The sequence below is a fragment of the Dechloromonas sp. A34 genome (genome assembly GCF_026261605.1).
In the GTDB taxonomy this organism is placed as follows: Bacteria; Pseudomonadota; Gammaproteobacteria; order Burkholderiales; family Rhodocyclaceae; genus Azonexus.
Window position 1 is genome coordinate 3,721,195 of the sequence record NZ_CP102486.1, and the last position, 229,842, is coordinate 3,951,036.

The 229,842-nt window shown below is 61.6% G+C and carries 213 protein-coding genes, 1 tRNA gene and 8 pseudogenes (2 of these 222 cut by a window edge); 87 read left to right on the forward strand and 135 right to left on the reverse strand.

Features of this window, described 5'->3' with window-relative positions; genetic code table 11:
* From NQE15_RS18610 to NQE15_RS18660, 11 genes are all read right to left on the reverse strand, one after another.
* On the reverse strand, positions 1–519 hold the 5' portion of the coding sequence (locus tag NQE15_RS18610; protein WP_265943528.1) for a c(7)-type cytochrome triheme domain-containing protein. 111 nt of this gene lie to the left of the window's left edge; only the first 519 of its 630 coding nucleotides appear in the window; it begins with the start codon at positions 517–519; its stop codon lies off the left edge, out of view.
* Positions 500–832, reverse strand: a complete 333-nt coding sequence (locus NQE15_RS18615) for a hypothetical protein (RefSeq protein ID WP_265943530.1) — start codon at positions 830–832, stop codon at positions 500–502. Before NQE15_RS18615 ends, NQE15_RS18610 begins: the two co-directional genes overlap by 20 nt.
* Positions 775–1,425: a hypothetical protein gene (locus tag NQE15_RS18620; RefSeq protein WP_265943532.1), complete on the reverse strand. Its 651-nt coding sequence runs from the start codon at positions 1,423–1,425 to the stop codon at positions 775–777. Before NQE15_RS18620 ends, NQE15_RS18615 begins: the two co-directional genes overlap by 58 nt.
* 52 nt (positions 1,426–1,477) lie before the next feature.
* Positions 1,478–2,479, reverse strand: a complete 1,002-nt coding sequence (locus NQE15_RS18625) for a c(7)-type cytochrome triheme domain-containing protein (protein WP_265943534.1) — start codon at positions 2,477–2,479, stop codon at positions 1,478–1,480.
* Between the two features lie 11 nt (positions 2,480–2,490).
* Positions 2,491–2,910 carry a c(7)-type cytochrome triheme domain-containing protein gene (locus NQE15_RS18630; protein ID WP_265943536.1) on the reverse strand — a complete coding sequence of 140 codons (420 nt, stop codon included), beginning with the start codon at positions 2,908–2,910 and terminating at the stop codon, positions 2,491–2,493.
* Positions 2,911–2,960: 50 nt separating this feature from the next.
* Positions 2,961–5,333, reverse strand: coding sequence for a hypothetical protein (locus NQE15_RS18635; protein ID WP_265943538.1), 2,373 nt, complete (start codon positions 5,331–5,333; stop codon positions 2,961–2,963).
* A 72-nt stretch (positions 5,334–5,405) separates the two neighbouring features.
* Positions 5,406–6,467 carry a peptidylprolyl isomerase gene (locus NQE15_RS18640; protein ID WP_265943540.1) on the reverse strand — a complete coding sequence of 354 codons (1,062 nt, stop codon included), beginning with the start codon at positions 6,465–6,467 and terminating at the stop codon, positions 5,406–5,408.
* 83 nt (positions 6,468–6,550) lie between these two features.
* Positions 6,551–7,432 carry a cytochrome c3 family protein gene (locus tag NQE15_RS18645; protein ID WP_265943542.1) on the reverse strand — a complete coding sequence of 294 codons (882 nt, stop codon included), beginning with the start codon at positions 7,430–7,432 and terminating at the stop codon, positions 6,551–6,553.
* 234 nt (positions 7,433–7,666) lie between these two features.
* A complete protein-coding gene (locus NQE15_RS18650; protein WP_265943544.1) occupies positions 7,667–8,776 on the reverse strand; it encodes a 6-bladed beta-propeller in 1,110 nt (369 codons plus the stop codon).
* A 43-nt stretch (positions 8,777–8,819) separates the two neighbouring features.
* Positions 8,820–9,545 (reverse strand): cytochrome c3 family protein, encoded by a 726-nt coding sequence (locus NQE15_RS18655; protein WP_265943547.1) that lies wholly within the window; start codon positions 9,543–9,545, stop codon positions 8,820–8,822.
* A gap of 112 nt (positions 9,546–9,657) precedes the next feature.
* The gene (locus tag NQE15_RS18660) at positions 9,658–10,170 is read right to left on the reverse strand and encodes a c-type cytochrome (RefSeq protein ID WP_265943549.1); all 513 of its coding nucleotides are present in this window, start codon (positions 10,168–10,170) and stop codon (positions 9,658–9,660) included.
* On the opposite strand from NQE15_RS18660, the gene NQE15_RS18665 reads away from it, so the two are divergent.
* The 4 genes from NQE15_RS18665 (at position 10,159) to NQE15_RS18680 (ending at position 16,204) form a co-directional block, all read left to right on the forward strand.
* Complete coding sequence (locus tag NQE15_RS18665) at positions 10,159–10,665, forward strand: c-type cytochrome (protein WP_265943551.1); 507 nt, start codon at positions 10,159–10,161, stop codon at positions 10,663–10,665. The two genes, NQE15_RS18660 and NQE15_RS18665, sit on opposite strands and share 12 nt — an antisense overlap.
* An 11-nt stretch (positions 10,666–10,676) precedes the next feature.
* Entirely contained in the window at positions 10,677–11,183 is a 507-nt protein-coding gene (locus NQE15_RS18670; RefSeq protein WP_265943553.1) for a c-type cytochrome, read from the forward strand.
* A gap of 20 nt (positions 11,184–11,203) precedes the next feature.
* Positions 11,204–12,178 (forward strand): c-type cytochrome, encoded by a 975-nt coding sequence (locus NQE15_RS18675; protein WP_265943581.1) that lies wholly within the window; start codon positions 11,204–11,206, stop codon positions 12,176–12,178.
* Between the two features lie 81 nt (positions 12,179–12,259).
* Complete coding sequence (locus NQE15_RS18680) at positions 12,260–16,204, forward strand: EAL domain-containing protein (protein WP_265943583.1); 3,945 nt, start codon at positions 12,260–12,262, stop codon at positions 16,202–16,204.
* A gap of 56 nt (positions 16,205–16,260) precedes the next feature.
* Here the strand turns inward: NQE15_RS18680 and NQE15_RS18685 are convergent, their stop codons facing one another.
* A complete protein-coding gene (locus NQE15_RS18685; protein WP_265943585.1) occupies positions 16,261–17,121 on the reverse strand; it encodes a CHASE domain-containing protein in 861 nt (286 codons plus the stop codon).
* Between the two features lie 124 nt (positions 17,122–17,245).
* Here NQE15_RS18685 and NQE15_RS18690 point away from each other — a divergent pair, with 124 nt between their 5' ends.
* From NQE15_RS18690 to NQE15_RS18700, 3 genes are all read left to right on the forward strand, one after another.
* Positions 17,246–18,784 carry a sensor histidine kinase gene (locus tag NQE15_RS18690; RefSeq protein WP_265943587.1) on the forward strand — a complete coding sequence of 513 codons (1,539 nt, stop codon included), beginning with the start codon at positions 17,246–17,248 and terminating at the stop codon, positions 18,782–18,784.
* A 29-nt stretch (positions 18,785–18,813) separates the two neighbouring features.
* A complete protein-coding gene (locus NQE15_RS18695; protein WP_265943589.1) occupies positions 18,814–19,845 on the forward strand; it encodes a response regulator in 1,032 nt (343 codons plus the stop codon).
* Positions 19,846–19,917: 72 nt separating this feature from the next.
* The gene (locus NQE15_RS18700) at positions 19,918–20,523 is read left to right on the forward strand and encodes a c(7)-type cytochrome triheme domain-containing protein (RefSeq protein WP_265943591.1); all 606 of its coding nucleotides are present in this window, start codon (positions 19,918–19,920) and stop codon (positions 20,521–20,523) included.
* 63 nt (positions 20,524–20,586) lie between these two features.
* On the opposite strand, the gene NQE15_RS18705 is transcribed toward NQE15_RS18700, so the two are convergent.
* Both NQE15_RS18705 and NQE15_RS18710 read right to left on the reverse strand, forming a co-directional pair.
* The gene (locus NQE15_RS18705) at positions 20,587–22,020 is read right to left on the reverse strand and encodes a putative bifunctional diguanylate cyclase/phosphodiesterase (protein WP_265943593.1); all 1,434 of its coding nucleotides are present in this window, start codon (positions 22,018–22,020) and stop codon (positions 20,587–20,589) included.
* Positions 21,963–23,018: a PAS domain S-box protein gene (locus NQE15_RS18710; RefSeq protein WP_265943595.1), complete on the reverse strand. Its 1,056-nt coding sequence runs from the start codon at positions 23,016–23,018 to the stop codon at positions 21,963–21,965. Before NQE15_RS18710 ends, NQE15_RS18705 begins: the two co-directional genes overlap by 58 nt.
* A gap of 256 nt (positions 23,019–23,274) precedes the next feature.
* On the opposite strand from NQE15_RS18710, the gene NQE15_RS18715 reads away from it, so the two are divergent.
* The 3 genes from NQE15_RS18715 (at position 23,275) to bioB (ending at position 26,440) form a co-directional block, all read left to right on the forward strand.
* The gene (locus NQE15_RS18715; protein ID WP_265943597.1) at positions 23,275–23,520 is read left to right on the forward strand and encodes a high-potential iron-sulfur protein; all 246 of its coding nucleotides are present in this window, start codon (positions 23,275–23,277) and stop codon (positions 23,518–23,520) included.
* Positions 23,521–23,814: 294 nt separating this feature from the next.
* The gene (locus NQE15_RS18720; RefSeq protein WP_265943599.1) at positions 23,815–25,320 is read left to right on the forward strand and encodes an SPASM domain-containing protein; all 1,506 of its coding nucleotides are present in this window, start codon (positions 23,815–23,817) and stop codon (positions 25,318–25,320) included.
* 214 nt (positions 25,321–25,534) lie between these two features.
* Positions 25,535–26,440 carry a biotin synthase BioB gene (gene bioB / locus NQE15_RS18725; protein WP_265943601.1) on the forward strand — a complete coding sequence of 302 codons (906 nt, stop codon included), beginning with the start codon at positions 25,535–25,537 and terminating at the stop codon, positions 26,438–26,440.
* On the opposite strand, the gene NQE15_RS23930 is transcribed toward bioB, so the two are convergent.
* The gene (locus NQE15_RS23930) at positions 26,437–28,362 is read right to left on the reverse strand and encodes an ATP-binding protein (RefSeq protein ID WP_323054911.1); all 1,926 of its coding nucleotides are present in this window, start codon (positions 28,360–28,362) and stop codon (positions 26,437–26,439) included. The two genes, bioB and NQE15_RS23930, sit on opposite strands and share 4 nt — an antisense overlap.
* A gap of 278 nt (positions 28,363–28,640) precedes the next feature.
* On the opposite strand from NQE15_RS23930, the gene NQE15_RS18740 reads away from it, so the two are divergent.
* The 5 genes from NQE15_RS18740 (at position 28,641) to NQE15_RS18760 (ending at position 32,752) form a co-directional block, all read left to right on the forward strand.
* A complete protein-coding gene (locus NQE15_RS18740; RefSeq protein ID WP_265943603.1) occupies positions 28,641–29,264 on the forward strand; it encodes a cytochrome b/b6 domain-containing protein in 624 nt (207 codons plus the stop codon).
* 480 nt (positions 29,265–29,744) lie between these two features.
* Positions 29,745–30,158: a bacteriohemerythrin gene (locus tag NQE15_RS18745; RefSeq protein ID WP_265943605.1), complete on the forward strand. Its 414-nt coding sequence runs from the start codon at positions 29,745–29,747 to the stop codon at positions 30,156–30,158.
* Between the two features lie 93 nt (positions 30,159–30,251).
* Positions 30,252–30,545 carry a hypothetical protein gene (locus NQE15_RS18750; protein WP_265943607.1) on the forward strand — a complete coding sequence of 98 codons (294 nt, stop codon included), beginning with the start codon at positions 30,252–30,254 and terminating at the stop codon, positions 30,543–30,545.
* Between the two features lie 154 nt (positions 30,546–30,699).
* Entirely contained in the window at positions 30,700–31,716 is a 1,017-nt protein-coding gene (locus NQE15_RS18755; RefSeq protein ID WP_265943609.1) for an ABC transporter substrate-binding protein, read from the forward strand.
* Between the two features lie 7 nt (positions 31,717–31,723).
* Positions 31,724–32,752, forward strand: a complete 1,029-nt coding sequence (locus tag NQE15_RS18760) for a hypothetical protein (protein WP_265943611.1) — start codon at positions 31,724–31,726, stop codon at positions 32,750–32,752.
* A gap of 27 nt (positions 32,753–32,779) precedes the next feature.
* On the opposite strand, the gene NQE15_RS18765 is transcribed toward NQE15_RS18760, so the two are convergent.
* From NQE15_RS18765 to NQE15_RS18830, 14 genes and pseudogenes are all read right to left on the reverse strand, one after another.
* Entirely contained in the window at positions 32,780–33,475 is a 696-nt protein-coding gene (locus NQE15_RS18765) for a response regulator transcription factor (protein WP_265943613.1), read from the reverse strand.
* Between the two features lie 198 nt (positions 33,476–33,673).
* The gene (locus tag NQE15_RS18770; RefSeq protein WP_265943615.1) at positions 33,674–36,544 is read right to left on the reverse strand and encodes a PAS domain-containing hybrid sensor histidine kinase/response regulator; all 2,871 of its coding nucleotides are present in this window, start codon (positions 36,542–36,544) and stop codon (positions 33,674–33,676) included.
* Positions 36,545–36,630: 86 nt separating this feature from the next.
* Positions 36,631–37,467 carry an HDOD domain-containing protein gene (locus tag NQE15_RS18775; RefSeq protein ID WP_265943617.1) on the reverse strand — a complete coding sequence of 279 codons (837 nt, stop codon included), beginning with the start codon at positions 37,465–37,467 and terminating at the stop codon, positions 36,631–36,633.
* Positions 37,468–37,478: 11 nt separating this feature from the next.
* On the reverse strand, positions 37,479–38,558 hold the full coding sequence (locus NQE15_RS18780) for a protein-glutamate methylesterase/protein-glutamine glutaminase (RefSeq protein WP_265943619.1): 1,080 nt from the start codon (positions 38,556–38,558) through the stop codon (positions 37,479–37,481).
* Positions 38,551–39,063: a chemotaxis protein CheD gene (locus NQE15_RS18785; protein WP_265943621.1), complete on the reverse strand. Its 513-nt coding sequence runs from the start codon at positions 39,061–39,063 to the stop codon at positions 38,551–38,553. The genes NQE15_RS18780 and NQE15_RS18785 overlap by 8 nt, the downstream gene beginning before the upstream one ends.
* Positions 39,060–39,872, reverse strand: coding sequence for a CheR family methyltransferase (locus tag NQE15_RS18790; RefSeq protein WP_265943623.1), 813 nt, complete (start codon positions 39,870–39,872; stop codon positions 39,060–39,062). The genes NQE15_RS18785 and NQE15_RS18790 overlap by 4 nt, the downstream gene beginning before the upstream one ends.
* Positions 39,865–40,464, reverse strand: coding sequence for a chemotaxis protein CheD (locus NQE15_RS18795; protein ID WP_265943625.1), 600 nt, complete (start codon positions 40,462–40,464; stop codon positions 39,865–39,867). The genes NQE15_RS18790 and NQE15_RS18795 overlap by 8 nt, the downstream gene beginning before the upstream one ends.
* A 113-nt stretch (positions 40,465–40,577) precedes the next feature.
* A pseudogene (locus NQE15_RS18800) lies at positions 40,578–41,111 on the reverse strand (chemotaxis protein CheW); the annotation flags it as partial.
* A gap of 9 nt (positions 41,112–41,120) precedes the next feature.
* Positions 41,121–42,746, reverse strand: a complete 1,626-nt coding sequence (locus NQE15_RS18805; RefSeq protein WP_265943627.1) for a methyl-accepting chemotaxis protein — start codon at positions 42,744–42,746, stop codon at positions 41,121–41,123.
* Between the two features lie 28 nt (positions 42,747–42,774).
* Positions 42,775–45,000 (reverse strand): chemotaxis protein CheA, encoded by a 2,226-nt coding sequence (locus NQE15_RS18810; RefSeq protein ID WP_265943629.1) that lies wholly within the window; start codon positions 44,998–45,000, stop codon positions 42,775–42,777.
* Between the two features lie 19 nt (positions 45,001–45,019).
* Positions 45,020–45,325 carry an STAS domain-containing protein gene (locus tag NQE15_RS18815; protein WP_265943631.1) on the reverse strand — a complete coding sequence of 102 codons (306 nt, stop codon included), beginning with the start codon at positions 45,323–45,325 and terminating at the stop codon, positions 45,020–45,022.
* Positions 45,326–45,340: 15 nt separating this feature from the next.
* Positions 45,341–46,597: a methyl-accepting chemotaxis protein gene (locus NQE15_RS18820; RefSeq protein WP_265943633.1), complete on the reverse strand. Its 1,257-nt coding sequence runs from the start codon at positions 46,595–46,597 to the stop codon at positions 45,341–45,343.
* Positions 46,598–46,601: 4 nt separating this feature from the next.
* Positions 46,602–46,967, reverse strand: a complete 366-nt coding sequence (locus tag NQE15_RS18825; protein ID WP_265943635.1) for a response regulator — start codon at positions 46,965–46,967, stop codon at positions 46,602–46,604.
* A gap of 268 nt (positions 46,968–47,235) precedes the next feature.
* Positions 47,236–48,015, reverse strand: a complete 780-nt coding sequence (locus NQE15_RS18830; protein ID WP_265943637.1) for a ferredoxin--NADP reductase — start codon at positions 48,013–48,015, stop codon at positions 47,236–47,238.
* A gap of 102 nt (positions 48,016–48,117) precedes the next feature.
* Between NQE15_RS18830 and NQE15_RS18835 the strand changes: the two genes are divergently transcribed.
* The 7 genes from NQE15_RS18835 to NQE15_RS18865 all read left to right on the forward strand — a co-directional run bounded on the left by NQE15_RS18835 (position 48,118) and on the right by NQE15_RS18865 (position 55,590).
* Complete coding sequence (locus tag NQE15_RS18835; RefSeq protein ID WP_265943639.1) at positions 48,118–49,041, forward strand: LysR family transcriptional regulator; 924 nt, start codon at positions 48,118–48,120, stop codon at positions 49,039–49,041.
* Positions 49,042–49,370: 329 nt separating this feature from the next.
* Positions 49,371–50,711, forward strand: coding sequence for a carbohydrate porin (locus NQE15_RS18840; protein ID WP_265943641.1), 1,341 nt, complete (start codon positions 49,371–49,373; stop codon positions 50,709–50,711).
* Between the two features lie 3 nt (positions 50,712–50,714).
* Positions 50,715–51,185 (forward strand): c-type cytochrome, encoded by a 471-nt coding sequence (locus NQE15_RS18845; RefSeq protein WP_265943643.1) that lies wholly within the window; start codon positions 50,715–50,717, stop codon positions 51,183–51,185.
* A gap of 40 nt (positions 51,186–51,225) precedes the next feature.
* On the forward strand, positions 51,226–51,642 hold the full coding sequence (locus NQE15_RS18850) for a hypothetical protein (RefSeq protein WP_265943645.1): 417 nt from the start codon (positions 51,226–51,228) through the stop codon (positions 51,640–51,642).
* 53 nt (positions 51,643–51,695) lie between these two features.
* Positions 51,696–53,303, forward strand: coding sequence for a methyl-accepting chemotaxis protein (locus NQE15_RS18855; protein WP_265943646.1), 1,608 nt, complete (start codon positions 51,696–51,698; stop codon positions 53,301–53,303).
* Between the two features lie 92 nt (positions 53,304–53,395).
* Entirely contained in the window at positions 53,396–54,424 is a 1,029-nt protein-coding gene (locus NQE15_RS18860; protein ID WP_265943648.1) for an IS110 family transposase, read from the forward strand.
* A gap of 376 nt (positions 54,425–54,800) precedes the next feature.
* A protein-coding gene (locus NQE15_RS18865) for an IS5 family transposase (protein ID WP_416336476.1) occupies positions 54,801–55,590 on the forward strand; the annotation gives its coding sequence in 2 pieces (ribosomal slippage) (positions 54,801–55,061 and positions 55,063–55,590; 789 coding nt in all).
* Here the strand turns inward: NQE15_RS18865 and NQE15_RS18870 are convergent.
* Positions 55,540–56,784: an MFS transporter gene (locus NQE15_RS18870; RefSeq protein ID WP_265943652.1), complete on the reverse strand. Its 1,245-nt coding sequence runs from the start codon at positions 56,782–56,784 to the stop codon at positions 55,540–55,542. The two genes, NQE15_RS18865 and NQE15_RS18870, sit on opposite strands and share 51 nt — an antisense overlap.
* A gap of 211 nt (positions 56,785–56,995) precedes the next feature.
* Between NQE15_RS18870 and NQE15_RS18875 the strand changes: the two genes are divergently transcribed.
* Positions 56,996–58,498: a transglycosylase SLT domain-containing protein gene (locus NQE15_RS18875; RefSeq protein WP_265943654.1), complete on the forward strand. Its 1,503-nt coding sequence runs from the start codon at positions 56,996–56,998 to the stop codon at positions 58,496–58,498.
* Here the strand turns inward: NQE15_RS18875 and NQE15_RS18880 are convergent, their stop codons facing one another.
* From NQE15_RS18880 to NQE15_RS18900, 5 genes and pseudogenes are all read right to left on the reverse strand, one after another.
* Positions 58,499–60,475 carry an ABC transporter ATP-binding protein gene (locus tag NQE15_RS18880; protein WP_265943656.1) on the reverse strand — a complete coding sequence of 659 codons (1,977 nt, stop codon included), beginning with the start codon at positions 60,473–60,475 and terminating at the stop codon, positions 58,499–58,501.
* Positions 60,476–61,882 carry an ABC transporter permease gene (locus tag NQE15_RS18885; protein ID WP_265943658.1) on the reverse strand — a complete coding sequence of 469 codons (1,407 nt, stop codon included), beginning with the start codon at positions 61,880–61,882 and terminating at the stop codon, positions 60,476–60,478.
* Positions 61,879–62,855, reverse strand: a pseudogene (locus NQE15_RS18890) (ABC transporter permease). Before NQE15_RS18890 ends, NQE15_RS18885 begins: the two are co-directional and overlap by 4 nt.
* Before the next feature lie 7 nt (positions 62,856–62,862).
* Positions 62,863–64,389, reverse strand: coding sequence for a hypothetical protein (locus NQE15_RS18895; RefSeq protein ID WP_265943660.1), 1,527 nt, complete (start codon positions 64,387–64,389; stop codon positions 62,863–62,865).
* 100 nt (positions 64,390–64,489) lie between these two features.
* Positions 64,490–64,577: transfer RNA gene (locus tag NQE15_RS18900), tRNA-Ser, on the reverse strand.
* A gap of 36 nt (positions 64,578–64,613) precedes the next feature.
* Here NQE15_RS18900 and mltF point away from each other — a divergent pair.
* Positions 64,614–66,011: a membrane-bound lytic murein transglycosylase MltF gene (gene mltF / locus NQE15_RS18905; RefSeq protein WP_265943662.1), complete on the forward strand. Its 1,398-nt coding sequence runs from the start codon at positions 64,614–64,616 to the stop codon at positions 66,009–66,011.
* On the opposite strand, the gene serS is transcribed toward mltF, so the two are convergent.
* Positions 66,001–67,281: a serine--tRNA ligase gene (serS, locus tag NQE15_RS18910; protein ID WP_265943664.1), complete on the reverse strand. Its 1,281-nt coding sequence runs from the start codon at positions 67,279–67,281 to the stop codon at positions 66,001–66,003. The two genes, mltF and serS, sit on opposite strands and share 11 nt — an antisense overlap.
* A 162-nt stretch (positions 67,282–67,443) precedes the next feature.
* On the opposite strand from serS, the gene NQE15_RS18915 reads away from it, so the two are divergent.
* A complete protein-coding gene (locus NQE15_RS18915) occupies positions 67,444–69,615 on the forward strand; it encodes a 4Fe-4S binding protein (protein WP_265943666.1) in 2,172 nt (723 codons plus the stop codon).
* Here NQE15_RS18915 and NQE15_RS18920 read toward each other — a convergent pair.
* Together NQE15_RS18920 and NQE15_RS18925 are read right to left on the reverse strand one after the other, a co-directional pair.
* A complete protein-coding gene (locus NQE15_RS18920; protein ID WP_265943668.1) occupies positions 69,590–70,165 on the reverse strand; it encodes a DUF4126 domain-containing protein in 576 nt (191 codons plus the stop codon). The genes NQE15_RS18915 and NQE15_RS18920 overlap by 26 nt on opposite strands.
* The gene (locus NQE15_RS18925) at positions 70,165–71,481 is read right to left on the reverse strand and encodes a replication-associated recombination protein A (RefSeq protein ID WP_265943671.1); all 1,317 of its coding nucleotides are present in this window, start codon (positions 71,479–71,481) and stop codon (positions 70,165–70,167) included. The genes NQE15_RS18920 and NQE15_RS18925 overlap by 1 nt, the downstream gene beginning before the upstream one ends.
* 253 nt (positions 71,482–71,734) lie before the next feature.
* Between NQE15_RS18925 and NQE15_RS18930 the strand changes: the two genes are divergently transcribed.
* Complete coding sequence (locus NQE15_RS18930) at positions 71,735–72,082, forward strand: GFA family protein (RefSeq protein WP_265943673.1); 348 nt, start codon at positions 71,735–71,737, stop codon at positions 72,080–72,082.
* The gene (locus tag NQE15_RS18935) at positions 72,079–72,480 is read left to right on the forward strand and encodes a hypothetical protein (RefSeq protein WP_265943675.1); all 402 of its coding nucleotides are present in this window, start codon (positions 72,079–72,081) and stop codon (positions 72,478–72,480) included. The genes NQE15_RS18930 and NQE15_RS18935 overlap by 4 nt, the downstream gene beginning before the upstream one ends.
* Before the next feature lie 9 nt (positions 72,481–72,489).
* Here NQE15_RS18935 and lolA read toward each other — a convergent pair whose 3' ends face one another.
* Genes lolA through NQE15_RS18955 form a run of 3 tightly spaced genes read right to left on the reverse strand, consistent with a single transcriptional unit; the run spans position 72,490 to position 76,072 of the window.
* Positions 72,490–73,110, reverse strand: a complete 621-nt coding sequence (gene lolA / locus NQE15_RS18940; RefSeq protein ID WP_265943677.1) for an outer membrane lipoprotein chaperone LolA — start codon at positions 73,108–73,110, stop codon at positions 72,490–72,492.
* The gene (locus NQE15_RS18945; protein WP_323054912.1) at positions 73,107–75,407 is read right to left on the reverse strand and encodes a DNA translocase FtsK; all 2,301 of its coding nucleotides are present in this window, start codon (positions 75,405–75,407) and stop codon (positions 73,107–73,109) included. Before NQE15_RS18945 ends, lolA begins: the two co-directional genes overlap by 4 nt.
* A 2-nt stretch (positions 75,408–75,409) precedes the next feature.
* On the reverse strand, positions 75,410–76,072 hold the full coding sequence (locus NQE15_RS18955) for a Crp/Fnr family transcriptional regulator (protein ID WP_265943679.1): 663 nt from the start codon (positions 76,070–76,072) through the stop codon (positions 75,410–75,412).
* Between the two features lie 129 nt (positions 76,073–76,201).
* On the opposite strand from NQE15_RS18955, the gene trxB reads away from it, so the two are divergent.
* Together trxB and NQE15_RS18965 are read left to right on the forward strand one after the other, a co-directional pair.
* On the forward strand, positions 76,202–77,158 hold the full coding sequence (trxB, locus tag NQE15_RS18960; protein ID WP_265943681.1) for a thioredoxin-disulfide reductase: 957 nt from the start codon (positions 76,202–76,204) through the stop codon (positions 77,156–77,158).
* A gap of 11 nt (positions 77,159–77,169) precedes the next feature.
* The gene (locus NQE15_RS18965) at positions 77,170–77,736 is read left to right on the forward strand and encodes a Smr/MutS family protein (protein WP_265943683.1); all 567 of its coding nucleotides are present in this window, start codon (positions 77,170–77,172) and stop codon (positions 77,734–77,736) included.
* Here the strand turns inward: NQE15_RS18965 and NQE15_RS18970 are convergent.
* The 40 genes from NQE15_RS18970 to gyrA all read right to left on the reverse strand — a co-directional run bounded on the left by NQE15_RS18970 (position 77,733) and on the right by gyrA (position 117,775).
* Positions 77,733–78,080, reverse strand: a complete 348-nt coding sequence (locus tag NQE15_RS18970) for a hypothetical protein (RefSeq protein ID WP_265943685.1) — start codon at positions 78,078–78,080, stop codon at positions 77,733–77,735. The two genes, NQE15_RS18965 and NQE15_RS18970, sit on opposite strands and share 4 nt — an antisense overlap.
* A gap of 17 nt (positions 78,081–78,097) precedes the next feature.
* Positions 78,098–78,436: a P-II family nitrogen regulator gene (locus tag NQE15_RS18975; protein WP_265943687.1), complete on the reverse strand. Its 339-nt coding sequence runs from the start codon at positions 78,434–78,436 to the stop codon at positions 78,098–78,100.
* Between the two features lie 25 nt (positions 78,437–78,461).
* The gene (locus NQE15_RS18980) at positions 78,462–80,069 is read right to left on the reverse strand and encodes an NAD+ synthase (protein WP_265943689.1); all 1,608 of its coding nucleotides are present in this window, start codon (positions 80,067–80,069) and stop codon (positions 78,462–78,464) included.
* Between the two features lie 5 nt (positions 80,070–80,074).
* Positions 80,075–80,623, reverse strand: coding sequence for an inorganic diphosphatase (gene ppa / locus NQE15_RS18985; RefSeq protein WP_265943691.1), 549 nt, complete (start codon positions 80,621–80,623; stop codon positions 80,075–80,077).
* A 59-nt stretch (positions 80,624–80,682) separates the two neighbouring features.
* Positions 80,683–81,468: a 3'-5' exonuclease gene (locus NQE15_RS18990; RefSeq protein ID WP_265943693.1), complete on the reverse strand. Its 786-nt coding sequence runs from the start codon at positions 81,466–81,468 to the stop codon at positions 80,683–80,685.
* Positions 81,465–82,364, reverse strand: coding sequence for a cysteine synthase CysM (gene cysM / locus NQE15_RS18995; protein WP_265943695.1), 900 nt, complete (start codon positions 82,362–82,364; stop codon positions 81,465–81,467). Before cysM ends, NQE15_RS18990 begins: the two co-directional genes overlap by 4 nt.
* Positions 82,357–83,355, reverse strand: coding sequence for an ADP-glyceromanno-heptose 6-epimerase (gene rfaD / locus NQE15_RS19000; protein ID WP_265943697.1), 999 nt, complete (start codon positions 83,353–83,355; stop codon positions 82,357–82,359). Before rfaD ends, cysM begins: the two co-directional genes overlap by 8 nt.
* A 9-nt stretch (positions 83,356–83,364) precedes the next feature.
* Entirely contained in the window at positions 83,365–84,291 is a 927-nt protein-coding gene (gene rfaE1, locus NQE15_RS19005; RefSeq protein WP_265943699.1) for a D-glycero-beta-D-manno-heptose-7-phosphate kinase, read from the reverse strand.
* Between the two features lie 12 nt (positions 84,292–84,303).
* Positions 84,304–85,623 carry a UDP-glucose dehydrogenase family protein gene (locus tag NQE15_RS19010; protein ID WP_265943701.1) on the reverse strand — a complete coding sequence of 440 codons (1,320 nt, stop codon included), beginning with the start codon at positions 85,621–85,623 and terminating at the stop codon, positions 84,304–84,306.
* 9 nt (positions 85,624–85,632) lie between these two features.
* Entirely contained in the window at positions 85,633–86,805 is a 1,173-nt protein-coding gene (lapB, locus tag NQE15_RS19015; RefSeq protein ID WP_265943702.1) for a lipopolysaccharide assembly protein LapB, read from the reverse strand.
* A complete protein-coding gene (locus NQE15_RS19020; RefSeq protein WP_265943704.1) occupies positions 86,802–87,083 on the reverse strand; it encodes a LapA family protein in 282 nt (93 codons plus the stop codon). Before NQE15_RS19020 ends, lapB begins: the two co-directional genes overlap by 4 nt.
* Positions 87,084–87,152: 69 nt before the next feature.
* Positions 87,153–87,437 carry an integration host factor subunit beta gene (locus tag NQE15_RS19025; protein WP_265943707.1) on the reverse strand — a complete coding sequence of 95 codons (285 nt, stop codon included), beginning with the start codon at positions 87,435–87,437 and terminating at the stop codon, positions 87,153–87,155.
* Positions 87,438–87,449: 12 nt separating this feature from the next.
* A complete protein-coding gene (gene rpsA / locus NQE15_RS19030; protein ID WP_265943709.1) occupies positions 87,450–89,129 on the reverse strand; it encodes a 30S ribosomal protein S1 in 1,680 nt (559 codons plus the stop codon).
* A gap of 89 nt (positions 89,130–89,218) precedes the next feature.
* A complete protein-coding gene (locus tag NQE15_RS19035) occupies positions 89,219–91,150 on the reverse strand; it encodes a bifunctional 3-phosphoshikimate 1-carboxyvinyltransferase/cytidylate kinase (protein WP_265943711.1) in 1,932 nt (643 codons plus the stop codon).
* A 74-nt stretch (positions 91,151–91,224) separates the two neighbouring features.
* Positions 91,225–93,063 carry a polysaccharide biosynthesis protein gene (locus NQE15_RS19040; RefSeq protein WP_265943713.1) on the reverse strand — a complete coding sequence of 613 codons (1,839 nt, stop codon included), beginning with the start codon at positions 93,061–93,063 and terminating at the stop codon, positions 91,225–91,227.
* A gap of 42 nt (positions 93,064–93,105) precedes the next feature.
* On the reverse strand, positions 93,106–94,281 hold the full coding sequence (locus tag NQE15_RS19045) for a DegT/DnrJ/EryC1/StrS family aminotransferase (protein ID WP_265943715.1): 1,176 nt from the start codon (positions 94,279–94,281) through the stop codon (positions 93,106–93,108).
* Between the two features lie 11 nt (positions 94,282–94,292).
* Entirely contained in the window at positions 94,293–94,949 is a 657-nt protein-coding gene (locus tag NQE15_RS19050; RefSeq protein ID WP_265943717.1) for an acetyltransferase, read from the reverse strand.
* Entirely contained in the window at positions 94,946–95,542 is a 597-nt protein-coding gene (locus NQE15_RS19055) for a sugar transferase (protein ID WP_265943719.1), read from the reverse strand. Before NQE15_RS19055 ends, NQE15_RS19050 begins: the two co-directional genes overlap by 4 nt.
* Positions 95,539–96,690, reverse strand: coding sequence for a glycosyltransferase family 4 protein (locus NQE15_RS19060; RefSeq protein ID WP_265943721.1), 1,152 nt, complete (start codon positions 96,688–96,690; stop codon positions 95,539–95,541). Before NQE15_RS19060 ends, NQE15_RS19055 begins: the two co-directional genes overlap by 4 nt.
* A gap of 388 nt (positions 96,691–97,078) precedes the next feature.
* Positions 97,079–97,837: a glycosyltransferase family 2 protein gene (locus NQE15_RS19065; RefSeq protein WP_265943723.1), complete on the reverse strand. Its 759-nt coding sequence runs from the start codon at positions 97,835–97,837 to the stop codon at positions 97,079–97,081.
* Between the two features lie 12 nt (positions 97,838–97,849).
* Positions 97,850–98,896 (reverse strand): glycosyltransferase family 2 protein, encoded by a 1,047-nt coding sequence (locus NQE15_RS19070; RefSeq protein WP_265943725.1) that lies wholly within the window; start codon positions 98,894–98,896, stop codon positions 97,850–97,852.
* Positions 98,889–99,818: an NAD-dependent epimerase/dehydratase family protein gene (locus NQE15_RS19075; RefSeq protein ID WP_265943726.1), complete on the reverse strand. Its 930-nt coding sequence runs from the start codon at positions 99,816–99,818 to the stop codon at positions 98,889–98,891. The genes NQE15_RS19070 and NQE15_RS19075 overlap by 8 nt, the downstream gene beginning before the upstream one ends.
* A 20-nt stretch (positions 99,819–99,838) precedes the next feature.
* Positions 99,839–100,678, reverse strand: coding sequence for an alpha-1,2-fucosyltransferase (locus NQE15_RS19080; protein ID WP_265943729.1), 840 nt, complete (start codon positions 100,676–100,678; stop codon positions 99,839–99,841).
* A gap of 42 nt (positions 100,679–100,720) precedes the next feature.
* On the reverse strand, positions 100,721–101,752 hold the full coding sequence (locus tag NQE15_RS19085; protein WP_265943731.1) for a glycosyltransferase family 10 domain-containing protein: 1,032 nt from the start codon (positions 101,750–101,752) through the stop codon (positions 100,721–100,723).
* Positions 101,753–101,961: 209 nt separating this feature from the next.
* Positions 101,962–102,579, reverse strand: a complete 618-nt coding sequence (locus NQE15_RS19090) for a DapH/DapD/GlmU-related protein (protein ID WP_265943733.1) — start codon at positions 102,577–102,579, stop codon at positions 101,962–101,964.
* Positions 102,580–102,641: 62 nt separating this feature from the next.
* On the reverse strand, positions 102,642–103,184 hold the full coding sequence (locus tag NQE15_RS19095; RefSeq protein ID WP_265943735.1) for a class I SAM-dependent methyltransferase: 543 nt from the start codon (positions 103,182–103,184) through the stop codon (positions 102,642–102,644).
* Entirely contained in the window at positions 103,181–103,711 is a 531-nt protein-coding gene (locus tag NQE15_RS19100; RefSeq protein ID WP_265943737.1) for an acyltransferase, read from the reverse strand. Before NQE15_RS19100 ends, NQE15_RS19095 begins: the two co-directional genes overlap by 4 nt.
* Positions 103,704–105,005 carry an oligosaccharide flippase family protein gene (locus tag NQE15_RS19105; RefSeq protein WP_265943739.1) on the reverse strand — a complete coding sequence of 434 codons (1,302 nt, stop codon included), beginning with the start codon at positions 105,003–105,005 and terminating at the stop codon, positions 103,704–103,706. The genes NQE15_RS19100 and NQE15_RS19105 overlap by 8 nt, the downstream gene beginning before the upstream one ends.
* On the reverse strand, positions 105,002–105,229 hold the full coding sequence (locus NQE15_RS19110) for a hypothetical protein (RefSeq protein WP_265943741.1): 228 nt from the start codon (positions 105,227–105,229) through the stop codon (positions 105,002–105,004). Before NQE15_RS19110 ends, NQE15_RS19105 begins: the two co-directional genes overlap by 4 nt.
* A gap of 139 nt (positions 105,230–105,368) precedes the next feature.
* On the reverse strand, positions 105,369–106,472 hold the full coding sequence (gene gmd, locus NQE15_RS19115) for a GDP-mannose 4,6-dehydratase (protein ID WP_265943743.1): 1,104 nt from the start codon (positions 106,470–106,472) through the stop codon (positions 105,369–105,371).
* A gap of 11 nt (positions 106,473–106,483) precedes the next feature.
* A complete protein-coding gene (gene fcl / locus NQE15_RS19120; protein ID WP_265943745.1) occupies positions 106,484–107,455 on the reverse strand; it encodes a GDP-L-fucose synthase in 972 nt (323 codons plus the stop codon).
* Positions 107,456–107,542: 87 nt separating this feature from the next.
* Positions 107,543–108,094, reverse strand: a complete 552-nt coding sequence (gene rfbC, locus NQE15_RS19125) for a dTDP-4-dehydrorhamnose 3,5-epimerase (RefSeq protein WP_265943747.1) — start codon at positions 108,092–108,094, stop codon at positions 107,543–107,545.
* Entirely contained in the window at positions 108,094–108,978 is an 885-nt protein-coding gene (gene rfbA, locus NQE15_RS19130) for a glucose-1-phosphate thymidylyltransferase RfbA (RefSeq protein ID WP_265943749.1), read from the reverse strand. The genes rfbC and rfbA overlap by 1 nt, the downstream gene beginning before the upstream one ends.
* On the reverse strand, positions 108,975–110,039 hold the full coding sequence (gene rfbB, locus NQE15_RS19135; protein ID WP_265943751.1) for a dTDP-glucose 4,6-dehydratase: 1,065 nt from the start codon (positions 110,037–110,039) through the stop codon (positions 108,975–108,977). Before rfbB ends, rfbA begins: the two co-directional genes overlap by 4 nt.
* Before the next feature lie 101 nt (positions 110,040–110,140).
* On the reverse strand, positions 110,141–110,980 hold the full coding sequence (locus NQE15_RS19140) for a DNA ligase (protein WP_265943754.1): 840 nt from the start codon (positions 110,978–110,980) through the stop codon (positions 110,141–110,143).
* Entirely contained in the window at positions 110,981–111,850 is an 870-nt protein-coding gene (locus NQE15_RS19145; RefSeq protein ID WP_265943756.1) for a prephenate dehydrogenase, read from the reverse strand. It lies immediately after the preceding gene.
* Complete coding sequence (hisC, locus tag NQE15_RS19150; RefSeq protein ID WP_265943757.1) at positions 111,851–112,939, reverse strand: histidinol-phosphate transaminase; 1,089 nt, start codon at positions 112,937–112,939, stop codon at positions 111,851–111,853. It lies immediately after the preceding gene.
* Positions 112,940–112,949: 10 nt separating this feature from the next.
* A complete protein-coding gene (pheA, locus tag NQE15_RS19155) occupies positions 112,950–114,041 on the reverse strand; it encodes a prephenate dehydratase (RefSeq protein WP_265943760.1) in 1,092 nt (363 codons plus the stop codon).
* Between the two features lie 6 nt (positions 114,042–114,047).
* Positions 114,048–115,133, reverse strand: a complete 1,086-nt coding sequence (serC, locus tag NQE15_RS19160) for a 3-phosphoserine/phosphohydroxythreonine transaminase (RefSeq protein WP_265943762.1) — start codon at positions 115,131–115,133, stop codon at positions 114,048–114,050.
* A complete protein-coding gene (gene gyrA, locus NQE15_RS19165; RefSeq protein ID WP_265943764.1) occupies positions 115,133–117,775 on the reverse strand; it encodes a DNA gyrase subunit A in 2,643 nt (880 codons plus the stop codon). Before gyrA ends, serC begins: the two co-directional genes overlap by 1 nt.
* 97 nt (positions 117,776–117,872) lie before the next feature.
* Here gyrA and NQE15_RS19170 point away from each other — a divergent pair, with 97 nt between their 5' ends.
* The 4 genes from NQE15_RS19170 to NQE15_RS19185 all read left to right on the forward strand — a co-directional run bounded on the left by NQE15_RS19170 (position 117,873) and on the right by NQE15_RS19185 (position 121,360).
* Positions 117,873–119,207: a TRZ/ATZ family hydrolase gene (locus tag NQE15_RS19170; RefSeq protein ID WP_265943766.1), complete on the forward strand. Its 1,335-nt coding sequence runs from the start codon at positions 117,873–117,875 to the stop codon at positions 119,205–119,207.
* 56 nt (positions 119,208–119,263) lie between these two features.
* The gene (locus tag NQE15_RS19175) at positions 119,264–119,932 is read left to right on the forward strand and encodes an OmpA family protein (protein WP_265943768.1); all 669 of its coding nucleotides are present in this window, start codon (positions 119,264–119,266) and stop codon (positions 119,930–119,932) included.
* Between the two features lie 68 nt (positions 119,933–120,000).
* Complete coding sequence (gene ubiG / locus NQE15_RS19180; protein WP_265943770.1) at positions 120,001–120,699, forward strand: bifunctional 2-polyprenyl-6-hydroxyphenol methylase/3-demethylubiquinol 3-O-methyltransferase UbiG; 699 nt, start codon at positions 120,001–120,003, stop codon at positions 120,697–120,699.
* Complete coding sequence (locus NQE15_RS19185; protein WP_265943772.1) at positions 120,692–121,360, forward strand: HAD family hydrolase; 669 nt, start codon at positions 120,692–120,694, stop codon at positions 121,358–121,360. The genes ubiG and NQE15_RS19185 overlap by 8 nt, the downstream gene beginning before the upstream one ends.
* On the opposite strand, the gene NQE15_RS19190 is transcribed toward NQE15_RS19185, so the two are convergent.
* The gene (locus NQE15_RS19190) at positions 121,338–122,510 is read right to left on the reverse strand and encodes a methyltransferase (RefSeq protein WP_265943774.1); all 1,173 of its coding nucleotides are present in this window, start codon (positions 122,508–122,510) and stop codon (positions 121,338–121,340) included. The two genes, NQE15_RS19185 and NQE15_RS19190, sit on opposite strands and share 23 nt — an antisense overlap.
* The gene (locus NQE15_RS19195) at positions 122,507–124,651 is read right to left on the reverse strand and encodes an ABC transporter substrate-binding protein (RefSeq protein WP_265943775.1); all 2,145 of its coding nucleotides are present in this window, start codon (positions 124,649–124,651) and stop codon (positions 122,507–122,509) included. The genes NQE15_RS19190 and NQE15_RS19195 overlap by 4 nt, the downstream gene beginning before the upstream one ends.
* An 83-nt stretch (positions 124,652–124,734) precedes the next feature.
* On the opposite strand from NQE15_RS19195, the gene NQE15_RS19200 reads away from it, so the two are divergent.
* The 3 genes and pseudogenes from NQE15_RS19200 (at position 124,735) to NQE15_RS19210 (ending at position 127,983) form a co-directional block, all read left to right on the forward strand.
* A complete protein-coding gene (locus NQE15_RS19200; protein ID WP_265943777.1) occupies positions 124,735–125,190 on the forward strand; it encodes a peroxiredoxin in 456 nt (151 codons plus the stop codon).
* Between the two features lie 29 nt (positions 125,191–125,219).
* A pseudogene (locus tag NQE15_RS19205) lies at positions 125,220–126,643 on the forward strand (PhoH family protein).
* Positions 126,644–126,912: 269 nt separating this feature from the next.
* Positions 126,913–127,983, forward strand: coding sequence for a transglutaminase-like domain-containing protein (locus tag NQE15_RS19210; protein ID WP_265943779.1), 1,071 nt, complete (start codon positions 126,913–126,915; stop codon positions 127,981–127,983).
* A 38-nt stretch (positions 127,984–128,021) separates the two neighbouring features.
* Here the strand turns inward: NQE15_RS19210 and NQE15_RS19215 are convergent, their stop codons facing one another.
* From NQE15_RS19215 to NQE15_RS19265, 11 genes and pseudogenes are all read right to left on the reverse strand, one after another.
* A complete protein-coding gene (locus NQE15_RS19215; RefSeq protein ID WP_265943781.1) occupies positions 128,022–129,155 on the reverse strand; it encodes a tetratricopeptide repeat protein in 1,134 nt (377 codons plus the stop codon).
* 10 nt (positions 129,156–129,165) lie between these two features.
* Positions 129,166–130,575, reverse strand: coding sequence for a replicative DNA helicase (gene dnaB, locus NQE15_RS19220; RefSeq protein WP_265943783.1), 1,410 nt, complete (start codon positions 130,573–130,575; stop codon positions 129,166–129,168).
* 66 nt (positions 130,576–130,641) lie between these two features.
* Positions 130,642–131,088 carry a 50S ribosomal protein L9 gene (rplI, locus tag NQE15_RS19225; protein ID WP_265943785.1) on the reverse strand — a complete coding sequence of 149 codons (447 nt, stop codon included), beginning with the start codon at positions 131,086–131,088 and terminating at the stop codon, positions 130,642–130,644.
* A 15-nt stretch (positions 131,089–131,103) separates the two neighbouring features.
* Complete coding sequence (gene rpsR / locus NQE15_RS19230) at positions 131,104–131,379, reverse strand: 30S ribosomal protein S18 (RefSeq protein ID WP_153148050.1); 276 nt, start codon at positions 131,377–131,379, stop codon at positions 131,104–131,106.
* A complete protein-coding gene (priB, locus tag NQE15_RS19235; RefSeq protein ID WP_416336477.1) occupies positions 131,351–131,635 on the reverse strand; it encodes a primosomal replication protein N in 285 nt (94 codons plus the stop codon). Before priB ends, rpsR begins: the two co-directional genes overlap by 29 nt.
* A 74-nt stretch (positions 131,636–131,709) precedes the next feature.
* Positions 131,710–132,096 carry a 30S ribosomal protein S6 gene (gene rpsF, locus NQE15_RS19240; protein ID WP_265943791.1) on the reverse strand — a complete coding sequence of 129 codons (387 nt, stop codon included), beginning with the start codon at positions 132,094–132,096 and terminating at the stop codon, positions 131,710–131,712.
* 111 nt (positions 132,097–132,207) lie between these two features.
* Positions 132,208–133,988, reverse strand: a pseudogene (locus NQE15_RS19245) (acyl-CoA dehydrogenase).
* Between the two features lie 14 nt (positions 133,989–134,002).
* A complete protein-coding gene (locus NQE15_RS19250) occupies positions 134,003–135,862 on the reverse strand; it encodes a FimV family protein (protein WP_265943793.1) in 1,860 nt (619 codons plus the stop codon).
* Positions 135,834–136,499 carry an energy-coupling factor ABC transporter permease gene (locus NQE15_RS19255; RefSeq protein ID WP_265943795.1) on the reverse strand — a complete coding sequence of 222 codons (666 nt, stop codon included), beginning with the start codon at positions 136,497–136,499 and terminating at the stop codon, positions 135,834–135,836. Before NQE15_RS19255 ends, NQE15_RS19250 begins: the two co-directional genes overlap by 29 nt.
* Before the next feature lie 36 nt (positions 136,500–136,535).
* The gene (locus NQE15_RS19260) at positions 136,536–137,468 is read right to left on the reverse strand and encodes an electron transfer flavoprotein subunit alpha/FixB family protein (protein ID WP_265943797.1); all 933 of its coding nucleotides are present in this window, start codon (positions 137,466–137,468) and stop codon (positions 136,536–136,538) included.
* A 2-nt stretch (positions 137,469–137,470) separates the two neighbouring features.
* Positions 137,471–138,220 carry an electron transfer flavoprotein subunit beta/FixA family protein gene (locus tag NQE15_RS19265; RefSeq protein ID WP_265943799.1) on the reverse strand — a complete coding sequence of 250 codons (750 nt, stop codon included), beginning with the start codon at positions 138,218–138,220 and terminating at the stop codon, positions 137,471–137,473.
* A gap of 116 nt (positions 138,221–138,336) precedes the next feature.
* Here NQE15_RS19265 and NQE15_RS19270 point away from each other — a divergent pair, with 116 nt between their 5' ends.
* Entirely contained in the window at positions 138,337–138,960 is a 624-nt protein-coding gene (locus NQE15_RS19270; RefSeq protein WP_265943801.1) for a TetR/AcrR family transcriptional regulator, read from the forward strand.
* 23 nt (positions 138,961–138,983) lie between these two features.
* On the opposite strand, the gene NQE15_RS19275 is transcribed toward NQE15_RS19270, so the two are convergent.
* The 9 genes from NQE15_RS19275 to NQE15_RS19315 form a co-directional block, all read right to left on the reverse strand.
* Positions 138,984–139,433, reverse strand: coding sequence for a hypothetical protein (locus NQE15_RS19275; RefSeq protein ID WP_323054913.1), 450 nt, complete (start codon positions 139,431–139,433; stop codon positions 138,984–138,986).
* Between the two features lie 156 nt (positions 139,434–139,589).
* Positions 139,590–140,516 carry an MlaD family protein gene (locus NQE15_RS19280; RefSeq protein WP_265943805.1) on the reverse strand — a complete coding sequence of 309 codons (927 nt, stop codon included), beginning with the start codon at positions 140,514–140,516 and terminating at the stop codon, positions 139,590–139,592.
* A 9-nt stretch (positions 140,517–140,525) separates the two neighbouring features.
* Positions 140,526–141,281 (reverse strand): ABC transporter ATP-binding protein, encoded by a 756-nt coding sequence (locus NQE15_RS19285; RefSeq protein ID WP_265943807.1) that lies wholly within the window; start codon positions 141,279–141,281, stop codon positions 140,526–140,528.
* Positions 141,278–142,384, reverse strand: a complete 1,107-nt coding sequence (locus tag NQE15_RS19290) for an ABC transporter permease (protein WP_265943809.1) — start codon at positions 142,382–142,384, stop codon at positions 141,278–141,280. The genes NQE15_RS19285 and NQE15_RS19290 overlap by 4 nt, the downstream gene beginning before the upstream one ends.
* On the reverse strand, positions 142,381–143,883 hold the full coding sequence (ppx, locus tag NQE15_RS19295; protein ID WP_265943811.1) for an exopolyphosphatase: 1,503 nt from the start codon (positions 143,881–143,883) through the stop codon (positions 142,381–142,383). Before ppx ends, NQE15_RS19290 begins: the two co-directional genes overlap by 4 nt.
* Before the next feature lie 340 nt (positions 143,884–144,223).
* Positions 144,224–145,255, reverse strand: coding sequence for an IS110 family transposase (locus NQE15_RS19300; protein WP_265943813.1), 1,032 nt, complete (start codon positions 145,253–145,255; stop codon positions 144,224–144,226).
* Positions 145,256–145,374: 119 nt separating this feature from the next.
* Positions 145,375–147,267 (reverse strand): propionate--CoA ligase, encoded by a 1,893-nt coding sequence (locus NQE15_RS19305; protein ID WP_265943815.1) that lies wholly within the window; start codon positions 147,265–147,267, stop codon positions 145,375–145,377.
* 49 nt (positions 147,268–147,316) lie between these two features.
* Positions 147,317–148,432 carry a diguanylate cyclase gene (locus tag NQE15_RS19310; RefSeq protein ID WP_265943817.1) on the reverse strand — a complete coding sequence of 372 codons (1,116 nt, stop codon included), beginning with the start codon at positions 148,430–148,432 and terminating at the stop codon, positions 147,317–147,319.
* A gap of 1 nt (position 148,433) precedes the next feature.
* Positions 148,434–149,429: an oxidoreductase gene (locus NQE15_RS19315; RefSeq protein WP_265943819.1), complete on the reverse strand. Its 996-nt coding sequence runs from the start codon at positions 149,427–149,429 to the stop codon at positions 148,434–148,436.
* A 121-nt stretch (positions 149,430–149,550) separates the two neighbouring features.
* Between NQE15_RS19315 and NQE15_RS19320 the strand changes: the two genes are divergently transcribed.
* Together NQE15_RS19320 and NQE15_RS19325 are read left to right on the forward strand one after the other, a co-directional pair.
* Positions 149,551–150,060 (forward strand): C40 family peptidase, encoded by a 510-nt coding sequence (locus NQE15_RS19320; RefSeq protein ID WP_265943821.1) that lies wholly within the window; start codon positions 149,551–149,553, stop codon positions 150,058–150,060.
* Positions 150,061–150,178: 118 nt separating this feature from the next.
* A complete protein-coding gene (locus NQE15_RS19325; protein WP_265943823.1) occupies positions 150,179–151,195 on the forward strand; it encodes a Fe(3+) ABC transporter substrate-binding protein in 1,017 nt (338 codons plus the stop codon).
* Between the two features lie 264 nt (positions 151,196–151,459).
* Here NQE15_RS19325 and NQE15_RS19330 read toward each other — a convergent pair whose 3' ends face one another.
* Positions 151,460–153,097 (reverse strand): ABC transporter permease, encoded by a 1,638-nt coding sequence (locus NQE15_RS19330; RefSeq protein WP_265943825.1) that lies wholly within the window; start codon positions 153,095–153,097, stop codon positions 151,460–151,462.
* Positions 153,098–153,127: 30 nt separating this feature from the next.
* Here NQE15_RS19330 and NQE15_RS19335 point away from each other — a divergent pair, with 30 nt between their 5' ends.
* The 7 genes from NQE15_RS19335 to NQE15_RS19365 are packed head-to-tail and all read left to right on the forward strand — an operon-like array spanning position 153,128 to position 158,228.
* The gene (locus NQE15_RS19335; RefSeq protein WP_265943826.1) at positions 153,128–154,276 is read left to right on the forward strand and encodes an ABC transporter ATP-binding protein; all 1,149 of its coding nucleotides are present in this window, start codon (positions 153,128–153,130) and stop codon (positions 154,274–154,276) included.
* Positions 154,277–154,292: 16 nt separating this feature from the next.
* Positions 154,293–154,997, forward strand: coding sequence for a leucyl/phenylalanyl-tRNA--protein transferase (gene aat, locus NQE15_RS19340; RefSeq protein ID WP_265943828.1), 705 nt, complete (start codon positions 154,293–154,295; stop codon positions 154,995–154,997).
* 3 nt (positions 154,998–155,000) lie between these two features.
* Positions 155,001–155,738: an arginyltransferase gene (locus tag NQE15_RS19345; RefSeq protein ID WP_265943830.1), complete on the forward strand. Its 738-nt coding sequence runs from the start codon at positions 155,001–155,003 to the stop codon at positions 155,736–155,738.
* Positions 155,735–156,415 (forward strand): YbaY family lipoprotein, encoded by a 681-nt coding sequence (locus NQE15_RS19350; RefSeq protein ID WP_265943832.1) that lies wholly within the window; start codon positions 155,735–155,737, stop codon positions 156,413–156,415. Before NQE15_RS19345 ends, NQE15_RS19350 begins: the two co-directional genes overlap by 4 nt.
* Positions 156,399–156,800: a hypothetical protein gene (locus tag NQE15_RS19355; RefSeq protein ID WP_265943834.1), complete on the forward strand. Its 402-nt coding sequence runs from the start codon at positions 156,399–156,401 to the stop codon at positions 156,798–156,800. The genes NQE15_RS19350 and NQE15_RS19355 overlap by 17 nt, the downstream gene beginning before the upstream one ends.
* Complete coding sequence (locus NQE15_RS19360) at positions 156,797–157,765, forward strand: CapA family protein (protein ID WP_265943836.1); 969 nt, start codon at positions 156,797–156,799, stop codon at positions 157,763–157,765. Before NQE15_RS19355 ends, NQE15_RS19360 begins: the two co-directional genes overlap by 4 nt.
* A 13-nt stretch (positions 157,766–157,778) precedes the next feature.
* On the forward strand, positions 157,779–158,228 hold the full coding sequence (locus NQE15_RS19365; protein ID WP_265943838.1) for a MaoC family dehydratase: 450 nt from the start codon (positions 157,779–157,781) through the stop codon (positions 158,226–158,228).
* A 9-nt stretch (positions 158,229–158,237) separates the two neighbouring features.
* Here NQE15_RS19365 and NQE15_RS19370 read toward each other — a convergent pair whose 3' ends face one another.
* The 10 genes and pseudogenes from NQE15_RS19370 to NQE15_RS19415 form a co-directional block, all read right to left on the reverse strand.
* On the reverse strand, positions 158,238–158,516 hold the full coding sequence (locus NQE15_RS19370; protein WP_265943840.1) for an acylphosphatase: 279 nt from the start codon (positions 158,514–158,516) through the stop codon (positions 158,238–158,240).
* 70 nt (positions 158,517–158,586) lie between these two features.
* A complete protein-coding gene (locus NQE15_RS19375; protein ID WP_265943842.1) occupies positions 158,587–159,807 on the reverse strand; it encodes an ABC transporter permease in 1,221 nt (406 codons plus the stop codon).
* On the reverse strand, positions 159,801–160,502 hold the full coding sequence (locus tag NQE15_RS19380; RefSeq protein WP_265943844.1) for an ABC transporter ATP-binding protein: 702 nt from the start codon (positions 160,500–160,502) through the stop codon (positions 159,801–159,803). The genes NQE15_RS19375 and NQE15_RS19380 overlap by 7 nt, the downstream gene beginning before the upstream one ends.
* Positions 160,502–161,749 carry an efflux RND transporter periplasmic adaptor subunit gene (locus NQE15_RS19385; protein WP_265943846.1) on the reverse strand — a complete coding sequence of 416 codons (1,248 nt, stop codon included), beginning with the start codon at positions 161,747–161,749 and terminating at the stop codon, positions 160,502–160,504. Before NQE15_RS19385 ends, NQE15_RS19380 begins: the two co-directional genes overlap by 1 nt.
* A complete protein-coding gene (locus NQE15_RS19390; RefSeq protein WP_265943848.1) occupies positions 161,746–163,044 on the reverse strand; it encodes a TolC family protein in 1,299 nt (432 codons plus the stop codon). Before NQE15_RS19390 ends, NQE15_RS19385 begins: the two co-directional genes overlap by 4 nt.
* Before the next feature lie 213 nt (positions 163,045–163,257).
* A complete protein-coding gene (locus NQE15_RS19395) occupies positions 163,258–163,566 on the reverse strand; it encodes a hypothetical protein (protein ID WP_265943850.1) in 309 nt (102 codons plus the stop codon).
* Positions 163,567–163,719: 153 nt separating this feature from the next.
* Positions 163,720–164,829: a glycerol-3-phosphate dehydrogenase/oxidase gene (locus tag NQE15_RS19400; RefSeq protein WP_265943852.1), complete on the reverse strand. Its 1,110-nt coding sequence runs from the start codon at positions 164,827–164,829 to the stop codon at positions 163,720–163,722.
* Positions 164,742–165,266, reverse strand: coding sequence for an FAD-dependent oxidoreductase (locus tag NQE15_RS19405; RefSeq protein ID WP_265943854.1), 525 nt, complete (start codon positions 165,264–165,266; stop codon positions 164,742–164,744). The genes NQE15_RS19400 and NQE15_RS19405 overlap by 88 nt, the downstream gene beginning before the upstream one ends.
* A pseudogene (gene glpK, locus NQE15_RS19410) lies at positions 165,266–166,782 on the reverse strand (glycerol kinase GlpK). The gene NQE15_RS19405 and the pseudogene glpK overlap by 1 nt, the downstream one beginning before the upstream one ends.
* A 34-nt stretch (positions 166,783–166,816) precedes the next feature.
* Positions 166,817–167,335: a hypothetical protein gene (locus NQE15_RS19415; RefSeq protein ID WP_265943855.1), complete on the reverse strand. Its 519-nt coding sequence runs from the start codon at positions 167,333–167,335 to the stop codon at positions 166,817–166,819.
* Between the two features lie 270 nt (positions 167,336–167,605).
* Between NQE15_RS19415 and NQE15_RS23935 the strand changes: the two are divergent.
* The 3 genes and pseudogenes from NQE15_RS23935 to NQE15_RS19425 form a co-directional block, all read left to right on the forward strand.
* A pseudogene (locus NQE15_RS23935) lies at positions 167,606–167,926 on the forward strand (AzlC family ABC transporter permease); the annotation flags it as partial.
* A gap of 68 nt (positions 167,927–167,994) precedes the next feature.
* The gene (locus NQE15_RS23940; protein ID WP_323054914.1) at positions 167,995–168,204 is read left to right on the forward strand and encodes a hypothetical protein; all 210 of its coding nucleotides are present in this window, start codon (positions 167,995–167,997) and stop codon (positions 168,202–168,204) included.
* A 2-nt stretch (positions 168,205–168,206) separates the two neighbouring features.
* Complete coding sequence (locus NQE15_RS19425) at positions 168,207–168,533, forward strand: AzlD domain-containing protein (RefSeq protein ID WP_265943856.1); 327 nt, start codon at positions 168,207–168,209, stop codon at positions 168,531–168,533.
* Here the strand turns inward: NQE15_RS19425 and NQE15_RS19430 are convergent.
* Genes NQE15_RS19430 through NQE15_RS19445 form a run of 4 tightly spaced genes read right to left on the reverse strand, consistent with a single transcriptional unit; the run spans position 168,530 to position 173,357 of the window.
* Entirely contained in the window at positions 168,530–169,558 is a 1,029-nt protein-coding gene (locus NQE15_RS19430) for a bifunctional nicotinamide-nucleotide adenylyltransferase/Nudix hydroxylase (protein ID WP_265943857.1), read from the reverse strand. The genes NQE15_RS19425 and NQE15_RS19430 overlap by 4 nt on opposite strands.
* Before the next feature lie 10 nt (positions 169,559–169,568).
* Positions 169,569–171,275 (reverse strand): NAD+ synthase, encoded by a 1,707-nt coding sequence (locus NQE15_RS19435; RefSeq protein WP_265943858.1) that lies wholly within the window; start codon positions 171,273–171,275, stop codon positions 169,569–169,571.
* A complete protein-coding gene (pncB, locus tag NQE15_RS19440; RefSeq protein WP_265943859.1) occupies positions 171,272–172,489 on the reverse strand; it encodes a nicotinate phosphoribosyltransferase in 1,218 nt (405 codons plus the stop codon). The genes NQE15_RS19435 and pncB overlap by 4 nt, the downstream gene beginning before the upstream one ends.
* 16 nt (positions 172,490–172,505) lie before the next feature.
* On the reverse strand, positions 172,506–173,357 hold the full coding sequence (locus NQE15_RS19445) for a cysteine hydrolase (RefSeq protein ID WP_265943861.1): 852 nt from the start codon (positions 173,355–173,357) through the stop codon (positions 172,506–172,508).
* A gap of 185 nt (positions 173,358–173,542) precedes the next feature.
* Between NQE15_RS19445 and NQE15_RS19450 the strand changes: the two genes are divergently transcribed.
* The 9 genes from NQE15_RS19450 to NQE15_RS19490 all read left to right on the forward strand — a co-directional run bounded on the left by NQE15_RS19450 (position 173,543) and on the right by NQE15_RS19490 (position 181,831).
* Positions 173,543–174,220, forward strand: coding sequence for an NUDIX hydrolase (locus NQE15_RS19450; RefSeq protein ID WP_265943863.1), 678 nt, complete (start codon positions 173,543–173,545; stop codon positions 174,218–174,220).
* A gap of 99 nt (positions 174,221–174,319) precedes the next feature.
* Positions 174,320–175,363 (forward strand): quinone-dependent dihydroorotate dehydrogenase, encoded by a 1,044-nt coding sequence (locus tag NQE15_RS19455; protein ID WP_265943865.1) that lies wholly within the window; start codon positions 174,320–174,322, stop codon positions 175,361–175,363.
* Positions 175,364–175,435: 72 nt separating this feature from the next.
* Complete coding sequence (rsxA, locus tag NQE15_RS19460; protein WP_265943867.1) at positions 175,436–176,020, forward strand: electron transport complex subunit RsxA; 585 nt, start codon at positions 175,436–175,438, stop codon at positions 176,018–176,020.
* Positions 176,020–176,598 carry an electron transport complex subunit RsxB gene (gene rsxB, locus NQE15_RS19465; RefSeq protein WP_416336478.1) on the forward strand — a complete coding sequence of 193 codons (579 nt, stop codon included), beginning with the start codon at positions 176,020–176,022 and terminating at the stop codon, positions 176,596–176,598. The genes rsxA and rsxB overlap by 1 nt, the downstream gene beginning before the upstream one ends.
* Positions 176,598–178,334 (forward strand): electron transport complex subunit RsxC, encoded by a 1,737-nt coding sequence (gene rsxC, locus NQE15_RS19470; protein ID WP_265943869.1) that lies wholly within the window; start codon positions 176,598–176,600, stop codon positions 178,332–178,334. The genes rsxB and rsxC overlap by 1 nt, the downstream gene beginning before the upstream one ends.
* Positions 178,334–179,350, forward strand: a complete 1,017-nt coding sequence (locus NQE15_RS19475) for an RnfABCDGE type electron transport complex subunit D (protein WP_265943871.1) — start codon at positions 178,334–178,336, stop codon at positions 179,348–179,350. Before rsxC ends, NQE15_RS19475 begins: the two co-directional genes overlap by 1 nt.
* Complete coding sequence (gene rsxG / locus NQE15_RS19480) at positions 179,347–180,027, forward strand: electron transport complex subunit RsxG (RefSeq protein WP_265943873.1); 681 nt, start codon at positions 179,347–179,349, stop codon at positions 180,025–180,027. The genes NQE15_RS19475 and rsxG overlap by 4 nt, the downstream gene beginning before the upstream one ends.
* A complete protein-coding gene (locus NQE15_RS19485; RefSeq protein WP_265943875.1) occupies positions 180,024–180,713 on the forward strand; it encodes an electron transport complex subunit E in 690 nt (229 codons plus the stop codon). The genes rsxG and NQE15_RS19485 overlap by 4 nt, the downstream gene beginning before the upstream one ends.
* A 41-nt stretch (positions 180,714–180,754) precedes the next feature.
* Positions 180,755–181,831: an RNA methyltransferase gene (locus NQE15_RS19490; protein WP_265943877.1), complete on the forward strand. Its 1,077-nt coding sequence runs from the start codon at positions 180,755–180,757 to the stop codon at positions 181,829–181,831.
* Here NQE15_RS19490 and NQE15_RS19495 read toward each other — a convergent pair.
* The 3 genes from NQE15_RS19495 to NQE15_RS19505 form a co-directional block, all read right to left on the reverse strand.
* Entirely contained in the window at positions 181,793–184,390 is a 2,598-nt protein-coding gene (locus tag NQE15_RS19495) for an EAL domain-containing protein (protein WP_265943879.1), read from the reverse strand. The genes NQE15_RS19490 and NQE15_RS19495 overlap by 39 nt on opposite strands.
* Positions 184,387–185,415 (reverse strand): cytochrome-c peroxidase, encoded by a 1,029-nt coding sequence (locus NQE15_RS19500; protein WP_265943882.1) that lies wholly within the window; start codon positions 185,413–185,415, stop codon positions 184,387–184,389. The genes NQE15_RS19495 and NQE15_RS19500 overlap by 4 nt, the downstream gene beginning before the upstream one ends.
* An 85-nt stretch (positions 185,416–185,500) precedes the next feature.
* Positions 185,501–186,913 carry a diguanylate cyclase gene (locus tag NQE15_RS19505; RefSeq protein ID WP_265943884.1) on the reverse strand — a complete coding sequence of 471 codons (1,413 nt, stop codon included), beginning with the start codon at positions 186,911–186,913 and terminating at the stop codon, positions 185,501–185,503.
* Positions 186,914–187,004: 91 nt separating this feature from the next.
* On the opposite strand from NQE15_RS19505, the gene nth reads away from it, so the two are divergent.
* Genes nth through NQE15_RS19520 form a run of 3 tightly spaced genes read left to right on the forward strand, consistent with a single transcriptional unit; the run spans position 187,005 to position 189,077 of the window.
* Entirely contained in the window at positions 187,005–187,637 is a 633-nt protein-coding gene (nth, locus tag NQE15_RS19510) for an endonuclease III (RefSeq protein ID WP_265943886.1), read from the forward strand.
* Complete coding sequence (locus NQE15_RS19515) at positions 187,634–188,653, forward strand: FIST C-terminal domain-containing protein (RefSeq protein WP_265943889.1); 1,020 nt, start codon at positions 187,634–187,636, stop codon at positions 188,651–188,653. Before nth ends, NQE15_RS19515 begins: the two co-directional genes overlap by 4 nt.
* The gene (locus NQE15_RS19520) at positions 188,646–189,077 is read left to right on the forward strand and encodes a DUF1841 family protein (protein WP_265943891.1); all 432 of its coding nucleotides are present in this window, start codon (positions 188,646–188,648) and stop codon (positions 189,075–189,077) included. Before NQE15_RS19515 ends, NQE15_RS19520 begins: the two co-directional genes overlap by 8 nt.
* A gap of 103 nt (positions 189,078–189,180) precedes the next feature.
* Here NQE15_RS19520 and NQE15_RS19525 read toward each other — a convergent pair whose 3' ends face one another.
* A complete protein-coding gene (locus tag NQE15_RS19525) occupies positions 189,181–189,585 on the reverse strand; it encodes a hypothetical protein (protein WP_265943893.1) in 405 nt (134 codons plus the stop codon).
* 35 nt (positions 189,586–189,620) lie between these two features.
* Between NQE15_RS19525 and NQE15_RS19530 the strand changes: the two genes are divergently transcribed.
* From NQE15_RS19530 to NQE15_RS19540, 3 genes are all read left to right on the forward strand, one after another.
* Complete coding sequence (locus NQE15_RS19530; RefSeq protein ID WP_265943896.1) at positions 189,621–195,311, forward strand: alpha-2-macroglobulin family protein; 5,691 nt, start codon at positions 189,621–189,623, stop codon at positions 195,309–195,311.
* A 255-nt stretch (positions 195,312–195,566) separates the two neighbouring features.
* On the forward strand, positions 195,567–196,328 hold the full coding sequence (locus NQE15_RS19535; RefSeq protein ID WP_265943898.1) for a Crp/Fnr family transcriptional regulator: 762 nt from the start codon (positions 195,567–195,569) through the stop codon (positions 196,326–196,328).
* 121 nt (positions 196,329–196,449) lie between these two features.
* The gene (locus NQE15_RS19540) at positions 196,450–196,986 is read left to right on the forward strand and encodes a GNAT family N-acetyltransferase (RefSeq protein WP_265943901.1); all 537 of its coding nucleotides are present in this window, start codon (positions 196,450–196,452) and stop codon (positions 196,984–196,986) included.
* 60 nt (positions 196,987–197,046) lie between these two features.
* On the opposite strand, the gene NQE15_RS19545 is transcribed toward NQE15_RS19540, so the two are convergent.
* On the reverse strand, positions 197,047–197,802 hold the full coding sequence (locus NQE15_RS19545; protein ID WP_265943903.1) for a 3-oxoacyl-ACP reductase family protein: 756 nt from the start codon (positions 197,800–197,802) through the stop codon (positions 197,047–197,049).
* A gap of 124 nt (positions 197,803–197,926) precedes the next feature.
* Between NQE15_RS19545 and NQE15_RS19550 the strand changes: the two genes are divergently transcribed.
* The 3 genes from NQE15_RS19550 to NQE15_RS19560 all read left to right on the forward strand — a co-directional run bounded on the left by NQE15_RS19550 (position 197,927) and on the right by NQE15_RS19560 (position 200,044).
* Positions 197,927–198,850 carry a LysR family transcriptional regulator gene (locus NQE15_RS19550; RefSeq protein WP_265943905.1) on the forward strand — a complete coding sequence of 308 codons (924 nt, stop codon included), beginning with the start codon at positions 197,927–197,929 and terminating at the stop codon, positions 198,848–198,850.
* A 115-nt stretch (positions 198,851–198,965) separates the two neighbouring features.
* Positions 198,966–199,178 carry a dodecin gene (locus NQE15_RS19555; RefSeq protein ID WP_265943908.1) on the forward strand — a complete coding sequence of 71 codons (213 nt, stop codon included), beginning with the start codon at positions 198,966–198,968 and terminating at the stop codon, positions 199,176–199,178.
* Positions 199,179–199,297: 119 nt separating this feature from the next.
* On the forward strand, positions 199,298–200,044 hold the full coding sequence (locus NQE15_RS19560) for an SDR family oxidoreductase (RefSeq protein ID WP_265943910.1): 747 nt from the start codon (positions 199,298–199,300) through the stop codon (positions 200,042–200,044).
* Between the two features lie 266 nt (positions 200,045–200,310).
* Here NQE15_RS19560 and NQE15_RS19565 read toward each other — a convergent pair whose 3' ends face one another.
* A complete protein-coding gene (locus NQE15_RS19565; protein ID WP_265943912.1) occupies positions 200,311–201,117 on the reverse strand; it encodes a hypothetical protein in 807 nt (268 codons plus the stop codon).
* Between the two features lie 309 nt (positions 201,118–201,426).
* On the opposite strand from NQE15_RS19565, the gene NQE15_RS19570 reads away from it, so the two are divergent.
* Positions 201,427–203,646 (forward strand): spermidine synthase, encoded by a 2,220-nt coding sequence (locus NQE15_RS19570; RefSeq protein WP_265943915.1) that lies wholly within the window; start codon positions 201,427–201,429, stop codon positions 203,644–203,646.
* A 34-nt stretch (positions 203,647–203,680) separates the two neighbouring features.
* On the opposite strand, the gene NQE15_RS19575 is transcribed toward NQE15_RS19570, so the two are convergent.
* A complete protein-coding gene (locus tag NQE15_RS19575) occupies positions 203,681–205,669 on the reverse strand; it encodes an AsmA family protein (RefSeq protein WP_265943917.1) in 1,989 nt (662 codons plus the stop codon).
* Positions 205,670–205,814: 145 nt separating this feature from the next.
* Between NQE15_RS19575 and NQE15_RS19580 the strand changes: the two genes are divergently transcribed.
* The gene (locus NQE15_RS19580) at positions 205,815–205,967 is read left to right on the forward strand and encodes a DUF3096 domain-containing protein (RefSeq protein ID WP_265943920.1); all 153 of its coding nucleotides are present in this window, start codon (positions 205,815–205,817) and stop codon (positions 205,965–205,967) included.
* 12 nt (positions 205,968–205,979) lie between these two features.
* Here the strand turns inward: NQE15_RS19580 and NQE15_RS19585 are convergent, their stop codons facing one another.
* Positions 205,980–206,363, reverse strand: a complete 384-nt coding sequence (locus NQE15_RS19585) for a DUF302 domain-containing protein (protein ID WP_265943922.1) — start codon at positions 206,361–206,363, stop codon at positions 205,980–205,982.
* Positions 206,364–206,529: 166 nt separating this feature from the next.
* Here NQE15_RS19585 and NQE15_RS19590 point away from each other — a divergent pair, with 166 nt between their 5' ends.
* Together NQE15_RS19590 and NQE15_RS19595 are read left to right on the forward strand one after the other, a co-directional pair.
* On the forward strand, positions 206,530–207,126 hold the full coding sequence (locus NQE15_RS19590) for a YIP1 family protein (protein ID WP_265943924.1): 597 nt from the start codon (positions 206,530–206,532) through the stop codon (positions 207,124–207,126).
* On the forward strand, positions 207,113–207,925 hold the full coding sequence (locus NQE15_RS19595; protein ID WP_265943927.1) for a phosphodiesterase: 813 nt from the start codon (positions 207,113–207,115) through the stop codon (positions 207,923–207,925). The genes NQE15_RS19590 and NQE15_RS19595 overlap by 14 nt, the downstream gene beginning before the upstream one ends.
* A 142-nt stretch (positions 207,926–208,067) precedes the next feature.
* On the opposite strand, the gene NQE15_RS19600 is transcribed toward NQE15_RS19595, so the two are convergent.
* From NQE15_RS19600 to NQE15_RS19620, 5 genes are all read right to left on the reverse strand, one after another.
* Positions 208,068–208,499, reverse strand: a complete 432-nt coding sequence (locus NQE15_RS19600) for a hypothetical protein (RefSeq protein WP_265943929.1) — start codon at positions 208,497–208,499, stop codon at positions 208,068–208,070.
* A gap of 161 nt (positions 208,500–208,660) precedes the next feature.
* Positions 208,661–209,650 (reverse strand): hypothetical protein, encoded by a 990-nt coding sequence (locus NQE15_RS19605; RefSeq protein WP_265943932.1) that lies wholly within the window; start codon positions 209,648–209,650, stop codon positions 208,661–208,663.
* Positions 209,651–209,830: 180 nt separating this feature from the next.
* Positions 209,831–210,463 (reverse strand): glutathione S-transferase family protein, encoded by a 633-nt coding sequence (locus NQE15_RS19610; RefSeq protein WP_265943934.1) that lies wholly within the window; start codon positions 210,461–210,463, stop codon positions 209,831–209,833.
* On the reverse strand, positions 210,460–210,831 hold the full coding sequence (locus NQE15_RS19615; protein WP_265943936.1) for a hypothetical protein: 372 nt from the start codon (positions 210,829–210,831) through the stop codon (positions 210,460–210,462). Before NQE15_RS19615 ends, NQE15_RS19610 begins: the two co-directional genes overlap by 4 nt.
* Positions 210,828–211,358, reverse strand: a complete 531-nt coding sequence (locus tag NQE15_RS19620) for a thiosulfate sulfurtransferase GlpE (RefSeq protein ID WP_265943938.1) — start codon at positions 211,356–211,358, stop codon at positions 210,828–210,830. Before NQE15_RS19620 ends, NQE15_RS19615 begins: the two co-directional genes overlap by 4 nt.
* 97 nt (positions 211,359–211,455) lie before the next feature.
* Between NQE15_RS19620 and NQE15_RS19625 the strand changes: the two genes are divergently transcribed.
* Complete coding sequence (locus NQE15_RS19625) at positions 211,456–211,812, forward strand: DUF1304 domain-containing protein (protein WP_265943940.1); 357 nt, start codon at positions 211,456–211,458, stop codon at positions 211,810–211,812.
* Between the two features lie 108 nt (positions 211,813–211,920).
* Positions 211,921–212,340: a hypothetical protein gene (locus tag NQE15_RS19630; RefSeq protein ID WP_265943942.1), complete on the forward strand. Its 420-nt coding sequence runs from the start codon at positions 211,921–211,923 to the stop codon at positions 212,338–212,340.
* A 5-nt stretch (positions 212,341–212,345) separates the two neighbouring features.
* On the opposite strand, the gene NQE15_RS19635 is transcribed toward NQE15_RS19630, so the two are convergent.
* Positions 212,346–212,597, reverse strand: a complete 252-nt coding sequence (locus tag NQE15_RS19635; protein ID WP_265943944.1) for a hypothetical protein — start codon at positions 212,595–212,597, stop codon at positions 212,346–212,348.
* Positions 212,598–212,797: 200 nt separating this feature from the next.
* Here NQE15_RS19635 and NQE15_RS19640 point away from each other — a divergent pair, with 200 nt between their 5' ends.
* From NQE15_RS19640 to NQE15_RS19670, 7 genes are all read left to right on the forward strand, one after another.
* Positions 212,798–213,664, forward strand: a complete 867-nt coding sequence (locus tag NQE15_RS19640; protein WP_265943946.1) for an alpha/beta fold hydrolase — start codon at positions 212,798–212,800, stop codon at positions 213,662–213,664.
* A 109-nt stretch (positions 213,665–213,773) separates the two neighbouring features.
* Positions 213,774–214,289: a phasin family protein gene (locus NQE15_RS19645; RefSeq protein WP_265943948.1), complete on the forward strand. Its 516-nt coding sequence runs from the start codon at positions 213,774–213,776 to the stop codon at positions 214,287–214,289.
* 335 nt (positions 214,290–214,624) lie between these two features.
* Positions 214,625–214,873, forward strand: coding sequence for a FaeA/PapI family transcriptional regulator (locus NQE15_RS19650; RefSeq protein ID WP_265943950.1), 249 nt, complete (start codon positions 214,625–214,627; stop codon positions 214,871–214,873).
* A 178-nt stretch (positions 214,874–215,051) separates the two neighbouring features.
* Positions 215,052–215,246 carry a hypothetical protein gene (locus tag NQE15_RS19655; protein WP_265943952.1) on the forward strand — a complete coding sequence of 65 codons (195 nt, stop codon included), beginning with the start codon at positions 215,052–215,054 and terminating at the stop codon, positions 215,244–215,246.
* A gap of 278 nt (positions 215,247–215,524) precedes the next feature.
* Complete coding sequence (locus NQE15_RS19660) at positions 215,525–216,943, forward strand: sensor histidine kinase (RefSeq protein WP_265943953.1); 1,419 nt, start codon at positions 215,525–215,527, stop codon at positions 216,941–216,943.
* The gene (locus NQE15_RS19665) at positions 216,940–219,378 is read left to right on the forward strand and encodes an EAL domain-containing protein (protein WP_265943955.1); all 2,439 of its coding nucleotides are present in this window, start codon (positions 216,940–216,942) and stop codon (positions 219,376–219,378) included. The genes NQE15_RS19660 and NQE15_RS19665 overlap by 4 nt, the downstream gene beginning before the upstream one ends.
* Positions 219,379–219,496: 118 nt before the next feature.
* Positions 219,497–220,069: a DUF1415 domain-containing protein gene (locus tag NQE15_RS19670; RefSeq protein ID WP_265943957.1), complete on the forward strand. Its 573-nt coding sequence runs from the start codon at positions 219,497–219,499 to the stop codon at positions 220,067–220,069.
* Positions 220,070–220,090: 21 nt separating this feature from the next.
* Here NQE15_RS19670 and NQE15_RS19675 read toward each other — a convergent pair whose 3' ends face one another.
* Both NQE15_RS19675 and NQE15_RS19680 read right to left on the reverse strand, forming a co-directional pair.
* Positions 220,091–220,216 (reverse strand): hypothetical protein, encoded by a 126-nt coding sequence (locus NQE15_RS19675; protein ID WP_265943959.1) that lies wholly within the window; start codon positions 220,214–220,216, stop codon positions 220,091–220,093.
* A gap of 116 nt (positions 220,217–220,332) precedes the next feature.
* Positions 220,333–221,064: a S1 family peptidase gene (locus NQE15_RS19680; protein ID WP_265943961.1), complete on the reverse strand. Its 732-nt coding sequence runs from the start codon at positions 221,062–221,064 to the stop codon at positions 220,333–220,335.
* A gap of 158 nt (positions 221,065–221,222) precedes the next feature.
* On the opposite strand from NQE15_RS19680, the pseudogene pbpC reads away from it, so the two are divergent.
* From pbpC to NQE15_RS19715, 7 genes and pseudogenes are all read left to right on the forward strand, one after another.
* Positions 221,223–222,956, forward strand: a pseudogene (pbpC, locus tag NQE15_RS19685) (penicillin-binding protein 1C); the annotation flags it as partial.
* 164 nt (positions 222,957–223,120) lie between these two features.
* On the forward strand, positions 223,121–223,426 hold the full coding sequence (locus NQE15_RS19690) for a hypothetical protein (protein WP_265943963.1): 306 nt from the start codon (positions 223,121–223,123) through the stop codon (positions 223,424–223,426).
* Between the two features lie 76 nt (positions 223,427–223,502).
* Positions 223,503–225,158 (forward strand): methyl-accepting chemotaxis protein, encoded by a 1,656-nt coding sequence (locus NQE15_RS19695; protein WP_265943965.1) that lies wholly within the window; start codon positions 223,503–223,505, stop codon positions 225,156–225,158.
* Positions 225,159–225,214: 56 nt separating this feature from the next.
* A pseudogene (locus NQE15_RS19700) lies at positions 225,215–225,906 on the forward strand (DUF599 domain-containing protein).
* Between the two features lie 5 nt (positions 225,907–225,911).
* Positions 225,912–226,799 carry an EamA family transporter RarD gene (gene rarD, locus NQE15_RS19705; RefSeq protein WP_265943967.1) on the forward strand — a complete coding sequence of 296 codons (888 nt, stop codon included), beginning with the start codon at positions 225,912–225,914 and terminating at the stop codon, positions 226,797–226,799.
* A 99-nt stretch (positions 226,800–226,898) separates the two neighbouring features.
* Positions 226,899–228,032: an ABC transporter substrate-binding protein gene (locus tag NQE15_RS19710; protein WP_265943969.1), complete on the forward strand. Its 1,134-nt coding sequence runs from the start codon at positions 226,899–226,901 to the stop codon at positions 228,030–228,032.
* Positions 228,033–228,091: 59 nt separating this feature from the next.
* Positions 228,092–229,435: a fused MFS/spermidine synthase gene (locus NQE15_RS19715; RefSeq protein WP_265943971.1), complete on the forward strand. Its 1,344-nt coding sequence runs from the start codon at positions 228,092–228,094 to the stop codon at positions 229,433–229,435.
* Here NQE15_RS19715 and NQE15_RS19720 read toward each other — a convergent pair.
* On the reverse strand, positions 229,432–229,842 hold the 3' portion of the coding sequence (locus NQE15_RS19720) for a TetR family transcriptional regulator (protein WP_265943973.1). Its footprint extends 210 nt past the window's final position; 411 of the gene's 621 nt are visible here — the last part of the coding sequence; its start codon lies beyond the right edge, outside the window; its stop codon occupies positions 229,432–229,434. The genes NQE15_RS19715 and NQE15_RS19720 overlap by 4 nt on opposite strands.

The following is a 229,842-nucleotide window of genomic DNA, read 5'->3' on the forward strand; positions in this document are numbered from 1 at the left end:
CGGGAAAGCGACCGCTCCGTGGCAAACGCCACACTGCTCGCCTTGCAGAATCTTGAACATCGAAATCTGCGAAGTCCCGGTCTGGGTCTTGAAGATCCCCTCATGACAGTTCACGCAATCGAGCCACTCGGTATGTTGGCGATGCGGGAAACGCACCGCCGGCATCCCGCCTTTGGCGTCGAGAATGATGTCCTGATCCAGTTTTCGGATCACCGTCTGCGGGAAGAGCTTCTCGCGCGGACGGATTTCGCCGTTTTCCAGGGCCTGAACCCAGCGCACCTGATTGCCGGCATGGTCCGGGGCCAGTTTGGAGAGCGCCTCGGCGGGCTGCTGGAGGATCTTGGTTCCCCGCGAACGCGGGTCGTGAATGCCGTCCTTGGCCAGAGCCGGCCATTCCCCGGCTGCGGCAGCGGCCGCCAGCAGCGCCAAAAAAGCGCCGCAGAAAGCCAGCCGGAGGCCGCCAGGGCCTCCGGTCAGGATTTTCAACACATGGAAAGCATCAACCAGGGATGTAGACACCCGCATTCCGTATCGCTCGCACCAACTCGGCTGTGGAATCTTCGAGCAATTTGACTGCCTGCGCATGATCCTTCTTCGCCGCGGCGGACTCGGCGGCCTGACGCAGGTCCCTCGACTTGCCGACGAGGGTCTGGACTTGCTGATCGAGCATGGCATTGGTCGCGCGCTTTTCTTCGACCAGCACCTTGATCAGCATCAGGTGCGTGTCGTTGCGGTCGATTTCGTACTGGTATTCCTCTTCCTTGCTGGCAAAGTTCAGCGAGCGGACCAGCGTATCGCCACTGCGCAACGAACTGATGCCGGCCTTGGCCACCAGATAGGCGCGATCAAGTTCGGTACGGCCTTCCTTGTACTTGCCGGCCTGCGCCAGGCGATTGCCTTCAGCAACCGATTTTTCAATCTGGCCGACGGTTTCATTGACAGTCTTCGAGGCACTGCCCTTCTCGCCAGCAACCCGCTTGTAGGCGCTGAGCAGCGCATTGACGCTATCCAGCCGGGCGCGGTAATCGGCTTCCAGTTTCTTGGCGGTGACTTCTTCGGGGCGGCGAAGCGAACGGCGTCGAAGAAGGACGAGCGAACTTCGGTCAGCAGCGCCGACGCCTTGTTCAGATCGCCGGCATCGAGCGCCTGGCGAGCCGACTTGTAGAGTTCCCGGGCTTTCTCTCGGCGCGCCATCGCTTCCGGCGCTTTGCTCGACTCGATCTGGCGCGCAGCCGATGAGCTTTCGAGCAGTTTGCCGACCGACTCCATATTGAAATTAAGCTGGTCCTTGTCGATCTTGCCACCGGCCAGGCGCGTCGCCGCACTCTCCGGCGCCGCAGCAGGTGCTGATTGCGCCCAGACATTCTGAGCCAGCGCACCGACCAGTACCAAGGAACCCAATTCACACAACAATTTCTTATTCATTCAATTTCTCCAGGTCCCGCGCGGCGATTCTCCGGAATCGCCGCCCTCGGACTTATTTAGACTCTACGGCAGGTGCCGCTACCTTGGCCATATCCTTCTTCTTCGAGTGGCAACTGCGGCACTCGGAAACCGGGAAGGCAACCTTGCCATGGCAAACACCGCATTTCTCACCCAAGAGAATGGCCGCCATGCTGATCTGGTTGGCGCCCTTCTGCGGCACGAAAATCGCCGGGTGGCAATTCGAGCAATCGAGCCACTCGGTATGCTGCTTGTGGGGATAGACCACGTCCGGCATCGAACCTTTGACTTCGCGGACGATGTTCAGATCCATCACGATCGGCTCGGCTTTCGGATCATTGCGGTCATAGCGCGGATTGATCTTCTTCTGCGCGATGGCCTCCACCCAGTTGATCCGGTTGCCGGCCATGCTCTTCGGCAGCGTGCCAAAAGCGGTGAGCGGCGGTTGCAGAGCATGCGTACCGTCATTGGCCGGATCATGGATACCATCTTCCGGCGGCGGCAGATTGCGCTTGCTGGCCGGTTTCAGGAGTCGGTTGAACGAGTTCACATCTTCCGAACTGGCCGTGCTGACAGCTACCGGGGTCGGTGCCGGGGCGGGGGCGGCGACCGGGGCAGGCGCGGGGGCAGCCTTGGGCTCGACCTTCTTCGGTTCTTCCTTCTTGGCCTCGACCTTCTTCGGCTCTTCCTTCTTGGCTTCCGGTTCGGCCTTTGCGGTCTTCAGGGCATCCTTGACGGAACCCAGCATGTAATCGACCGCTGCCTTGACGTCAGCATCCGGCAGGGTCATATGCCCGCCCTTGGCCGGCATTCCCTTGGGCGTTCCCTTGAGGGCGCTTTGATAGAGTCCGGCTATGCCACCGCTGACGCGCGGCCCCCAGTCGGCGGCATTGCCGTAGCGGGGAGCGCCGGCCAGGCCGGTCGCATGACAGGTCACGCAAACCTTGGTGTAAACATCCTTGCCGACATCGGCCAGCGCCGGGTTGGAAAGCGCCAGCGCAGTCGCCAGCAGTGCGATTGTTTTGGAAATCTTCATGGTTGCACCTTTTATTTCTTGGGCGTGCCGGTCGGCTGCGCCAGCTTCTGGACCGTGCTTTCATGCACCTGCGTCGGGGTATTCGGCTTGCCCGAATGGCAGAGATTGCAGTTTTCGACCGACCAGGCGATTTCGCCGTTGTGGCAGGCCCCGCAGAACTGTCCATCAATAATCTTGACCATGTTGATTTCGTTGCCACCGGCCTTGAACTTGAACCCGAGGTCGGCGTGGCAAACCTTGCAGCGGAAACGCATGCGGTGGAACCAGTGCGGGAAAACCACCGGCCGCATGCCGGCACCGTCGGAGTAATTGTTGATCACGACGTCGCCGTACTCGGCCTGAGCATCCTTGATGTCCACAAAGAAAACGGCAGTGAGCGTGAAGATCAGCCCCGCCAGGAATCCTGCTCTCAATTTCGAGAGTTTTTTCATTACATTTCCTCTTGATTTAAAGCACCGCCCTACAACCCCAACCCCCAGAATCAATAAGATCCAAATTGCCGGGTTACCTGGAAGAAGAGCAGAGCATTTTTCTTGCCACCTGCGTCGTTGTTCACCAAGGACAGGCGGAAATTGAGCAGACCGATCGCGTAGTCGAGGCGATTGGTCAGCGACAGACGGCTCCTGTCCTGCTCGGCATTGACGTCGCCGAACAGTCGATCGTCCCGCAGACGCGTATCAGCAGCGAACAGCACGTTGTAGCGCAGACCGCGGACGCCAGCGAAGCGCAGGTGACTGTAGTTGACCGAACCGTTCAGGGTCATCCGTTCGCTGTTCATGGTTTGCGCCAAGCCAAAGGAATCCTGGGTCTGGTTGGTCTGATCCGACCAGTTGAACATCAGGTTCACGTTCAGCGAAGACTGCTGGGAAAGCTGGCCTTGGACAACCAGACCGAGATTCATATTCTTGTAGTGCTGGGCGTTGACGCCGGTGCTGTAGACATCGGAAAGCATCCCGGAAAGCGATCCCGAGAAGCGGTCGCCGGAATACACGCCATAGTTCAGCGACAGGTTGTTCGAGAGCGACTGCGAAGTCCCGATCGACTGGCTGCTCGTTGCAATCAGCGACTGTGAAAAACCAAGGGAGAGCGTCTGACCGGTAGCAATCTGATAGGCACGGTTTACTGAGTGGCTGGCAGTAGCGCCGAGCAGACTGCTGGCAGGGGTTTCGCCGGAGCCACTTTGCCAGTTGGCGTTGCCACCGACGTTCCAATTATAAGAAAAATTCCCAATAGTGAGAGGATTCCCGACGTAATTGATGTTGCTACCAACTAGGGTCAGCAGTCGACTCTCGCCATTGGAGACCGCAATATGATTGAGCGCCGTATTCAACGACGCGCTCAGATTATTCGAAAACCGGTAGAGCGCCGAAAGATTGGCACCGACCGTTTGAGCGGCGGACTTCGAGTCGCCGAATTGCGTTTCCTGGCTGCCGTAGCGCAGGCTGCCATTCAATGTCAGCGGCAGATCATCGAGGTCTTCGAACTCAGGCATCCAGGAGCCATAACCGTAGACCTGGAGAAATCGCCCGCGATTTGACAAGAGCCCACCATCCGAATTGGCCGTCTGCATATCGCTGTCGGAATAATTGACGGTGGCTCCGAGATTGGCATATTCGGAAAGATTGGCGTTGTGCGAAGTGTTGAAGCCGATTAGTCGGACACCTTCCCCAGTACCTTGGCGCTCGCTCTGCGAGTACCGGGCATTCATGTTGTGCTGCCAAAGTCCGGTATGAGTCGAGTAAGACCCCGACAACGAGGTCACCGAATCATTGCGCCGGTCACTGGTTTCAACGCTGCTCCGGTCCAACATGAAGTTCCCGCTGCTCTGCCCGTCTTCGGTGCGGTAATTCTGGCTCAATCCCATCCGTGTATTGACGTAATCCTGCCTGACGATAGTGCCGCTGGTCCGGCTGTCCGAACGGTCGAAGTAAGCCCGGAAGGGAAAGCGGCTGCTTGAAAACATCGATAATTCGCCACCGCCAATGATATTGGCTGACTGGTTGGTATCCCCCTCTCCTGCCGAGGAAGCCGAACTACTCGAATTGGAATTGGTGATACCTATGCGGCCGGAAACCGTTGCGAACCACGGGGCGTAGATATAGCTTGAAACATTCAGATTTGCCAGCAAGCCTTGGGAGGTGGACGACGTGGACGACGTACCGGAGTTCGAAGTACTTTTCTGTATCGAATAGCCGAGACTGCCCCCCCAACGGATTGGCGGAATCTCCCAACCCAGCCCGGCGATACCCGTGCTCGGGGTCACTGCCTCGCCCTGCCCGGCGGCTGCTTGCGCTACCGCTGGTTGAGTACCAACGAAGCCCCCGTCAATGGGTAGCTCACCCTCATCGCCGGCCAATGGAACAACTGTCGTTCCCGGCGGTGGCGTCCGCCCCGCACCGGCGGCACCCGGCATCGAAAGGGTTCGCGACGGACGCAACTGCGTCGGGCCATCCGGCTGCGTCATCCAGCGCGGCGTCATCCTTGGTGACTTGGTCAGTCCCATGGCCTGACTCAGGCGCAGGTCCTTCTCGCCCGTTACCACTGGTGGCAGTATCGCGCTGGGCGACGGCAGTTCAGCGCCAGGCAGCGCAAGCTCTGACGCCACCCGCAGCGACGTCGCCTCGTCCGCCCCCTCGCTCCAGCGCGGGGCAGCACCGGCCACCGCGGGCAAGACCAGTACCGGACTCAGGCGTAACGAGGACTCGCTCCCCGCAATCCCATCGCCCGGGTAGGCCGCCTGAATGGCCGTAACCAGTTGCCGCTCCGGGCTGGGAATTTGGTTGGATTCAACCGCGCTGGCGGCACAGACGGCGGAAGAACAGCAGACCAATACCCCACCGGCCAGACCCGCCATAAGGCGTCCGGGTGAGACCAGTCTGCTCGGAAGAACACGTTTTGCCACCGCCACCTGTACTGAAAACCAGCCCTAGTTCTTGCCGGTTTCCCGCTGCTCCGCTGTTGAGAAATACATGAACTTGACTTTGGCCTTGGCGACCAGTCGGTCGATCAAATCTTTCCAGGCCTTGTCCTGACGTTCACGTATGAGCAATTCGCGTGCTCGGTTTTCGACGTCGGCGAAATCGCGCTTCTTGGCAACCACCCGTTCGAGCAATTTGAAGATCGCGACCCCTTCCAGGGTATCCATCGGCTCGTTTATCTTGCCGACCTCGAACTTGTCGATCTTGTCCTGAATCGTCTCCGGCAACATGCCGCGATGCAGATAACCCATGTCGCCACCCTTGTCCGCATAGACGCTCGAATGCATGCGAGCCGCCTCGTCGTAGTCGGCACCGGCGCTCAGGCGGCCGTAGATGGCCTGGGCTTCTTCGCGAGTAGCCTGCCAGGCCGTGGCCGGCGACGACGGATCGACCGCGAGCAGGATTACAGCCAGGCGAATCTTTTCGGGCTCGACGAACAGTTGCGGATTCTTCTCATAGAAAGCCCGCACAGCCTTTTCGTCCGGTTCCGGAACTGCCCTGACCTGCTTGTCGAGCAGCGCGATCTGGCTTTGCTCGGCCAATTGTTTTTTCAGATCCGGCAACAGGCGCTCACGGTTCTCCTGCCACTGCGGGCTGGTCGCATAGCGCTTCTCGTAACTGGCAATGGTTTCTTGAATCTGGTTATCATCGGGCGCGATTTTCCGCCGCTCGGCTTCTTCCAGCAGTACCACACGCTGCACCAGCTTTGTCTTGATCTCTTCGCGCACGCCGACTAGTTCGGCCTCGGGAATCTGACCGTGGTAGAAGCGCTGGCGAACCAAGGTTGTAAAAGCAGCCTCGTAGTCTTCCGTCAGAATTTCCCGCCCGTTGATGATCGCGAAAATATTACCGTGACTGTTCTGGTGGGGCGCCGCTTGAACCGCTTTGGCTTCGGTCGGAACCGTCGCTACCGGAGCGACATCCTGCGCCCCTGAAATCAAAGGCAGACCGGCAATCAGGGCCACCATTACCACCCGGCGAGGGCGGCGGACACTGAAACATATTTTCACTTGGCTTCTCCTAAATAAAAAAACGGGCCGAACACAATGTGTCCCGGCCCGCTTGGCGGATTTGATCCTTGTTCGCTACAGGCTTACTTATTGTGGCAGGCTAGGCAAACCGCGCTTTGCGTATTTTCGATACGCAGGAAAGTCGTGTTGCTGGAGTGTGGATCGTGACAGCTGGCACACTCGACGAACGGCTGGTACTTGCCATTCTCGACGTCGGAACCAAGGGAACCGATACGAGCGTAGAGAATCATGTCGGTCTTTTCACGAGTACCGGTCGTTCCCGCAGTAGTATCAACCCACCAGGCACGAGCGCCGCCAATCAGGTCGTTCGCCGGGGCATTGAAATCCTTGTCGCGGCAAGCGGTTGCTGCAGTACTGGCAGCGACCGTCGAAGCACCGCCGGTGCTGATACCACCGCCGCAGTACTGAATACCGACCGGATGGTCATTGGTCAGATCCTGACTCAGATTGGCAATGAATTCGCCAGCGTTGGTCATCTTGCCGCCACTCTGACGAGCACCGGTCCAGACGCCGCCGGAGATCGCCGCGCCTGCGGCGAGATAACCGCCGGAACCCGGCTTGTTGATCATGGTATCCATGGCCTGGGTGCCGTCATGGCAGGACAGACAGGCCAGCGAAATACCCGACATATCAACCGAACCGTCGATCGTTGCCGACGTGGACGTGTTGTAAGTCGTGTAGCTGGTACCGGCTGCGACCGGCTTATTCCACAACGGCGCCTTGACAGCAGTATTCGAGGCGTGCGGCGTATGGCAGAAAACACAGATTTCAGTGGTACCTGTCGTCATGTAGTTTTCGTTTGCCGCATTGTCGGCCCCAAGGTTGTGCTTGGTGTCCTTGATGGCCGCATGCGATGCAGCGACCCCAAAGACAAGTGCAGCCCCAGCCAACAGCCTGAGCATTCGCCCGGCCAGTTGCCTGCTTCCCACAGTGTGCTTGAACATATCGTAACTCCCGACCTAAAAGTAATTGATCAAGTCCGAGCCATTCAGATTCAGCTCGCCTCGGTCCTATATGAGCAGGTTCCGTGCCACCCAAAAACACCACAAATTCCATTGTATTTTTGGAACATCTGCCAAATAACCGCCATATAACCTTGTTTTTTTTGAGGTTATTCCCAACCCTTGGAAATCCTCGTTCCCGGAGACGGGAATCAGAAATCAACGATTGGCAAGTCGCTACTGCCCCGGCACCTTGGGGCGCTTCCCAAGAAAACCAGCATCGGCCGCCAGGGCGTGAGGGCGGAAAACGTCGATCTTCTTGAACCATTGGTCGACCATATAAACCCGGCCGTCTTCATCAACATAGATACCCGACGGCAACATGTATTTTGCTGGCCCACTGCGCTCCGAACGCTCCCCGATGAACATCAGGAGATCGCCATCGGGATTGAAAATCTGGAAATTGCCAAAGGCCGCATCGACAACATAGACATTGCCCGCAGCGTCGGTGGCAATCTCTTTCGGACGGGCAAAGTTGCCCAGCTGTTTGCCCACCGAACCGAAGCTCTGCAGGTATTTGCCATCGCGGTCGAAGATCTGAACCCGGAAATTTCCACCATCCACGACATAGATCTGACCGTTCTTGCCGACTGCGGCATCGCGGGGCAGATTGAATTCACCCGGGCCGATACCCCGCTTACCGAGATCGAACAGGTGATTACCGGTGACCGTATCGAAAACGCGGACCTTGTGCTGGTCCGAGGAGACGCCACCAATATCGGTAACCAGAACCCGCTGACCGATGGAGTCGATCGTCACACTGGACAGGCGCTCGAAGATTTTCGGCCCACCGATCTTGCGAATGAACTTGCCGTCCCGCGTATAGACCATCACCGCCTTGGCGCTCGCATCGGCAACATATAGATTGCCGCTGGCATCAACGTCAATACCCAGCGGCTTGGCCAGCGGCCCCTTGTCATCGTCGCCAATCTTAAAGTACCGCCCCTCGACCACATCGAAGACCTTGACGAAACGCTCTGCCGAATCACTGACAAAAATCCTGCCCTTATGCACCGCCACCGCATAGGGTTTGGCCAAGCCCTCGGAAGTCCCTAACTCACCGGTCAAGGCTCGTTTCAGGGCAAGGTCCTGGCGTTGCGGCACGACATCGGCACTACCAAATATGGTGCGCTCGAATACAAAGCGCGGCTCGTCCGGCGGCCCCGGATAGATCAGCTGATCCGATCCCGACTCCGATTTCGGCCGCTCCTGAACCGGGGCACACCCGACCGCGAGTGCGACGCTCAACGCAAGCAGCAGCTTGCCGGAGGCTTTTTGCCATTTCATCTGGTCATTCATATCTATCAAACCTCAAGCGTTATCCATATAGCTATTTATCATGACAGGTCAGACAAAGGCGACTTCCTTCGTTATTGACGCGCAAGAATAGCTTGTTGGAGGAATGCGGATCATGGCAACTGCTGCACTCCACATAGGGAATCTCTCCCGTCTCCACCTTCCGGGCATACAAGGGAAGGTCGGCGCGCGTGCGCAGAGCGCTCACCCCGCCGGCCGACACCCACCACACGACCCGGTTATCGACCACCCCCCGACTGGGCAGACGGAACTCGTCCAAGGATTTGACTTCCTTGGCCTCCCGGGAAGGCAGATCCTCCGACTTCTTGCCCGCCAGCAACCTGGAACGCTCGTTCCCGCGCGAGAACCCCCGATAAGGAACGCCGAACGGGTGATCCGACTCTGCGGCCTGTACCGAGAATGCCTGATTGGCATCGTGACACGACAAACACGCAATCGATTGCGATCCGACCGCGAGTTTGTCGCCGAATTGCAGCCGGCCAATATCGTCGTAGAGCACAAACGAATGCGCATCGGGCAACGACGGTTGCCAGGCGGGTTGCACCCCTGCCCCACTCCGCCCGCCGAGATCGACCGCCAATTGGGGGGTATGGCAGAAAACGCAAACCTCATCGGCATCCACCGTCAGGCCTTGGCGCGCCAGGTTATGGGGCGTGGAACGGATGTCGGCCGCCCCCGTCGGAACGGCCTGAATCAGCAGTCCCGCCAGCAGCCCCCAGATCGCTCCAGTCTTGATCAAACCGAATTCCTTAAAAAAAACGCAGCCCGAAACCTCGGGCTGCGGAAAAATGGCTACCGGAGCAATTACGGGGAGGTGAGTTGCTTATCATGCCCGGCAGCCCGTCTGGAACCTATTTCGACCCATTCAACATAAAATCCAGTGCAACGTACGCTTCCGCCGCTGTCAAAGAAGCATTCCCGCCTTTAGGAGGCATCGCTCCCTTGCCCCGGAGGACAGAAACCATCAGTGCCGCAGGCCCATTCTTGGCTCGCTCGACCCAATCCTCGGGACGTCCGGGACGGGGCGCTCCGCCCACGCCATTGGCGTGGCACATGGCGCAGGACTGAACATACACCTCACGGCCATTCAGTTCGCGGATCAGCTTTCCCTTCCCGAAGGCGTCTGCGGCTGCGACATCGGCAATAACCGGCAGACCGAGCACGACCATCGAGAATAAGAGGCGACGCATGAAGGCGAAGATGAGATAGCACCGGAGAAATTTAAAATCTGGACATTCCAACACAGATGCAGAGAAGCAATACCTGTGCCACAATCCAGCATCGGCCTGGTTTTTGCTTATCAAAAACGACCAACCATCAACCCCAGCCCTCCAGTCGGAGATAGCGACGCCATGACTCGGCAAAAAATTCTTGCAAAAACACTATTCGCCCTTCTTTCCCTCGCCACCGCTTTCAGCGCGAGCGGCGGCGAGCGCCCGACCAAGGGCGGGCCGATCAAGCCCGAGGTTCTGTATCACAACTACTGCTCGGTCTGTCACGGCGACCGCGGAGATGGCAACAGCCGGGCCAAGAACAGCCTGGTGCCGCCACCCAAGGATTTCACCCGCGCCCCGGAACTGACGCGTGACACGATGCTCACCATCGTTACCCACGGCAAGCAAGGAACGGCGATGACCGGCTGGAAGTCCCAGCTTAACGACAAGGAAATCGTGGCCGTGGTGGACTACATCCGCGCCACCTTCATGCAGCTTTCCATTGACCCCAAGCTGCAACGCGGCCGCACGGTCTATGCGCAGAACTGCATGGTTTGCCATGGCGACCGTGGACAAGGATCGCCCAGCTCGGTTGGCCTGATCCCGCCCGGGATTTCTCGACGCCGCAAGCTCGTGCCGAACTGACCCGGGACCGCATGCTGAACTCGGTCACCAACGGCCGGCCGAACACTGCGATGGCGGCTTTTTCCGGGCGCCTGCCGAAATCCGACATCGAAGCCGTGGTGGACTATGTCCGGGTTGTACTGATGCTGCCCGCGACGAGCGGCATTTCCGGAACCAAGGCACACGGCGGACAAGGCTCGCAGGCATCCGAAGGCATGACCCTGCCATTCGCCAACGGCCTGACCGGCGATCCGGTCAGGGGTCAAAAGTTCTACATGGCCAACTGTGCCACCTGCCATGGCATCAAGGGTGATGGCAAAGGACCGCGCGCCTATTTCATCAATCCGAAGCCGCGCAATTTCATCGACAAGAACTTCCGTTTCGCCTTCAATCGCCCGGCTATTTACACGGCAGTCTACGATGGCCGCCTCGGCGCCGAAATGCCGGCCTGGAGCAAGGTGCTCACTGATCAGGAAATCGCCGACGTCAGTGAATTTGTCTTCCGCCGCTTCGTGCAAGGCAAGCCCGCAGCCAAATAGGTACTGAACCCCGTCAATTCATGAAGCCTTTTTTCTATTTGCTGGCAGCGCTCGCCTTTCTCCCCGCAACCGCTTCGGCAACGAACCGGGTCGAGGAAGGGCGGGCGGTTTACAACTTCCGTTGCTACTTCTGCCACGGCTACTCCGGCGATGGCAAGACACTGGCCGCCACCTATCTGACGCCGCGCCCCACCGACTTCAAGCGGGCCGATCCGGCCTACCTGAATAGCGAACGGGTGCGCGAGGTGCTCAGCCAGGGTAAGCCCGGCACCGCGATGAAACCGTTCACCGGCATTCTCAGCCAGCAGGAGATGCAAGCCGTGGCTGAATTCGTGGTCGACGAATTTGTCCGGCGCAAAGCCGACAATACGTCCTACCATACCGTAGAGAATGGCTGGCCCGAGCACGAACGCTATCGCGCAGCCTTCCCGTTTGCCAAAGGCGAGATACCGCTTTCCCGACCTTGGGAAAACCTGACGCCGGAGGAAGCCCAAGGCAAGCGTCTCTACTTGTCCAGTTGCGTCAGCTGCCACGACCGGGGCGCCCCGACTGACGACGAGATAACCTGGGACTCGCGCCCGCTCTCCTTCCCGCGCAACAACTTCTCCCTGGCCAATCCGCCCAAGGTCGATGCGACAACCAGCGCCAGTCCGTATGCCTTGCACGAAATTCCGCCCAAGGTGGCCGGCATGAATCCGCTGGAACGCCGTGGCGAACGACTCTTCCAACAGAACTGCGCGTTCTGCCATGGCGCCGACGGGACGGGCCAGAACTGGATTGGCAAGTTCATGGAACCGCACCCGCGCAACCTGCGCGACCCGGCCTTCATGACTGCCGCCACTCGCCAGAGCATCAGCCACGCCATCCGCGAAGGCTTGCCCAACACCTCGATGCCGGCCTGGAAATCAGTGCTCCGCGAGCGTGACGTGCAGTCCATCGTCGCCTATATCAATCGCGCCTTTCACCCGCTGAAAGACGAAAAAACAAAGCACTAAGCAGTTATTGGCACTCATCTTGCGTAATGAATACACCGGCGGCAAAGCCGGGGGATAAGCAGTTGCGCGAGGGGGATGAGGATGAGTGTTTGGCAAGTTGTGGCGCAGCGAGCCAGGGAGGCTGCCCACCTTACCGCGGCAGGAATCACGCTACTTTTCGTAGCGCCGGTCGGCATTTATCTCTTCCACCAGCAACACAGTACCAGCGCCGAACTCGATAATCGGGCGACCCACCACGCCGAAATCTACGGCCAGCGCATCACGAATACCCTGAGCCAGACGGTTGCCGCAGCGACTGTCCTGGCCGACAGCTTCCGCGAACAGGACATTCCCCAGCTCACGAGAACCATTGCCAGCGTTCTGAAAATTGTCGGGCCGGCGGCCATTCTCGAAATTTCGCCGGATGGCGTGGCGCCGATCGTCATCACCCGCAGCAATGGCATTCCCGGCAACCTGCCGACCCAATCGCTGCCCACCCCGGCCGTCTGGCAACATCCGGAACCGCTCGGTGAGCCGACGATCAATGTCCGCGGGAATCAGTTGGTCGTCACCCAAACCCTGGCCAACCGGTCGCCAGAGGGGCGCACCCGCTACTGGGGATCGGTCGGCATCGCCCTGCCCTTTACCGCCCTGGCCCAGATTACCCAGTTTTCCGAGCTGAACAGCGAAGGCCTGACCATCCGCGTGCAACACACGCTGAATCGGCAGATTCCCGGAACTTTGCTGTTCGATAACATCCAGGACAGCAGCACGATTGCGGCCAGCAGGGACGTCCGGCTGACTGCGGACAGCCAGCTTCACTTCGATATCGCACCCACCGCCAGCGTTCCCTACGGCACCGGCCTGGCCGCCTGGATCTACCTGATCCTCGGCAGCCTGGCCCTGTACGCGATCAACCTGCAATTGCTCAAGCGCCCGGCGTTGCTCGCCCAGGAAGTTAGGCGCCACACGCAGCTTCTCGATAACGAGAAAGGTGCACTGGAACAGGAAATCGCCGGCCGCCAGGAAGCCGAAAAAATGCTGGAACGCTCGCATCGCCTGCTCGACAGCATCTTCGAACACATTCCCGGAATGATTGTTCTGAAACGTGCCGGCGACCGGCGGATTGCCCGAATCAACCGCTCCGGCGAGCAGATTCTCGGACGCACCCGGCAGACCCTGATCGGGCGCAGCAACGATGAAATCTACGACCGCAATCTCGCCGACCGCCTCAACCAGAGCGATGACGAAGTCATCAGCAGCCTGGCGCCGCAGGAAATTCCGCTCGAGCACCTGACCATGCCGGGTCAGGCCAGCCGCTGGATCAAACTGCGCAAGACCGCCCTGCTCGGCGAAGCCGGCGACCCCGAGTACATCCTCGAATTCGGCCAGGACGTCACCGAGCAGGAACAACTCGACCTGCGCCTGCGGGAACACCTGCATTTCCTGGAACAACTGATCGATGCGATTCCCGGTCCCTTGTATTTCAAGGACACCAAAGGGCGCTTTATCGGCGTCAACAGTTCTTACGAGAAATACATCGGCGTCAAGCGCGCGGAAATCTCGGGCAAGTCGGTATTCGATATCGAGTCGCCGCCGCTGGCCTACATGCACCACCGCGCCGACATGGATCTGCTGGTCGCCGGCGGCCATCAAAGTTACGAAAGCTCGGTCAGTAACGCCAATGGCGACGAGCGTGACGTCCTCTTCCATAAAGCGGTATTCCATCAAACCGATGGCGGCGTCGGCGGAATCGTCGGCATTCTTCTCGACATCACCGAACGCAAGCAGGCCGAACAGCAGGTTGCCCAACTCAACCGCCTTCTCACGCTGCTCAGCGATGCCAACCAGGCGATCGTCCGCATCCGGGAACCCGCCCAACTGCTGACCTTTGTCGCCGAACTGCTCTGCCAGAGCGGCAAGTTCCCGATTGCCTGGGTCCATCTGACGAGCAACCAGCAGATCCTGATCGCCGACAACTGCCGGCCGCAGGAAAGCCTGATCCACGAAGTGATCGAGAGCCGACGCAGCAGCACCGGCGAGATCGCCGAAGCCCCCGTGTACTGCAACGTCGAGGACTGCTTCGAAAACCAGTTGGTGAAGCAACTCGACAATCACGGGCTGAAGGCCTATATCAACCTGCCGCTGCGCCAGCAGGGCCAGGCGATCGGCCATATCGGCATCCTCGATGTCAGTCTCGATGCCTTCAGCAGCAACGACCGGCAACTGATTGAGGACCTCGCCAACAACCTCTCCCATGCGCTCGAGAGCATGCAGGCGGAAGCTCTCCGCCAGGCCGCCGCCGAACAGCTTGAGCTGGCGGCACGGGTTTTCGAGAACAGCGCCGAAGGCATCATCATCACCGATGCAAGGAACCGCATCCTGATGGTCAACAAGACCTTCTCGGCAGTGACCGGCTATGCCCCGGACGAGGTGATCGGGAAAAATCCCAATCTGCTCAGTTCGGGTCGGCAGGAAGCGACTTTCTATCGCGAAATGTGGGAAACGCTGAGCAGCGATGGCGAATGGCGCGGCGAAATCGAGAATCGGCGCAAGAACGGCGAACTCTATCCGGAGTGGCTGAACATCAGCGTCGCCCGCCAGGCGGATGGAACGATCAGCAACTATGTGGCCGTATTCTCGGATCTGACGAAACGCAAGGAAATCGAGAACCGCCTGGTTTTCCTCTCGCACTTCGACGCCCTGACCGCACTCCCCAACCGCCTGCTCTTCCACGATCAGCTTCGCCACGCCACAGAACAAGCCCGGGCACGCCAGACCAAGGTCGCCCTGCTGACGCTCGATATTGACCGCTTCAAGATCTTCAACGACACGATGGGACATGCCGCCGGCGATCGCCTGCTGGTCGAGGCCACCGGCCGGCTGAAGGCGTGCATGGCACCCGGTGACAGTCTGTGTCGCCTGGGCGGCGACGAATTCGCCATCATCATCAACAACATCGCTGCGGCCAGCGACGCGGCCGCCATGGCCACCGCCTGCCAACGCCGATTGCGCAAACCGATCACCATCGACAATCACGAGATTCATCTCTCGGCCAGTATCGGCATCAGCCTCTTCCCGGACGACGCCGACACCTTCGAAGGGCTGATCAGCAGCGCCGACTCGGCCATGTATGTGGCGATCGAGCAGGGCGGCAACGCTTTCCGCTTCTTCCAGCAGGAAATGAATGCCCGGTCGGCGGAGCGCATGCGCATCGAAAGCCGGCTGCACCACGCACTCGATCGCGGCGAACTATCGGTCTTCTTCCAGCCGTTGATCTGCGCGAAAAGCGGCCGGATTGCCGGTGCCGAGGCGCTGCTGCGCTGGCATTCCGACGAGTTGGGAACGGTCAGCCCGGCGGTCTTCATTCCGCTGATGGAAGAAACCCAGTTGATCCGTCCGATCGGTCAGTGGGTACTCAGAAAGGCCTGCGAGGAAAACCAGCGTTGGCGCAAACAGACCGGCGAAGAGCTGTTCGTCGCGGTCAATCTCTCGGCCGTCCAGCTCGCCGACGACAAGCTGATCGACGATATCCGGAAAATCCTCAACGACACCAACTTCGAGCCGCGCTATCTGGAAATCGAACTGACCGAAAGCGCCGTCATGCACGACAGCGAACTGGGCATCCGCACCCTGAATCAGATCAAGGAACTCGGCATCAACCTCTCGATCGACGACTTCGGCACCGGTTACTCCAGCCTGAGCTATCTCAAGCAATTCCCGCTCGACACCCTGAAGATTGACCGCAGCTTCGTGATGGATGCCGTCGGCGACGACAATGCGAGCGCCATCATCAAGGCCATCGTCGCCATGGGCCACACCCTGGGCTTCCAAATCATTGCCGAAGGCGTCGAAGACCTCGAGCAAGTGAGCCTGCTGCGCGAGGTTTCCGTCGACATCCTGCAGGGTTACTACTTTTCCCGCCCGCTGCCGGCGAGTCAGTTCGAAGAACTGCTGCGCCGCACCCCCCGCTTCACCCTGCCCAAGCCCTGTGTCGAAATCACTCTGGCCAGCCCGCCGATCCCGCTGGCTGGCCGGCGAAACTGAGCCTGGTACCAGCAGTTGCCTCCATGGTACTAGCGCCAGCCTTTGCCTTCACGGTATCAGTCCGCCTCCGACGCCCGGACCAGCAGCAGGAACTGGGCGGCACCTGCAGCCAGCGCCGCGATCAGGACCAGTCCCAAAACGAGCATCCGCTCGAACGACGAAATCCAGCCCGCCGTCGGGACCAGTGACAGCAACCAGTTGTTGTTGGGGAGGCCGATCCGCACCACGATCGAGTCATCGGTCACCGCCTTGCCTTGCCGGGCGAAAGCCTTGCACTCGCTCCCGCCCAGGGGAACGCGGCACAGGCTGTAGTCGTAACCGGCCCGTTCAAGTTCCATCTCGCCGGCGATGGCCAACAGTTCCGGAACGTTGATCACGGCAATGGAAAAACCCCAGAAGCTGCTCTTGCCCTTCACGCCGCGCACGAAGATGGGATAACGGGCGACCGCCCCCACCCCCCCCTGCTTCAGTTCAAATGGACCGGCCAAGGTCATTTGGCGCTTGACCAGGGCGGCATGGGCTTCCTTGTTGCGCTCCCTGTCCTTGAGCAGGTCATGGCCGAGAATCGTTTCGTTGCCGTCCAGCGGATAGACCGTCGTTACCACCCCGCCGGGGGCCAGCTCCAGAGCGCGAATCAGGGGAAACTCGTAGATCAGTTCGGCTGCCGCCGCGTCGAAGTTCGGCACCCCGCCGGGACTCCGCTGAACCATGGTGGCGAGCATGAAAACCGGGCCCACCGTTTCATGGAATCGTTCGACCACCCGCAGGGCAAAGCTCTGGCCAAGGACGCTGGCCGCATGCTGCCTGACCTCCTTGAGATTGAGCAGGTAAGACCAGCCAAAACCTCCGAAAACGATGAGTCCAAGCAGCGTAACGACGACGGCGGTACGCCGGGCGAGCGATCGAACTTGCGTCATGGCCCCTCTCCCCTCTCCTTGGCATGCTAACCACCAACAGTAGCGGCTGGCACGAAGCGTGCGTTATTACTTAGGTAATAAATTATGCCTCATTTTTGTATCGAAATCCTTGGAAAGCCCTCAAATGCAGTTCCGTCTGGTGCGTCACTTTACCCTGACCAGCCTCGCATTCATCATTGCGGCCGGGGCGGCATTGGGCCTTTACTACCGGGAAATAGCCCTTTCCCGGATGTTGCAACAGCAGGAATCGAACAACGTAAACCTCACCCGCGTATTTGCCAATACGCTCTGGCAGCGTCATTTCTCGGAGCTTCTGAAAGATTCCGCGCTGCGCACCTCGACAGAATTGAAACTGCTTTCTCAAATTCCGGAAATTCACCGCGATGTCCAGGCCCTGATGCGGGGCAGCTCGACATACAAAATCAAGGTCTACGATCTGCGCGGGCGCACCATTTACTCGTCCGAGCTGGCACAAATCGGCGAAGACAAGCGCAACAACCCGGGGTTTCTCGGCGCGCTCGAAGGCCTTACCCGTACGGAGCTGGTGCACAAGGAAAAGTTCAGTGCCTTCGAACAGGTCGTTGAAAACCGCGACCTGATTCAAAGCTACATTCCGCAATATGAGGAGGGCAGCAGCGAACTGGCCGGCGTCTTCGAAATCTACTCGGATGCCACCCCTTTTCTGGCCGAAATTCGCGAAACAGAAATCCGCCTCGCCACCCTGATCGCCGGAGCCATGGGCGCCTTGTTTTCGGCGCTCTATTTCATCGTCCACCGTGCCGACCGCATCATCCGACAACAGGCCGACGAGAAGAAGCTGTCGCAACAACAGTTGGCGCAAGCCGAAAAAATGGCCTCACTGGGTCAACTGGTGGCTGGTGTTTCACACCAGTTGAATACCCCGATCGCCTTCTCGCACAACAATATCCTTCTGGCCATCGCAGCCCTGAAAGAACTCGCCCAACCACTGGCGCTTGCCAGCCATGTTGCCCAGCTGGCGACCAAACTACCGGCCGGTCACGATCGCCTCGAACTGGAACTCGGCGCCTTCCGGCACAGCATTCCGACGATGACCATCGCCACGGAAGAGGTGCTCCAGGAGATCGGCCACATGCTAGGCGATATTCAGGGCGGCCTCGAGCAAATGCGTGAACTGGTCGACAACCTCAGGAATTTCACCCATCTGGACCGCAGCAAGGTGGTCCGCACCGACATCAACGAAACCTTGAAAACGGTGATCTATATCGCCCGCAGTTCGATCCCCTCGGGCATACGAATCGTCGAGCAATGGGGTGACATCCCGGCGATTGCCTGCAACCCGTCGCAACTGAACCAGGTTTTCCTGAATCTGATCACCAATGCCGCCCAGGCCATTGCGGAGCAAGGCGAGATCCGCATTCGAACGGCGCTTTCCGGTAACCAGGTGGTCATTGAAGTATCCGACGACGGTACCGGCATCCCCGATCACGTCTTGCCCCATATTTTCGAAACTTATTTCACCACCAAGCCCAAGGGTGAGGGAACTGGGTTGGGCCTCGCCATCGCCCAGGATATCGTCCGCAACCATGGCGGCAACATTTCCGTCACCCCCGGAGCGGGTCAGGGAGCGCGCTTTACCGTCACACTGCCGGTCAATGCCCCCGACACCGTGAGGGGATGCTAATTAATTCGCCGCCAAGCAAGGCCATCCACATGTCTGCCACATCGCTATCCATCACCATGCCGACGAGCCGTCTAGCTCCGAAAGGACGGGTACTCTGTGTCGATGACGAACCCTGTATCCTGCGCGCCCTCTCCTGGCTGCTGAAAAAGGAATTTCACGTCGTCACCGCGCAGAGCGCTCACGAAGCTCTGGAACTGATCCGTACCGGCGAATTCGATGTCGTGATCAGCGACCAGCGGATGCCGGAAATGAGCGGCGTCGACTTTCTGAACGAGGTCAAGACGCTGACCCCGCGAGCCATCCGCATCCTGCTGACCGGGTATTCCGATTTGCAGTCGGCGATTCGTTCGGTCAACGAGTCGGAAATTTTCCGCTTTGTCACCAAGCCGTGGGATGTCGAAGAGCTGCCCTCGATCGTGGCGCAAGCGGTCGCCATCGCGAAGAGCCAGGCTCTCACCCCTCCGGTGCCGTCGACCAATGAAATGCCGGCCGACCGTTCGGCCAAAATCCTGGTTCTCGACGATGACGAGGCGATTCATTCGGCCGTCGAGATGAGCGCCGGCGACCTCGCTGAAGTGATCCACGTCACCAGTCCGGTCGATGCCTTCAAGGCGCTGCAGAATGACGATATCGGCGTCATCCTCGCCGCGCGCAAACTCGGCTCGATGGACCTTACCCACCTGCTCTGCCTGCTCAAGCGTCAACATCCGCAGATCGTCAGCATCGTCCTGACCGAAACCTCGGACACCGCGCTGGTTTCCCAACTGATCAACCAGGGCCAGATTTTCCGCCTGATCGCCAAACCGGTGAAAGCCGGGGCACTGCGTCTTGCCCTGAAGTCTGCCCTGAGCAAACGCAACGAATTGCTGGACGACCCACTACAGGCGGCGCGTTATCAGGTGGAACCCCTTGAAGAAGACGCCGAGCGGCTGTTGCAGGACCAACTGGCCGGCCGTGCGTCGCTTGCCACGCCCCCCGTTGCGCCAGGCACTGCTCCGACCAGGAACAAGCCGGTGACGGGGTTTGTCGGCCAGTTCATGCGCCGACTGTTCAGGGGCTAGATCATTCGACCGCTCACCTTCAACGCATTGCAAGCCGGAGGAATGCGGCTTGCCTGCAGGCTCGGCCTGAGTATGGCCGTACTCGCTGGTGCCGGGCAATCGGCCGCCGAGACGCTCCAGCTTGCTTTCCTGCGTCCGGCCGCCAGCGAGGCCCCAAGCTCAGCACCGACCGCGGACGGCGTAGCGGAGCGCGGCAACCAGCCCGTGGCGCGACGGGCGATCGACAATGTTCGCCTGCTCGACGAAAACAACCCCGACTATGGCCGACTGCAAACCATCGACGAGGCAACCCGCCAACTGCCCTATGACGCCAACGGTTTCCCGGACTGGATGCGCGCGCTCAAGGCCGGGCTCATCACTCCGCGTAGCGGCCTGACCGGGAACGAGAAGATGGAAGTCCTCGACCTCGACATCATCATGCGCAATACCAAGGAAATGCCGCACGTCCGCTTCCCGCACCGCTCGCACACCTTGTGGCTGGCGTGCTCGAATTGCCACCCGGATCCATTCAAGCCGCTGACGGGAAGTACCAATATACGGATGGCCGACATTTTCCGCGGCGAGTATTGCGGCAAGTGCCATGACCGCGTTGCCTTCATCACCTTTTTTTCCTGCGACCGTTGCCACAGCGTTCCCCAGACCGTCAGCCTGCCGGCCAAGGGCGGGAGCAAGAACTAGTAGTTTAGTACCGCAAAGGCACTACTGCCTTTGCGGTACTCGGCCGGGCGGCCGGCTCCCCGGTCAGCCCGTGGTTTTTTGGCCGCTATCGGGCAACGGCAGGGCGAACAAGTAGCCTTGGGCGCGGTTGCATTCGAAGCCATGGAGCAGCGTCAGTTGCTCCAGACTCTCCACCCCCTCGGCGACCGCCCGCAAACCAAGCGCGGCGGCCAAGCCAAAGACTGCGGTCAGCAAGGACTGGTCCTTGCCTTGGTTGAGATATTCCCGAATCAGACTGCGGTCTACCTTGATGGCATGGATCGGCATCTGGTGCAGCGCACTCAGACTGGAATAACCGGTTCCGAAATTGCCGATGCTCAGCATCACACCGAGATCGGCCAGAGCGCCGAACATGCGCTGCGAATACTCGGCATCCTGCATCACCAGCGTCTCCGCCACCTCGAGTTCGAGCAATGACGGCGACAGGCCGGCACGGCGCAGGATGTCGCGGACGACATCGGCCAGATCGGGGCGCTTGAATTCGCTGGCCGAAAGGTTAACCGCCACGGTCACTGCCTGGTTCTCCAACTGCCACAGTCGGGCCTGAATACAGGCGGTTTCGAGAACCCATTCGCCAATCTTCTTCATCAGGTCGACCTCTTCGGCCAGTCCAATGAACTCTTCCGGCAACAGCAGCTGACCATCCGGCATCTGCCAGCGGATCAGCGCCTCTTTGCCATGCACGGTGCCGCTCTGCAGATCCATGATCGGCTGGTAGTGGAGCACGAACTCGCGATTGATGAAGGCGTCCTTGAGCCGGGTCTCAAGTTCGACCCGCCGCGACGGCGCTCCGAGTAGTTCGGACGAGAAGAAACAGCGCCCGGCCCGCCCTGCCCCCTTGACATGGTACATGGCGGCGTCGGCGCACTTCATCAGCGTCTCGACATCCCGGCCATCCCGGGGATACATGCTGATGCCGATGCTCGTCGACACGACCCGGTCTTCCGCCCCCAGGCGAATCGGCTCGCGCATGGCGGCCAGTATCTTTTCCGCCACCAGTTCGGCATCCGATTCCTGGGTGATTCCCGGCAACAGCACCGTGAATTCGTCGCCCCCCAGGCGGGCCACGGTATCGGCCGAGCGGACGCAGCGCTTCAGACGATTGGCCACTTCCTTGAGTAAATAATCCCCGACGTCATGACCCAGCGTGTCGTTGACCTGCTTGAACTTGTCCAGATCCAGGAACATCACGGCCGGCGTCCGAACCTTGTAACGTTTGGCCTGAGCCAGCGCCTGTTCCAGACGGTCCTTGAAAAGCAGCCGGTTGGGCAGGCCGGTCAAGGCATCGTGGAAGGCCTGGAAGGTGATCATTTCCTCCCGTTCCTTGCGCTCGGTGATGTCCGAGAAAATCGCCACATAGTGCTCGACGTCGCCGCGCCGATTCCGAACCGCGCTCACATTCAGCCATTCGGCATAGACCGAACCGTTCTTGCGCTGATTCCAGATTTCCCCCGCCACTCGCCATCCCGCTGCAGCGCCGTCCAGAAGTTCGCATAAAAGTCCGCATCCTGCCGGCCCGACTTGAGGATGGCCGGGGTCTTCCCGATCACTTCCTCAGCCGTATAACCCGTCGTATCGGAAAAGGCCTTGTTGACCAGCTGGATCCGCGATTTCGCGTCGGTGACGGTAATCCCTTCCAGTGAGTTTTCGAACACGATTCGCGACAGACGCTGCTGCTGCAACAGTTCGCCGGTTTTTTCCATAACCTGGTTGAAGGCCACCGTTGCCGCGCCCACCTCATCGCGACGGAGTACCGGCAGCAGTTTGGCGTCCTCGATATCGCCATCGGCAATCCGGCTCAGGCCCGCCGTCATTTCGTCGAGCGGACGGGTCACCATGCGGGAGATGAAGAACCAGATGAACAACGCCAGCGGAATACACAGCGCCAGGCCGGCAAAGATGGCGCGAATCCCGAAGCTGCGCGTCGTTTCGCCGGCCCGGACCAGGGATACTTCCATGCTGACCGCGCCGAGCACGGTATTGGGCGGCACTTCGTGGCAGAACAGGCAGTTCTTCCCGAGATAGTTTTCGGTCGCCCGCACCGGAATGATGGCCTTCAGCCGGTCCCTGCCATCCTGGCTGGTGACCACGTCGAAATAGGATTCGCCGGTCACCAGGACCTTGGTCTCCAGGGCATCCGACGGGGTTTCGCCGTCGAAGCCCAAGCCGAACTGATTGACCACTGCATCGCTACGAAAAACCTTGAGCGATTCGATATGGTTGGTTTCCTTGATCTGGTCGAGAAAAATGGTCCGCAAACCAATCGTTCCGGTGATCATCATTCCGGTAAGGCCGGCAAGCGTCATCTGATGGACGCTCATCGCAAAATCCTTGGACTGTTCGATGGCCAGATTCTTCTGTTCCAGCGTCGCCCAGTGGATCAGGCCAGCGCCTGAGGCCATGACCGCCAGAAGAATCGAAATGACCAGCCGAACCCAAATCTTCGCGTTTTTCATATTTTTAAGTTGTCCCGCAACCGTGCAAACCCGGCACCTGCGTCGATGATGCATTGCGAAGCCACGAAATGGCAACCCGGAATTGAAATTCTCAAGCGCCCACAGAACTGGCCCATTGTTTGCTATTCTAAGCCCGGTGCGCGACTGGACTTTGCTGTCAGGTCTGCACATCCTGAAGATTAGGCCCAAGCTGACTCGGGCCTTCTAATCGTTTCCCGTCCCGAGTTCGGGGCCTAGCCAAGAGGAGTTAATTCACATGAACCTTTCCCGTCGGAAAATGCTGAAAATCGGTGGTCTTTCTCTAGCCATGATCCCGGTTGTTGCCATGGCTGCAAAAAATGATGGCATGCGCGCCTCCATGAAGTACAAAGACAGCCCGGAAGGCGACAAGAGCTGCTCGAACTGCGTCCAATTCGTTGCCCCCAACGGCTGCAAGATTTTCCCGGGAGATACCGAGATCTCCGCCAAGGGCTACTGCGTGGCCTGGGCCAAGAAGGCCTGAGCTTCACACAGCAAAATACAAAGGCACTTCGGTGCCTTTTTTATTGCCTGCTCGTCGGGCCGAAGCCGGCAATCCCCCCTCCCGGTTTCGCAATCAAGAGAAACCACATAAGAAAATTCTCAATAACGAGATGAGTGTTCCGACACCTTCGACCAAACCAAAACGATTGCAGCCAAATGTTTCCCCGGCGCCAAGACCTGCTGCTTGGCATTGTTAGTGCTTTTAATTCGGTACCGTTGAGTTTCCTGATAGCGACAAGACGCTTTCGAGAACGGCAATTTGAGGGTATCCATTGTGAAAAGTGCACTTCTGTATACGCGCGAGAGATCGATCCAGCCCGAACCCACCGGCGCCCTCGGCGCTGACGGCCCGCAGAGCCATGCCCACATCGACACGCCGCTGCCGTTGATCAACCTCGACCTCGATCAGGTCGAACCTGGGGCTGGCCGCCATAAGGGTCCGCCAGCCGCCGTCCTCTTCCCGGCTCACGAGACCAAGGCCGCCATCGAGTCGATGCCCCACTTGGAAAGCCGCGTCGTCGGCCTGTGGCGAACCCGGGATCTGAACACCTTCATTTTCGACCTCTTACTCGACTCCCGCGATGGCACCCGGAAAGGTTTTCCGGCGGCGGTGGCCAAGGAGTTGCTGCTACTGGCCAAGATCAATCTCCAGTTGCGTGCCGAGGATGCCGCGCCGTTGCTCGGCGTCAGCATCGAGGATGCCGCCGACCTGATCGCCAAGGGCGACCAGGTCGCACTGGGCCATGCCATGGCAACGCATGATGTATGGGGCGTCAACGTTAGCCCGGTCGACAAGTTCGGCCACCCGACGCGGACGGCCGCCAATCCGAATCCGCGAGTCCCCGAAGCTCACCTGAACCCGGTATCCGACATCCTGCGCAACCGGATGCGCCCGAAATCCTCCCCGGCACATGGCGGGCTGGCCTTGCTGCTCAACGAAAGCCCGCCGACCCCGCCCTCCGTCCGCCTCGACCTGACCGCCCCGAAAGCGCTGCGCAGCTCCCGGGGGACGCATCACCAGGGGGGTGTCATGGACCAGGGATTCTTCCGCTGCATCGTCAAGGAACTCAGCGGGCTGAAGATCGGCCAGCTGGTTCTTTCCGACCTGGGCGATTCGGAGAAATGCAACTGGCTGCCCAGCGCCATCCGCTTCGCCAAAGTCGGCTGCAGTTTCCGCCAAGTCGTCCTCCAGGTCGACCTGCTGACCGCCCCCGAGCAGCAACTCATCGATTGCATCAATTCCGGCCTCAACCATCTGGTCATCAACCTGAATCTGGCCAGCGGCAAGTGGCGGGCCAAGGCCGAGGCGGTCGCCGAATCCGATCCGAACTACTTCCGGCGGGAAATCCAGCGCCTGGTCAGAAACCGTGACGAACTCGCCGCCCGCACCGGACATCACTGCGCGATCTCGATCATCCAGCCGCATCGCAAGAGCAGCCACTATCTCAAGGAAGAATTCCGCAATCTGTCCGGCGAACCAGGCCTCACCGACTTCCAGGAAGTCACGCTGCCCGACGCCATCGCGGAAAACCAGGCCGAATTCCATGGTGCCTGCCATTGTTGGGCGCCCTTCATCGAGGCCCACATCCGGACCAATGGCCACATGGTGGCCTGCGCCCAGGATCACTCGGGATACTCGTTCACCGCCGACCTGAAGCACACGACATTCTCGGAAGCCTGGCACAGCGAGGCCTTCCGGATGACCCGGCAACGCGTTCTGCATGGGGAAAAGCCGGGAAGACTGTGCGACGTCTGCCCGCACAAGGCGAACAAGAACTAGGGCGCAGCCTGCCCGCCCGAGCACCTCCCGATCGGGGAACGCCCCTTCCCTGCCGGGGCTTTGGCGCCGCAGCATGCGCCAAAGCCGGGAAACCATTTTCATCAATTACCACGAACAAGGCTCCACCATGTTGCAAAACGACCTTCATGCAATTCACGCCGCTTCTTCGGATCCCGCGCTCCATGTCTCCACCAAACAGACACTGGAGCAGGCCATGGCCCTCTATGAAATGCCGTTCATGGATCTGATCTGGAAGGCGCAGCTGGTCCATCGGATACATTTCGATGCCAACCAGATTCAGCGCTCGGCCCTTTTCTCGATCAAGACCGGCGGCTGTTCCGAGGATTGCAAATACTGCTCCCAGTCGGCCCGCCATGACACGACTGTCGAGCGCGAACCACTCAAGCCACTGGCCGAAGTGCTGGCAGCTGCGCGGCAGGCGAAAACCCAAGGGGCCTCGCGCTTCTGCATGGGCGCTGCCTGGCGCAGCCCGAAGGACAAGGATCTCGAGGCAGTCGCCGAGATGGTTCGCGAGGTCAAGGCGCTGGGCCTGGAAACCTGCCTGACGCTTGGCATCCTCAAGGATGGTCAGGCCGAACGACTGAAGGAAGCCGGCCTCGACTTCTACAATCACAATCTCGACACCGATGCCGAGTTCTATCCGGCGATTGTCAGCACCCACACCCACGATGATCGCCTGGCGACGCTCGACCAGGTCCGCGCCGCCGGCATCAAGATCTGTTCGGGCGGGATCGTCGGCATGGGCGAAACCCGGCGCAACCGGGCCGGCCTGCTCGTTCAGTTCGCCAACATGCCCAAGCCGCCGGAATCCGTCCCGATCAACCACCTGGTCGCCATCCCCGGCAGCCCGCTGGGCGACTTGCCGAGCCTCGACCACTTCGAGTTTGTGCGCACCATCGCCGTTGCCCGGATCCTGCTGCCGAGCTCCCATATTCGGCTTTCCGCCGGGCGTCAGAGCATGAGCGACGAGATGCAGACCCTCTGCTTCCTGGCCGGCGCCAACTCCGTGTTCTACGGGGATAACCTGCTGACCACCGACAATGCCAAGCCCGATCAGGACGACGGGCTGTTCCAGAAACTGGATTTGAAAGCGGTCTAAACCGCAGCTTGCGGCTGGCGACCCGCCCCCTGGCCTGGGTCGCCAGCCACGCGCTGCACCGGTAGCCAGATACGAAAAAGGGTGCCCCGGGCCGGTTCGCTTTCAAGCTCGATCCGCCCGCCGTGGCGCTTGACGATGCTGTAGGCAAGCGACAGTCCAAGGCCGGTGCCCTGTCCAACCGGTTTGGTCGTAAAAAATGGTTCGAAGACGCGGATCTGGTGTTCCGGTTGGATCCCTTTCCCGGTATCCGCAACTTCGATCCGCACCCACCCCTCTTCGTGTCTGGTAGCGATCCTTACTGTCCCCTCCCCTTCGATCGCCTGTACCGCGTTCAGTACAAGGTTGAGGAAGACCTGATTGATCTGCAAGAGCACGCACTCGACCGGGGGTATTTCCCCGTATTCCTTGATCAGTCGGATGCCCGGCTTGATCTCGTGGGCAATTAGATGAAGCGTCGCCTCGATCCCTTGCTGCAGGTCGGCAAGTTGCCAATCCTCACGGTCGACCGACGAAAAATCCTTCAAGTCCTGAACGATCCGTTTGACTCGCCCGACCCCGACCAGGGTGTCACTCAGCAACTCGGGAAGTTCGCTGCGCATGAACTCGAGATCGAGCTTTTCAGTCAGCGCGAGAATGCTGGCGCGGACCTCCGGTTGCAACTCGAGCAGATTCCCGGACGCTTTTTCGTAGGCCGAAATGATCTCGAGCAAGCCATCAGCATAGTTACGCAGGATACTCAGATTGGAACTGATAAAACCTAGCGGATTGTTGATCTCGTGAGCCACCCCGGCAGCCAATTGACCGATCGAGGCCATCATCTCCGATTGCAACAAATGATTCTGGGTCGCGGCCAGCTTGTCGATCAATATCTTCTGTTGCCGATGCTCATCCTGCAATGCCGCATTGGCCGTACTTAGCTGGGCTGTTCGCTCCTGAACCTTGGCTTCCAGCCGGCTTTCGCTGTCGCGCAACGCCAGCTCGGTCTGCCAGTGCCCGACGATCTCGGCCTGGAGACTGGCGTTCGCTTCAGTCAGTTCCTGGGTTCGCTGCGCCACCTGCTGCTTGAGAAGATGGGGTTGTCGCAACAGATTAAAGGCCAGAAACGCTGCCATCAGACTGGTCAGCGCGGCAGCGACCGCGGCCAGGATGAGCAACATCCGCGAGGAATGCCAGCCCTTGATCCGGGATACGCTCAAAGTCCATTCGCCGTTGGGGACCGCGATCCGGTAGCTCAAGGGATCCTCCAGCGGCCGCTCCGAGGAGGACCAGAAAACCTCTTTCTGCCAGGTATCCGGGTGAATGCGCGACAACTCATAAGCATAGTCGGCCGAAAAATCGCCGCTCAGCTGACTCGCCGCCAACAGGTCGGGAATCCTGATCAGGGCCGTTGTAAACCCCCAGAATTTCTCGTTCCCCGATTCGTCCGGAAGAAAAACCGGAAGACGGCCAACCACCGCCACGCCGCCCTGGCGCAAGGTAAAGGGACCGGCCAGGGTCAGTTTCCTGGTCTGGACCGCGGCAAATGCCTCCCGGTTGCGCGTCTCGTCTTCCAGCAGGTTGTGACCGAGCGCCGCCTCATTGCCAGCGAGCGGAGCGATTTGAGTAATGATGCCTTTGGGCGCCAGTTGCAGGGCACTGATCCCGCCGTATAGCCGGAGCATTTCGGCCGCCATGGCATCGAAATCATCAATCTTGCCGCCCCCCTGACGCAATACAGCGGCCAGCGCATATGTTGCCGACAGCGAGCGGGCGGTCTGCTCCTGCAGCAGGTGGCCGTGAACCGACGCGACCTCCAGGGCGGCGCTCTGATGCTGCAACACCTCGTTCTGCTCGACGAGGTGGATGACGACCCCACACAGCGTCAGGGTCGAAACGAATACCAGAATTACCTTGAAATACAGGTCTTTTGCCTTGAAAAGCATCGCTCCGAATCTTTCGCATTACCGGGAAAACCGCGCTATTGCCTGGCCCTTGCGTTACTCGGCCAGACCCGATGAACAGTGTAACAAAAGAAAATCCTGCACCATTAGTTCCCCTTATCCAGCCGGAAAACTTCGCGGCTGCGAGCTTGACTGGCACACAAACTGCTCGGGAAAGCTATTACATCTTCCGAAACCCGGGATATCAGGGAAGCCGAATGCGAAGTCAGCCTTTTCGCTACCTGAACCTCCATTCCTTCCAGACAGAAAAGCCACCTCCCGTGCCCCCTGCCTTTGAAAACAGCGAACGCCGAAAACGCCGCGATCCGGAAATTCGCGTCTGGGACCCTCTGGTACGGGTCGTACACTGGGTACTCGCCTTGGCTTTCACCATCCTCTATCTGGCACCGCGCGAGTCATCGCTCCATGTCTACGCTGGATACCTTGTCCTGACGGCATTGTTCATTCGCATCGTATGGGGCTTCACGAGCCATGGTGCCGCCCGCTTTTCAAGTTTCCGCTTCACACCGCGACAAACCCTCACTTACCTGAAGAACGCCCTCACGGGACAAGCCGAGTACTACTTCAGCCACAACCCGATCAGCGCGCTCATGGTCCATGCGCTTCTCGCCACGCTGTTGGCCAGCACCATCCTCGGCATGTTCGCCTACGGCACCGATCCGCACGCCGGCGTCGTCACGGCTCATGCCTGGCTCAGCCACCTGGCCGCCGGGCTCGTCGTCGTCCACCTGTGCGGCGTAATCTGGGCATCTCGCCTGCACCGCGAAAACTATGTCCTGGCGATGCTCACCGGCATCCGTCGGATTCCCCGTGCCGTTGCCGTTCCTCCGGGGCGGTACATCCCGAAATTCGGCGAAAGATTGGCAGCACCGGCGAGCGCCTAATGAGTTGGCTGACCTATCGACATCCATTCGTTGGATCCGTGATTCTGATGACCCTGATCGTCGCTGGCTTAACCCTGCCGCTGATCTAGGCCCTGACCTTTTGCCGTCCAATGAGCCCGATACCCGGCTCGGCAAGCTTGGAATACGTCTTGCTAAGACAGTAGGAACATTCACGAAAGCGCAGCCATGAAGTCAGCCAAAACCACGGAACCCGACGCAACTAACGATCCGTTGCTGCAGTACGCAACCACGGTCCAAGGACTGCACACGAAGCTGCATCGCATTCGCGCCAGTCAACGGGATATCGCCGCAAGTCTGGGGCGCGCGGCACTGGCATTGCGCTCGATATCGGTAGCGCGGACGTCGCCAATGACTCCTGCTTTCAAGAATGATTCTTCCAATTTACGAGAATCCAATTCTCGTGCACCATCATGTACGTGGGAAAAATTGCTGATTTGCCCAGAGGGATAATTCCGACCAATGCCCCAAATTACCTGGCACCCCTCCTTTAGCGTCGGGGTTGAAGAGCTCGATGAGCATCACCAGCATCTGGCTCATCTGATCAATCAACTCGCCGACTGCTTCCCGAACGGGAATCACTCCGAGAAGCTGGTCGACATCCTCACCGCGCTAGTCAGCTACGCGAAGTACCACTTCGACCATGAAGAACGCTTCATGGAAGAACATGACTATCCGCTGCTCGCCCCGCATCGCGCGGAGCATGTCCAGTTTTGCGAAGTTATCGCCGAAACCTGCTACGGCGCCTCCCTTGGCGTTATCGGGGCGCAAGAGTTGTACGACTATCTGGCGCGCTGGTGGAAGAACCACATCCTCCACGAGGACATGAAGTACAAACCCTTTTTTGCCGCCCGCGAAGTCGGTCAATACGACTGATACATCCGGCCGCTCCCGGCCTCGTTACAGGCTCGACGACTCCCGTGCACTCAGCTCCATCGCCGAAACCATTACTCTGAAAATGATCAGCTCATGAAGAAGCTCCTGTCACTCTGTCTCTTGCTCTCCATCGCCAGCGTTCACGCCCAGACCATGGTTCCGAAACTGGATCAGGAGGGGCGGCGCGGCGACGTGGCACGCCAGGCGAAACAACGCGCCATGGAGAAATTTGACCTCGCCGACGAAGACAAGGATGGCAAATTGTCTCGTCAGGAAGCGGAAAAAAATCTCCCCTACCTGTTCGATACCTTTGACCAACATGACAAAGATCGCGACGGATTCCTGAGCTGGGAGGAATACCTCGGCCACAATCGCTGGCCGCGCTGAGACAACGACCAGGAAGCGAACAATTGCATAATTGTTCATATTATTTGGCCGATAGCGGCTAATACCGAGGCAACTTGCTCAATCAGGACCATTTACGACCTATGGCTCCCCTGCCACATGCGCGATAATGGCGGAAAATTTCCGGGACCGCGTCATGCCTGACACATTGAGACTGCTTGCAGCCCTCTTCAGCACGCTGCTGATTTCCACCCCGTTGATCGCCGACCCCATGCATATCTCGGTCAGCGTACCCGGCCCGGGAGCCGCCTCTTACATACCGGTCGAACTGATCCCGAAAATCGGGGCCGACCGAGCCGAAGGCGCCGAAGTCCGTGTCGAGTTTTCACCGGGCGGCGGCAACTCAATGTCCGAACTGCTGACCAACAATGCCGACTTCGCGGTCGTCGGCCTGCCCGCAGCCATGTCGGCCCGCCTCAAGGACCCGCGGGTGATTGCCCTGGCGGCGATCAACGATCTCCCCCTCTACGTGCTGCTGGTGCGCCAGGGACTCAAGGGCGAGGTGAAAAAGATCTCCGACCTCAAAGGCAAGACGATTGGGCTTCATACCAACTCGACGACCAGCAAGACCACCTCACAACAAGTTCTCGAGCTGATTTTCCGCCGTGGCGGCGTAGCACCGGGCAGCTATCGCATCGTCACCGTCGGTCGGCGCTGGGATTCGGAAGCGCTGATGCTGCGCACCGGGGCAGCGGACGCCGTGATCGGCGACGAACCCAACGCCACGCAGATGGTGGAAGACAAAGTTGCTTTCCAGTTGCTGCATCTGGGTGAGCCAGAAACCATGCGGACCTATGCCGGTGCCGGCTTTCTGCGCGGCGCACTGATCGGCCGCAAGGATCGGCTGGACAAGGATTCCAGCAAATCGGAAACCATGGTCAGGATCGTCCAGCGCACGCTGCAGTGGATGGCCAGCCACACGCCGGAAGAAATCGTCGGCAAACTCGACGGACGTTCCCCCGAAGAGCGTGATCGACTGATCGACCTGCTGAAGAAATATCCACGCCAGTACAGCAAGGACGGCAAGTTCTCGGCACGCCAGCTCCGGGAAACCGAAATTTTCTTCATCGATTCGCAGGCCGGCAACCCGGCGGCGGAATCCTTTCGCATCGAATCGATGATTGTCGACCGCTGGGCTGGCCGCAAGGACTGACCCGCCCATGCCCGCCCGCTCATCGCTCGTTCGCCAGGTCGCCGGCCGATTTCTGGTCGCCTTTCTGCTCTCTGCTACGCTGAGTACCCTGGTCGGCGCCTGGGTCTACTACGCCGCCAACAAGCAGGCAGCCGAGGCCCAACAAACCAGTGCCCGCGATCACTACACCAATGTGATTGCCGACCTTGAGCGACGCTGGGGACGCGAAGCCTTCAACATCAAGATTCGGATTGAGGCGCAGCGTTTTCTCGAAGACCCCAAACAGCGCAAGGAACAACTCCTCGCCTACCTGACCGCCCAGGGCGGCAGTATCGAATTCCCCTCGCTACGCATCGAAGACCCGAAAGGCGAGCTCATCGTCTCCTTCGAATATGCCGACGACAAGATCCCGAAGGTCAAATTTCTGCCGGGGCAGGAATCGACCTGGGCGCTCGACCCGATTCATGGACACCTGTTCCTGGTCTTCCGTCAGCTGATCTGGCTGGGCAATGAGAACGGCTACCTGCTGCTGTTCAAACCAATGGATCATGCCCTGCTCACCCAGTATGGCTATCCGCATACCCGCATCAGCCTGTGGTGGAAAGGCAAACCCATTGCTTCTTCCGAGGGCGAAGATGGACTGGTCCTTGCCGCCAAGGCATTCCAGCAATCGGGTAGTTCCGCGACCGCCTCGCTCTTGCCCTGGTTCGGCATCGATAACAACAACTCCCCGCAACTGCTGATCGAATCGACCGCCCCGCCGCTGCTCGGCATTGGCGAACTGGCCGGACCGCTGGCGATCAGCCTGCTCACCTTCGCCATTGCCGTCTGGTCGATACTCGGCGCTTGGGGATTCCGTACGCTGCGCCGCGTGCTGGCGCTGGAACGGGCACAAAACCGCTTCCGGACGCTGGGCACGGCTGACGCGACAGTGGACCGCGACCTGAGGACCGGCCACGGAATCGAGAACGATGAAATCACGGCCCTGGCCGTGGCCCTCGAAAATCAGATGCGCGAGTCGATCTCGGAAAGTCGCTGGCCGGACTCGGGGTTCTGACAAGCCTGCACTGCCAGCCGGCTGCAATCAGAAAGTCGAGGACCGCCCCGGAACAGGCTGCGGACGCAGCGGCGCGGCGGGCTGTCCCCCCGCAGCCGGGCGGGGCATGAACTCCATGCTCATGCGGACCAGTTCGGCCACCGATCCGGCCTGGAGCTTCTGCATGATCAGATGACGATAGGTTTCCGCCGTCCGCTGGCTGATTCCCAACTCGTCGGCGATCACCTTCGTCAGCTTGCCTTCGAAGATGCCGGCCAGCACTTCCTTTTCGCGCGGCGTCAACAGCGCCATCCGTTCGCCGACTTCCCGGCTTTTCGCCTGCATCTCGGCGCGCGCCTGGTCGATGCGCAAGCCATCCTGAATGCGATCGAGCAGTTGTTGCGTCGAAAAGGGTTTCTGAAAGAAATCCAGTGCCCCGCCGCGCATGGCACGGACCACCGATGGTACTTCGGGGTAGCTCGAGATGAAAATGATCGGCAGATCGATCTGCCTGGCGCGTAACTCATCCTGCAGATCGAGGCCGCTCATGCCTGGCATGCGAACGTCGGTCACGATGCAGCCGCTCATGGCCGGCACGGCCTGCTCGAGAAAGCTGAGTGAATTGTTGAAAACGGCGTAGGGCAAGCCGATCGACTCGACCAGATCGACCAGGACATACGTAATGACCGGTTCGTCATCGATCAGATAGACCTTGGCGGTCATTGCTTCACCTTGCTTGTGCATCCATGGTTCAAATCAATAGTGGCTGGCCGAGCCACTGGCAATGAGAGGCCATCGCCCCGGGATTCCGGCACTAGCGCAGTCATCGACGTCGATGTCTGAATAACCAGGATGGCGATGCCTGAACGGCCGGCGTAGGACGACCGAATTATAGCTAATTCACCCTCCTCTAATACAAAGAGCGAGGTGCGGTGCCGAGTATTAGCCGACGGTCTGCCGGATAGCCCTGATCAGCGCGCCCAATTCCTCGATCAAGGCGGCGCGGCAGGCGTCGATTTCGTTCGGCCCGGCGGCAGCCCGCAGCGCGGAATGGAGCGCCGAAGCGGCCGTCGCCACCCGGTTCGCCCCGATCATGCCGGCCGACCCCTTCAGAGAGTGAGCCAGTTCCATCAGCGCGGCCGGATCAGCTGCGGCATTGCCGTTTGCAAAGCGTTTGACGTCCGCGGCATGGCTGTCGGCAAACAGCCCCAGCATATGCGCATGCTTGGCCGCAATGCCCCTGACCTGCGCCAGCCCGTGCTCGATATCCAGTCCGGGAATGCCCGCCAGACGGAGCCGCCACGCGTCGATATCCAGGACCGACAGCGGCCTCTCGGTTAGCGGCACCCGGGCAGCCCCATCGCTGGGTTCCACCCGCTGCGCCTTGTTCGGCAACCATTCGAGCAATGTTGCGTAGAGCACTGCCGGAGCGACCGGCTTGGAGATGAAATCGTTCATTCCGGCAACCTGGCAGGCGATCCGGTTCTCCTCGAAGGCGTTGGCGGTCATCGCCAGAATCGGCAAGTCCTGCGCACCGGGCTGCGCGCGGATGGCGCGTGCCGCCTCCAGGCCGTCCATATTGGGCATCTGGATGTCCATTAGGATCACGTCGTAGCGCGTGCCCTCGGCCTTGCCGACCGCCTCGCGCCCGTCGACCGCGATATCGACGGAAAGCCCGACCCACTGCAACAGATCCCTGGCCACGTCGCGATTGACCGCGTTGTCCTCGGCCAACAGCACCCGTGCCCCAGAGTGATCGCGGCGCAGCCTGACCTCGGCATCCCCGAGGTCAGGGTTGGGCCGTTCGGCAGATGGCCGGTTTCCCGTCCCCGACTGCAGGCGTGCGCTAAACCAGAAGCGACTGCCCATCCCGGGTCGCGAGTCGACACCAACCTCGCCCCCCATCAGCCGCGCCAGGCGCCGGGTAATCGTCAGTCCGAGACCGGAACCGCCGAACTTGCGCGTGGTCGACGTGTCGAGTTGCTCGAAGGCCTTGAACAGCCGGGGGATTTTGTCGGGTGCGATGCCGATGCCGGTGTCCTCGACCGCGAACTGGATCAGCAACCCCTCGCCGCTGTCTTCGAGAAGACGGGCCCGCAAGGTAACCGAGCCGCGCTCGGTAAATTTGACCGCATTGCTGGCGTAGTTGAGCAAGGCCTGCCGGACCCGGGTCGGATCGCCACGCAGCCACGCCGGTACGCCCTGGATATCGACGGCGACATGCAGTTTCCTGTCGCGGGCCGGCTCGGCGATGATCGAAACGACACTCTCGAAAATATTGGCGAGCTGAAAACTCGTGCTCTCGAGCTGTAGCTGGCCGCCCTCGATTTTGGACAGGTCGAGGGTGTCGTTGATGATCGCCAGCAGGTGCTGCCCGGCCCCGGCAATTTTTTCGAGGTGGATGTCCTGCTCCGGAGTCGTCACGCCCCGTCGCAGGATATGGCTGAGGACGATGATCGCGTTGAGCGGTGTCCGGATCTCATGACTCATGTTGGCCAGGAAGCTGCTCTTGGCGCGGTTGGCCGCTTCAGCCGCATCCTTGGCCTGGGCCAGTTCGGCGGTGCGGGAAATCACCAGCTCCTCGAGATTTTCGCGGTACTGTTCGAGCTCCCTGGCAACCTGCTTGCGCTCGGTAATGTCTTCCTTGAGCGCGACATAATGGGTGATCCGCCCATCCGTCTGGCGGATCGGGCTGACGATGGCGAACTCGATGTATTCGCTGCCATCCTTGCGCCGGTTGCAGAACTCGCCCCGCCAGGTCCGGCCGTCGGTCAGCGCCTGCCACATTGCCGCATAGGTTACGGCCGGCGTTCCACCCGAGTTGAGAATATTGGGATTTCGCCCGATGACCTCGTCGCGGGAATAGCCGGTGTTGCGGACAAAAGCATCGTTGACGTATTCGATCCGGGCATCGATATCGGTGATGACAATGCTTTCCGGGCTTTGCTCGACCGCCCGCGAGAGTTTGCGCAGGGATTCCTCGGTCTGTCGGCGCTCGGTGATGTCGACAGTATAGCCATGCCAGAGCACCGCACCGTCGGCCTCGAGCTCCGGGTGGGCGTCACCGGAAAGCCAGCGCACGGTGCCGTCACCGAACCTCACCCGATATTCCTGGCGCCATGGTGTCAAGTCGCGAGCCGATTGCCGGATCGCTGAAACGACATCGTCGACGTCGTCGGGATGCAGCACGGAAAAAACCCGCGCTGCGTCGTAACGCACCTCGCCCGGACTGACCCGATAGATGTCGCGGATGACTTCGCTGGCGAACGGAAAACAGGAAGACCCGTCGGCCCGCAGACGATACTGGTAAACCACGCCGGGCACCCGTCCGGCGATTTTCTCGAGGCGGCCGAGTGCCTCCTGCTGCGCCGCTTCTGACTTCTTGGCAGCGGCAACATCGCGCGCCGAACAGTAGAGCGCCGAGTGGCCATCGCAAGTCACCGGCACCGCCTTGACCTCGACATCGAACCGGCTGCCGTCCGAATGCCGGTAACGGCTCTCGAAAACCACGGGTCCGGAGCTGCTCAGCAGCTCGTCCAATCGAGTGTAGGGATCGGCCTCCGGCCCGCAAGCTGTCCACTCCCCGGCCTGCAGTTTCATGACCTCGCCGCGCGCCAGGCCGAGCATGGCGCAAAACGAGTCGCTGACTTCAAGCAGGCTGCCGTCGGCAGCGATGATGTGCGAACCGTCGCCGACATTGCGCAGCATCAACTGGAGACGTTCGCTCTCCCGGGCCAGGGGGGCGACGACCAGTTCGCGACGGCGCTTGGCTCGGGCGAGCCGGCGCCGCGCGAATCCGGACTGGCCGATCACGACATTTCCCGCAAGAAACCGGTTTCGGGAGCGGAGGACAGCGGGTAGTTCATTCCCGGCAACAGTTTGCACACGATACTGGGGGCCTAACTTTTCAAGGCAGCGGTGAGCGATTCGACCTCTTCAGCCGATGCAGCCAGAATGCTGCTCAGCATTTCGTCATCGACCAGCAGATCGATATCCGCCGCCACCCCTTTGTGACTTATCCCGGCCAGTTCGCTCAATGGCGACGCGACCGGCGACAGTTGGTCGGCAAGCAGCAGGGTGTCGCCGAGCGAGACGGCGGGCATGGCCAGATAGCCATCCCAGAGCCTCTCGAGGGCTTCAAGAATGGTCGCGGGAACGCCCAGCGCGTGCAACACGGCACGACCGACCCGGGCTTCGCCGTCGCCATGCCAGGACTCGAGATTGCCATCGAGAATGCCCGGAAAGGCGGCGGCGCGGGCAATCAGATAGAAACCGCCGACCTCGTGAACAATCCCGGCAAAAAAAGCGGCCTCCGGGTCCTGGCGGGTCACCCGACGGGCAATCACCCGCGCCAGTGCCGCAACGTGGGCCGTGTGTTCCCAGAGGCGGGCGGCGAGCCGGCGATGCTCGGGAGACTGTACCCCTTCCTGCATCTGGCGCACGATGACGGCGGTCACCAGGGTGCGCAACGCCTTGAAACCTAGCCGCGATACGGCGCTCTGCACATCGCTGATGCCCCGACCAGACGGGTTGTAGGCCACCGAATTGGCGACGCCGACCACCCGCGCCGAGAGCATGGGTTCGGAGGAGATCAGCTTGCTCAGTTGATCGATCGGGCAATCCGGATCATCCAGGGCGCGCTGCACGCGCCGAATGATTTCGGCATCGATGGAAAACACCATCTCCCCGCGTTCCGCATCCGCGGCAATCGCCTCCAAGGCTGCCTGAACGTCCATGTCATTCCTTTTCAGTATTCTCTGCCATAGCCGACAATTGCCGCCGGAATCTGATCGAGTGCCAGCGTCTGATCGGCGGCACCGAGCTTGATCGCCTCTTTCGGCATACCGAAGACAACGCAACTCGCCTCGTCCTGGGCCACCGTCCTGCCTCCGGCGTCGTGCAATTCTTTCATGCCCCGGGCGCCGTCGTCACCCATGCCGGTCATGATAATCCCGAGCGCGTTGGCGCCGGCAAACTTGGACACCGAGCGGAAAAGAACATCGACCGATGGCTTGTGCCGGTTGACCAACGGCCCGTCGATCACCTCGACGACGTACTGGGCACCATTACGCTTGAGCATCATATGGCGCCCGCCGGGCGCGATCAGCGCCAGGCCGGGAATGACCCGGTCACCGTGCTTCGCCTCGCGTACCTCGATCTCGCACAGGCCGTTCAGGCGTTCGGCAAACATCGCGGTGAACTTTTCCGGCATGTGCTGGACGATGACGAGACCCGGCGCCGTCGCCGGCAATTTGGTGAGAACCGCTTCCAGCGCCTGCGTGCCACCGGTCGAAGTGCCGATCGCCACGACCTTGTCGGTCGTGCGCTCCAGGGCTCGGTCGGGGCCGATGCTGAGCACGGCATCTGCCGAGAGCTTGGGGCGACCGCAAGCGGGCGCTGAAGAACTGCGCAGCGCCCGCATGTTGGCGCGCGCCGCGCTGCGCACCGCCTGCACGATATCGTTGGAAGCGTCTTCGAGAAAACTCTTGAGGCCGATCTTGGGCTTCGTGATGATCGAAACGGCGCCCGCCGCCAGCGCCTCGAACGTGGCGCGCGCGCCCTGTTCGGCCAGGGACGAACAGATCACCACCGGCGTCGGGTGCTCCGCCATGATCTTCTTGAGGAAGGTGATGCCATCCATGCGCGGCATTTCGATATCGATCACCAGCACATCGGGCCACCGGGTCTGCATCTTCTGCAGGGCAAACAGCGGATCCGATGCCGTGGCGATGACCTCGATGCCCGGGTCGGTCGCCAGCGCCTGGGACACGACCTGGCGGACCAGCGCCGAGTCATCGACGATCATGACCTTGATTTTGTCAGCCATGCACACTCCTGTTTTCGGCCTCGGCGTTCCGCGCCGACGCCAGCCAGACATCCCCGCTCCACAGATCGAAACGAATTTTCCGCTGCCCGCTGCCGCCGACGTGTTCGGCGATCAGCGCAATCTGCGACGCGGCCAGCCATTGCCGGCCGAGCGCCACGTTCAGCGCACCGATATCCCCCCCGCCGCCCGCGAGGTCGCCCAACATGTTGGCGCCGCCGAACAATTTCGCCTGGTATTCCTCGGGGCGAGTTCCCGCTGCCGCCACCTGTTGCAAAAACAGCGCAAAGGCCTCACGCCCGAAACGTCCATCGAGCGCAGCGACCGGCGGCCGGGTCCGCTCGCTCAGCATGTAGTGACACATGCCGCCGATGCGGCGACGGGGATGCCAAAGCGTGATCGAAACGCAGGAACCAAGCAGGGTCGAGATGCGGGTCTGCCCATAGCCGAAGTGGAAGTCGCCGGGTTGCAGGAAAACCTCATCGATACCTTCACCGGGTGTGCTCATGGCTTGCGATAGATCGTCGGCAGAACCGCTTCCACCCGGTCTGAAACGCCGTTCAGCGTTTCCGAATGGCCGATCACCAGATAGCCCCCGGCTTTCAGACGCGGCAGCAGATTGCTCACCACCCTCTTCTTCGTCTGTGGATCGAAGTAAATCATCACGTTGCGCAGAAAGATGACGTCGAACTCGCCAATACCGGCATCGATTGGCTGCATCAGATTGATCTGGTAGAAGCGAACCCGCTTGCGTAGTTCCGGCACGATCAGGAAAGTACCGGCGTGGGAACGCACGCCCTTCAGGCAATACCTGGTCATGTAGCCCGGCGGTATGCCCTCGGTTCGGGCCAGCGAATAGTGCCCGGTCGCCGCCTTGGCCAGGACCTGGGTACAGATGTCCGACCCGATGATTTCCCAGGGGGTGTTGGGGAGGTGCTCGGCGAGCACCATGGCCAGCGAGTAGGCCTCCTCGCCACTTGAACTGGCCGCACTCCACACCCGGAAGCTCGGCGGATTCTTGCGCTTGCCGATGATTTCGTCGCGCAGGAAATCGAAATGCTTGGGCTCGCGAAAAAAGCAGGTTTCGTTAGTCGTCAACAGATCGACCATCGTCTGCAACTCTTCGGGATGCTCGCCGCTGGACAGCATCCGGTAGTACTGGGTGAAGCTTGTAAACTCATAGACCCGGAGGCGGCGCGTCAGGCGTCCGACGAGCAGGATTTTTTTGGCGTCACTCAGGCTGATCCCGGCAATCCGGTAGATCAGCCGCTGAAAAAGCGCAAATTCATGGTCGGTGATGTTGTCGGGTTCAAGCATCGGAACAACTCAATAACGGTGCCGAGAACTTTGCCGCCGAGATGAGCTTTGCCGCGTAGCTCGCTTCTTCCCGGGCAATCACCTCGGCCGTCGCCATACTGGTGACCAGTCGCCGACAAAAGACTTCGCCGGTAATCGGCAGAAACAGCACCTTGCGCGACCAGGGGCCGAGAAAATCGGCAGCCAGCAAGGGAATCCCCTGGCGAGCCAGCCATTCCTTGGCGAACTCGGCATTGCGCAGACCGATGCTGGGCGACTCGCCACCACTGTCGATGATTGTCCCGCCACCGAAAGCCTTGGCCTGCAGGCGCTCTTTCCTGGCTCCGCGCTGCAGCAAGGCATCGAGCAGCGCCTCCATGGCGTGCGACCCGAAAAGCAGCGCATCGAGGGGGGCGTTGCCGTTGCGCCGGAGGTTCGGCAACATGAAGTGGTTCAAGCCACCGATCCGCGTTTGGCTATCGACGAGGCAAACGGCGACGCAGGAACCGAGCAGCGTCGACAGCGGACGCTCGGACTCGACGGCCCAGGTGCCCGGGTTGATGCTCCGGGCGAGGCGTTCGATCCCCTGGAAACGGAGCTTGCTATAGTCCATGCCTTCCATTGCCTCCGTGCATTGCCGCCCATTTGCCGACAGGAAGCAGCCGGCAAAGCCTGACGGTCGATTCGCTCAGCTGACTCCCGCCGCGATTGCAGTCTCGACCGCCCCCCGTCCGCCGTGGTCAGCATGGCGATTTCCTCGACCGAGAGCACCTTGGCGATTTCGAGCAGGATGACGAACTTGCCGGCCACCTTGCCCATGCCGAAGATGAAGTCGGCACGGATGCGTGCGCCGAAGGATGGCGGCGGTTCGATCTCGCTACCCGGAATTTCCAGGACTTCCGAAACGGCGTCGACGATGATGCCGATATCGTGGCGGGTATCTTCATCCGACACCTCGACGATGACGATGCAGGTCCGCCGCCCGATCTCGGTCGATTTGCCACCGAAGCGGGCCGCCAGGTCGATGACTGGAACCACGCTGCCGCGCAGGTTGATCACACCGCGGATGAAGGCCGGCATCATCGGAATTTCAGTCAGGTTGCCGTATTCGATGATTTCCTTGACGTTGAGAATCCCGACGCCGAACATTTCGCCGCCGAGCGAGAAAGTCAGATATTGAGAAGGCACTTCGTCGCCCCTGGCGCCGATGGCGTGGCCCGGAGCCACAGCACTTCCCTTGGCTTGCACGAGTTGTCCCATGATGACTCCTCAATAACGCTCGAAGTCACCCTCGTTGACCTGGACCGCCGCAGTCCGCGAGGCAACCCGCGACTTGGCGCCACCCGACGATCGGGCAGTCGGCGGAACGAAGTTGCGGGCCGGGTTGCGCTGGCCCTGATCGAGATGGAAGAAGGTCATGGTCTGCTGCAGCTGTTCGGCTTGCGAACCCAGCTCTTCGGCGGTAGCCGCCAGTTCTTCCGAGGCCGACGCATTTTGCTGGGTCGCCTGGTTCAACTGACCCATTGCGCTGTTGATCTGGGCCACGCCGGTGGACTGTTCGGACGAGGCGGAAGCAATCTCCTGGACGAGATCGGAAGTCTTGCGGATGTTAGGCACCATCTCGGTGAGCAGCGACCCGGCACGTTCGGCCTGCTTGACCGAGGAACTGGCGAGATTGCCGATTTCCTGGGCGGCAACCTGCGAGCGCTCGGCCAGTTTGCGCACCTCGGCGGCGACGACTGCGAAGCCCTTGCCGTGGTCGCCGGCGCGGGCGGCTTCGATGGCGGCATTGAGCGCCAGCAGATTGGTCTGGTAGGCGATGTCGTCGATGATGCCGATCTTGCTGGCGATGCTCTTCATGTCATCGACCGTCCTGCTCACGGCCTCGCCGCCTTCGGCGGCTTCCATCGCCGCCTTGGAAGCCATGCCGTCGGTGACCTTGGCGTTCTCGGTGTTCTGCGAAATCGAGGCGGTCATTTGCTCCATCGACGACGAAGTTTCCTCGACCGACGCCGCCTGCTCGCTGGACGATTGAGACAGCGACTGGGCCGTGGACGAAACCTGGGCGGCAGCATTGGTCAGGTTGTCGGCGGCGGTGCGCACCTCGCCGATAATCTGGGTCAGCTTGCCGATCATGTTCTGCATGGCATTCATCAGATGGCCAATCTCGTCCTTGCTGCTGGATTCGAGTTTGACGGTGAGATCGCCTTCGGAGAGGCTGGTCGCCGCCTTGACCGCTTCGTTGATCGGCCGGGTGATACTCGTGGTGACCCAGAACGCAAAGCCAGCGGCAACCAGGATGGCGCCGAGCGACAGCACGAGTATCAGGGTCTTGGCGCGATCGGCATCAGCACTGGCATGCTCGCCGGAGCGCGCCATCAATTCGGTCTGGAACTCGATCAGCTTGGCGATCGAAGCCAGGTAGTCGGCCTGCGACTTGCGCATGCTGCCATACATGACGACCATCGCCTCGTCGCGCTTGCCGGCACTGATCGAGTCGCGCAGCTTGTTGAGATCGGCGACGTATTCCTTGCGCGTGACGACGACTTCGCCGAGCAGTTTCTTGCCTTCTGCCGTGGTGACGGTTTTTTCCAGCTTGTCGAGACGATCGGAAATGATCTTGCTGGCGGCCGGAATGTGGCTGAGTTCGGCCTGGACCACTTCCGCCTTGGTCGCCAGCAGGGCATTGCGCGTAATCATCGCCACCAGGCTGACTTGCTCGATGATGTCGTGGGCGGCGACCGTTTTCGGCACCTTGTCGTTGACGATATCCAGGATTTCGTCATTCAGAAGGCCGACGCGCGTGAAGGCAAGCACGGCGATGACCAACAGAAGTACGAGTACGAAACCGAACCCGATGCCGAGCCGGACGCCAATTTTCAGATCCTTGAACATGACCTACCCCTTCGTGAAGTGCAATGCGTTAATTGTTTTGAAGTGCGGTAAAAGGCTGATGATTTCTGCCAAGTAACATCTTTCTCTCCTCAGCCTGGCTGACGGCATGAACCAGCGCCGCGACATCGAGAATCAGGGCGACTTCGCCACTGCCCAGAATGGTCGAGCCGCCGATGCCCCGCAGATTCGGGAACATCACGCCGAGGGGCTTGATCACGGTCTGGAATTCGCCCATCAGCTGATCGACGACGATTCCGGCCCGCTGACCGCCAAACTGCACGACGACAATGCTCTCGCGCGGAGGACAATCTCCTGCCACTTCGAACAGTTCGCGCAGGCGGATGAACGGCAGGGCCTCGCCACGCAGGTTGAGAAAACTGCGGTCGGACGGCAGGTTCTTGAGTTCGATGCACTCAACGACGGTATCGAGCGGAATGACATAGGCTGCCCGCCCGACGCCGACCAGAAAGCCGTCGATGATGGCCAGGGTCAGCGGCAGGCGGATGGTGAAGGTGGTGCCTTCGCCATCGACCGAGGCGACATCGACCGCGCCGCGCAAGGCCTGGATGTTGCGGCGCACGACATCCATGCCGACGCCACGTCCCGACAGATTGGAGACTTTTTCCACGGTCGAGAAACCGGGCTCGAAAATGAGATTGACGATCTCGGCTTCGGAAAGCGCCTCGCCCGACTGGATAATGCCGCGTTCGACCGCCTTGGCGACGATCCTCGCCTTGTTCAGGCCACCGCCGTCATCGCTGACCTGGATCACGATGCTTCCCGAGTCGTGAAAAGCGTTCAGCGCGACCCGGCCGCAAGCCGGCTTGCCGCGCTCGAGCCGCAGGGCGGCGGATTCGATGCCGTGGTCCAGCGAATTCCTGACCAGGTGCATCAGCGGGTCGCCGATCTTTTCGACCACGGTCTTGTCGAGTTCGGTCTCGGCACCGCTGATCTGCAGCTCGATTTCCTTTCCGAGTTCCTTGGCGACATCGCGGACCACGCGGTTGAAGCGGGTGAAGGTGTCGCCGATCTGGACCATGCGCAGTTGCAGCGCCGAGTCGCGGATATTTTCGACAAGACGGGAAAGCACCGAGGTCGCCTCGACCAGATCGACCTGCTTGCTCTTCTGGGCCAGCAGATTGGCCGAGGCGCCGGCGATCACCAGTTCGCCGACGAGGTCGATCAACTGATCCAGCTTGTCGGCCTGGACCCGCACCAGCCGGGCCTCCTTGGCTTTCTTGTCGCTGACCTGGGTCTGCTTGACGACGGCTGCTTCGACCAATTCCTGATGTACCACCTTGTGATCGACGAGAATTTCGCCGATCGGCTGGTGCGGCGTATCGCTGTCGCCGGCGGCGTTGTCGGCGGAAGATTGTTGTTCGCTCAGCCCCCGCTCGACCTCGGCCGAAGTCAGCGCGCCGCAACGGACCAGGATTTCGCCCAGGCGCATGGTGTCTTCGGGCAGTTCCTGGATAAGCTGTATGTATTCCGAGAGCTTGCCGTGCGGCGCCAGGATGCGCAGATCGCAATCCTCCCTGACGAAATCGAAGACGCGCTCGATATCAGCCTTGGCGCAACGGGTCTGGAGCTGGACCTCGAAACCGATGTAGCAGGATTCCGGATCCATCTCGGCGGCCGCCGGCAGGCTATCGGTGATGGTTTCGATGGCGAGGATCTCGCCCAGCGTCGCCAGGTAATGGATGAAGGACAGCGGGTCCATGCCGCCGCGCAAGACGTTCTCGCCGAAGCGCACGGAAATGTGCCAGCTATCGGTCAAGACCAGGCCGCCGCCGGAACTCTCGACGGCATCGCCCGCAGCCTGAACTGCCAGGTCGACGCCGGCGGAGGCAGGTGTTGGCTGGCCGATGGCATCGAGGAACACTTGCAGGCGCCCGCTCAGTTTGTCGCCGGCGAGCTGGAGCCCGGCATCGGGGGCAGCGGCCTCGGCGGCCAGCAGATCGACCAGGCGGGCCATGTGGTCGCAACATTCGAGCAGCAAGGTGGCGAGCGCCGGGCTGACCGCCAGTTGCTTGTTGCGCAGGGCATCGAGAATGTTCTCGACGCGGTGCGTGAAGGACTCGATGAAGTGGCATTCGATGACGCCCGAGCCGCCCTTGATGGTATGGGCGGCGCGAAAGATGCCATTGATGTTGTCGTGATCCTGCGGACTCAGTTCGAGCCGCAGCAGGCCGGACTCCATTTCGGCAAGCTGTTCGCGGCACTCCTGGATGAAGACGCTGGTGATCTCGTCCATGCTGTTTTTCTCCGTTCGCTCAGGAGGCTTCATGGGCCGGGATGACCAGCGGGTCACCGAACTCGGCTGCCATGTTGCAAAAATCGATGACCGAACTGACCGCCTGGCTGTGGGCGACAATACGCACCTGCTTGCCGGCCCGTTGCGCCTCCCTCTTGAGCAGGACGAGCAGTTGCAGGCCGGCGGTGTCGATTTCCGACACCTGCGCCAGATTCAGTTCCAGTTCACCGGTCGCGGCCAGCGCATCGAGCAGGAGCTGCTTCTGTTCGAGCGCGTGGTAGATGGTGAGATCCTCGGTGATGGTGAGTGGCTGACTGGACGACATTTGGCTTGCCTCGATCTAGAACAGTTCGATACGGGATTCGGGCGGTGATGACGTTGCCGTATCCCGTCGCAGTGAGCTTTGGTGAGTGGCGCGCTGGCTCTCCATGACGTAGCGTCCGTAGAGGGCTTCCAGATGCTGGGCGATCGGCGTGTAGACGAAGGCGGGGTCGTCGTAACTGCCCAGGCGCTCGGCGAGCAGTCCGGCATGTTCATCGAGTTGGGACAGCGCCCCGACCACCTGTTCGATCTGTTGCCGGCTGACATCCTGAAACTGAACGCTGGCCTGGGCCGCCATGAACATGGCGGCGAGCTGGGTGCTGCTTTCCTGGACCTGAGCAAGAACATCCGCCTCGTGCCGCATCGAGTCCTCGTAGTGCTGGCCAAGATCCTTGAGCTGACTGGAGAAATACTCCAGTTTCTGCCGCTCCTTGGCGAGATGGTCATTCGACAGCTTGTCGCGAAATTGGGCCTCGATGTGTTCGGCCACCGAACCGATACCACGGCTGATCTGGACGACGGCAGTTTCGGTTTCGCTCGACAACTTGCGGACCTCGGCGGCGACCACGGCAAAGCCGCGCCCGGCCTCCCCCGCCCGGGCCGCCTCGATCGCGGCATTGAGGGCCAGCAGATTGGTCTGGCCGGCAACATGCTTGATCAGCTGGACCAGCGATTCCAGGGAATGGGCTTCCTGAACCACCTGGCTGACCCGCGCCTGATCCAGATCCGCCTCCTGCCGCCGCTGCTCGACGTACTCTTCCATCCTGGCGACGATGTTCTGGTTCTCGGCAATCCGGGCTTCGGAGTTGCGCATCAATTGGGCGGATTCGTCGGATGAGGCATTGACGAAACGATCCAGCTTGGTGACTTCTGTATCGATGGTTTGCAGGCGTTCGACGATATCGAACGCCGCCCTTTCAGTTTCGTCGATCACGCCCTTCAACTGGCCGCGGACCACGTCGTTGAAGTCATGAACCTGTTTCAGTTCCGCCGCTACCTCTTCGGCGATCCTCAGGAAGTTCTGCTGCTGATTTCTTCCCTGATCGGCGACCTGCTTCAACGAATGCATGTGCTCGCGGTCTCCCAGCTTGGCAAGCAGAACGTTGCCGAGGAAGGCGAGGAGGACGATGACCGCCGTGCCGACAGCATCGGTGAATGCCGTCGCGCCGAAGGCGTGATGAACCCGGTCGCGCAGGAAATACACGGCACACGCCGCTGCTAGCGCCACCAGCATGGCCACGAACAGTTCCCGTTGCAGGAGTTTGGTGAGATTCATGATCTCAGCGCACAACCAGCTTGATCGTATTCAGCAAATCGTCTGCGGTGGCGGGTTTGACGATCCAGCCGGAAGCGCCGGCGGCCTTGGCTTCGAGCTTGCGCGACTGCTGCGACTCGGTGGTCAGGAACAGGATGGGCACGAACTTGTAGGCCGCCAGCTTGCGCACTTCCTTGATCAGGTCGATGCCGTTCATGCCGGGCATGTTGAGATCGGTGATCAGCAGATCGAGCTTGAGGCCGGTGCCCAGTTTGCGCAGGGCTTCTTCGGCATTGGCAGCCTTTTCAGTGGCGTAGCCGGCCTTGGTGAGAATGTTCGAGATGGACAGCAGAATCGTCGCCGAATCGTCCACCAGCATGATTGTCTTCATAGCGCCTTCCTCTCGAGGAGGGGCGCAAACCCGTGGTCCAGACCTGCCTGAGCAAGTTGCAAGAACGTTCGAACCCCTTTGGAGGCGATAGTCTCAAAGGTGCCCTGTTTTGTTTATGCGTGAATGCCGCGGCCAATTGCGGTTTATACGTAGTTCCACACCAGCCCACCGGCCGAGGCGCCGAGTCTGCGCCGCGACAACGCCGGAGCAGCCATGAAAAAAACCGCTGAAATCATCGATTTCAACGGCTTTACCTGACTGAACCCGGCTATTTCTCGACGAAAGCCCGTTCGATCACGTAGTCGCCCAACACCCCGGTGTGGTGGTTGCCGACCACGAAGCCGCGCGCATCGAGCATGGCGGCCGTATCGGCCAGCATGGCCGGACTGCCGCAGATCATTGCCCGGTCGGTCGTCGGATCGAGCGGCGGCAGGTCGATATCGGCGAACAGCTTGCCGGACTCGATCAGGTCGGTCAGCCTGCCTTCGTTGCGGAACGGCTCGCGGGTCACCGTCGGGTAGTAGATCAGCTTCTCCCGCGCCCAGTCACCGAAGAACTCGTGCTCAACGATTTCGTGCTGGATGTAGTCGTGGTAGGCCAGTTCGTTGGTCCAGCGCACGCCGTGGATGAGAACGATCTTCTCGAATTTCTCATAGACCTCGGGATCGTGGATCAGGCTCATGAAGGGTGCCAGGCCGGTACCAGTGGCGAACATGAACAACCGCTTGCCCGGCTTCAGGTCATGGAGGACCAGCGTTCCGGTCGGCTTCTTGCTGACGATCAGCGGGTCGCCTGGCTGCAGGTGCTGCAGGCGGGAGGTCAGCGGCCCGTCCGGCACCTTGATGCTGAAGAACTCCAGGTGTTCCTCGTGGTTGGCGCTGGCGATGCTGTAGGCACGGGTCAGCGGCCGGCCATTGACTTCTAGGCCGATCATCACGAACTGGCCGTTGACGAAACGCAGCCCCGGATCGCGCGTGGTGCGGAAGGAAAACAGAGTGTCGTTCCAGTGATGGACGGAGATGATTTTCTCGGTGGCAAGGTTACTCATGGCGGCAATTTCCGTCGAAGTTCGGTGACGGACTGAATCATAGGCTGCGCACGATATAAATATAAGCGGATAATTTCGCTAACCATTACCTGTTTTATCAATATGAAAATCACTCTGCGCCAGCTCGAAATCTTCGCCGCCATCGCCCATGGCGAAAATGTCTCACGGGCGGCCGAGGCGCTCGCCATGTCGCAGTCGGCGGCGAGCAGCGCCCTGGTCGAACTGGAGCGGCAATTCGACTGCCCGCTGTTCGACCGCATCGGCAAGTCGCTGCGCCTGAACAGCACCGGCCGCGGCCTGCTACCCCAGGCCCACGACCTGTTGGCACGTGCCGCCAACATCGAAGGCTATCTCGCCGGCGGCATCCTCGGCCCGCTGGCGGTCGGCGCCACGTTGACCATCGGCAACTACCTGGCGACGCTGGTCGCCGCCGAATACCTGCGCCGCCACCCGGCCTCGAAGATCGGGCTCCACGTCGCGAATACGGAACGCATTGTCGAGCAGGTCGTCGGGTCCGAACTCGATATCGGCCTGATCGAGGGCGAGGCCAACCACCCCGACCTGCTGCTCGAACCGTGGCTGGACGACGCGCTGGTCGTTTTCTGCGCCCCGCATCATGCGCTGGCGACGGCTGGCATGGCCGACGATGCGACCTTGATCGAACAGCAGTGGATCGTCCGTGAACGCGGCTCGGGAACCCGCGCCCTGTTCGACCGGGTCATTGCCCGCTCCCTGCCGGCGCTGCGCATCCAGCTCGAACTGGAACACACCGAAGCGATCAAGCGCGCCGTCGAATCCGGCCTCGGTGTCGGCTGCCTGTCGCGCCTTTCGCTGCGCGAGGCCTTTCGCCGGGGCAGCCTGATCGAGATCAAGACACCGCAATTCGACCTCAATCGCCGCTTCTATTTCGCCCGCCATCGGCAACGTCAGATCAGTCCGGCAGCACAGACCTTCCTTGCCCTGTGCCGGGAAGCTACCGGAACGGCGCGGGGAACCGATACCCTGCAACTCCCGTTCATCAGCTAATACCTCGGGCCAATTGAGTTTTCTGCGCACAGCGGTTTAGCGGGTCTGAAGACCATGATGGCTTTCCCGATTTCGAGACTGCTCACGCTCTGACATCCTCGAAGCCTTTGCCCGATGGCCAGAAAAGTGGACCATGCGAACGTCAAAGAACCTCGCTCAATCTACGAATCCAGCATTTTTCGAAAAATTTGGTGACGGAAAAAGTTGACTGGCGTCAAATTTGCTTCCAATCAACTTTGAAAAAAGATGCCGGCTGAGTAGGCTTTTTCAAGTCATTCACAACTCACCCTGCTACAGACGAATAAGTTGCGCTCAATGCTGAGGGTGATATGCGTAAAGCAATATTTGCTGCCGGTGCACCGTGGGGTCGGGACTGGTCGGCGCTGATTGTTTTTGGACTGTGGATGGGCTCTGCGGCGGCAGAGCCCCCCGATTTCGATGCCAATACCCTGACCGGTGGCTGGTCCGGCTTGCGCGCCGAACAATCCGGGCAGGGTTGGGACTGGGATCTGGGTCTGCGCCTGGAGCAAATGTCGGTCGTGCGCGGTGGCCTGGCACAAGGCGGACGACCACTGACGCACCTTGATTTCAAGCTCAAGGCCGATCTGGACAAGATCATGGGCTGGCATGGCGCCACCGCCTTCTTCAACCTGATCGATGATCGTGGCGGCAAGCCCAATACCGACTACGCCGGGAGCCTGCTCGGCGTCTCGAATGTCGAAGTACCGGTGGCAACCACCCGCCTGTTTCATGCCTGGATTCAAAAAGAGTGGGCGGAAGGCCAGTTCTCGCTGCTTACCGGTCTGTATCCGATCGACTCCGAATTCATGGTGGTGGATTCCGCCGGGGTCTTTGTCCAGCCCGGTTACGGCGCGCTGGCCGATGTGGCACTGACTCGCGGCCCTTCCATCTTCAACAACTCGGCATTTGGCCTGCGCGGCAAGTGGACCTCGGCCGACCGCAGTCTCTATGCGCAGGGAGCGGTCCTCGACGGCATTCCCGGCGACCCGAAGCACGCGGTTGGCACACGGGTCCGTTTTGCAGCGGGCGATGGCGTCATGGCGATCATGGAGGTCGGCCACCGGCCGGTTGCGGAAATTCCCGATATTGATTTTGCGGCAGACGAAATGCGACCGGATACGGAAGCCAAAGCCCCCGAACCGGAGCCTGGATTCGCAAAGTATGCCCTGGGTCTCTGGGGTTATTCCGAACGCGTCGATGACCTGGTCGATGTCGATGACAACGGTGCCCCGGCCAAACGGCGCAGTCTGGGCTGGTACGCCCTGGCGGAAAGGACCGTTTGGCGGGAAACCGCGGTCGGCGATGTCACGGTTTTTGCCCGTTACAGCCAGAACGATGGCAATTCCATCGCCCTGGAGCGTTCCTTGAACCTGGGCGTCACCCTGAAGGGGCCGTTCAAGGGGCGCGATAACGATGTCGCCGGGCTGGGTTATAGCCGGGGCATGATTTCCGACAAATACCGCGTATTTCTGGAATCCGGCGGTGCGCTACCGACCCGGTTCGAGGATGCCTGGGAATTGACCTACCGCTTTCAAATGGAAAACTGGCTGGCCATCCAGCCAGTTCTCCAGTTCATCCGCCATCCCGGCGCCGACCAGAGCGTGCGCAATGCCACGGTAATCGGTCTGCGGCTGGATTTGGCACTTTGACCCATGAGCTTCGATACCAGGCGTTCCCCCGATATGAAAGGAAATACTGTGGCGACCAAAACTCACTCCTACTTTCGCGTCTTCGCGAGTGTTTTCGCCCTGTGCATCTGCTCGACGCTGAGCTTTGCCGAAAATGGCAATGTGCCCCACAACGATCCCTTCCCCAAGGGACTACAGGGCAACCTCGCGCACGGGCGGGCAGTATTTGAGGAGAACTGCATGCGTTGCCACGGTCAGCGTGGCGATGGCAAAGGGCCCGATGCCAAAACGCTTGACCTGAAGCCGCTGAGCTTCCAGACCGACAGTTTTCGTGCCGAATTCGGCCGGCGAGACATTTTTACAAGCACGGCACTGGGTAAACTGGGCACACACATGCCGACTTGGTTGAAGAATATGGACGATCAGGATGTCGCCGATGTCAGTGAATATGTTTATCAACGCTTTGTCCTCAGACAAATTGACCATACTAATTAAGCAATTCCATAAGCGCCCCAACATAACGCGGAATAAATCCATGATGCACATCCGACATAACCTATGGTGCCTGCCCTTTCTGCTGCTGGCGCTGGCCGGCTGCGACCAGGAGTTCAAGCTGGTCGCCGACGACGGAACGGAAACCCGGGGCACAATCATCATCAATGCCAGCCCGCCCAACGAGATTTCCATCACCCTCAAGGGCGAGGAGTTTGCGGGCTATTGGCGCTCCTACGTGGTCGATGAAAGCGAGGCAGTCCGCAAACACTACGGTGCCTGGAGTTCGACCTACAAGAACTATGCGAGCGGCCAGTCGTCGCTCAAGCTGCGCCATGCTCACGCCGTCATGCGTGGCAACAAGGGCTCGTTGATGGAATGCGAGTTCGATTACCGCGGTGAGAAAAACGGGCAAGGCGTTTGCGACCTGGCCGGAACGAAATACCGCTTGCTGTATTGAATTCATTGAGAAAGCCGTTTCCCTTACTTTTGCAGCCCCCAACAGGAGTCGATATGTCCGTCAAAACAAGATTGCTGCTCATGGCCGGCGTCGCAATAGCCTTCAGTATCCTGATCGTTGGATTCGCGATTATCCAGATGGGGCGCCTCGCCGATCTGCAAAACGAGGGTTACAGCAAGACGCAGACGCAGGCTGCGGCGGGCGAGGCTTCACAACTGGGAAGCCAGTTCTATCAGGTGATCGCCGACACGATCATCAACCGCAATGTGGAAGAGTCGAAAAAATTGTTTGCCGACTTGCTCGTCGAGGCCAAGGGCGATCTGGACAAACTGGCCAGGGAAGCCGATACCGCCGAGGAGCGTCAGGCGGTAGCCAACGCCCAGGAGTCGGTAGTCAAGCTGGTCGAGCTTTTCGAGAAGAAGCTGTTACCCATCCTCTCGGAAAAAAACAAGGTCGACGCCGAGCTCAGCAGTCTCGACGGCGAAATCGACAAAAACGTCCAGGGGATTCGCGTACAACTGCAAAAAGTCGCCAAATCCATGAATGCCGAGGCTGAAATTGCCGACCGCGAGTTCGACGCCATCGGCAAGACGGCTATCCGTACGGTGCTGCTGGTTGCCGTCCTCTCGGCGATTGCCCTGGGCATTTTTTCCTTCGTCACGATCCGCGCCATCATCCTGCCCCTCAACGAGGCCCAGCGCGTCACGGCGAGTATCGCGGCCGGCGACCTGTCGCAGGCCGTTCTGCTGAACAATCGGAATGACGAGTTCGGCCAGATGCTGACCTCCTGCGAGAAAATGCGCAACAGCCTGCGCGAAATCGCGCAGGCCTTGCAGGATGGTGCGAACGATATCGCCTCGACCAGCACCCAGCTGGCGGCAACTACGACGCAAATCGCCAAATCGACCGAAACGCAGTCCCAGGAAGCTTCGTCTATGGCCGCCTCGGTCGAGGAACTCTCAGTCAGCATCACCCACATGTCCGACCGGGCGGAGGATGTGCGCGGGGCGGCGACCGATTCCGGGAAGATTGCCGAGCAGGGCGTGCAGGCCGTCACCCGGATGATGGACGAAAATCAACGGACAGCTCACAACATCGAAGACGCGGCCACGCAGATCCGTAACCTTGGTGCGCTGTCCGACCGGATTTCAACGATCGTCAAGGTCATTCGCGAGGTTGCCGAGCAGACCAATCTGTTGGCGCTGAATGCCGCCATCGAAGCGGCGCGGGCCGGTGAGCAGGGGCGCGGCTTTGCCGTCGTTGCCGACGAAGTGCGCAAGCTGGCCGAGCGGACCGGCAAATCGACCAGCGATATCACCGTAGTCATTGAAGACGTGCAGCGGGCGACGCTGGCGGCAGTCGACACCATGGAAAAAGCGGTCACTGCCGAACGGAACAGCATGGATCTGTCGCACGACGTCAGTAACTCGATCACCAAGATTCGCGACGAATCTTCGCGGGTCGTCTTTGCCGTCGCCGACATTACCGGCGCCCTCCGCGAGCAGGGGACGGCCAGCACCGACATTGCAAGGCGCGTCGAAATGGTTTCTCAAATGGGAGAAGAAAATTGCGCCGCAGTCGAGGAGACCGCGGTCGCCGCCAGCAGTCTGGAAAATCTGGCGGCTCGCCTGAAGATTGCAGCAGGGCGATTCAGGCTTTAAGAGGCTAATGGGATGGTCGCCCCTCCCAGAAACGGCATCAAAGTGCCAAAGTGGCGATAGCAATATCCCACTGAGTGAGAGGAGCGACCGAAATGAAGATTACGACAGTTGGCATCGATCTGGCAAAACAGCTCTTTCAGGTTCATGGTGTTGATGAGCGAGGAAAGGCGGTGCTCAAGAAGCAACTGAAGCGCGATCAAGTATTGCCGTTTTTCGCCAATTTTCAGTGCTGCCTGATCGGCCTGGAAGCCTGTGGTGGCGCTCATTTTTGGGCGAACAAACTGCAGGCGATGGGCCATACGGTGAAACTGATGGCACCGCAGTTTGTAAAGCCGTATGTGAAGAGTAATAAGAACGATGTGGCCGATGCCGAGGCGATTTGTGAGGCGGTAAGTCGACCAAACATGCGCTTTGTGCCAATCAAGACAGGCGAACAGCAAGCAGTTCTGGCACTGCATCGAGCCCGCCAAGGCTTCGTCAAGGCGAGAACGGCTCAGGCCAACCAGATTCGTGGCCTGCTGGCTGAATACGGCATCATCATCCCGCAAGGCATTGGGTACATCGGTAAGCGACTGCCCGAGATTCTGGAGGATGCTGAGAACGGCTTGCCTGGCATTTTTCGCCACCTGATTGCACGCCTTGGTGACCACCTCAAAGAGTTGGATCGGCAGGTCCAAGACTTGGAAGTACAAATCCAAGCGTGGCACCGGGAGAGCGTGGCGAGTAGAAAGTTAGCGCAGATTCCCGGCATTGGCCCGATCACGGCAAGCGCCTTGGTAGCATCGATCGGGAATGCGCGGAACTTTGAGAATGGGCGCCAATTGGCAGCTTGGTTAGGGCTGGTACCACGCCAGAACTCCAGCGGCGGCAAGCAAACGCTGCTGGGTATCAGCAAACGAGGCGACACTTATCTGCGAACCCTGCTAATCCACGGAGCACGAGCCGTGGTTCGTATCGCCGAGCACAAAGCTGCCTATGCCGGCAGTTGGCTCGCGGAGGTTATGGGACGACGTCACAAGAACGTGGCCGCAGTGGCACAGGCCAACAAGAACGCTCGAATTGTTTGGGCACTCCTGGCTCACGAGCGAGACTACGAACCCTGCTACGGATCGGCGGCATGAATATGGGTTATCCACAGTGCCGCTGCCCTACGGTCTAAAAGGACCTTCGGCCATCGGCCCCATGGATAACCCTGCAAGGTAACAATACAACGGCAGCAAACATCAAGGAGAACCACCGATTGCACAGGCAATCATGACGTGATGGCGAAATAGGTTAGACCGGGATCGGTGAATGCTGCTGTGAACTTCGTACTTCGGGTACTGGGGGCTGTTGAGCGACCGATCTGCATATTCCATCAGGGACAGAGGCCTTGGCCTCGATCAAAGTCCGGATCTATGGCTGCAATCTCCACCTGTTGAACGTCACTGATTGAGGGCTTGGCAAACCGGGGCGACCATCTATGTTCACAATCATTTGCATGTCGTAAACTGGGGCATGAGAAAGAGATACCCCAGCGATATCAGCAAGGAAGCATTCGAAGAGATCAGGCCCTTGCTGGAAAGCGTGCGCAAACAGACCAAGCCGCGGACGGTTGATTTATATGAAGTGTTCTGCGGCGTGCTGTATTTGCTGAAAAGCGGTTGCCAGTGGCGGATGTTGCCGAGTGAATATCCGAAATGGCGAACGGTGCATGCCTACTTCGCCAAGTGGAGCGAGCCTGGTCCAGACGGTTTCAGCGTCCTGGAGCGGGCTTTAAAAAAATGTGGTTGGCGAGGCTCGTACAAGACAGGGGCGCAAATTCTCGACGAGCTTTTTGATCGTCGACGCGCAGAGCGTCAAGAATACCGATAGCGCGGGCGAGAAAGGCTACGACGCCGGCAAGAAGGTATCGGGGATCAAGCGCCACATTGCGGTCGATACCCAAGGCTTACCCCACGCGATCGCCGTCACGACGGCCGACGTCACAGACCGCAAGGGTGCATTGCTTGCTCTCGGTCGTTGGGCGGCTGATTTGCGAGCCGTGCAGCGCATCTTGGCCGATGGTGGATATGTCGGTCAGCCATTTGCCCAGGCCGTTGAAGAACTGCTCGGCGCTGAGGTTCAAATCGCCAAACGCAGTGAACTGCACACCTTTGCCGTTATGCCTCAGCGCTGGGTGGTTGAGCGATCATTCGCCTGGATCGAAAAATGCCGCCGTTTGTGGAAAAACTGCGAACGCAAGCTCAACACCAGCCTACAGTTCATTCACCTCGCCTTCCTCGCCCTTTTGCTCAAAAGATCGTGAACAGGTTCTAAGGCTCCGGCCTGCCCGAAGCGCCAGCCCGACCAGGGCTAGGCAGCAAAAGGCAGCGCCGGCCAGGAAGGTCACCGCCGCACCAAACTGGTCCCAGAGCAGGCCGGCGGTTGCACTGGCAAGAAGCATGGCCAGACCGCTCATCAGGTTGAAGAAGCCGAAAGCCGTGCCGCGCAGATCGGCCGGCGCCGTATCGGCAACCATGGTCGCCAGCAGGCCTTGGGTCATGCCCATATGCACGCCCCACAGGGCAACGCCACCAAGGACGACCGCCCAGTGGCTGCTGCTGGCCAATACCAGGTCGGCGGCCACCAGCACGGCCAGGCCGCCGCCCAGCAGGCGGGTGTGGCTCATGCGGTCGGCCAGTTTGCCGAAGGGATAAGCCGCGGCGGCATAGATCAGGTTCATCGCCACCATCACGAGCGGCACCAGCGCCAGCGAAATCCCGCCCTCAGCGGCACGCAGGACGAGAAAGGCTTCGCTGAAACGGGCCAGCGTAAACACCGCGCCGATGCCGACCACCCACCAGTAGCTTGTTCCCAGGCGGCGCAGGTTTTCCCGGGTGATCGGATTGGTGCGCAGGGCAGCAGGACGACCGGTCGGTTCGTGCACGCCGAACAGCAACAAGGCTACGGCCAACATGCCGGGAATGACCGCCACCCAGAACACCGCGCGAAAATCGTTGGCCCACAACAGCATCAGCCCGACCGCCAGCAGCGGCCCGAGAAAGGCGCCGACCGTATCGAGCGACTGACGCAGGCCGAATGCCGCGCCGCGCATGCCTTCCGGCGTCAGGTCGGCAACCAGCGCATCGCGCGGTGCCCCGCGGATACCCTTGCCAACCCGGTCGATGAGGCGGGCGCCAAGGACCACGCCAATGCCCGGCGCCCAGGCAAACAGCGGCTTGCTCAATGCCCCCAGGGCATAGCCGAAGACGGCCAGCCCTTTACGCCGGCCGAGGTAGTCGCTGAGGACACCGGAAAATACCTTGACGATCAGTGCCGTGGCTTCGGCCAGCCCTTCGATCAGGCCGACGATGAATGCGCTAGCCCCGAGGGCCGTCACCATGAACAGGGGCAGCAGGCTGTGGATCATCTCCGACGAGATATCCATCAGCATGCTGACAAAACCCAGCACCCAGACACCGGCCGGAATCCGGTTTGCCCCCACCTTCGTCTGCCCCATGACGACTCCAAGCTACCTGCCGCGCAGGCCAAGACCGCAGTTTAACGATGTCCGGGCGGCGTTTTGCCAGGCGCGCAGCAAGCCCCTGTTTTTTAAGCTCATCGGCGAGCCATGGCACAAATACTGCGTATATCCAGCAAGCGACTAAGCCCTTTTCGTGTCAGGTATAATCGCCGGTTTAGTCGACCCCGTTCGCGCCTGGAGTATCCCTATGCAACATCGCAACGTTCTGTCGCTGTTTCGCCGCATTGCCGGCGCCAGTCTGGGCGCCACCGCCCTGGCGCTATCCGCACCGACACTGGCCGAATCCGCCAACAACTTCCCGCTGATTTCCCTGCTCATGCCGACGCTGGCCGAGCCCGCCGTCGTCAGCCCGGAAAGCGCGCTGACCATTCACGAAGTACGCGCCGCACCGACGCCGCCCGGCACCATCGACCTGACCGCCAGCACCGACAATCTGTGGGATCGTCTGCGCAACGGCTTCGCGATGACCAACCTGAACGACGACCTGGTACTCCATTACCAACAGTGGTATCAGAATCGCCCGGACGCGCTGCGCCGCATGGTCGAACGCAGCCGTCCCTACCTGCACCACATCGTCGAGGAACTCGAAGCGCGCGGCATGCCGACCGAACTGGCGCTGCTGCCAATGGTCGAAAGCTCGTTCAACCCGATGGCCTACTCGCGCGCTCATGCCGCCGGCCTCTGGCAATTCATCCCGGCCACCGGCAAGCGTTTCAACCTGGAACAGAACTGGTGGCAGGACGAGCGCCGCGATATCGTCGCCTCGACCGGGGCCGCCCTCGACTACCTGCAGACCATCTACGACATGCACGGCGACTGGCACCTGGCGCTCGCCTCCTACAACTGGGGCGAAGGCGCGGTCAAACGGGCCGTCGAGAAAAACACGGCACGCGGCCTGCCGACCGACTACGCGAGTCTGAACATGCCGAACGAAACCCGGCATTACGTCCCCAAGCTGCAGGCGCTGAAGAACATCTTCGGCAACCCGGTGCTGATGGTGCAACTCGGCCTGCCGGAGGTCATGAACCGCCCCTATTTCGCGACCATCGATACCGAAAAGCCGATGGATGTGAAAACCGCAGCCCGTCTGGCCAACATGCCTCTGGCGGAGTTTCTGGTCCTCAACCCCTCGCATAACCGGCCGGTGATCAAGGCCGATTCGGCAGTCGTCCTGCCCGCCGACAAGCTGGAAACCTTCCGCAGCAACCTGGAAAAATATTCGGCGCCGCTGACCGAATGGCAAACCTACACCCTCAAGCACGGTGAAAAGCTCGACAAGGTGGCCCCGCGTTTCGGCATTGCCCTGCCTGAACTGCTGCGCGTCAATGGCCTGCCGGAAAGAGTGCGCCTGAGAGCCGGTTCGACCTTGCTGGTACCGGCCGGCAATGGCGCCGACGACCTGGCCAGCTTGTCGGATGCGCCGGCGCTGACCCAGATTATCGAACCGGAACCGGTCGTCAAATCGCGTGGCCGGGCGACCAAATCCGGCAAGGGCAGTAAAACGGAAGCGATGCTGAGCGCCAAGGGTCCGAAATCCGCTGGCAAAGCCCCCAAGGCGGTATCCGGCAAGGAACGCAAGCTGGCCTCAGCCGGCGCCGGCAAATCCGCCGCCAAGTCGGCCAAGGCCGGTAACGCCAAACCTGCTGCATCTTCCAAGGTCGCCAAGGCCGGCAACGGCCGGCGCAGCTGATCAAGCCTTCAAATGGCAGTTGACCGTATGGGTCGCTGAAAGCTCGCTGGTTTCCGGGTAGCGCTGACGGCAGACATCCATCGCCTGCGGGCAGCGCGGATGGAAATGGCAACCTTGCGGCGGATTGGCCGGCGACGGCGTTTCGCCGGGCAGGCGGATGACCGCGGTGTGGGCATCGAGCCGGGGCGCTGGCACCGCCGACAGCAGGGCCTGCGTGTACGGGTGCTGCGGCGCACGCAGCACATCCTCCGCCCGGCCCCGCTCGACGATGCGGCCGAGGTACATCACCGCCACGTCGTGCGCCAGGTACTCGACCACCGCGAAATTGTGGGTGATGAACAGGTAGGCGACGCCCAACTCCTCCTGCAATTTTTTCAGCAGATTGAGAATCTGCGCCTGCACCGAGACATCGAGCGCCGAGGTCGGCTCGTCGCAGATCAGCAGTTCGGGCTGCACGGCCAGGGCGCGGGCGATGGCGATGCGCTGGCGCTGGCCGCCCGAGAATTCGTGCGGATAACGCCCGGCCGCCTCGTCGGGCAGACCGACCTGCTTGAGCAGCGCGGCCACTGCATCGGTCGGCACGGTCGAAGCGGCCTCGACGGTCAGCGCCGTCATGCCCTCGGCGATGATTTCGCCGACCCGCATGCGCGGATTGAGCGAGGCGAACGGATCCTGGAAAACCATCTGCATGTGACGGCGTGCCGCGCGCAGGCGCTTCGGCTTCATGCCGACCAGTTCGCTGCCGCCGATGCGGACGCTGCCCGCCGTCGGTTTGATCAGTTGCAGCAGCGCCTTGCCGACCGTCGTCTTGCCGCAGCCGGATTCGCCGACCAGGGCCAGCGTGCGGCCGGCGGCAATCGCCAGTGACACGCCGTCGACTGCCCGGACATGGCCGACAGTACGCTGCAACAAGCCACGGCGGATCGGAAAATGGACTTTCAGATCGCCGACTTCGAGAAAAGCGCGGCCCGGTTCGAGATTCAGGTCGGTGACTTCATGGCGTACGCTGGCGCCCTCCCCGGCCTCACCCTGCCAATGGCAACGGACAACGTGCGCAGCACCGACCTCGCGCCAGGGTGGCGAAACCTCCCGGCACACCGGCATTACGTGCCGACACCGATCAGCGAACCGGCAACCGCCCGGCATCGCCGACAGCACCGGCACCTGGCCGGGGATCGTCGTCAGCTTGAGGCCGCGCCGCGAGACTTCCGGCAAGGCGGCAAACAGGGCCTGGGTATAGGGATGGCGCGGCTGCCCGAAGAAGTGCTCGCGGCTTGCCACCTCAACCAGCTCGCCGGCATACATGACGCCGATGCGATGCGCCATGCGGGCGACGACGCCGAGATCGTGGGTGATCAGCAGCATGCCCATGCCACGTTCGGCCTGCAGTTTGCTCAGCAGGTCGAGAATCTGCGCCTGGACGGTGACATCGAGGGCCGTGGTCGGCTCGTCGGCGATCAGCAGTTCCGGCTCCCCGGCCAGCGCGATGGCGATCATCACCCTCTGCTTCATGCCGCCGGACAGCTGGAAGGGATATTCGGTAAGGCGGCGTTCGGGATCGGCGATGCCGACCAGGCGCAGCAGCTCGACCATGCGGGTGGTCGCTGCCGGGCCGGACAGGCCGCGATGGCGTTCGAGTACTTCGCCGATCTGGCGGCCGACGGTCAGCACCGGGTTCAGGCTGGTCGCCGGTTCCTGGAAGATCATCGCCATCCGGCCGCCGCGGTAGGCCCGCATTTCGGCTTCGGAGAGCGTCAGCAGTTCGGTGCCACCGAGCCGGACGCTGCCGTCGAGGATGCGCCCGGCGGCTGGCAGCAAACGCATGATGCCCTGCGCCGTGGCCGACTTGCCGCAGCCCGATTCGCCGAGTAAGGCAAAAGTTTCGCCGGCGGCGATGGCGAACGAAATGCCATCGACCGCAGCCAGTATCTTTTTCCCGGCAGTGAAGCCGAGGCGGAAGTTGTCGACCTTCAACATTTATACAGCCCTCGGGTCGAATGCATCGCGCACCGCGTCGGCGAACAGGTTGGCGGCCAGCACCAGGATGAACATCGCCGAGAAGGCCGCCGCCAGCGACCACCAGACCACCGGTTCGCGGCCGAGTTCCATGCGGGCGTTGTTGATCATCGTGCCGAAGCTGGTCATGCTCGGATCGACACCAATGCCGACGTAGGAAAGCACGGCTTCGGCCAGCACCAGGCCAGAGAAATCCATGACCAGTGCGATGATCACGATGTGCATCAGGTTGGGCAGGATGTGGCGGACGATGATGCGCCCGTTCGAGACGCCGAAGGCCTGCGCCGCCTGGATGTATTCAAGTTCGCGCAGCTTCAGCGTCTCGCCGCGCAGCAGCCGGCACAACCCGGTCCAGCTGGTGATGCCGAGAATGAAGCAGAGGGCGAGCAGGCGGAGATCGGCGCGTTCGGCGGCAGTCGAGAACCACTGCGGATGGGTGTCGATGACCACCTGCATCATCAGTACCGCGGCGGCGATCAGCAGCACGCCGGGAATCGAGTTGAGCACGGTGTAGATGTACTGGATCACGTCATCGACCCAGCCGCGGAAATAGCCGGCGACGATGCCGAGCAGCACCGCCATCGGCAGCATGACCAGGGTCGTCACTAGGCCGATGATCAGGCCGGTACGCACGCTTTTGAGGATCTGATAGAGCACGTCCTGGCCGACCTTGTCGGTGCCGAAGACGTGGTACTGACCGGCCAGCCAGAACAGCGGCACGACGAGCAGCAGCATCAGGCCGAGCGTGATCAGCATGGCATTCCAGGCGAAAGCGGTTTCGCCGCGCCATATTTTCCGCCAGCCCGCTGCGTCGCCTGGCGCACGGCGGCGATTGACCGCAACGCTCGCCATGCCGGCCACGGACAACCAGGCCAGCAAGGCCACCACGCCGGCACGCAAGGCGGTGAAGCCGGCATCGCTCGCCACCGCGTCCTCGCGTTCGCCGAGATGTTTGCCGCCGTACCTCAGACGCGGATAGTCGCGCACCGTGCCGCCGCCCGGCAGATCGATGGTTTCCTTGGCGTAGAGTCGCGTCGCGAAGGGTTCGGAATAGGTTTTCTCATTGCGCAAGCGCAGCGGCGCGGCCAGCGCATCGAGCACCGACAGCACCTCGATGGCGTAAGTCACCTTCTGGTCCGCCTTGCCATCCATCTGCACACGGTAGTGCAGCGAATCGAGCAAGCCGATCAGCACAAAGGCCAGCAAAATGGTGGCCGAGGCCATGCCCACCCGGTTGGCACCGACCCGCCGCCAGGCGGCGAGCAGCGGCGGACTCTTGGCGATCAGCAGGCCGAAGCCGACCCCGGCGGCGACCAGCAGCCAGATCAGGATGTCCGACCAGAGAACCACGATCTGGAAGCCCGTCATTCGAAGCGGATCCGCGGATCGACCACGGTGTAGGAGATGTCGGTCAGGATCAGGCCGACGATGTAGAGCACCGAGCCGATGAAGACCATCGAGCGCACGACGGCGAAGTCCTGGGCGTTGATCGCATCGATGGTGTAGCTGCCGAGGCCGGGAATGCCGAAGAAGGATTCGGTCAGCAGCGAGCCCATGAAGAGCAGCGGAATGACCACCACGATGCCGGTCATGATCGGGATCAGCGCATTGCGCAGGATGTGGCGGAAGAAGACCACGGTTTCCGCCAGGCCTTTGGCGCGGGCGGTGCGAACGTAGTCCTTGCTGACTTCTTCGAGGAAGATGGTGCGGTACCAGCGGGCCGAGGAGCCAATGCCGGAAACCACGCCGATCAGCACCGGCAGGATCAGGAAACGCCAGGCTTCCAGCCCGCCCCGAAACCGGAAATCGGCACCAGCCGCCAGATCTTGCTGATCAGGTATTGGCCGCCGATGATGTAGAACAACCCAGAGATCGACATCATCGCGACGCAGAGCACGACGCCCCAGAAGTCGAAGGCAGTGGCGCGGAAGAAGGCCAGGGTCAGCGCAAAAGTCACCGTGACGAACAGGCCGAGGATGAAGGTCGGCAGCGCGATGGCCAGCGAGGGCCCCATGCGGCCGGCAATTTCGCGGGCGATGTCGCGGCCGTCCTCGGCACGGCCGAAGTCGCCGACGAACATGCGGGCCGATTTCTGGAAGAACACGGTATCGGTGAACACGGCCGTTCCCGCAGCCGCCTCGTTGATCAGCAGCGGCTTGTCGTAGCCGCGCTCGACCTTCCATTTCTGGATCGCCTCCGGGGTCACCCGTTTGACGCCCAACTGCATGCGCGCCATGTCGTCCGGCGTGTTGACCACGAAGAACAGCGCGAAGGTGATCAGGTTCACCCCGATCAGGATCGGGATGGCGTAGAGGAGGCGGCGGACGATGTAGGCGAGCACAGGCGGATTATGCCAAGACCCGGTTCAGGATCAACACCATCAGCGCAACTATCGCCAGCCCCCAGCCCGCTACCGCATAGTCCGAGCGCAGCGGCGGTTCGGCCGGCGCCAGCGGATCGCGGAATTCATCTGGAAAAGGTCGCGGCGGCACCGGGACGATCTGCTGATCGGCCGGGTCCTTCGGCAGCCGCGCCCGATACTCGACGCTGTTTTCCACCGGATAGTCGCCCCAGGCCCGGCTCGAGGGAAACTGCGGCACGCGGACAAGCAGGATTTCACCGATGTCATCGCCGAGCAGGCGCTCGAATTCGCTCAAGGGGCGGCCGCCCTGCCCGCTCGCCAGGCGCAGCAGATCGGCGCCCATTTCCTCGAAAGCCGCCGCCGGGTAGAGCCGGGTCTGGTCCTCGCTCAGGTAATCGAACATCTTCTTGCCCTGGCGCAGGCTCAACTCCCGGATGGCCGTCAGCGGCAGCGCAAGCATTGCCTTCAGCCAGCTTTCCGCACCGCGCGCCACCACCTGCCAGCCCAGCGCGCGGGCCGTCGACACACTGATTCCGGTGCAGTTGGTGTGGCCGTGGTGATAGGCGAAGCGGTGGCGGTAGAACTGGTCATAGACCCGCCCGAGTGCCGATTGCAGGTGGGTGGCCGTCCGCGCATCGTTGAGAATCGCCACCAGCATGTATGACGGCCGGTACCAGGCCTGGCCGCTGTTGAGGTTGCCGAGGTAATTGTCGAGCGGCACGGGCGCGGCGATGATGCCCTTCTCGCTTTCCGTATCCAGCGTATAGAAATTGTTGACCAGCCAGTCGTCGATCGCGCCCTGCTCGCCAAGGTAGCCGGTCATCAGCGCAAAATGGCCGCTGTGCGCCTCGTCGTCGTCGCCCTGCGCACCATTCAGCATCAGGCCAAGGACCGCTTGGCCGGCCTGCGGCCCGTTTGAGCCCGGCCGCCGCCAGACGGATTCGACTGAAAACGGCTCGCGGGCACCACCGCTGGGCTGCGCCCGCACCCAGACGCGCAGCGCCGCCGGCTCGGCCGCCATTTCGCTCCGGACCGGATTTTCCGGCAGCCGGAAGTTCTCCGGCCAGAAGCTGCGCGCAACAAAAGTCTGCTCTGCATGCTGCCCGCGCAGTTTCAGCGGCTGCCCGCAAAAATAAACTTCACTGCTCCGGTCGAAATAGGCGCGGTTCAGGGGCAGGCGCGGGACAAGTTCAAGGGCCATCTGACCTCCGTCGGGGCGCGCCACCCGGCCCTCGACGCCCAGTTCGACCCGCCGCAAGACGTCAGGCGCCCCCAGCCAGATCAGCGGCGGCGGCGCCAGCTCGCTCCCCACCGAGGTTGCGGCGTGCCAGGCACGCAGATCGTCCCACACCGACAAGCGGTGTTGCGCCCCAACCCCGGCCATACGGTCCTTGGCAACGGCGACGGTTTCGTGCCGAAAATACCAGAGCGCCGGTTGCGCCAGCTCCTCGGCCAGGGCATGGCCGGTGGTGACGACAAAGCGTTCGCAGGGGAAGAGACCGTAGGCAGGCATCGGTTGCATTCTGGCCGATCTGGGGCGAATGTGGGTTACAATGCGCGCCCTGAAAACAAAAAAGCCCGTGAAATCACGGGCTTATCTGCACAATTCGCTGTGGCGGAGAGGGTGGGATTCGAACCCACGGTACCTTGCAGTACGCCTGATTTCGAGTCAGGTACATTCGACCACTCTGCCACCTCTCCGCAGCGGGCCGCATAATAGCACAACAGATGCACTGGATGAAAAGACTGTTACCGCTGGGCATGACTATTTTCCTCGCCGCGTGTGGGGACTGGTCGTTCACGCCGCTGCCGTTCCCGACGCCAGCGCAGCACGACCTTGTCGTTCTGACCCGTGGCGGGCCACTGACCCACCAGACCGACGATGCCGGCAACGCGACCGGCCTCGAACACGACCTGGCCGAAGCCTTTGCCCAGGAACTCGGCGTCGGCGTGAAATACCTCGTCGTTGCCCCCGAGGATATGGCGAAGCGGCTACGCAGCAACGACTACCATATCGCCGCCGCCTGGCTTTCACCGCTGCCAGACAGCGAGATTCGAGCGACGCCACCGATTTTTCAGACCCAGGACACGCTGGCCCAGAACGACGCCTCGCTACCGCTTCGCGAACTTGCCCAACTCAGCGGCAAGACCGTGCATGCGATGGCCGGCTCGCGCCAGGCGGCCAACCTGCATCGCCTGAGCTTGGAAATTCCCGACCTCGCAGTCGTCGAAGTCGGGCACGGCGACATCCTCGATCTGCTCGAATTACTCGGTAACGGGCAAGTCGATTACGTGGCGATGGACAAGAATCTCGAAGACATCGCCAACCAGTTCGTCCCCAACTTGCGGACAACGCTGCTGATCGGCGAGGAGCAGCCCATCGTCTGGCTGCTCGGCGACGCCCCGAATGCGGAACTCGCGGCGCGGGCCAACGCCTTCATCGACCGCATCCAGCGCGACGGCACGCTGGCCAAGCTCGAAGACCGCTATTTCGGCCACGTCCGGCGCCTGAATCAGGCCGACGTAATCAAGTTCCTGGGACAGATCGAAACCAGCCTGCCCAAACTTCGCCAGTACTTCCAGACAGCGGAAGCGGCGACCGGCATCGACTGGCGGCTGCTCGCCGCGGTCGCCTATCACGAGTCGCACTGGGACAGTAACGCCACCAGCCCGACCGGGGTGCGCGGCATCATGATGCTGACCGAGGAAACCGCCGACCGCCTGAAGGTGAGCAACCGTCTTGACCCGCGCGAAAGCATTCTGGCTGGCGCCCGTTACATCAACCTGCTCAAGGACAACCTGCCCGACGACGTCAGGGAGCCGGACCGGACCTGGCTGGCACTGGCCGCCTACAACATCGGCCCCGGCCATTTCAACGCCGCCCGCACTATTGCCAAACAACTGAAGGCCGACCCCAACGCCTGGTTCGAAATGAAACGCATCCTGCCGCTACTGGCCAAACCGCAATACTACGAGCGTCTGAAATCGGGCCGGGCGCGCGGCGGCGAAGCGGTGATCCTGGTCGAGAATATCCGCAGCTACTACGACATCCTCGTCCGCCACGAGCCGCAAGCGCAAATCGCCACCCGTGTGGACGGCATGACCGGCGGCCCGGGACTGAAACTTAAACGCTAAGCTGCTCCAGCCCGCCCATGTAGGGGCGCAGCACGGCTGGCACCGTCACGCTGCCATCGGCATTCTGGAAGTTCTCAAGGATGGCGACCAGCGTCCGGCCAACCGCCAGGCCGGAACCATTCAGGGTATGGCACAACTCGGTCTTGTTCTTGTCGTTGCGAAAACGCGCCTGCATGCGACGGGCCTGGAAGGCGCCGAAATTGGAGCACGAGGAAATTTCGCGATAGGTGTTCTGGGCCGGCAGCCAGACTTCGAGGTCGTAGGTCTTGGCTGCGGAGAAGCCCATGTCGCCCGAACACAGGGCGACACGGCGGTACGGCAGTTCCAGCTTCTCGAGGATCACTTCGGCGTGGCGGGTCAGCGCCTCGTGCGCTGCGGCCGACTGCTCGGGATGCACGACCTGAACCAACTCGACCTTGTCGAACTGGTGCTGGCGGATCATGCCGCGCACGTCGCGGCCGCCGGAACCGGCTTCGGAACGGAAGCACGGCGTATGGCAGACGAACTTCAGCGGCAGCGCCTCGGCGGCGAGGATCTCGTCGCGGACGATATTGGTGACCGGTACTTCGGCGGTCGGAATCAGGTAGAGCGGATCCTGATCGCCGCGCAGCACCTTGAACAGGTCTTCCTCGAACTTGGGCAGCTGGCCGGTGCCGTACAGGCTGGCGGCATTGACCAGATAGGGGGTGTAAACCTCTGTATAGCCATGCTCGGCGCTGTGCGTATCGAGCATGAACTGGGCAAGCGCGCGGTGCAGGCGAGCCAGCCCCCCCTTGAGCAGCGAGAAACGGGAACCGGAAATCTTGGCGGCGGTGCCGAAATCGAGCTGGCCCAGGGCCTCGCCGACATCGGTGTGATCCTTGACCGGGAAATCGAAAGTGCGCGGCGTGCCCCAGCGCTTGATTTCGACATTATCCTTCTCGTCGCTGCCGACCGGCACCGAGTCGTCGGGAATGTTGGGCAGCGCGGCGAGAATGGCGTTGAACTTGTCCAGCAACTCGCCGAGGCGGGCTTCCGAAGCCTTCAACTCGTCGCCGATGGCAGCGACTTGCGCCATTACACCGGAAGCATCCCCGCCCTGCCCCTTGATCATGCCGATCTGCTTGGACAGGCTATTGCGCATGGCCTGCAGATCCTGGGTGCGGGCCTGCAGCGTCTTGCGCTCGGCTTCCAGCGCCTTGAATTCGGAAAAGTCGATCGGCTTGCCGCGCTTGGCGAGGCCATCGGCGACGGCATCGAGATTGGAACGGAGTTGTTGGATGTCGAGCATGGTGCACCTGCAAATTGGTCAGCCGGTCATTATACGTGAGGCCCATGTCATCCGCTTCCCGGGCCAAACCGGCATTTCCGCACCGTTGGCCAATGAATTTCGTTACCATGGCCGGCATAACAAAAGACATCCGAAAATGCCCGCGCAACCTCGGAGACAGCAATGGGAAGTCCATTTCCAGTTGCATCGCGTTCACGCGCCACGGCCATCGCGCTCATTCGCTTTTTGAGCGTTTTCTGCCTATTCCTGACCAGCGGAATCTTCCCGGCCGCCGACGCCGGCGAGCTGAGCAAGGCCGACATCGAACGGCGCTTCCAGCCGCCACTGCACGTTCAGGAAAAGCTCAGCCAGATTCCCGCCTGGCCGCTGACCAGCGAACTGGAGCCGGAAGGCGGGCCGGTCGGCTACGTGTTCGAATCGATCGATCTGGCACCGGTTCCCGGCTTCGAGGGCACGCCGATGAATTTCCTGGTCTCGATCGACCGCAAGGGGAACTTCCTCAACGTCGAACTGCTGCGCCAACACGAACCGGTCTTCCTCGGCGGCCTCGGTGAAGCGCCGCTTCGCGAATTCGTCACCCAATACGCCGGCCGCAATCTCAAGCAGCAATTCCTGATCGCCCTCAATGCCGCCCGCAACCGCAGCGGCCCGGCCGACAGCCGGAGCGACCAGACGACGCTGGACGGCGTTGCCAAGGCCACCGCCTCGGTGCGCATCGTCAACCAGACGGTGCTCGGCGCCGCGCTCGAAGTCGCCCGTGCCAAGTTGGGTTTCGCCGACCGCAGCCAGCGCGGCCCAGCCGCCCAGGTGCGCCCGGAGATCGACGCCCCACTGACTTTTGCCGAAATGCTGAACAACGGCATGGTCGGACACCTGCGCCTGAGCAACGCCGAGGTCGAAAAGCTGTTCGCCGGAACCGACGGCGCCGGGATCGATGAAGAGGGTCTCGCCCAGCCCGAGGCGGTCTTCGCCGACATCTATATCGCCTACCTGAACACGCCGAGCATCGGCCGCGCCATTCTCGGCGAGGCGCAGTACCAGGCGGCGATGGCGCGCAATTTCGAGAACCGGCACCTGTGGTGGATCGGCTCGGCCGGGCGCTACCCCATCGTCGATGACAATTTCGTACCCGGTGGCCAGTCATCCCGGCTGCGCATGGCGCAGGACGGCCTGTTTCTCGAACTGCGCGACCAGGGTTTCGACCCGACCGCCATCGCCGGCCCGCTGGAGCTCAATACCTCCCGCCTGTTCGGCGTCTATGCCGAGGCCGGACTCGACCCCGGCCGGCCACTTGAACTGAGCCTGACCATCACCCGGGCCAAAGGCATGATCCTGCCCACCCTGACCCACCAGACAGTCAGCCTGTCTTACGCCCCGCCGGCCCGGCTCTTCATCTACCCGCCGGCACCGCTGCCGGAATGGCTCCTGGCCTGGCAGCAGCGCGGACTTGATCTCGCCATCCTGAGCGCCGCGCTGATCCTGCTCAGCGTCGTCCTCACCCGCCCGCGCTGGATATCGATCGACGCCCGGCGCCTGAAGATTTTCCGCCTCGGCTTCCTGAGCTTCACCTTGCTCTATGTCGGCTGGTACGCTCAGGGGCAACTCTCCATCGTCCAGGTCACCGGCGCCCTCAAGGCGCTGAAGGCCGGCCAGGGTCTGGCGAGCTTTCTCTACGATCCGATCTCGCTGCTGCTCATCGCCTTCACGCTGTTCAGCTTCGTGATCTGGGGACGCGGTACGTTCTGCGGCTGGCTCTGCCCGTTCGGCGCCCTGCAGGAATTCGTCGGCTGGCTCGCCCGCCGGCTGCATGTGCCGCGCCTGCACATTCCGCTGGCGCTGGCCAAGCGTCTCGAAGGCGGTCGCTACCTCGTCCTTGCCGTGCTGGTCGGCGCCGCCCTCTTCCTGCCCCGCCAGGGCGAAAGCCTGAACGAAATCGAACCTTTCAAGACCGCCATCACCGTCGGTTTCGACCGCAACTGGCCGTTCGTCGCCTATGCCGCCGGCCTGCTGTTGGTCGGCGCCTTCTATTACAAGTTCTTCTGTCGCTTCATCTGCCCGCTGGGCGGCGTGATGTCGCTCGGCGGGCGTCTGCGCCGTTTCGACTGGCTGCCCCGCCGCGCCGAGTGCGGCAAGCCCTGCCAGAGCTGCAAGGCCAAATGCGCCTACGACGCCATTGAACCGAGCGGCGAAATCCGTTACGACGCCTGCTTCCAGTGCCTGGACTGCGTCGGCATCTACCATGACGCCCAACGCTGCACCCCGATCCTGCTCTACGAGAAGAAGGGGATGGTCCTCACCCCGAAAGGCGTCATGCGCGGCGCAGCAGGCGACTGAGCAACGACCAGAAACGGGCCAGCAGCCAGCCGGCGAGGATCAGGAAAAGGAGCAGCAGGCCGAGAAACAGCAGCGGCGAAGCAATCATCGCCCACAGCCCGCCGAGCACCATGCCCTCCTCGCCGAACGAGGCCAACCAGTTGGAAAACGGCTCGGGCGAGGTATTGATCGCCAGCCGGCTGCCGGCCTTGGCGAAATGGGTGCCGGCCGTGATCGTGCCGCCGATCAGGCCGGCCGCCACCATCCACGACGGATCGGCCTCGCCCAAGGCCAGCGCGGCGAGCAGCGCCCCGGCGGGAATCCGGATGAAGGTCTGAACGCTGTCCCACAGCGAATCGAAGGCCGGGATCTTGTCGGCGACCAGTTCGGCGAAGGCCATCAGGCCGGCCGCCCCGATCACCAGCGGGTTCCTGAGCACGGACAGGGTTTCCGGCAGCTGCAGATAACCGAAATATGACAATACCCCGGCCAGGAAAACCACCAGATACAGCCGCAAACCGCTGGCCCAGGCCAGACCGGCCGAGAGGGCGATGGTCTGGACCAGGTCCATTATTTTTTGGCCTTGCGGTCCAGTTCGCGCAGATGGGCCAATTTCTCGCCGATCTTGCCCTCCAGCCCGCGCGGCGTCGGCTGGTACCAGCCCGGCTCGGCCATGCCGTCCGGCATGTAGGTCTCGCCAGCGGCATAGGCTTCCGGCTCGTCATGGGCATAGCGGTAGGCGTGGCCGTAGCCGAGTTCCTTCATCAGCTTGGTCGGCGCGTTGCGCAGGTGGACCGGCACCGGCCGCGAGCCATCCTTGGCGACGAAGGCGCGTGCCGCGTTGTAGGCGTTGTAGCCGGCGTTCGACTTGGCGGCGACGGCGAGGTAGATCACGGCCTGGCCGAGGGCCAGTTCGCCTTCCGGCGAGCCGAGACGTTCGTAGGTCGCCGCCGCGTCGTTGGCCATCTGCATGGCACGCGGGTCGGCCAGGCCGATGTCTTCCCAGGCCATGCGGATGATGCGCCGGGCCAGGTAGCGCGGGTCGGCGCCGCCGTCGAGCATGCGGGTCAGCCAGTAGAGCGCGCCATCCGGGTTGGAACCGCGCACCGACTTGTGCAGGGCGGAAATCTGGTCGTAGAAGGCGTCGCCGCCCTTGTCGAAACGGCGCAGGCTCTGCGCCATGGTGGCGTCGATAAAGGCGCCATCGACCGTCGCGATGCCCGCCGTATGGGCCGCCGTGCGCACCTGTTCGAGCAGGTTGAGCAGTCGCCGCGCGTCGCCATCGGCCAGCCCGATCAGCCGCTCGCGGGCCGCGGCGTCGAAACTGAGGTCGGCCAGCGCCCGTTCGCCGGCCCGGTCGAACAGGGTGCCCATCTCGGCTTCGTCGAGCGACTTCAGCACATAGACCGAAGCGCGCGACAGCAAGGCGGAATTGACCTCGAACGACGGGTTCTCGGTGGTTGCCCCGATGAAGGTCAGCAAGCCGGATTCGACGAAAGGCAGGAAGCCGTCCTGCTGCGCCTTGTTGAAGCGGTGGATTTCATCGACGAAAAGGATCGTCCGCTTGCCCTGCCCCCGCCACATCTCGGCCTGCGCCACCGCCTCGCGCACCTCCTTGATGCCGGAGAAGACGGCGGAGAGCGCGATGAACTCGCACTGGAACTGGGTCGCCATCATCCGTGCCAGCGTTGTCTTGCCGACGCCGGGCGGCCCCCAGAGGATCATCGAATGCGGCTGCCCCGACTCGAAAGCCAGGCGCAGCGGCTTGCCTGGCCCGAGCAGGTGCTGCTGGCCGATCACCTCGTCCGGCGTTTGCGGCCGCAGTTGTTCGGCAAGAGGTGCATGCCGGTGCTCATCGGCATGCTGCGAAAAAAGGTCTTCAGACATCGTTACATTGCATCCAGCGAAGAAGTGATACCGCGGCATGGCCGGACGGCTATTGTGCGAGACAGATATCGTAACCGGAGAGCGGCCAATGCGTCGCGAAAGCGTGCCGCAAAGTAAGCGATCCCGGATGGCGTAAGCCATGAAACCGCCCCCCTTACCTGGCAACAAGGCATTTTTTCCGTCAAGAAGGCTATAAGCAAGAATGCCGGGCTGGACTATCCTGACGAATTCCATACGCAAGGAGGTATGACCGATGATCTACAAAGGGAGTTGTCACTGTGGTCGGGTGGCGTACGAGGTCGAAGGTGAGATCAAGGGCGCCGTCGCCTGTAATTGCTCGATCTGTTCGCGCAAGGGGTCGCTGCTGTGGTTCGTGCCGAGAGATAAGCTGAAACTGCTGACGCCGGAAGATGCCGCCGGCACCTACACCTTCAACAAGCACGTCATCCAGCACCGTTTCTGCCCGGTTTGCGGCATTCACCCTTACGCCGAGGGGGTCGATCCCAAGGGCAAGCAGATGGCCGCCATCAACCTTCGCTGCCTGGAAGATGTCGACCTGGCGGCCATCCCCGTGCAGAACTTCGACGGGCGTTCGTTGTGAAGGCCATCAAGGCCGGCATCGCCTACTTTGGGCTGGCGTTTGCCGCAGGTTTCGCCATGGGGACGGTGCGCGTCCTTTTCCTGGTGCCGCGCCTGGGCGAGCGTCTGGCCGAACTGCTCGAGATGCCGTTCATGCTGGTGGCGATCTGGTGGGCGGCGCGCTTTGTTGCCAGGCGCTTCGCTTTGGCGAGAGTTGTTTCGGTACGCCTTACCACCGGTCTCGTCGCGCTGATCCTGCTACTCGGCGCCGAAATCCTGCTCGCCGCAATGCTTCAGGACCGCTCGCTTGGCGACTACCTCGCCAGCCGCGATCCGGTTTCGGGTGGCGTCTATCTGCTCATGCTCGGGCTGTTCGCGGCCATGCCGCTGATCCTGGCACGCTGCACGAGCAAGGCTTAGGGCTGCTTCCTACTCGCCGACGACGTCCACGCCGGCCGGCGGCGTGAATTTGAAGGTATTGGCCGGCAATGCCGGATTGCGTTCCAGTCGGGTAAAGCGGATATGGGTGGTCTGCCCGAAACTATCCTGCAACTCCATGGCCTTCAGGTCGCTACCGGAAAAACCGAGGCGGACCTTCTCGAAACCGCTGTCGCTGGCCTTCGGGGTGGCTTCGACCCAGGCCATGCCTTCGGCTTCGCCGGCTTCGGCCAAGGTGAAATTCTTTTCCAGATCGTTGTTACCGGAAAGAATCGCTGCCGGAGAGCCGCTGATCGCCTGCCCGGCCTTGCGCACCGTGACCTGCTTCAACTCGGTGTCGTAGATCCAGATTTTCTCGCCGTCGCCGACCACTAGTTGCGGATAGGGTTTCTGGATGTCCCAGCGCAGCTTGCCGGGCCGGGAAATGGCGACCAGGCCGGAAGAGTTCTGCGGCTTGCGGCCGCTCTTGCCGATCACCACCTGGGTGAATTCGGCTTTCAGCGTGCGGGTATTGGTCAGGAACTGATGCAACTGATCGACCGCGCCGGCTTCGGCGAACAGCGGAAAAACGGCAATGGCAGCAACCGACAGCATTTTTACGGCAAATTTCATTCAGCTTCCTTGCGGGCAATCACTTCGCGGCCACCGCGGCCGTCCATCGCCGTCACCAAGCCGGCTTTTTCCATGGCCTCGATCAGCCGCGCCGAGCGGTTGTAGCCGATGCGCAGATGACGCTGGACCAGCGAGATCGAGGCCCGCTTGTTCTTGAGCACGATATCGACGGCCTGATCGTAGAGCGGATCGCTCTCGGCATCGCCACCGCCCTCGCCGCTTTCGCCGCCCTCTTCATCATCGCCGGCAGCACCGGTCAGGATATCTTCGACATATTCCGGCTTACCGGTCGCTTTCAGATGTTCGACAACGCGATGCACCTCGTCGTCGGAGACGAAGGCGCCATGGACCCGGGTCGGGTAGCCGGTGCCCGGCGCCAAGTAGAGCATGTCGCCCTGGCCGAGCAGCGCTTCGGCCCCCATCTGGTCGAGAATGGTACGTGAGTCGATCTTGCTGGAAACCTGGAAGGACAGGCGGGTCGGGATGTTGGCCTTGATCAGGCCGGTGATCACGTCGACGCTCGGGCGCTGCGTCGCCAGCACCAGGTGGATGCCGGAGGCGCGGGCCTTCTGGGCCAGGCGGGCGATCTGCTCCTCGACCTTCTTGCCGACCACCATCATCAGGTCGGCCAGCTCATCGATGATGACGACGATGAAGGGCATGACTTTGAGCGGCTCGGGCGTTTCCGGGGTCAGGGTCAGCGGGTTCGGGATGTGCTCGCCGCGTTTTTCGGCTTCGCGGATCTTGGTGTTGAGGCCGGCAATGTTGCGCACGCCCATCGCCGACATCAGCTTGTAGCGCTTTTCCATTTCGGTAACGCACCAGTGCAGCGCGTTGGCGGCCTGCTTCATGTCGGTGACGACCGGCGCCAGCAGGTGCGGGATGCCCTCGTAGATCGAGAGTTCCAGCATTTTCGGGTCGACCATGATCAGGCGCACATGCTCTGGTTCCGCCTTGTAGAGCATGGAGAGGATCATCGCATTGACGCCGACCGACTTGCCGGAACCGGTCGTCCCGGCGACCAGCAGGTGCGGCGTCTTGGCCAAGTCGGCGACCACCGGCTGACCGCCGATGTCCTTGCCGAGACAGACCGTCAGCGGGCTGGTCATGTCGTTGTAGGGCTTGCTGGAAATGATTTCCGAGAGCTTGACCGTCTGCCGCCGCGGATTGGGCAATTCTAGCGCCATGCAGGACTTGCCGGGGACCGTTTCGACGACGCGGATCGAGACCATGGCCAAGGCGCGGGCCAAGTCGCGCGCCAGATTGACGATCTGGGCGCCCTTGACGCCGACCGCCGGCTCGATTTCGTAACGGGTGATCACCGGCCCCGGCATGGCAGCCAGGACCTTGACCTGAACGCCGAAGTCGGCAAGCTTCCGTTCGATCAGGCGCGAGGTGTATTCCAGGGTCTCGGCGCTAACCGTCTCGGTGGCCGGCGGCGCCGGGTCAAGCAGATGCAGCGGCGGCAATTGTCCGCCGATGATCGCCTCGGGGAAGAGCGCCACCTGCTTTTCGCGCTCGATGCGGGCCTCGGCTTTTTTCGAGACCGGCACCTCGGGCTTCGGCGTTTCAATGATGATCGGGTCGTGCAGTTCGCCACGTCGCTTCTCTTCCTCGACGACGACTTCACGCTGTTGCGCGACTTCGCGGCCGATCTTGCGGTCGCGCCAGGCATCGACCCGACCGTAGAAGAAGCCAAGGGAGGTCTCGAGAAAGCCCCCGAGTTTCTCGAAGGCCCACAACCAGGACATACCGGAGAAAACGCTCCAGCCGGCCGCCATCGCCGCCAGCAGGAACAAGGTCGAGCCGGTATAGCCGAGCTGGCGGGCCAGAAAGCGGCTGGCCTCGATACCCAGCAGCCCGCCCGGCGCGAGCGGCAATTCGGCCTGCAGCGAATAGAAACGCATGGCCTCGAGCGAGCAACTGGCGATCAGCAGAAAAGTGAACCCGCCCAGCGCGACAAACAGCGGGCGCCGGTCTTCGCTGGCCGAATTGAGCTTGCGGAAGCCCCACCAGACGGACATGCCGAGCAGCACGATCCACCACCAGGCGGAGAGTCCGAAAACGTAGAGCATCAGGTCGGCGATCCATGCCCCGGCACGGCCGGCCGGATTGTGCAGGGTGTTCGAGGCGATCGCATGCGACCAGCCCGGATCCTGCTTGCTGAAGCCCCACAGCGCCATGATCAGGAACAGCGCGACGGCACCGACTCCCAGCCAGCGCGACTCCTGCAACAGGGTGCCGATCTTGTCCGGCAGCGGACTCGGCGAGCCGCGGTCGATTGTTCTTGCGCCCATCCTCATGATCCCAGAATGACCACCAGATCGTGTTCACAGGCGATGTAACCACTCAATTCCAGATCGCGCATAACCTTGCTGACCATCTCGCGCGACGCACCAATCATTCTTGCCATATCCTGCTTTGAAATTTTCTTTTTGACGATCCGCCGACCGTCTTCTTCCACGGAGAGTTCGAGTAGCAGGCGAGCGACCCGCCCATAGACATCAAGCAGCGCCAGGCTCTCGATCTTGCGATCGGCCTCACGCAGACGGCGGACGAGAATCTGCATCAGTTTCTGCGCCACCAGGAAATTGTCCTGCAGGCAGCGCTGGAAGGCGTCCCGGCTCAGAATCAACAGTTCGCAAGGCTCGCTGGCGACGACGTTAGCCGAACGCGGGCTGCCATCGATCAAGCCCATCTCGCCAAAAAACTCACCCGGCCCGAGCCAGGCCAGGATGATCTCCCGCCCTTCCTCGTCAGTGTTGGTGACCTTGGCGCGACCAGTCAGCATAATGTAGAGCGAATCGGTACTCTCGCCGGCCCGAACCACAAAAGAACCCCGTTCCGCCCGCTTGCGCCCCGAAACCTTGGACAACTTCTCCAGTTCGGATTCATTCAGGCCCGAAAACAGCGGCACATTACGCAATACAACCAGACTCAGGCCGCAATTGGTAGTAGACATAAATCAGTTTCCGTTCATGGGGTTACGTATTAATTATAAACCGCTTTCCCAAATAGCACAGGAACTCGGAAAAAAACGGACACTCAGAGAAGGCTATAATTTTCCGATCAATCACCCAAGAGGATCGTCATGTCCCAATCACCCCGCCACAGTCCGCTCATCATCCTCGGTTCCGGCCCCGCCGGCTATACCGCTGCCGTCTATGCCGCCCGCGCCAATCTGAAACCAGTGCTGATCACCGGCCTCGCCCAGGGTGGCCAACTGATGACGACCACCGACGTCGACAACTGGCCGGCCGACGCCGACGGCGTCCAGGGTCCGGAACTGATGGCCCGGTTCGAAGCCCATGCCCGTCGCTTCGAGACTGAGATCATTTTCGACCAGATCCATACCGCCAAAGTAACCGAACGGCCTTTCACGCTCACCGGCGACACCGGGACCTATACCTGTGATGCCCTGATCATCGCCACCGGCGCCTCGGCCCAGTATTTGGGCCTGCCCTCGGAAGAAAAGTTCGCCGGCAAGGGTGTTTCCGCCTGCGCCACCTGCGACGGATTCTTCTACCGCAACAAACCGGTCGCCGTCGTCGGCGGCGGCGACACGGCTGTCGAGGAAGCCCTCTACCTGGCCAATATTGCCAGCCATGTAACGCTGATTCACCGCCGCGACAAATTCCGCGCTGAAAAAATCATGCAGGACAAGCTGTTCGAAAAAGAAAAGGCCGGCAAGATCACCATTCTTTACAACCACGCCGTGGACGAAGTGCTCGGCGACGATTCCGGCGTCACCGGCCTGCGCGTCAAGAACACCCAAACCGGCGCTCCGCAGGACCTGGATGTGCACGGTGTTTTCATCGCCATCGGCCACAAGCCGAACACCGACATCTTCGCCGGCCAGCTGGCAATGGAAGGCGGCTATCTGATCACCGAAGCCGGTCGCATCGGCAATGCCACGCAAACCAGCATCCCCGGCGTTTTCGCGGCCGGCGACGTGGCCGACCAGATCTACAAGCAAGCCTGCATCTCGGCAGCTACCGGCTGCATGGCGGCGCTCGATGCCGAGCGTTATCTGGACCAGCTCAGTTAATTCCCACCAGCGTGATCGACCCGGACGACCTCGCGGCCTTTCAGGCGGCAGTGGCCGATGCCCGGCCGCTACCGGCGTCCGATCGCGTGCAGCTTGGCAGCCCGATGCCACCACCCCGCCCGCTGCAACACCTGGCCGACGAACGCGCCGCCCTGCATGAAAGCCTGCACGGAGCGATTGGCCTGCAGGACCGCCTGGAGGGCGGTGACGAGCCAAACTACCTGCGCACCGGCCTGACCAGCAGCGTATTGCGCGACTTGCGGCGCGGCCGCTGGGTGGTGCAGGACGAGATCGATCTGCACGGACTGAACCGGGAAGAGGCGCGCCTGCTACTGGCCGAGTTTCTGGCCGAGAATATCCGACGTGGCCGACGCTGCGTCAGAGTCGTGCACGGCAAGGGGCTGGGTTCACCGCAGAAAATTTCGATCCTGCGCCAACTGGTGCGCGGATGGCTGATGCAACGCGATGAAGTCCTTGCCTACAGCCAGGCACGACCGCAGGACGGTGGAGAAGGCGCGCTGCTTGTCCTGCTTCGGGCCCAGAAAAACCAGCCCGCCAAGGCCTCCGGGAAGAGCTAGTCCTCCCGCTTCAGCGCCTTCTTGAATTGCTCGGGATCATCCACCCCCGACCAGCCAGTACCCGAGCTGCGCACTGAGAGATTGAGTCCCGAATGCACATTGACCAGATGGAAAATCTCCATCGCGATAGCCGGTGGAAAGCCCTGACGCCCAGGCCGGTTCGGCAACATCAACTCGTTCAGATAGGCGTCCAGTTCGGGCTTACCCCACTGGGCAACGATTTGCACCAGAATGCGGGGAAAGCGCTCTTCAATCTGCGTCGGGTAGTATTTCCTGTCTTCACCAAGAAGCGCTGTCAGCTTGGCCCGCAGTTCCGAAACATCAATGTTTTCTGAATTATCCACGGGCCGGCTCCCAATGATCAAATTGCGGCTTCGTTGGTTTCACCGGTCCGAATACGAACGACCTGTTCGACCGCCGTGACGAAAATCTTGCCGTCGCCGATCTTGCCGGTACGAGCGGCCTTGATGATGGCCTCGATGGCGGGATCGACCTGCTCGCCGTTGACCACGATCTCGATCTTGATCTTGGGCAGGAAGTCGACCACATACTCAGCGCCACGATAGAGCTCGGTATGCCCCTTCTGGCGGCCAAAGCCCTTGACCTCGGTTACCGTCAGGCCAGAGATACCGACTTCCGACAGCGCCTCGCGAACTTCGTCCAGCTTGAATGGCTTGATGATGGCTTCGATTTTTTTCATGGTCTGTCCCTCTCGATTCGGTTTCTTAAAATTCGTCTTGATAACGGTTGGTAATAGGATAGCGCCAATCCTTGCCAAAACCACGCGGTGTAATGCGAATACCGACCGGCGCCTGGCGACGCTTGTATTCGGCAATGCGCAGCAAGCGAACGACGCGGCGTACGGCATCTTCCGGCAGACCGCTGGCGATAATCTCGCGTGGACTGCGATCCTCTTCCATATAGGCACGGACGATGGCGTCCAGCACTTCGTAGGGCGGCAACGAATCCTGGTCGGTCTGGTCCGGCTTCAGTTCGGCGGAAGGCGGCCGGACGATGATGTTTTCCGGGATCACCGGAGAAATCGTATTGCGGTAACGCGACAGGCGATAAACCAAGGTCTTGTAAACGTCCTTGATGACCGCGAAACCACCGGCCATGTCGCCATACAGGGTGCAGTAGCCGACCGCCATTTCAGACTTGTTGCCGGTGGTCAGCACCAGGGCGCCGGTCTTGTTGGACAGCGCCATCAGCAGGTTGCCGCGAATGCGCGCCTGGATGTTCTCTTCCGTGGTATCGGCCGCAAGACCAAGGAACAGCGGGTCGAGCATCGCCGCGTAAGTCTGCATCGCCGGCGCAATGGCAATCTCGTCATAACGCACGCCGAGCTTCCTGATCATCTCGCGCGAATCGACCAGACTCATTTGCGCCGTGTACGGTGAAGGCATCATCACCGCCCGCACCTTGTCAGCCCCCAGCGCATCGACAGCGACGCACAGGGTCAGCGCCGAATCGATGCCGCCCGACAGGCCGATGATCGCACCCGGGAAACCGCTCTTGCCGATATAGTCGCGAACGCCCAGCACCAGGGCCTGATAGGCCTCGGCCTCGAGCGACAGTTCGGCTGCCTGATCTTCGGAGCTCAGTTGGCCGGCCGAGAAATCGACGATGCCCAGCGCCTCCTCGAACTGCGGCAGGAGCATCCGGCAGTTGCCGTCGACATCCAGGGCAAACGAGGCACCATCGAAGACCAGCTCGTCCTGACCACCAACGAGATTGCAGTAAACTGCCGGAATTCCGGTGGCGGCAATCCGCTCGCCGAGGACCTGGGAACGTTGCTGGTGTTTCTCAAGATGACAGGGCGAGGCGTTGAGGACCAGAAGCAACTCAGCACCGGCGGCATGCGCCATTTCGGCTGCACCGGACTCCCAGATATCGGCACAGATATTGATGCCGCAGCGCACGCCACCAAGGGTAACGATACAGGCATCGGTGCCGGCATCGAAATAGCGCTTCTCGTCGAAAACTTCGTAATTGGGCAGGCGAATCTTGCGGTAAGTCGCCTTCTTCCGGCCATCCTCGATGACCGTGGCCGCGTTGTAGCAGTGGCCTTCGCTTTCTTCCGGGTGACCGACGATGAGGGTAATGCCCTCGGCGCGACTGGCCAGCTCATCGAGCGCCTGACTGCAGGCCCGGTAGAAATCCGGGCGCAGCAGCAGGTCTTCCGGCGGATAGCCACAGAGGGCCAGTTCCGGGGTCAACAGAACGTGCGCGCCGCGGGCTTTCGCCTCGGTCGCGCACTTCAGGATGCGTTCGACGTTGCCCGTCAGATCGCCGACGGTAGCGTTGAACTGGGCAACGGCGATACGCAGCATGGAGCTCAGTAGTTCGGCTTGTCTTTCGCGTCGTTGTAACGCTGGATGCCGGTCATGATTTCGTTGCGGGCGGCTTCGATGCCTTCCCAGCCGTTGACCTTGACCCACTTGCCCGGCTCGAGATCCTTGTAATGCTCGAAAAAGTGGGAGATCTGCTTGCGCAGCAGTTCCGGCATGTCTTCGTAAGTCTTGACGTCCTTGTAGAGCGGGGTCAGCTTGTCGACCGGCACGGCCAGCAGCTTGGCATCTTCACCGCCTTCGTCGGTCATCGACAACTGGCCGAGCGGACGGCAGCGGACTACGACGCCCGGTGGCAGCGAGAACGGAGCAACGACCAGCACATCGACCGGGTCACCGTCGCCGGCAATGGTGTGCGGAATGTAGCCGTAGTTGCAAGGATAGTGCATGGAGGTAGACATGAAGCGGTCGACGAAAATCGCACCGCTTTCCTTGTCAACCTCGTACTTGACCGGCTCGGAATGCGCGGAAATTTCGATGATGACATTGAAATCGTCGGGAAGGGACTTGCCGGAAGGAACGTTGTTAAGAGCCATTTTTATCTCTCTGCGGTTGGTTTTGCGAATCGGTGATTATAACGCCGGCCTAGATTTCTTCAGCCCCAGGCGGCAAGAAACTCCTGCCAGTGCGGCGCATTGATCTTGGCCAGTTGCGCCTTGACGAACTCGCCCTCGGCGACTTCCTCTTCCGCCGTCAGTTCGCCGCGCAGGCGACGGAAGCGGTTATAGACGAGGTAGGTATTGATGACGTCGGTTTCGCAGTAGTCGCGAATCTCGGCGCTTTTGCCGGCCTGCCAGGCTTCCCAGACCTTGCCGCCATCCATGCCGAGCTTGCCGGGAAAACCGTAGAGCTTGGCCAGATCGTCGAGCGGTGCATTGGCGCGTGCATTGTAGAGCGCGAGCAGGTCCATCAGGTCGAGATGGCGCATGTGGTAGCGGCTGATGTAGTTGTTCCACTTGAAATCGCGGGAATCGGAGTAATCGCCGTCGCCGAGATCCCAGTAGCGCGGCGCCGCAACGCCATGCAGCATGCCGCGATAATGCAGCACCGGCAGGTCGAAACCGCTGCCATTCCAGGAAACGATCTGCGGCGTGAATTTCTCGATACCGTCAAAGAAGCGCTGGATGATCGCCCCTTCACTCAAATCCGGCTCGGCGAGCGACCAGACTTTCAGGCCCTCGCTGGTACGCAAGACGCAGGATATGGTGACCACGCGCTGCAGGTGCAGTTGCAGAAAATCGTTGCCGGTCCGGGCACGGCGCTGCTGAAAGGCCAGCTCGGCGACCTCATCGTCGGAAAGCGCGGCCGGCAGATCGTTCAGCCGACGCAGGCCGGCGACATCGGGAATCGTCTCGATGTCGAAAACCAGAACTGGCTTCATGCCGGGAAAACGCCCGTCGACAGGTAACGGTCACCACGGTCGCAGATGATGCTGACAATCACCGCATTTTCCAGTTGCTGCGACAGGCGCAGGGCGACCGCAACGCCGCCGCCCGACGAAATACCGGCGAAGATACCCTCTTCCATGGCCAGGCGCCGTGTCATCGCCTCGGCATCGGCCTGGCTGACGTATTCGATGCGATCGACGTCGGTCTTGTCGTAAATTTTCGGCAGGTAGGCATCCGGCCATTTGCGGATGCCGGGAATCTGGCTACCGTCTTCCGGCTGGCAGCCGACAATCTGAATTTCTGGGTTGGCTTCCTTGAGGAAACGGCTGGTGCCCATGATGGTGCCGGTGGTGCCCATGCTGGAGACGAAATGGGTGATCTTGCCCTCGGTATCGCGCCAGATTTCCGGGCCAGTGCCCTCGAAATGGGCCAGCGGATTGTCCGGGTTGGCGAATTGATCGAGGATGATGCCCTTACCCTCGTCGCGCATGCGGTCGGCGACGTCGCGCGCCAACTCCATGCCGCCATCCTTCGGCGTCGGAACCAGCTCCGCACCGAAGGCGCGCATGGTCTGGCGGCGCTCGATGCTCTGGTTCTCCGGCATCACCAGAATCATCTTGTAGCCCTTCATCGCCGCCGCCATGGCCAGCGCGATGCCGGTATTGCCGGAAGTCGCCTCGATCAACGTATCGCCCGGCTTGATGTCGCCACGCGCCTCGGCATGGACGATCATCGACAGCGCCGGGCGGTCCTTGACCGAGCCGGCTGGGTTGTTGCCTTCCAGCTTGGCCAGAATGACATTGCCGCGCCGGTCGTTTTCGACGCCCGGGATGCGCACCAGGCGCACCAGCGGCGTGTTTCCGACAAAATCCTGCAGGGTTTTATACATTTTTATGGAGCCACTCGATGTATTGGGAGACGCCCTCCTCTACCGTGGCCATCGGTGCAGCGTAGCCGGCAGCGCGCAAACGGGTCAGATCGCCCTGCGTGAATGCCTGGTACTTGCCCTTCAACGCCTCGGGGAAGGCGACGTATTCCAGCAAGCCCTGTGCCCGCAACTCTTCGAGCGCCAGCGGCGCCTCGTTTCGAGTCTTGCGACAACCATTGACCGCAGCCACCGCGACGTCGTTGAAGCTCTGCGCCCGACCGGAACCGAGGTTGAAGATGCCGGACTGATCCGGATGCTCGAGAAAGAACAGATTGACCTTTGCGACATCACCAACGAAGACGAAATCGCGCATCTGCCCGCCGTTCTCGTAGCCATGCGAGCCCTCGAACAGCTTGACCTTGCCGTCGGCCTTGAACTGGTTGTAGTTATGGAAAGCCACCGAGGCCATGCGCCCCTTGTGGGTTTCGCGCGGGCCATAGACGTTGAAGTAGCGGAAGCCAACGATCTGCGACGATGGGCCTTGCGCCAGACGCTGGCGCACGACCTGATCGAACAGGAACTTGGAGTAGCCGTAGACGTTGAGCGGCCCCTCGTACTGGCGCTCTTCCTTGAAAACGTTGGTGCTGCCGTAGGTCGCGGCACTGGAGGCATAGAGGAACTGCACGTCCTGGTCCTGGCACCAGTCAAGCAAGATCATGGAGTAACGGTAGTTGTTCTCCATCATGTAGCGCCCATCGGTCTCCATGGTGTCGGAGCAGGCACCTTCATGGAAAATCGCCTCGATTTCGCCATCGAAGTGACCGGCCTGAATGCGCTCGATGAAATCGTGCTTGTCGAGGTAATCGGCAATCTCGCAATCGATCAGGTTCTTGAACTTGTCGGCCTTGGTCAGATTGTCGACGGCAATGATCTTGGTCACGCCACGCTCGTTGAGCGCCTTGACGATATTGGAGCCAATGAAGCCGGCAGCGCCGGTAACGACTGTGTACATGGGTTTTCCTTACAGTGCTGCTGCTAGTTCTTGGCGGGTGACGACGGCTGTTCCCAACTTGCCAACCACAATACCGGCCGCTACGTTGGCGATGCGAATGGCTTCTGCCCAATCGGCCCCGGCGGCAATCATCACGGCCAGCGTGGCGATCACCGTATCGCCGGCACCGGAGACATCGAACACTTCCCGGGCCTTGGCCGCCTGGTGGTGCGTTTCGCCATCGGCGAACAGGGTCATGCCCTCTTCGCTACGGGTCACCAGCAGGGCTTCGATGCCGAGTTCGGCGCGGAGTTTCTGCGACTTGGCGATCAGATCCTCTTCCGACGACCAGCGACCGACCACTTCGCGCAGTTCCGAACGGTTCGGCGTAATCACCGTGGCGCCGGCATACTTGCCCCACTCGTCACCCTTCGGGTCGACCAGCACCGGTTTGGCTGCGGCACGGGCGATACGGATCATCTCGGCGATGTGGGTCAGGCCGCCCTTGCCGTAATCCGAGAGGATCACGACATCGGCGTCGGCCACCCGACGTTCGAAATCGGCGAGCTTGGCCTGCAGGATTTCATGCGAGGGCGGCGTTTCGAAATCGATCCGCAGTAGCTGTTGCTGGCGGCCGATGACGCGCAGCTTGACGATGGTGTCGATATCGCGATCGATATGCAGGCCGGCGTCGATTTGCCCATCTTCGAGCAAGCGGCCAAGAGCGCGTCCTGCATCGTCGTCACCGACCACCGAGAGCAGCGCCGTCACAGCACCCAGCGAAGCCGCATTGCGGGCAACGTTGGCAGCGCCGCCAAGGCGCTCCTCCTGGCGTTCAACCTTGACCACCGGCACCGGCGCTTCCGGCGAGATCCGGTTGACCTCGCCGAACCAGTAACGGTCGAGCATGACGTCGCCGACCACAAGCAGGCGAACCTGTGAAACCTTTTCCAACATGTCGTTGACCGCTCAGCGCCCGATAGCGAAATATTCGATGCCCTGGCCACGCACAAACTTGGGATCGTAAAGGTTGCGGCCGTCAAAGATGACCGGGTTCTTCAAGGTGGCCTTGATAGCATCGAAATCCGGGCTGCGGAATTCCTTCCACTCAGTGACGATGACCAGGGCGTCGGCCTTGTCGAGCGCACCCATCGGGTTCTCGGCGTATTGAAGACGCGGCTCGTCGCCGTAGATGCGCTGCGTTTCATGCATGGCCACCGGGTCATAGGCGGAAACGGTGGCGCCGGCTTCGAAGAGGTCGGCGATCAGCTCACGGCTCGGGGCTTCACGCATGTCGTCGGTGTTCGGCTTGAAGGACAGGCCCCAGAGGGCGAAGTGCTTGCCCTTGAGGTCGCCGAAGCGGGCTTTCAGCTTCTTAGTCAGCAAATGCTTCTGGGCGTCGTTGGCTTCTTCGACGGCGGTCAGCACCTTGAGGGTGATGTTGGCATCGTCCTGGGCGGTGGCGATCAAGGCCTTGACGTCCTTCGGGAAGCAGGAGCCACCGTAACCGCAGCCTGGGTAAAGGAAGTGGTAGCCAATCCGGGGATCGGAGCCGATACCCTGGCGGACCATTTCGATATCCGCACCGAGCACTTCGGCCAGATTGGCCAGTTCGTTCATGAAGCTGATGCGCGTCGCCAGCATGGCGTTGGCTGCGTACTTGGTCAGTTCGGCGCTCTTGACGTCGGTGATGATCAGGCGCTCATGATTGCGCTGGAACGGTGCATAGAGCGCGCGCATCAGGTGGATGGCCTGTTCTTCCTCGGCACCGACGACGATGCGGTCGGGGCGCATGAAGTCTTCAACGGCCGCGCCTTCCTTGAGGAATTCCGGATTGGAGACCACGCTGTAGGGAATGTCGACGCCGCGCTTGGCGAGTTCGTCGGCAATTGCCGCCTTGACCTTGGCACCGGTACCGACCGGGACAGTGCTCTTGTCGACGACGACCTTGTAGTCGGTCATCAGGCGGCCGATGTTGCGGGCGGCCCCGAGCACGTACTGGAGGTCGGCCGAGCCGTCTTCGTCGGGCGGCGTGCCGACAGCGATGAACTGGATGGTGCCGTGCTGGACGGCCTTTTCGATATCGGTGGTGAAGTGCAGACGGCCGGCTGCGACGTTGCGGCGGACCATTTCCTGGAGGGCCGGTTCGTAGATCGGGATGCCGCCTTCTTCGAGGATGCGAATCTTCTCGGGATCGACGTCGAGGCAGAGAACGTCATTGCCCACTTCGGCCAGACAGGTGCCACTGACCAGACCGACATAGCCGGTACCGACAACGGTGATTTTCATGAGTATTTCCTACAAAGTTTGATCGAATTCTTCGCTACGGCGCGGCGGGTATGTTTCCCAGCCGCCGCAGGCCGGACAGCGCCAGTAAAACTGGCGGGCCTTGAAGCCGCAATTATCGCACCGATAGCGCGACAGGCGCTTGGTGTAGCCCTGGATGATAGTCTTGGCCAATTCGACATCCGGCCGAACCTCGGGCGCCACCAGCGGCAGGCGGGCGCTCATCAGTTTCTCTAGGCCGAGCAGCGTCGGGTTACGCTGGAGCTCGGCGCGCACCAGGCGATAGGCGGCCTCGGTCCCCTCGCCTTCGAGCACCAGCTGGTAGACGACGTCGAGCAGGTCGAGCGAGGGATAACGTTCCAGATAGCCGCTGAGCAGCGCAATGCCTTCATCGCGGCGCTCCAGTTTGCGATAGGTTTCGAGCAGGCGCTGGGCAACCAGGGCAAGGTAACCCGGGTCCTGCTGCTCGATACGCTGCCAGGCCTCGATGGCATTTTCCAGCCGAGCTTCCTGCAATAGGAGATCGCCTTGAAGCAGACTCGCCCGCACACATTTGCGATTCTGCTGCATGGCCAACTCAAGATAGCTGCGCGCCGAATCCGGCTTGGAACGCATGATTTCGCTGGCCGCCAGTTCGCAGTAGAACTCGGCCACTTCCTGTTGCGTTGCGACGTCCGGCAATTCGCGGGCAAGGTCGATGGCTTTCAGCCACTCCTTCTCGACCTGATAGATTTCCAGCAGGTTTCGCTTGGCATCCGGCTCGAAACTGGTGCCGATCAGCTTGTTGAAAATCTCCTCGGCACGGTCGAGCAGACCAGCCTTCAGATAATCCTGGCCCAGTTCTGCGAGGGCGTGCAGACGAACACCATCCTCGAGATCACCGCGATCGATCAGGTTCTGGTGCATGCGAATGGCTCGTTCAGTTTCGCCACGCCGGCGAAACAGGTTACCAAGGGCAAAGTGCAATTCGACGGTCTGCGAATCGACCTTGGCGACTTCCAGAAAGGAGTCGATCGCCTTGTCGGGCTGCTCGTTGAGCAGGAAATTTAACCCTTGAAAATAAGAGCGCGGCAGAGCGCTCGACTCATGCACGACCTGGCGCATGTCCACACGTGCTGCCGCCCAACCCAGCCCGAAGAAAACCGGGATCAGCAGCAACTGCCAGTATTCAAAGAGATCGTTCATACCGCCGGTGGCAACTCCGGCACATCGACAGGCGGATTCTTGCCGGCAGCGCGCTTGAGACGGGAGATTTCGCGACGCTGACGATACAGGATACCCAGCACTGATAGCACGCCCATGATGGCCCCGCCGGCAAAAAACGCGAGCAGAACGATCACCAGTGGTGCCTGCCAGAACTGGTCAGGCAGAAAATGGAGGCTGACCGGATCGGTATTCTGAATGGCAAATACGACCAGAAAGGAAAAGATGATGAGCCTGATGGCCCAGGTCAATGCTGTCATGACATTCAATAAAAAAGGGCAGTGAAATGACTCACTGCCCTGAATCTACCACAATGCGCCTGCACGGCGTCAGATCGACTGATCGACCCGTTCGCGCAATTCTTTGCCGGCCTTGAAATGGGGAACCCATTTGGCCGGAACACTGACCTTCTCCCCCGACTTGGGGTTGCGGCCGGTGCGCGGCGGCCGGTAGTTGAGCGCAAAGCTGCCGAATCCGCGGATCTCGATACGATCTCCTCGCACAAGTGCTTCGGACATCGCATCGAGAATCATCTTGACCGCAAAATCAGCATCCTTCGCCACCAACTGCGGAAAACGTTCCGCCAGTCGGGCGATGAGCTCGGATTTGGTCATGCTATCGCCTTATCAGCCTTGCTGGTTGAGCTTGGCCTTCAACAGGGCACCCAGGTTGGTCGTACCGGAAGCAGCAGCGGAAGACTCAGCAGATAACTTCTGCATGGCTTCGTGCTGTTCGGCATTGTCCTTGGCCTTGATCGACAGGTTGATACCACGGGTCTTGCGATCGACGTTGATGATCATGGCTTCAACCGTATCGCCCACCTTCAGGTGCTGCGACAGATCGTCGATGCGATCACGCGAGAACTCGGAAGCACGCAGATAGCCTTCGTTTTCACCATCCAGCGTGAGCACGGCGCCGCGAGCATCGACCGACTTGACGGTGCAATTGACGATGCTGTTCTTCTCGTGGGTAGCGATGAAGTTGGTGTAGGGATCGCCTTCCATCTGCTTGATGCCGAGGGAGATACGTTCCTTCTCGACGTCAATGCCGAGAACCAGGGCTTCGACTTCGTCACCCTTCTTGAAGTTGCGGATGGCTTCTTCGCCGGTCGCGGACCAGGACAGGTCGGACAGGTGAACCAGGCCATCGATACCGCCAGGCAGGCCGATGAAGATGCCGAAGTCGGTGATCGACTTGATGGCACCACGGACCTTGTCGCCCTTCTTGTGGTTCATCGCGAAGTCGTCCCACGGATTCGGCTTGCACTGCTTCATACCGAGGGAGATGCGGCGACGCTCTTCGTCGATTTCCAGGATCATGACTTCGACTTCGTCACCCAGGGAAACGACTTTGGACGGATGGACGTTCTTGTTGGTCCAGTCCATTTCGGAAACGTGCACCAGGCCTTCGATGCCTTGTTCGATTTCGACGAATGAGCCGTAGTCGGTCAGGTTGGTGACCTTGCCGAAGAGGCGGGTACCGGCCGGGTAACGACGAGCAATGCCGACCCAAGGATCGTCGCCCAGTTGCTTCATGCCCAGCGAGACGCGGTTCTTCTCGGCGTCGAACTTGAGAATCTTGGCGGTAACTTCGTCACCGACATTGAGCACTTCGCTCGGGTGACGGACACGGCGCCAAGCCAGGTCGGTGATGTGCAACAGGCCATCGATACCGCCGAGGTCGACGAATGCGCCGTAATCGGTGATGTTCTTGACGATACCCTTGACGGTGGTGCCTTCCTTGAGGTTCTCGAGGAGCTTTTCGCGATCCTTGTCAGCGGAGGCTTCGAGCACGGCACGACGGGACATGACCACGTTGTTGCGCTTGCGATCGAGCTTGATAACCTTGAATTCGAGGGTCTTGCCTTCGTACGGGGTGGTGTCCTTGACCGGACGCATGTCGACCAGGGAGCCCGGGAGGAAGGCACGGACGCCGTTGGACATGACGGTGAGGCCGCCCTTGACCTTGCCGGTGATAGTACCGGTAACCAGGGAGTTATCGTTCAGGGCCTGTTCCAGGAAGTTCCAGGCGGCGATGCGCTTGGCGCGATCGCGCGACAGGCGCGTGGCGCCGTAGCCGTCTTCCAGCATCTCGATGGCAACTTGAACAAAATCACCGACCTTGACTTCAAGCTCGCCCTGATCGTTCAGGAATTCTTCGAGCGGAACATAGGATTCCGATTTCAGGCCGGCATTGACCACAACGAAATTGTGATCGATGAGCACCACTTCTGCAGTGATGACTTCGCCTTGACGCATTTCCTGGCGAGCCAGGGATTCTTCAAATAGTTGAGCAAAAGATTCCATTGACGGAGAGAACTTTCATGCCGCGAACCGTGAAATTCACAGCGGGTTAGAGTTTGAAACAAATTACCGGCCACCTGGCCGGCAACACCTTACTGCAATGCTTCCCTGCTCCACATCAACACCTGATTCACCGCTTCTTCGATCGTCAGTGACGTGGTGTCCAGCAGCCTGGCATCGGCTTCTTGCCTGAGCGGAGCGACGCTACGCTGGGAATCCCGAGCGTCACGCTGCTGCAAATCAAGCAGAAGGTCGGGGAGATTAGCAGAGAAACCTTTCTCGATCAACTGCTTATAGCGCCGCTCGGCCCTCGCCTCGGCACTCGCCGTCAGGAAGACCTTGAGCCGGGCCTGCGGAAAAACCACCGAACCCATGTCACGCCCATCACCGACCAGTCCGGGTGCGGTATTGAAGGCACGCTGACGGAACAACAAGGCATCACGAACGGCAGGCAGGGCGGCCACTTTCGAGGCCCCGGCCGAAATTTCCTCGGTGCGGATAGCATCGCCTACCGGTTGACCATCCAGGTTGATATCCGTTTCCGAAAACACGACGTCGAGCTTCTCGGCGATGGCGGCAACTTGGGCTTCATCGTTCCAATCAACGCCTGCCCGCTGTGCCGCCAGCGCCGTCAGACGGTACAGGGCGCCGGAGTCGAGGTAGGCGAAGCCCAGCACTGCCGCGACTCGCGCCGCGACAGTCCCCTTGCCGGAGGCGGAAGGGCCATCAATGGCGATCACCGGCGCCGCCTTGGTGACACTGGCAAAACGCTCGAAATAATCGGGGAACGTCTTGGCGACGCACTTCGGGTCGTTGACCCGGAGCGGCGTGCCGAAAGCCGCCAGGGAGAAGCACATCGCCATCCGATGATCGTCGTAGGTATCGATCGCCGCTGGGTTCAGGCTGGCTGGCGTGACGCGGATGAAGTCCGCCCCTTCCTCGACACCTGCGCCCAGCTTGCGCAGTTCGGTGGCCATCGCCGCGATACGGTCGGTTTCCTTGACCCGCCAGCTAGCAATGTTGCGTAGCGTGGTCGTACCTTTGGCGAATAGCGCCGCCGTGGCCAGCGTCATCGCCGCATCGGGTATGTGATTGCAATCCAGGTCGACTGCGACCAGTCCGGTTTTCGGTGCGCGTGCCGCCATCCAGTTAGGCCCCATCTCGATCTCGGCACCCATCTGTGCCAGCGCATCGGCGAATTTGACATCGCCCTGAATCGAGTCGCGACCAACCCCTTCGACGCGCACCGGCCCGCCGCCGATTGCCCCCAGCGCAAGGAAGTACGAGGCGGAAGAAGCATCGCCTTCAACATATACCGTCCCCGGTGAGACATAACGGCTGCCAGCCGCCACGGTAAAGCGCTGCCAGCCGTCGCGCTGAACGACCACACCGAAGCGCGCCATGGTCGCCAGCGTGATCTCGATATAGGGCTTGGAAATCAGCTCGCCGACAACTTCGACGGTAGCTGTTTGACCGGTCAGCGGTAACGCCATCAGCAAGCCGGTCAGAAACTGGCTGGAGACATCGCCGCGCACCTGGACCACGCCGCCGTGCCGGATCATTGCCGGCTTCAGATGCAGGGGCGGGAAGCCGTCATTGCCGAGATAGGAGACATCCGCCCCCAACTGGCGCAAGCCATCGACCAGATCACCGATCGGCCGTTCGTGCATGCGGGTTACGCCCTTTAGGACGTAGTCTCCGCCGGCCAGTGCCAGGGCTGCAGTCAGCGGCCGGAAAGCCGTGCCAGCGTTTCCGAGGAAGAGTTCGCCCTGTTTGACTGGAAAAGCACCGCCGCATCCGCTGATCCGCCAGTTTTCACCACCGAGATGAACAACGCCGACCCCGAGAGTTTTGAGCGCGTCCAACATGCGCTCGATATCGTCGGATGTCAGCAGGTCGCGAACCTCTGTGTCACCCTCAGCCAGTGCAGCCAGCAAGAGAACACGGTTCGAGATGCTTTTCGAGCCCGGGAGGCGGACAGTGCCAATGGCAGATAATAGGTGGGGGAGGTCTAGAAATTCCATGATCAGCAGAGGGGACAGGAAAAACCACCTAGTTTACTCGTGCTGACCGAAAGCCCGAAACTCTTGCTCCGGTTTTAAGCGACAGGATGAGATACAGACACGTACTCTGGAACAAACTGCCGCAACCCTTGCTTAACCTCGCCGCTCGGACGAACGCCGGGCTGCAGCCAGTCAAGCAGCATGGCATACTCGTCACCGGCCAACACGTCGGAAAGTCGTGCGATACGCAGCTTGGGGTGCGGCGTGGGCAGCGTTGCCTCGTCATCGGCCAACAACTCCTCATAAAGCTTTTCGCCTGGCCGCAAGCCGGTGAACTCAATCCGGATTTCCTCGTCGGAGAAACCGGACAGCCGGATCATGTCACGCGCCAGATCAACGATCTTCACCGGCTCGCCCATGTCAAGTACGAAAATCTCGCCGCCCTTACCCATGCAACCGGCCTGTAACACCAATTGTGCGGCTTCGGGAATAGTCATGAAATAGCGCACGATATCCGGATGTGTGACCGTGACCGGTCCGCCCCTAGCAATCTGCTCGCGAAACTTGGGGATAACGCTGCCGTTGCTGCCCAGCACATTACCAAAACGGACGGTGACGAACTTTGTCCCTCCATCGGCATGAACAGCGCGACAGAGGCGCTCAGCGAGGCGTTTGGTCGCCCCCATCACATTAGTGGGATTGACGGCCTTGTCGGTGGATATCAGGACAAACTTCTCGACCCCGACCTTCTGCGCCGCCCGGGCTATGGTCAGAGTGCCCAGCACATTGGTCCGCACCGCCTGCCAGGCATTGACATCCTCCATTAGCGGTACATGTTTGTAGGCCGCAGCATGGAAAATCACGACTGGTATTTCCTGCTTCAGGATCTCAGCCACCCGCTCGCCATCGCGAACATCCGCCGCCCAGCACTGAAGGGCCAGGCCGGGAAACTTTCCGCGCAACTCCTCGTCGATGGTATACAGCGCGAATTCCGAGGAATCGAGCAGCACCAGGCGCGCCGGTTCAAAGCGGGCAATCTGCCGGCACAGCTCCGAGCCGATCGAACCACCGGCCCCGCTGACCAGTACGACACGGCCGCGCAAGAGGCCGTGCAAGCCTTCGTCATCGAGCTTGACAGCTTCCCGGCCAAGCAAGTCCTCCAACTCCACTTTGCGGATATTGGAGACGGCCAGACGGCCGGACAGCAGGTCGTCGTAGGAAGGCACAGTCATGACCGTCAGTCCCGCCGCAGCCGCCAATTCTGCGGCCCGCCGGCGCTCGCCCGGACGTGCGCCAGGCATGGCGATGATGGCGTGTTGGGCGCCCAGGCTGCTCGCCACCCGGGCAATCGAATCGATCGGATAAATGATCGGCAACCCGCGCAGGCGACGCCCCTTTTTGTCGGGACTGTCGTCCATGATGGCGACGGGATACCACTGGCCGCTACGGTGGATTTCCCGCAGCAGGGAATCGGCTGCCTCGCCGGCCCCCAGGATGATCACCGGACTGCCCCGCAACTTGGTTGGGCCGTACAGACGATGCTCCTTCCAGCTCCGGTAGGCGAAACGGCTGCCCCCCATGATGACGGCCAGCAAAAGCGGATGCAGCAGCAACACTGAACGGGGAACCATCGCCACGCCGAAGAGCACGACGGTCGCTGCCAGCAACAGACCGCCGATGCTCACCGCGGCTGCCAGATGCTGCAAGTCCGAAAGGCTGGCGTAGCGCCAGATGCCTCGATACAGGCCGAACAGGAAGAACAACCCACCGAACAGCGGAATAACCCATATCAGCGAGGCAAGCGCAGGCTGGGCGTAATCGGCGGGCAACTCGAAGTTGAAACGAAGTTGGAACGCCAGCCACCAGGCAAGGGCGATTGCACACAGATCGTGCAAGAAAGCCGCAGCGGTTCGATGGTTGAGGACAGATTTCATAGGTATCGGTTATGTCGGTCGGCTGGCGGTTCGCGAAGGCCGTCAGTGTACTGCGCGCGCCATCACGGCTTGCAGTACCGAACAGGTTTTTTCGATCTCATCTGCCGACAGGGTCGGATGGACGAGGAACATCAGACTGGTTTCACCCAGTTCGCGCGCCACCACGAGCCGCTCACGCGGTCGCCAGCCGGTATCTTCGAAAGCTCTTTCAAGATAGATTTCGGAACAGGATCCGGCATAACACGGCACCCCTGCCACCATGACTTCCTGAATGATCCGGTCACGGCTCCAACCCGGCGACAAGCGCTGCGGTTCGACGAAGACATAGCACTTATAGGCTGCGTGCACGATGCCATCCGCCGGCTGGGGCGCCCGCAAGCCGGCGAGCCGTTCGACCAGCTGCCAGATGCGTTGCGCATTGGCGAGGCGTGCCGCATGCCATTCCGCCATCCGGCGCAACTGGATGCGCCCAATGGCGGCCTGCATTTCGATCATCCGCCAATTGGTACCGAAACTCTCGTGCAGCCAGCGAAAACCGGGAGGGTGCTCGCGTTGGTAGACCGCCTCCCAGCTCTTACCGTGATCCTTGAACGACCACATCGCCGACCAGAGTTCCCTGTCGTTGGTTGTCACCATGCCGCCCTCGCCGCCCGTCGTCATGATCTTGTCCTGGCAGAACGACCAGGCACCGACGTGGCCAATGCTGCCAACCGGACGTCCTTTGTAGGACGCACCATGCGCCTGCGCACAATCTTCGATCACTTTCAGGCCGAACTCATCGGCCAGCGCCATGATCGGATCCATATCACAAGGCCAGCCGGCCAGATGGACGCAGATGATGGCGCGCGTGCGCGGCGTAATCACCTGGCGTATCGTTTCCGCAGTGATGTTCTGCGAGTCACGGTCGATATCGGCAAAAACCGGAACCGCGCCAGCGTTGACGACGCAAGAAGCGGAAGCAAGGAATGTTCTAGGCGTCACCACTACCTCATCGCCGGCACCGATCCCGAGCGCCTGCAGGGCGACATCCAGGGCAACGGTACCGTTAGCCAGCGCCACCGCGTGCTGGCAGCCAGCCCAGGTCGCAAACTCTTCCTCGAATAAACGACACTGATCGCCGGTCCAATAATTGACCCGATTGGACAAGATCACGGCGCGCACGGCCTCGGCCTCCTCCTCGGAATAAGAGGGCCACGGAGAAAAAGGGGTATTCAGCATCGATAGTCTCTTTACTTCTTCATTGGGCGGGCCGGATTGCCAACGACAACCGCTCCGGGTGGCACCTCACGGGTGACGACCGCCCCCATGCCCACCACGGCGCCAGCGCCTATCTTCAACGGCAGCCCAGGGGTTCCCTGGCGAATCACGGCACCGGCGCCGATGTAGGCATGATCGTCGATCCAGACATTACCGTTACATTTGACGCCCGGTGCGAACGTCACGTAATCGCCAATCACGCAATCGTGCTCGACATAGCTGTACAGATTGGCGTGAAAATGCCGGCCGATCCGGATATTGGAGGTCAGCGTCACGAACGGACACAGGATTACGCCATCGCCGATACTGACATCGTCCATCACCACCGCATTGGCCGCACAAACTGACCAGGGCAGCACGCCATCGGCTTCGCAGCGGGCAACAATGTTCTGGCGAACCAAGCTGCCGGCGATCGCCACGCAGACGAAACGTTCGCTCGCCGGCAAGGCGAGAAAAGCCGCATAACTCAGCAAACGATGGCCATTCACCCGCTCCGGCCCCGCTGCATCATCAATGAATACCAGCCGGTCCGTAGCGACGGTTTCCTCCCCCAGTTGCTCCCGCGCCAAGGGCATCACCCCGCGGCCGCAACCGCTCGCCCCAAAGATGCCATATAGCGGCCGGCTCATTGTTCCTTGCTCCCGGTGAATTTGGACATCGTCGCTTCGCCAGCCGCACTGATTCCCTCGCTGACCAGAACCTTCCTGGCAGTCAGCCACAGGATTTTCATGTCAAGCCAGAACGACCGATGATCCACATACCAGACATCCAGCCGAAAACGCTCTTCCCAACTCAGGGCATTGCGTCCATTAACCTGCGCCCAGCCGGTGATTCCAGGCAGTACCGCATGCCGGCGCATCTGCTCCGCAGAATACAGCGGCAGATACTCCATCAGCAGCGGACGCGGACCGACAATGCCCATGTCGCCCTTCAACACGTTGATCAGTTGGGGCAATTCGTCAATGCTGGTGCGCCGCAACAACGTTCCCCAACGCGTCAGCCGTTTAGCATCGGGCAATGCACGCCCCGCGGCATCATATCCCTCACGCATAGTTCGGAACTTGTAGAGCATGAAAGGCCTGCCTAGATAACCGGGCCGCTGTTGCCGGAAAAAGACCGGGCGTCCCATATCGAGCCAGACCACAAGCGCTCCCACGAGAAAAAATGGCGAAGCAAATACCAGAACGGCCAGCGCAAACAAGATATCAAACAGCCGCTTCATTCCTGTGCTCCGACGCGGCCACCCAAAGCGCCGCCAAGCAATCCGGTGATGAATTCAACCTGTGCAGCCACCACCGTTCCCGATGCGAAATCGGCCATCGCACGTTGACGCGCATAAGCACCCATCGATGTACGCAGCCCCGGTTCACGGGCAAATTGCTGCAGTAGCCGCGCCATCCTCATCACATCGCCGACGGGATGCAAGCACCCGCTCTTGCCGTCCTCGACCGCATCCGTCAAACCGTAGATAGCGGAGGCAATCGCCGGCACCCCACACGCTGCTGCCTCGATGATCACCGAACCAAACCCCTCACGATAACTGGGCAGACAGAAAACGTCGGCGGCCGCCATATATTCCTCAGGCGTTGATGTTCCACCGAGCAGATGAAGACGGGAATTTCCTGTCGCCATCGCCTCGATCACCGGTCTCAAACCTTCCTCATCCGGTCCAACCACCAACAACGCCAGATTGCCTTGCTCGGCCGACGCCAGCAAAAACGCCTGTACCAGATCAAGCACGCCCTTATCCCGGTTCAAACGACCGACAAACAAGGCCAGCACATCGTCATCCCCATAGCCCAGTCGCGAACGCACCCTTCGCCGCAACTCCGGGTCTGGACGAAACCTTTGCAGATCCACACCTGAAATGGAACCGTTACCCAGCACATTGATCTTCCCGCTACACACAACCTTCTCGGACAAGAGATAGGCCATCTGGGAACGACTATCGGCCAACACATGGGTGGCGCAGAGCGCAATCAGGGCATCCAGCTTTTTCAACACCCATCTGGGAACCCCTCGCTTCGTCGCCCAGACCTGCCCGGTAAACATGTGCAGGCGTATGGGAGTTTCAGAAACAAGCGCCGCCAGCATGGACAACAAGCCAGCTTTCGGCGTCACCGAATGAACGAGCGAGAACTTTTCGGCCCGCATCAACCCAATCAGGCCCGTAAGTGCTCTGGCATCGGCCAGCGGGCTAATGGCGCGCCGAATATCCACCGGTCTAAAGTCGACCCCGGCTGGGAGTACCTCCCTCAAAGCGCCATCCTCTTGGGCACAGACAACGGTGACATGACACACCTTGGCCAACTGCTCCAGATATGGCAGCAGAAAGGCTTTCACCGTCATAGGAACGGCGACGACAACCAAGACCCTGGCTCGTCGCCCCGGCAATGTTGAATTCCTGACAATCGACATTAAGTCATACACGGTGGGAGAGGGTCAAACTGCCAATTCAGGTGCGGAACAAGGATCGTCCCGCAAGGAGCGGATAACCGCGCAACTTTCCTCAATTTCACATTGGATCATCGTGGCGCACCCATTACCCATATGCATCAAACACCAGTACTCCGTGCCGCGAGCCGGTAGCCACTCACACCCATCATAGCTGTCAGACGACCAGCCACTGCAGCCAAATCAAGCATGGCAACTATGGGAATAACAAGCAGGGGCTGCCACCAATAGTTCCACCAAGGACGTGCAACGCTACGCCTAAATGGGTCTACCACCCCTCTCAACAACACATACAACGCAAATGCTATCGGTGCCCCGCAACCCCTATGGCCATCAGAAAATAGAGCATGCCGATCGCAAATAGCATAAAAGCCCTGCGTCCACCGCCGACTCCAGCGACCGTTGCGCTTTGCTCATATACAAACCATTTCTTTAACGACCCACCAAGGCCGCTCGGAAAATGACCATATTCAACGAGAGCTTCGTTGCAATCCTGAACTGAAATTCCAACGCAAGCCAAATTCCGCTTCCAGCGAACATCCTCACCCGAGCGGAGATTCTCTTCGAAGTATCCGGCCCGCTCAAACACCTCTTTTTGAAACAGGGAAGCTGGCAGCACGGGCGCAATCTGCTCCTGGCCATAAGAAACGGCACAAATCATTCTGCCCCAGGAATCAGCCGAGTGAAAACGGCAAGCTCCATACACGGCAGTGGCACTCGATCTCTTCTGACAGGCCCAGAGTTTACCCAACCAGTCAGCGTGGGGGACAATCCCCGCATCAAGGAATGCGACCCAGGGCTGAGAGGCCGCTTTGATGCCAATATTCCTGGCAGCGCCTGGGTAAGCGCCGTGCTGTCGACAAAGTTGCCCCTTGATCTGCGCATTCCCGACATGGGCCATCCAGTTCTCTATAAGCACTAGGCTACCATCATCAGAACCTGTATCCACGAAAACTACCTCGGCTGGCTTCGGCGACAAGGCGTCCAAAGCGGCGAACAACTCGCTGAGCGTCGTCGCCTCATTGCGTACGGGGATTACTATGGATATGGGTAAATTCTGCATGCGTTCTTGGCGTCAGTATTTAATAGCGAGATAAACACGCTTAAGCCATTCAAATGTGCGCCCCCCTGGTTTGGCACCAACAAGCTCAAGCAAACGAAGCTGAAACCACTGAGCCGTACCGACCCGCACTCCTACAGAACGACAGAGTGCGCGCCACCTGCGGCTTGCCCCAATACGCCGATAAGCCACTAGCAAATAAAGGCGATAGGCATAAAAAAGTCCTACTTGAAGAGCTTCTCCTTGCAACTTGGCAAACATGCCTTGTAGCGCGCCATCCACTAAATCCATCTGGATCGAGGTCGCCCCAGGTTGGCGCATTTTCAGGATCTCGGCCCATGCCTGGTCGGAGATGGACCACTCCCCCCCTTTATATGCACAGTATCTCCCCTGAATCTGTAAGGTAAGCTCCACCTGTCGCCCTCGGGTTGCGCTTGAAATCTGAGAAGGATGCTGCCTGTAATAGAGCAGCACCTCGGGCACATTGGTCATGCACCAACCAGCCCTGGCCGCACGCTCCCAAAGGTCATAATCCTCCGCCCTATCCCAGTCCGGGTCGTAGCGTAAGCACCGGACAAGGTCTGTTTTAACCATGACACTAGGATGCGCAAACGGCGACCCAAACAACATTTCAACCTTGATCGCCTCGTCCGTCGTTGCGTGTTTAACTGGGCGGCGATCCCGCGTACCAAAGGGCTGCGTCCAACTGCCAGTTATATCCGCACCTGTCTGCAACAACCATTCAAGCTGACGCTCAAAGCGGTGTGGCAAGGCGATATCATCCTGGTCCATCCTTGCAATCCAAACACCAAGGGCGAGATCGATCCCCTCATTCAAAGTGTTCGGCAAGTTCTTATTACCGCGCGCAATCACCCGCACCCGCAAGTCCTTGCGCTCATAGTCCCGCAGCACGGCAAGCGATCCATCCGTTGAGCCGTCATCTATGGCAATCAGTTCGAAGTCGCGCAGGCTCTGCGCCAATATGGAATCCAGCGCCTCAGATAAATGCGCCTCGCCGTTGTAGACAGGTAGAACGACGGAAATCAGTGGAGCCTTATTCACCCAGCACCTCCAGCAACCAATCCCGTGTGCGCACCATGCCTTCAACGAAGAGAATTTCGGGCTCCCAACCAGTTTCGACACGCAGCTTGGTTGCATCCAGCACATTCACTTTGACGTCGAACGCCCGCTCCGGCAGGTGCTCAACTGCCATCTTGATACCAACCTCTAGCATGAGCGGCCGCATAGCCTCAATTACATCAATATTGGACAAACCTATTCCGGACCCCAGATTGTATGTTTCCGAAGCCTTGCCATATTCCAAGGCGTGCAGGATGCCACACGCCATATCCTCTACATAGAGGTAATCCCGCACCGTTCCAATTTCGCCGAATATACCTACGGATTTGCGTCTCAGCGCAGCCCCCATCGCAGCGGCGATAAATCCCTGCCCCGCAAAAGGCCGCTGCCCCACCCCATAGGCATTGGCTGGCCGCACACATACATACTGCAGGCCACGAGTCACCGCATATAGATTGGCATAATGCTCAAGCGTCAACTTGGTCACACCGTAGGGCGAAATCGGATGGGTCGGATGATCTTCTCTGATCGGCACCGACAAGGCATTCCCGTAAACCGTTCCCCCTGACGAAACCAGGACAAGCCGACCGTTTCGGGCTGCCAATTCGGTGAACAGCGCAATAGCAGGATATAGGTTCTGCCTAAGATCATTGAGCGGGTCGTCGTAAGATGTATTGGGCACACTGGCATAAGCCAGATGTATCACCTCTTGATGGGTGTCCAGTAGCCGGCATAACACAGCCTCATCTGCGAAATCTCCTTGTACGTAGGCCACATCCGCCGGCAAGGAATAGGCTGGCTGGGCGCGTCTGCCCAGTACCGTGACCAGCCTGCCAGAGGCCTTCAGCACCGGCACCAAATGCGACCCGATATAACCGCCCCCCCCGATGAGCAGCGTACTCACACCTTGCCTGCAGTCCACGGTCACAACCTAATCCAGGTAGCCGGAATCAGGTCATCGGTTGGCGTATCGTTTGCGAACCACTGACAAGGGGCTACGACGATTTTGTCCGGCCGTGGATTCAACCACGCCCCCCACCAGCTAAACGTGCTATTGGCAATCACATGATGACGGCACAAACTCATCAACTGCATGTCCCGGTAGCTGTTTACACCACTGTTGTGATCGACCACAGTCCATGGCGCGGCAATATCGAGATGGCCGCGAACCCATTCAGGCTCATCGGAAAAAATGAAGTAATGTGGCTTGTTTAGCCGCCGCCCTATCGCCTCGATTGCCTTCCAGTAGTACTCCCTCAGATCGACACCATGTACTCGGCTTACCTCTGGGTTTCGGGCAAAGTCGCCGCGCCGAACGTGCACGGACACACTCGTTGTGGCATCTATTTGCTGAGCCAGCGCCGCATTACTGGCATCAAGCGGGGAAGTTATACGGAATGCTTCCCTGATCTGCTGCGCAGACGACGAGAAATATCGTTCACTTTGCCAGTATCCATCCAGGTAGACATCGTCCGGAAGATGCGTAAATTGTGGCCAGAAATGGAAGTGAGGCTCGATGGCAAAACGGGATGGACGCAAAAAACGCAAACTGCGCCTCGACACCAAGTGCCGCAGCCGCGGCTCGGACAGTAAGCCCAGCACCCGCCGCTTGTTTATGGCGGTAGCCAACGGAAGCTCAAGCCCAAATACACGAGGCAATTCAAGGCCTTGATGAAGCTGAAATGCATCAAACCAATCCAGATCAAAACGCAATTCCGCGCCATGTCTAAGAGCCATAGCGAGGCCTGCCGCATACTGGAACATTTGATTTCCGAGCCCACCAGAAAGTCGAACAATAATCACATTTCAATCCAAATTCTGTTGCCGAAGGTCCATCAAACAATCCAGCACTTCCGACACGATTGTCTGTGCAAAGTGTTTGGTAGAGAACGAGTAGCTAGCATCGGACTCCAAAAAATCACGGATTGCGTGCTGATGGTCCAGATAGGCATGCTCCGGCATATGGCGAATAAATTCATACAAATCACCGCAAGAAGAAAACTTGCGCCGATCGATGAAACAAGCCTCTGGAATGTACTCTGCAATGTCCTCAGCCCCCCAATAGATCGGCACATTGCCAGCGCAGAAGGCATCGAAGATCTTTTCAGTGATGTAGCCTCGCAATCCGCGAACGTTTTCGTAGACTATAGAGAACCGAGCCCCCTCCAAGACCTCGCGCTTGGCATGCAACGCTCCGCGCCATGAAGGAAAGTGGCAACGATTCCCAGGGAGAAGCCCCTCCAATCGATGCACAGCCCCCCCCAAACGGGTTGGCAGCCGAGCGGACTTACCCCAACCGAATCCGTATAAAGCGAAATCGCTTGGGGCGTGACGCTCGAACCAGCGGATCGCTAGCACACGCTCGCTGTAGAGATCGAGGCTCGGTTTCCAGATCGGTAGTGCCTTGTTGGCGGCAATCAGCACGACGAACTGGTCACGCCGGCTGTAGCCATCGACGCGACTGCCACCCATTGGATGAGCCAGTTGAATTTTTGTTGCCGCCCCCCGTTCAACCAATTCAGGATTCCAAGTAAACAGTCGCCGGTAATGCCGCAAGTATTTTAGATTCGCATTTGGGGGATGAATGAATCTGCATTCGGCCAGCACGGCAAAAGTAGGAATCGAACCCCGGACTTTTCTGGCGTCAAGGTGTATCTCAAAATCAGGGGTAATTCCATTCAAACTGTCAGATGTCCGCAAAGCGCAACCAACTAACCTAAACTCGTCACGAAGGGCGATCCACGGCTGAGTCAATCCATCGGCACTTGCCTCGAAGATTCGCCGGGCTGGGCTTCCGTTATGAATCAATAGACCAGTAAGTAAGTTGGCGGAGGTCATCGCTCAGCAGAAACTGTATCTTTTAATGCCATCGATTTTTTATTCTGCATAACGCTTGCCGCCTCACAAACCAGAAAATAAAAATATACAGAACACGAAATCCATCATTCTGCAACAATCAATCTAAAGAAAAACCCAAAAAAATTTAATCAAAAAAATAAATTTTTTAGCTCCAGCCTAACTAGATTCAATCAAGTATAAATTAAAGTTTAGTTAGCAAGACCAAGCCGCCCTATATGCTTTATCGTACTACGCGCCTCCTTTAAATCCATTTCCCACCAGCGAGAATAAATTATCTCGCTCTGCACTTCATGAGAAAATCTATAGTTGATAATCCGTGCCGGCACTCCGGCTACTATCGCAAATGGAGGAACACTCTTTGTAACAACGGCACCGGCAGCAACAACTGCGCCCGTGCCAACCTCCACCCCTCTAAGGATAATTGAATTTACACCAATCCAAACATCATCCCCTATTTTCAAATGCTCCTCTGTAAGGACCGCCCAAGCATCCTCATAGAATAGAGCGGAGGTAGATGGCTCATTTAATTTGTGCTCCCCTGGGCCAATCGTTACATTATCGCCAATTGAGCAGTAGCGACCAATACTTGACTTTGTAACAACTGACCCACGCCCAAGATAGGTATAGCTGCCAACTTGACTAAATCGGTCTACCGAAGTACCAGCCGATATATGAACATTTTTAGCGTGCTCAATCGACTGCCAAGCGACTTTACAGGACTGAACGATACAACCACTCTTAAAGCGAGCCAGTATTAGAAATATCAGATTAACCAGACGCCCTAAAATAATTTTAGCTATCTGCATATCTTAATTTCCCTAAGGAAAAACCCCCGAAATCACATCCATGAGATTGTAAAAAACCATGCTCAACCTACACTCAGCTTCTCACATTCAACATTGAGGCTGACGAGAATTCCATTTTCCTTATCCATATGTGGAACATAAGCCTGCGAGAAATCATCAATATCCGCATGCTCGGTCTCGCGCCAATCGTAGCGTCGAACATTGACGAACCCGGCGTCCTCAAGCTGCTGTGTCAGTGCAGCCTGATCGAAGGCGTTGTAGTGAATGTTGTAGAGATAATCTTGCCGGCCAAACAGCGGTCCGATCACGAGATCCAGGCGACCGAATTTCTGATAAACCTCGCACAACTGCGCAAAATCTGGAACCGAAATACGCAGCGTACCGCCCGGTTTAAGAACTCTGTACCACTCCTTCAGCACCCGCCCGACATCGCGGCGCTTGAAATGCTCCAAAACATGACAGTTATATATCACGTCGACACTTGAATCACCGATGAATGATAAATTGTCAATCGTCGCAACGTGATCGACGTGAGAATAATCGATGGCATCGATATGGACGAAACCTGGTATGTGACGTTTGCCGCAGCCAAGGTGCAATTTCATAGACTTCTCCGTTTCATTTCGAGCGCGTGGCGCCCGTTTTCCAACCTCGTTTCCCGAGGCAATAAAGTTTTGACAACGATGGCCGGCACGCCTGCCGCAAGAACGTCAGGTGGTAAGTCCCGATTAACGACTGCGCCGGCGCCAACGATGGTTCCGTCCCCGATGGCAACGCCGGGCAATATGATGGCACCGGTACCTATCCAAACGTCCCGACCTATGGTCACCGGGCGATTGATGCCTATACCGGAAACCGGTAGTACATCGGGGTCATGTGTCGGGGTCACGAAGCGCACTCCCGATGCGATGGCGCTTCCATCCCCGATCGTGACCCGCCCCTTGCTTGAAGCTCCAATCCAGACGCCGGGCGCGATCGACACCCCTGCACCAATAAACACCTGCTCCGGATTCGATATCCTGACGCCAAAACACACCGTACTCCCCTTCCCCAGTGCTCCCAGCCTATTTTCCAGACGCCATTGCCGCACTTTCAATAGCAAGTCTAATACGAGACTTTTCAGTCTAGGCATGCGTTGAACTCCTGAGTATCTGCCGATATTTCTTCAGAGTGTCGATATGCAAAACCACCATCACCAACAACAGCGCCGCCATGCCGATCACAGCAAACAGAATGAAATGAAGCCATGTCGACATATCTAGCTGTGAGGCCAGCAGAAAAGCAAAACCGATCATGACAAGCGACGAGATTGCAGCGCGCGACATGATACGCGGAGCAAGCTGCCAAGACGTATATTGCCCGAGCATCCGGTTCATGATGACAAGCATTGCTCCGCAGGAAAAGATCATGGACAACGGGACTCCCTGCACACCCACCCCCATCAACAACAAGGCAGCCAGTACCATTCTGGCCACACTTTCCAGCAATACCAGCCTTGAGCTGACCCTGAACTCACCTACACCGTTCAGCAACTGAAGCACCATGTTACGTAAACTACTCAGAAAATAGGCAATACCAATCATCACAATGACTTCCTGTCCCATCACAAGATCGTTGCCCACCCACAGCGCCACGAAGCCCGCATTGAAAGCGATATAGCCGGAAAACCCCACCAGGCCGGAAAAGAACACCAGCCCCAGCAGCCTGGCGGCAACATCGGCAGTCCGCGACGTGTTGCCATCTGCTGCCAGATGCGAAAATGCGCTGTGAGTCGAGGCATAGACCACTGCCTGCAACTGGAACACAATATCGGCTGCCTTGCGGGTAATCATGTACGCTGCGGTAATTTCAGGTCGCAGAAAAAAAGTGATAAGTATCGGATCCAGTTCCCGGGCCATAGTCTGCGACAGTAGGGAAACGAACAGCATGCCACCGTACCAGATGTATTCCTTTATCCGCTCCAAACTGAAACGGATACTGATGCCAAAGCTTCGGATGAGAAAGACGGCGTGAGACAAGCCAAGCACTAACGCAACGACCTCCGTAACGAGCATGCCGATAGGGATGGCCCATAGCCCCGCGTCCCGGTGCAGCAGTAAGATTGTCAACACGATGCCTGCGATGCGGGCCGCCGCCAATGCCAACGCTGGATACGCTGGACGCAACATGGCATTGGAAAAGCCCCGCAGGCATTCATTGACTAGCCCTAGCCCCGCGGCCCCCAACGCCATTTGAAAGCAGGGGGAAAGGGTCGGCTCATCGCTTCCCAGGCCTTTCAGGATCAGTGGCAGCTGGAAGGAAAGCAGCATCCCCACGGCTACAAAACCAGCCGACAGCCCAAGATATACAACAAGACCGTTCACAAAGTATTCGCCAACCGTCGAATACTGCCGCTGACCATAAGCCGCAGCAACACGCTGAGTCATGAAGCCCCCAGCCCCAGGTTCATGACACCAAGCATCCCAAGTATCGCGCCTGTGCTTAGCCAGAAGCCATACAGACTGAGGCCGAGAAAATGTATGTACATCGGGATCAGGATTAATCCCTGGACAATCTGGATGCCGGTGTTGAGATATCCACCCAATGCTTGCAAGGTGATGGCACGCTTACGGCTGACAACAACCGGCACAGGCGCAATTTCAGATGGCATCTATAGACCCGTCGTGGCTTTCAGCCATTCAGCAAGCATTAATTGCCCGCTGCGAAACTGAACACACTATAGCCGTGGCACATCTGGGGCATGTCACTGGTTATGTTGGCAAGGTGCCAGACGAGTTGCTGGTTTGCCTTCATTCGTGGTAACTCATAGCCCTGTAACCATGATGCTTGATCAATTCGTCCCGCTCGGCTGACTTCAAGTCTTCGCGCACCATCTCGGCAACGAGTTCTTCGAAGCTGGTTTCAGGCGTCCAACCCAGTTTAGCCTTAGCCTTAGTGGCATCACCAAGGAGGGTTTCGACTTCGGTCGGACGGAAGTAGCGCGGGTCGACGGCGACGATTTGCTTGTCGCCTTCAGTGCTTTTCCAGTAGCCCTTTTCAACAACTCCTTGGCCTGTCCAGCGGAGTTCCATGTCCAGTTCCTTGGCTGCCACGTTGACAAAGTCACGCACGCTATATTGCACACCGGTGGCGATGACAAAGTCTTCGGGCTGCTCTTGTTGCAACATCAGCCACTGCATTTCGACGTAGTCTCTGGCATGTCCCCAATCGCGCTTGGCGTCAAGATTGCCAAGATACAGGCAGTCTTGCAGGCCAAGCTTGATGCGGGCGAGGGCGCGGGTGATCTTGCGGGTGACGAAGGTTTCGCCACGTATCGGGCTTTCGTGGTTGAACAGGATGCCGTTGCAGGCATAGATTCCGTAAGCCTCGCGGTAGTTCACGGTGATCCAGTAGGCATAGAGCTTAGCCACGGCGTAAGGGCTGCGCGGGTAGAAGGGGGTGGTTTCCTTCTGGGGCGTTTCCTGCACCAGGCCGTAGAGCTCGCTGGTACTGGCCTGGTAGAAACGGGTTTTTTTCTCCAGACCCAGGATGCGAATGGCCTCGAGGATACGCAGGGCACCGAGGGCGTCGGAGTTTGCGGTGTATTCCGGTTCTTCAAAACTCACCGCCACGTGGCTTTGCGCGGCGAGATTGTAAATTTCATCAGGCTGGGTCTGCTGGATGATGCGGATGAGGCTGGAACTGTCGGTCAGGTCGCCGTGGTGCAGGAAGAAGCGCACGCCCTGTTCATGCCGGTCGCGGTAGAGGTGATCGATGCGGTCGGTGTTGAAAAGGCTGGTGCGGCGCTTGATGCCGTGGACGATGTAGCCTTTGTTGAGCAGGAATTCGGCGAGGTAGGCGCCGTCCTGACCGGTGATGCCGGTGATGAGGGCGACTTTGGGTTGCTTGGACATTCTTAATCCCTTTATGGCTGGCTGATGTTTTGCAGGAAGTCTTTATAGGCCAGCTTGAGGCCCTCCTCCAGGGCCACTTGAGGTTGCCAGCCGAATGCGTTGAGGCGGGCACTGTCCATAAGCTTGCGTGGCGTACCGTCGGGCTTGGTGGGGTCAAAAGTGATGGCCCCCTGGTAACCAATGACCCCGGCAATGGTTTCGGCCAGTTCCTTGATGGTGATGTCGTGATCGCTGCCCACGTTGATATGACTGAGCATGGGCCGGGTGTGCTGGTCGTAAACGGCCTGGCTCAAGTTCATGACCTGTACGCAGGCGGCGGCCATGTCATCGACGTAAAGAAATTCGCGTCTGGGCGCGCCGGTGCCCCAGATAACAACGCTCGGTGCCTTGCTGGCCTTGGCTTCGTGGAAGCGGCGAATCAGTGCCGGAATGACATGGGAGTTTTCAGGGTGGTAGTTGTCACCAGGGCCGTAGAGGTTGGTGGGCATGAGGCTTCGGTAGTCCACTCCATGGCTAGCACCGTACTGGCGGTTGTAACTTTCGCACAGCTTAATGCCGGCGATCTTAGCAATGGCGTAGGGTTCGTTGGTCCCCTCCAACGTACCGGTGAGCAGGGCGTCTTCGCGCATGGGCTGCGGGGCCAGTTTGGGGTAGATGCAACTGGAGCCCAGAAACAGTAGTTGCGTGACGCCATGGCGAAAGGCGGCGTCGATGACGTTGGCCTCGATCATCAGGTTCTGGTAGATGAACTCGGCCGGGTAGGTGTTGTTGGCGTGGATGCCCCCGACTTTGGCTGCTGCCAAGTAAACCTGATCTGGCTTTTCTGAAGCAAAAAACGCATTGACTGCTGACTGATTCGTCAGATCGAGTTCAGCATGCGTGCGTGCAATGATGGTGGCTTTCCTCTGCTTCTGAACGGCGCGAACGATGGCCGAACCGACCATGCCACGATGGCCGGCAACGTAGATTTTGCTAACGGTCATAGTGATCCTCGAAACGAACGATGCCATCCTTGACCAGCGCTGGCGAATCACTGAGGTTCTTAGAGCAGGAGCAAATCACGCTTAACCTCAGGCCGAAAAAACTGTAGCTGCTAAAAATGTATCTCCTACAAGATCCTTTCCGGAAAGCACTGGATCTCTGGGCAGCGGCCATTGAATCGCCAGATCTGCATCATCCCAACGAATACACCGCTCATACTCCGGCGAGTAATAGTCCGTCACCTTGTATAAAAACTCAGCGGTCTCGCTTAGCGTCAGAAATCCATGTGCGAACCCCGGCGGAATCCATACCTGCTTCTTGTTCTTGGCCGAAAGCACCTCACCGACCCAGCACCCGAAAGTTGCCGATTCCTTACGGATATCGACCGCCACATCGAACACCTCGCCCTGGACCACACGCACGAGCTTACCCTGGGCCTTTGGAGGAAGCTGATAGTGCAGCCCGCGTAAGACATTTCTTGCGCTTTTCGAGTGATTGTCCTGCACAAAGATTATCCTGCTGCCGACAGCTTCATCGAAGGCCTGCTGGTTGAAACTCTCAAAGAAGAACCCTCGCTCGTCGCCAAAAACCTGCGGCTCGATGATTAGTATGTCGGGAATGGCCGCTGACACAATTTTCATCAGAACCCCCGATCCTTGAGCACGCTGACTAGATACTGACCATAGGGATTCTTCAGCATTGGTTGGGCAAGGCGCTCAAGCTGAGCGGCATCTACCCACCCCTTTCGGTAGGCGATTTCCTCTGGGCAAGCGATCTTTAGACCTTGGCGCTTTTCGATGGTGGCGATGAACTGACTGGCGTCGAGGAGACTTTCGTGCGTGCCGGTATCGAGCCAGGCATGACCACGACCCATCACCTGAACGTTCAGCTGCTGACGTTCCAGGTAAATGCGGTTCACATCGGTGATTTCCAGTTCCCCGCGCGGCGACGGCTTCAGGTCGCGGGCAATGTCGAGCACCTGGTTATCGTAGAAATAGAGGCCGGTGACGGCGTAGTTTGATTTCGGGGTCTGCGGCTTTTCTACAAGGCTGACCGCCTGGCCGGACACATCGAACTCAACAACGCCGTAACGCTCAGGATCTTGAACATGGTACGCGAAAACGGTGGCACCAGTCTTGTGCTGCCCGGCGACCGCCAGATCGTGGGCGAGTTCATTTCCGTAGAAGATGTTGTCGCCAAGCACCAGTGTGCTGTCACCATGGCCAATGAATTGGCGGCCGATGATTAAGGCCTGGGCCAGGCCATCCGGGCTGGGCTGCACGGCATATTGCAGGTTCAGCCCCCACTGGCTGCCGTCGCCGAGCAACTGCTCAAAGCGCGGCGTGTCCTGCGGCGTCGAAATTATCAGGATGTCACGAATCCCAGCTAGCATCAGCGTGGTCAGCGGATAGTAGATCATCGGCTTGTCGTGAATCGGTAGCAACTGCTTCGAGACCGCTAGGGTTACCGGGTACAAGCGGGTGCCGGAACCGCCGGCAAGGATAATGCCTTTGCGAGTGGTCATATATGCACTCCATAGTGTTTGCCGACCCAGTTATGGTAGACACCGCTCGTGACATTGGCCACCCAGCTCTGGTTGTCGAGATACCACTGCACCGTCTTGCGGATACCGGTCTCAAAGGTTTCTGCCGGCTTCCAGCCTAGTTCGCGCTCGATCTTGGAAGCGTCGATGGCGTAGCGGCGGTCGTGGCCCGGGCGATCCGTCACGTAGGTGATCTGGTCGCTATACGCTTTGCCATCGGCACGCGGGCGGAGTTCATCCAGGATAGCGCACAGTGTGTGCACGACGTCGAGGTTGGGCTTTTCGCTCCAGCCACCAATGTTGTAGGTTTCGCCGAGCCGGCCGGCTACCAGCACCCGACGGATCGCCGCACAGTGATCCTTGACATACAACCAGTCACGAATCTGCTGACCGTCGCCATAGATGGGCAGCGCCTTGCCGGCCAGCGCGTTGTGGATGACCAGCGGAATCAGCTTTTCCGGGAAGTGGTAGGGGCCGTAGTTGTTGGAGCAATTGGTGGTCAATACCGGCAGGCCATAGGTGTGGTGGTAGGCGCGGACCAGATGGTCACTCGCCGCCTTGCTGGCGGAATAGGGGCTGTTCGGTTCGTAGCGATGGTTTTCGGTGAAGGCGGGGTCGCCTTGCTCCAGGGAGCCGTACACTTCATCGGTAGAGACATGCAAGAACCGGAATCCCGTCCTCGCCTCGCCCTCCAGCGCGTTCCAGTAGGCTCGAACGGCTTCGAGCAAGCGGAAGGTGCCGACGATGTTGGTCTGGATGAAATCTTCCGGGCCATGAATACTGCGGTCGACATGCGATTCGGCCGCGAAATTGATCACCGCGCGCGGTCGGTGCTTGGCGAGAAGCCGGGCAACCAAGTCAAAATTGCCAATGCTGCCCTTGACGAACAGATGGCGCGCATCACCATCAAGCGCCACCAGGTTTTCCAGGTTGCCGGCGTAGGTCAGGGCATCGAGGTTGACGACGGGTTCGTCCGACTGGCCCAGCCAGTCGAGCACAAAGTTGCTACCGATAAAACCAGCGGCTCCAGTGACGAGAATCATCGCCCGCTACCCTTTTTCCGAAACCGTTAATTATACCGCAGTGCAGCACGCCCTTTGAATCCGGACTCTGGACAAGACAGGAGCCGCTCGTATCGCGTCGCTCATTCCTCACGCACCCGCAAAAAGCTGGCGAAACGCGGCAGGCCGTTGCGTGTCAGGTCACGATAGCGATAGGTGACTAGGGCACCGATCGGCGGCGGGTCGCGACGTATCCGGTCGGTGAATCCGGTTCCCAGCGAGAACTCTCTACCGTCATCCGTGCGCACCCGCAAGGCGCCCAATCGCCCTGCGTTCCGCCCCTTGCCCGGCTGATGGGCGATGACTACGGCCTCGGCATCTTCCCAAGGTTTCATCTTGAGCAGGGTATCGCTGCGACCGGTTTCATAGAGCGCATCGGCGCGGTGCAGCATCAGGCCCTCGCCACCGGCCTTGACGACCTCCTGCATGCGTTTTTGCAGACTGCTGCGATCGACGACGGGAGATTGCCCGATTGACTGCAACCACGGCACATTGGCCTGCCCGACCAACTCGCGGATGTGCTCGACACGCTGGGCAAACGTGCCCGGCGCGTCAGGTAGCTCGAAGATCATGTAGCGGACCTGCCGCCATTCGTTATCATCCGGCGCTTCGCGGCGAACGATACCGGAAAGGCGTTCAAAACTCCCCCGCCCTATCCACAACTCGCCGTCGAGCGGCTGCCTGGGCAGTCCATCCGTAAACCAGCTCGGTGCATGGATCGTCTTGCCGCTGCGAAAGCGCAGCACCTGTCCATCCCAGATGGCGCGCACGCCGTCGAGTTTTTCACTGACCAGGTACTGCGTGACGTTGACCTGGCTGCGATAGACCTCGGCCAACAGGATCGTGGGCGGAGCAGCCTCGACTCGGCAGACCAGAAGAGCCAGTGCGAGGCCCAGCCAGAGCACCCGCAGCAAGGCTCGCATTTAGACCTCGCCGGCCCAGTTCCGGCGGGCCTGCCGGGCGATGCCGAAGACCTCTTCCAGTCGCTCGCCGTCGTTTTGCGCCAATGCCAGGCGAAGTTCGTCGAGTTGCGCCCGGTAGCTATCAAGTTCGCCGAGCAGGGCTTGGCGGTTGGCGAGACAGATGTCGCGCCACATTTCCGGATGGCTGGCGGCGATTCGCGTGAAATCGCGAAAACCCGAAGCCGCAAAGGTAAAGAACAGGTCGGCGTCATCACGCACAGCCAAGTCATGCACCAGCGCAAAGGACAACAGATGTGGCAGATGGCTGACGGCGGCAAAGACGCGGTCGTGCATTTCGGGCGTCAATTCATAGATGTCAGCGCCGCACAACGACCAGGCGCGCTTAATGCGGTCGAGCGAGTCGTCGTTGTTCTCCGGTAACGGCGTCACGACAACCTTCTTGCCCTGGTAGAGATCCCAGCGCGCCGCGCTCGGGCCACTGTTTTCCGCGCCGGCAATCGGGTGGGCCGGGACGAATTGGCCGATGCGCTCGCCAAATGCCGCACGAGCGGCAGCAACGACGTCGCCTTTGGTCGAACCGCCATCGGTGACGATGGTATTGGAACCAATATAGGGTTCGATCCGGGCGAAAATTTCCGGCATCTGGGCGACCGGTGTCGCGACCAGAACAATGTCTGCTTCCTCGATTTCATGCGTCGGATTGATGCCGGCGCGGTCGATCACCCCCAATTGCTGGGCGGCACGTAGCGTCGCCGGCGTCCGGCCAAAACCGACCACCTCCTCCACAGCCCCGGCCTCCTTGAGGGCCAGCGCGAAGGAGCCGCCGATCAGGCCGGTACCGAAGACGACGACCTTGCCGAATTCAGGCATTTACAGCGCCTTCTCCAGCGCCTCCAGGAAGCGCCGATTTTCCGCCTCCTTGCCGATCGTCACCCGCAGCCACTCAGGCAGGCCGTAACCGCCGATCGGGCGGACAATAACCCCTTGCTGGAGCAACTTGTGATTGATCGCTGCCGCTTCGCCGGCCCTGAAGGTGACGAAATTGCCGTGCGAGGGAATGTGTTCCAGGCCGAGAAGCTTGAAACCGGCAACCAGCTGCTCCATGCCACGCCGGTTCAGTTCATAGCTCTCGGCGACGAACTGATGGTCGTCGAGCGCCGCAACGGCTGCCGCGATCGCCAGATTATTGACGTTGAACGGCTGGCGAACCCGGTTCATCAGGTCGGCGATTTCGGCCGAGGCCAGCGCATAGCCGACGCGCAAGCCGGCCAGGCCGAAAATCTTCGAGAAGGTGCGAGTCACAACCAGATTCGGGAACTCCTCGATCCAGGTGGCAGTGTCGACGCGCTCGTCGAGTGCGATGTACTCGTTATAGGCCTCGTCGAGCACAACCACGACGTCCTTCGGCACGAGTTCTAGGAAGGCGCGTACCTCCGGGTATGGCAGGAAATTACCGGTCGGGTTGTTCGGGTTGGCGATCCAGATCAGGCGCGTATCGGGCCGGATGGCGGCACGCATGGCATTTAGATCGTGGCCGTAGTCCTTTGCTGGTGTCGCGATCAGTTCGGCGCCGGTCGACAGCGTGGCCAGCGGGTAAACCGCGAAGGCATGCTGGGCAAAGATCGCCGAGCGGCCCGGGGCGAGAAAGACACGGGCGGCCAGATCAAGCACATCGTTGGAACCATTGCCGAGCACAACCTGGTTCTGGCCAAGACCGGTACGCACGGCGACCGCCTTGATCAGATCGAACTGGTCGGGATAACGCTCGATGCCGCTGATCGCCGCCTCGACCGCCATCCTCGCCTTCGGGCTCATGCCCAGCGGGTTTTCGTTGGAGGCCAGCTTGACGATCTGATCGACCGGGATGCCCATTTCGCGTGCCAGTTCGGTGATCGGCTTGCCCGGCTGATAGGGCGAAATGGCACGGACATAAGACAGCGCTTGTTCAGCGAGGCTCATCGGTAATCTCTCAATAAACGGCAACCGGGTAAGACCCGAGAATTTTCAGATAGGCGGCACGAGCGGCCAGTTCATCAATGGCCGTCTTGACCGCCGGGTCGTCATGATGACCATCGACATCGACGTAGAACACATACTCCCACAACGCGTTACGTGCGGGCCGCGACTCAAGGCGGGACATCGAAACACCGGTGTGCGAGAAAGGCAGCAGCAACTCATGCAAGGCGCCGGTGCGATTCGGGGCCGACATGATCAAGGAAGTCTTGTCGCGCCCGGACGGCCCGGCATCGTGCTTGCCGAGCACCAGGAAACGGGTCGTGTTGTTCGGCTCGTCCTCGATGTTCTCGGCCAGCCGCGGCAGGCTGTAACGCGCCGCTGCGGCTTCGCCGGCAATCGCCGCCGCCCCGGCCTCCGCCGAAGCCATCTGCGCCGCCTGGGCATTGCTGCCGACCGAAATGCGCTGGGCGTTGGGCAAGACGCGATTCAGCCACTCGTGGCACTGGGCCAGCGACTGAGCATGCGAATAGACCTTGGTGATCTTGCTCAGATCGGTTTCGTTGGAGAGCAGGTTCTGATGGATGCGCAGCACGACCTCACCGCAGATTTTCAGCTGCGTGCCGAGCAGCAGATCCATCGTTCGGCCGACCGCGCCCTCAGTCGAATTCTCGACCGGCACGACGGCATAGTGGGCATGACCGGATTCCACTTCGCGGAAGACGTCGTCGATCGACGACTGCGGCAGCAGCCGCGCCGCATGGCCGAAATGCTTGGTCGCAGCCGACTCCGAGAAAGTGCCAAGCGGCCCGAGGAAAGAGATCCCCAGCGGCTCTTCCAGCGACAGACAGGCCGACATCACCTCGCGGAAAAAGAAGGTAATGTTCTCGCCAGCCAGCGGACCAGGATTGACATCCTGCAGGCGGCGCAAGACCTGGGCCTCGCGTTCCGGGCGGTAGATATGCCCGGCTTCACCGTGCTCGGCCTTGATTTCGCCGACTTTCTGGGCGCAACGTGCTCGCTGGTTGAGCAGGCGCAACAATTCGGCATCGATACCGTCGATTTCGGCTCGCACGCCGGCCAAGGCCTTTTGCAGATCGTCGCTCATCGGCGCCTACCCGTTTCGTTTGGCGAAATCGTTCATGAAATCGACCAGCACCTGCACGCCTTCCAGGGAAACGGCATTGTAGATCGAAGCGCGCATGCCGCCGACCGACTTGTGGCCTTTCAACGACATCAGACCTGCCGCTTTCGACTCGGCGAGGAAGGTGGCATCGAGCTCCGGCCGGGCCAGCGTGAAGGGCACGTTCATCCGCGAACGGCAATCGGGATCGACCGGGTTGTGGTAGAACCCGGCCGAGCCGTCAATGCACTCGTACAGAATGCGTGCCTTTTCGGCGTTGACCGCATCAATGGCCAACAGCCCCCCTTGGCGCTTCAGCCACTGGAAGACCAGACCGGCAATATAGATAGCGTAGGTTGGCGGCGTGTTCAGCATCGAGCCGTTTTCGGCCATGACCGCGTAATCCATCACTGTCGGGATATTGAGCGGCGCCATGCCGAGCAATTCGTTGCGCACGATGACCAAGGTCAGGCCGGACGGGCCGATATTCTTCTGGGCCCCGGCATAGATCAGGCCAAATTTCTCAACATTGATTGGCCCGGACAGGATATGCGATGACATGTCGACAACCAGCGGCACGCCGGTATCCGCAATCTGCTTGGCCGGGATTTCGACACCGTGGATCGTCTCGTTGGTACACAGGTGCAGGTAGGCCGCAAACGGATCGAGTTTGATCTCCGCCGGCGTCGGCAGCCGGGTAAAACCGCTGCCTTCGGTGGTCGCCGCGCAGCGCACATTGCCAATGCGCTGCGCCTCCTTGAATGCCTTCTTCGACCACGAGCCGGTGACAATGTAGTCGGCCGAACGCCCGGCCAGCAGGTTCATCGGAATCTGCGCGAACTGCTGCGTCGCTCCGCCCTGCAGGAAAAGCACGGTGTAACCGGCGGGAATGCCCAACAATTCGCGCAAGTCAGCCTCAGCCTGAGCGAGGATGGACATGAATTCCTTGCCGCGATGGCTCATTTCCATGACGCTGCAGCCGGCGCCGTGCCAGTTGAGCATTTCCTCCTGCGCCTGGCGCAGGACTTCCTCTGGCAGAGCAGCCGGGCCGGCGCTGAAATTCCAGATTCGACTCATCAGGCCTCTCCACTTTCATCGTTACCAGCTTCGTCGGCAGCCGGTGCCGGCGTGTCGACCGCTATGTCACCAGCCACTTCACCTTCAGCTTCGACATCAACCTCGACGACCGATTCGGCTACCTTCTCCAGGCCGGCCAGTTTCTCGCCATTATCCAGCGAAATCAGCGTCACGCCCTGCGTCGCCCGACCCATGCCGCGGATTTCCGCGACGCGGGTGCGGATCAATACGCCACCGGTGGTGATCAGCATGATCTCGTCGTCATCATTGACCAGCTTGGCGCCGACGATATTGCCGTTGCGTTCGCTGTCGGCAATCGCACGTACGCCCTGTGTGCCGCGACCGGAATGGCGGAAATCGGCGAGCACGGTACGCTTGCCGTAACCGTTCTCGGTCGCCACCAGCACCGTCGCCTGATCGCTCTCGGCGACCAGCAGGGAAATCACCGACTGGCCTTCCTGCAGCTTCATGCCACGCACGCCACGGGCGCCACGGCCCATCGGACGGACGTCTTCCTCGTCGAACCAGACCGCCTTGCCGGCATCCGAAACGAGCACGATATCGCTCTGGCCAGTGGTCAGCTCGACGCCGACCAGGATGTCGCCTTCGTCCAGCGCGACGGCAATGATGCCGGCCTTGCGCGGGTTGGAGAAGTCGGAGAGCGGTGTCTTCTTGACGGTGCCCTGAACGGTGGCCATGAAGATGTACTGGTCGTCGGAGAACTCCTTGACCGGCAGCACGGCGTTGATCCGTTCGCCCTCTTCCAGCGGGAAGAGATTGACGATCGGCTTGCCTCGGCTGGTCCGGCTACCCTGCGGTGCTTCGTAAACCTTCAGCCAATAGCAGCGGCCGCGGTTCGAGAAGCACAGGATGTAGTCGTGGGTATTGGCGACGAACAGGTGATCGACGAAATCCTCATCCTTGATCGCCGCCGCCTGCTTGCCGCGCCCACCGCGCTTCTGGGCGCGGTAATCAGCCAGCGGCTGGGCCTTGACGTAGCCACCATGCGACAAGGTGACCACCATGTCCATCGGCGTGATGAAATCTTCGATGCCCAGTTCCTGCGTGTGCAGCACGATCTCGGAGCGGCGCTCGTCGCCGAACTGGTCGCGGATCAGGGTCAGTTCGCCGACGATGATTTCGGTGATGCGCTCCGGCTTGGCCAGGATGTCGAGCAGATCGAGGATCTTGGCCATGACGTCCTTGTATTCGTTGACGATCTTGTCCTGCTCGAGACCGGTCAGGCGTTGCAGACGCAGTTCGAGAATAGCCTGGGCCTGGGCGTCGGAGAGGCGATAGCCTTGCTCGGACAACCCGAATTCGGGGGCCAAGCCATCCGGCCGCGAGGCGTCGGAGGCAGCACGGACCAGCATTTCCTCGACCACCGGGCTACGCCACTGGCGCCCCATCAGACCGACCTTGGCGTCGGCCGGGGTCGGCGCCGCCTTGATCAGGGCAATGATTTCATCGACATTGGACAGCGCGACGGCCAAACCTTCGAGGATATGGCCGCGTTCGCGCGCCTTGCGGAGTTCGAACACGGTGCGCCGGGTAACGACTTCGCGGCGATGCGACAGGAAGCATTCGAGCATCTGCTTCAGGTTCAACAGGCGCGGCTGGCCGTCGACCAGCGCTACCATGTTCATGCCGAACGTATCCTGCAACTGCGTCTGCTTGTACAGGTTGTTGAGGATGACCTCGCCGACTTCGCCGCGCTTCAGTTCGATGACAATGCGCATGCCGGACTTGTCCGACTCGTCGCGAATATCGGAGATACCCTCGATTTTCTTCTCGTTGACCAGTTCGGCAATCTTCTCGATCAGGGACTTCTTGTTCACCTGATAGGGAATCTCGTCGACGATCAGCGCCTGCCGACCGTTGCTCTTTTCCATATCCTCGAAATGGGTGCGGGCGCGCATGATGACGCGGCCGCGACCGGTCTTGTAGCCTTCGCGCACGCCCATCACGCCATAGATCAGCGCGGCGGTCGGAAAATCCGGAGCAGGGATGTACTCGATCAGATCATCGACGCCGATCGCCGGGTTTTCGAGCAGCGCCAGGCAGCCAGCAATCACTTCATTGAGATTGTGCGGTGGAATATTGGTCGCCATACCGACCGCAATGCCGGACGAGCCGTTGATCAGCAAATTCGGGATGCGCGCCGGCATGACCAGCGGTTCGTTCTCGGAACCGTCGTAGTTCGGCCCGAAATCGACGGTTTCCTTGTCGAGGTCTTCGAGCATCTGGTGGCCGATCTTGGCCATGCGCACTTCGGTATAACGCATTGCCGCCGCACTGTCGCCGTCGACCGAACCGAAGTTGCCCTGGCCATCGACCAGCATGTAGCGCAACGAGAAATCCTGCGCCATGCGGACGATGGTGTCGTAGACCGCAGTGTCGCCGTGCGGGTGATATTTACCGATGACGTCGCCGACGATACGGGCCGACTTCTTGTACGCCTTGTTCCAGTCGTTGGACAGCTCGTGCATCGCGAACAACACGCGGCGATGCACCGGCTTCAGGCCGTCGCGCGCATCCGGCAGGGCGCGGCCAACGATGACGCTCATCGCGTAATCGAGATAGGAACGCCGCATCTCGTCTTCGAGGCTGATCGGCAGAGTTTCTTTGGCGAATTGGTCCATGTCTCACTTCGCACCGCTTGCGCGATGCCTTTATTGGTTGAATCGAGCGGAATTTGCTATTTTACCACGCGACAACTACCGGACAGCCCCCCGTTTCATGACATTCACCCCCGAAGTAATCGACCTCCTGATCGAAGCCCGCTGGATTGCCGCTGTCGACCCCGATGTCGTTCTCAAGAACCACGCCGTCGCCATCAACCACGGTCGTATTCTCGCCGTACTACCGGCCAGCGAGGCACGCACCCGCTACCAGGCAGCGCAACGGGTAACCCTGGACGAACACATTCTGATTCCCGGGCTGATCAACCTCCACACCCATGCCGCGATGTCCCTGATGCGCGGCCTGGCCGACGACCTGCCACTGATGGAATGGCTGCAGAAACACATCTGGCCGGCCGAAGCCGAGCACGTTTCGGCGCAATTTGTATACGACGGCACCCGACTGGCTTGCGCCGAAATGCTCAAGGGTGGCATCACCTGTTTCAACGACATGTATTTCTACCCGGAAGCGGCAGCCACAGCCGCTGCCGAGCTTGGCATGCGCACCATGCTCGGGATAACAGCACTGGAATTCCCGACCCCCTACGCCAGCGACGCCGACGATTACCTGGACAAGGGACTGGCTGTCCGCGAACTCTGGCGAAACAACCCACTGATCGGTTTCTGCCTGGCTCCACACGCCCCGTACACCGTTTCCGACCGCAGTTTCGAGCGCATCCTGACGCTCTCCGAGCAACTGAATCTCCCCATTCACTGCCATATTCACGAAACCCGGCACGAAGTCGAGGAAAGCCAGCGCCAACATCAGCAGTCGCCGCTTGAACGCCTGCACCACCTCGGACTCCTCGGGCCTGGGTTCATCGGTGTACACGGGGTGCACCTCGCGGAAAGCGACCTCGAATTGCTCGCCGCCACCGGCAGCAGCATCGCCCACTGCCCAACCTCCAATCTCAAACTGGCCAGCGGCATCGCACCTGTGGTGCGAATGCGACAACTCGGCATCAACGTCGGCCTCGGCACCGACGGCGCGGCAAGCAACAACCGCCTTGACCTGTTCGGCGAAATGCGCCTCGCCTCATTGCTAGCCAAGGGCACGAGCGGTGACGCATCGGCGCTACCGGCCCGCGACATCCTGCGCATGGCCACCTTGAACGGGGCCATCGCCCTGGGCCTGGGTCATGAAATCGGCTCAATTACCGCCGGCAAGGCAGCCGACCTGTGCGCCGTCAATCTGGGCACCCTGGAAACAAAACCCTGTTTCGACCCGGTGTCCCATCTCATTTACGTAGCCGGTCGAGAATCCGTCAGCCATGTTTGGGTGGCTGGAAAGTGTTGCGTAGACCACAAAACCAAGCCAAATCCAGCGCAAAATGACTTGGATTCGGCTATTGCCCTATGGCAAAATAAGTTGGAATTCCGCCAGGAGCCTTAATTCACTGCTCTGATACGGGTTAAAAGTTTCCAAATTTTCTTCAACGAGGGAAAACAATGATCAAAAACATCGCCAAGAAATCTCTGCTTCTGGCACTGCTGGCCGGTATCGGCTTCGGTGCTACCGTTGCCCAAGCCCAAGAACGCGTTTATGTGATTGACCAGCGCGACGTCGTCGCCAAGAGCGGCTTCGGCCTGTGCTGGCGTACCGGCTACTGGACCCCGGCTGCCGCCGCCAAGGATGCTGCTGGCTGCGAATGCGACAAGGACCTGCTGCCGAAGGAAGCCTGCGAAGCCAAGGGTGCCTCGACGACTGGCGCTCCTGCCGCGATCGGCCCGAAGCCGACTGGCGAGAAGATCACCGTCGCTGCTGACGCGCTGTTCGACTTCAACAAGGCTGTCCTGCGTCCGGAAGGCAAGGCCAAGCTTGACGAGCTGGTTTCCAAGGCCAAGGCCATCAAGCTCGAAGTCATCCTCGCTGTCGGCCACACCGACCGCATCGGTGGCGACGCCTACAACCAGAAGCTGTCCGAAAAGCGCGCTGCCGCGGTCAAGGAATACCTGGTTGCCAAGGGCATCGAAGCCAACCGCGTCTACACCGAAGGCAAGGGCGAAAAGCAGCCCGTGACCGGCAATAAGTGCAAGGGCACCGCCAAGACCAAGGCTCTGATCGACTGCCTGCAGCCGGATCGCCGCGTCGACATCGAAGTCATCGGCACCAAGTAAGCTGTCGCTGCTACAATCGAAAGCCCTGCCTCGGCAGGGCTTTTTCTTTTTCTACTCGCGAAAAAAACATGCTCAACGCCGACCCTGCCGAACTGGAAAAATTTGGTGACCTTGCCCATCGCTGGTGGGATCCAAACAGCGAATTCAAGCCGCTGCACGACATCAACCCGCTGCGCCTCGACTGGATCGACCGCCATGTCGGCCTGCGTGGTAAACGCGTACTCGATGTTGGTTGCGGCGGCGGGCTACTCTCCGAAGGCATGGCGGTCCGTGGCGCCGAGGTTACCGGCATTGATCTTTCGGAAAAGCCACTGGGCGTTGCCAAGCTTCACTTGTTGGAAAGTGGTCAGCAAGTCGATTACCGCAAGGTCGCCGTCGAGCAATTGGCAGAAGAAATGCCCGGCGCCTTCGATGCGGTGACTTGCCTCGAAATGCTCGAACACGTACCCAATCCATCGAGCATCGTTGCCGCATGCGCCCGCCTGGTCAAACCCGGCGGCCAGGTCTTCTTCTCGACCCTGAACCGCAATCCGAAGTCCTACCTGTTCGCGGTCGTCGCCGCCGAGTACGTCCTGAACATGCTGCCCAAGGGCACCCACGACTACGCCAAGTTCATCAAGCCTTCCGAACTGGCTCGCTGGGCGAAAATGGCCGGACTGGAGCCCGACGAAGTCATCGGCATGAGCTACAACCCGCTCAACCAGCGCTATACGCTGGGCAGTGACAGCAGCGTCAATTACCTGATGCGCGCCACGCGGCATGTTTGAAGCAGTCCTCTTCGATCTCGACGGAACCCTGGCTGACACCGCGCCCGACCTGGGAAGCGCAGCCAATGTTCTGCTCGTCGAAGAAGGGCGGGCGCCGCTGCCCCTCGAAACCCTGCGCCCCTACACCTCGCAAGGCGTGCGCGGCCTGCTCCGGGCAGGCTTCGGGATCGACAAGGATCATCCCGATTACGACCAACTGGCGCAGCGCTTCCTGGAAATCTACGCCAGGCGGCTGTGCGATCAGACGACCCTCTTTGCGGGCATTCCGGAACTGCTCGATGCACTCGACAGCTTGGGCCTGGGCTGGGGTATCGTCACCAACAAACGGATGCGCTTCACCGATCCGCTGGTCGAACTGCTCGCCCTTGCCCCGCGCACCAACTGCGTGGTCAGTGGCGACACCACGGCCGAAGCCAAGCCCTCGCCACTGCCTATCCTGCACGCCTGCGATCTGCTGCGCTGCAAGCCGCAACGGGCACTCTACGTCGGCGACGACCGGCGCGACATCGAAGCCGGGCGCGCCGCCGGCTGCCTGACGGTAGCTGTTTCCTACGGTTACCTCGGCGACGGCGGCCCGCTGCATACCTGGGGCGCCGACCTGATCATCGACCACCCGACCGAACTGGCCGAATTTCTGGCTAGCCGAGTTGCGCCGAAATAAGCAGGTTGCGCGGCGTCAGCCGGCGTTCGCAAAAACTGCCAAGGCTGACTGAGTAGCCGCGCTGCTCGAGCGATACGGCCAGATCGAGCGCCAGCCAGATTTCGAGCGGACGGCGAAAGGCGTGGCGGACAATCGACAGACGCATCAGGTCGCGAAAACGTTGCCAGCCCAGGCGCTCGAATTCATCGGCTGACGCACTGCCGACCTCGCGCAAGCCCTCGCGCCGGTTCATGTGGCCGAGAAAATCGGCAAAGCCGTCACGCAGCCAGGCATCGGCGACCGGTTTGAAGCTGCGATAGCCTTCGACACTGACCGTCCGCCGGTAAGCATCGAACCCGAGTTTCCAGGCAATGGCCCGGTCACGCTGCCGCGTTTCGCGCGGCGCTGCGGTCACCGTCTCGGTCACCGCCAGCCGCGTGTCGTCGCGCGTCAGGCGAAGCTGTGGCGATGCCGACAGCGGCTGGTAATGTTCCTCGACACCCCGGTAATAGCAGCAGGGCGCGATATCGAAACGGGCGACGCCCTGCTCGGCCCCATGACGAATCAGACGGCGGTGCAGTTCGCCACAGGCATGCAAGGCTACGGCGTGCTGATCGGCGCTCGGCCAGTCGGCAGTGCGCAGGGCATCCGCCTGAACGAAATACTGGCGCACCGAAGCCCGCTGGGCGAGCGCCTCACCGGCCGCGCAAAGCGCAGGATCGATTTCCAGCGTGTGCACTGCCGACTGCCATTCGTTGGCCAGCAGCCGACCGAGATGCCCCTTGCCGCCACACCAATCGATCACCGGTTGTCCGCTGCACCGGGCAGCGGCAGCAAAGGCTTCGATCTGCTGACGCTTGCGCCCGGGAATCTCCCAAGCCCAACGATCCCCGCGAGCCGCCAGCCCGACTCGCGGCAATTCCGGCATTGCGCTCAAGGGGGCGATCGCCTCGACCCCGGGCCAGTAGCGGGCGAGCAGCGCCAATGCCGCCGCCCCGTCGTCGTTCAGGCGCACCACCTCGTCATCGGGCAGCGCCAGCAGCTCGTCGGCCAGGGCCGGCCAACGCGTACACCAATCGGGGCGAATTTCGCGGAAAGGTTGCGGATGCCAAAGCGGGCGAAAAGCCAGTAGCAAGGCATCGAGCTGCCGCTGGCGAGCGGCGAGATTCACTTCACTGCAGCCCGCGATTCACGCCGCCGATAGCCGACGACAGCCGGAATCACTGCCAGCGCGAGAACCAGCAGCCCCAGCCCGAACGGCCAGAGGACCGGGCTGTTCCATTCGCGGCGGGCAGCTACCCGGTCAGTTGCATCGATGCGCTGATATTTCAGGATGTTGTTGCCGACATCGTTCGGTTTGCGGTTCTTCAGCCAGCGATGCCCCAGCGTGTAGCTCTTCGGATGCAGCCCGAAAACCCAGGGGGCGTCGTGGTGCAGGATGCGGTTCATCCGGCGGACGGTCTCCAGGCGCTCCGGCGTGTTCTCCATATTTTTCATTTGCAGGAACAGGCGATCGAATTCCGGATTGGCGTAATTGGAGGCGTTCTCGCCGCCCTTGGCGACCTTGCCCTCGTTGCCGTCGAGCAGGAAGAAGAAATTCTCCGGGTCGGGGTAGTCGGCATTCCAGCCCAGGTAGTAAAGCTGGACATTCCCTTTACGTATCTTGTCCTGGAAGCGATTGAAATCAGTCGACCGAATGACCAGCTGGATGTCGACCTTGGCGAATTGCCGGGTCAACCAGTCGAGCCGCGACTTCTCGCCCATGCCGCCGCCGGTGGTGTCGAGATTGACGACCAGCGGCTCGCCGGTTTTTTCATCCCGTCCGTTCGGGTAGCCGGCCTCGGCGACCAGCTTCTTCGCCACCTCGACCGGCTTGCGCTTGGGCCGGCCATCGACCCAGTCGTACACCACGCTGTCGATGCCCGCCTCGCCCTCTTCGTAGCCGAAGATGCCGGGCGGCAGCGGCCCCTGCGCCGCAATGCCGCGACCGTTCTGGAAGATGGAAATGAACTCTTCCTGATCGATGGCGATCGAGATCGCCTGGCGCAGCTTGGTGGCGCGCGGGTTCAGTCCGCCGACCACCGGATCGAGCATGTTGAAGCCCATGTAGAAAGTCGAGCTTTTGACCGAGGTCAGCAGGCGGATGCCCTTGTCCCGCATCTCGTCGGTCAGCGCGACATCGCCGCCGACATTGACCCGGACCGCCTGATCGAAGCTGTCCGAAGAAATCCCCGAGGCATCGTAATATCCCTGCAGGAACTTGTTCCAGTAGGGAATCGCTTCTTTCTCCCGGCTAAAGATGGCCTGTTCGATGAAGGGCAAGGCCTTGCCGCAATCCTCCAGCAGGCCGGCCTCGCGGTCGCCGGCCTCACCCTCGCAGGGATAGGTTTGGCCATGAAAATTCGGATTGCGCGAGAGCACCATACGCCGGTTCGGATCGTTCTCGCTCAACACGAAGGGGCCGGTGCCGACCGGCCACCAGTCCAGGGTCAGGTTCTTGGCCGCCATGCCGGGCTGGGCGAAGAAGCGGTCGGCTTCGCGCGGCACCGGCGCGAAGAAGGGCATGGCCAGCCAGTAAAGGAATTGCGGGTATTTCCCCTTGATACGGATGCGCCAGGTGTGGGCATCGACACGCTCGACCCCGGAAAGCGGGAAGGCATCGAGATCGAGCCATTCGTCTGCCGGCTTGTCCTTGGCCGCTTTCTGCAGGCTTTCGCCGAGTTCCTTGAGACCGACGATCTTGTCGGCCATCATGCCGAAAATCGGCGAATGCAGGCGTGGATGGGCCAGACGCTTGATCTGGTAAATGTAGTCATCGGCCGTTAGTTCGCGACTGCCAGTTTCGGGAAAGTCGGCGATGACCTGGCGCCCGTCCGCCACCTGCTGCCCGAGATAGCGCGGCTGCCCCTGGGCGTCGAGGGCGAAGGCCGGGTGCGGCTGGAAACGGATGCCGGGCTTCAGCTTCAGTTCGTAGACGCTCTCGGCGATCTGTTCAACTGCCGCGCTGGCCGGCAACTCGCGGTCCTGGCTATCGTAGTAGGTGGGTACCGGCACCTGCTCCAGGGTGGCCGCAATCAGTTGGTACGGCCGCTTGAGGTAGTGATATTGCAACGGCGGCTCGTAGATCTGCGCCGTGAAGGTGATTTCATCCTCGGTATAGGACTGTGCCGGATCGAGGTGCTTCGGGCGATCGGTGAATGCCGTATAGAGAATATTGCGCCCACCATCGGCCGCCGGATACGGATCGTTCCAGGACTGGCCGCAAGCGGCCAGGGTGGTGATGAAGACAAGAGCGGCGCAAATTTTTCGCATGGCCGGAAGTTTAGCAAATCACCGGTTGACCGCCCCGCCGGGATTTGCCGACAATGGCTCAAATTCTACGAAAAGGCCGCCGCATGCTCGATACCCGAATTCCCGACTTCTCCCTGCCGGCCACCAGCGGCCAGACTTTCAATCTCGCGGCCCAAGCCGGCAAGGTCGTGGTGGTCTACTTCTACCCCAAGGACAGCACGCCGGGCTGCACCACCGAAGGCCAGCAGTTCCGTGACCTGCACGAGCAGTTTGCAGCACTCGACGCGGTGATCCTCGGCGTCTCGCGGGACAGCGTCAAATCCCACGAGAACTTCAAGGCCAAGCAGAATTTTCCATTCGAACTCGGCTCGGATGGCGACGAGGCGGTGTGCACACTGTTCGGCGTCATGAAAATGAAGAACATGTACGGCAAGCAGGTGCGCGGCATCGAACGCAGCACCTTCGTCATCGACCGCGGCGGCGTTCTGCGCCGCGAATGGCGCGGGGTGAAGGTCCCCGGCCACGCTCAGGAAGTGCTGGATTTCGTCAAAACCCTTTAATCTCCACCACCCAACCAAAGGCCCACTCCATGCCGCGCAAGCCCGCAGCCACCAAGAAGCCCGCCGTTACCAAGATTTTCGTCCTTGACACCAACGTGCTGATGCACGACCCCAGTTGCCTGTTTCGCTTTGAAGAGCACGATGTCTTCCTGCCCATCATGACGCTGGAAGAACTCGACAACCACAAGAAGGGCATGTCCGAAATCGCCCGCAACGCCCGCCAGACATCGCGCATGCTGGACGAATTGCTCGCCCATGACGATGTCGATATCGACGAAGGCATCGACCTCTACGGACCGTCCAGCAAGCTGGCCAGCGGCCGGCTGTTCCTGCAGACCGAAGCGATCAGCGCCGAGTTGCCGCAAGGCCTGCCGACCTCCAAGGTCGACAACCAGATTCTCTCTGTGGTCATCCACCTCCAGAAGAAATATCCGAAGCGCCCGGTCATCCTGGTGTCGAAAGACATCAACATGCGCATCAAGTCGCGCGCCCTCAACTTGCTGGCCGAGGATTATTTCAACGACAAGGTGCTGGAGGATACCGACATCCTCTTCACCGGCACCCGCGCCCTGCCCGACAACTTCTGGGACAAGCACGGCAAGGGCATGGAATCATGGAAAAAGGATAGCAAGACCTACTACAAGGTCACCGGCCCGCTCTGCCCGCAGCTCCTGGTCAATGAATTCGTCTGGCTGGAGAGCGACGGCTTCACCGCCATCGTCAAGGAAGCGGCTGGCAAGACGGCGGTGCTGGAAACGCTGATCGACTACACGCACCCGAAAAATGCTGTCTGGGGCATTACGGCGCGCAATCGCGAACAGAATTTCGCGCTCAACCTGTTGATGAATCCGGACATCGATTTCGTCACCCTGCTCGGCCAGGCAGGTACCGGCAAGACCCTGCTGACGCTGGCCGCCGGACTGACCCAGGTCCTCGAAAGCAAAAACTTCGTCGAAATCATCATGACCCGCGTCACCGTCCCGGTCGGCGAGGACATCGGCTTCCTGCCCGGCACCGAGGAGGAAAAAATGGCCCCGTGGATGGGGGCCCTCGAAGACAACCTCGATGTCCTGACCCACAACGAGGAAGGCGGCGGCGCCTATGGCGGAGATTGGGGCAAGGCGGCGACCAATGACATCATTCGCTCGCGGATCAAGGTCAAGTCAATGAACTTCATGCGCGGCCGGACCTTCCTGAAGAAGTACCTGATCATCGACGAGGCCCAGAACCTGACGCCAAAGCAGATGAAAACCCTGGTCACCCGGGCCGGCCCGGCACCAAGGTAGTCTGTCTGGGCAATATCGCGCAGATCGATACCCCCTACCTGACCGAGGGCAGTTCCGGTCTGACCTATGTCGTCGATCGCTTCAAGGGCTGGCCGCACTCCGGTCACATCACGTTACAACGTGGCGAGCGCTCCCGCCTCGCCGACCATGCGGCCGAAGTGCTATAATCCGCTCTACTTAACCAAAGGGGCCGTGTCACTGACACGGCCTTTTCGTTTCAGCCACGGGCTGTCTCTGCCGGAGGAAATTCTTGAAACGTCGCGATTTTCTAGCATCTGCCGCTGCGCTCTCGCTTTTTGTGTCGGACGCCTGGGCTGCGAAAAAGAAGAGTAACGGTAAACCGGTTACGGCAAAGTCGAGCGCCAAACCGGGACGAAAGCCGGCACGCCCAGGCCGCAGCTCAAAAGGCAAAACGCCGCCGCTCCAACAAGGCCCGGTGGCTCATACGGCGCTCGACCCGATCACCGAAAAACCGCCCCAGGGCACTTCAGCCGCGCGACTGCCCCCGGTCAAGGCAGCGGAACCGCCCGCCGAATGGCGAACCTATCAGATCACGACGACCGTCAACCTGAAAGGCTCCGGTCGCCCCAGCAAACTCTGGCTGCCCCTGCCCTTGAACCAGGACACTCTGTTTCAGCGAACGCTCGGCCACACCTGGGAAGGCAATCCCGGCAATGCGAGCATGCGCCGCCTGCCCGATGGCGACCTCGAGGTTTTCCACTGCGAGTGGCGTGAAGGCAACGACGGCAAACTGCAGATCAGCACTCTGGTGACCACGGCCGACCGCCATTTCGATGTCACCAAACGCACCGTCGCCCCCGAGCGCGAGGACATCCTGCGGCGCAATCTTCAGGCCTCGCAGATGATCCCCAACGAAGGCCTGTCCTTCCAACTGGGCGAACGCATCCTGGGACGGATCAAGGATCCGGTGGCGCAAGCCAAGGCGATCTACGAATGGGTGGTGGACAATACGATCTACGATCCATCTCTACCCGGCTGCGGCAAGGGCGATGTCCGCGAGCAATTGATCCGCGGCCAATATGGCGGCCGCTCGGCGGACATCAACGGTCTGTTCGTTTCCATCTGCCGTTCGATTGGCATTCCCGCCCGCTGTGTCTATGGCCTGCGGGTTGCCCCTTCCCGTCTCTTTCGCAGCCTGGGACTGGCGAGCGACGATGCGACACGCGGTCAACATGTCCGCGCCGAATTCTATGTCCCGGGTTACGGCTGGATTCCCGTTGATCCCAGCGACGTTCGACGAGCCATCGCGATCGAGGGTCTCTCGGATCGGGACAGCAAACTGATATCGCTGAAGAAAGTCTTGTTCGGCGTTTGGGAAATGAACTGGATCGCCTTCAATGTCGGCACGGATGTCACGCTTCCCGGGCGAAACTCGCCGATGCCCTTTCTGCTGTTGCCGCAACTGGAAACACCACAGGGCCGCCATGACGGCAGCAGCCCGCAGGCCATCCAATACACGATCAGCGCCAAACGGGTCGAACTCTAGGCCGGCGGTACCCGCTGGCCTAGAGCACCGGATCGGTTTCAGCGCTCCTGGTCGAGTTCCAGCTTCAGGTTGCTGGTACCGACCTTGACCTTGAGCGGTGCTCCATAAAGATCCCCGGCCTGCGCATCGGCCTGCCCGCTCCGCGAGACCTTGGCGCTCACCACCACCTCGGAAGCCTGGGAAATCGTCCGCCCGGGCATGACTGCCAAGCTGTCGTCCAGCTTGAACTGCACCGGCAAATCCGCTGCCTTGAATCGCTGGACGGCCAGCGGGGGACCGCCATCCGGCCCCTTGGCCACGATGAATACCGTATCTTGCGGCGCCACCTTGGCATTCAGTTTCGGGCTGAGCGTCACGGTGCCGCTGACTGCTGATGCATTACCAGCCGGGACAGCCGCTGGCCGCTTCCCCGACAGTCGCGCACTCGCTTCGGCGATGTTGTTGTCGGCCAACTCGCGATCCATAGAATCTGCTGGAGCCGCCGCCTTCATCCGCTGCCAGTAGTCGATGGCCATCTTGTAGTCGGCGCGACCAAACGCTTCGCTGCCGGCCAGGGCCAGGGTTTTGACATGCCGGGGGTCGATCGCCAAGGCACGCTCGACGATGCGGCGAGCCTCGGCATCCCATTTCCGGTCCTTGGACATTACGTAGCTATCGGCCCAATCGGCGAACATGCCGGCATCGGGCGGCAGCAGCGCCGCCGCTTTCTCATAGGCATCTGCAGCTTCGGGGAAACGTCCCAGTTCACTGTAGGTTTTGGCCAGCAGCAACCAGCCGTCGCCATTGCCAGGATCTTTGGCCAACTTGTCGGCAAGTTTCTTGACCGCGGTATCGAGGTTGCCGGGGGAACCGGCCGGCGTCGCATTGTGCGCAGCGCCTTTCTCCGGGCTTTGCTCCTTGCCCGGCATCACCTGTTGGTTACCCGACGAATACATCCAGTAGATTCCTGCGGCGGCAAACGCCAGCAGTAGGGGTAACAACCAGCGCCGAAATGATTTCCGCTCTGGTGCAGGAGACGCCCCCCCGAGCGGGGCGGCCCTTGAAAATCTGGCAAGCGCCAACAGAATGAGAAGCGAGAGCGCAACGCTCGCCAAACCGATATAGACCAAATACATAGAATTTTTACCTAATAACTGGATACGGACGCCTGGGACGAATGCCGAGAGGCACAATCTACTCGACTTACTCGCGCGCCTCCTGGAAGCCGCCGCCCGCGAGATTTTCAAAGCGCGTGTACTCGCCGATGAAGGCCATGCGCACGGTACCGGTCGGGCCATTACGCTGCTTGCCGATGATGACTTCGGCCATCCCCTTGTTGTCCTGGCTTTCCTTGTTGTAGTACTCGTCGCGGTACATCATCAGGATGACGTCGGCGTCCTGCTCGATAGCACCGGATTCGCGCAAGTCGGACATCATCGGCCGCTTGTCGGTGCGCTCCTCGACCTTTCGGGAGAGCTGCGACAAAGCAACGATGGGGACCTGCAACTCCTTGGCCAGCGACTTGATGGAGCGTGAAATTTCAGAAACTTCGGTTGCCCGGTTTTCGCCCTGCTTATTGCCGCTCATCAACTGGATGTAGTCGATGACCAGCAAACCGAGCTTGCCACCATACTGGCGCGCCAGACGCCGCGCCCGGGCCCGCAGGTTGGCCGGACTGAGACCACCGGTCTCGTCGATGTAGAGCGGCGCCTCGTGCAGCTTGCCGAGGGCGAAGGAGAGCTTGGCCCACTCATCGTCGTTCATCCGCCCGGTGCGCAGACTCTGCGAATTGAGGCGCCCGATCGAAGCCAGCATCCGCATGGCCAGTTGGGCGCCGCCCATTTCCATCGAGAACACACCAACCGGCAGGCCCGACTCGACAGCGACGTTCTCGGCAATGTTCAGGGCAAAGGCCGTCTTGCCCATCGATGGGCGTCCGGCCACGATGATCAGGTCGCCCGGCTGAAAGCCCGAGGTCTTCTGGTCGAGGTCGATGAAGCCGGTCGGTACGCCGGTAATGTCGGACGGATTGTCGCGGTCATGAAGCTCTTGGATTCGTTCGACGACCTGGGTCAGCAGGGGGTTGATATGGACGAAGCCTTCGTTGTGCCCGGCCCCGGCCTCGGCGATCTTGAAGATTTTCGATTCAGCTTCGTCGAGCAGGGTCTCGGCATCACGACCCAGAGGATTCAGCGCATCGGAAGCAATTTCGTCGGCGGTCGCCACCAACTGGCGCAGCACCGAACGCTCGCGCACGATCTCGGCATAGCGCTTGATGTTCGCTGCCGACGGCGTATTGGCAGCAAGTTCGCCGAGATAGGCCAGACCGCCGGTCTGCTCACCTTCCCCGGCCGCATCCAACGCTTCGGCCACGGTAACGACGTCGGCCGGCTTGGCACGTTCGAGCAGGCTGCGAATCTGGCGAAAGATGCGGCGATGCTCGTCGCGATAGAAATCGGCATCGGTGAGCATGTCGCCCATCCGGTCCCATGCCTGATTGTCGAGCAACAAACCGCCGAGGATCGACTGTTCTGCCTCGATCGAGTGGGGCGGCACGCGCAACTTGTCGAGCGTGGAATCGGTAATGCGGGGTTTCTGCGGGCGCTGGTTCATGTACTGGAGTTTAAAGTAAAAAGGCCCCGCAACTGCGAGGCCTTTTGTCGCGAGACGGGACCGGAATTACTCGGCAACGACCGCCACGGTGATGTTGGCCAGCACGTCGGTGTGGAGCGCAACGTCGATCGGGAAGTCACCGATGGTCTTCAGCGGGCCGTCCGGCAAACGGATACCAGCCTTGTCGACATCGAAACCAGCAACCTTGAGCGCGTCGGCGATATCGGCATTGCCGACGGAACCGAACAGGCGGCCATCCAGACCAGCCTTGCGGGCGACGGAAACGGACAGACCGGTCAGCTTGTCGGCAAAGGCCTGGGCGGCAGCCAGCTTCTCGGCGGCAACCTTTTCCAGCTCGGAACGACGGGCTTCAAATTCAGCCTTGGCCGCCGGGGTGGCGCGCTTGGCCATCTTCTTCGGGATCAGGAAATTGCGGGCGTAGCCATCCTTGACCTTGACGATATCGCCGAGGTTACCGAGGTTAACAACCTTTTCGAGCAGAATGATTTGCATGTTTCGTCTCCTCGCTTATTGATGGTTGTCGGTGTACGGCAGCAGGGCCAGGAAGCGGGCGCGCTTGATGGCGGTGCCCAGCTGGCGCTGATAGCCGGCCTTGGTACCGGTCAGACGAGCCGGCATGATCTTGGCGTTTTCCTGGATGAATTCCTTCAGGACATCCACATCCTTGTAGTCGATCTGTTCGACCTTTTCAGCCGTGAAGCGGCAGAACTTGCGGCGCTTGAAGAGACCGCCACCACGCTTCTTTTTCTTGTCGTCATCCTTCTTCTTGAAGAATCGAGCCATTTTCGTTTCCTTCCAAAAATTCTATTGAATTCACATGCAGCACGGGAGTCTTGCTGTTACGACTGCGGGCCGCGAGAAATCCGGTCAGTTTGACGGCCCCACCGAGGGGGGCTGCCTGGAGCCAGCGGGCGGCTTCGCCCAGGGCCAGAACAGCAATTTCCACTTCCACCAGACGCTCTGCACCGCCTTCAGTCTGCGAGGAGCTATGTTGCAATCGCCCTTCACTGACTGGTACGCCGGCCGGGGTGTAACGCAAGGCTTTGCGCTCAACCAGTTGACCGGAGATTTCGATGCAGTTCAGCCCTTACTTCCCGTACAAATATGCTTGCTTTAGGCGGCAGCGACCGGTTCGGCCGGAGCAGCAGGAGCAACATCACCACCCATCAGGGACTTGGACTTCTCTTCCTTCATCATCGGGGAGGGAGTCGTCACGGCAGCCTTCATCTTGACGGTCAGGTGGCGCAGCACGGCGTCGTTGAACTTGAACGAATGCTCGAGTTCGTTCAGCGTTTCGCCGTCGCACTCGATGTTCATCATGACGTAGTGAGCCTTGTGGATCTTCTGGATCGGGTAAGCCAGCTGGCGGCGGCCCCAGTCTTCCAGACGATGGATCGAGCCGCCCTTGGCGGTCACGATGGTGCGATAGCGCTCGACCATGCCGGGCACTTGCTCGCTTTGGTCCGGATGGACGATAAATACGATTTCGTAATGGCGCATGCAATCTCCTTTTGGGATATACCCTCCGCCATGCGTTCGCGGTAGGGCAAGGTTGAAAAGCCCGTGAGTATAACAGCAATCGCGGGCTTCCGGGAAAAACGGGACGATATATTAGAAGCTGTCGTCGGCCAATTCCAGCGCACCAGCCCCGCCGGCAACAATCGACTCGGCCAGACCGGCCGTTTGGGTCAGGAAGTGATCGGCGAAGAAACGGGTCGTCGCCAACTTGGCCGGCCAGAACGGGTCGCCATCGCCAGCCGCGACCCTGGCCCGGGCAATCACGGCCGCCCGCCCCATCTGCCAGCCACCGGCCACGATTCCCAACAGATAGAGGAAGGGCACGGCCCGGCGTGCGCCGCCTTGGGGTCAGCGGCAAAAGTGGCAACGATCCAGTTGACCGCTTTTTCCAGGGCATCGATGGCGGCCGTCTGGCGCGCCCCGATCGCCGCCAGATCACCATCGAGTTGCGCCGCCGCGGCTCGTATGTCGGCAATTACGGCAAGGACCGTGGCGCCTTTTTCGCGAGCGATCTTGCGACCAATCAGATCGTTGGCCTGGATCGCCGTCGTTCCTTCGTAGATGGTCGTGATGCGAGCATCGCGCAGGTGCTGGGCGGCACCGGTTTCCTCGATGAAGCCCATGCCGCCGTGCACCTGAACGCCGAGCGACGCAATGTCGACGGCGCTTTCGGTACTCCAACCCTTGACCACCGGGATCATCAGCTCGGCAAAAGCCTGCGCCTTCTGGCGCGCCGTCTCGTCCGGATTAGCATGGGCATTGTCCAGGGCGGCCGCTGTCACGTAGGCTACGGCGCGCATGGCTTCGATCCGGGCCCGCATCGACATCAGCATGCGGCGCACGTCGGGATGCTTGATGATCGGCACTTTCGGGCCACCCCGCACGCCGACTTCAGTACCCTGGACACGATCTTTGGCATAGGTAACGGCACGCTGGTAGGCCCGTTCGGCGTCGCCCAGGCCTTCGAGTCCGACGTTGAAGCGTGCCGCATTCATCATGATGAACATGTACTCGAGGCCGCGATTTTCCTCGCCGACCATCGTACCGATCGCGCCACCGTGATCGCCGAAGGCGAGCACTGCCGTCGGGCTACCGTGAATACCCAGCTTGTGTTCGATCGATACACAATAGACGTCGTTGCGCTCGCCCGGCGTACCGTCCGCCCTGGACAGGAATTTCGGCACGACGAACAGGGAGATGCCCTTGACGCCTTCCGGCGCACTCGGGGTACGGGCAAGCACGAGATGGACGATGTTGTCCGTCATGTCATGCTCACCGTAAGTGATGAATATCTTCTGACCGAAAATCCGGTAGGTTCCGTCGCCGACAGGTTCGGCCCGACTGCGCACGGCTGCAAGATCAGAGCCGGCCGAGGGTTCGGTAAGGTTCATCGTGCCGGTCCACTCACCGGACACCAGATTGGGCAGATACGCCGCCTTCTGCTCGTCGGTACCAGCGATCATCAACGCCTCGATCGCCCCCTGCGTCAGCATGGGACAGAGCGAGAAAGCGTGATTGGCAGCTTTCCACATTTCACTGACTGCTGTCGACAGCACTTTCGGTAAGCCCTGGCCGCCGAACACCGGGTCGCAACCTAGGCCGTTCCATCCGTTATCGACAAACTGGCGATAGGCCTCCTTGAAACCCGGCGTCGTGGTGACCACGTGATATTTCCATTTGGCACCATTGGTATCGCCGACGCGATTGAGCGGCGATAGCACCGCTCCGGCAAACTTGGCAGCCTCTTCGAGAATGGCGTCGACGACATCTGGCGTCGCCTCCTCACAACCTGGCAAGCCAACGACCTGATCGAGACCAGCCAGTTCCTGCATGACAAAACGAATATCTTTTAGCGGAGCAACGTATTCACTCATGGGATCGCATCTTTCTATTCAATTCGGTTGGAGGTTTCCTTAAGTTCAATCAGGAAAAGGATTTCATCGACCACAGGCAGCGAAAAACCCTGGCGCTTACCGCCCCGGTTATCGCGCAATAACTGATAGAGATAACCCACGACATCGCCATCAGGCCACAGCTCGCAGACCATCCCCGCAATCCGTGGCATGTCCTCGAGAGATTCGGGGCGCAGCTCGACCGGGAGGCCTGCTGCCGCATCGCCTCCTCCCTGGACAGGGGGCGACTGCGCAACGTCCCATTGCTGAACTTCCACATTGAAATTCTGATTCAGGTTGCGGGCTACGGTCTCAAACTCGGTCCGCATGCCGGCCATCCGATAGACATCCATCAGCCGAATCCACGGCTGCAAGGCCTCTTGCGGGTTGTTGTCGATATATTCCTGCAGCGCCTGGGCGGCACCCTTGACCCGACCAAAGGAGAGCATGATGTCTGCCAGTTCCATGACCGGATTGGCTTCAAAGTGCTCGTCGACCATCGACGCGCTAATCGATATCGCTGGATCATGAACAACCCGTGGGGCTTTCCAAAGCGCGTCCGCATGCCTGGATGCCGCTGATTCGCCGCCATCGAGTTCGAGATCGACCCGCGTCGGAAGATGTGTCGCAACTGGCTCGACCGGCAAATCGACCGCCTCATGATCAACCAGCGCATCCTGGCGCCATTGATCGACGGTCAATTCCGGAGAGCGCAGGTGAGACGTCTCTTCGGCCCGACCCTGCTGGCGTTCACGATAATTCTTCCAGCCGAGCCAGCCGCCAAGGCCCAACAAGATACCCAGCAAAACACCATACAGGCTCCACTCGGAAAGACCCGACGAAGCCTTGATTGGCGGCACGGGCCGGACAGCCGCCGGGGTGGGCTTGATTGGTTCCGGATCGGTTGCGGGTGTTGTCGGCTGTCCGGCAAGTGGCTCGTTCTTCGGCGCCGGCGACTCGAGGGGCTGCCCCCCCTGCTCGACTCGCAGGGCAAATTCGGCAGCCCTCTGCTGTAACTCACCGAGCGTGACCTCCATATTGCGCAGCTTCTCCGCTGTCGCCATCTGGCTTGTTGCCTGCTCGTTGAGTGCCATCAGCATCCGGAATTCCAGACGAAGGATTTCGCGCTGAGTTTCTTTTGCACCGACACCACCAGAACTCCCGGCAAAGAGTTCGGTCGCCAGCCTCAGCGATGGCTCCCCCACGTCGATACCGGTCGACACCATCAGGCGATCAGGCACCCCCTTGGCGGCAGTCCTTTTTTCCGTCCGGCGCGGCATCAAACGAGACGGGAGTTCAACCGGTCCCACCGCTGACAATGATGGACGGGCAACCCGCGGATTAAGGTTCGGCGAACGTGACGCAGGGTTATCACGCTCCGGCCGCGATTCGACAATCGACGCCACGCCCTCCGGCGCAGGAGACGCAAGCAACACATACTGCCGTGAAATTTCATGTCCGCAGCCGAGATACACTGCCAGCTCCAGAATTGGCTCACGCAATGGCGCTTCCGGGCGAATCTCGAGGATCTTCGGCACCCCGGCACGAACCCTGAATCCAGCCTTTTTCAGCCAGGGCAAATCGCCCGACCCCGAAGGTTGGACCAGACTGAAGCAGGTAGTGTCGAGCGGCAAGCGCTCAGCATTCAGGAGCTCTATCTCGAGTCGAGGACGCTCACCGAGAAGGGGTTGGCCGCGGAGTTCGCCCAAGCCGACCGCCGATGCTCCACCCGAGACGGCGAGAAAAATCAGCGGGAAATATTGGCGAAAACCCAAACAATTCAATGGCGCAAACCTCAATGACGATAGTCCGCTTGAATTGTAGCCTTTATTTATTAGCCAGATAGCGTGAATCATCGTAGGTGATGACCCACCCCGGCCGATACAAGACAAAAAAAGTGATGGCCATTCCGGAAAGCCAGGCTTCGGAAAAGGAAAGCAGCAAAAAATAGGGGAAGTACTCCGCCATCAAGTACTCCCACTCGTAGGCACCAGCCAGCGCCAGGAAAACTGTAGCCAGAAAGCCGACCCCGACAATAGTCAGCGCCGAAGCCAAAAACCCGTTGACGAAGATATAGACGAAAAAATGCCGGGGCAGCAGACTGGAGAGCAGCCGATAGAGCACCTGGCTCAAGCCCACCCCGACTCCACCCAGCAGCAGGGCATTCGTCGCGTAGGCAAAAGGCCCGGCCGCACCGTTCAGGGTAATGCCTACAGTCACCAGCGAAAGACCGACAAAGGCCAAATATGGCCCAAAACTCAACGTAAAGACCGTGGCTCCAAGCAGGTGGAAGGCAAGACCGGGCCTTACCCCAGCCTTGAGGCTCCAGATCAACGTCAGCAAAACGATCATGCCAAGCCAGACGTTAAGCTGTTCTGAATCCCTCAACCGACCCCATGGCGCCCGCTGGATACTGTGGGCGAAACAAAGCAACCAGACAGCCCAAGCTGCCCAGTACCATCCTTCGCCCAACAAGGTATCTGGTAAATCCACACGGTTATTGTAGTACCAGCCTTTGGCGTTATGGTATTAGCCGACGGCGGCAACCAGTTGCGGCACGACCTCGAACAGGTCGCCAACCAGGCCGTAATCGGCGACCTGGAAGATCGGCGCATCGGGGTCCTTGTTGATGGCGACGATGACCTTCGATTCCTTCATCCCGGCCAGGTGCTGGATGGCACCCGAGATGCCGACCGCGATATAGAGCTGCGGTGCAACGATCTTGCCAGTCTGGCCGACCTGGTAGTCGTTGGGCACGAAACCGGCATCGACTGCAGCCCGGCTTGCACCAAGGGCGGCGCCCAACTTGTCGGCGAGCGGTTCGAGCAGGCTGTGGTAGTTCTCACCGCTGCCCAGGCCGCGCCCGCCGGAGACGATGATCTTGGCGGCACCGAGTTCGGGACGGGCCGACTTGGTCAGTTCGCGGTTCGTGAGCGTGCTTTGCTGGGTGTCGGCGGCTGGGGCGATGGCTTCGAGCGGGGCGGCATTGCCGGTGCCAACCGCATCGAAGGCGGTGCTGCGTACGGTGATGACCTTGATGCTGTCCGCGCTCTGCACGGTGGCCAGGGCGTTGCCGGCGTAGATCGGACGGACGAAGGTGTCGGCGCTTTCGACGGCCGTGATTTCGGAGATCTGGGCGACGTCGAGCAAGGCCGCCACGCGCGGCAGCAGGTTCTTGCCGAAGGTGGTGGCCGGGGCCAGAATGTGGGTGTAACCACTGGCGTTGGCGATAACCAGGGCGGTCAGGTTCTCGGCGGTCTGGCTGGCGTAATGGGCGGCGTCGGCCACTTTGACCAGGGTGACGCCTTGCAGGCCGGCGGCTTGTTGGGCGGCGGCGTTGCAAGCGGTGCCGGCGACCAGGACGTGGATGTCGCCACCGATCTTCTGGGCAGCGGCAACGGTGTTCAGGGTGGCGGCCTTGAGGCTGGCGTGATCGTGTTCGGCGATAACGAGGATAGTCATGATCAGATCACCTTCGCTTCATTTTTCAGTTTGTTTACGAGTTCGGCGACGTCGGCGACCTTGATGCCTGCCGAGCGCTTGGCCGGTTCGACAACCTTGATCGTGGTCAGCCGCGGTGCGACATCGACACCGAGGTCGGCCGGCTTGACGGTGTCGAGCGGCTTCTTCTTGGCTTTCATGATGTTGGGCAGGGTGGCGTAGCGCGGCTCGTTGAGGCGCAGGTCGGTGGAGACCACGGCCGGCAGGCTGATCGCCAGGGTTTCCAGACCACCGTCGATTTCGCGGGTGACGGTGGCTTTGCCGTCAGCGATCACGACTTTGGAGGCGAAGGTGGCTTGCGGCCAGCCTTGCAGGGCGGCGAGCATCTGCCCGGTCTGGTTGGCGTCGTCGTCGATGGCTTGCTTGCCGCAGATCACCAGTTGCGGGGCTTCCTTGGCGCACAATGCTTTCAGGAGCTTGGCGACGGCCAACGGTTGCAGGTCGACATCGGTCTCGACCAGGATGGCGCGGTCGGCACCGATCGCCAGCGCGGTGCGCAGGGTTTCCTGGCAGGCGGCGACGCCGCAGGAGACGGCGATGACTTCCGTCGCGATGCCGGCTTCCTTGAGCCGGACGGCTTCCTCGACGGCGATTTCGTCGAAGGGGTTCATGCTCATCTTGACGTTGGCCAGATCGACACCCGACCCGTCCGCCTTGACGCGAACCTTGACGTTGTAGTCGATGACCCGTTTGACGGGGACGAGAATTTTCACGGAGCTCTCCTTTTATCTCGATTGATTCTGTTCAATGCTGGTTGCCTGTTTGACAGACACTCACTCAATCCGCACAATGACCATACTGTGTCGTATGGAAACGCATACGGTAGCGTATGGAAAATAAACCTGTCAACTCCTCCGTAGATTCAACACCATCCAAGGCACGAGGCCGGCCGGCTTTGCCACGCGTCCAACTCGACCCGGAGCGCTGGGTGGAGGCGGCAATCGACGTGCTTGCCCGTGACGGGATTGCGGGTTTGCGCGTCGAGGTACTGGCCAAGCGCTGCGGCGTGACCAAAGGCAGCTTCTATTGGCACTTCAAGGACAGACAGGCCTTGCTGGATGCCGTGCTTGCCTTCTGGAAGGATGGCCGGATTCGCGATATCGAAAAAGTCACTTCGGTCGCTCCGGGCAAGGAACGCGAGCAGCTGCGCTATGCGATTGAGGTCTATGGGGCGAGCCGGAATCGCAAGGGCATGGCGATCGAACTGGCGATTCGCGACTGGGCCCGCCACGACGCTCAAGCGGCGATGGTCGTCGAAACGGTCGACCTTTATCGCCTGGATTGCACGCGCAAGCTCTTTGTCGCCGCAGGCATGTCGGACGCCGAGGCCAAGAGCCGGAGCCTGCTGCTCTATGCCTGCGTGTTCGGCCTTTCGCTGATGCATTACAGTCATTTCGATAACGACCTTTCGAATCTCAAACAGCGTATTGCCGAGCGCATCATTTCCGACTAATACCACAAAGGCAAAGGCTGGCACTAGCCGGAACAAGGGCGAATTTTCCCGCCGGCGATCAATTGTTTTTCCCAAGCCAGCAGGTCGGCCGTCAACTGCTCGACGGTTGCCTGCAGGGCGCGGACCCCACCACGTGAATCCTGGCTGACAGCGACGCTTTCGATTGCCAGGTGCAGTTCGGCCAACTGGCGGCGCGACTGATCCAGCCAAAGCGCCCTTCCCTGCAAGATGCCCTTGCTGCGCTCCGGACTGCTGAAAATCTGGCTGAACTCATTGATCTCGACGAGTAAGATGCACCGGGCACCGACCTGCCCGGAGTTCGACAAGCCAAGCTGCTGCATCAGGCGCTGCTGCACCAGCCTGGCCGGCGCTCCAGCCCAGCGGACCTGCGAATACTCGCGCAGACGCGAAGGGTCGGCATAGCCCAGCCGATAATTGACGCCGAGTGAGTCCATCCAGAGCGGTGCGCGCACCTCGACGGCAATCGGCGCCTTCCTTTCTTCATTAACTAGGCGGGCCGCCGGCGCCCCAGATCGTAGATGGCCAGGCCCTGCTCTGCGCCGCGCTTGCCGGAAGTGAAGCAAGCACCAAGAGATAGTGCAAAGAGGAGCACAACCAGCCAGCGCACGCTATTTTTCTCCATTTTTCGAGAACCCAGGCTCGCCCGGCCCTGGCGGCAGGGCCGGCGCACCGAACACCATACCTTGCGGCGTGTCTTCGAGAATGCGCAAGACCCGGCTAAGCTGGCGTGAAGTCATCGAAAAATCAGTCGCCAATTCGTTGAGGCGTGGCATCAGCGATGACACTCCATTGGCCGACGGATCGCCGACAGCAACCTCGAACTTGTCGGTCGCCGCCTGCATCTTGGCGATCATCACGCGCGTATCGGCCAGCAGGGGGCCGACTTCGCCGGCCGCCAGCGAAAGTTTTTTGACATTCCGGTCATCGAGCAGCTTGTTCATCTGACCCAAAGTCACATTCAGGTTTTCCAGCGCCGGCTTCATGTTGGCCGAGGCGGCTTCCATGTTAGCCAGCGTAGCCGTCAGGTGTTTCCGGTTTTCATCGCTGAGCATGGCATTGGCGCTGACCATCAGTTGCCGTGCCTGGCGCAATGTGGCCGTACCTACCTCCCCGAGTTCGTCGAGCAGCGAGGGAAGCATCGTGATACGCGGTGGCTTTTCGTCATTGGGCTCCAGCGCCGACTGGTCCTTGCCGGTTTCGAGCAACAGGATGTGCGCCAGCCCGGTGACCCCCTGGTAATTCAGCTTGGCAATCGTGCCCTGGGTCAGCGGCACGTCCTCATTGACCGAAATGGTGATCAGAATATTGCTGAAATCGTCCGGATCAAGCCGGATGTCGCTGACCTTGCCGACCCGGATGCCGCGATAGCGGACCTGGGCCTGCGGATTCAGTCCGCCGATGTTCTGTTTGGTGACGACGATGTAGTCATGCGTCGCATCCTTGGCTCCGCCCAGCCAATAGATGGCGAGCAGCGCCGCTACCAGGAGCAGGATGGCGAAGAGTCCGGCGGCAAAAGCGTGCGACTTGTTTTCCATGGCCTGTTATTAAAGCAGCTTCCGACGATCTGCGCCAAAAAACCCGGTGACGAAGGGGTGATCGACCGTCATCACCTCATCCTTCGGGCCGCAGGCAATGATGTGCCCGTCGGCCAGAACGGCGACATGACTGGCCAGACCAGCCAGCGTATTGAGATCATGGGTCACCATGATGACGGTCAGACCCAGGGCCTGCTGCAAGGAACCGACCAGGTCGACGAAATTCTGGCTGCGGTCCGGGTCGAGGCCGGCCGTTGGCTCGTCAAGCAGCAACAGTTCAGGCTCGAGCGCCAAGGCGCGAGCCAGCGCGACGCGCTTGACCATGCCGCCCGAAAGTTCGGCCGGCATCAGCTTACCGTGTGCCGGTTCGAGTTCGACCATCGCCAGCTTGAGATGCACCAGCCGGCAGATCCAGTCTTCATCCAGACAACGCAATTCCCTTAACGGGAAAGCGATGTTGTCGAATACCGAAAGCGCCGAAAACAGCGCGCCATGTTGAAACAACATCCCCAGCCGACGACGGACGGCGCGCTGGATCAGGGCATCACCATCATTCAGATCGATCCCGAACAGGCGCACACTGCCCGCGCTCGGCCTTAGCAGGCCGAGCATCTCGCGCAACAAGGTGGTTTTGCCGCTGCCCGAACCACCGAGCAGCCCGAGGATCTGACCGGTCTCGACCCGCAGGTTCAGGTTGCGATGAATATGCTGCCGACCATAGACGGTGCTGATCCCGGCCAATTCGACGACCGCTGGCCGGGTCATAGGCTGGGCACCCCGATGTGACGGGTGAAGATGGCAAATACCGCATCGACCAGAATGACCGCGGTGATCGCCGTCACCACGGCACTGGTCGTATTGGCCGACAGGCTCTCGGTATTGGGCTTGACGCGCAGGCCGAAGTGGCAGGCGACCAGCGAAATTACAAAGCCGAAGACGACACCTTTGGCCAGGCCAATGAACAGGTTGGCCACCGGCACCGCCCGCGGCAGGTTCTCCAGGAAGTAGATCAGCGACAGGTCGAGTTGCAGCATGGCCGCAACCATGCCGCCGAGGAGCGCCACCGCCGAGGTCCACAAGACGATCAGCGGCATTGCGGCGGTCAGCCCCATAATCTTGGGCAGGACGACACGAACTGTTCGCGAGATACCCATCGTCGACAGCGCATCGATTTCCTCGGTGACTCGCATTACCCCGATCTGTGCCGTCATTGCCGACCCCGAGCGCCCGGCGACAAGCACGGCGACCAAGACCGGTCCTAACTCGCGGATGATCGAAATACCGAGAATATTGACGATGAACAGATCGGCACCAAAACTCTTCAGTTGCAGTGCCGACAGGTAACTGATGGTAATACCGATCAGGAAACCGACCATGGCAGTGACCGGCAGCGCCTGAGCGCCCGATTTGTACACGTTGGCCGCGATTTCCTTCCACGGAATATCGTTGGGATATCGGAACAGATAGCCAAGATCAAACAGCAGTTGCCCGAACAGGGCAATCATGCCGCGCAGATTGGCCAGCGCTTTGAGCAATAACTTGCCGAGAGCTTCCAACAGGTGAAATGCCTGAACTGGCGGCCCAGGTATCTCCTGCGGCAGATCGGCAACCCGACTTAGCACCTGGCGATGCAAGGGCGAAATATCCAGCGTCGCCGGCCAGGCATTGCCCCAACCGCGCCAGAGCAGAACCGCCGCCGCACTGTCGAGGCGGGAAACACCCGATAGGTCCCAAGTATCGGCGCTACGGCCCAAGGCCGCCAGCTGTTCCTGCAAGATCGCCAGATCGGGCAGCATGGCAGCCAATGTCCATTGGCCGCTCAAGACAACTCGCCCCGACTCGACCTGCAATCGGGGAATATCGTTCATGCGGCTTTCCACGCCGGCCTGGATTTGACCACGTAGTCGCGCCCGGCCTGCTTCCAGACCGCCGCTTCCTCGCCCAGGGCCGCCGCCGTCCACGGATTCGCGGCCAACCATTCGGCCGGCAGGTCGAGCTGATAACCGCTACCCAGCAGTTTCACGGTGAAGGCGGGCAGGATCCGATCGTCCCGGGTACGGTGCAGAAGCACCGCCAGGCGCAGGCAAAAAATCAGCAGCCAGGCGCTGTCGCCGGAGGGAATTGCGCCCATTTTCTCCAGCTTGCCGCGGTGACCAAGGACCAGCATGGCCAGACGCGCCTGGTCCTTCTTGGAGAAACCCGGCATGTCGGCGTAAGTCAGAATGTAGGCGCCATGCTTGTGATAGGCATTATGGGCGACGGAAATCCCGATTTCGTGCAGCCGCGTCGCCCACGTCAGGAACAGGACATCAGCTTCGGCTGGAGAAGCATCGGTCAACTGGGTCAGCGCCGACAAGGCGGTCGCTTCGACCCGTTCGACTTGGTCGGCCTCGACCTGATAGCGACGGCGAAACTGGGCGACAGTCGAGTCGCGCATGTCGTGATGATGGAAACGTCCAAGCAGATCGTAAAGCACGCCGAGGCGCAAGGCGCCATCGGCGTAGGTCATCCGTTCGATGCCCAGTTCCTCGAAAATCGCCGACATGATCGCCACGCCGCCCGGCAGCACCGGCAAACGGTCGCCCTTGACGCCGGGCAAGTCGAGCGCTTCGGCCGACCCGGCCTTGACCAGCAGCCCACACAACTTGTCCAGGCCCTCGCGGGTGATGCCGCTCTCGCCGTTCGGATTCAGGCCGTTCAGTTCCAGGACGTCGGCAATCGCCCGTGCCGAGCCGGAGGAACCAACCGCCTCCTTCCAGCCGAGCCGCTGGTAGTCATGGGCAATCAGTTCGATTTCCTTGGCTGCCGCGACCTGGGCCTCGCGCAGGCGCTTCTTGTCGATCTTGCGGTCGGGAAAGAAGCGCAGCGTGTAGCTGACGCAACCCATATAGAGCGATTCCATCAACTGCGGATCGTGCCGCTTGCCGATGATGAACTCGGTCGAACCGCCGCCAATATCGACCACCAGCCGCTTGTGAGCCGCCATCGGCAATGAATGGGAGGCGCCGATATAGATCAGCCGGGCCTCTTCGCGGCCGGCAATGATTTCGATCGGAAAACCCAGCGCCGCCTCGGCCTGGGGCAGGAATTCCATGGCATTTTTGGCGACGCGCAAGGTATTAGTGGCGACGACCCGCACCGCGCCACTGTCCAGTCCCCGCAAACGCTCGCCGAAGCGGCGCAGCGCGTCCAGCGCCCGCCCCTGCGACGGCGCATCGAGCACCTTGTCGGCGGTCAGCCCGGAGGCCAGCCGAACCGGCTCCTTCATGGAATCCAGCGTATAGATCTGGTTGTCGACGACCCGCCCGACCTGCAGGCGAAAGCTGTTGGAACCCAGATCGACAGCCGCCACGGTTTCGTAAATCATTTGCTTGCTAGTACCGGAAGGTAGGACTGGCCGGCATTCTAACATCCAGCCCACGGCCAGGATTCCTGGCAAGCGGCCGTAAAATCTATGGTCAGCCCGATTTTTGCAAGGCAGGTTGGAGTTGATCTAAAGTGGGCTTGCGCAAATCAATCCGGCGTCGAATGGGGAGGTTGATTTCCCGCGCCACGATGAGAGCCGCGCCTGGCAAACCTCAAAAAAGCCTCAGCATGTGATTGCTGTTTTTACGTTCAGGTTCTTTGCCAGGCCGTTGTGCCGTTTAGTTCATCCCGTGATCTACCGTCGCAAAACCAGGGGGGTTACAAAATGATGAGGCAAGGCCTCAGGTAGCTGCAACTGCCTGACGCGGTTGATAGTGTGTTCCTTTGGCGAGGATGGCCCAGGCGATCCTCGCCATTTTGTTGGCCAAGGCGCAGGCCACGATATTCGAGTGTCGCCTACAGAGCATCGCTCTGATCCATTCGCCCAGCGCATCGGTTCTGGTCTGGATGTGCTGCAGGGTCACCCGCGCCCCCTGGACGAGGAGTCGTCGCAGGTTCTTGTCGCCGCGCTTGCTGATGCCGAGCAAGGTGGGTTTGCCGCCCGTGCTGTACTGACGAGGTACCAATCCGATGGAGGCGGCGAACTGGCGAGCATTGGCAAACTGATGGGCATCGCCCAGTTCGACCGCCAGCACACTGGCAGTAATGGGGCCGACCCCGGGTATTTCCAGCAGGCGCTGGCTGCGCTCGTCTTCGGCCAGTTGTTGCGCCAATTCCCGCTCGACAGCTTTGATTTGTTCGTCCAGATACTTGAAGTGCTCGCGCAGACGTTCAATGAGCGCGATCAGACGGGGCGGCAGTTCGGCTTCGTGCTCCGCCAACAGGGCTGGCAGCCGCTTGATGATCGCCGCCCCTTTGGGCAGGCTGATGCCGAACTCCAGCAAGAAGGCGTGTATCTGGTTGGTGGTGGAGGTTTTATCCCGCACTAGCGCTTCGCGCACGCGATGGGTGGCCGAGATCGTCTGCTGTGTTTCGTTGCGCGGACTCACGAAGCGCATGTTCGGCCGACTCGCCGCTTCGCAGATGGCTTGGGCATCGGCAAAGTCGTTCTTGTTGCCTTGCACGAAGGGTTTCACGAATTGCGGTGAGATCAGCTTCGCCTCGTGCCCCATCGCCGTGAGTCGCCGTGCAATCCAGTGCGCTCCGGCGCACGCTTCCATAACGACACGACAGGCCGGAACATTCACGAGTTGCGTCAGCATCTGGCTTCGCGAGAGTTTCTTGCGAAATACCATGCGACCCGATGCATCCTGACCGTGTAGGTGGAAGCAATGCTTCCCAAGATCAATCCCAATTAGCGTCACAATGTTCATGATGGCCTCCAGAAGAAAAATCCCCGCTCAGCTTACCGCTGGCGGGGATCGGGCTGACCATCTCATTAAAGCCCGCCGGTTTGCAGCGGCAGGCTTTTTCTGGAAAACGACAGGCTTTTTTAGCTAGCCAGCGCCTTCTTGATCTGCTCCAGCGTGGACGGATCGTCGATGGTCGTCAAATCGCCCGGATCGCGGCCTTCGGCCAGGGCCTGCAGCGAACGGCGCAGCATCTTGCCGGAGCGGGTCTTGGGCAGACCAGTCACGAAATGCACGCGGGCCGGTCGACCGATGGCACCGAGGATGCTGTCGACCGTACCGAAAACTTCCTTCTCCAGCGCCTTGACCAACTCGGGCGTCGCCACGCGGGCGGCATCCTTGACCACGGCAAAGGCCATCGGGACCTGGCCCTTGAGCTTATCGTCGACACCAACCACGGCCACTTCGGCAATCGCTGTATGGTTCTGGATGGCTTCCTCGATTTCACGGGTGCCCAGACGGTGACCGGCGACGTTGATCACGTCGTCGGTACGACCGAGGATGGTGAAGTAACCATCGTCATCCTTGATCGCCCAGTCGTAGGAGGAATAAACCAGCGGCTCCTTGAACAACGTGAAGTAGGTGCTGACGAAACGGTCGTCCTGGCCCCAGACGGTGCTCAGACAGCCGGGCGGCAGCGGCGGAATGACGGCGGCGATACCCTTTTCATTGGCATCGCAGACGGAACCGTCTTCGCGGAAGATCTGCAGGTTGTAACCATAAACCGGGAAGCTCGGCGAGCCGTACTTGATCGGCGTGTTTTCGACGCCGGGCAGCGCAGCCAGCATCGGCCAGCCGGTTTCGGTCTGCCAGTAGTTGTCGATCACCGGCTTGCCGAGTTCAGTCATGAACCATTCGTGGGTCGGCTGGTCAAGCGGCTCGCCGGCCATGAAGACATGCTTCAGCGAGGACAGGTCGTACTTGTGCATATAGGCCGGGTCCTGCTTCTTCAGGACGCGAGCCGCGGTCGGTGCCGAGAACATCACGGTGACCTTGTATTTCTCGACGATCTGCCACCAGATGCCCGGATCGGGGCGCAGCGGCGTGCCTTCGTACATGATCGTCGCCATACCGGCGATCAGCGGACCGTAGATGATGTAGGAATGGCCGACCACCCAGCCGATATCGGAGGTCGAGAAGTAGGTTTCGCCCTCGCCGCCGCAATAGATGTGCTTCATCGAGGAAGCCAGCGCCACGGCGTAACCGCCGGTATCACGCTGCACGCCCTTCGGCTTGCCGGTCGTACCCGAGGTGTAGAGGATGTAGGACGGCTCGTTGGACTCCATCCACTCACACGGTACCTTGGCATCCATGAACTGGGCACGCAGGGTGGCATAGTCGACATCGCGACCGGCAACCTTGTTGAATTCCTTGTCCAGACCACGATCGATCATCAGCACCTTGGCCGGCTTGTGTTCGGCCAGTTCGATCGCTTCGTCGAGCAGGTGCTTGTAGGGCACCGCCTTGCCACCGCGCATGCCGGCATCGCTGGAGACGATCAGCGTCGGCTTGGCATCGTCGATGCGGGTGGCCAGCGAACCGGAGGCAAAACCACCAAACACCACCGAGTGAATGGCGCCGATCCGTGCCGAAGCCAGAATCGCGAAGCAGGCCTGGGCAACCATCGGCATGTAGATCAGTACGCGGTCGCCGCGCTTGACGCCGAGGCTCTGGTAAATCGCCGCCATGCGTTCGATTTCGCGCTGCAGTTCGGCAAAGCTGTAGACTGTCTCCTCGTCCGTTTCGGTGGAAACGAAGATCAGGGCGCGATCGTTCGGCCGCTTGGCCGCGTGGCGGTCAACCGCGTTGTAGCAGAGATTGGTCTTGCCGCCGACGAACCACTTGGCAAACGGCGGACGGGAATAGTCACAGACCTGGGTAAATGGCTCTTTCCAGTCGATGAGTTGGGCCTGTTCGGTCCAGAACTCGTTCGGCTTTTCGATGGAATACTGGTGAAACTCCTTGTACGTCGCCATAGGGCTCCCTCTATTTAGGTTTTCCTGCACTACACAAACACTGAACGGATTATTTTTTTGCTGAATTCCGTTCACTCAAACGGCGTTCGATCTCTGCCATCGGCAAAGCCAAACCCAATTCCTGATTGATCAGACCGATCAAGGGCAACAATTGTCGGGCCAGCGCATCGAGATGCGGCTTGACCGGCTCCGGTCGATTGGCCGCCAGCAATTCCAGGGCATGACCGATCGAAATCGGCCGCGTCGCCGGACTGATGCCACCCGACTCGGTTCGATTGCCCCCCGCCCGCATAGCCTCCTGCATGCGCCGGCCGGCGCTATCGAGCAAGGCTCCGGCCGAATTGACCTGATCAGTTACCACGCTGGCCAGACCGATACTGACGGTCAAGGCCACGGTTTGCCCCTTCAACGAAAGACGGGCCACTTCGACCGCCTCGCGTACCCGTTCGGCAAAGGTCGCACAGAACGCCAGCGCCGTTCCGGGAGAAACAACCGCATACTGACCGGCACCGTAATGCCCCAGGCTGTCTTCCTGACGCATTTTGCCGGCCAGCATCTTGGCGAAGCGATTGCCGATTTCTTCGGCGACTTTCGGACCGAATCGCTCACACATGGCATCAAAGCCGTCGAAGCCCAGAACCATCACACTGGTATCGACGCCGTGGCGTGCCGAATGCGAGAGCGCCTGGGCCACCTGGAGTTCGAGAAATTTTCTTGAAAACAGGCCGCTGACCGGATCCTGGACCATCGCTTCGCGACCGGCATCGAGGCTTTCCTGGGCATTGGACAGCGCCAGCAAGTTGTTCAAGCGCGTCAGAATCTCGGCAGTTCCTGCACCCTTCGTGACAAAGTCCGAAACACCCATAGCCCTGGCCTTGACCCGTTCCTCCTCAGTTTCCTCGCCGGAAACCAGAATGAAAGGCAATTGCTGCAGGCGACGCAATTTGGAAGTCCGTACCCGCTCGAGCAATTCGTAGCCGTTGAGCTTGGGCATCTGGAGGTCGGAAATCACGGCACGAATCGAATGATCCAGCACCAGCGTTTGCCAGGCCGCGTCGCCATCCCCTTCCTCACGAACCTCGTAGGATCCCTTCAGATGCTGAATGAGCGATATCCGGACGACCCGCGAGTCGTCGACGACGAGAATACGTGGCAGCTCAGCCACGTCAGACACCCGCTATCTCGACGACAACGCGGCCTTTCGCCCGACCGGCAATGTATTGCTCGAAAGCCGCCGGCAACTCATCGAATGAAATGGCGCGTGACATTGCCGCCAGATGCGGTGGCCGCAGGTCATCGGCCAGGCGTTGCCAGACTCCGCGGCGATAGGGATCGCGGATATAACCCGAATCAACCCCGAGCAGGGACACCCCGCGCAGGATAAAGGGAGCCACTGTCGTATTCAGGGACATGCTTGCCGCCAGGCCAATACTGGCGATCGTGCCGCCCTGCTCCATGGTGCTAGCGATCCAAGCCAGGATGTCGCCACCGAGATTATCGACCGCACCTGCCCAGCGGGCGCGGTCAAGCGGACGGATCTTCGTGAGATCAAGGCTTTGACGGAGCATAACTTCGGCCGCGCCCAGTTCGCGCAGGTAATCCGCTTCACTCTCCTTGCCGGTGAGCGCCACCACGTGATAGCCGATCTTGGCAAGCATATCGATAGCCAGGCTGCCGACGCCGCCGGTCGCACCGGTAACGATCACCGGTCCCTTGTCCGGGCGCAAGCCGTTTTCTTCCATACGCACGATACCGAGCGCTGCGGTAAAGCCTGCCGTACCGAGCGCCATGGCGTCAAACAGACTTAGGTTTTCGGGCAAGGGCACCACCCAATCGCCGGGCACACGGGCAATCTCGGCGTACCCGCCGTGGTGCGCGACACCGATGTCGAAGCTGGTGGCTATAACCGGATCACCAACCTTGAAACGGGCATCCGAACTGGCAATCACCGTCCCGGAAAGATCGATGCCGCCGACGCAGGGAAAGCGCCGGATGATTTTCCCGGCGCCCGTCGCAGCCAGTGCATCCTTGTAATTAATGCTCGAGTAGGCCACCCGTATGGTCACCTCGCCCGGATCGAGCTGAGCCTCGTCCATCCGGACAAAAGCGCTGCTTGCCTTGCCGTCGCGTTCCTCAATCAGCAGTGCTTTGAAGGAATCCATCGTGTTCCTCACTCCTCGGGGGATCAAATTGTATTCATAATTACGGATTATGAACATAGTTACCGCGGGCGATTTTATCGAGTCTTTACACTCGCCCTCTTTTCAAATACATTACAAAGCTATGCATAAAGTCCTAGCCCCATTCCTGCTTGCTGCCGCCCTCCTCTCCGGTGGTGTCGAGGCAGCCCAAGCGGCCGAACAAAGCCGCAAGCCGGAAGACCAGCTATCTTTTCTGGAACGTTACACCAACGCCGCACAGGATGTCATCCTGCAGGGGCTGAAGTTGGTCGGTGTTCGCTATCGCTTCGGTGGCAACGACGAAGATAGCGGTCTCGACTGCAGCGGTTTCGTCCGTCTGGTCTTCAAGGACAGCATCGGGGCAGCGCTGCCGCGTACCGCACGCGAAATGAGCGAAATTGGCCAGCGGATCGACACCAGCCAGTTGAAGCCGGGCGACCTGGTTTTCTTCAATACCATGCGCCGTGCCTTCTCCCACGTCGGGATCTATCTCGGCGACAACCATTTCATGCACGCACCGCGCACCGGCGCCGAAGTCCGTGTCGAAAGCATGGAAAGTAGCTACTGGATGCAACGCTACAACGGGGCCCGCCGAATCATCGACGGCGAGTAAAGGAAAGCGGCCGGCGAGCCGCTTTTTTACACCAACAGTTGCTAACGTTTCTCATTTACAAAATAAAAATCACACTTTACACTGCGGCCATTCTCATTCGACCAATGGAGTTTGCCGCATGAAACTGATGCCCGCCCTGCTTGCCACGACCGTGCTAACCCTGAGCCACGCCGCGATGGCCGACGAAAAGCAGCTCAACCTTTACTCTGCCCGCCACTATCAGACGGATGAAGCGCTCTACGCCAATTTCACCCAGCAGACCGGCATCAAGATCAATCGGATCGAAGGCAAGGAAGACGAACTGCTCGAACGGATCAAGAACGAAGGGGCCAACAGCCCGGCCGACATTTTCCTGACGGTCGACGCCGCCCGCCTGGCCAAAGCGCACGAACTCGGCCTGTTCGCACCGGTCGCCTCGAAAATACTGGAAACCCGCATCCCCGCCCATCTGCGTGCCGAGGACTGGTATTCCTTCTCGACCCGCGCCCGAGTCATCGTCTACAACAAATCGACGGTCAAACCCGAAGACGTCCAGAACTACGAAGACCTCGCCAACCCGAAACTGAAAGGCAAGCTCTGCACCCGTTCCGGCTCGCATCCCTACAACCTGTCGCTGATGGCGTCGGTCATCGCCCATCAGGGTGAAGCCAAGGCCGAGAATCTGGCCCGCGGCATGGTCGCCAATTTTGCACGCTCGCCGAAGGGCGGTGACACCGATCAGATCAAGGCGGTATCCGCTGGCGAATGCGGCGTAACCATTTCCAACACCTATTACGTCGCTCGCCTGCTGCGCTCAGACAAGCCCGAGGATATCAAATTGATGGAAAAGGTCGGCGTCGTGTGGCCCAACCAGGCGACGACGGGGACTCACATCAACGTTTCCGGCGGCGGCATGCTGAAAACCGCACCCAACAAGGCAGCCGCGGTGAAATTCCTCGAATACCTCGCCTCCGACCAGGCCCAGCGTTACTTTGCTGAAGGCAACAACGAGTGGCCGGCGGTCGACAGTGTCAAAGTTTCGAATCCAGGCCTGGATTCGCTTGGCAAGTTCAAGGCAGACAAACTACCCGTCAAGAACCTGGCCATGTACCAGGCCAAGGCCCAGATCATTTTCGATCGCGCCGGTTTCAAATAGGCAACAAGCCCCGTCAAAGTCCTGCTGTCGGCCAGGAATTCCTCGGCCGACACCGGACCATAAAGCATTGCTCAGCCAAGCCCCGGCTGGTCACAGCGATTCGGGCTGTCCGCCTGAACGAGCGTCAGCCGTGCCATTTGGGAATAACAGCGACATCGAGAAGGCCAACATGCACGGTGTCCGCGACTTGCCGCCGCGGACTGCTTGCTTCAAAGGCTAGATGGCCATCGTTCGCGGAGCTTTGAAACTTAATCCGCCGGGGCATCAGGCCCGGCGGGTTGCCGATATCTGCCGCGAGAGTGCAATCAGCGGCAGCAGGCCGACGGCGACGATTGCCAGCGAGGCGGTCGACGCCTCGGCCAGGCGTTCATCGGAAGCCAGCGTGTAGGCCTGAGTCGCCAGGGTATCGAAGTTGAAGGGGCGCATGACCAGCGTCGCCGGCAGTTCCTTCATGACGTCGACGAAGACCAGCAGGCCGGCGGTAAACAGGCTGCCTCGCAGCATCGGCGCATGCACCCGGCGCAGGGTTTCGCTCTGCCCCAGACCGAGGCTGCGCGCCGCGTCATCCATGCTGGGGGTGATCTTGGCCAGACTGGATTCGACGGTATGCAGCGCCACTGCCAGGAAACGGACGAGATAGGCATAGATCAGTGCCGCGATGCCACCAGTCAGCAACAAGCCGGGGTTGTGGCCGAACCATTGCTCCCACTGCCCGGCCAGCCAGTTGTCGAGGCGCGTCACCGGGATCAGCACGCCGACCGCGATCACCGCCCCCGGCACCGCGTAGCCCAGTCCGACCAGGCGGTTCAGCCCGTTGGCGAAGGCCGTTTTCGACAAACGTGCCCCATAGCCCATCAGCAGTGCCAGGAAAACGCCGATCATGGCCGTCACCCCGGCCAGAACGAAGCTGTTGCGGGAGAGCACCAGAAAGCGCTCTCCGAACTGCGCATCGCCTTCGGCCAGTGCCATCTTGAACAGCAAAATGGCCGGCAGGACGAAGCCGAGCAGCAGCGGCAGTGCGCAGGCGACGACAGCCAGCGCCGCCGGGATGCCGGTGAGGCGCGCCCCCGCCATCGGTCGGTTGCGACCAGTCGTGTTGTGATAGCGCGCCCTGCCGCGCGATATCCGCTCCGCCATCAGCAGAAAAAGGACAAAGCCAAGCAGCATCGCCGCCAGTTGGGCAGCGGCGATGCGATCGCCCAACGAGAACCAGGCGCGGTAAATACCGGTGGTAAAGGTATTGACCGCGAAATAGGCCACCGTGCCGTAGTCAGCCAGGGTTTCCATCAGCGCCAGCGCGATGCCGGCAACGATGGCCGGCCGGGCGAGCGGCAGGGAGACGGCGAAAAAACCGCGCCACGGCCCCATGCCCAGCGTCCGCGCCGCTTCGAGCATGCCGCTGGCGCGCTCGATGAAGGCCGTGCGGGCGAGCAGGTAGACGTAGGGATAAAGGACGCAGACGAACATCAGGATGGCACCGGGCAAAGTGCGGATATCCGGAAACCAGTAGTCACCATGCTGCCAGCCGAAGGTCTCGCGCAGCGCCGTCTGTACCGGCCCGACGAACTGCAGGAAATCGGTGTAGACATAGGCCATGACATAGGCCGGCATGGCGAGCGGTAGGACCATCGCCCAATCGAAGATGCGCCGACCAGGAAAATCATGCATCGAAGTCAGCCAGGCGGTTGCCACGCCGACCACCCCAACGCCACAGCCGACGCCCAGACAGAGCAAAAGCGAGTTCTGAATGTATTCCGGGAGGACGGTCTGGGCCAGGTGCGACCAGGTGGCACTCGTGCCGCCGGCAAAGAGGTTCAGGCCAACGCTGGCCACCGGCAACCCGGCGAGCAGTGCAACAACGAAACCGACAATCAACAGGGGGGAATATTGGGCTGCGCGCATGGGAGTGAATGCGAATTATAATCGACCGCTATGGCCCAAATTGAACTAAATGGCGTAATCCAACGCTACGGCAAGCACACCGTCGTCGACGGTGTTAATTTTCGGCTGGAAACCGGCCAGATCGCCTGCCTGCTCGGCCCCTCCGGCTGCGGCAAGACGACACTGCTGCGCTGTATCGCCGGCTTCGAAGACATCGCCGGCGGCGAGATTCGCCTGCACGGCGAAGTGGTCAGTCGGGCCGGCCAGCGCGTCGCCCCGGAAAAGCGGCGGATCGGCATGGTCTTTCAGGACTATGCGCTGTTTCCCCACCTCAGCATCGAGGAAAACGTCGCCTTCGGGCTCGGCCGCAAGCCGCAGGAAGATGTTCACCTGCGGGTCCGGCAATTGCTCGCCACGGTCGGCCTCGGCGGCCAGGGTGAAAAGTATCCGCACGAACTTTCCGGCGGCCAGCAGCAGCGGGTCGCCCTGGCCCGCGCCCTGGCGCCGCGACCGGAACTTATCCTGCTCGACGAGCCCTTCTCCAATCTCGATGTCGGCCTGCGCGAACGACTCTCGGTCGAGGTCCGCGAAATTCTCAAGCGCGAGGGTTCGACCGCCATCATGGTCACCCACGACCAGCACGAAGCCTTCGCCATGGCCGACGAAATCGGCCTGATGTACGAAGGCCGCATCCAGCAATGGGACGTCCCCTACAACCTTTACCATCGGCCGGCCAACCGCTTCGTCGCCGACTTCATCGGCCAGGGCGTGCTGGTCACCGGCACCGTCGGCGACAACAACAGCGTCAAAATGGAACTCGGCACCTTGGTTTCCGACACCCCGGTCGAGTGTAACGAGACCTGCGACCACTGCGACAACGGTTGCCGGGTCGACATCCTGCTCCGTCCGGACGACATCGTTCATGACGATGCCAGCCCGGTGCACGCTGAGGTGCTGCACAAGGCCTTCCGCGGCGCCGACATTCTCTACACCTTGCGCCTGGCCAGCGGCACCGAGGTGCTGTCGCTGGTTCCCTCGCATCACAACCATGCCCTGGGCGAGCGGATTGGCATCCGGCTCGATGCCGACCACGTCATTGCCTTCAAGAAGCACGACGAATGCGACGATCCGGCCTGCGAGATAAAGCTCGAGCAACAAGCCAAGCCGATCACCTGGCACCCCGATAACAGCGCCCGCTAATCACCCTGCGCGTTCGATGATCCCCTTTCTCGGCCCGCTCGACGTCTTTCCTCCAGTCGAGGCGAGCCGCGCCGACATGGGCGGTCTGCTCGCAGTCGGCGGCGACCTCTCTCCGGCCCGCCTGCTCGATGCCTACAGCCGTGGCATCTTTCCCTGGGGCACCGTCGAGGGCCAACCCTTGTGGTATAGCCCGGACCCGCGGATGGTGCTTTTCCCCGAGGAATTCCGCCTCAGCCGCTCGCTGCGTAGAACCCTGCGCACCGGTCGTTTCGAGGTCCGCTTCGACCACGACTTTGCCGGCGTCATCGCCTCCTGCGCTGCCACCACGCGCCCCGGACAGGACGGCACCTGGATCACGCCCGACATGATGGACGCCTACATCCGGCTGCATGAACTCGGCTGGGCACATTCGGTCGAAACCTATGTCGAAGGCGACTTGGCCGGCGGGTTGTACGGTTTGGCCATCGGTCGCATGTTCTACGGAGAATCGATGTTCTCGCGTTGCAGCAACGCCTCGAAAGTCGCCTTCGCTCACTTGATCCGCTATCTTTCGGCCAACCACTTCGCGATGATCGATTGCCAGATGCGTACCGACCACCTCGCCTCCCTCGGCGGCCGAGAAATTCCACGCCGGGCCTTTCTCGGCCGTTTGCTGGCATTGACGGCGGAGCCGACCTCGCGCACCACATGGTCGGTCGCCGCCCTGAATCCGGACTGGTAAGCCATGGCCCTGCCCGACGACGCCGAGCTGCCCTTCTCGCTGCTCCAGTTCTATGCCACCTCGCCCTATCCGTGCAGCTACCTGCCGGACCGCCAGGCGCGCTCGCAGGTCGCCACCCCGGCCCACCTGATCGGCCCCGAAATCTACAGTTCGCTGGTCCGCGCCGGCTTCCGGCGCAGCGGCATCTTCACCTACCGCCCGCACTGTGACAGCTGCCGGGCATGCACCCCGGTCCGCCTGCCGGTCGAAGCACTCAAACCCAATCGCAGCCAGCGCCGGGCCTGGAAAAAGCACGCCAATCTTCAGGCGCGCGAAATGCCGCTGATCTTCAACGACGCCCACTACGCGCTCTACAACCGCTACCAACGGACCCGCCATCCCGGCGGCGGCATGGACGAGGACAGCCACGAGCAGTACGCCCAATTCCTGCTGCAAAGCCGCGTGGACACCCGACTGATCGAGTTCTCGGAAGCCGGCATTGTGCGCATGGTCAGCCTGATCGACGTTCTCGACGACGGACTGTCATCGGTCTACACCTTCTACGACCCCGACATTCACGGCGCCAGTTTCGGGGCCTACAACATTCTCTGGCAGGCCCAGCAATGCCGGGCCATCGGCCTGCCCTATCTCTATCTCGGCTACTGGATCGGCGAAAGCCGGAAAATGGCCTACAAGAAAGACTTCCAGCCCATCGAAGGCCTCATCGATGGCGAATGGCAACGACTCACGGATCCCGCATGAAACTCAAGTACCTCCCGCTCCTGTTCTTACCTCTGACCGCCCTCGCCGACGGCGAGCGCCTGCCCTATGGCTGCGACAACGGCAGCCGCATCGACCTTTCGTTTTCGACCGGTAGCGACGGGCGGCCGCAAGCCACCCTGCACTTCGCCGATGGCGACCTGACCTTGCCGCAAGTCCCGGCCGCTTCGGGGGCGCTCTACCGGGCCGACGACATCCGCGTGCACACCAGGGACAACGAGGCCGTTTTCGAGGACGGCAAGGGCAACGTCCGGCGCTGCACCCAAGGTGCAGTTCCCTTGGCACAGCCGACCAACACCGCGCCCGCGGTCAGCAGCTTCCTCGACATCACCGGCAGCGTCAGCTATCGCCTGCGCATCGTCCTGCCGCCCGACGCCATCCTCGTCGTCCGCGTTCAGGACACCCGCCCTGGCGCACGGGCGCGCACCCTGGCCGAACAGCGTATCGAACTCGGCGGCCGCCAGGTGCCGATCGCCTTCTCGACCACCATCGACCGCGACCTGATCGGCAAGTCGGCACGGGTCACCGTCTCCGCCCGCGTCGAAAGCCGCGGCAAACTGCTCCTCGCCAGCGACAAAGCCTATCCGGCGCTACGCAACGGCGAACCCAACCCGGTCGACATCCAGCTCAAACAGGTTGCCCGTGCCAAGGCGGGCTAGGGCAGTCCTGCTCGGCGCCCTGGCCGGCGCCGCAACCATAGCCGAGGCCGATACTGTCGCCTGCCACCTGACCTACGGCGGGCAAACCCAGATCGTCGAAGCCCGGCCCAGCGCCTCGCCCTACAACGAGGCACCGGTCGCCATGGGCTCCTACTTCCTGTTCCGCATCGTCTACCGCCAGGAACCGGCCGACCTCGCCGGCATCAAGCTCTACGCCTACGCCGACCGCGACAGCGGCCCGGTCATCATCCATCAGGCCAGCCACCCGTCGACCGCCGCCAATCGCGCCAAGCACGGTTTCACCGGCCTGCAATACGTCTATGAACCGGTCCGTGACGGTGAACTGCAATACTGGTGCGAATTGCGCGTGGGAGCAGCGACATGAGCCGGAAATCCTGGGCATCGGCCGCCCTGCTGCTCCTGGCGCTCGAACTGCACGCCGAACCGGTCACTCTGATCTTCGCCGGCGACATCATGCTCGACGATGGCCCCGGCCGCCTGATCGCCCAGGGTGGCGACCCGCTGCAGCCCTTCGCCGACATTCTCAAGGCCGCCGACTACCGCATCGGCAACCTCGAATGCCCGGTAGCCGAAAGCGGCACCCCGCTCGATAACAAGATTTACAGCTTCCGCGCCAAACCGGGCGCGCTGCCGGTGCTGCACAGCCGCTTCGACGCCGTCGCGCTGGCCAACAACCACTCCGGCGACTACGGCCACGAGGCCTTTCTCGACACCATGCAGCATCTCGACAATGCCGGCATCGCTCACTTCGGCGGCGGCCGCAACCTGGTCGAAGCCCACCGGCCGCTGTGGATCGAGCGCAAGGGCCTGAAAATCGCCGTCCTCGCCTACAACGAATTCAAGCCGCGCTCCTTCGAGGCCGGCGCCAACTGGCCCGGCATCGCCTGGAGCGAAGACGACCAGGTGATCAGCGACATCCGCAGCGCCAAGGCTGCCGGCGCCGACCTCGTGATCCCCTTCATGCACTGGGGCTGGGAACGCGAAGCCGACCCCAGCGAGCGCCAGAAAACCCTGGCCCGCCGGATGATCGACGAAGGCGCCAGCCTGGTCGTCGGCGGCCACCCGCACGTCACCCAGGGCGCCGAAATATACCAGGGCAAGCCGATCGTCTACAGCCTGGGCAATTTCGTCTTCGACGGCTTCGAGGACACCCCGGCCGCCAAGCGCGGCTGGCTGCTGCGCCTGAAACTAGACAAGAGCGGCGTGATCTTCTGGGACACCCTGGCCGCCCAGATCGACGACGAAGGTACGCCCTACCCGGTATCCGGAGCATTCACGCCCTGCGGCCGAGGCGGCGACACGCAGGTTTCCGAATGTCTGAACCCCTAGGGAGAAACGCCGCATGGACACCCGCTACCTCGACGACCTGACCCCCGGCCAGCGTTTCACGACGCCCGGTCTGACCTTGACCGAAGCCGAGATCATCGATTTCGCCTGGCGCTACGACCCGCAGGCCTTTCATCTCGATGCCAATGCCGCGGCCGACTCGCCCTATGGCGGCCTGATCGCCAGCGGTTTTCAGAGCCTGGCAATCTGTTTCCGGCTGTTCATCCAGTCCGGCCTGCTTGCCGATTCGAGCATGGGCTCGCCGGGCATCGACGAACTGCGCTGGCTGGCGCCGGTGCGGCCGGGTGACACGCTGCATAGCGAGATCGAAGTGCTCGAGGCGCGACCCTCGAATTCGAAGCCGGACCGCGGCATCGCCCGCCTGAAGTATCACGCCGTCAATCAGCGCGGCGAGGTGGTGTTGAGTTTCATCGTCATCCACCTGCTCAAGCGGCGGCCGGCCTGAGCCTGTCGCTCACTCGGTTTCGCGCTGCACGAAGCCGACGAACTCACCTTCCCCGAGGGCCGTCCTGACCTGATCGACGCGGGCATGCATCGGCCCGCGCCCGGCCCAGGCGATCAACTCGGCGACGGCACCCTCCTCGCCGCAGAGCATGGCTTCCACCGTGCCGTCGCGGCGGTTGCGCACCCAGCCGGAAATGCCCAGCCGTAGGGCCTGGGTGGCCATCGCGTGGCGATAGCCGACGCCCTGGACGCGACCTTCGATGATCAGATGACGCTTGCTGTCCGCCATGACTTTCTCCCCCGGCAACCGAATGTGTCTTGATAGCGAAAAGGCTCCGTCCTGCCAAGAGCGGCCGGAATCACTGGTAGCGCAAGGCCTCGATCGGGTCGAGCTGCGCCGCCTTGCGCGCCGGATACCAGCCGAAGAAGATGCCGACCGCAGCCGCCACCGCGAAGGCAACCAGCGCGGCAGTGCCGGAAATGACGACGACCATGCCGGTGACGATGTTGATGCCGAGCGCGATGGCCAGCCCGAGCACCAGGCCAAGCAGGCAGCCGGCGAAGGAAATCATTACCGCCTCGAGCAGGAACTGGGTCAGGATATCTTGCTGGCGTGCGCCGATCGCCATCCGGATGCCGATTTCGCGCGTCCGCTCGGTGACCGAGACGAGCATGATATTCATGATGCCGATGCCGCCGACGAGCAGCGAAATCGAGGCGATGGCACCGAGCAGGATCGACATCGTGCGCGTCGTCTCGGCTTCGGATTCGGCGGCGGCTGACAGGTTGCGCATGAAGAAGTCGTCGGGCACCCCGTCGCGCAGACGGTGGCGCTGGCGCAACAGCGTGGTGACGCTGTCCATGGCGCGCGGCATCGCCTCGGCCGATTCGGCCTGGACCATGATCATCCGCACCGAGCCCAGGAAGGGCGTGCCGAATACCTTGCGCTGGGCGGTGCTGAGCGGAATGATCACGGTGTCGTCCTGGTCGCGCCCATCGAGGTTCTGCCCCTTGCTGCCGAGCACACCAATCACCGTAAATGGATTCTGCAGGATGCGCATCGTCTTGCCGACCGGGTCTTCGTCGCCGAACAGGTTCTGGGCGACGGTCTTGCCGATCAGGGCGACGCGGGTCGAGGAGCGCACATCGGAATCGCCGAAGGCAGCGCCATTGACGATATTCCAGGCGCGTGCCTCGAGATAGGACGGCGTCGTCCCCACGACCTGGGAACTCCAGTTCTGCGAGCCATAGACCAGTTGTCGTGTGCCCTGATGGGTCGGCGCCACATTGGCCACCCCATCGAGTTCGCTAATCGCCTCGGCATCGGCAACGTTGAGCGTCGGCCCGCCGGCCGACCCGCTGCGCACGCCGGCGGTCGTCGAGGAGCCGGCGAGCACGATGAAGAGGTTGGAGCCCATGGTGCTGATCGTCTGCTGCACGGCGTACTGCGCGCCCTGTCCGATGGCCAGCATGATGACCACGGCACCGACGCCGATCACCATGCCGAGCATGGTCAGCGCCGTGCGCAGGCGGTTGGCACCCATCGCCAGCCAGGCTTCGCTGAGCATGGCTTTCAGCATGGCGCGTGCTCCGTCAGGTGGTCGCCGACGATCTCGCCGTCGAGAAACTTGACCTGGCGCTTGGCGTGGGCCGCGATGTCCGGCTCGTGGGTGACCAGCACGATGGTGATCCCTTCGGCGTTGAGTTCGCCGAACAGGCGCATGATTTCTTCGCTGGTGTGGCTGTCGAGATTGCCGGTCGGCTCGTCAGCGAGAATCAGACGCGGCTTGTTGACCAGGGCACGGGCGATCGCGACGCGCTGCTGCTGGCCGCCGGAAATGCGGCTGGGCAACGACTCGGCATACTTGCCGAGGCCGACCTTGTCGAGCAACTCGCGGGCGGAGGCACGGCGACTTTCTTTGTCGGCGCCGGCATAGACCAGCGGCAGCGCGACATTGTCCTGCAGGCTCATCCGCGGCAGCAGGTTGAAGCCCTGGAAGACGAAGCCCAGCGTCCGGTTGCGCAGGATGGCCAGGGCATCCTTGTCGAGATGGGCGACGTTGTGGCCGGTCAGATAGTAATCGCCGATGGTCGGCGTATCGAGGCAGCCAAGCAGGTTCATGAAGGTCGATTTACCCGAACCGGAAGGCCCCATGATCGCGATGTACTCGCCCGGCCCGACGTCCAGATTGACGCCGCGCAGCGCCGGGAACAAGCCGGCGGCGGTTTCGTACGACTTGCCCAGGCCGACGACCCGGATGACGGACTCGGTCATCAGAACATCCGCATGCCGACGCTGGACGGCGGCTTGACGCCGTTCGAATTCTCGCCGGTAACGATGCGATCGCCGGCCTTCAGGTCGCCGCCGACGATCTCTGTATTGCGGTTGTCGGTAATACCGAGCTGGACGCTGACCGGCTTGATTTCGCCGTCCTGCAGCACATGGACCGTGCCGCTCTGGCCGTCGCGCTTCTTGCCCTTGCCAGCCCCCGCCCCGCGCGGCCCACGCGTGCCACCACCCTCCGGAGCAGCCGCCGGCGCCGGAGCCCCGGCCACCGCCTGGACCTTCTGCCCATTCTCCGGCTTCTTGTCGGCAGCGTCGGCCGGCTTGAAGCGCAGCGCGGCATTCGGCACCAGCAGCACATCATCGCGCTTCTGGACAGCGATATTGACGTAGGCCGTCATGCCCGGCAGCAAGACCAGTTCCGGGTTGGCAACATTGATCCGGACGTTGTAGGTGACGACGTTCTGCTGATTGGTCGGGTTCAGGCGAATCTGCTGCACGTCGCCGATGAAGCTGCGGTTGGGGAAGGCATCGACGGTGAAGCGCGCCTTCTGGCCCTCGCGGATCAGGCCGATATCGGCTTCGGCGAAGCTGGTGTCGATGCGCATCTCGGAAAGATCCTGGGCGATCTTGATCAGCACCGGCGTCTGGAAGCTGGCCGCTACCGTCTGACCGAGATCGACGACGCGGTCGACGACGACGCCATCGACCGGCGAACGGATCACCGTGAAATTGAGGTTGGCCCGGTCGCGCTCGTTCTGCGCCCGCGCCAGAGCCAATTGGGCCTGTGCCGACTTCAGGGCCTGGCGGGACTGGTCGTACTCCTGTTTCGAAACATATTCCTGGGCTAACAGCTGCCGGATACGCACCTCGTTGACCTGGGCCAGTTCCAGGGTGGCCTGGGCATTGGCGACACTCGCCGCGCTTTGCCGCTCGGTCGCCGAAACCAGTGCATCGTCGAGTTCGAGCAGGGGCTGCCCCTTTTTCACCGTATCGTTGAAATCGACATAGAGCTTCTTCACGGTACCGGAGACCTGCGTCCCGACGCTGACCAGCACGACCGGGTTCAAGGTGCCGTTGGCTGAAACGGTTTGCGTGACGTCGCCCTTTTCGACGCTCGCCAGCTTGTACCGGGTTTCCGGGTTCTGCGCGGCACGCTGCTTGGCGTACCAGACGCCGCCGCCGATCAGGCTGCCGGCAATGGCGACGCCGAGAATAATCTTGCTGATGCGTTTCATGGTCTTCCTTCCGCTGCCGGTTGCAGCAGCGTGTAATCGAGCGCGCCCATGGTCTGGGCCAAGGTGGCGCGGAAAACATTCCAGTCGAGTTCAGCCTGAATGCGCTGCAGGCGGGCACTGGCCAGGGCGCTTTGCGCCGTCAGCAGTTCAAGCACGGTGCCGACGCCAGCCCTGTAGCGACCGAGGGCGACGCGCTCCGACTGCTCGGCGCTGGCCACCAGATCGGCCGTCGTTTTCAGGCTCTGGGTGGCCGTGGTCAGGCTCTGGTAGGCACGCCAGACATCGAGCGCCACCTGCGACCGCAGCCGGTCGCGCTGCGCCGCCCGGACTTCGGCCTGCGCCGCCGCCGAGCGGACGCGGTAGGTGGTGTCGAAACCCGTGAACAGCGGCACGTTGAGGGTCAGCCCGACATTGCCACCGTTGCTGACGACGCCGCCGACATCCTGCCAGGTCGGATCGGTCGCCAGCGACAGGGTCGGGCGGCCCTGGGCCCGGGCCAGGTCGACACTGGCTTCGGCGGCCTTGACCTGGGCTTCGGCGGCCTGCAGATCGGGGCGGCGCGCCCGGGCATCGGCAATCAGCGCGTCGACATCGCGCTGGAAGGCGGCATCGGGCATCACCGCCGGAATCTCGGCCAGGGCCATCCGCTGCTGGGCGTCGAAACCCATCGCGTTGGCCAATGCGCCAAGCGCGTTCCGGGCGTCGCCCTCGGCCCGGATCCGGTTCAGCGTCGCCTGCGACAGCGCCGTCTGCGCCTGCAGCCGGTCGGCCGGGGTGCCGACGCCAACGTTGTAACGGGCATCGGCAGCGGCAAAGCTCTCGCGCGCCGCGCGTTCTGCCTCGCCGGTAGAGATCACCGCCGCCCGTGTCGCCTGGGCCGTGTAATAGGTTTGCAGTGCCGCCAGGAAGAGACTCTGGACCGTGGCATTCTGGGTCGAGGCCGCGGCATTCAGCAATTGCCGGGCATTCTCGATATTGGCCGAGCGCTGGCCGAAATCGAAAACCAGCCAAGACAAGGTCAGCGCCGCGCTACTCTGATTGGTGCCGCGCCCTTCGCTGACCGTGCGGCCGGTGCTCAGCCGGGCATCGAGACCGGGCAGCCAGGCCGCCTGGGCGACCCCGACCTGCGCCGCCTGAACGCGCGCCGCAGCCCACACTTCGCGGGTCTGCGGATTGTTGCAAAGGGCGAGGTCGACGGCATCGATGGCCGTCAGCGGCGTGGCTGGAATCTCGGTGGCACAGGGCGCTTCGCCGACGCGGGCGGCCAGTTGCGGCGACGGCCGGAGCGGTGCCATGCCCTCGGTATCAAAGGGTCGTTCAGCCCGCCGGCCAGGGCGGGAAGGCTCAGGCAGCACAACAAGGCAAATGATCGGCTAAATGGATTCGACATGGCCGCTAGTTTAGCCGGAGCGGCGCGCGACTGGCTGTTAGCAATTGTTACTGGTGCGCTGCATTCCGGGCGGCCCAATCCATCGCCAACAAGCGGGAAGGCAATTCCGCTCAGGCCGTCATTGCGAGACCCGCCTCAGCACAACCGCCAGTTCCGGATAAGTGCCCAGCCAGCCGGCTTCGATACGTTGCCGGATCCGGATGGAATCGGCGATCTCGCGAGCCGCAGCCGAGCGCTCCAGCAGGTTCGGGAAAGCTTTCTCGGCATCGACCAGCAAGAAGATTCGCATCAGCAGATCACCGCACTCCCGGTAGTACTTTGGATCGGGGCCGGGATGGTCACCGGAATCGCAGGCATCGAGATAGGCCGCCGACGCGGCGGCAGTTGCCTCGAGGGACTGCAGGGTGCTCTGATTAAAGCCGAACATGGCGGCCCTTCTTTCGATAGCCTGAGGAACGTAGATATTCCAAGGTTAACGGAACGTCGTTAGCCTGTCAGCGAACTATTTCACAAAAAGCTGAAATGACATCGAATTGCACCGGGAATCCCTCTGACTAGCCCGATGCAATGCCACGCCACCTCAGGCCAGTTGAAACCGGCGCGCGCTTTGCCGGGCTAGCGCAACCATCGCGGACAGACGCTCCGCCGGCACCGCCAGTTCCTCGCCGACAATTTCGCCGACCCGCCCGATACAGGCTTCGGCTGCCCAGGCATCGAGAAACAGGGCGCGGCTGCGCCGGGCCAGGATGTCGTCGATCGTCCGCGCCGCTTCGTGGCGCAGCGCGAAGCGGACCATGGCCTCGCTGAGCTCTAGATCGGGATGCAGCAGCCGGTCATGGCCGGGCAATTCGGCGAGCCGCGGCGTGTCGCTGCCGTAAGGCCCCGTGGCCTGGCCATTCCAGCCATGCAGTTTCAGGGCAGCCGTTGTGCACGGCACGGCTGGCAGGCCGCCGACCCGGGCGGCGCGGTCGACGACCTGTTCGGCCATCAGCCGGTACGTGGTCCATTTGCCGCCGGCCACGGTGACCAGACCGCCAGTGCTGACCAGCACGGCATGTTCGCGGGACAACGCGGCGGTGTTTCCGCCACCGTCATGCGCCGGGTGGAGCAGCGGGCGCAGGCCGGCGAAGGCACTGCGGATGTCGGCGCGCTGCGGTGCCCGGGCGAGCACGCCGGCCGCCGTCCGCAACAGGAAATCGACCTCCTCGGCAAACGGCTGCGGCGTATCCGGCAGGTCGCGGCGCGGGGTATCGGTGGTGCCGAGCAGCACCTTGCCCTGCCAGGGAATGGCGAACATCACCCGGCCGTCTTCGGTTTCCGGGATCAGCAGCGCCGTGCCGCCGGGCAGGAAATCGGCATCGAGTACGAGATGGATGCCCTGGCTGGGAGTCAGCACCGGCCCGGCATCCGGCGTCTCGAAGCGGCGCACGGCATCGGCATAGACGCCGGTGGCGTTGATCACCACTTTGGCCTGCAGTTCGAAAGTCTCGCCACTTTCGGCATCCGTGGCGACCACCCCGCAGACTTGGTCGCCGGCCTTGAGCAGGCCATTGACCGGCAGGTAGTTCAGGCAGGTCGCGCCGAGCTCGCTGGCGGTGCGCATCAGCGCGATGGCCAGCCGGGCGTCGTCGAACTGGCCGTCCCAGTAGCGCACGCCACCACGCACCCCTTGGGCCAGCAGTCCGGGCAAGGCGGCCAGGACCTCGGTCCGGTCGAGAAGGCGCGAGGGGCCAGATTGTGCGCCCCGGCCAGCAGGTCATAGAGCTTCAGCCCGCTGCGGTAGAACAGGCGCTCGACCGCCGAGCGGGCGGGAATGATGAAAGGCAGCGCCAGCACCAGATGGCCGGCATTGTCGAGCAGGCGGCGGCGTTCGATCAGGGCGTGGCGGACCAGTGCCAGGTCGCCCTGGCGCAGGTAGCGCACGCCGCCATGAATCAGCTTGGTGCTGCGCGACGAGGTGCCCGAGGCGTAGTCGCCGCGTTCGAGCAGCAGCGTGCGATAGCCACGCTCGGCGGCATCGACCGCGGCGCCCAGGCCGCTCGCCCCGCCGCCGATGATCAGGACATCCCAGACCTGGCCGCTACGCAGGGTGGCCAGTTGCTCGGCACGGCTCGGGGTGTCGGCCATCACTCCGCCTCCACCCAGTGCAGCGAGCGTTCCACGGCCCGCCGCCAGCCGGCCAGCGCCGTCGCCCGCCAGTCGGCCGAACGCGTGGGCTCGAAGCGGCGATCGACCTGCCAGAGGGCGCTCAGTTCAGCTTCATCCTGCCAGAAGCCGACCGCCAGACCGGCCAGGTAGGCGGCGCCAAGGGCAGTCGTCTCGGTGATGGTCGGGCGGACGACCGCCACTCCGAGCAGGTCGGCCTGGATCTGGAGCAGCAGGTCGTTGGCCGCCGCCCCGCCGTCGACACGCAGTTCGGCCAGCGGGTGGCCGGCGTCCTGCTCCATGGCGATCAGCACTTCGGCGCTCTGGAAGGCGATGGCCTCGAGCGCGGCGCGGGCGATCTGGGCGCGGCCGCTGCCCGGGTCAGGCCGAGCAGGGCGCCGCGGGCATGCGGATCCCAGTATGGTGCGCCGAGGCCGGTATGGGCCGGCACCAGATAGACGCCGCCGCTGTCCGGCACCGAGGCGGCCAGCGGCTCGATCTCGGCGGCGCTGGCGATCATGCCGAGGCCGTCGCGCAGCCACTGGACGACGGCGCCGCCCATGAAGACGCTGCCTTCAAGCAGGTAGGTTGTCTGGCCGTCATAGCGCCAGCCGACCGTACTCAACAGCCGGTGGTGCGAGGGCACCGCCTGCCGGCCGGCATTCATCAGCTGGAAACAGCCGGTGCCGTAGGTATTCTTGGCCATGCCGGGCGCCAGGCAAACCTGTCCGAAAGTCGCCGCCTGCTGGTCGCCGGCCAGGCCGGCCAACGGGATTTCGCTGCCCAGCCACTCGGCGTCGATGGCGGCCACCACCCCGCTGCTGTCGACGACGCGCGGCAAGAGGGCGGCCGGGATGTCGATCCGGGCGAGCAGTTCCTCATCCCAGGCACCGCGCCGGAGGTCGAACAACAAAGTTCGCGAAGCATTCGAGGGGTCGGTAACATGGGCCCGCCCGCCGGTCAGTTTCCACGCCAGCCAGCTATCGACAGTGCCGAAGGCGAGTTCGCCCTTTTCCGCCCGCTGGCGGGCGCCGGGAATATGGTCGAGCAGCCAGGCCAGCTTGGTGCCGGAGAAATATGGGTCGAGCCGAAGCCCGGTCCGCTGCTCAAACAGTTCGCTGTGGCCAGCGGCGGCAAGCGCCGCACATTGTCCGGCGGTCCGCCGGTCCTGCCAGACGATGGCCGGGGCCACTGCCTGCCCCGTGCGGCGATCCCAGAGCACCGTGGTTTCACGCTGGTTGGCGATGCCGATGGCGGCGACCTGCCCGGCCGTTACCCCGTTCTCACGCAGCACGGCACGCGCCACCGCGAGCTGGCTCTGCCAGATTTCCTCGGCATCCTGCTCGACCCAGCCGGGTTGCGGATAGGACTGGGCGAAGGGCTGCTGGCTGAGGCCGCAGAGCCGGCCCTGGCGATCGAACAAAATCGCCCGCGAACTGGTCGTGCCCTGGTCGAGGGCCAGGACATAGTGGCTGTTACGGTCGGCGGTGGCACTCATGGCATCCCCTGAATGGTCATTCCCAAGGCTGGCACTAGCGTCCACAGAAGGGCGCGGTGCCGTCCCGGCCACGGCGTTCCGGGCGCTGCATGGTCGTCCGGACCAGACCCGTGGTGCCGTCGAACAGTACATCGAAACGGGCCAGACGGCTGAAGTCGTCACAGAACAGCCACTCCCAGACCAGTTCGTCGCGCGCCTCGAAATAGACCGTCCATTCCGGCGCCGGTGGGCCGAGCAGGCGCAGCACCGCCGCCTGGTCGCTCTTCCCCGTCTCGATGCGGGCGAAATGGGGTACATCCAGGACGTTCTCGATCTTCTGCAAGCGACCGTCGGCTCCGATGAATACCATGTAGGTGTGCGGACCCAAGGGGCCGCGCGGATAGGCCAGCTGCTCACCGCCGTCGGCGGCTTGCCAGCGCATGGCCGGTTCGCCCATTTCAGCCAGCACTTCGGCGCGGCCGGAAACGCCCGTCTGGAGTCGGCTTCCGGCATAGCCGGTGCAGCCGCTCAGGGTCAGGCAGAGCGTGAAAAACAGCCCGGCAAGTTTGATCATCGAAGCATTCCCCATGATTGACTTCTTGCTGCAATCCCCTGCAGCCAATTGTGCGCCCCTCGGCGGAAGATGGCGAGCCGGCCCCTTGGGAGGCTAACTCCCGGGCGCTAGTACCACAAATTCAAAGACTGGCACTAGACTAGGCGGCCGTCATCCAGAAAGAACAGTTCCTTGTCTTCCAGCTTCCGGTCCGGCGCCCGCGAGGGCTTCTTCGCCTTCCTCCCCCTCTCGGTCGGCCTCGTCCCCTGGGCACTGGTCATGGGCATGGCGATGGCCAGCACCGGTTTCTCGCCGCTGCAGGCGATGGGCATGAACATCATCGTCTTCGCCGGCACCGCCCAGCTCGGCACCCTGCCGCTGATCGCCGCCGAGGCGCCGCTCTGGCTGATCGTCACTACCGCGCTCGCGCTGAACCTGCGCTTCGTCATCTTCAGCGCTGCCATCGCCCCCGGCTTTCGCGGCGTCGGCACCCCGGCCCGCTGGCTGGCCGGCCACCTGCTGACCGACGGCGTGTTCGCGACCTGTCTCGACAAGATGATGAAGGTCGAGGACCCGCACTGGCGGCTCGGCTACTACCTGGCGCCGGCCATCTGGTCGTGGCTGCTTTGGCAGGTATTCGCGCTGATCGGCATCTACGCCGCCGGCTTCATCCCCAAGCAATGGTCGCTCGAATTCATGGCGACCATCGCCCTGATCGTGCTGCTCGTTCCCATGGCCCGCATCCGCCCGATGCTGGTCGCGGCCCTGGTCGGCGGGCGAGCGCCACGCTGTTGCGCGACATCCCGCTGCGCCTCGGCGTCGTGGTCGGCATCTGCGCCGGCATTGCCGCCGGCTTCGCGGCCGAACACTGGGAGCACCGGAGGAAATAACCATGACCTACGACGCCTCGCTGTGGCTAATCTTCATCCTGATCGCGCTGGCCACGACGCTGCCGCGCGCCAGCTTCATCGTGCTCGGCAACCGCGTCGCCCTGCCCTCGGTGCTCCAGCGCGCCCTGCGCTATGCCCCGGCCGCCGCCCTGGCGGCAATCGTCGTGCCCGACGTGCTGGTCGTCGGCGGCGTGGTCGAGGTCTTCAACCCCAAGCTCGCCGCGGCGATCGCCGCCGTCGCCGCCGCGCTGGCCTGGCGCAACCCCTGGCTGCCCTTCATCGCCGGCATGGCAGTGCTGCTCGGCCTGCGCTACCTGCTCGGCGGCTAGTCGGCCAAGCTCAGAAAGTGGTCGAGGATATTGAAATGGTCTTCGAAGAACAGCCCTTCCATCGCCGGCAATTCGGCGACTGGCACCCATTTGGCCAGGGCGGCATCGTCGGCCCCGGCCACTTCCGGCAGCCGGCACTGGCCGAGCTCGAAGCGGTGGGCGTGGGTGATGGTGCGGCCGCGCAGGCTGCGGTCGGGGTGGTCGAAGACGGCGACTTCGGTCAGTGCCGCTTCCAGCGTCGAATCGAGCAGGGCCAGCCCGGTTTCCTCGCGCAGTTCGCGGATCGCGCCCTGCAAGACCCGCTCGCGCGGCTCGAGAAAGCCGCCGGGCAGCGCCCATAGCCCCTTGCCCGGCGCCTGCCCGCGTTCGACGAGCAGCACATGGTCGGCCGCCGTGACCACGGCATCGACCGTGACAAAGGGGCCGCTGCCCCAGATCCGCTTGTTGTCCTCGATGGCCAGGTGTTCGCCGCGCAGGCGGGCGAACGGCGGCAACTGCGCCCAGCCCTTGAGGTAATGCCCGATAGCCGGCGGCAGCAAGCCGCCGAGCAAGGCCTGGGTCGCCGCCGCGTCCTCGCCTTCGAAATAGATACGGCGGATGGCGGTGGCGTCGATTTCACCGTATGACGGCGCGGCGACGAATTCCCAGCCGGGAAAGCGCTTCAGGTAGTGGCTGGAGGCATCCTTCAGGTGTCCAACCAGAGCGATCCGCGCGCTCGGAGTGCAGTAGCTCGCGACCTCGGCGGCGACCGCCTCGCCCCAGCGCCGGTCGTCGTAATAGTCGCGGATCGGCACGAAGCGAACACGATGCCGGCTTTCCGAATCGAGGGTGGTCGCGATCATGATGGCGCGCTCCTCCCAAGTGAAGGGATTCTTGACATTGCGCGCCGCATGCGCCGAACCAAGCACCACGATGACCTGCGGCGCGCTGGCCAGGGCCTTGGCGAGCAGGGCGGCATGGCCGTTGTGGAAGGGCTGGAAACGGCCGATGAGGACCGCCACATCGTAAGTTCCGTTGCTGTTCATGGCTGCTCCCTCAGTCGTATTTGGCGGCGATCGGCATCTGCCGCCCGCTGCCGAAGGCCCGGCCGCGCAGGCGCAGGATGGCGGGCGCCTGGCGGCGCTTGTATTCGTTGCGGGCGATCATCCGCCGGACCTTGGCGACCAGGGCCTGTCCTTCCGGGCTGGCGGTCAGGCCGGCGTAGGCGGTTTCGACGGCGGCCCGCTCGTCGGCGCCGAGGCGCGGCCCCTCGATCAGCACCTTGAGGATGCAGTCGAGGACCGGGTAAGGCGGTAGACTGTCGCTATCGCGCTGGTCCGGCGCCAGTTCGGCCGATGGCTCCTTGTCGATGATGCTGTCCGGGATTAGCTCGCGACCGGCATCGGCGTTGAGGTGGCGGCTGAGATCGAAGACCTCGGTCTTGTAGAGGTCGCCGATCAGCCCCAGGCCGCCGTTGGTGTCGCCGTAGAGGGTGCAGTAGCCGACCGAGATTTCGCTCTTGTTGCCGGTGGTGAGCAGCAGGTGGCCGTAGCTGTTGGAAAATTCCATGAGCAGCGTGCCGCGCACCCGGGCCTGCAGGTTCTCCAGCGCCAGGCCGCAAAGGGGCTGGCCGAAGGTCTCGGCGAAACCGGCTTCGTACTCGCCGACGATGGCGCGGATCGGGTGTTCGTGGAGCTTGATGCCGAGGTTGCGGCAGAGCGCTACCGAATCGTCGACGCTGCCGCTGCTCGAAAAGCGCGAGGGCATGGTGATGGCGACGACGTTGTCGGAGCCGAGCGCTTCGACGGCCAGGGCCAGGGTCAGGGCGCTGTCGATGCCGCCCGAGGAGCCGACCACGACCTGCCGGAAGCCGCAACGCCGGGCGTAGTCGCGCAGGCCGAGGACGATCTGCCGGCGATAGAACTCCATGACCGGCAACCCGGCGCTCGGCACCGGCGGCAAGGCGGCACCGTCGGCGGCGAGGAAGCGGCCGTCGGCCAGTTGCAGCGTGGTGACCGCTTCGGCGAAGCGCGCCGCCTCAAAGACGACGCCCTCCGCCGGCGTCACCGCGAAGGACGCACCGTCGAAGACCAGCTGGTCATGGCCGCCGACCTGGTTGACGTAGACCAGCGGCAACTGGTGGCGCCGGCTGGCGGCGGCGAACAGCCGCTGGCGCTGCTCGCGCTTGCCGACATTGGACGGACTGGCATTGATCGAAACAATCAGGTCGGGGGCCGCATCGGCCAGGCGGGCGAAAGGATTGACGGCGTAGTCGTCGCCGGCGTCGTTCCAGCCATCCTCGCAGATCAGGAAGCCGACCTGGGTGCCGTCCACGCGCAGCACGCGGCCGACATCCGGCCCCGGCTCGAAGTAGCGGTGCTCATCGAAGACGTTGTAGGTCGGCAGCAGCTGCTTGGCGTAGCGCAGCACGACTTCGCCGTCGCGCAGGACGAGCAGGCTGTTCTCCAGCGCCTTGCCCGGCCCGCTGCGCCGGGTCGGGGCGCCGACCACCCAGCACAGGCCGGGCGTGGCCCGCGTCGCTGCGGCCAGTTCCGCGAGCGCCCGGTCGCAGCGGGCGAGGAAATCGGCTTCGTCGAGCAGGTCGCCGGGCAGGTAGCCGGTCAGCGACAGTTCGGGGAAAACCACCATCTGCGCCCGCTCGGCCGCGGCCTGGGCTGCCGCCTGGCGCATCAGTTCGAGATTGCCGGCCAGATCGCCGATCGTCGGGTTGATCTGGGCCAGCGTGATGCGAAAGGCCGTCATGACGCCACCTCCGAATGATTGAAGACCTGGCGCAGATAGGCGAGGAAGGTCTGATCGTCGCACAGCGTCTTGCCCGGCGAATCGGACAGTTTGGCCACCGGCTGGCCGTTGCAGGCGGTGATCTTCATGACGATGTTCAAGGCCTTGTGCGGCGTGTCGTTGGTCAGGTTGGTACCGATCCCGTAGGAGGTCGGGATGCGCCCGCGGAAACGCTTGTAGAGCGCGATCGCCCTCGGCAGGTCGAGGGCGTCGGAGAACACCAGGCGTTTGGTCATCGGGTCGATGTTGAGCTTCTGGTAGTGGGCGATGGCTTTTTCGGCCCACAGCACCGGGTCGCCGGAATCGTGGCGCAGGCCGTCGAAGAGCTTGGCGAAGTAGAGGTCGAAATCGGCCAGGAAGGCGTCCATGCCAACGACGTCGGTCAGGGCGATTCCGAGGTCGCCGCGATATTCCTGGACCCAGGCTTCGAGCGAGGCCTTCTGGAAATCGCGCAGCCGGAAGCCGAAGGCCTGGAAGGCCTGCAGGTATTCGTGGGCCATGGTGCCAATCGGAATCAGGCCGCACTGCTTGGCCAGATAGACGTTCGAGGTGCCCCGGAAGTGCTCGGGCAGCGCCTCGGCCAGCGTGCGCACCACTTCATCGTGCCAGACCCCGGAATAGCGGCGGCGCAGGCCGAAATCGATGAAGGTGAAGGTCTCGTCGCCGGCCACCAGGTTGGCACCCTCGCCCCGGACCAGGGCGATCTTGGCCGCCAGGCGCTCGCGCGCCGCGGCCAGCACCGCGACATCGTGCGGCAGGCGGCGGAAATACAGCTCGTTGACGATGTAGAGCACGAAGATTTCGAAAGCCATGACATGGACCAGCGGCCCGCGCGCCACGATGCTCAACTGCTCGCCGACCGCCCTGACCTCGAGGAAGCGACGCTGGAAGCGGAATACCGAGAGGAAATCAACGAAATCGCTCTTGATGAAACGCAGACCGCGCAGGTAAGCCAGTTCGTCCTCGGCGAAGCTCAGGCTGCACAGGCGGCCGAGTTCGGCCTCGACGTCGGCCTTCAGTTCGGCCAGCGGATAGGCCGGGGTGTTGCGGCAGACAAATGTGTACTCGGCCTGCGCGCCGGGGTGGCTGTGCAGCAGAGCCTGCCACATGGTGAATTTGTAGAGGTCGTTTTCCAGCAGGCTGCGAACGACGGGTGCCTGGATGCTCTGGTTCATGTTCTGTTTTCCCGATTCAGCGGTTGGCCAGCAATTCCGGCAGGATCTCAGTCGAGGTGGCGATCTGCACGCCGCGCCGGCGCATGTCATCGACAAAGTCGACATATTGCGCCTCGAAACCGGCCACCGGGCTCATGCAGTCGCTCAGCAGGACCAGCTTGCCGAGCTCGGCGGCGGCGAAGTTTTCGACAATGTGCTCGGTCGTCGCCTTGACGCAGTGGCTGCCCGCCTCGCCAGCGATCAGCACACGATCGGCCTGCCGCAGGCGGGCGACGAAGGCCGTGTTGAGCTGCGTCGCCGGATCGTCGGCCAGCGGCACTTCGGCCTTCAGCGCGCTGTAGTGCTCGGTCCAGGGGTTGCTGCCCTTGCACACCTTGTCGACCATCCCGACCCGCGCCGCTTCCCAGGCGTTGTAGGCGCGGCGCACGTCGTCATGGACGTTGTGGCCCCAGCTGCCGATTTCGCAGTGCACCGGCCACACCATGTGGGCGTACCGGCCGTTCGCCTCCAGCACCTCGAGATAGGCCAGCACGCGCGGCAAGGCCTCGGCCAAACGGGGCCGGAATTGCCCCTCGCGGACATTGGCGGCCGAGATCGGCGTGAACGGGGCAACAGGAGAACCATCGCCCTGGCACCAGAAGGTCGGGTGGGCGATATCGACATGCTGGTGCGAATCCAGGGTCACCGTGATGGCGCTGAGGCCGGCCCCGCCCTGTTCGATGAGCGCCGCGACACGCTGCATGTCGGCATGGGCGCCGACCACCGGCAGCGCCGGGACGGTGGCAGCGAGGGTACGGTAGTCCGCGGGCAGATCGCAAAAGTCGTTTTGCGGATCGATGATCACGAGGTGGATTTTCCGGTTTGCCATGATCGGCCTCCTGTTGTGGTGCACCTGCAATCGAGTGCACGACCTGACTATAGGTTAGTTAGTTTAATAATGCAACTTACTAAATTGCGAACCGTTAAAGCAGGCACCGGGCTCTCGTCACCAGCAGCCGTGACTTCGATTTATTGATATCCTAAGCACTCCGCATTCCCATCCGGCCTCCCTGCATGTCCGAGATCATTTGTACGGTCGATGTCGTCCTCCTCACGCTGCACGACCACCGCCTGCACGTCGCCCTGCTCAAGCGCGACCACGCGCCGTTTGCCGGCGTCCCCGCCCTGCCCGGTGGCTACATTCACGCCGACGAGGATGCCGACACGCGCGACGCCGCGATGCGCACGCTGCGCGAAAAAACCGGCATCGCCAGCCCCTACCTGGAACAGCTGGCGACCTTTGCGGGCCCCGGCCGCGACCCGCGCGGCTGGTCGATTTCGGTGGCCTACTACGCCCTGGTGCCGAGCACGCTGATCGACCAGACCAGCCACCCGGAAGTCGTGATGACCGCCATCGACCAACTGAAAGGCTTGCCTTTCGACCACCGGCAGATCGTCGACGCCGCCCTGCAGCGCGTGCGCGACAAGAGCAGCTATTCATCCCTGCCCGTTCATCTGTGCGGCAACACCTTCACCCTGCCGCAACTGCAGAATGTCTATGAAACCATCCTCGGCGAGCCGATCAACAAGGTCAGTTTTCGCCGCAAAATCGAGGAACTCGACATCCTGGAAGCCGTCGAGGGCCAGATGGAAACCGGCAAGGCCCACCGCCCGGCCCAGCTCTATCGACTGAAGAAACAATTCCGCCAGCACCTCGCGCTGACCGACCGCGGCCTGAATTCCACCGCCTAAGCCAAATTGGATTGCCCGGCCCGATTTTTGTTCGCCGAGCCACGCAAAGTCGCGATTCCAGACGGCAAGGCGTGCTGCAATGCGGTAAAATCGCGGGCTATGCTCTATCCACTCATCCGCAAATTCTTCTTCGCGCTCGACGCCGAAACTGCCCACGGCATCGGCATGAGCGGCGTCTCTTTCCTGAACGCCACCGGCTTTGCCGGCTGCCTGGCCAAACCGGTCGCCGCCTGCCCGGTCGAGGTCATGGGCCTCAAGTTCCCCAATCCGGTCGGCCTCGCCGCCGGCCTGGACAAGAACGGCGACTACATCGACGGCCTGGCTCGGCTTGGTTTCGGCTTCCTCGAAATCGGCACGATCACGCCCCGCCCGCAGGACGGCAATCCGCGCCCCCGCCTGTTCCGCATTCCGGAAGCGCAAGGCATCATCAACCGCATGGGCTTCAACAATGCCGGCGTCGATCGCCTGCTGGAGAACGTGCGGGCGGCGGAGTTCCCGAAGAAGGGCGGCATCCTCGGCATCAACATCGGCAAGAACGCGACGACGCCGATCGAGAAGGCGGCCGAGGACTACCTGATCTGCCTCGAGAAGGTGTACAACGACGCCAGCTACGTCACGGTCAACATCTCCTCGCCGAACACCAAGAACCTGCGCGAGTTGCAGAAGGACGATGCGTTGGACGATCTGCTCGCCCAGTTGAAGGCGAAGCAGGAACAGCTGGCTGAGAATTACGGCAAATACGTGCCGATGGCGCTGAAGATCGCTCCCGATCTCGACGACGCGCAGATCACCGCGATCGCCGACGCCCTGCGCCGCCACCGCATGGACGGCGTGATCGCCACCAACACCACGCTGTCGCGCGACGGCGTCGAGAATTTGCCGAACGGCAACGAAACGGGCGGCCTGTCCGGCGCCCCGGTCTTCCGCAAGTCGACCGACGTGCTGAAAAAGCTGTCCACCGCGCTGGCCGGCGAACTGCCGATCATTGGTGTCGGCGGCATCATGGGCGGCGAGGATGCGGCCGAGAAGATCCGCGCCGGGGCCAGCCTGGTCCAGTTCTACAGCGGCTTCATCTACCGTGGCCCCGATCTGGTCAGCGAAGTGGCGGGAACCCTGGCTAACATCATGCGGAAAACCGTATAAGCCCATAAGCGGCGCGCGGTTGTTCGGACCGCGGCAAACCTCGATAATACGGCCTTCAACCCAGCCCCCAACATGAGCCACTACCTATTCATCCTCGTCGGCGCGGTACTCGTCAACAACGTCGTGCTGGTGAAGATTCTGGGCCTTTGCCCCTTCATGGGCGTCTCCAAGAAGCTCGAAACGGCTTACGGTATGGGCGCCGCCACGACCTTCGTGCTGACCATGGCGACCGGGGCGAGCTACATCATCGACCACTACCTGTTGATGCCGTTCGGGCTCGAATACCTGCGCACGCTGTCCTTCATCGTCACCATCGCGGCCATCGTCCAGCTGACCGAAATGGTCATCGCCAAGACCTCGCCGGCCCTGCAGCAGACGCTGGGCATCTACCTGCCGCTGATCACCACCAACTGCGCCGTGCTCGGCGTGCCGCTGCTCAACATCGCCAACGGTTACAACTTTGTCGAATCGCTGCTTTTCGGCGCCGGTAGCGCGGTCGGCTTCTCGCTGGTGCTGATCCTCTTCGCCGGCATCCGCGAGCGGGTCGAGGGCGCCGACGTGCCGGTCTATTTCCGCGGCGTCGCCATCGCCATGGTCACCGCCGGCCTGATGGCGCTGGCCTTCATGGGTTTTGCCGGCCTGGACAAGTACCAGTAATGGATATTCTTCTCGCGATTGCCATCATGGCCCTCGGGGCCGTCGTGCTCGGTGCGGCGCTCGGCTTCGCCTCGATCAAGTTCAAGGTCGAGGGCGATCCGCTGGTCGAAAAGATCGAAGGCATCCTGCCCCAGACCCAGTGCGGCCAGTGCGGCTTCCCGGGCTGCAAGCCCTATGCCGAAGCCATCGCCAAGGGTGAGGTCGACATCAACCTGTGTCCGCCGGGCGGTATGGAAGGCGTCCAGAAACTGGCCGACCTGCTCGGCCGCGAGGTCAAGCCGCTGGAGGCCGAAGAAAAGCCGAAACAGGTTGCGATCATCGACGAGAACACCTGCATCGGCTGCACGCTGTGCATCCAGGCCTGCCCGGTCGATGCCATCGTCGGTGCCGCCAAGCAGATGCACACCATCGTCGCGCCGCTCTGTACCGGCTGCGAACTCTGCCTGCCCCCCTGCCCGGTCGAATGCATCCGCATGGAACCGATCGGCGAAAACATCGAGAACTGGAAGTGGAAATTCCCGGTGATCGAGATCAAGCCTGAAATTCGCAAGGCCGCACCGATCAAAGAAGCTGCCTGATGTTGATGAACCTCTTCAAATTCAAGGGCGGCGTCAAGCCGCCGACCAACAAGACCCAGTCGGTCGGCCTGCCGATCGCTCGGGCGCCGCTCCCCTCGCGTCTCGTCGTACCGCTGCACCAAAGCATCGGCGGCACGCCGCGCCCGGTCGTTCAAGCCGGCGATCATGTCCTCAAGGGCCAGTTGATCGGCGAGGCCGACGGCTGGATCTCGGCCGCCGTCCACGCCCCGACCTCCGGCACCGTGCTCGCCGTCGAGATGCAGGCCCAGCCGCACCCCTCCGGCCTCGACGCGCTGTGCGTGGTCATCGAACCGGATGGCAAGGAGGAATGGATCCCCCGGGCAACCGTCGACTACAAGTCCCTGACCCCCGAGGAAGTCCGCGGGCGCCTGCAACATGCCGGCGTCGTCGGCCTCGGCGGCGCGGTTTTCCCGACCCACGGCAAGCTGACCGCCTCGAAGACGGTGCCGATGGACGAACTGGTCATCAACGGCGCCGAGTGCGAACCCTTCATCACTTGCGACGACCTGCTGATGCGCGAACGCGCCGAGGAAGTCGTGCGTGGTATCGGCATCTTCCGCGACCTGCTGCAGCCGAAGAAGGTGCTGATCGGCATCGAGGACAACAAGCCGGAAGCCGCCGCCGCCATGCGCGCCGCCGTCACCGCGCTGGGTGAAGACTTCACGGTCGTCCAGGTGCCGACGCTCTACCCGGCCGGCGGCGCCAAGCAGTTGATCCGTGTGCTAACCGGCAAGGAAGTGCCGGCTGCCAAGCGCTCGACCGATCTCGGCGTCCAGTGTTTCAACGTAGCCACAGCCTATACCGCCTGGCGCGCCATTGCCCATGGCGAGCCGGTCGTCTCGCGGCTGGTCACGATCAGCGGCAATGTCCAGGAACCACGCAACTATGAAGTGCTGATCGGCACGCCGATGGGCGAGCTGCTCAAGCTAGCCCAGCCCCACCCGGACACCGATGGCATCGTGATGGGTGGCCCGATGATGGGCTTCCTCGTGCCCAATGCCGACGTCCCGGTGGTCAAGGCGACCAACTGCCTGATCGCCCACAGCGAGCGCCTCTTCCCGCCCAAGGCGGCGGAAATGCCGTGCATCCGCTGCGGCTCCTGCGCCGAGGCCTGTCCGCACGAACTGCAGCCTTTCGAGCTGTACTGGTTCTCGCGCGCCAAGAATTTCGGCAAGACGCAGGAATACGCCATCTTCGATTGCATCGAATGCGGCTGTTGTTCCTTCGTCTGCCCGTCGCGCATCCCGCTGGTCCAGTATTTCCGCTTCGCGAAGAGCGAAATCTGGGCGCGCGAACGCGACAAGAATGCGGCCGATGCCGCCAAAGCCCGTTTCGAATTCAAGCAACTGCGCGACGAACGCGAAAAAGCCGAGAAGGCTGAGAAGCTGGCCAAGGCGGCGGCCGCTCAGGCCGCCAAGAAGGCCGCCGAGGCTGCGGCAGCGGCAGCCGCCCCAGCCTCGGGCATTGCCGAAAGCGCCGCCCCCGCCCCCGCCCCCGTCGACGCCGACGCCGACGCCGACAAGGATGCCAAGCGCGCCACCATCGAGGCCGCCATGGCCCGTGCCAAGGCCCAGCGCGAAGCCGTCCAGCCCAAAAACACCGAAGCCGTGACCATCGAGCAGCAGCGCGCGATGGACGAAATCGAGTCGCGCCGTGTCGTGCTGGCACCCGCCGCCCAGGAACCTGCCGGCCCGACCGGCAAAAAGGCCGAATAATGTTTGCCCCCGCCCCCTACCTGTTGAAGGACATCAGCGTCAGCCAGGTCATGACGCAAGTCTGCATCGCGCTGATTCCCGGCATCGCCGCCTATGCCTGGCTGATCGGTCCGGCCATTCTGGCCCAGCTGGTGATTGCCACGCTCGCCGCCCTGCTCGCCGAAGCCGCGATGCTGCGCGTCCAGCGCAAGCCGCTGGCGATGTTCCTGGCCGACGGCTCGGCCATCGTCACCGCCTGGCTGATCGCTCTCACCTTCCCGCCGCTCGCTCCGTGGTGGCTGGTCGTCACCGGTACCGTCTTCGCCATCGTCGTCGCCAAGCATCTCTACGGCGGCCTCGGCCAGAACCCCTTCAACCCGGCGATGGTCGCCTTCGCGATCTGCATCGTCGCCTTCCCGGCGCTGATGTCGCAATGGCCGGTGGTCGGGCTGCAACAAGGCCTGATCGAGCAGATCAACATCATTTTCGGTTTTTCGCCGCGCCTCGATGCCCTGTCCAGCGCCACCCCGCTCGACGCCCTGAAAACCTCGCTGAAGCTCGGTGAAGGCACGGTCGATGTCGCCCGCCTCCTGGCCAACCAGGACATCTTCGGCAATTTCGCCGGGCGCGGCTGGGAATGGGTCGCCGCCGGTTACCTGCTAGGTGGTCTGTGGCTGCTCCAGCGCAGGCTGATTACCTGGCATGTGCCGGTCGCCTTCATCGGCGCCCTGGCCCTGATTTCCGGCGCCCTCTGGCTGTACAACCCGGCCCAGTTCGCCAGCCCGCTGTTCCACCTGTTCTCCGGCGGCGCGATGATCGGTGCCTTCTTCATCGCCACCGATCCGGTTTCCGGGTGCACGACGCCGCGCGGCAAGCTGATCTTCGGCGCCGGTGCCGGCCTGCTCGCCTACATCATCCGCGTCTTCGGCGGCTACCCGGACGGCGTCGCCTTCGCGGTGCTGCTGATGAATCTCAGCGCGCCACTGATCGACCTGCTCACCCAGCCGCCGATCTTCGGCATGAAGGACAAGGCATGAGCACCGCGCCCAAGGAATTCACGGCGCCCGGTATGGCCGTGCGTACGGCGGCGATCCTCTTTGTCTTCGTGATCGCCTTCACCGGCCTGCTCTCGGGAGCCTATCTGTCGACCAAGCCGGCCATCGAGGCCTCGGCCATTGAAGAAAAAATGAAACTGGTCGATGACGTCCTGCCGCGCAGCGAATACGACAATGCGCTGCTCCAGGATATCGTCACCCTGCCCGCCACCCCGGAACTCGGCCTGAGCGAGCCGAGCACGCTCTATCGTGCCCGCCGCAACGGCAAGCCGGTGGCCATGGTCTTCGAAGCCGTCGCCCCGGATGGCTACTCCGGCAAGATCCGGCTGATCGTCGCCGTGCGTAGCGACGGCCAGGTGGCCGGCGTCCGCGTCACGCAGCACAAGGAAACGCCGGGCCTCGGCGATTACATCGAGCCCAAGAAGGACAAGAACAAGGCGCATCCGTGGATCACGCAGTTTGTCGACATGTCGCTGGCCAGCGTCCCCGACAAGGACTGGAAGGTCAAGAAAGACGGCGGCCGCATCGACTACCATGCCGGTGCAACCGTCACCCCGCGTGCCGTGTCGAAAGCCGTACTGAAGGCCATCAAGTGGGCCGACGCCAACCGCGACCAGATGTTTGCCGAATCAGCCATCCCAGCGGGAGCCGCCAAATGATCACCCGTGACGAATTGAAGACCATCGCCGGCAACGGCATCTGGAAGCAGAACACCTCGATCGCCCAGATTCTCGGCCTCTGCCCGCTGCTGGCGGTGACCACCAATGCGGTCAATGGCATCATGCTGTCGCTGGCGACCATCCTGGTCATGGCGATCTCCAATCTCGCCGTCGCCTCGCTGCGCAACTTCATCCCGCACGAAATCCGCATCCCGGTCTTCATCCTGATCGTCGCCGCGCTGGTCACCGTCGTCGACCTGCTGTTCAACGCCAACCTGCACGAGCTCTACCTGGTGCTCGGCATCTTCATTCCGCTGATCGTCACCAACTGCATCGTGCTCGCCCGCGTCGAAGCTTTCGCCAACAAAAATCCGCCGCTGCAATCGACGCTCGACGGCGTCTTCATGGGCGTCGGCATGCTGTGGACCCTGGCCCTGCTCGGCGCCATGCGGGAGTTTCTCGGCAGCGGCACTATTCTAGGCGGCATCGACATGGTCTTCCCCGGCCTGCAACCGATCCAGTTGCTGCCGGAGAGCTATCCCGGCTTCCTGCTTGCCCTGCTGCCGCCCGGCGCCTTCATCCTGCTCGGCTGCATGATCGCCTGGAAGAACTGGCTGGATGCCCGCGCCGCCGAACGCAACAAGCAGAAGCCGCCGGCCCCGGTGGCCACGGCCGGCTGCCACTAAGCCAGCGGCCCGCTTTGCGGGCAGCCCAAAGCCCCGCCCGTATGCGCATCGAACAACTCCGCCAGGCCCTGCGCGATCACGGCGCCAAGACCTGTCACGAGGACCGCGTGCTGCGCGCCTGGCTGGGTGCCCGACCGCTCGACAGCGGCACCCGGCGCCAACACCCCGCGGACTTCCTGCCGCTTGAACTGCGCAATGCCCTGCCCGCCCTGGCCACCGAACTGCGGGACCTGGCCCGAATCCGCTCGACGCATCCCGGCGAGGACGGCTCGGAGCGCCTGCTGATCGAACTGGCTGACGGCCAAACAGTGGAAAGCGTGCTGCTGCCGCGCGACGGCCTCTGCGTCTCGACCCAGGTCGGCTGTGCCGTCGGTTGCCTGTTCTGCATGACCGGCCGCGACGGCCTACTGCGCCAGTTGGGCAGCGCCGAGATCGTCGCCCAGGTGGTGCTCGCCCGCGCCCGGCGCCCGGTCAAGCGGGTGGTTTTCATGGGCATGGGCGAGCCGGCCCACAACCTCGACAACGTGCTTGAAGCCATCGACCTGCTCGGCACCGCCGGCGGCATCGGCCACAAGAATCTGGTTTTCTCGACGGTCGGTGATCGCCGGGTCTTCGAGCGCCTGCCGCTGCAGACCGTCAAGCCGGCCCTGGCGCTGTCGCTGCATACGACTCAGGCCGAACTGCGGGCCCGCCTGCTGCCCAAGGCGCCACGTATCGACCCCGAAGAACTGGTCGAGTTGGCCGAGCACTATGCCCGCGCCACCGGCTACCCGATCCAGTACCAATGGACCTTGCTCGAAGGGGTCAACGACAGCGCAGCGGAAATGGATGGCATCGTCCGCCTGCTCACCGGCAAATACGCCATGATGAACCTGATCCCCTACAACACCACCGAGGGAGAAGGCTTCAAGCGCCCGACGCGGGAGCGCTGCGAAGAACTGGCCCGCGGCCTGTGCCAGCGGCGCATCCTGACCAAGCTGCGGCAATCGGCCGGCCAGGACATCGACGGCGGTTGCGGCCAGTTGCGGGCCCGCGCGGCGGCGGCACAGCCACTGCGTTTCACCCAGGGCAACCCGCCGTCAGCCGGCGGCCCCCGCCGCGGCCGTGCTGGCCAGTAGTTTGCCAAGTTCCTCGGCCGGAAGTGGGCGACCGAACAGATAACCCTGGAACTGATCGCAACCACGCTCGGACAGGTAATCGCGCTGCGCCTCGGTTTCCACCCCTTCGGCGATCACCGACAGTTCGAGCTCATGCGCCATCGCGATGATGGCCGAAGCGAGCTTGACCGGTTCGCCGTGCTCGCCGATCTCGCAGACGAAGGAACGGTCGATCTTCAGTGATTGCACCGGGAACTGTTTCAGGTAGCTGAGCGACGAATAACCGGTCCCGAAATCGTCGATCGAGACATGGATGTGCATGCTGCGCAGCGTGTTCAGGACATTGGTCGCCCGGCTGGCATTGCGCATCAACAGCGACTCAGTCAGTTCGAGTTCGAGCAACTGCGGCGGCAGACCATACTCGTCGAGAGCCATGGCGACCATCCGCGGCAAATCCTGCTGGGCGAACTGCTGGGCCGAGATATTGACCGCCACCGGCACGACCAGCAAGCCGGCATCGAGCCAGGCACGTTGCTGGGCACAGACATTGCGGATCGCCCATTCGCCGAATTTGTTGATCAGGCCGTTTTCCTCGGCCAGCGGGATGAAGCGGGTCGGCGAAATCATGCCCTGCTCGCGGTGATTCCAGCGCATCAGGGCCTCGGCCCCGAGCAGCGCGCCGGTCCGCGCGTTGACCTTGGGCTGGTAATACATCATCAGCTCGTTGCGCTCCAGGGCGCCGTAGAGATCGTTCTCGAGCAGCAGTTCGGCGAGCGAGGCCGTACTGACCTCGGAAGAGAAGAAGCGGAAGGTATTGCGCCCTTCCTCCTTGGCGCGATACATCGCGGCGTCGGCCTTGCGCAACAGTTCGGAAACCGTCTGGCCATCGTCCGGGTAGAGCACGATGCCGGCACTGCCGCTGACTGTCAGTTCGTGACCGGCCAGCAGGTAAGGCTGACAAAGTGCGGCAAGCAGCTTGCGCGTGATGTGCATGGCATCCTGACGATGGTCCAATTCCGGCAGGACCACGACGAATTCGTCGCCGCCCTGGCGGGACATGGTATCGGTATCGCGCAGCACCGACAGGCCGCGTTGCGCCGCCTGGACCAGCAACTGGTCGCCGACCTCGTGGCCGAGCGTGTCGTTGATATTCTTGAAACGGTCGAGATCGATGAAGACCAGTCCCAGCGGCTTGCTGCTGCGTTTCGACTTGAGCATGGCCTGGCTGACGCGGTCTTCGAGCAGCAGGCGGTTGGGCAGACCGGTCAGCACATCGTGGTGAGCGAGATGATGGATGCGCGCCTCGTTCTGTTTGCGCTCGGAGATGTCGGTAAAGACCCCGATGTAGTGAGATACCCCACCCTGCTCGTCGCGCACCGAGGAAATCGACAGCCACTCCGGAAATATCCCGCCATCCTTCTTGCGATTCCAGATTTCACCCTGCCAGTGCCCAGTGGTGTTCAGCTCCCCCCACATGTGCCGGTAAAAATCCGGCCCCTGCTGACCGGAGTTGAGGATCGCCGGTGTCTGCCCGACGACATCGCTCGCCGTGTAACCGGAAATCGCCGTGAAAGCGGGATTGATCGCCACGATGCGCGAAGCGGCATCGGTGATCGTCATCCCCTCCGAGGCGTTGGTGAACACCGTGGCGTACAAACGCAACTCCCCTTCCGCCCGGCGCTGCGCCTCATAGCGCTCGGCCAGGTTTTCGTGGGCGAGACTTAATTCGCGCCGGTCGCGCTCGAAGCGGACCAAGGCATAGATGGCATAGCCGGCCAACATCAGCGATACCAGGTAAAGCATCTGCCGGTAGTAGCCGGCAATCCGCAGCGCCTCCTCGTGCCCCTCGACATAGACCCGGGTCGCCTCCTCGAGCAGGGCCGCAGAGGAGGAGCGCATGATGCGCTCAACCAGGACATCGACCTCCGGCCGCCGGTCGATGATCACCTCGGCGTGGACCAGCAACTGATTGAGCGACAGCGGCCCGTCAATCTGGCGGTTCTCGCGGCGCAGGCTGGCCAGTTCCTGGCGCAGATGCTCAGGGGCATCGAGCTGCACGCCGCGTGCCAGGCCGAGGATGTGGCGGACGAAGTGCTCGAATCCGGCGTTGTCGCCCTTGGTGGGCAGGGCAAGGAGGACTTTTTCCGCGGCCAGCGGAAAGTAGAACTCGGAATTGCGCAAAATGGCATTGCTGCGCTTGAAGCGGTCGACATCCAGCGCCTTCTCTTGCTGGCTGACCATCAGCTTGTCGACCAACAGTTTCAGCTGGGCCCGGGCGACGACCGGCAGCGACTGCGGCATCAGCAGCAGGCTGGGTTGTTCGTTGCGGATCTCCTGGACATGGCGGACGAGCGGATCGTAGTTGAGCAAGAGGTCGGCGTAGCTGGCGAGGACCGCCGCGTTGAGTTCGACATCGGCCTGCTGCACCCGGCGCAGCGACTGCATGTAGGCGTAGTGCGCTTCCGGAGACACCTCGTCGGCCTGGAGGAAAAGCCAGGTGACCAGGGCGAGCAGCGCAGCGAAGCCGAAAATCAGGCGCAGCCGGTAACAGCGCTCCTTGCAGTAGGCCAGCCAGCTCATTGCACGGCCGCCGCCGGCGACTCACCGCTCAAGGTATTGAGAAAGGCGACGATCGCCTCGACGTCGCGGGGCGCGAGCTCCCGCCCCAGCTGATAGCGAGCCATGACGACAACCGCCTTGTCCAGCGAGTCGGCCGACCCATCGTGAAAATAAGGGGCGGTCAGCGCCACGCTGCGCAGGCTCGGCACCTTGAAAACATGGCGATCCTCCTCGCGCTGGGTGACGTTGAAACGCCCCAGGTCGTTCTGGGTCGTTGGGCGACCGGCGAAGTAGTCGCCAAGCACCCCGAACTTCTGATACATGTTGCCGCCGACTGCCGCCCCCTGGTGGCAACTGATGCAACCGAGCTCGCGGAAGCGTTGGTAGCCCTCGATCTCGAGTGGCGTCAGGATTTGCTTTTCGCCCCGCAGATAGCGGTCGAAACGTGAGTTCAGCGTCACCAGCGAGCGCTCGAAAGTGGCAATCGCATTCAGCACATTGCCGATGGTCAGGCCTTCGGGATAAGCCTGCTTGAACCCCTGCTTGAGCGCCTTGTCCTGTTCGAGCCGGGACATCACCTGGGGCCAGGTGGCCCCCATTTCGATCGGATTCTGGATCGGCCCGGCGGCCTGTTCTTCCAGCGTCGCGGCCCGGCCATCCCAGAACTGCGCAAGGCTGAACGCGCTGTTGAGCACGCTCGGCGCATTGATACCACCCACCGCGCCGCCGATGCCGACCGAGAATTGCCGGCCGTCGACACCGCCCTTGGCAAGGTCGTGACAGGAAGCACAAGTCAGCGAGAAATCTGCCGACAAGCGCGCATCGTGGAACAGCCGCTTGCCGAGTTCAACGCGCAGAGGATCGAGATCGCCCACTGCTGCCAGGGGTAGGATCGGCTGCAGGACATCGCCCTGCATCGAAAAAACCGGCAAGGCCGGCGGTTCCGCAGGCGGGGTGGTCCGCCCCGACCAGAGCAGCCAGCCGATGCCGGCCAAAACCAGCAAAACAACAAAAACAACAGGGAGGCGAATATCAGCAAATTTCATCGTCGAATTATGCCTTGATCTGCCTCACGAAAATCGTGAACACCGCTGAAAATCCTCTGCCGGCGCGGGTTTCACCCTCATTGCACTAGCCGGCAACCGCCCCGGCCATCACCACCCGATTCTTTCCCTGTTGCTTGGCCCGGTAGCTCGCCTCATCGGCGCGCCGGATCAGGCAGCTCTCGTCGTCGCCGCCGAGATATTCGGCAACCCCGATGCTGACGGTACAGCGGATCACACGCCCGTCGGCCGCCACCACCTCCTCGGCAGCAAAGGCCTGACGCAGCCGCTCAGCCAGCGCGAAAGCCGACTCGCTCCCGGCCTCGGGCAGCATGACGACGAACTCTTCGCCACCGTAGCGATAGGCGCTGTCCGGACGCCGCAGACACTGGGTGATGACCCGGGCCAGACGCTGCAAAACACGGTCCCCCTCAAGATGGCCAAAATTGTCGTTGATGCTCTTGAAATTGTCGCAATCGAGCACGAGCAGCGAGAACGGTCGCCGATAGCGGGAAGCGCGTTCCATTTCCGCCGTCAGGCGTTCATGCAGATAGCGCGAGTTGAACAGGCCGGTCAGCGAATCGGTCAGACTCAGCCGGCGATAACGCTCCTCGCTCTCGCGCAAGGCCTCCTCGGCGCGGCGCCGTTCGCTGACGTCTTGCAGGGTTTCGATGGCCCCGACCACCTCACCGGAGGCATTGCGCAAGGGGGCGGCGGTAAAGAAAAGCCAGCGCCCGCCGTCGCCGAAGTGCGGGAAGTAATCCTCCGCCTCGTAACCGCCACTGACCAGTTGCGAAGGCCGAAACCGGCCATGGTAGAGCCGGTCGACCGCACTCTCGTTGGCACCGTCGAGGACCAGGTCGGCCATCAGCGGGCGCGCCGAGGGATAAAAAGCCTGCCACTGCAGAGTGGTCCCGACCACCTGGCTGGCCTTGACACCGGTCATCACCTCGCAGGCATGGTTCCAGTGGGTCAGGCGGTGCGCGCTGTCGATGACCAGCATGGCCACCGAACTGCCATCGACGATCTGCGCTAGTTGTGCCTCGCTTTCCCGCAGGGCGAGTTCGGCCCGCCGCCGTTCGCTGACATCCTGCAAGGTTTCGATGGCGCCAATGATCTCGCCAGCGGCATTGCGTACCGCCGCCGCCGTAAAAAAGAGCCAGCGCCCGCCGTCGCCAAGCGCTGGGAAGAAATCCTCGGCCTCGAAGGCACCCTCGACCGAATCCGAGCGCTTGAATTTGCCGCGATAGAACTGGTCGACCACGCCGTCCAGGGCGCGATCGACGATCAGGTCGGCCAGGATCGGCCGCGGTTCGCTGTAAAAAGCCCGCCACTGATCCCGACTACCGACCATCTTTTCGGCAGGAACCCCAGTCAGCAAAGCACAGGCCCGATTCCAGTGGGAAATCCGATGCTGGGCATCGATCACGATCGTTGCCACCGGGTTGCCCTCCACCAGTTGCGAAAGGGCGATACCATCACCGTCCTGCGTCAAAGGCATGGAAGCCCCCTCCTTCTCTGTCGAGTAGAATCTTGTTTCAAGCAATATGGCGTATTCTGCAACGCCTGACAATCCACCCCGCCGATACCCCGTGAAAAAAGCCGATATCGCGCTTTTCTACTCCCGCCTGCGCGCCGCCAACCCGGCGCCGACCACGGAGCTGAATTACGCCACGCCCTTCCAGTTGCTGATCGCCGTGATCCTCTCGGCCCAGGCCACCGATGTCGGCGTCAACAAGGCGACCGAGCGGCTGTACCCGGTAGCGCCGACACCGGACCGGATGCTGGCGTTGGGCGAGGAAGGCCTCAGCGACTACATCAAGACCATCGGCCTCTACCGGACCAAGGCGAAGAACGTCATCGCCACCTGCCGCATCCTGCTTGAGCAGCACGACGGCATCGTCCCCGAGGATCGGGCGGCACTCGAAGCCTTGCCCGGCGTCGGCCGCAAGACTGCCAACGTCGTGCTCAACACCGCCTTCGGCCAGCCGACCATCGCCGTCGACACCCACATCTTCCGGCTCGGCAACCGCACCGGGCTGGCCCCGGGCAAGACCGTACTCGAAGTCGAACAGAAGCTGATGCGCGCCACCCCTGCCGAGTTCAAGAAGGACGCCCACCACTGGCTGATCCTGCATGGCCGCTATGTCTGCAAGGCGCGCAAGCCGGAATGCGGGGTTTGCGTCGTCGCCGATCTGTGCACCTACCAAGGCAAGACGCTATGAAAGCCGCCAGTGGCCTCGCCTACGGCCCACGCCCGACCCCCGAACTGGCTGCGGAAGCGGTCGGCTCGGCACTGACCAAGGCCGGCCTGGAACGCGCCGAACACGTCATCCTGCTGCTCAGCCACGAGTTCATGCGCCACCCCAACCCAGCCGTACTCGCTGCCGCCCGCACCGCCGGCTGCCTGCAGGTCAGCGGCGCCACCGCCAACGGCCTGTTTACCGAGGAAGGCTGGCAACTCGATCAACCCACCGCCGCCGCGCTGGTCATCGCCGACAATGCCACCGCCATGACGGTACTCGATGCGCCGCTGATCTCCTTCAGCGGCCATGGCACGCTGCCCTACGACTGGCAGGACGGCCCCGCCCGGGCCGGTCTGCTCGAAGCCGACGCCGCCGCCTGGACCCATGGCCGGGTGGCGGGCAACGCCTGCGCCGAATTCCGGCTGCCCGGCTTGCGCAGCCGCCACGTCTTGTCCCCCGGCCTGCGCCGGCTGGGCGATGCCCTGCCGGTCGAACTCAGCGAGAACTACGAACTGCGCCGGATCGGCGGCCACAGCGCCGTCGACAGCCTGCGCCGCGCCCTGCCCCCGGAATTGCGCGAATTCCCGCCGCTGCATCACATCGTCCTGCTGCGCTCGCCGGACGAGCCGGCGATTGCCATCCTGTCGGCCAATGCCGACGGTTCGCTGACCCTCGCCGCCGAGCTCGAAGCCGGCGAAATGCTCAGCTGGGCCATCCGTCAGCCGCTGGCGGCGGAACAGGAGATGCGCCAGCTTCTGCAAGCAGCGGCGGACACCGGCGGCCAGCCCGACTTCGGGCTGATGTTCTCCTGCATCGGGCGCGGCCCGCTGTTCTATGGCAACGACGACCGCGACCGCCAGTCATTTCGCGAACAGTTTCCGCAGACGCCGCTGCTCGGCGCCTACGGCAGCGGGCAGATTGCCCCGGTTGGCGGACTCAACCGCCTGTTCCACAATTCCGTGATCACCCTACTTTTCGAGAGTGCCGATGTTTAACCCCAGCCGCGAGCAGGTCCGCCAATTCTTTTGCGATGCCTGGCGCAAGCACCAGGAGCGTCTGCCACTGGCCGGCGCCGAAATCGCCGCCGCCGACCTCGCTGCCCGCCACCCGGAATACCACGCCCTGCTCGCCGACCCCGAAGGCGCGCTGGAAAAGGAATGGACGCCGGAAGGCGGCCAGATGAACCCTTTCCTCCATCTTTCGCTGCACCTGGCGATCCACGAGCAGATCAGTATCGACCAGCCGCCCGGCATCCGCGCCGCCTTCGAAACCCTGCGCGCCCGGATGGACCCGCACGATGCCGAACACGTGCTGCTCGAATGCCTCGGCGAAACGATCTGGCGCGGCCAGCGCGAGGGCAAGCCGATGGATGCCCTGGCCTATGTCGATGCGGTGCGGCGCAAGGCCAGCCTGATCTGACCTGCCGGCCGCCGTGACCGATCACGGCGATGACGATAGCTAGCCGGCGGCAACTTCACCGGGCAGTAGCAGCCGGGGAATCCGGCTGTTGTTGCGGGGCGCTTTACGCCTTGTGGTGCTCGCCGCCGTCCTGGCTCTGGCTGCCCAGGGTCAGTTCGGAGTTTTCGCTAAGCGCGAAGAAGAAGGCATCGACCGCCTGCGGTTCGCCCGAGGCGGCAAAGGTGGTCTGGCCGCAATCGCACTGGCCGACCCAGATCGCGTCGAGACCGCGCAGACCGCGCGTACTGACCGGGTTGATGGTCGTCACGTCGCCGCCACAGGTATTGCAGATCAGCTTCTCCGGCCGCTTGGCCTCGACCTTCGCCACTGCCTGGGCAATGCGCTCGGCCTGCGAGCCCCGTTTCTTTGCCTGTCCCATCGAAATCCCTAGCTTTTCGTCAAAGCGCGCAGGATAGCCGGGGCCGCCGGCAATGTCGATTGCCCGGGCATCTGTGGCAAACTCCGGCATGCCCTGAGCATCCCGCAGACTTCCGGAAACTGCCGATGAAAACCACCCGCCGCTTCGTCCTCGCCAGCCTGCTGCTGGCCGCACCTGGCATCCACGCCGCCACCGTCCAGCAGTTCCAGCCGCAGGGCAAGGTCGCCGACCAGACCCGCGCCACCGTGCGCTTCAGCGCCGACATGGTCAAGCTCGGCGAGCCCGACGCGGCGGCCCCCTTCGCCATCGACTGCGTTGGCATCACCGGCGAAGGGCGCTGGATCGACAGCCGGGCCTGGGCCTGGCAGATGAGCCGGGCGCTGCAGCCGGGCGAGCGCTGCGTTTTCACGATCCGAAGCGGCCTGACGGCCGTCAACGGCGAGGCGCTCACCGGCAAGAACCGCTTCGAGTATTTCGGCGCCGCGCCGCGCCCGTGGCGCCTGCAACCCGGCCCGGGTTCGGCGATCGAGGAAGACCAGGCTTTCGTGATCAACGGCGGCGGCCCGCTCTCGGCCAAGTCGCTGGCCGACAACCTGTGGTGCGAGGCCGACGGCGTCGGCCAGCGCATCCCGGCCCGCCCGGTCAGCCCGGAGATCCGCGCCCAGGTGCTCGAGCACGCCGGCGGCATGGGCCGCGACCCGATCGTCGTCACCTGCGCCGAAGCCCTGCCCGCCGGCAGCCGCATGAAACTGGTCTGGGGCAAGGGCATCCAGGCCGCCAACGGCACGCCGAGCGAGAAGGAGGAAAGCTTCATCTACAAGGTGCGCGAGCCGTTCAAGGCGACGCTGAACTGCGAACGCGAAAAGGCCGGCGCCCCCTGCTCGCCACTCTCGGCCATCACGCTGAACTTCAATGCGCCGTTCGATGCCAAGCTGCTCGGCAAATTCCGTCTGCTGGGCGCCGACGGCCCGCGCCGCCCGCTCGACCCGAACCAGAAAAGCAGCGAGCAGGAAGCAGTCTTCCAGTCCGTCTCCTTCCCCGCCCCGTTTCCGCAAAACGCCGAACTGACGCTCGAAATCCCCTCCGGCTTCAAGGACGAAGTCGGCCGCCCGCTGGCCAACGCCGCCAGCTTTCCGCTGAAGACGCGTACCGGCAGCCTGCCGCCGCTCGCCAAGTTCCCCGGCAATTTCGGCATTGTCGAACTCAAGGAAGGCGGCCTGTTGCCGGTGACCCTGCGCAATGTCGAGCCGGCCCTGAAGACCGCCCGCCTCGCCCTGCCCGGCAGCCACCGTTTCAGCGAGCAGCGGCTGACCGAAGACGCCGACGTGATCGCCGCCATGCAGGCGCTGGAGAAATTCGAGCAGCAGACCGCCGATGTCTGGCTGACCATCGACGGCAAGCGCGAAAAGCATTTCGACCCGTATTACGCCCGCGAACTCTCCTTCCTCGCCCAGCGCCCCGGCGTCACCCGCCAGGAGCTGCCCAAGCCCGGTGGCAGCAGCGAATTCGAGGTCGTCGGCATCCCGCTCGGCAAGCCCGGCTACCACATCGTCGAAATCGAAAGCCGCCTGCTCGGCAACGCCCTGCTCGCCACGCCGAAGCCGATGTACGTGCGCGCCGCGGCGCTCGTCACCAACCTCGCCGTGCATCTGAAGAGCGGCCGCGACAACGCGCTGGTCTGGGTCACGGCGCTCGATTCGGGCCAGCCGGTGGCCGAGGCCGAAGTCCGCGTCTCGGGCTGCGACGGCACCTCGCTGTGGCAGGGCAAGACCGACCGCCAGGGCCGCGCCCTGATCGAGCAGGCGCTGAAAAAGCCGAATTGCCGGGGCAACAATTTCCTGTTCGCCAGCGCCCGCCTGAACGGCGATTACAGCTTCGTGCGTTCCGACTGGAACGAGGGCATCGAGCCCTGGCGCTTCGGCGTCGAAACCTGGGGCGAGACCGGCGACTTCAAGATCCACAGCATCCTCGACCGCAGCCTGTTCCGCCTCGGCCAGACGGTGTCGCTGAAGCACATTGCGCGCAGCCGCAACAGCAAGGGTTTCGCCCTGCCCGACCTCGCCACGCTGCCCGACAAGCTGGTCATCCGCCACCGCGAGAGCGGCACCGAATTCACCCAGCCGGTGAGCTGGGATGCCCGGGCCTCGGCGGTCAATAGCTGGAAAGTGCCGGAATCGGCCAAGCTCGGCACCTATGAAATCGCCCTCAGCGGCGGCAAGCGCGGCGAAATCAGCAGCGGCGAATTCCGCGTCGCCGATTTCCGCCTGCCCGTCTTCACCGGCAGCGTGCAGGGCGTGCCGGCCCGCCAGGTGGCGCCGGCCAAGGTGCCGCTGGCGCTCGGCCTCTCCTTCCTCAACGGCGGCGCGGCCAAGAACGCCGAAGTCCAGGTCTCGGCCACGCTGCGCCCGCGCTGGCCCGAGTACAAGCATTACGACGGCTACAACTTCCAGATCAATTTCGACGAGGAAGCCCGCGCCGCTTTCAAGGTCGACAGCGGCCGCGAGGAGGAGACACTGATCCTCGACAAGCAGGCCGTGAAGCTCGACCAGGCCGGCGCCGGGAAACTCGATGTCGTGCTGCCGGCCAAGCCGAATGGGCCGAGCGAGGTCTATGCCGAAATGAGCTTCGCCGACCCCAACGGCGAGATCCAGACCATCCGCGGCCATGTCGAACTGTGGCCGGCGGCGCTCGCCGTCGGCCTCAAGGTCGCCGACTGGGCGTCATCGACCGGCAAGAATCGCGTCGAGGTCGTGGTCCTCGACACCAACGGCCAGCCGGTTGCCGGCCAGGCGGTCAGCGTCAAGGCCAAGCGCCGGATCGACACCAGCCACCGCCGGCGCATCGTCGGCGGTTTCTACGCCTACGAGAACAGCACCGACTACCAGGAGATCGGCGAAGTCTGCGCCGGCTCGACCGACAGTCGCGGCCTGCTGCTCTGCGAGCCGAAAGCCGCCGACGCCGGCTCGATCTACCTGCTGGCCGAAGCCAAGGACAGCCAGGGCAACGTCGCCCGCGCCGGCAGCAGCTACTGGGTCAGCAGCGGCGGCGACCTGTGGTTTGCCGCCGGCAACCAGGACCGCATCGACGTCATTCCAGAGAAGAAGGCCTACAAGGCCGGCGAAACCGCCCGCTTCCAGGTGCGCACGCCGTTCCGCGAAGCCACGGCGCTGGTTGCGGTCGAGGCTGGCGGCATCATCGAGACCTTCGTCCAGCCGCTGTCGCGCTTCAAGCCGACCGTCGAAATCCCGGTCAAGGCCGAGTGGGGGCCCAACGTCTTCGTCTCGGTACTGGCCGTGCGCGGCCGGGTCGAGCCGTTGAAGTGGTATTCGCTGTTCCAATGGGGCTGGCGCGAGCCGCTGGCCTGGTTCAAGGAATGGTGGAACCCGGCGCAGCCGACGGCCATGGTCGACCTCGCCAAGCCGGCCTACCGCCTCGGCCTCGGCGAAATCGCCGTCGGCACCGAGGGCTTCCGGCTAAAGGTCGAGGTCAGTGCCGACAAGAGCGACTACCGGCCGCGCGAGGAAGCCACCGTCAAGATCAAGGTCACGACGCCGGACGGCAAGCCCGCCCCGGCCGGCAGCGAAGTCGCCTTCGCCGCGGTCGATCAGGCGCTGCTCGAACTGCGCCCCAACGACAGCTGGAACCTGCTCGACGCCCTGTTGCAAAAGCGCGGCTACGAGGTCGAAACCGCGACCGCCCAGTCGATGGTCATCGGCAAGCGCCACTTCGGCAAGAAGGCCCTGCCGCCGGGCGGTGGCGGCGGGCGCGCCCCGGCCCGCGAACTGTTCGACACCCTGCTCCTCTGGCAGCCGCGCGTCGTGCTCGACGGCAACGGCACGGCGACGCTCAAGGTCGCGATGAACGACTCGCTGACCGAATTCAAGCTGGTCGGCGTCGCCACCGCCGGCGCCGGCCTGTTCGGCACCGGCAGCACGGCAGTCAAGACGAAGCAGGATCTGCAGATCATCTCCGGCCTGCCGCCGCTGGTCCGCGAAGGCGACAGCTTCAAGGCCATGCTGACCCTGCGCAACGGCACCGCCCGCCGCATGGTCGTCGCCGTCGGCGGCAAGCACGGCGCGACGCCGCTCGATGGGCAAAAAGTCACGCTCGAACCGGAAGGCGCCGGCGAACTGAGCTGGGCCCTCAAGGCTGCCGAAGGCGTGAGCAGCCAGCCCTGGGAATTCAGCGCCCGCGAAGAAGGCGGCAACGGCCAGGACACGCTGCGCATCACGCAGCAGATCGCCCCCGCCGTGCCGGTCACCGTGCAGCAGGCGAGCTTCGCCCGCATCGCCGGCCAATACGAAGTACCGGTCACCCTGCCGCCCGGCGCCCTGCCCGGCAAGGGCGGCCTGGAAATCAGCCTGTCGCCCAAGCTCGCCGCCGTGCCCCCCGGCCTCACGCGCTTCTTCGAGGCCTACCCCTTCGGCTGCCTGGAACAGAAAACCTCGATCGCCGTCGGCCTGCACGACGAAAAGCGCTGGCAGGCCATCGCCGACACCCTGCCCGGCTATCTCGACGCCAACGGCCTGGCCAGCTACTTCCCGGGCAGCGGCGGCAGCGCGACGCTAACCGCCTACCTCCTCGACCTGGTCACGCTGGCCAGCTTCACGATCCCCGAAGACAGTCGCCAGCGCATGCTGCAAGGCCTGACCGCCTATGTCGAAGGACGGATCAAGACCAATGAATGGGCGCCCGCATTTGCCTCAGGTGATAGCCTGCAGCAACGCCGGCTGAACGCTCTGCAAGCCCTGACCCGCCAAGGCAGCAAGCCGACCCGCGCCGCCGCCGGGCTCGACATCGACCCGCTGCGCCTGCCCACGGCCTCGCTGATCGACTGGTACTTGGTCGCCCAACGCCTGACCGACCTGCCGCAACGCGACAAGAAGCTGGCCGAGGCCAAACAGGAACTGCGCAACCGCCTGAGCTACGCCGGTGCCCGCCTCGTCTTCACCAGCGAACGCGAGGACTACTGGTGGTGGATGATGCTCAACGCCGACGCCAACGCCTTCCGCCTGATCGAAGCCATGCTCGACGCCACCGACTGGCAGGACGACCTGCCGCGCCTGATGCAGGGCGCCATGGAACGCCAGGTGCGCGGCCGCTGGCTGACCACCACCGCCAACGCCTGGGCGCGCGTAACGCTGGACCACTTCGCGCAGAAATTCGAACGCGACGCGGTGGCCGGCACCACCCTCGCCAGTTTCGGCAAGGCCAGGGCCGAACTCGACTGGAAGAAGGCAACCGGCGAAGCCATCGCCCCCCTGAACCTGCCCTGGCCGGCTACCCCGGGCAAGGACGACAAGCTGGCGATCAGCCATGAAGGCAGCGGCAAACCCTGGGTCACCGTGCAACTGCTCGCCGCCATCCCCGATGGTCCGGCTCGTAATGCCGGCTACCGGATCAGCCGCCAGGTGACGCCGATCCAGGAAAAAGTGGCGGGCAAGATCAGCCGTGGCGACCTCTGGCGCGTCACGCTGACCGTGGACGCCGACAACGACATGAGCTGGGTCGCCCTCAGCGACCCGATCCCGGCCGGCGCCCGCATCATGGGCGATGGCGACGGCCGCGACTCGGCCATCGCCAGCCTCGGCGAAAACCGCAGCCAGCGCGGCATGTCGCCGACCTACGTCGAACGCAGCTTCAGCGCCTACCGCGCCTACTACGCCATGCTGCCCAAGGGCCGCTTCACCCTCGACTACACGCTGCGCCTGAACAACGCCGGCAATTTCGCACTACCGCCGACCCGGGTGGAAGCGATGTATGCGCCGGATGTGTTTGGGGAGGTACCGAATGGAAGGGTCAACGTGGGCGAATAAGATGCTTAAGACATACCGTACCGATTTCGCGGCGGACAAACAGTGCGCTCAAGCAGCCGTGATCGAGTATTCTCCAGCATGCTATTGAAACTCTCAATTTCGACACGCAAAGCTGCTCAGGTAGCCCGTTATCCCAATTGTTAGTATTTGCGTTTCAATGAGTTGTGGTTGGCGACGCTAGCGCTATTAGCTATTTTTTACTGTCCTAAATCGAATTCAACAGCCTTCAAACTATTCAGTTCAAAAAGCGCCGAAATGTCCGCCAAACCCCAGCCGCAGCAAAATCATCTTCTGGCAGCCTTGTCGCCTGACGTTCAAGGCCGTTTGTTTCCGTACCTGGAACTGGTGCCACTGCCCTTGCGTGCACTCCTGTACGAATCCCGGCGCCCCATGCGTCACGTTTACTTTCCAACCGACTCCATAGTCTCGCTGCAGTATTTGATGGAGAACGGGGCATCGACCGCAATCTCGGTGGTGGGCAACGAGGGACTGCTAGGCATTACTTTGTTTCTGGGCGGCGAGAGTACGCCGAGCCGGTCGCTGGTACAGAGCGCCGGCTACGCATATCGACTCCCCAGGCTGCGGGTGAAAGAGGAGTTCAATCGCCACGGCCAGTTACTGATGCTGATGCTGCGCTACACGCAGGCCCTGATCACGCAAGTCTCTCAAACCGCAGTTTGCAATCGGCACCATTCGATCGACCAGCAGATCTGCCGCTGGCTCCTGCTTTCCATGGATCGCCTGTCACACAACCACCTGACGATGACACAGGAATTCATCGGCAACATGCTGGGCGTTCGCCGCGAAGGCGTCACCCAGGCCGCGTTGAAACTGCAGCAGCTGGGCGTGATTTCATATTCGCGCGGATTGATCAAGGTGCTTGACCGGCCGAAACTTGAAACTCTGAGTTGCGAGTGCTATAGCGTGGTCAAGAAGGAAACAGATCTGCTGCTTCATTATCTGCCGCAGCGCCACGTGATTACGAATACCGACTCAATACCCACTGCGAAGCTTTAAAAAGAGGGCTTGGGCAACGCTTTCTGGACCGCAGCCCAACACGGCGTTCCAGCCGAACTTCGCGCCTTTGGCGCTCGTCGGCTAAGCTTAGGCATTGGTCACTAGAGCAGGAACGAAACCCATGAATCAAATGATCGTTATCCGGTGCGAGACAGGCGCTGATATTGATGCGATCCGGGATGTGACCGTCTCTGCCTTCAAGACCCTGGAGATCAGCCATCACACCGAGCAGTTCATCATCGCGGCACTACGCGCTGCCAAAGCCCTTGCCTTATCGCTGGTCGCCGAAGTCGGTGGCCGGGTGGTCGGGCATATCGCCTTCTCGCCCGTGGCTATTTCGGACGGCAGCAGAAACTGGTATGGACTGGGACCGCTTTCGGTATTGCCCGAATTCCAGCGGCAGGGCATAGGCAAGGCCTTGATCGAAGATGGGTTGTCGCGGCTGAAAGCCCGGGATGCTCATGGAGTCTGTCTGGTCGGGCATCCGGATTACTACCGTAAATTCGGGTTCAGGAACGCGCCGGGGCTTGTGCTTGAGGGTGTGCCGCAGGAGTTCTTCTTCGCACTGCCTTTTGCCGGACAGATGCCGCAGGGCAGCGTCACCTTCCATGAAGCATTCAAAGCGGACGGCCAACACGAGGGAACTGGCGGCGTTTGACGATGCGCCAGCCCCCTCTCCGAAATTGGGTTCAAACCCCTATTTCATTCTCCACCCGTCTCAGGCCGCAAAACCTCCATCAATAGTCAAGCTGGCACCGGTGATATACCCGGCTTCCGGCCCCGCCAGATAGGCGACGAAGCTGGCAATCTCCTCGGTACGGCCATAGCGCGGCAGGGCCATCAGGCCTTTGAGCGTTTCAGCGAATTCGCCGCTCTCCGGGTTCATGTCGGTATCGACAGGGCCGGGCTGGACGTTGTTGATGGTGATGCCACGCGGCCCGAGGTCGCGGGCCAGGCCGCGGGTCAGGCCGACGATGGCGGCCTTGCTCATGGCGTACACGCCGCCGCCAGCAAACGGCATGCGCTCGGCGTTGGTGCTGCCGATGGTGATAATGCGGCCACCTTCGCCCATATGGTGGGCCGCTTCCTGAATGGCGACGAAAACGCTACGCACATTGACGGACATCGTGCGGTCGAAGTCGGCCATGCTGAAATCTTCCAGCGGCCCGATGGCCAACACGCCGGCGCTATTGACCAGAATGTCGAGCCGGCCAAAGGTTTTGACGGCGGCATTGACGGCGGCGCGTAATGCTTGTTCGTCGGCGCTGTCGGCCTGGATCGCCAGCACCTTGCCGTCTTGGGCGCGCAGGCCGGCGGCTAGCGATTCCGCTTTCTGCGCCGAATTGACGTAGGTGAAGGCGACCGCCGCGCCTTCGGCGGCCAGGCGTTCGACGATGGCGGCACCGATGCCGCGGGAACCGCCGAGGACCAGGGCAACCTTGTTGTGCAGGGATTTGCGATTGCTGTTTGACATGATGTTCTCCTGAGTTTTGTCCGGCGGATGGCCGTGACCGAGAACTCAGTATCGGCGTGTCAATCGATACTGAGTAGCCCATAATCCCTATACTCAGAATGAACTAACGGTTTATGGTGGAACGATGGAAACGCTCAATGGCATCGATTGTTTCGTACGTAGCGCCGAGGCCGGCAGCTTCGCCGAAGCCGCCCGGCGACTGGGCCTGACGCCGGCCGCCGTCGGCAAAAATGTCGCCAAGCTGGAAGCCGAGATGGGCGTTCGGCTATTCCTGCGCAGTACGCGTCGCCTGACCCTGACCGAGGATGGCGAGCGCTTTCTCGCCGAGGTCGGCGACGGGCTGGCCAGCATCAAGGCAGCGGTGGCGAATATGGGCAGTGCCGCCGGGCGGCCGGCCGGCACGCTGAAGGTCAGCATGGGTGTGACTTTTGGCATGGATTACATGGTGCCTTTGCTCGGCGAGTTTCTTGCCCGCTATCCGGGCATCACGCCGGACTGGCAGTTCGACAACCGGCAGGTGGACCTCATCGGTCAGGGCTTCGACGCCGCAATCGGCGGCGGCTTCGAACTGCCGCCGGGGGTGATCGCCCGTGAGCTGGCTCCAGCCCACCGCGTGCTAGTCGCGGCGCCGCACTATCTCGATGGCAAGCCGCTGGTCGACAAGCCGGAGGACCTGGCGAGCTACGACGGCATCCTGATCCGCTCGCCGCAGACCGGGCGCATCCGTTCCTGGCCGCTGCGCAACCGAGCCAACGAGCAGAAGCCGGTCAGCCTGAAGACGCGGATGACGCTCAGCGACCCCGGTGCCGCCTGCCTGGCGGCCAGCCTGGGCCTGGGTATCGCCTTGGTCAGCCTGCCCCATGCCGCCACCTACCTGCGCGACGGCCGCCTGCTGCGGCTATTGCCCGACTGGTACGTGGACGGCGGCAGCCTCTGTATCTACTTCCCGGCGCAGAAAATACTGCCGGCCAAGACCCGTGTTTTCATCGATTTCGTGGTCGAACATTTCCGCCGCGAGAAGCTGATGCAAAGCCTGTCGGCGTTGTAATGACCAGCGCGTGACCAGCATTTCCAGTACATCCGCGACAATGCAAGAACCAACCCTGCGGCCACCGGTCCCATCAGAGGCGCTGCACCTCGACCATCACACGCAGGAGGGGATCATGTCTGACCATGTCTATAAGAAGCTGGAGATCGTCGGTTCGTCGAAGACCGGTATCGATGACGCGATCCGCAATGCGATCGAGACGGCGGGCAAGTCGCTGCGCCATATCGAATGGTTCGAAGTCGTCGACACGCGCGGCCACGTGGTCGACGGCAAAGTGGCGCATTTCCAGGTGACGCTGAAGGTCGGCTTCCGGATCGAATCCGAGTAGCGCTCAACCGTCGGCCTTGCCGTTCAGCAGGTGGCTGAGCCGCATAGCGCCAAGCAGGTCAAGATATCCCGCCAACGCTTGGGCCACCGGCCCGGTCCTTGCCCCCACGCCCTCCCGCCATGAACAAAATCATCCTCATCACCGGCGGCTCCCGTGGCATCGGGGCGGCCATTGCCCAGCTTGCCGCTGCCCAGGGCTACGCGGTTTGCATCAGTTACCTGACGAACCGCGCCGCGGCCGAGGCGGTGGTGGCCTCGATTACCCGGAACGGCGGGGTCGCCATTGCGCTGCAGGCCGATGTCGCAGTCGAGGCGGATGTGGTGCGCCTGTTCGAGCAGGTCGATGCGTCGCTCGGACGGGTGACGGCGCTGGTCAACAACGCCGGCATGCTGGAAAGACAGGCCCGGGTCGATGAAATGGATGCGGCGCGGATCAGCCGGGTGTTGGCCACCAACGTTTTCGGCAGCTTCATCTGCGCGCGCGAGGCCGTGCGCCGGATGTCGCCCCGGCATGGCGGCAGCGGCGGTGCCATCGTCAATCTGTCTTCACGCTCCGCCCGCCTCGGTTCGCCGGGGGAGTATGTCGACTACGCCGCTTCAAAGGCCGCGATCGATACGCTGACCATCGGCCTGGCCAAGGAGGTGGCTGCGGAAGGCATACGCGTCAATGCGGTGGCGCCCGGCATCATCTACACCGACATTCACGCCAGCGGCGGCGAGCCGCAGCGGGTGGAGCGGCTGAAGGAGTCGATTCCGATGAAACGCGGCGGCTCGCCGGATGAAGTGGCGAAGGCCGTGCTCTGGCTGTTGTCCGAAGAGGCGTCCTACACGACCGGGGCGACGATCGATGTCGCCGGCGGCCGCTAAGCGGCTGGCCGGCCAGGGCGTAGGCTGCGTATCAAGCCACTGCCCTGGCTGGTGCCGATTGGTGATTCCCGGCAGGGAAATTGGAGCCTAGCGATCGCGACCCTGACCGCGTTCCGGCCCCCGGTCCTGCCCGCGATCCCGTTCTTTCTCAGGCTCCTGCCTCCGCTTTTGTTCCTGCGGCGCGCCCCGGGGAGGCTGATTGTTTTCCTGCCGGAAGTTTGGCTGCTGCCGTTCAGGCGGGGCTTCCCTCTGCTGCGGTGGCGGCCTCATATCCTGAACTGCCGGGCCACGTTGCCGCGGCTGCTCGACGTTTGGTGCGGAGCGCTGGAAGTCTTCATCACCGCGCTGCCGGCGCTCGACCCGCGGGGCGGGAGCACTCTCCCGGGACGGCGCCTGCTCGGCGGAGCGCCGCTCATCCTGTGGCCGGGAACGCCGCTCGTCCTGCTGCATGGAACGCTGCTCCTCGGAGGCTCCCTGCCTTTCCCGCTGAACCTGTGCCGGGGCGCGTTGCGCTGCCGGCTCCTGCAACTGTTGCCGAACGGCGGCCTCACGCGGCCGGTAACGATAATTCTGGCTTTGCAGCGCCTTCTGTTGCTCGACCGCGGGTAGCGATCACCCGAATATTTGCGCTGGTAAGTTGGCAGTGGGGCGGGCGCGGGCGCGGCCTTGCGGTCCCAGCGATCCCAGCCACTGCGCTGGCGCTCCCAGTCACGCCCCCAATGTTGCCCCCAGCGCGGCGGCCCATCCGGCCGCCATTGGCGGAAGTAGGACGGAGGACTGACGTAGTAGCGCACCGGGACGCGCAGAATGAAGAGCGGTACATATTCCGGGAAAACGGGGCGCCACGGGCCGTTGTACCAGGAACTGGCGTACCAGTTGTCGTCTTCGTATACCCAGTAGAGACCATCGTAGAAGAAGAAATTCATGCCCAGTCGCGGCGCGTAATAGACCGGGTAGCCCGGCACCCGGACGAGATCCGGAAACAGGGAGATGTTGATCCCGACGCTGACCTGGGCAAAGGCCGAGGTTGCCGCGAAGTACAACATCGACAGCGCGATGAGTAGATGACGCATTTAGTGTCCCTCCTTTTTGCTGACTGGTTTCGGCGTGCATTCACCGGCAGGTGTCGCGACGCCAACCCGTCACAGTATTGCTTTCGTATCCCAGTATCCGACTCTGCGGCGGGAGACTCTGTGTGCTACCGAACATTGGACCAGCAAGTCGATTCGATGTTCTTTGGCAGTACAGCGCCCTTCACTTCAAGTGAGTATCCGCCATTCCCCATCGGTCGGCATAGCCAATGACATATTCCGGCTGGCTTGATGCTATCTTCTGTTCGGCAAGCGCCGCATTCGGCGCCTGTAGCCAGGGAGGCAAGCTGAATGAAAACGCTGCAAACCGGACGCCAGGATCGCTCGCTGCTTGCCCTCTTCGCGCTGACGATTTTCCTGAGTGCCTACCTGCTCTTCCAGGTCCAGCCACTGATCAGCAAGTTCATTCTGCCGTGGTTCGGCGGCAGCCCGACGGTGTGGACGACCGCCATGCTGTTTTTCCAGTGCGTTCTCTGCGGCGGCTATTTCTACGCGCATGTGATCACCCGCCATGGCTCGCCGCGCGTCCAGGTCTGGACGCACCTCGCCCTGCTAACCGTGGCGGCGCTACTGGCGGTATTTGTCGTTCCTGGCGAATACCTGAAGCCGGATGGCAACGAGGACCCGGTCGGAAAAATTCTGCTGCTCCTCGGCCTGAGCGTCGGGCTCCCGTATTTCTGCCTGGCGACAACCGGACCGCTGATCCAGTACTGGTTCACCCGCTATGCTGCCGGCGGCTCCGCCTTCCGGCTCTATGCCCTGTCCAATGCCGGCTCTTTCCTGGCCCTGCTGTCGTTCCCCTATCTTTTCGAACCCTTTTTCGAAATACCGCAACTCGGGCGTTTCTGGACCGCTGGTTTCTGGCTCTTTGCCGTGCTCTGCGCGACGGTCACCTGGCGTATCCGCCATCAAGCGCCGGCGGTCAGTGCCGGTGGCGATCCCCTCGCCGCGTCTGATCCGGCAGTATTTGTCCTGCCCTCGGCACTCCAGCGCATCAGCTGGATTGCCCTGCCGGCGCTGGCCTCGCTGGCCTTCATCGCGACCACCGACCACGTCAGCCACGACATCGCGCCCGAGCCACGCTTGTGGATCGCCACGCTCAGCCTGTATCTGCTGACCTTCATCATCTGCTTCGATCACTCGCGCTGGTACCGGCGCGGCTTGACGGCGGCCCTCTGCCTGGTCGCCATTTTCCTGCTCAGCGGCCGCCATGAGATCCCCGGCTGGTTCGGCCTCGAAGCCGACTACAGCCTGACGGAAATCCGCTGGAGCCACCTGGTGACGATGTTCCTGATCTGCTTCATGAGCCATGGCGAGCTTTACCGGCAGCGACCGGGCAATCCCCGCTACCTGACCGAGTTTTATCTGTTGATGTCGGTCGGTGGCGCTTGCGGCGGGCTGTTCATTACCCTGGTCGCGACCAATTTCTTTGCCGATTACTACGAGTGGTCCTTGTGTCTGGTCGTGGCCATCGCCCTCGCCTGCTTCATCGTCAGCAGCGAGCTGGTCACCCGGCTAAGCAGCGGGAGCAAGCCGCAGCCCGCGAGAAAATTCGCATCCGGCGCAGGTGTGGCAACGCTGCTCGGCACGACGCTGGTCGGCGGGATGGTGCTTTTCTGGGAGGATCCCTTGGGCTGGCGGGTGGAAGACGATGACGAGTACGTCACCGTCCGCCTGCACCAGGCCCGGAATTTTTACGGTGCGGTTTCGGTTGAGGAAAGGCGTTATCGCAAGGAACCGGCGCTGAATCACCGAATTTTCTACAGCGGCCAGATCACCCACGGCATTCAGTATCTCGACCCCGCCAAACGCCACCAGCCGGCCACCTACTATGCGAAGGAGAGCGGCGTCGGCGAAACCCTCGACTACGCCATGGCGCGCAATCCCAGCCTGCGCGTGGCGATCATCGGCCTCGGCGCCGGCACACTGGCCTCCTACGCGCGGGAAGCGGATCACTACGATTTCTACGAGATCAATCCGGAAGTAGTCAGCATTGCCAACCAGTGGTTCGACAATGTCCCGGCCTGCCGGGCCAAAACCAAGCAAACCCTGATCGGCGACGCCCGCCTGAAGATGGCGCAACTGCCGGATGACGTGAAGTACGACGTGATCGCGCTCGATGCCTTTTCCGGCGGCTCGGTGCCCATCCATCTGCTGACCCGCGAAGCATTCGCGATCTACTACCGGCACCTCAAGCCCAACGGCTACATCGTCGCCCACATCACCAATGGCTATCTGAATCTCTACCCGATCGTCAAACGCCAGGCCGAGCATCTGCAGATGGGCTTCCGGAACAAATTCCAGCCGAACGACCCGGATCGCCATGTCCGGCACAATCACTATTTCGTGATGACCAATGATCGCCGTTATCTGGAGCAACTGCCTTCGGTTAACCGGAAATACTACGACGATGCCGGCCGCCTGGTTCGCGAGGAAGACCCGAACCTGCCGGGCATTCCGCTATGGACCGATCATTTCAGCAGCCTGAACGCCATCGCCATCGACGACTGAACGAACACCGGCGGCAGATCAGCGCCCACCGCCGCTATCGATTATCAGAACCGGCGGCACGTGCCCGCTTGCCGGTATGCGGCAAGGCCCGGGCATCGCTGATCAGTTGTCGGCAATCGCTGTCGCCACCCGGGCCAAGATCGATCAACGGGATCAGGGCGAGCAGCGGGTTGACCGCGCCGAGCGCGATGGCGCCCAGGGCGCGGGCGGCGACGATGCGCCGATCGACGCTGATGTCGGGCTGGGCAAGGGTGCCACGGACGTGGATCGGGCTGCGTAATGCCAAGGGGCTGGTGTCCTTGGTTTTCTGATTGAGCGTCAGGTCGAGCTTTTCCTCCGCCAGATCGATGCTGCCGGTACCGAGAATGGTTGTGATCTCGGTATCGAATACCAGCGCCTGGGTCTGCAGGGTGCCGTCCTTGACGTCGAAATCGCCGACCGCGCAGCGCAGCTTGACCAGTTTGTCGCCGGTCACGTTGAGCTGCAGTATTTCCCAAATATGCAGGCCGGCCTTCTCCATCATCAGGCGGCTGATCTGGCCACGGGCGACGATCAGTCCGAGCTTGCCGTTCGAGGTCGCCAGCATGCGGCCGACCGAATTGCCTTTGCCGGTCAGGTCGAACTCGCCGTTGAGTTGGCCGATGCTGGTATCGCTTAGATCGGCGCCCGGAAAGAGCTGGGCGATCTGGATCTTTCTGGCGCGCAGCTTGGCGTGGGCCTCGATCGGCTGCTTGCTGCCGTCCAGGGTAATGACCGACTTGAGCTGACCGCCGGCTACCCCGAAATCGAGCGGATCGAGGGTCAGCACGGAATCCTTGAGGCTGAGGTGGGTATCGAGGTTTTCCAGCGGCAGCTTGTCGGCGCGGATGGCGGCGGCCTTGAGGCTGACGTCGGCGTCAACGGTAGACCAGCGGTCGGTCTTGAACGGCAGGTCGGGCAGAACGCGGGCGCGCGTCGGGGTTGGTGCGTCCGCGTCCGATGGCAGCGGCGCATCCTGGGCGACCTGCAGCCGGCCGGGCCGGGCACCGATCAGCGGACCGAGATCGGCCAGATCGAGGAGCCGGGAATTCAGATCGGCCTTCAGCGTCGGGCGCTTGCCACCGGTGACGACTTCGACGCTGCCGGCAATGTCGCTCTTCCCGATGCGGCCGGAAAATTTGTCGTAGCGCCAGGTTCGCCCGCTGTGCACCAAGTGCCCTTCGGTCGCGTAGGGGCCGGTTTCGGGAAAAACGATGCCGAGCAGCGGATAGAGCTGGGCCAGACTGGAACCGCGCAGCGCGACGCGGAGGTCCAGCGCGGAAAGCTTGAGCAGGCTGGTCACGCTGCCTTCGGCCTTGACGACGGTAAGGCCAATGCTGAGTTCGGCCTGCAGCGGGTACGGGGTGCTTTCGTCGCGCAAGGCGAGTACCGGCCCGCCCGTACCCTGCACCTTCAGCGGCTGCCCCTTGTATCTGCCTTGCGCGCTGAAGCTCAGGCCAGATCCGGGCGGCCCGCCATCGGCGGTCGAGACTTCGGCGCGGATGCTGGTCTTCTGCCCGGCATCGTCATAGCCGAGGCTTCCCTGATCGAGCATCAGGCGGCCGATCTGGATCCGGGCGCCTTCGTCCTGCTGTTCGAGGTCGAGCAGCCAGTTCTTGCGCCCGCCGGCGCCCTGTTCCAGGAAGATCACCGGGCGCCGGAGGCGCAGTTCGGGGAAAACAAGATTTCGCCGCAGCAGTTGCGGCAGGTCGAGGACGATTTCCACCGCCTCGGCCGCGACCATTTGCTTTTCGCCGGCCCAGGGCGGATTGGCGAAGCTCACTGCGCCAGCACGGAAGCGCGGCTGCGGCCAGGCGAATTCGATCGTGATGTCGCCGCCGATGGCCAAGGCGCGGCCGGTCTTTTCCAGCGTCATGCGCTCGATCGGCTCGCGCAGCCAGTTCCAGCCGACCAGGGCGACGACAACGGCCGCCAGCGCGATCAGTGCAAGCCCGATGCCGGCGATCCATTTGAACAGGCGAAACAGGGTCATGGGTATCGTCATTGCCGCAATTCTCTACCGATGGTCGGGGCTGCCTCGGTGCGGGAGCGTACAGAGGCGGACTCGTTCCCGGCGTAATTTCGATTACGTATCAGGCGTGACTTTTTCCGCGCCCTTATAAGACATGCTCCATAAGAAAGGTTTCCCGATGAACATCAACCTCAGTCTGGCTCCCATCATTTCACTGATTGCGGGAATTCTCATTCTGGTCATGCCGCGCTTGCTGAACTACATCGTCGCCATCTACCTGATCGTGATCGGACTGATCGGCCTCTTCGGGTCCGGGCATCTTCGGCTTTGAGCCGGCCGGCAGTTATCGCGTCTCGTCGACGATCTGGATCAGCTTTTCCTCCATCTCGCGAGCCAGGCGAGCCAGTTCGGCATCCTGGCCAAACGCAGCCAGCATCGGCTCGGGCCGGATCAGGCCGATCTTGGTCGCGCCATTGTCGGTAAATACCGAAATCCGCCAGGGCAGGCTCAGCGCGAAGCGCATGTCGATGGCCAGCAGTCTTTCGAGCAGCCGGTAATTGCAGACATCGAACACCTGGCAGTCGTCGTCGAGGTCGATTTCCTTGCGGCGCAAGGTCTCGCCCAGATCGTGAGCATGCAGGATGACGAAGCCGAGGCGCTGGACCACGGGCTCCAGATCGTAGGTCGCTTCGTAAAATGATTTGCTGCTTTCGACGATGTAAAACACGAATTCCCCTTATCGCAAGGTCAAGACAAAGGTGAATGATAGGGGAGAGGCGACACTTTCCGCCTGTCGTCTCCGCCGGAACTCGTCGGCATCGCGCGGTCTAACCCACTATGACCCGCTGCTGCCGTAGCGATACGGTGCTTTGGGCGGGCGAAGGAGATCAATCATGTTGATGACGCATATTCCCCAAATGCTCGTTTCCGAAAACACCGGCTGGAATGAGATCGACAAGTCCCATATCTCGGCCCGCTGGTTCTTCAAGAGCCTGGTGCTACCGATGTCCCTGCTCCCCCCGGCACTCTATGCCTATGCCGAACTCGTCCACCCCGGCGTCATTTTCCCGCTCACCGTGCCGGCCCTGACGGCGACGCAACTGATGGTCATTGGCGTCGTTTTCTACGGCATGCAGTTGCTGATGGTGCCCTACATGGCGATGATCATCCAGCGCATGGCCCAGAGCCGCGACCATGACCCCGGCTATGACAGCGCCTATGCCTTGGCGGCGATCGCGCCGGTGCCGCTGTGGCTGGCCTCGCTCGCCCTGCTCGTGCCCAGCCTCACCTTTACCGTCGTCGTTGCGGTTGCGGCCTGGGCTGCTTCATTCGCCTTGATCCGGCACGGGGTTCGCCCACTGCTCCGGATCGACGATGAAAAAGATGCGCACTATGTAGCCAATATGGTAACCATGGCCGGTGTGGCGGCCTGGATCGGCTTGCTGGTGGTATCGGCCATGATCCTCAGCATGTTGCTTGGAGCCTGGTGAGGCGAGGCTTGCCATCAAGATCGTTCAGCTCAGTGACCTTCATCTGACCACACCCGGGCGGTCGCTGTACGGCAGCCGTCCGGACGAACGTCTCGATGCGGCGATCGACAGTATCCGGCGCGACCACGGCGATGCCGAGTTCTGCCTGCTGACCGGCGATCTGGCCGACGCCGGGAGCGATGCGGCCTATGCCCGACTGGCCGAAGCGGTGGCTCGCCTGCCGATGCCGACCTATCCGCTGGTCGGTAACCACGACCGCCGGGAGGGCCTGCTCCGCCACTTTCCGCAGTTGGCTACCGATGCCGCGGGCTTTGTTCAGACCGCCATCGAAACGCCAGTCGGGCGCTTTTTGCTACTCGACACGCTGGACAACGGCTCGGCCAGCGGCGCGTACTGCGCCGCACGGCGGGATTGGCTTTCGGCGCAACTGGCCGCCAGCGGTGACCAGGCGATCTGGCTGGCCATGCACCATCCGCCCCTGGCGGTCGGCATCCCGTCGATGGACCGCTATGCCCTGCGCCATCCGACCGCTTTCTGGTCGATCTTGAAGGAACACCGCCAGCGCATACGCCACCTCTTTGTCGGCCACCTTCATCGCCCGCTGGGCGGTAGCTGGCACGGCATCCCCTTTTCCTGCGTGCGCTCGCCGAACCATCAGGTCGCCTTCGACATGCGAACGACCGACGGTGTGCCGGGCAACCAGGAAGCGCCGGATTACGCCGTGGTACTGATCGACGAGGCCAGCGTCGTCGTCCATCAGCATGATTTCCTCTACCGCGGCGAGCGCTTCTGGCTGTGAAAGCGGCGGAGATTCGTCGCGCAAGTTTTCAGGAAATTGGATTATTGAGGAAAGGCCAAACCCACAGGCTCGACCCTTCCGGATGTCGTCCCGGGAGCAGCTAGCAATTTGCTGCAAATGCCCAAGGAACCCGAGACGAACATTAATGCGACGACTGAACTTTCCTCAGGTCATCGTACAGTTTGCTTTCCGAATTCGACAGGTAGGTCTCCACACCCTCGGTGCGAATCGGGCCTTTAGCGCCGCGCTCGGTGGAATCCGACCACTTTGCAGACTGTATTGCTCGCACATCGCTGTAAAACTTGTCTTCGCCAGAAGACCAATTGACATCCATGCCTTCGGTACGAACGGGGCCTTGTGCGCCGCGCTCAGTAGAACTCCAGCTTGCCGCCGACTGAATTCGGCTCAATTCATCATACATTTTGCCTTCCCCGGTCTGCTGGAAAGCTTCCATCCCTTGCGCACCATATGAACCATGCCGACTTTCCTCCGCGATCGAGGAGCCCAAGGGAAGCAAGGTGCCCGCTAACATCAGCAGGCCAAGCCCTGATTTTCTCAACGTATTGTTTTTCATGATGTCACTCCTTGGAAAGATTGTTTTATCCTCCCTTGGCGGCATCCAATACCTAGATCGCGCCCAAGCGCATCTGTTAATTGCTGCCGTGTGTAGTTGACCGAGGGAGCGCGCCATAGGTTCCGGCGCCCCGCCTCGTTTGACGGCGTTTTACGCCGCTACTAACGCCCTGCCAGTAGAGTAGCGCTGGTGGCACCCTTGGGGTCGCTCGCGGCCAGCGTCGTCTTCGGCGCGACATCGTCAAGCCGGAACAGCGCGAGAATGCCGGCGACGAAATCCTTATGCTCGGGCGGGGCATTTTGATACCAGTGATTAAGGTAGTCACCCAGGCTGTTGCGGGCATCCGACGGATCCAGGTTGAGGTAATTCAGCGCCGCCCAGTTTTGCGGATTTTCCTGGAACAGCGGCAGCAACAAATTGGCCACCACTTCGTTTTCATTTCTGCGGTAGGGGTCGTCACGCAGGCGCTGCTCGTTGTCGCGCAGCCAGCCGGACAAAGGCGTGTCGGACGGCAACTGGCGATGACCTTCGCTGACCAGATGGTCGAAGAAGCGGCGCAGTTTTTTCGCCTCTTCCGACCACTTGGGCTCTGGCGGTGTGCTCTCCCAAGTCGCGGCCAGTTTTCTCAGGGCAAACAGCGAAGCCGTTTCACAGAGCGTTTCCTCGAACCACTGATTGTGCTTGACGGTCTGCGGGCCGACGTTTTCCTCGTAATTCGAGAGGATATGGCAGAGCTCGTGCGCGAACTCGTATACGTACAAATGCCAGTTTTCCCCGGTCGCATGCAGTTGAACACGATACTCTCCGCCCGGCCCGCGCTCATAGAGCGCAACCGGCGCGTCGTTGGTATGGGTGATGACGATGGGTACCGACAGTTTTTGCGGAAGCCGCGACATCAACTCATCGGCCACCGAATACAGGACGGTCTCGATGGCGGCTGGTTGGGCCTTGCCCCATCCGCCGTTCTGAACCTTGAGCGAAAGCCCCATCTTCTTGCTGCCCGAGGGCAACTGCGGCGCCCCGCTTTTCAATTCGTCGGCATGGACCAGCGGACAGAGGATGGAAGCGATGATCAGCGGCAAGCGTACATTGCGCGCCACCCACGCCCTCGGCGTTCCCTTGCGCCGTTCTATCTGGTGTTTCGCCGTCATTGGACGAAGCTCCTCAAGCAAGTTTCAATCACCATCCTGGCGGGATTTCCGGCCGCAAAAAAACTCCGGCCAGATACCATCTTCGCCACCCCTTTGGCTAATTAGACCGAGTTTATCGCGATAGTTCCGCCCTGGATTGCGGCATACCGCCCCCGCTCAAATGACGACTTAGCGGCGCGCTCAGCGCAGTGCCGAGGCATATCCCTCTTCCGCCAACACCTGACGCACCGCCGGCCGGGTCAGCATCTGGCGGTAATGCGCCGCGCAGTTGTCGGGCAGGCGAATATCGATCCGCACCGCCCAGAATTCGACGTAAAACAGCGCGGCATCGGCAATGGTGAAGTGGTCGGCGAGGTACTGGCGCCCGACCAGTTCGCGATCGACGATGGCAAAGCCTTGATCGATGATCTGCCGGCCCAGGGCCTTGACCGCTGCGTGGTCCGAACTGCTCGGCGCAAAGCGTTCGGTCGTGAAGAGGCGGGCGAAGCCTTGCGTATGCAGGGTATGCACGGCGTAGTTCATGATGCCGAGCACGCGGACCTCCTCGGCCAGGCTCTCCGGCAGCAGCTGGCGCTTGGGGTAGCGGCGGGCCAGCCACCAGGCGATGGCGGAAAACTCAGTGAGTGCCGTGCCGTCGTCGAGAACCAGGGACGGAATACTGCCCTTGGGGTTGATAGCCAGGTAGTCCGCCTTGTACTGGTCGCCGGCCAACAGGTCGACGATATAGGCTTCGAAGACCAGGCCGCACTCTTCGAGCAGGACATGGATGCCGGTCGAACACGAGCCGGGTGTCATGTAGAACTTCATGCTCATGGTGCTTCGCCCTCTTCTTCCAGGGCGTCGATGAGCAGGCCCTGCTGGCGGATCATCGCCTTGAAGCCCTTCATCACCGGGCGGGTGATCACGGTTTCGGCCAGCACGCGCTTTTCGTAGATGAAATTTTTCAGTCCGTCATCGGCCAGGCTGCGCGCGGTGGCTATCAGGCGATGGGTTTCCTCACCCAGTCCGAGTCCGGGCATTTCTTTGACCTGGTCGTAGAGCTGCTCCATGACCAGTTTCTCAGCGGCGGCCATCTTGCACTTGCCGTCGAGTATCTTGAGCATTACCGCGGTCGCGCAATCGACATGGACCGGCGCCAGCGGATGCGCCCTGACCCAGGAAGCGACGCGCTCGTCCGTCACGCCTGGCTCTCGGCCAGCAGCGCGGCCAGCGGCGCGTAGCCACCATCGACGCTGAACACTTGCATAAAGCGGAAATCGCAGAACATCTGCGCGTAGACCTTGCTCGCGTTGCCCTTGTAGCAATAAATGAGGATCGGCTGCTCTTTCGGCAGGCGACGTAACCACCCGGGCAGGCGATCCTCGGAGAGATGCGCAGCCTCGGCAATATGGCCCTGGCGGTAGGCGGCGAGATCGCGCACGTCGAAAACGGTGACGCCCGATTCGGCACGGATCAGGGCAGCAGCCTCGAGGACCGGGATACATCGGTAGGGGCTTGGTTTAGTGGCGGTCATGGCAGGGTGGCGAAAATGCAGGACAAGATCTTCGACGCAAGAGCGATGCCAGTCGAGGGACGCCTCAAATAACAAGGCGGGCCGGCGATTCAGCCCAAGCGTGAAACCCGCCTTGTCGGCTTTGCGACAGGCCGCGGTGCGACAACGAGCATTGGCGGGCGGAACCGAGGCTTGCTGATGCTGGCGCCGGATCAAAAAATTGCCTCGGTTCTGGCTGCTGCATTTTCAGAGTAAATTGCCGGTTGGCCTTGCCACGGCGGCGGAGCGCCGCCACCTGCTCAGGAGCACACCCATGTCGCTTGCCGCCGATATCGTTGTCGGACTTGTCGCCTTTTTGCATATCTATTTCCTCGTCCTCGAAATGTTTCTCTGGGACAAGCCGGCCGGCTTGCGGGCCTTTGGCCAGAAGCTCGAAGCGGCCAGGGCGAGCAAGGTGCTGGCGGCCAATCAGGGCCTCTATAACGGCTTTCTCGCCGCCGGGCTGCTCTGGGGATTGGGCCGCGGCGCGGGAGGTTTGGACATCAAGGTATTTTTCCTGAGCTGCGTTCTGATCGCCGGGCTGTATGGCGCCGCCAGCGCCAGCCGCAAGATCCTGATCGTTCAGGCCCTCCCGGCCGCTGTTGGCCTCGCGCTGGTTATGCTGGCCTGAGCGGCACAAAGATCGCCGGTCGCCCAGCAATAAATATCACATACTGCTAATATTCCAATCCATTCCCGACAGGCGCCGATTGTTCAGCCCACATGGAGATGTCGCAAGGTGAAAAAACGCTACTGGGCAATCCCGCTGCTTATTTTCCTCGTCGCCCTGGACTGGTACATCCGCGCCCCGGACAGTCGCTCGCGGGAACTGACCAAGCTCATCGCGACCCGGGCGAGCAGCGAACTGAAGGACTACCCCTATCAGTTCAAGGTCTTGAAGGTTAGTGGCTCCACCGCCTACATCAGCACACCGCGCAATTTCGACGTACCCGCTTTCAAGGCGCTGGCCGTTCTCTACCCGGAGATCAACACCAAGAATGCCAACGATCCGGCATTCATTGCCGCCGAGCAAAAGCTTGGCCGGGTGCAATCGGAAGCGCAAGCCATCGTGCTCGCCCAGCCCGGTATCAAGGGCGTGGAATGGCAACTCGATCGCGACTGGCTGACCGCACACTACATCGACGTCCCGCCCAAATAAGGGATTCAGCCCGCCTTGATCTTTCGGCCCAGCGTCTTGACCTTGTCGGTGTCGGTGATCGAATGGCCCTCTTCGGCAGCCGAATGGAGCAGCCAGCACAGGTCACTCCCCTGAACCGGCATCGGGATCATCTGGTTCCAGCTCCAGCGAAAGACCGGGCCATAGGGCACGTAACGCGCCAGCACGTCGCCGTGTGGCGAAACGCCGAAGAACGGCCATGGCGAAGTGATCAGTTCGTTCATTTGGGATTCGGTCATGTTGCGTCTCCTTCATTAACCGGACACTTTCCCAGTCTGCGCCCTCTCCTTCGTCTAATCAAGGCGACGTGGCCCGGGACAGTCATGCGGACCGGATGCCCCCACGGCCGACCTCGGAACGTTAATCACGGAAGCATGTCCACCGATAAAATAAACGCATAATCCAAACATTGCGCAGCCCATCCAGCAAGGGTTTTGACATGATCGAGCCCCCGGTACGGGGCCGCGCCCCGGTTCAGGTCAGGAGGAATCCCCCTTTGAATACACTCGATCCGCTCAGGAAAAATAACGCTACCGTGGTCGGCAACCGGGAGGCCAGCCAGTCGATTGTATTCGTCCATGGTTTCGGAACCGACCAGAGCGTCTGGCAAGACGTCGCCGCAAGCTTCATGGACGATTATCGGGTAGTCCTGTTCGACAACGTCGGCGCCGGCAAGTCGCCTCCCGAGGCCTTTGTCCAGCACCGCTACCTGAATCTCGACACTTACGCGACCGACCTGCTCGACCTGTGCACTGCCTTGCAGCTTGAAGACGCCATTCTGGTCGGCCATTCCCTCGGCGGCATGATCAGCATCCTGGCCACCATAAGAAACCCTGAAATCGCTTCCAGGCTCGTGCTGGTCGGCGCCTCGCCGCGCTACCTTGATGATGAAGGCTATCGTGGGGGCTTTAGCAAAAGCGATCTGGACGCCCTGTACAAGGCCGTCACGCTGAACTATACGGAATGGGCCGACAGCTTTGCCCCGCTAGCCATGGCCAATCCGGAGAAACCGTTCCTCAGCGAAGATTTTGCTGCGACGATCAAGAGCATTCCGGCCGACCGCGCCCTGACCGTTCTGTGCTCGATTTTCCAGTCAGACCATCGGGCCGCCCTTGGCAAGCTCGACATACCGACATTGCTGATCCAGTCCCAAAACGATATTGCTGTGCCCCTGGCAGTTGCCGAATACCTGCATCGACACATCAAACACAGCCGCCTGTCCGTCATCGATGCGACTGGCCACTTCCCGCACGTCAGCGCCCCCGCTGAGGTAGTGGCCGCCATTCGTGAATTCATTGCTGCCTAGCCCCGACAAGCGAAAGACTAGCAATAATTGCTGCAGCGCACCATTCAATGAAATTGTGCGCTATACTGGGCTCCGAAGCATTCGACAACCCTTTTCCCGGAGACAACACATGTCTATCAATACCGAACAATTCGCCGCCGCCAACAAAGCAACTGTTGACTCCCTGCTGTCCGTCGCAAATACGGCTCTCGCCTCGGCCGAGCGTATTGCTGCCCTGAACCTGAATACTGCCCGCGCTGCACTGGAAGACTCTGCTTCCGGCGTCAAGTCGGTTCTGGAAGCCAAGGATCCGCAAGCCGCGCTCGCCGCTCAATCCTCCCTGACCCAACCGGCCGTCGAGAAGGCTGTTGCCTACTCCCGTTCGGTCTATGAAATCACCAGCCAGACCCAGCAAGAACTGGCCAAGATGCTGCAAGCCCAGTTCGGCGACTTCCAGAAGTCGATGGCCGGCATGGTCGAAATGGCTACCAAGTCCGCTCCGGCTGGCTCGGAAAGCGCGATGGCCGCCATCCAGAATGCAATCGCTGCCGCCAACTCCGCTTTCGGCAACATGAACTCGGTCGCCAAGCAATTCGCCGACGCCACCCAAGCCAATGTCGCTGCCGTGACCAAGAAGGCCAAGTAAGTATTTCGGGCTCCCCGAAATCAAAAGCCCCGCGCCAGTCGCGGGCTTTTTGCATTTACGGACAGCGCACCGCCGTCACAATCTGATACAAAAATTTGTTGCGGTGCACAATTATTTGGTGCATAATGCGAACTGTCTCCTCCATCTCCTCCAAGAAATGGATTTCAGCCCGCCTCGCGCGGGCTTTTTTTCTTAGTTGAGCCAACCCGCTGCTGTCAGCCTGAAAAATTGTTCTCGTTTTTTGGTCAATATGGCTTTTATTTGCAGCTCACTATGGGTTACCTGCCGCAAAGTCATGCGGATGCGAACCCGTCAAGCTTAAGAAAGGAATCCTGATGCACACCGAAAAGATTCTTGAACACCTGAAGAAACACGGTCAGCTGCTCGATTTCGATATCGCGGAAGCGACCAACATTTCCCTTGATGAAGTCCGGGCCTCCCTGTCCGAGCTTTCGGCGCGCGGCGATATTTCCCGATGCACCATCACCAGCTACGTCAAAGGGAAAGCTGTTGAAGGGTTCCAGTGCAGGCTTTCCGGGTTCGTTCCGCGCCCGGCACCCGGCCGGAAGCCGTCCGCCAAGTAGGACCAGGGCGCTCCCACGGGCAAGCCACCAACGACCACACCTTCCACGGCGCCAGCCCGAGCCGCGAGGTGGGTCAAAACCGGTTCCCCACTCGGGTATAGACGCCCTGCTCAGGTTTTCGTCTTTACTCACCGGGAAGAAACGGTTAAAACGCCTGCCTAGCCCTATGGAGATTGCAATGCCTGAAGATGAAGTTGCTGCACAAACCGAACGTATGCTCGATGCCGCTTTCGGCGGGCTGACGCCGCATCAGGTATTGCTTCAGGCATCGCAGGCCGAGAATGCCGATGTCGCCGGGCGTACCGCCGCGATCGCGAAAAATCGGGAACGCGCCTTGCGATTGCTCGCCGAAATCGAAAAGTCGCAGGCCTAGCCAGAGCGCCTGGCAAGATGAGAGGCGCCGACCGGGGCGAGCGCGGGTTCACGACCTGCCAATATTTCCGGCCGCCTGCTCCGGCTAGTGATACCACCCAATCTTGTTCAAGCCGGCCCCCAGATAGCCTCGCCGGCATTGCGCTTGACGACCACTTCAGGCTTGCCAATAGTTTGAACCACTGCCCGCCGGCCGAATCCAAATAACAGGACAACATAAACCGGGCGTATTGCCGCGCACTGCGGCAAACAGTTCTGGCGACAGATGGAGTGCGCTTCATGAGCATGAAATCACCAGAGATCGTCCCGGCCCCGGACGAGTCGTTCCGCCGTGTTGTCGAATGGGCTCCTGCGGCGATGGTCATGGTCGACAGCGATGGCCGTATCGTATTGGCCAATGCCCAGGCCGAGCGCGTGTTCGGTTACAGCCGCGCGGAACTACAAGGGGAACGGGTCGAAAAGCTGGTGCCGGAACGATTCGCGGCACGGCATCCGGGCTATCGCCATGGCTTTCTTGACGATCCACATCCCCGACCGATGGGCAGTGGGCGCGACCTTTACGCCCGGCGCCGCGACGGCAGCGAGTTTCCGGTCGAGATCGGACTGACGCCCATCGATTCCGGACACGGATTCATGGTGCTGGCGGCGATTGTCGACATTACCGAACGCAAACGCCTGGAGGAACGTTTCCAGCGCGTCGTCGAGTATGCCCCGAGTGCGATGGTCATGATCGACCATGACGGGCGGATCGTCCTGGTGAACGCCCAGACCGAACAGCTTTTTCAATACCAGCGCAGCGCCCTGATTGGTCAGACGGTCGAGATGCTGGTCCCGGAACGCCTGCGCGGCGAGCACGAACATTTTCGTCGGGGCTTTTTCGATGCCCCACAACCGCGCCCGATGGGGGCCGGACGGGACCTCTTCGGCCGCCGCTCGGATGGCAGCGAGTTTCCGGTCGAAATCGGCCTGAATCCGATCGATACCGAAGAAGGCATGATGGTGCTGGCGAGCATCGTCGATATCACCGAGCGCCAGCGCGCCCAGCAGAAGCTGGAAAGTGCCCTGCAGGAGAAGACCATCCTCCTCAATGAGGTACATCACCGGGTGAAGAACAATCTGCAGGTAATTTCCAGCCTGCTCAACCTGCAGGCCACTCATACCAGCGACCCGCGCCTGCGCGCCGCGCTCGGCGAGAGCCAGAGCCGCGTTCGCGCGATGGCGCTGACCCACCAGTTGCTTTACGAGCGCAAGGACTACTCCCGGATCGACCTTGGCGAATACCTCGAACGCCTGGCACAGTCGCTGTGGGGGACTTATCACGAATCGCGTGCCAACGTTGTGCTGGCCCGGGCATTGCCTGACGAAAGGCAGTTTGTCGATTTCGACCGTGCCATATCCTGCGGACTGGTGGTGAACGAACTGGTCACCAACGCCTTCAAGCATGCCTTTGCGGATGGCCGCGGCGGCGAAATCCGCATCGAATTGCAGGAATCCGCTGATGAACTCGTCCTGATCGTTGCCGACGACGGCGCCGGTTTGCCGGAGGGTTTTGATCTGGCCAAGGTAAGCTCGCTCGGGCTACAACTGGTCCCCCTGTTTGTCGAACAGATCGGCGGCCGTTTTTCGCTTGAGCCCCGACCCGGGGTGCGGTTTGCAATGGTTTTCCCCAACGACAAGTCGAAAGAGGGGTCATCATGAGCACGATGACACCAGTTAATCTAATGATTGTCGAAGACGAGCGCATTGTCGCCTTCGACCTCAAAAACCAGTTGCAGGCCTATGGCTATGAGGTCGGTGCGACAGTGGCCAGCGGCGAACAGGCCTTGCAGCGAATTGCCGAAATCGCCCCGGACCTGGTGTTGATGGACATCCATCTCGACGGACAGATGGACGGCGTCGAGGCCGCCCTCGAGATTCAGTCCAGGCACCAGATTCCGGTCATCTATCTGACCGCCTATGCCGAGGACGACACTTTGCGCCGGGCCCTGGCCAGCCGCCCGTTTGGCTATCTGGTCAAACCCTGGGACGCCAGGGAACTGCACGCCACCATCCAGATGGCGCTGGCCCGCCGGGAAATCGAGGTGGCGGTGGAAAAGAGCGAACTGCGCCTCAAGCTGGCGATGGATGCTGCCTCGCTGGGGGTTTTCGAGTGGTTGCCGCTGGCCAACCGCCTGCACGGCGACGGGCACCTCCGGGCCCTGTTTGGCGACCGTCCCGTGCCGCTCGACGAATCCCGGGAATGCTTCCTGTCCCGGGTCGATACCGAAGACCGCGAGCGGGTGATGAACATGCTTAGCGCGACACTGGCCAGCGACGACCCGGTTCGCGTCGAATTCCGCACCGTGGGGAACAACGGCGAGCCGCATTTTCTCGAAGCGCACATCAAGGCCCACCCGAGCCCGAAAACCGAGCGCCGTATCGTCGGCGTCCTCCAGGACGTCAGCGAGCGCCACCGCAACGAGGAACATCTGCGGCGCTCCAGCGTCGTTTTCGAAACCACCGCCGAAGCCATCGTCATCACCGACGCCCGGCGCCGGATCATCGCGGTCAACCCGGCCTTCTGCCAAATCTCGGGATACAGCGAGCAGGATGCCCTGGGATTCGAACCCGCCATCCTGCTCCGGGCGCAGCGCCAGGGCCTGGACTACGCGCGCCTGTTCGAAGAGCTGGTCAATGGCCGGGAAGGCTATTGGCAAGGCGAAGTCATCTGCCAGCGCCAGGGCGGCGAGAGCTTCCCGGCGTGGCAGAGCCTGAGCGTGGTCCGCAACCTGGCCGGTGTGGTCAGCAACTTCGTGATCGCCTTCTCGGACGTCAGTGGAATCCATGCCGCCGAGGCCAAGCTCTACCATCTCGCCCACCACGATGCGCTGACCGGCCTCCCCAACCGCCTGCTGTTCGACGACCGCTTCAGTCAGGCGATTGAACTGGCCAGCCGCCAGCAACAGCAATGTGTACTGCTCTTTCTCGATCTCGACAGTTTCAAGGTGGTCAACGACACCCTCGGTCACAGCATCGGCGATGAATTGCTGCGCGTCGTCGCCAGCCGCCTGCGCGGCACCCTGCGTGGCGCCGATACGATCGCCCGCCTGGGCGGCGATGAATTTGTCGTGCTGGCCGGCGGAACCAGCCCGCAATATGCAGCAGAGCTCGCCCAGAAGATACTGAACACGCTGAGCCCCCCGATCAGTCTCGCCGGCGACAACGTGACCGTTTCCGGCAGCATCGGCATCGCCATCTATCCGGATGACGGGAAAGACCGTCATCAATTGATGCGCGCTGCTGATATTGCGATGTACTCCGCCAAGGCCGGTGGCCGCAACGGCTATCGCTTCTATGCCCAGGACATGGCCGAGCGCAGCAACCAGCGCCTCTATCTGGAACAGGGATTACGTCGCGCCATTGAGGCGGATCAGTTGCTTGTCCACTACCAGCCCCAGGTCGATCTCGCGGATCGTCGGGTGACCGGCATCGAAGCGCTGGTCCGCTGGAATCACCCCGAACTCGGCATGATTCCGCCCGGCCGCTTCATTCCGGTTGCCGAGGAAAGTGGCGTCATAGATCGCCTGGGGCCGTGGGTCCTCGAACGAGCGTGCCGGGAAGCCCTCGGCTTGAAAGACGCGACCGGTCGCCAATTACAGCTTGCCGTCAATGTCTCCGCCCGCGAGTTCATGCGCAGCGACTTCATCCCGGTAGTCCGCGAAATCTTGCTGCGCACAGGATTTCCCGCCACGGCCCTGGAACTGGAGATTACCGAAAGCACCTTGCAGGTGATCGAGCGTAGCGTCGAAGTACTGCGTGACCTGAAGTCACTCGGTGTCGCGGTCAGCATCGACGACTTCGGTACCGGCTACTCCTCGCTCAGCGTCCTGCGTGACCTGCCGATCGATCGCATCAAGATCGACCGCTCATTCATCCATGACCTCCCCGAAAACACGGGGGGAATAGCCATTATCGAGGCCATGGTCGCCCTGGCCAGATCGCTGCAGTTGGCGATCATCGTCGAGGGCATCGAACGGCCGGAACAGGCTGCAATCCTGCTGCAACTGGGCTGCCAGTCTGGGCAGGGTTATTTGTTCAGCCGTCCGTTCGCCCACGAGCAGTTACTCGTTCTGCTGGCGAATGCTGCACTGTGAGCGCCGCCGAAAGAATCCATTGCGACCACAGCGCACGATAGAATGCGGCTAACTTGAACGCCTCGCCGGGCCCAGGCTCTGACCGCGTTTTTTCGCGACTTCCGATCCAGGCTCCACCATGCCCCAAGTTTTGAATCCCTACAGCGACTCCGTCGCTGCCGACAAAATCGTCGCCGCTACCCAGCAATGGCTGGAGCGTGCCGTGATCGGACTGAACCTCTGTCCTTTCGCCAAAAGTGTCTTTGTCAAAAAGCAGGTGCGCTATGCCCTGAGTGCGGCCAGCACGGCCGACGGCCTGCTGGCCGAACTGGAAAACGAACTGAAGCGGCTGGCCAGTACGGAATCAGCCGAACTCGACACCACCCTGCTCATCCACCCGCAGGTGATGACAAATTTTCTCGACTACCACTTCTTTCTGGCCGAAGTTGACGCGCTGAACCGCAACCTGGGGTTCGATGGCGTTTTCCAGATTGCCAGCCTGCATCCGCAGTACGAGTTTGCCGGCAGCGAAGCGGACGATATCGCCAATTTCACCAACCGCTCGCCTTACCCGACGCTGCATCTGCTACGCGAGAGCAGCATCGACCGTGCCGTGGCGGCCTTCCCGGATGCGGCGGACATCTTCGAGCGCAATATCGAGACGATGGAACGCCTCGGCCACGCCGGCTGGAAAAAGCTCTGGCTGGTCTAAAAGATTGTTGCTGCCTGCTGCCTAGCGGGGAATGATCGGCACGGTATCCGAAGCGTGCTTCTTGACCTGTTTGGCGTGCTTCTTTTCCTTGGGGGAAAGAAGTGCATGTTTCTTTACTTCCTTGTTGCTCTTGGTCGTCTTGCCCATGATCTGCTCCTTGGAGGAACCGGTAAACACCGGCATAAATTCAGTATAGGCCGATGTCGGACAATTAACCGGGTGACGAAAAATATGCCTTGCCAGGCTCCGGCAAGGCTCACGGCTTACTTCTCGGTCAGCGTCATCAGGATGTCGGCATACCAGGCGCAATTCAGGCCCAGCGCCTCATCCAGCTCAAGATCGCGTGAGCCGACATCGAGCCGCGCCGAATGCACGCCGAGCAACATCCAGGGCAGTTCACCGAGCTCCGGCGCCGGTTCGGTGACGCGCATGACGACGGGCGCGCCGCTGGTGCCCCGGTGTGTGCGGGCATCGGTCAGGAAAAAGCCCTGGCCCTGGAAACGCATCCCGAAAGACGAGGCGATGATGGCGTGGCGAACCACCGGCATGTGATGCACCGTGTCGTGAAACCCGAGCGGGAAGCCGACCACCAGCAGCGACGAACCAACCTCCACCTGATCGAAGCGGCCGAGCAGATGGTGTGGCGTAAAAGCATGATAGACAGCAGTACTGGGCAGTGCGGCACGTTCGATCTCGAGCACGGCGACGTCGATATCCCCCGCGGTATCGAGACCATCGCGCCAGACCCCCTTGCCGTTGCGGTAGAGCGGCATCGAAAAGCCGGTGGAAATGGCAATATTGTCCGGATCGACGTGCAACTCGATCTCGATGCGATTCGGAAAGTGCTTGCTCGGCTCATCGAACATGACATGCCGACTGGTAACCAGAAATAGCCGCTCGCCGCGCTGGAAGAAAAACCCGCTGGCGTTGGTCAGATGCCGCTTCTGATCGAAGGTCGAGATGCGGGCGGCGGTAAGCAGTATGGTTTCAATCATGGCGGGTTGCCCTCTTGTGAATCGGGCCGGATGGCCTCGGCCAGCGCAGTGTCGCCAATGCCGTTATGTTTTGAGAATAGCACCGATAATCCGCCGCGTCGGGCTTTCCCGGCGAGCCCGATAGCTGCCATCCAGACAGCTCCCGCTAAAATCTCCTCATGACTTTCCTCCCGTCCATCCGCTGCCGGCTCGCCCTGCTGTTGCTCCTTCCCCTTCCCGCACTGGCCTTGCCCGGTTTCGCGGAGGTCAGAACCGCCTATGTGCCCTCGGAGGCAACGCTGCTGGCACGCGATGGCAAGACGCTACACAGCCTGCGGGTCGATCCGACGGTACGCCGTCTGGCCTGGACGCCGCTCGCCGGTATTGCCCCGGCCTTGCTGCGCGCAGTAATCGTTTCCGAAGACAAGCGCTTTCTCGAACATGACGGGGTGGACTGGCCGGCGGCCGGCAAGGCTGCATGGAACAATTTCTGGGGCAACAAGACGCGCGGGGCGAGCACGCTGACCATGCAACTGGCCGGGCTGATCGACGAGGACGGCCAGCGCCGGGGCCGGCGCAGTATCTTCGGCAAACTGACGCAGACCACCGCAGCGCTACGCCTGGAAGGCTTCTGGAGCAAACGTCAGATTCTCGAGTCCTATCTCAATCTGGTCAGCTTTCGCGGCGAGCTGCAGGGCGTCGGCGCGATGAGCCGCAAGCTGTTCGGCAAGTGGCCGCACGGCCTGGACGAGCGTGAAGCGGCGCTCGCTGCCGCCCTCCTCCGCTCGCCCAATGCGGCGCCGGCCGTCGTGGTCCGGCGCGCCTGCAACCTGTTGAAGGAAATGAACCGCCCCGGTGAGTGCGAGGGACTGGAAGGTTTTGCCGCCCAGGCGCTGAGTGGCGGACTGAACGCCGGCGAACGCGATGCCAGCGAACAACTGGCACCACACCTCGCCCGCAAGCTGCTCGGCCAGCCCGGGCAAGAGGTCCGCTCCAGCCTCGATGCCGATCTGCAGCGCTTCGCAACGGCCGCCTTGCGCCGCCATTTAGCGGCCCTGCGCCAGCAGAATGTCGAAGATGGGGCGCTGCTGGTCATCGACAACGCCAGCGGCGAAATCCTCGCCTGGGTCGGCTCGAGCGGCGATCTCTCCGATGCCGCCGAGGTCGATGGCGTGACCGCCCTGCGCCAGGCCGGCTCGACGCTGAAAGCCTTTCTCTACGCACAAGCCTTCGAGCGCCGCCAGCTGACCCCAGCCTCGCTGATCGAGGACGCGCCGCTGACGCTCGATACCGGCAACGGCCTTTACGCCCCGCAGAATTACGAACCGCACTACCGCGGCTGGGTCTCGGCCCGCATGGCGCTGGCCGGCTCGCTCAACGTACCGGCGGTCAAGACGCTGGTCCGCCTGGGTCCGGATCGCTTTCACCAGCGCCTGCAGCAGACCGGCTTCGCCAGCCTCAAGGAAAGCGGCGAATGGTACGGCTACAGCCTGGCCCTCGGCTCGGCCGATATTTCACTGCTGATGCTGGCCAATGGCTACCGGACGCTGGCCAATGGCGGCCGGTGGTCGCCATTGCGCGTCACGGCGGCCCCGACGACGGCCTCGATACCCTGCCGGCGCGACGGCTGCGCCGGGGTTTTCACCGGCCAAGAGCACGCCGCCTACACCCCGCCCAGCGCCTTCTTGGTCGGCGACATCCTTGCCGACCGCACTGCCCGCGCCGCCACCTTCGGCCTCGAATCCTGGCTGGTCACGCCCTACTGGGCCGCCGCCAAGACCGGGACCAGCAAGGACATGCGCGACAATTGGTGCGCCGGCTATTCGCGGCGCTATACAGTGGTGGTCTGGGTCGGCAATGCCGGTGGTAGCCCGATGCACGACGTATCCGGGGTTTCCGGTGCGGCACCGGTCTGGCGCGAGGTGATGGACTGGCTGCATCGCGGCGATGCAACGGCCGGCCGACCCCGGGTCGAGAGCCGCCCGCCGCCCGCCCCGCCGGCCTCGTGCGCAGCACCATCCGCTTCGCGCCGCCACGCGAGCCGACCCGTAGCGAGTGGTTCGTCGCCGGCACCGAAATGCCGGTCGTTCGGGCTGCCGCCGCCCAGGCGCTGGCCCGTATCGCCTACCCGGCCGACGGCAGCGTCATCGCCCTCGACCCCGACATCCCGCCACAGCGCCAGCGCGTCCCGCTCCGCCTCTCGGCACCGGCGGCGCCAGGCTGGATCTGGCGGATGGACGGAAAATCGCTCGGCAATGCCAACGTCAATACCCGTTGGCTACCGCAACCGGGCCGCCATCAACTGTCTCTGGAAAATGGCGCGGGCCGGACCATCGATGCCGTTGTCCTTGAAGTGCGAGCCCTGAAGGGACGGGCGAAATAGCGGGATTGCCAGCCCGTCATAAAGGAGTAGATTGAGCTAATACAATAATCAAAGCTCCAATGAAGGGAGGATCATCATGTCGAACATGAGCATCCGTGGGCGGCTGATCGGGCTTGTCGCATTTCTTGCCCTTGCCTTGATCGTGACCGGCAGTATCAGCGTCTATATCGCCCGCAGCGCCGAAACCGAAATCGAATCCATCTACAAGCACGAGGCCATCCCGATGCGGGAACTGGCCCGGATTCGCCGTCTGGTCGTCGAAAACAGCGGCCAGATATTCCGCGCCATGCAGCACAACCCGTCCTTCGACTACGCCAAGCTGCATGACCATCCGGTCACCCTGCACCTCGACGTGATCGAGAAGAACCTGAAATGGATGGACGAGACCTTCGTCTCACTGAAAGCCAATCTGCTGCCGGCTAGCGAGGAACTGAAGCTGATTCAGGAATTCGAGCCGCTGTATGCCAAGTATGTCGGCGAAGTCGTCCGGCCAACCTTGAAGGCACTACTCGACGGCGACTACTCGGCTGCTACCGTCGCGCACTTCCTCAAGGCGAACGGCCAGTTCGAAGCCAAGATGAACCCGATGATGCGCAGCGTTGCCGAAGCGCAAGAAAAGGCGGTCAGGACCAGCTACGAAACCTCGACCGCCGAGAACCGGCGATTCATCTGGGCATCCCTGATCACGCTCGCTACCGGCCTGCTGCTCGGACTGCTAATCGCCGCCTATACCATCCGCTCGATCACGGTGCCGCTGGGCGAGATGGCGAAGCTGATCATCCGCACCGCCCGCGACAAGGATTTCACCGGCAGCATCCCGATCCGCAGCCGGGACGAAGTCGGGCTGACGGCCGAAGCCTTCAACGATCTGCTGAAGACATTGCAGCAGAGTCTGGCCGAGGTACGCCAGGAAATCGTCCAGGTCGACGAGGCGACATCGACCCTCGCCCAGGCTTCCACCCAGGCGGCACAAGCCTCGGCCGAAACCAGCGAGTCTTCGTCGTCGATGGCGGCCTCGCTCGAACAACTCTCGGTCAGCATCACCTCGGTTTCCGACCACACCCGCGAGGCGCTCGCCTTGGCCAATCTGGCCGGCGAACACTCCGAAACCGGCGGCACCGTGATCGGCAACGCCGTCTCGGCCATGGCCGACATCGCGGTCGAGGTCAAGGGCGTCGGCGCGACAATCACCGAACTCGGCGAACACTCCGAGCGCATTTCATCGGTGGTCCAGGTGATCAAGGACGTCGCCGACCAGACCAACCTGCTCGCGCTGAATGCGGCCATCGAGGCTGCCCGCGCCGGCGAACAGGGCCGCGGTTTCGCGGTGGTCGCCGACGAAGTGCGCAAACTGGCCGAACGGACCACCAAGGCGACCGGCGAGATCGCCGGCATGATCGCGGATATCCAGAGCCGTTCGAAGAGCGCCGTAGTGGCCATGGAAAACACCATCGGCCACCTCGAAAGCGGCACCGAACTGGCAACTCGGGCCGGGGAAGCAATCGCGGCAATTCGCAGCGCCAACAGCGAGGTTCAGCGCGTTTTCGCCGATATCAACGAGGCCATGCACGAACAGGGCGCCGCCAGCTACGACATCGCCCAGAAGGTCGAGCGCGTAGCCCAGGCATCAGAACAAAGCAGCACCAGCGTCGGCGTTTCGGCCACCGAGGCGGACAATATCCGCAGCCTGACCAACCGCATGCGGGCCAACGTCGAACGCTTCAAGACCTAGCGCCCGAGCGTCATCAAGGCGGCCACGCGCTGGTCGCCTTGTGGCAAACTCCCGCCATGCACGCGCTCCCTCATCTCGCCACGGCCGACTGGCTGGCACTGGCCGCCTTCTTCATCTGCTGGGCCGGTTACGCCTGGTTCTCCGAGCACAGCCGCTGGGGTGATCGCGGCCTGGTACGGACCAGCCAGGGCTATCGCCTGGAATGGGCGCGGCGCATGCTGGAACGCGATATCCGCGTCGCCGACTCGACGCTGATCGGCAACCTGATGACCAGTGTTTCCTTCTACGCCAACACCACGATCTACATCATCGCCGGCCTGGTCGCCGCGCTCGGCGCTTCCGACAAGCTGCTCAGCGTCACCGCCGAACTGCCCTTCGGCGGCGTCGGCAACCGCGAGTTGCTGGAAATCAAGCTGATGCTGGTGCTCGCCTCCTTCGTTTTCGCCTATTTCAAATTCACCTGGTCGCTACGCCAGTTCAACCTGGTTTCCATCCTGGTCGGCGCCGCCCCGAACACAAGGCTGGACAGGCCGCCGACGAAACCTACGCCCGCCGTGTGGCCGGCGCCAACAGCCTGGCCGGCGACGATTTCAATCGTGGCATCCGCGCCTACTACTTCGGCCTCGCCGCCTCGGGCTGGCTGCTGCATCCGGCCATGCTCGGCGGTCTGGCGATCACCGTATTGATCGTGCTCTACCGCCGCGATTTCCGTTCGCCGGCGCTGGCCCTGCTACGCGGCGACGCCTGAGTCGGATGAACGCCCGCAACCCGCTGGCCGGCATCGCCTTCGGCCTGCTCGCCTACGGCATCTGGGGCTTCTTCCCGCTCTTCTTCCGCCAGCTTTCGCATCTCTCGCCAATGGACGTGCTGTCCAACCGCGCCGTCTGGGCCTTCGTCTTCGTCGCCCTGCTGCTCACGGCGCGCCGCAACTGGGGCAAGGTGCTGGCGGTGTTCCGGACGCCGCGCCAGTTCGCCATGCTCGCCCTCGCCGCGCTGCTGGTCGGCAGTAACTGGCTGATGTTTCTGTGGGCGGTGGCCAACCAGCAGGTGGTCGCCTCCAGCCTCGGTTATTTCCTGACGCCGCTGATCAATGTGCTGCTCGGCCTGGTCGTCCTGAAGGAACGCCTGAACCGCCTGGAATGGATTTCCGTCGCATTCGCGGTCGCCGCCATTGGCAATGAGGTCATCGCCCTCGGCGGCCTGCCCTGGGTCTCGCTGTTCCTCGCCGCCACCTTCGGCACCTACGGCCTGGTCCGCAAGCAGGTGCCGGTCGACGCCCTGTCCGGTCTGTGGCTGGAAACCCTGGCCATGCTGCCGGTCTGTGCGATTTACGCGCTGTGGATGGCGCAGACCGGCCACCAGGTATTTGCCGCCCACGACCTGACGACCGCCGCCCTGCTGGTCGGCGCTGGCATCATCACCGCCGTGCCGCTGATGGCCTTTGCCGCGGCTACCCAGCGCCTCGACCTGGCGACCGTCGGCATGCTGATGTACATCAACCCGACCCTGCAGTTCGCGACGGCGGTATGGATTTTCGGCGAACCGCTACAGACGGTCCGTCTGGTCAGTTTCGCGCTGATCTGGAGCGGCCTGTTCGTCTTCAGCTGGAGCGCCTGGCGCAAATACCGAAAACCAGCCTGACGGCACAGTCACGGGCCGTGATGAAAAATGTCAATGCTATAAATTTGGCATTTTTCGGAGTTACAATCCGCGACACTGGACATTTCAGGGACATTCGTCATGCGCTTCTTGACGCACAGCCTCATCGCCGCCGCGGCAATCGTCGCCGCCATCTCCGCCCAGGCCGAGAACGGCGTTAGCGAACACAGCATCCGGATCGGGCAGTCGGCCGCCCTCTCCGGCCCGGCCCAGGGGCTCGGTCAGGAAATGCGCAGCGGCGCCAAGCTGTATTTCGACCAGATCAATGCCAGCGGCGGCATCCATGGCCGGAAAATCGAACTTGAATCGCTCGACGATGGCTACGAGCCGGACCAAGCCACCGCCAACACCAAGAAACTGATCAATGACAGCAAGGTCTTCGCGCTGTTCGGCTATGTCGGCACCCCAACCAGTCAGGCCGTACTGCCGCTGGTCAATGAGGCGCACATTCCCTACATCGGCGCCTTCACCGGTGCCCAACTGCTGCGCGAGCCATTCAATCGCAACGTTTTCAACGTCCGCGCCAGCTATTTCGACGAAACCGAAAAAATCGCCGAGCAACTGACCACCGTCGGCGTCAAGAAAATTGCCGTGCTCTACCAGAACGATGCCTACGGCAAGGCCGGCCTGGCCGGTATGGAAAAAGCGCTGGCCAAACGCCAGTTGAAACCGGCAGCCACCGCCACTATCGAGCGCAACAGCACCGATGTCGAGGCCGCCGCCAAGACCATTCATGCCGCCCAACCCGACGCCGTCCTCGTCGTCAGCGCCTACAAATCGGTGGCCGCCGTCGTCCTCGCCCTGAAGAAGCTGGGCAATGCCGCCGCCATCCACAATCTGTCCTTCGTCGGCAGTGTGCCGCTGGCCAAGGAACTCGGCAGCAGCGGCATCGGCGTGCATATCGCCCAGGTCGTTCCCTTTCCGTGGAGCGGCACCCTTCAGGTTTCCCGCGACTATCAGAGTCTGGTCAAGAAGGCCGGGCGTGACAACTACTCCTTTACCGAACTCGAGGGCTTTATCGCCGCCCGCGTTCTTGGCGAAGGCCTGCGCCGGGCCGGCCGCGATCTGACCCGCGACAAGCTGGTAAGTGCCCTGGAAAGCATGAACAAGGTCGATATCGGCGGCTTTCCGATCAATTTTTCATCGGCCAATCACAACGGTTCGAACTTTGTCGACCTGACCATCATCGGCAGCAACGGCAAGTTTCTGCACTGAGTGCCGGCGAGATCCGGCCGTCCACGGCGAACCGCCAGCATTCCGGTATAGTCCGGGCGATGTCCCGGCTGCTCATCTACACCATCGTTTTCATCGAAGGCTTCTGTTCGCTCGGCGCCGAAGTCATCGCGCTGCGCCGGCTGGTACCGCACATCGGCAGTTCCATCGTCGTCACCGCCCCGACCATCGGCTTCTTTCTGCTCGCGCTGGCCCTCGGCTATGCCTCCGGCGCCAAGGTGGCCGCCCACTACGCCAGCGTCGTCGCCCGCAACTTCCTGATCGCCGCCGCGCTGGCCGGCCTCGGACTGGCAGGCATTACCGTGGACTGGCTGTTCCTCCACCTGCAGCCGGTGCTGATCGCCTATCTCGTCTTCATCGGCACCATCCTCTGCCCGCTCGCCTGGCTACTCGGCCAGACGGTGCCGATCCTGACCAACCTGATCAAGCACGAGCGTACCGGCGAGGCGAGCGGCATGGCGCTCTACTGGTCGACGCTGGGCTCCTTCCTCGGTTCGCTCTCGCTGTCGCTGCTCGTCATGCAGTGGCTGGGCGTCTCGGCCGCCGTCTTCACATGCGCCCTGGGGCTGGCCTTCGGCACCCTGTTGCTCGCCCGGCGCGATGCCAGGATCATCTTCTTTTCGTTGGCGACCGTCGCGCTCGCCGCCGGCCTCAATCTGCGCCACGAGGTAACCGCCGACACCGCCTACGCCGAATATATCGTCGGTGACGTCGACCTGCCCGGCCAGAACGACCCGCGCGCCTTCTGGGTCAACAAATCGACCGCCTCGCTGATCGATGATTCCGAACCGCCCAACTACACGCGCTACATCAACCATTTGCGGCAAATCCTGCTCGACGATCTGGGCTTCAAGGACCGGGAAATCCTCGTCCTCGGCGCCGGCGGCTTCACGCTGTCCCACCGGGAACCGCTGAATCGCTACACCTATGTCGATATCGATCCGGCGATCAAGGCAATTGCCGAAAAACACTTCCTGCGCGAAGCGGCACTGGGCGAATTTATAGCCGACGACGCGCGGCGCTTCGTGGCGACCAGCGAGCGCCGCTTCGATGCCGTGGTGGTCGATGTCTACAGCTCGCACACCTCGATTCCCAGCCACCTGGTGACCCGCGAATTCTGGGCCGGCACCCGCCGCGTGCTGAAGCCGGACGGAGTACTGCTCGCCAACCTGATCCTCGACGGCAAGCTGGAAACCCCCTACGCCCGCAACCTGCTGGCCACCATCGACAGCGTCTACGGGCGCTGCGCGGTCGATGTTCTGCACAAGGCAAAAGCGCTGGCCAATGTCGAAGTCAGCTGTTTCGCCAGCAGTCGGCCGGCTGCAACCGGCATATACGTCGATGAAAAGAACCGGGCCGACCTCGATCTGGCCCGTTCGCGCTAGCCTTTCCGGCGCAGCGCCATGTGCGCTGTAATCATGGCCGGAATCTGCTGATCGAGTTCCGAGCCTTTTTGGCAACCGAGCATCAGGTGCAACAGGCCGCTGGTGAAAGCCCAGGTGTCGCGTGCCGTCGCCAGCGGGTCGAGGCCCGGGCGCAAATGGCCACCGTCTCCGGCCCGTCGGTACATACGCTCGATCTTTTCGAGAAACACGAAGGCCGGACGACCGACCTCGTCCTGGATGCTGGCGAATTCATCGACGTATTCGCAGCGTGAAATCATGATTTCGAAGACTTCGCGCACGATGGAACTATCCTCGAGAACACGGAAAAACTCCTTCAGCGAAGCCTCGATGGCATCGAGCGGATTGGCGAAGGAATCCGAAAACAGAATGGCGTCAGTGCGCTCCAC

Bases quoted from the DNA above. Each gene is read 5' to 3' on its own strand.
- NQE15_RS18685 (WP_265943585.1), bottom strand. From the start codon at position 17,121: ATGACGCAAGTTCGATCGCTCGCCCGGCGTACCGCCGTCGTCGTTACG.
- NQE15_RS18795 (WP_265943625.1), bottom strand. From the start codon at position 40,464: ATGGACTATAGCAAGCTCCGTTTCCAGGGGATCGAACGCCTCGCCCGG.
- NQE15_RS23930 (WP_323054911.1), bottom strand. From the start codon at position 28,362: ATGCTTTTCAAGGCAAAAGACCTGTATTTCAAGGTAATTCTGGTATTC.
- NQE15_RS19200 (WP_265943777.1), top strand. From the start codon at position 124,735: ATGCTCGATACCCGAATTCCCGACTTCTCCCTGCCGGCCACCAGCGGC.
- NQE15_RS19525 (WP_265943893.1), bottom strand. From the start codon at position 189,585: ATGCCGGAGTTTGCCACAGATGCCCGGGCAATCGACATTGCCGGCGGC.
- NQE15_RS18855 (WP_265943646.1), top strand. From the start codon at position 51,696: ATGTCCGTCAAAACAAGATTGCTGCTCATGGCCGGCGTCGCAATAGCC.
- NQE15_RS19550 (WP_265943905.1), top strand. From the start codon at position 197,927: ATGGAAACGCTCAATGGCATCGATTGTTTCGTACGTAGCGCCGAGGCC.
- NQE15_RS19035 (WP_265943711.1), bottom strand. From the start codon at position 91,150: ATGGAATTTCTAGACCTCCCCCACCTATTATCTGCCATTGGCACTGTC.
- NQE15_RS18750 (WP_265943607.1), top strand. From the start codon at position 30,252: ATGAAGAAGCTCCTGTCACTCTGTCTCTTGCTCTCCATCGCCAGCGTT.
- NQE15_RS18945 (WP_323054912.1), bottom strand. From the start codon at position 75,407: ATGGGCGCAAGAACAATCGACCGCGGCTCGCCGAGTCCGCTGCCGGAC.
- NQE15_RS18860 (WP_265943648.1), top strand. From the start codon at position 53,396: ATGAAGATTACGACAGTTGGCATCGATCTGGCAAAACAGCTCTTTCAG.
- NQE15_RS19290 (WP_265943809.1), bottom strand. From the start codon at position 142,384: ATGAACGATATTCCCCGATTGCAGGTCGAGTCGGGGCGAGTTGTCTTG.
- NQE15_RS18650 (WP_265943544.1), bottom strand. From the start codon at position 8,776: ATGAAATGGCAAAAAGCCTCCGGCAAGCTGCTGCTTGCGTTGAGCGTC.
- NQE15_RS19370 (WP_265943840.1), bottom strand. From the start codon at position 158,516: ATGGCGGACAGCAAGCGTCATCTGATCATCGAAGGTCGCGTCCAGGGC.
- NQE15_RS19105 (WP_265943739.1), bottom strand. From the start codon at position 105,005: ATGACTCAGCGTGTTGCTGCGGCTTATGGTCAGCGGCAGTATTCGACG.
- NQE15_RS19350 (WP_265943832.1), top strand. From the start codon at position 155,735: ATGAAACTCAAGTACCTCCCGCTCCTGTTCTTACCTCTGACCGCCCTC.
- NQE15_RS18990 (WP_265943693.1), bottom strand. From the start codon at position 81,468: ATGAAGCCAGTTCTGGTTTTCGACATCGAGACGATTCCCGATGTCGCC.
- NQE15_RS18765 (WP_265943613.1), bottom strand. From the start codon at position 33,475: ATGCACAAGCAAGGTGAAGCAATGACCGCCAAGGTCTATCTGATCGAT.
- NQE15_RS18925 (WP_265943671.1), bottom strand. From the start codon at position 71,481: ATGTCTGAAGACCTTTTTTCGCAGCATGCCGATGAGCACCGGCATGCA.
- NQE15_RS19195 (WP_265943775.1), bottom strand. From the start codon at position 124,651: ATGCGAAAAATTTGCGCCGCTCTTGTCTTCATCACCACCCTGGCCGCT.
- NQE15_RS18745 (WP_265943605.1), top strand. From the start codon at position 29,745: ATGCCCCAAATTACCTGGCACCCCTCCTTTAGCGTCGGGGTTGAAGAG.
- NQE15_RS19645 (WP_265943948.1), top strand. From the start codon at position 213,774: ATGTCTATCAATACCGAACAATTCGCCGCCGCCAACAAAGCAACTGTT.
- NQE15_RS18695 (WP_265943589.1), top strand. From the start codon at position 18,814: ATGTCTGCCACATCGCTATCCATCACCATGCCGACGAGCCGTCTAGCT.
- rfbA (WP_265943749.1), bottom strand. From the start codon at position 108,978: ATGACCACTCGCAAAGGCATTATCCTTGCCGGCGGTTCCGGCACCCGC.
- NQE15_RS19025 (WP_265943707.1), bottom strand. From the start codon at position 87,437: ATGACCAAATCCGAGCTCATCGCCCGACTGGCGGAACGTTTTCCGCAG.
- rarD (WP_265943967.1), top strand. From the start codon at position 225,912: ATGAACGCCCGCAACCCGCTGGCCGGCATCGCCTTCGGCCTGCTCGCC.
- NQE15_RS19380 (WP_265943844.1), bottom strand. From the start codon at position 160,502: ATGACCGAGTCCGTCATCCGGGTCGTCGGCCTGGGCAAGTCGTACGAA.
- ppx (WP_265943811.1), bottom strand. From the start codon at position 143,883: ATGATTTACGAAACCGTGGCGGCTGTCGATCTGGGTTCCAACAGCTTT.
- NQE15_RS18975 (WP_265943687.1), bottom strand. From the start codon at position 78,436: ATGAAAAAAATCGAAGCCATCATCAAGCCATTCAAGCTGGACGAAGTT.
- NQE15_RS19500 (WP_265943882.1), bottom strand. From the start codon at position 185,415: ATGAAATTTGCTGATATTCGCCTCCCTGTTGTTTTTGTTGTTTTGCTG.
- NQE15_RS18690 (WP_265943587.1), top strand. From the start codon at position 17,246: ATGCAGTTCCGTCTGGTGCGTCACTTTACCCTGACCAGCCTCGCATTC.
- NQE15_RS19485 (WP_265943875.1), top strand. From the start codon at position 180,024: ATGATCACCCGTGACGAATTGAAGACCATCGCCGGCAACGGCATCTGG.
- NQE15_RS19450 (WP_265943863.1), top strand. From the start codon at position 173,543: ATGTCCGAGATCATTTGTACGGTCGATGTCGTCCTCCTCACGCTGCAC.
- NQE15_RS19020 (WP_265943704.1), bottom strand. From the start codon at position 87,083: ATGACAGCATTGACCTGGGCCATCAGGCTCATCATCTTTTCCTTTCTG.
- NQE15_RS19170 (WP_265943766.1), top strand. From the start codon at position 117,873: ATGACATTCACCCCCGAAGTAATCGACCTCCTGATCGAAGCCCGCTGG.
- NQE15_RS18920 (WP_265943668.1), bottom strand. From the start codon at position 70,165: ATGGACCTGGTCCAGACCATCGCCCTCTCGGCCGGTCTGGCCTGGGCC.
- NQE15_RS19530 (WP_265943896.1), top strand. From the start codon at position 189,621: ATGAAAACCACCCGCCGCTTCGTCCTCGCCAGCCTGCTGCTGGCCGCA.
- NQE15_RS19435 (WP_265943858.1), bottom strand. From the start codon at position 171,275: ATGACGGCCTTTCGCATCACGCTGGCCCAGATCAACCCGACGATCGGC.
- NQE15_RS18895 (WP_265943660.1), bottom strand. From the start codon at position 64,389: ATGCCTGCCTACGGTCTCTTCCCCTGCGAACGCTTTGTCGTCACCACC.
- NQE15_RS19580 (WP_265943920.1), top strand. From the start codon at position 205,815: ATGAACATCAACCTCAGTCTGGCTCCCATCATTTCACTGATTGCGGGA.
- NQE15_RS18790 (WP_265943623.1), bottom strand. From the start codon at position 39,872: ATGCTTGAACCCGACAACATCACCGACCATGAATTTGCGCTTTTTCAG.
- NQE15_RS19045 (WP_265943715.1), bottom strand. From the start codon at position 94,281: ATGCTGAATACCCCTTTTTCTCCGTGGCCCTCTTATTCCGAGGAGGAG.
- rpsF (WP_265943791.1), bottom strand. From the start codon at position 132,096: ATGCGCCATTACGAAATCGTATTTATCGTCCATCCGGACCAAAGCGAG.
- NQE15_RS19650 (WP_265943950.1), top strand. From the start codon at position 214,625: ATGCACACCGAAAAGATTCTTGAACACCTGAAGAAACACGGTCAGCTG.
- NQE15_RS18915 (WP_265943666.1), top strand. From the start codon at position 67,444: ATGGGAAGTCCATTTCCAGTTGCATCGCGTTCACGCGCCACGGCCATC.
- NQE15_RS19145 (WP_265943756.1), bottom strand. From the start codon at position 111,850: ATGCCTGAATTCGGCAAGGTCGTCGTCTTCGGTACCGGCCTGATCGGC.
- fcl (WP_265943745.1), bottom strand. From the start codon at position 107,455: ATGACCGTTAGCAAAATCTACGTTGCCGGCCATCGTGGCATGGTCGGT.
- NQE15_RS19405 (WP_265943854.1), bottom strand. From the start codon at position 165,266: ATGGCCGACACCCCGAGCCGTGCCGAGCAACTGGCCACCCTGCGTAGC.
- rsxG (WP_265943873.1), top strand. From the start codon at position 179,347: ATGAGCACCGCGCCCAAGGAATTCACGGCGCCCGGTATGGCCGTGCGT.
- NQE15_RS19660 (WP_265943953.1), top strand. From the start codon at position 215,525: ATGAGCATGAAATCACCAGAGATCGTCCCGGCCCCGGACGAGTCGTTC.
- NQE15_RS19080 (WP_265943729.1), bottom strand. From the start codon at position 100,678: ATGTTCCAGTATGCGGCAGGCCTCGCTATGGCTCTTAGACATGGCGCG.
- NQE15_RS18805 (WP_265943627.1), bottom strand. From the start codon at position 42,746: ATGTTCAAGGATCTGAAAATTGGCGTCCGGCTCGGCATCGGGTTCGGT.
- NQE15_RS18785 (WP_265943621.1), bottom strand. From the start codon at position 39,063: ATGAGCACACCCGGTGAAGGTATCGATGAGGTTTTCCTGCAACCCGGC.
- NQE15_RS19385 (WP_265943846.1), bottom strand. From the start codon at position 161,749: ATGAAACGCATCAGCAAGATTATTCTCGGCGTCGCCATTGCCGGCAGC.
- NQE15_RS19675 (WP_265943959.1), bottom strand. From the start codon at position 220,216: ATGGGCAAGACGACCAAGAGCAACAAGGAAGTAAAGAAACATGCACTT.
- NQE15_RS19285 (WP_265943807.1), bottom strand. From the start codon at position 141,281: ATGACCCGGCCAGCGGTCGTCGAATTGGCCGGGATCAGCACCGTCTAT.
- NQE15_RS19590 (WP_265943924.1), top strand. From the start codon at position 206,530: ATGTTGATGACGCATATTCCCCAAATGCTCGTTTCCGAAAACACCGGC.
- NQE15_RS18680 (WP_265943583.1), top strand. From the start codon at position 12,260: ATGAGTGTTTGGCAAGTTGTGGCGCAGCGAGCCAGGGAGGCTGCCCAC.
- NQE15_RS19175 (WP_265943768.1), top strand. From the start codon at position 119,264: ATGATCAAAAACATCGCCAAGAAATCTCTGCTTCTGGCACTGCTGGCC.
- NQE15_RS18780 (WP_265943619.1), bottom strand. From the start codon at position 38,558: ATGGCTGACAAAATCAAGGTCATGATCGTCGATGACTCGGCGCTGGTC.
- serS (WP_265943664.1), bottom strand. From the start codon at position 67,281: ATGCTCGACATCCAACAACTCCGTTCCAATCTCGATGCCGTCGCCGAT.
- rpsA (WP_265943709.1), bottom strand. From the start codon at position 89,129: ATGGAATCTTTTGCTCAACTATTTGAAGAATCCCTGGCTCGCCAGGAA.
- gmd (WP_265943743.1), bottom strand. From the start codon at position 106,472: ATGTCCAAGCAACCCAAAGTCGCCCTCATCACCGGCATCACCGGTCAG.
- rplI (WP_265943785.1), bottom strand. From the start codon at position 131,088: ATGCAAATCATTCTGCTCGAAAAGGTTGTTAACCTCGGTAACCTCGGC.
- NQE15_RS18625 (WP_265943534.1), bottom strand. From the start codon at position 2,479: ATGAAGATTTCCAAAACAATCGCACTGCTGGCGACTGCGCTGGCGCTT.
- NQE15_RS19555 (WP_265943908.1), top strand. From the start codon at position 198,966: ATGTCTGACCATGTCTATAAGAAGCTGGAGATCGTCGGTTCGTCGAAG.
- NQE15_RS18885 (WP_265943658.1), bottom strand. From the start codon at position 61,882: ATGACGGGCTTCCAGATCGTGGTTCTCTGGTCGGACATCCTGATCTGG.
- NQE15_RS23940 (WP_323054914.1), top strand. From the start codon at position 167,995: ATGGTCGCTCGAATTCATGGCGACCATCGCCCTGATCGTGCTGCTCGT.
- NQE15_RS19375 (WP_265943842.1), bottom strand. From the start codon at position 159,807: ATGCTGAAAGCCATGCTCAGCGAAGCCTGGCTGGCGATGGGTGCCAAC.
- NQE15_RS18845 (WP_265943643.1), top strand. From the start codon at position 50,715: ATGAGCTTCGATACCAGGCGTTCCCCCGATATGAAAGGAAATACTGTG.
- NQE15_RS19520 (WP_265943891.1), top strand. From the start codon at position 188,646: ATGTTTAACCCCAGCCGCGAGCAGGTCCGCCAATTCTTTTGCGATGCC.
- NQE15_RS19475 (WP_265943871.1), top strand. From the start codon at position 178,334: ATGTTTGCCCCCGCCCCCTACCTGTTGAAGGACATCAGCGTCAGCCAG.
- NQE15_RS19320 (WP_265943821.1), top strand. From the start codon at position 149,551: ATGCATAAAGTCCTAGCCCCATTCCTGCTTGCTGCCGCCCTCCTCTCC.
- NQE15_RS18645 (WP_265943542.1), bottom strand. From the start codon at position 7,432: ATGTTCAAGCACACTGTGGGAAGCAGGCAACTGGCCGGGCGAATGCTC.
- NQE15_RS19655 (WP_265943952.1), top strand. From the start codon at position 215,052: ATGCCTGAAGATGAAGTTGCTGCACAAACCGAACGTATGCTCGATGCC.
- NQE15_RS19085 (WP_265943731.1), bottom strand. From the start codon at position 101,752: ATGACCTCCGCCAACTTACTTACTGGTCTATTGATTCATAACGGAAGC.
- NQE15_RS18930 (WP_265943673.1), top strand. From the start codon at position 71,735: ATGATCTACAAAGGGAGTTGTCACTGTGGTCGGGTGGCGTACGAGGTC.
- NQE15_RS19640 (WP_265943946.1), top strand. From the start codon at position 212,798: ATGATCGAGCCCCCGGTACGGGGCCGCGCCCCGGTTCAGGTCAGGAGG.
- NQE15_RS19495 (WP_265943879.1), bottom strand. From the start codon at position 184,390: ATGAGCTGGCTGGCCTACTGCAAGGAGCGCTGTTACCGGCTGCGCCTG.
- NQE15_RS18775 (WP_265943617.1), bottom strand. From the start codon at position 37,467: ATGGACGTTCAGGCAGCCTTGGAGGCGATTGCCGCGGATGCGGAACGC.
- rfbB (WP_265943751.1), bottom strand. From the start codon at position 110,039: ATGATTCTCGTCACTGGAGCCGCTGGTTTTATCGGTAGCAACTTTGTG.
- NQE15_RS19415 (WP_265943855.1), bottom strand. From the start codon at position 167,335: ATGATCAAACTTGCCGGGCTGTTTTTCACGCTCTGCCTGACCCTGAGC.
- mltF (WP_265943662.1), top strand. From the start codon at position 64,614: ATGAAAAGACTGTTACCGCTGGGCATGACTATTTTCCTCGCCGCGTGT.
- NQE15_RS19260 (WP_265943797.1), bottom strand. From the start codon at position 137,468: ATGACTATCCTCGTTATCGCCGAACACGATCACGCCAGCCTCAAGGCC.
- NQE15_RS19605 (WP_265943932.1), bottom strand. From the start codon at position 209,650: ATGACGGCGAAACACCAGATAGAACGGCGCAAGGGAACGCCGAGGGCG.
- NQE15_RS18715 (WP_265943597.1), top strand. From the start codon at position 23,275: ATGAACCTTTCCCGTCGGAAAATGCTGAAAATCGGTGGTCTTTCTCTA.
- NQE15_RS19515 (WP_265943889.1), top strand. From the start codon at position 187,634: ATGAAAGCCGCCAGTGGCCTCGCCTACGGCCCACGCCCGACCCCCGAA.
- NQE15_RS19560 (WP_265943910.1), top strand. From the start codon at position 199,298: ATGAACAAAATCATCCTCATCACCGGCGGCTCCCGTGGCATCGGGGCG.
- NQE15_RS19345 (WP_265943830.1), top strand. From the start codon at position 155,001: ATGGCCCTGCCCGACGACGCCGAGCTGCCCTTCTCGCTGCTCCAGTTC.
- NQE15_RS19455 (WP_265943865.1), top strand. From the start codon at position 174,320: ATGCTCTATCCACTCATCCGCAAATTCTTCTTCGCGCTCGACGCCGAA.
- NQE15_RS18635 (WP_265943538.1), bottom strand. From the start codon at position 5,333: ATGGCGGGTCTGGCCGGTGGGGTATTGGTCTGCTGTTCTTCCGCCGTC.
- NQE15_RS19065 (WP_265943723.1), bottom strand. From the start codon at position 97,837: ATGCAGAATTTACCCATATCCATAGTAATCCCCGTACGCAATGAGGCG.
- NQE15_RS19395 (WP_265943850.1), bottom strand. From the start codon at position 163,566: ATGTTCGGCTTTAATCAGAGCACCCTGCAGTCCCTCGAGGCAACTGCC.
- gyrA (WP_265943764.1), bottom strand. From the start codon at position 117,775: ATGGACCAATTCGCCAAAGAAACTCTGCCGATCAGCCTCGAAGACGAG.
- NQE15_RS18870 (WP_265943652.1), bottom strand. From the start codon at position 56,784: ATGGGGCAGACGAAGGTGGGGGCAAACCGGATTCCGGCCGGTGTCTGG.
- rsxC (WP_265943869.1), top strand. From the start codon at position 176,598: ATGTTGATGAACCTCTTCAAATTCAAGGGCGGCGTCAAGCCGCCGACC.
- serC (WP_265943762.1), bottom strand. From the start codon at position 115,133: ATGAGTCGAATCTGGAATTTCAGCGCCGGCCCGGCTGCTCTGCCAGAG.
- NQE15_RS19365 (WP_265943838.1), top strand. From the start codon at position 157,779: ATGGACACCCGCTACCTCGACGACCTGACCCCCGGCCAGCGTTTCACG.
- NQE15_RS19010 (WP_265943701.1), bottom strand. From the start codon at position 85,623: ATGAAAATCACCGTTGTCGGTACCGGCTATGTCGGTCTGGTCAGTGGC.
- NQE15_RS19690 (WP_265943963.1), top strand. From the start codon at position 223,121: ATGCCGGTCGTTCGGGCTGCCGCCGCCCAGGCGCTGGCCCGTATCGCC.
- NQE15_RS18955 (WP_265943679.1), bottom strand. From the start codon at position 76,072: ATGTCTACTACCAATTGCGGCCTGAGTCTGGTTGTATTGCGTAATGTG.
- NQE15_RS19535 (WP_265943898.1), top strand. From the start codon at position 195,567: ATGTCCGCCAAACCCCAGCCGCAGCAAAATCATCTTCTGGCAGCCTTG.
- NQE15_RS19335 (WP_265943826.1), top strand. From the start codon at position 153,128: ATGGCCCAAATTGAACTAAATGGCGTAATCCAACGCTACGGCAAGCAC.
- NQE15_RS19545 (WP_265943903.1), bottom strand. From the start codon at position 197,802: ATGTCAAACAGCAATCGCAAATCCCTGCACAACAAGGTTGCCCTGGTC.
- NQE15_RS19570 (WP_265943915.1), top strand. From the start codon at position 201,427: ATGAAAACGCTGCAAACCGGACGCCAGGATCGCTCGCTGCTTGCCCTC.
- NQE15_RS18875 (WP_265943654.1), top strand. From the start codon at position 56,996: ATGCAACATCGCAACGTTCTGTCGCTGTTTCGCCGCATTGCCGGCGCC.
- NQE15_RS19280 (WP_265943805.1), bottom strand. From the start codon at position 140,516: ATGGAAAACAAGTCGCACGCTTTTGCCGCCGGACTCTTCGCCATCCTG.
- NQE15_RS19040 (WP_265943713.1), bottom strand. From the start codon at position 93,063: ATGAAATCTGTCCTCAACCATCGAACCGCTGCGGCTTTCTTGCACGAT.
- NQE15_RS19140 (WP_265943754.1), bottom strand. From the start codon at position 110,980: ATGCGAGCCTTGCTGCGGGTGCTCTGGCTGGGCCTCGCACTGGCTCTT.
- NQE15_RS18820 (WP_265943633.1), bottom strand. From the start codon at position 46,597: ATGAATCTCACCAAACTCCTGCAACGGGAACTGTTCGTGGCCATGCTG.
- NQE15_RS19600 (WP_265943929.1), bottom strand. From the start codon at position 208,499: ATGAAAAACAATACGTTGAGAAAATCAGGGCTTGGCCTGCTGATGTTA.
- rfaE1 (WP_265943699.1), bottom strand. From the start codon at position 84,291: ATGTTGGAAAAGGTTTCACAGGTTCGCCTGCTTGTGGTCGGCGACGTC.
- NQE15_RS18760 (WP_265943611.1), top strand. From the start codon at position 31,724: ATGCCCGCCCGCTCATCGCTCGTTCGCCAGGTCGCCGGCCGATTTCTG.
- NQE15_RS18850 (WP_265943645.1), top strand. From the start codon at position 51,226: ATGATGCACATCCGACATAACCTATGGTGCCTGCCCTTTCTGCTGCTG.
- NQE15_RS19490 (WP_265943877.1), top strand. From the start codon at position 180,755: ATGCGCATCGAACAACTCCGCCAGGCCCTGCGCGATCACGGCGCCAAG.
- pncB (WP_265943859.1), bottom strand. From the start codon at position 172,489: ATGAACCAGAGCATCCAGGCACCCGTCGTTCGCAGCCTGCTGGAAAAC.
- NQE15_RS18825 (WP_265943635.1), bottom strand. From the start codon at position 46,967: ATGAAGACAATCATGCTGGTGGACGATTCGGCGACGATTCTGCTGTCC.
- NQE15_RS18880 (WP_265943656.1), bottom strand. From the start codon at position 60,475: ATGTTGAAGGTCGACAACTTCCGCCTCGGCTTCACTGCCGGGAAAAAG.
- NQE15_RS19505 (WP_265943884.1), bottom strand. From the start codon at position 186,913: ATGCCTTTGACGCAGGACGGTGATGGTATCGCCCTTTCGCAACTGGTG.
- dnaB (WP_265943783.1), bottom strand. From the start codon at position 130,575: ATGAACCAGCGCCCGCAGAAACCCCGCATTACCGATTCCACGCTCGAC.
- lapB (WP_265943702.1), bottom strand. From the start codon at position 86,805: ATGAACGATCTCTTTGAATACTGGCAGTTGCTGCTGATCCCGGTTTTC.
- bioB (WP_265943601.1), top strand. From the start codon at position 25,535: ATGGCCCTCTATGAAATGCCGTTCATGGATCTGATCTGGAAGGCGCAG.
- cysM (WP_265943695.1), bottom strand. From the start codon at position 82,364: ATGTATAAAACCCTGCAGGATTTTGTCGGAAACACGCCGCTGGTGCGC.
- NQE15_RS19565 (WP_265943912.1), bottom strand. From the start codon at position 201,117: ATGCGTCATCTACTCATCGCGCTGTCGATGTTGTACTTCGCGGCAACC.
- NQE15_RS19305 (WP_265943815.1), bottom strand. From the start codon at position 147,267: ATGGCGACGTACAAGGAGTTTCACCAGTATTCCATCGAAAAGCCGAAC.
- NQE15_RS19625 (WP_265943940.1), top strand. From the start codon at position 211,456: ATGTCGCTTGCCGCCGATATCGTTGTCGGACTTGTCGCCTTTTTGCAT.
- NQE15_RS19695 (WP_265943965.1), top strand. From the start codon at position 223,503: ATGTCGAACATGAGCATCCGTGGGCGGCTGATCGGGCTTGTCGCATTT.
- NQE15_RS19635 (WP_265943944.1), bottom strand. From the start codon at position 212,597: ATGACCGAATCCCAAATGAACGAACTGATCACTTCGCCATGGCCGTTC.
- ppa (WP_265943691.1), bottom strand. From the start codon at position 80,623: ATGGCTCTTAACAACGTTCCTTCCGGCAAGTCCCTTCCCGACGATTTC.
- NQE15_RS18710 (WP_265943595.1), bottom strand. From the start codon at position 23,018: ATGAAAAACGCGAAGATTTGGGTTCGGCTGGTCATTTCGATTCTTCTG.
- NQE15_RS19445 (WP_265943861.1), bottom strand. From the start codon at position 173,357: ATGGCAAACCGGAAAATCCACCTCGTGATCATCGATCCGCAAAACGAC.
- NQE15_RS19110 (WP_265943741.1), bottom strand. From the start codon at position 105,229: ATGCCATCTGAAATTGCGCCTGTGCCGGTTGTTGTCAGCCGTAAGCGT.
- NQE15_RS19540 (WP_265943901.1), top strand. From the start codon at position 196,450: ATGAATCAAATGATCGTTATCCGGTGCGAGACAGGCGCTGATATTGAT.
- rpsR (WP_153148050.1), bottom strand. From the start codon at position 131,379: ATGGCTCGATTCTTCAAGAAGAAGGATGACGACAAGAAAAAGAAGCGT.
- NQE15_RS19095 (WP_265943735.1), bottom strand. From the start codon at position 103,184: ATGAAATTGCACCTTGGCTGCGGCAAACGTCACATACCAGGTTTCGTC.
- NQE15_RS19715 (WP_265943971.1), top strand. From the start codon at position 228,092: ATGTCCCGGCTGCTCATCTACACCATCGTTTTCATCGAAGGCTTCTGT.
- rfbC (WP_265943747.1), bottom strand. From the start codon at position 108,094: ATGAAAATTGTGTCAGCGGCCATTCCCGACATACTAATCATCGAGCCG.
- NQE15_RS18755 (WP_265943609.1), top strand. From the start codon at position 30,700: ATGCCTGACACATTGAGACTGCTTGCAGCCCTCTTCAGCACGCTGCTG.
- NQE15_RS19270 (WP_265943801.1), top strand. From the start codon at position 138,337: ATGGAAAATAAACCTGTCAACTCCTCCGTAGATTCAACACCATCCAAG.
- NQE15_RS19710 (WP_265943969.1), top strand. From the start codon at position 226,899: ATGCGCTTCTTGACGCACAGCCTCATCGCCGCCGCGGCAATCGTCGCC.
- NQE15_RS19090 (WP_265943733.1), bottom strand. From the start codon at position 102,579: ATGCAGATAGCTAAAATTATTTTAGGGCGTCTGGTTAATCTGATATTT.
- NQE15_RS18630 (WP_265943536.1), bottom strand. From the start codon at position 2,910: ATGAAAAAACTCTCGAAATTGAGAGCAGGATTCCTGGCGGGGCTGATC.
- rfaD (WP_265943697.1), bottom strand. From the start codon at position 83,355: ATGTACACAGTCGTTACCGGCGCTGCCGGCTTCATTGGCTCCAATATC.
- aat (WP_265943828.1), top strand. From the start codon at position 154,293: ATGATCCCCTTTCTCGGCCCGCTCGACGTCTTTCCTCCAGTCGAGGCG.
- pheA (WP_265943760.1), bottom strand. From the start codon at position 114,041: ATGAGCGACGATCTGCAAAAGGCCTTGGCCGGCGTGCGAGCCGAAATC.
- NQE15_RS18815 (WP_265943631.1), bottom strand. From the start codon at position 45,325: ATGTCGTCCAGTCAGCCACTCACCATCACCGAGGATCTCACCATCTAC.
- NQE15_RS19050 (WP_265943717.1), bottom strand. From the start codon at position 94,949: ATGAGCCGGCCGCTATATGGCATCTTTGGGGCGAGCGGTTGCGGCCGC.
- NQE15_RS19575 (WP_265943917.1), bottom strand. From the start codon at position 205,669: ATGACGATACCCATGACCCTGTTTCGCCTGTTCAAATGGATCGCCGGC.
- NQE15_RS19680 (WP_265943961.1), bottom strand. From the start codon at position 221,064: ATGATTGAAACCATACTGCTTACCGCCGCCCGCATCTCGACCTTCGAT.
- NQE15_RS18620 (WP_265943532.1), bottom strand. From the start codon at position 1,425: ATGAATAAGAAATTGTTGTGTGAATTGGGTTCCTTGGTACTGGTCGGT.
- rsxB (WP_416336478.1), top strand. From the start codon at position 176,020: ATGGATATTCTTCTCGCGATTGCCATCATGGCCCTCGGGGCCGTCGTG.
- NQE15_RS19425 (WP_265943856.1), top strand. From the start codon at position 168,207: ATGACCTACGACGCCTCGCTGTGGCTAATCTTCATCCTGATCGCGCTG.
- NQE15_RS19665 (WP_265943955.1), top strand. From the start codon at position 216,940: ATGAGCACGATGACACCAGTTAATCTAATGATTGTCGAAGACGAGCGC.
- NQE15_RS18700 (WP_265943591.1), top strand. From the start codon at position 19,918: ATGGCCGTACTCGCTGGTGCCGGGCAATCGGCCGCCGAGACGCTCCAG.
- rsxA (WP_265943867.1), top strand. From the start codon at position 175,436: ATGAGCCACTACCTATTCATCCTCGTCGGCGCGGTACTCGTCAACAAC.
- lolA (WP_265943677.1), bottom strand. From the start codon at position 73,110: ATGAAATTTGCCGTAAAAATGCTGTCGGTTGCTGCCATTGCCGTTTTT.
- trxB (WP_265943681.1), top strand. From the start codon at position 76,202: ATGTCCCAATCACCCCGCCACAGTCCGCTCATCATCCTCGGTTCCGGC.
- NQE15_RS18665 (WP_265943551.1), top strand. From the start codon at position 10,159: ATGACTCGGCAAAAAATTCTTGCAAAAACACTATTCGCCCTTCTTTCC.
- hisC (WP_265943757.1), bottom strand. From the start codon at position 112,939: ATGAGCCTCGCTGAACAAGCGCTGTCTTATGTCCGTGCCATTTCGCCC.
- NQE15_RS19300 (WP_265943813.1), bottom strand. From the start codon at position 145,255: ATGAACATTGTGACGCTAATTGGGATTGATCTTGGGAAGCATTGCTTC.
- NQE15_RS19325 (WP_265943823.1), top strand. From the start codon at position 150,179: ATGAAACTGATGCCCGCCCTGCTTGCCACGACCGTGCTAACCCTGAGC.
- NQE15_RS19390 (WP_265943848.1), bottom strand. From the start codon at position 163,044: ATGGCACCGCTCCGGCCGTCGCCGCAACTGGCCGCCCGCGTCGGCGAA.
- NQE15_RS19430 (WP_265943857.1), bottom strand. From the start codon at position 169,558: ATGAACAGCAACGGAACTTACGATGTGGCGGTCCTCATCGGCCGTTTC.
- NQE15_RS18980 (WP_265943689.1), bottom strand. From the start codon at position 80,069: ATGCTGCGTATCGCCGTTGCCCAGTTCAACGCTACCGTCGGCGATCTG.
- NQE15_RS18670 (WP_265943553.1), top strand. From the start codon at position 10,677: ATGCTGAACTCGGTCACCAACGGCCGGCCGAACACTGCGATGGCGGCT.
- NQE15_RS19670 (WP_265943957.1), top strand. From the start codon at position 219,497: ATGCCCCAAGTTTTGAATCCCTACAGCGACTCCGTCGCTGCCGACAAA.
- NQE15_RS19330 (WP_265943825.1), bottom strand. From the start codon at position 153,097: ATGCGCGCAGCCCAATATTCCCCCCTGTTGATTGTCGGTTTCGTTGTT.
- NQE15_RS18810 (WP_265943629.1), bottom strand. From the start codon at position 45,000: ATGGACGAGATCACCAGCGTCTTCATCCAGGAGTGCCGCGAACAGCTT.
- NQE15_RS18840 (WP_265943641.1), top strand. From the start codon at position 49,371: ATGCGTAAAGCAATATTTGCTGCCGGTGCACCGTGGGGTCGGGACTGG.
- NQE15_RS19315 (WP_265943819.1), bottom strand. From the start codon at position 149,429: ATGGATTCCTTCAAAGCACTGCTGATTGAGGAACGCGACGGCAAGGCA.
- NQE15_RS19360 (WP_265943836.1), top strand. From the start codon at position 156,797: ATGAGCCGGAAATCCTGGGCATCGGCCGCCCTGCTGCTCCTGGCGCTC.
- NQE15_RS19055 (WP_265943719.1), bottom strand. From the start codon at position 95,542: ATGAAGCGGCTGTTTGATATCTTGTTTGCGCTGGCCGTTCTGGTATTT.
- NQE15_RS18675 (WP_265943581.1), top strand. From the start codon at position 11,204: ATGAAGCCTTTTTTCTATTTGCTGGCAGCGCTCGCCTTTCTCCCCGCA.
- NQE15_RS19250 (WP_265943793.1), bottom strand. From the start codon at position 135,862: ATGATTCACGCTATCTGGCTAATAAATAAAGGCTACAATTCAAGCGGA.
- ubiG (WP_265943770.1), top strand. From the start codon at position 120,001: ATGCTCAACGCCGACCCTGCCGAACTGGAAAAATTTGGTGACCTTGCC.
- NQE15_RS19610 (WP_265943934.1), bottom strand. From the start codon at position 210,463: ATGAGCATGAAGTTCTACATGACACCCGGCTCGTGTTCGACCGGCATC.
- NQE15_RS18835 (WP_265943639.1), top strand. From the start codon at position 48,118: ATGAAAATCACTCTGCGCCAGCTCGAAATCTTCGCCGCCATCGCCCAT.
- NQE15_RS19100 (WP_265943737.1), bottom strand. From the start codon at position 103,711: ATGCCTAGACTGAAAAGTCTCGTATTAGACTTGCTATTGAAAGTGCGG.
- NQE15_RS18830 (WP_265943637.1), bottom strand. From the start codon at position 48,015: ATGAGTAACCTTGCCACCGAGAAAATCATCTCCGTCCATCACTGGAAC.
- NQE15_RS19185 (WP_265943772.1), top strand. From the start codon at position 120,692: ATGTTTGAAGCAGTCCTCTTCGATCTCGACGGAACCCTGGCTGACACC.